Annotated in this window: 209 protein-coding genes, 2 tRNA genes and 1 riboswitch (2 of these 212 cut by a window edge); of the genes, 135 read left to right on the forward strand and 76 right to left on the reverse strand. The window is 71.2% G+C overall.

Annotated features, from left to right (window positions below):
- Positions 1-163, reverse strand: partial view of a pectate lyase family protein gene (locus BDK92_RS24585; protein ID WP_121158831.1) — the start only. Its footprint begins 902 nt before the window's first position; only the first 163 of its 1,065 coding nucleotides appear in the window; the start codon lies at positions 161-163; the stop codon falls past the left edge of the window.
- A gap of 144 nt (positions 164-307) precedes the next feature.
- Positions 308-952 (reverse strand): GAF and ANTAR domain-containing protein, encoded by a 645-nt coding sequence (locus tag BDK92_RS24590; RefSeq protein ID WP_121162541.1) that lies wholly within the window; start codon positions 950-952, stop codon positions 308-310.
- A gap of 650 nt (positions 953-1,602) precedes the next feature.
- On the opposite strand from BDK92_RS24590, the gene BDK92_RS24595 reads away from it, so the two are divergent.
- The 3 genes from BDK92_RS24595 (at position 1,603) to BDK92_RS24605 (ending at position 4,756) form a co-directional block, all read left to right on the forward strand.
- Positions 1,603-2,181 (forward strand): hypothetical protein, encoded by a 579-nt coding sequence (locus tag BDK92_RS24595; RefSeq protein ID WP_121158832.1) that lies wholly within the window; start codon positions 1,603-1,605, stop codon positions 2,179-2,181.
- Between the two features lie 225 nt (positions 2,182-2,406).
- Positions 2,407-3,585 (forward strand): Ig-like domain-containing protein, encoded by a 1,179-nt coding sequence (locus BDK92_RS24600; protein ID WP_147457108.1) that lies wholly within the window; start codon positions 2,407-2,409, stop codon positions 3,583-3,585.
- 73 nt (positions 3,586-3,658) lie between these two features.
- A complete protein-coding gene (locus BDK92_RS24605) occupies positions 3,659-4,756 on the forward strand; it encodes an Ig-like domain-containing protein (RefSeq protein WP_147457109.1) in 1,098 nt (365 codons plus the stop codon).
- A gap of 301 nt (positions 4,757-5,057) precedes the next feature.
- Here the strand turns inward: BDK92_RS24605 and BDK92_RS24610 are convergent, their stop codons facing one another.
- Positions 5,058-5,834, reverse strand: a complete 777-nt coding sequence (locus tag BDK92_RS24610; protein WP_121162542.1) for a phosphatase PAP2 family protein — start codon at positions 5,832-5,834, stop codon at positions 5,058-5,060.
- Positions 5,835-5,923: 89 nt separating this feature from the next.
- Positions 5,924-7,375: a glycoside hydrolase family 3 N-terminal domain-containing protein gene (locus BDK92_RS24615; protein ID WP_121158835.1), complete on the reverse strand. Its 1,452-nt coding sequence runs from the start codon at positions 7,373-7,375 to the stop codon at positions 5,924-5,926.
- Positions 7,376-7,550: 175 nt separating this feature from the next.
- Here BDK92_RS24615 and BDK92_RS24620 point away from each other — a divergent pair, with 175 nt between their 5' ends.
- Both BDK92_RS24620 and BDK92_RS24625 read left to right on the forward strand, forming a co-directional pair.
- Positions 7,551-8,726, forward strand: coding sequence for an ROK family transcriptional regulator (locus tag BDK92_RS24620; protein WP_121158836.1), 1,176 nt, complete (start codon positions 7,551-7,553; stop codon positions 8,724-8,726).
- 151 nt (positions 8,727-8,877) lie between these two features.
- The gene (locus BDK92_RS24625; protein ID WP_425462316.1) at positions 8,878-10,029 is read left to right on the forward strand and encodes an IS30 family transposase; all 1,152 of its coding nucleotides are present in this window, start codon (positions 8,878-8,880) and stop codon (positions 10,027-10,029) included.
- A gap of 75 nt (positions 10,030-10,104) precedes the next feature.
- Here BDK92_RS24625 and BDK92_RS24630 read toward each other — a convergent pair whose 3' ends face one another.
- Positions 10,105-11,100, reverse strand: coding sequence for an ABC transporter permease (locus BDK92_RS24630; RefSeq protein WP_121158838.1), 996 nt, complete (start codon positions 11,098-11,100; stop codon positions 10,105-10,107).
- The gene (locus BDK92_RS24635) at positions 11,097-12,197 is read right to left on the reverse strand and encodes an ATP-binding cassette domain-containing protein (RefSeq protein WP_121158839.1); all 1,101 of its coding nucleotides are present in this window, start codon (positions 12,195-12,197) and stop codon (positions 11,097-11,099) included. The genes BDK92_RS24630 and BDK92_RS24635 overlap by 4 nt, the downstream gene beginning before the upstream one ends.
- Before the next feature lie 54 nt (positions 12,198-12,251).
- On the opposite strand from BDK92_RS24635, the gene BDK92_RS24640 reads away from it, so the two are divergent.
- The 3 genes from BDK92_RS24640 (at position 12,252) to BDK92_RS24650 (ending at position 16,131) form a co-directional block, all read left to right on the forward strand.
- A complete protein-coding gene (locus tag BDK92_RS24640; protein ID WP_121158840.1) occupies positions 12,252-13,178 on the forward strand; it encodes an ABC transporter ATP-binding protein in 927 nt (308 codons plus the stop codon).
- A gap of 147 nt (positions 13,179-13,325) precedes the next feature.
- Positions 13,326-14,957, forward strand: a complete 1,632-nt coding sequence (locus BDK92_RS24645) for a cellulase family glycosylhydrolase (protein WP_121158841.1) — start codon at positions 13,326-13,328, stop codon at positions 14,955-14,957.
- A 448-nt stretch (positions 14,958-15,405) separates the two neighbouring features.
- Entirely contained in the window at positions 15,406-16,131 is a 726-nt protein-coding gene (locus BDK92_RS24650) for an SDR family NAD(P)-dependent oxidoreductase (protein WP_246017230.1), read from the forward strand.
- A 144-nt stretch (positions 16,132-16,275) separates the two neighbouring features.
- On the opposite strand, the gene BDK92_RS24655 is transcribed toward BDK92_RS24650, so the two are convergent.
- Complete coding sequence (locus BDK92_RS24655) at positions 16,276-17,256, reverse strand: LLM class flavin-dependent oxidoreductase (protein WP_121158843.1); 981 nt, start codon at positions 17,254-17,256, stop codon at positions 16,276-16,278.
- Between the two features lie 77 nt (positions 17,257-17,333).
- Here BDK92_RS24655 and BDK92_RS24660 point away from each other — a divergent pair, with 77 nt between their 5' ends.
- Together BDK92_RS24660 and BDK92_RS24665 are read left to right on the forward strand one after the other, a co-directional pair.
- Positions 17,334-18,245 carry a ribokinase gene (locus BDK92_RS24660; protein ID WP_121158844.1) on the forward strand — a complete coding sequence of 304 codons (912 nt, stop codon included), beginning with the start codon at positions 17,334-17,336 and terminating at the stop codon, positions 18,243-18,245.
- A 36-nt stretch (positions 18,246-18,281) separates the two neighbouring features.
- Positions 18,282-18,692: a YccF domain-containing protein gene (locus BDK92_RS24665; protein ID WP_121158845.1), complete on the forward strand. Its 411-nt coding sequence runs from the start codon at positions 18,282-18,284 to the stop codon at positions 18,690-18,692.
- Here the strand turns inward: BDK92_RS24665 and BDK92_RS24670 are convergent, their stop codons facing one another.
- Complete coding sequence (locus BDK92_RS24670; RefSeq protein WP_121158846.1) at positions 18,693-19,394, reverse strand: methyl-accepting chemotaxis protein; 702 nt, start codon at positions 19,392-19,394, stop codon at positions 18,693-18,695.
- A 229-nt stretch (positions 19,395-19,623) separates the two neighbouring features.
- Here BDK92_RS24670 and BDK92_RS24675 point away from each other — a divergent pair, with 229 nt between their 5' ends.
- Entirely contained in the window at positions 19,624-21,339 is a 1,716-nt protein-coding gene (locus BDK92_RS24675; protein WP_121158847.1) for an alpha-keto acid decarboxylase family protein, read from the forward strand.
- A 47-nt stretch (positions 21,340-21,386) separates the two neighbouring features.
- On the opposite strand, the gene BDK92_RS24680 is transcribed toward BDK92_RS24675, so the two are convergent.
- A complete protein-coding gene (locus tag BDK92_RS24680) occupies positions 21,387-21,875 on the reverse strand; it encodes a DUF6232 family protein (RefSeq protein ID WP_211349361.1) in 489 nt (162 codons plus the stop codon).
- A gap of 288 nt (positions 21,876-22,163) precedes the next feature.
- Here BDK92_RS24680 and BDK92_RS24685 point away from each other — a divergent pair, with 288 nt between their 5' ends.
- On the forward strand, positions 22,164-25,199 hold the full coding sequence (locus tag BDK92_RS24685) for a S8 family serine peptidase (RefSeq protein ID WP_246017231.1): 3,036 nt from the start codon (positions 22,164-22,166) through the stop codon (positions 25,197-25,199).
- Positions 25,200-25,289: 90 nt separating this feature from the next.
- Here the strand turns inward: BDK92_RS24685 and BDK92_RS24690 are convergent, their stop codons facing one another.
- A complete protein-coding gene (locus BDK92_RS24690; RefSeq protein WP_121158849.1) occupies positions 25,290-25,763 on the reverse strand; it encodes a DUF6232 family protein in 474 nt (157 codons plus the stop codon).
- A 91-nt stretch (positions 25,764-25,854) separates the two neighbouring features.
- Between BDK92_RS24690 and BDK92_RS24695 the strand changes: the two genes are divergently transcribed.
- On the forward strand, positions 25,855-26,628 hold the full coding sequence (locus tag BDK92_RS24695; RefSeq protein ID WP_121158850.1) for an enoyl-CoA hydratase/isomerase family protein: 774 nt from the start codon (positions 25,855-25,857) through the stop codon (positions 26,626-26,628).
- A 116-nt stretch (positions 26,629-26,744) separates the two neighbouring features.
- Entirely contained in the window at positions 26,745-28,391 is a 1,647-nt protein-coding gene (locus BDK92_RS24700; protein ID WP_121162544.1) for an acetolactate synthase, read from the forward strand.
- Here BDK92_RS24700 and BDK92_RS24705 read toward each other — a convergent pair.
- From BDK92_RS24705 to BDK92_RS24720, 4 genes are all read right to left on the reverse strand, one after another.
- Positions 28,374-29,960 (reverse strand): DUF6020 family protein, encoded by a 1,587-nt coding sequence (locus BDK92_RS24705; RefSeq protein ID WP_121158851.1) that lies wholly within the window; start codon positions 29,958-29,960, stop codon positions 28,374-28,376. The genes BDK92_RS24700 and BDK92_RS24705 overlap by 18 nt on opposite strands.
- Positions 29,961-30,093: 133 nt before the next feature.
- Positions 30,094-30,507 (reverse strand): PLD nuclease N-terminal domain-containing protein, encoded by a 414-nt coding sequence (locus BDK92_RS24710; protein WP_121158852.1) that lies wholly within the window; start codon positions 30,505-30,507, stop codon positions 30,094-30,096.
- Between the two features lie 27 nt (positions 30,508-30,534).
- Positions 30,535-30,861 (reverse strand): DUF202 domain-containing protein, encoded by a 327-nt coding sequence (locus BDK92_RS24715; RefSeq protein ID WP_121158853.1) that lies wholly within the window; start codon positions 30,859-30,861, stop codon positions 30,535-30,537.
- A complete protein-coding gene (locus BDK92_RS24720) occupies positions 30,858-31,250 on the reverse strand; it encodes a YidH family protein (RefSeq protein WP_121158854.1) in 393 nt (130 codons plus the stop codon). The genes BDK92_RS24715 and BDK92_RS24720 overlap by 4 nt, the downstream gene beginning before the upstream one ends.
- A gap of 41 nt (positions 31,251-31,291) precedes the next feature.
- Here BDK92_RS24720 and BDK92_RS24725 point away from each other — a divergent pair, with 41 nt between their 5' ends.
- The 14 genes from BDK92_RS24725 (at position 31,292) to gatB (ending at position 47,974) form a co-directional block, all read left to right on the forward strand.
- The gene (locus BDK92_RS24725; RefSeq protein WP_121158855.1) at positions 31,292-32,143 is read left to right on the forward strand and encodes a GNAT family N-acetyltransferase; all 852 of its coding nucleotides are present in this window, start codon (positions 31,292-31,294) and stop codon (positions 32,141-32,143) included.
- Between the two features lie 32 nt (positions 32,144-32,175).
- A complete protein-coding gene (locus tag BDK92_RS24730; protein WP_121158856.1) occupies positions 32,176-32,565 on the forward strand; it encodes a hypothetical protein in 390 nt (129 codons plus the stop codon).
- A gap of 208 nt (positions 32,566-32,773) precedes the next feature.
- A complete protein-coding gene (locus BDK92_RS24735; RefSeq protein ID WP_121158857.1) occupies positions 32,774-33,565 on the forward strand; it encodes an electron transfer flavoprotein subunit beta/FixA family protein in 792 nt (263 codons plus the stop codon).
- Positions 33,566-33,591: 26 nt separating this feature from the next.
- A complete protein-coding gene (locus BDK92_RS24740) occupies positions 33,592-34,551 on the forward strand; it encodes an electron transfer flavoprotein subunit alpha/FixB family protein (protein ID WP_121158858.1) in 960 nt (319 codons plus the stop codon).
- Between the two features lie 233 nt (positions 34,552-34,784).
- Positions 34,785-35,963 (forward strand): cysteine desulfurase family protein, encoded by a 1,179-nt coding sequence (locus BDK92_RS24745; RefSeq protein ID WP_121158859.1) that lies wholly within the window; start codon positions 34,785-34,787, stop codon positions 35,961-35,963.
- Positions 35,964-36,012: 49 nt separating this feature from the next.
- Positions 36,013-37,086, forward strand: coding sequence for a tRNA 2-thiouridine(34) synthase MnmA (gene mnmA / locus BDK92_RS24750; protein ID WP_121158860.1), 1,074 nt, complete (start codon positions 36,013-36,015; stop codon positions 37,084-37,086).
- A 73-nt stretch (positions 37,087-37,159) separates the two neighbouring features.
- Entirely contained in the window at positions 37,160-38,164 is a 1,005-nt protein-coding gene (locus BDK92_RS24755) for a methionine synthase (RefSeq protein ID WP_121158861.1), read from the forward strand.
- A 46-nt stretch (positions 38,165-38,210) separates the two neighbouring features.
- On the forward strand, positions 38,211-39,227 hold the full coding sequence (locus BDK92_RS24760; RefSeq protein ID WP_121158862.1) for an ADP-ribosylglycohydrolase family protein: 1,017 nt from the start codon (positions 38,211-38,213) through the stop codon (positions 39,225-39,227).
- Between the two features lie 91 nt (positions 39,228-39,318).
- Positions 39,319-39,804 (forward strand): hypothetical protein, encoded by a 486-nt coding sequence (locus BDK92_RS24765; RefSeq protein WP_121158863.1) that lies wholly within the window; start codon positions 39,319-39,321, stop codon positions 39,802-39,804.
- Positions 39,805-39,923: 119 nt separating this feature from the next.
- A complete protein-coding gene (gene ligA, locus BDK92_RS24770; RefSeq protein ID WP_121158864.1) occupies positions 39,924-42,065 on the forward strand; it encodes an NAD-dependent DNA ligase LigA in 2,142 nt (713 codons plus the stop codon).
- Between the two features lie 176 nt (positions 42,066-42,241).
- A complete protein-coding gene (locus BDK92_RS24775; protein WP_211349363.1) occupies positions 42,242-44,581 on the forward strand; it encodes a putative bifunctional diguanylate cyclase/phosphodiesterase in 2,340 nt (779 codons plus the stop codon).
- A gap of 68 nt (positions 44,582-44,649) precedes the next feature.
- Positions 44,650-44,949: an Asp-tRNA(Asn)/Glu-tRNA(Gln) amidotransferase subunit GatC gene (gene gatC, locus BDK92_RS24780; RefSeq protein WP_121158865.1), complete on the forward strand. Its 300-nt coding sequence runs from the start codon at positions 44,650-44,652 to the stop codon at positions 44,947-44,949.
- A gap of 5 nt (positions 44,950-44,954) precedes the next feature.
- Positions 44,955-46,430, forward strand: coding sequence for an Asp-tRNA(Asn)/Glu-tRNA(Gln) amidotransferase subunit GatA (gene gatA, locus BDK92_RS24785; protein ID WP_121158866.1), 1,476 nt, complete (start codon positions 44,955-44,957; stop codon positions 46,428-46,430).
- A gap of 50 nt (positions 46,431-46,480) precedes the next feature.
- Complete coding sequence (gene gatB, locus BDK92_RS24790; protein WP_121158867.1) at positions 46,481-47,974, forward strand: Asp-tRNA(Asn)/Glu-tRNA(Gln) amidotransferase subunit GatB; 1,494 nt, start codon at positions 46,481-46,483, stop codon at positions 47,972-47,974.
- A gap of 151 nt (positions 47,975-48,125) precedes the next feature.
- Here gatB and BDK92_RS24795 read toward each other — a convergent pair whose 3' ends face one another.
- Positions 48,126-49,847, reverse strand: a complete 1,722-nt coding sequence (locus tag BDK92_RS24795) for a metallophosphoesterase family protein (protein ID WP_121158868.1) — start codon at positions 49,845-49,847, stop codon at positions 48,126-48,128.
- Positions 49,848-49,951: 104 nt separating this feature from the next.
- A complete protein-coding gene (locus BDK92_RS24800; protein ID WP_121158869.1) occupies positions 49,952-51,139 on the reverse strand; it encodes a PQQ-dependent sugar dehydrogenase in 1,188 nt (395 codons plus the stop codon).
- A gap of 141 nt (positions 51,140-51,280) precedes the next feature.
- On the opposite strand from BDK92_RS24800, the gene BDK92_RS24805 reads away from it, so the two are divergent.
- Both BDK92_RS24805 and BDK92_RS24810 read left to right on the forward strand, forming a co-directional pair.
- On the forward strand, positions 51,281-52,894 hold the full coding sequence (locus BDK92_RS24805; protein WP_121158870.1) for a hypothetical protein: 1,614 nt from the start codon (positions 51,281-51,283) through the stop codon (positions 52,892-52,894).
- Positions 52,895-52,922: 28 nt separating this feature from the next.
- Positions 52,923-53,849 carry a 2-hydroxyacid dehydrogenase gene (locus tag BDK92_RS24810; RefSeq protein WP_121158871.1) on the forward strand — a complete coding sequence of 309 codons (927 nt, stop codon included), beginning with the start codon at positions 52,923-52,925 and terminating at the stop codon, positions 53,847-53,849.
- 41 nt (positions 53,850-53,890) lie between these two features.
- On the opposite strand, the gene BDK92_RS24815 is transcribed toward BDK92_RS24810, so the two are convergent.
- The gene (locus BDK92_RS24815; protein WP_121158872.1) at positions 53,891-54,283 is read right to left on the reverse strand and encodes a PH domain-containing protein; all 393 of its coding nucleotides are present in this window, start codon (positions 54,281-54,283) and stop codon (positions 53,891-53,893) included.
- Positions 54,284-54,541: 258 nt separating this feature from the next.
- Between BDK92_RS24815 and BDK92_RS24820 the strand changes: the two genes are divergently transcribed.
- Positions 54,542-57,214, forward strand: a complete 2,673-nt coding sequence (locus BDK92_RS24820; RefSeq protein ID WP_121158873.1) for a putative bifunctional diguanylate cyclase/phosphodiesterase — start codon at positions 54,542-54,544, stop codon at positions 57,212-57,214.
- 186 nt (positions 57,215-57,400) lie between these two features.
- Positions 57,401-58,570 carry an acyl-CoA dehydrogenase family protein gene (locus tag BDK92_RS24825; RefSeq protein WP_121158874.1) on the forward strand — a complete coding sequence of 390 codons (1,170 nt, stop codon included), beginning with the start codon at positions 57,401-57,403 and terminating at the stop codon, positions 58,568-58,570.
- A gap of 76 nt (positions 58,571-58,646) precedes the next feature.
- Here the strand turns inward: BDK92_RS24825 and BDK92_RS24830 are convergent, their stop codons facing one another.
- Positions 58,647-59,915 (reverse strand): serine hydroxymethyltransferase, encoded by a 1,269-nt coding sequence (locus tag BDK92_RS24830; protein ID WP_121158875.1) that lies wholly within the window; start codon positions 59,913-59,915, stop codon positions 58,647-58,649.
- A 108-nt stretch (positions 59,916-60,023) separates the two neighbouring features.
- Positions 60,024-60,108, reverse strand: a riboswitch (ZMP/ZTP riboswitch).
- A 105-nt stretch (positions 60,109-60,213) separates the two neighbouring features.
- Positions 60,214-61,257, reverse strand: coding sequence for a LacI family DNA-binding transcriptional regulator (locus BDK92_RS24835; RefSeq protein ID WP_121158876.1), 1,044 nt, complete (start codon positions 61,255-61,257; stop codon positions 60,214-60,216).
- 404 nt (positions 61,258-61,661) lie between these two features.
- Between BDK92_RS24835 and BDK92_RS24840 the strand changes: the two genes are divergently transcribed.
- The 4 genes from BDK92_RS24840 to BDK92_RS24855 all read left to right on the forward strand — a co-directional run bounded on the left by BDK92_RS24840 (position 61,662) and on the right by BDK92_RS24855 (position 67,494).
- The gene (locus BDK92_RS24840; protein ID WP_121162545.1) at positions 61,662-62,948 is read left to right on the forward strand and encodes an ABC transporter substrate-binding protein; all 1,287 of its coding nucleotides are present in this window, start codon (positions 61,662-61,664) and stop codon (positions 62,946-62,948) included.
- A 94-nt stretch (positions 62,949-63,042) separates the two neighbouring features.
- On the forward strand, positions 63,043-64,053 hold the full coding sequence (locus BDK92_RS24845) for a carbohydrate ABC transporter permease (RefSeq protein ID WP_121158877.1): 1,011 nt from the start codon (positions 63,043-63,045) through the stop codon (positions 64,051-64,053).
- The gene (locus BDK92_RS24850; protein WP_121158878.1) at positions 64,050-64,943 is read left to right on the forward strand and encodes a carbohydrate ABC transporter permease; all 894 of its coding nucleotides are present in this window, start codon (positions 64,050-64,052) and stop codon (positions 64,941-64,943) included. The genes BDK92_RS24845 and BDK92_RS24850 overlap by 4 nt, the downstream gene beginning before the upstream one ends.
- Positions 64,944-64,992: 49 nt before the next feature.
- A complete protein-coding gene (locus BDK92_RS24855) occupies positions 64,993-67,494 on the forward strand; it encodes a glycoside hydrolase family 2 protein (RefSeq protein WP_121158879.1) in 2,502 nt (833 codons plus the stop codon).
- Positions 67,495-67,853: 359 nt separating this feature from the next.
- Here BDK92_RS24855 and BDK92_RS24860 read toward each other — a convergent pair whose 3' ends face one another.
- Both BDK92_RS24860 and BDK92_RS24865 read right to left on the reverse strand, forming a co-directional pair.
- Complete coding sequence (locus BDK92_RS24860; RefSeq protein WP_121158880.1) at positions 67,854-68,045, reverse strand: DUF397 domain-containing protein; 192 nt, start codon at positions 68,043-68,045, stop codon at positions 67,854-67,856.
- Positions 68,033-68,788, reverse strand: coding sequence for a helix-turn-helix domain-containing protein (locus BDK92_RS24865; protein ID WP_121162546.1), 756 nt, complete (start codon positions 68,786-68,788; stop codon positions 68,033-68,035). Before BDK92_RS24865 ends, BDK92_RS24860 begins: the two co-directional genes overlap by 13 nt.
- A 318-nt stretch (positions 68,789-69,106) precedes the next feature.
- Here BDK92_RS24865 and BDK92_RS24870 point away from each other — a divergent pair, with 318 nt between their 5' ends.
- Complete coding sequence (locus tag BDK92_RS24870) at positions 69,107-69,466, forward strand: hypothetical protein (RefSeq protein WP_147457110.1); 360 nt, start codon at positions 69,107-69,109, stop codon at positions 69,464-69,466.
- A gap of 180 nt (positions 69,467-69,646) precedes the next feature.
- On the opposite strand, the gene ilvD is transcribed toward BDK92_RS24870, so the two are convergent.
- Positions 69,647-71,494 carry a dihydroxy-acid dehydratase gene (ilvD, locus tag BDK92_RS24875; protein ID WP_121158882.1) on the reverse strand — a complete coding sequence of 616 codons (1,848 nt, stop codon included), beginning with the start codon at positions 71,492-71,494 and terminating at the stop codon, positions 69,647-69,649.
- Between the two features lie 224 nt (positions 71,495-71,718).
- Here ilvD and BDK92_RS24880 point away from each other — a divergent pair, with 224 nt between their 5' ends.
- The 5 genes from BDK92_RS24880 to serA all read left to right on the forward strand — a co-directional run bounded on the left by BDK92_RS24880 (position 71,719) and on the right by serA (position 79,730).
- On the forward strand, positions 71,719-74,022 hold the full coding sequence (locus BDK92_RS24880; RefSeq protein ID WP_425462254.1) for a putative bifunctional diguanylate cyclase/phosphodiesterase: 2,304 nt from the start codon (positions 71,719-71,721) through the stop codon (positions 74,020-74,022).
- 277 nt (positions 74,023-74,299) lie between these two features.
- Complete coding sequence (locus BDK92_RS24885; RefSeq protein WP_121158883.1) at positions 74,300-76,297, forward strand: acetolactate synthase large subunit; 1,998 nt, start codon at positions 74,300-74,302, stop codon at positions 76,295-76,297.
- 28 nt (positions 76,298-76,325) lie between these two features.
- Positions 76,326-76,841 carry an acetolactate synthase small subunit gene (gene ilvN, locus BDK92_RS24890; protein ID WP_121162548.1) on the forward strand — a complete coding sequence of 172 codons (516 nt, stop codon included), beginning with the start codon at positions 76,326-76,328 and terminating at the stop codon, positions 76,839-76,841.
- Between the two features lie 42 nt (positions 76,842-76,883).
- Positions 76,884-77,897: a ketol-acid reductoisomerase gene (gene ilvC, locus BDK92_RS24895; protein ID WP_121158884.1), complete on the forward strand. Its 1,014-nt coding sequence runs from the start codon at positions 76,884-76,886 to the stop codon at positions 77,895-77,897.
- Positions 77,898-78,131: 234 nt separating this feature from the next.
- Positions 78,132-79,730, forward strand: coding sequence for a phosphoglycerate dehydrogenase (serA, locus tag BDK92_RS24900; protein ID WP_121158885.1), 1,599 nt, complete (start codon positions 78,132-78,134; stop codon positions 79,728-79,730).
- 61 nt (positions 79,731-79,791) lie between these two features.
- Here the strand turns inward: serA and BDK92_RS24905 are convergent, their stop codons facing one another.
- Positions 79,792-80,148 carry a hypothetical protein gene (locus BDK92_RS24905; protein WP_211349365.1) on the reverse strand — a complete coding sequence of 119 codons (357 nt, stop codon included), beginning with the start codon at positions 80,146-80,148 and terminating at the stop codon, positions 79,792-79,794.
- Between the two features lie 299 nt (positions 80,149-80,447).
- Entirely contained in the window at positions 80,448-81,383 is a 936-nt protein-coding gene (locus BDK92_RS24910) for an FAD:protein FMN transferase (protein ID WP_121158887.1), read from the reverse strand.
- 221 nt (positions 81,384-81,604) lie between these two features.
- On the opposite strand from BDK92_RS24910, the gene BDK92_RS24915 reads away from it, so the two are divergent.
- Both BDK92_RS24915 and BDK92_RS24920 read left to right on the forward strand, forming a co-directional pair.
- Positions 81,605-82,636, forward strand: a complete 1,032-nt coding sequence (locus BDK92_RS24915) for a 3-isopropylmalate dehydrogenase (protein ID WP_121162549.1) — start codon at positions 81,605-81,607, stop codon at positions 82,634-82,636.
- A 216-nt stretch (positions 82,637-82,852) separates the two neighbouring features.
- On the forward strand, positions 82,853-83,950 hold the full coding sequence (locus tag BDK92_RS24920; RefSeq protein ID WP_121162550.1) for a branched-chain amino acid aminotransferase: 1,098 nt from the start codon (positions 82,853-82,855) through the stop codon (positions 83,948-83,950).
- Positions 83,951-84,148: 198 nt separating this feature from the next.
- On the opposite strand, the gene BDK92_RS24925 is transcribed toward BDK92_RS24920, so the two are convergent.
- Positions 84,149-84,889, reverse strand: coding sequence for a tyrosine-protein phosphatase (locus tag BDK92_RS24925; protein ID WP_121158888.1), 741 nt, complete (start codon positions 84,887-84,889; stop codon positions 84,149-84,151).
- 128 nt (positions 84,890-85,017) lie between these two features.
- Positions 85,018-85,596 (reverse strand): PRC-barrel domain containing protein, encoded by a 579-nt coding sequence (locus BDK92_RS41240; RefSeq protein WP_425462255.1) that lies wholly within the window; start codon positions 85,594-85,596, stop codon positions 85,018-85,020.
- 351 nt (positions 85,597-85,947) lie between these two features.
- Here BDK92_RS41240 and cimA point away from each other — a divergent pair, with 351 nt between their 5' ends.
- Complete coding sequence (gene cimA, locus BDK92_RS24935; protein WP_121158889.1) at positions 85,948-87,540, forward strand: citramalate synthase; 1,593 nt, start codon at positions 85,948-85,950, stop codon at positions 87,538-87,540.
- A gap of 70 nt (positions 87,541-87,610) precedes the next feature.
- Here cimA and BDK92_RS24940 read toward each other — a convergent pair whose 3' ends face one another.
- Positions 87,611-88,702, reverse strand: coding sequence for an endonuclease/exonuclease/phosphatase family protein (locus BDK92_RS24940; protein WP_121158890.1), 1,092 nt, complete (start codon positions 88,700-88,702; stop codon positions 87,611-87,613).
- Positions 88,703-88,844: 142 nt separating this feature from the next.
- Between BDK92_RS24940 and BDK92_RS24945 the strand changes: the two genes are divergently transcribed.
- From BDK92_RS24945 to BDK92_RS24990, 10 genes are all read left to right on the forward strand, one after another.
- On the forward strand, positions 88,845-89,897 hold the full coding sequence (locus BDK92_RS24945) for an AAA family ATPase (protein ID WP_121158891.1): 1,053 nt from the start codon (positions 88,845-88,847) through the stop codon (positions 89,895-89,897).
- Positions 89,898-90,014: 117 nt separating this feature from the next.
- Positions 90,015-90,968 (forward strand): DUF58 domain-containing protein, encoded by a 954-nt coding sequence (locus BDK92_RS24950; RefSeq protein ID WP_246017574.1) that lies wholly within the window; start codon positions 90,015-90,017, stop codon positions 90,966-90,968.
- Positions 90,965-91,924, forward strand: a complete 960-nt coding sequence (locus BDK92_RS24955; protein WP_121158893.1) for a VWA domain-containing protein — start codon at positions 90,965-90,967, stop codon at positions 91,922-91,924. The genes BDK92_RS24950 and BDK92_RS24955 overlap by 4 nt, the downstream gene beginning before the upstream one ends.
- A gap of 181 nt (positions 91,925-92,105) precedes the next feature.
- Positions 92,106-93,023, forward strand: coding sequence for a S1C family serine protease (locus tag BDK92_RS24960; RefSeq protein ID WP_121158894.1), 918 nt, complete (start codon positions 92,106-92,108; stop codon positions 93,021-93,023).
- A gap of 86 nt (positions 93,024-93,109) precedes the next feature.
- Complete coding sequence (gene arfB / locus BDK92_RS24965) at positions 93,110-93,529, forward strand: alternative ribosome rescue aminoacyl-tRNA hydrolase ArfB (protein WP_121162552.1); 420 nt, start codon at positions 93,110-93,112, stop codon at positions 93,527-93,529.
- Between the two features lie 570 nt (positions 93,530-94,099).
- Entirely contained in the window at positions 94,100-95,377 is a 1,278-nt protein-coding gene (gene alr / locus BDK92_RS24970; RefSeq protein WP_121158895.1) for an alanine racemase, read from the forward strand.
- Between the two features lie 5 nt (positions 95,378-95,382).
- Positions 95,383-96,435, forward strand: a complete 1,053-nt coding sequence (locus BDK92_RS24975) for a D-alanine--D-alanine ligase family protein (RefSeq protein WP_121158896.1) — start codon at positions 95,383-95,385, stop codon at positions 96,433-96,435.
- A gap of 137 nt (positions 96,436-96,572) precedes the next feature.
- The gene (locus BDK92_RS24980; RefSeq protein ID WP_121158897.1) at positions 96,573-97,748 is read left to right on the forward strand and encodes a UDP-N-acetylglucosamine--N-acetylmuramyl-(pentapeptide) pyrophosphoryl-undecaprenol N-acetylglucosamine transferase; all 1,176 of its coding nucleotides are present in this window, start codon (positions 96,573-96,575) and stop codon (positions 97,746-97,748) included.
- A complete protein-coding gene (locus BDK92_RS24985; RefSeq protein WP_121162553.1) occupies positions 97,745-98,389 on the forward strand; it encodes a M15 family metallopeptidase in 645 nt (214 codons plus the stop codon). Before BDK92_RS24980 ends, BDK92_RS24985 begins: the two co-directional genes overlap by 4 nt.
- Positions 98,386-99,486: an acyltransferase family protein gene (locus tag BDK92_RS24990; protein ID WP_170208674.1), complete on the forward strand. Its 1,101-nt coding sequence runs from the start codon at positions 98,386-98,388 to the stop codon at positions 99,484-99,486. Before BDK92_RS24985 ends, BDK92_RS24990 begins: the two co-directional genes overlap by 4 nt.
- On the opposite strand, the gene BDK92_RS24995 is transcribed toward BDK92_RS24990, so the two are convergent.
- The 5 genes from BDK92_RS24995 to BDK92_RS25015 all read right to left on the reverse strand — a co-directional run bounded on the left by BDK92_RS24995 (position 99,476) and on the right by BDK92_RS25015 (position 101,009).
- Complete coding sequence (locus tag BDK92_RS24995; protein WP_211349661.1) at positions 99,476-99,838, reverse strand: VOC family protein; 363 nt, start codon at positions 99,836-99,838, stop codon at positions 99,476-99,478. The two genes, BDK92_RS24990 and BDK92_RS24995, sit on opposite strands and share 11 nt — an antisense overlap.
- 179 nt (positions 99,839-100,017) lie before the next feature.
- The gene (locus BDK92_RS25000; protein WP_121158899.1) at positions 100,018-100,284 is read right to left on the reverse strand and encodes a hypothetical protein; all 267 of its coding nucleotides are present in this window, start codon (positions 100,282-100,284) and stop codon (positions 100,018-100,020) included.
- 25 nt (positions 100,285-100,309) lie between these two features.
- Complete coding sequence (locus BDK92_RS25005; protein ID WP_147457111.1) at positions 100,310-100,495, reverse strand: hypothetical protein; 186 nt, start codon at positions 100,493-100,495, stop codon at positions 100,310-100,312.
- A 29-nt stretch (positions 100,496-100,524) separates the two neighbouring features.
- The gene (locus BDK92_RS25010) at positions 100,525-100,689 is read right to left on the reverse strand and encodes a hypothetical protein (RefSeq protein ID WP_246017232.1); all 165 of its coding nucleotides are present in this window, start codon (positions 100,687-100,689) and stop codon (positions 100,525-100,527) included.
- Between the two features lie 98 nt (positions 100,690-100,787).
- On the reverse strand, positions 100,788-101,009 hold the full coding sequence (locus BDK92_RS25015; protein WP_147457112.1) for a hypothetical protein: 222 nt from the start codon (positions 101,007-101,009) through the stop codon (positions 100,788-100,790).
- Positions 101,010-101,253: 244 nt separating this feature from the next.
- On the opposite strand from BDK92_RS25015, the gene BDK92_RS25020 reads away from it, so the two are divergent.
- Both BDK92_RS25020 and BDK92_RS25025 read left to right on the forward strand, forming a co-directional pair.
- Complete coding sequence (locus BDK92_RS25020) at positions 101,254-102,042, forward strand: helix-turn-helix domain-containing protein (protein WP_121158902.1); 789 nt, start codon at positions 101,254-101,256, stop codon at positions 102,040-102,042.
- Positions 102,033-102,227: a DUF397 domain-containing protein gene (locus tag BDK92_RS25025; RefSeq protein ID WP_121158903.1), complete on the forward strand. Its 195-nt coding sequence runs from the start codon at positions 102,033-102,035 to the stop codon at positions 102,225-102,227. The genes BDK92_RS25020 and BDK92_RS25025 overlap by 10 nt, the downstream gene beginning before the upstream one ends.
- 79 nt (positions 102,228-102,306) lie before the next feature.
- Here the strand turns inward: BDK92_RS25025 and BDK92_RS25030 are convergent, their stop codons facing one another.
- Positions 102,307-103,269 (reverse strand): SDR family NAD(P)-dependent oxidoreductase, encoded by a 963-nt coding sequence (locus BDK92_RS25030; RefSeq protein ID WP_121158904.1) that lies wholly within the window; start codon positions 103,267-103,269, stop codon positions 102,307-102,309.
- A gap of 85 nt (positions 103,270-103,354) precedes the next feature.
- Between BDK92_RS25030 and BDK92_RS25035 the strand changes: the two genes are divergently transcribed.
- Positions 103,355-104,266 carry an AraC family transcriptional regulator gene (locus BDK92_RS25035; protein WP_121162555.1) on the forward strand — a complete coding sequence of 304 codons (912 nt, stop codon included), beginning with the start codon at positions 103,355-103,357 and terminating at the stop codon, positions 104,264-104,266.
- Between the two features lie 51 nt (positions 104,267-104,317).
- Positions 104,318-105,388 (forward strand): hypothetical protein, encoded by a 1,071-nt coding sequence (locus BDK92_RS25040; protein ID WP_147457113.1) that lies wholly within the window; start codon positions 104,318-104,320, stop codon positions 105,386-105,388.
- Between the two features lie 72 nt (positions 105,389-105,460).
- Here BDK92_RS25040 and BDK92_RS25045 read toward each other — a convergent pair whose 3' ends face one another.
- The 6 genes from BDK92_RS25045 to BDK92_RS25070 all read right to left on the reverse strand — a co-directional run bounded on the left by BDK92_RS25045 (position 105,461) and on the right by BDK92_RS25070 (position 112,953).
- Positions 105,461-106,861 (reverse strand): outer membrane protein assembly factor BamB family protein, encoded by a 1,401-nt coding sequence (locus BDK92_RS25045; protein WP_170208675.1) that lies wholly within the window; start codon positions 106,859-106,861, stop codon positions 105,461-105,463.
- Between the two features lie 29 nt (positions 106,862-106,890).
- Complete coding sequence (locus BDK92_RS25050; RefSeq protein ID WP_121158907.1) at positions 106,891-108,330, reverse strand: outer membrane protein assembly factor BamB family protein; 1,440 nt, start codon at positions 108,328-108,330, stop codon at positions 106,891-106,893.
- Positions 108,331-108,349: 19 nt separating this feature from the next.
- Positions 108,350-109,843, reverse strand: a complete 1,494-nt coding sequence (locus BDK92_RS25055; protein ID WP_121158908.1) for an outer membrane protein assembly factor BamB family protein — start codon at positions 109,841-109,843, stop codon at positions 108,350-108,352.
- Between the two features lie 91 nt (positions 109,844-109,934).
- Positions 109,935-110,828, reverse strand: a complete 894-nt coding sequence (locus tag BDK92_RS25060) for a 3-methyladenine DNA glycosylase (RefSeq protein ID WP_121158909.1) — start codon at positions 110,826-110,828, stop codon at positions 109,935-109,937.
- A 9-nt stretch (positions 110,829-110,837) separates the two neighbouring features.
- Positions 110,838-111,272: a protein-tyrosine phosphatase family protein gene (locus BDK92_RS25065; RefSeq protein ID WP_121158910.1), complete on the reverse strand. Its 435-nt coding sequence runs from the start codon at positions 111,270-111,272 to the stop codon at positions 110,838-110,840.
- A gap of 37 nt (positions 111,273-111,309) precedes the next feature.
- Positions 111,310-112,953 carry a hypothetical protein gene (locus BDK92_RS25070; RefSeq protein ID WP_121158911.1) on the reverse strand — a complete coding sequence of 548 codons (1,644 nt, stop codon included), beginning with the start codon at positions 112,951-112,953 and terminating at the stop codon, positions 111,310-111,312.
- Between the two features lie 165 nt (positions 112,954-113,118).
- On the opposite strand from BDK92_RS25070, the gene BDK92_RS25075 reads away from it, so the two are divergent.
- The 3 genes from BDK92_RS25075 (at position 113,119) to BDK92_RS25085 (ending at position 114,291) form a co-directional block, all read left to right on the forward strand.
- On the forward strand, positions 113,119-113,922 hold the full coding sequence (locus tag BDK92_RS25075) for a fumarylacetoacetate hydrolase family protein (RefSeq protein WP_121158912.1): 804 nt from the start codon (positions 113,119-113,121) through the stop codon (positions 113,920-113,922).
- Between the two features lie 131 nt (positions 113,923-114,053).
- Positions 114,054-114,125, forward strand: a tRNA-Gln gene (locus BDK92_RS25080).
- Between the two features lie 93 nt (positions 114,126-114,218).
- Positions 114,219-114,291: transfer RNA gene (locus BDK92_RS25085), tRNA-Glu, on the forward strand.
- A gap of 212 nt (positions 114,292-114,503) precedes the next feature.
- Here the strand turns inward: BDK92_RS25085 and BDK92_RS25090 are convergent.
- A complete protein-coding gene (locus BDK92_RS25090; RefSeq protein ID WP_121158913.1) occupies positions 114,504-115,190 on the reverse strand; it encodes an IclR family transcriptional regulator in 687 nt (228 codons plus the stop codon).
- 49 nt (positions 115,191-115,239) lie between these two features.
- On the opposite strand from BDK92_RS25090, the gene leuC reads away from it, so the two are divergent.
- The 4 genes from leuC (at position 115,240) to BDK92_RS25110 (ending at position 120,352) form a co-directional block, all read left to right on the forward strand.
- On the forward strand, positions 115,240-116,694 hold the full coding sequence (leuC, locus tag BDK92_RS25095) for a 3-isopropylmalate dehydratase large subunit (protein WP_121158914.1): 1,455 nt from the start codon (positions 115,240-115,242) through the stop codon (positions 116,692-116,694).
- A gap of 15 nt (positions 116,695-116,709) precedes the next feature.
- Positions 116,710-117,297 carry a 3-isopropylmalate dehydratase small subunit gene (gene leuD, locus BDK92_RS25100; protein ID WP_121158915.1) on the forward strand — a complete coding sequence of 196 codons (588 nt, stop codon included), beginning with the start codon at positions 116,710-116,712 and terminating at the stop codon, positions 117,295-117,297.
- Positions 117,298-117,515: 218 nt separating this feature from the next.
- A complete protein-coding gene (locus BDK92_RS25105) occupies positions 117,516-118,142 on the forward strand; it encodes an HU family DNA-binding protein (protein ID WP_121158916.1) in 627 nt (208 codons plus the stop codon).
- Positions 118,143-118,363: 221 nt separating this feature from the next.
- Complete coding sequence (locus tag BDK92_RS25110) at positions 118,364-120,352, forward strand: endonuclease/exonuclease/phosphatase family protein (RefSeq protein WP_246017234.1); 1,989 nt, start codon at positions 118,364-118,366, stop codon at positions 120,350-120,352.
- A 47-nt stretch (positions 120,353-120,399) separates the two neighbouring features.
- On the opposite strand, the gene BDK92_RS25115 is transcribed toward BDK92_RS25110, so the two are convergent.
- From BDK92_RS25115 to cofC, 5 genes are all read right to left on the reverse strand, one after another.
- Positions 120,400-121,266 carry an NUDIX hydrolase gene (locus tag BDK92_RS25115; protein WP_121158918.1) on the reverse strand — a complete coding sequence of 289 codons (867 nt, stop codon included), beginning with the start codon at positions 121,264-121,266 and terminating at the stop codon, positions 120,400-120,402.
- Entirely contained in the window at positions 121,266-122,792 is a 1,527-nt protein-coding gene (locus tag BDK92_RS25120) for a CYTH and CHAD domain-containing protein (RefSeq protein ID WP_121158919.1), read from the reverse strand. The genes BDK92_RS25115 and BDK92_RS25120 overlap by 1 nt, the downstream gene beginning before the upstream one ends.
- A 34-nt stretch (positions 122,793-122,826) precedes the next feature.
- The gene (locus tag BDK92_RS25125; RefSeq protein ID WP_425462256.1) at positions 122,827-125,259 is read right to left on the reverse strand and encodes an RNA degradosome polyphosphate kinase; all 2,433 of its coding nucleotides are present in this window, start codon (positions 125,257-125,259) and stop codon (positions 122,827-122,829) included.
- A 114-nt stretch (positions 125,260-125,373) separates the two neighbouring features.
- A complete protein-coding gene (locus tag BDK92_RS25130) occupies positions 125,374-125,571 on the reverse strand; it encodes a cold-shock protein (RefSeq protein WP_121162556.1) in 198 nt (65 codons plus the stop codon).
- Positions 125,572-125,633: 62 nt separating this feature from the next.
- Entirely contained in the window at positions 125,634-126,293 is a 660-nt protein-coding gene (gene cofC / locus BDK92_RS25135; protein ID WP_246017235.1) for a 2-phospho-L-lactate guanylyltransferase, read from the reverse strand.
- Positions 126,294-126,435: 142 nt separating this feature from the next.
- On the opposite strand from cofC, the gene BDK92_RS25140 reads away from it, so the two are divergent.
- Genes BDK92_RS25140 through BDK92_RS25150 form a run of 3 tightly spaced genes read left to right on the forward strand, consistent with a single transcriptional unit; the run spans position 126,436 to position 129,403 of the window.
- Positions 126,436-127,206, forward strand: a complete 771-nt coding sequence (locus tag BDK92_RS25140) for a lysophospholipid acyltransferase family protein (RefSeq protein ID WP_121158922.1) — start codon at positions 126,436-126,438, stop codon at positions 127,204-127,206.
- Positions 127,203-128,201: an NAD(P)H-dependent glycerol-3-phosphate dehydrogenase gene (locus tag BDK92_RS25145; protein ID WP_121158923.1), complete on the forward strand. Its 999-nt coding sequence runs from the start codon at positions 127,203-127,205 to the stop codon at positions 128,199-128,201. Before BDK92_RS25140 ends, BDK92_RS25145 begins: the two co-directional genes overlap by 4 nt.
- Positions 128,198-129,403 carry a cystathionine gamma-lyase gene (locus BDK92_RS25150; RefSeq protein WP_246017236.1) on the forward strand — a complete coding sequence of 402 codons (1,206 nt, stop codon included), beginning with the start codon at positions 128,198-128,200 and terminating at the stop codon, positions 129,401-129,403. Before BDK92_RS25145 ends, BDK92_RS25150 begins: the two co-directional genes overlap by 4 nt.
- 194 nt (positions 129,404-129,597) lie before the next feature.
- On the opposite strand, the gene BDK92_RS25155 is transcribed toward BDK92_RS25150, so the two are convergent.
- Both BDK92_RS25155 and BDK92_RS25160 read right to left on the reverse strand, forming a co-directional pair.
- Entirely contained in the window at positions 129,598-129,819 is a 222-nt protein-coding gene (locus tag BDK92_RS25155; protein ID WP_246017237.1) for a DUF397 domain-containing protein, read from the reverse strand.
- A gap of 4 nt (positions 129,820-129,823) precedes the next feature.
- Positions 129,824-130,669, reverse strand: a complete 846-nt coding sequence (locus tag BDK92_RS25160) for a helix-turn-helix domain-containing protein (protein WP_121158924.1) — start codon at positions 130,667-130,669, stop codon at positions 129,824-129,826.
- Between the two features lie 282 nt (positions 130,670-130,951).
- Here BDK92_RS25160 and BDK92_RS40875 point away from each other — a divergent pair, with 282 nt between their 5' ends.
- The 3 genes from BDK92_RS40875 (at position 130,952) to BDK92_RS25175 (ending at position 132,676) form a co-directional block, all read left to right on the forward strand.
- On the forward strand, positions 130,952-131,074 hold the full coding sequence (locus tag BDK92_RS40875) for a hypothetical protein (RefSeq protein WP_281278644.1): 123 nt from the start codon (positions 130,952-130,954) through the stop codon (positions 131,072-131,074).
- Positions 131,075-131,149: 75 nt separating this feature from the next.
- On the forward strand, positions 131,150-131,371 hold the full coding sequence (locus BDK92_RS25170) for a hypothetical protein (RefSeq protein ID WP_121162559.1): 222 nt from the start codon (positions 131,150-131,152) through the stop codon (positions 131,369-131,371).
- Between the two features lie 204 nt (positions 131,372-131,575).
- Entirely contained in the window at positions 131,576-132,676 is a 1,101-nt protein-coding gene (locus BDK92_RS25175) for a D-alanine--D-alanine ligase family protein (RefSeq protein ID WP_121158926.1), read from the forward strand.
- A 39-nt stretch (positions 132,677-132,715) separates the two neighbouring features.
- On the opposite strand, the gene BDK92_RS25180 is transcribed toward BDK92_RS25175, so the two are convergent.
- Entirely contained in the window at positions 132,716-133,354 is a 639-nt protein-coding gene (locus BDK92_RS25180) for a DUF3515 family protein (RefSeq protein WP_121158927.1), read from the reverse strand.
- Positions 133,354-133,587: an Lrp/AsnC ligand binding domain-containing protein gene (locus BDK92_RS25185; protein WP_121162560.1), complete on the reverse strand. Its 234-nt coding sequence runs from the start codon at positions 133,585-133,587 to the stop codon at positions 133,354-133,356. Before BDK92_RS25185 ends, BDK92_RS25180 begins: the two co-directional genes overlap by 1 nt.
- 172 nt (positions 133,588-133,759) lie before the next feature.
- Here BDK92_RS25185 and BDK92_RS25190 point away from each other — a divergent pair, with 172 nt between their 5' ends.
- Both BDK92_RS25190 and BDK92_RS25195 read left to right on the forward strand, forming a co-directional pair.
- A complete protein-coding gene (locus BDK92_RS25190; RefSeq protein ID WP_121158928.1) occupies positions 133,760-134,698 on the forward strand; it encodes a thiamine-phosphate kinase in 939 nt (312 codons plus the stop codon).
- 62 nt (positions 134,699-134,760) lie between these two features.
- Positions 134,761-135,228 carry a GNAT family N-acetyltransferase gene (locus BDK92_RS25195; protein WP_121158929.1) on the forward strand — a complete coding sequence of 156 codons (468 nt, stop codon included), beginning with the start codon at positions 134,761-134,763 and terminating at the stop codon, positions 135,226-135,228.
- A gap of 118 nt (positions 135,229-135,346) precedes the next feature.
- On the opposite strand, the gene rpmB is transcribed toward BDK92_RS25195, so the two are convergent.
- A complete protein-coding gene (gene rpmB, locus BDK92_RS25200) occupies positions 135,347-135,538 on the reverse strand; it encodes a 50S ribosomal protein L28 (protein WP_121158930.1) in 192 nt (63 codons plus the stop codon).
- Positions 135,539-135,729: 191 nt separating this feature from the next.
- Here rpmB and BDK92_RS25205 point away from each other — a divergent pair, with 191 nt between their 5' ends.
- Positions 135,730-137,388: a DAK2 domain-containing protein gene (locus BDK92_RS25205; RefSeq protein ID WP_121158931.1), complete on the forward strand. Its 1,659-nt coding sequence runs from the start codon at positions 135,730-135,732 to the stop codon at positions 137,386-137,388.
- Positions 137,389-137,426: 38 nt separating this feature from the next.
- Positions 137,427-139,625: an ATP-dependent DNA helicase RecG gene (recG, locus tag BDK92_RS25210; protein ID WP_121162561.1), complete on the forward strand. Its 2,199-nt coding sequence runs from the start codon at positions 137,427-137,429 to the stop codon at positions 139,623-139,625.
- Between the two features lie 169 nt (positions 139,626-139,794).
- Here recG and BDK92_RS39150 read toward each other — a convergent pair whose 3' ends face one another.
- Together BDK92_RS39150 and BDK92_RS25230 are read right to left on the reverse strand one after the other, a co-directional pair.
- Complete coding sequence (locus BDK92_RS39150) at positions 139,795-141,006, reverse strand: cell wall anchor protein (protein WP_170208677.1); 1,212 nt, start codon at positions 141,004-141,006, stop codon at positions 139,795-139,797.
- Between the two features lie 442 nt (positions 141,007-141,448).
- Entirely contained in the window at positions 141,449-142,597 is a 1,149-nt protein-coding gene (locus BDK92_RS25230) for an LPXTG cell wall anchor domain-containing protein (RefSeq protein WP_121158935.1), read from the reverse strand.
- Between the two features lie 315 nt (positions 142,598-142,912).
- On the opposite strand from BDK92_RS25230, the gene rsmD reads away from it, so the two are divergent.
- The 8 genes from rsmD to mutM all read left to right on the forward strand — a co-directional run bounded on the left by rsmD (position 142,913) and on the right by mutM (position 148,533).
- Complete coding sequence (rsmD, locus tag BDK92_RS25235) at positions 142,913-143,476, forward strand: 16S rRNA (guanine(966)-N(2))-methyltransferase RsmD (protein WP_121158936.1); 564 nt, start codon at positions 142,913-142,915, stop codon at positions 143,474-143,476.
- Positions 143,473-143,961: a pantetheine-phosphate adenylyltransferase gene (gene coaD, locus BDK92_RS25240; RefSeq protein ID WP_121158937.1), complete on the forward strand. Its 489-nt coding sequence runs from the start codon at positions 143,473-143,475 to the stop codon at positions 143,959-143,961. The genes rsmD and coaD overlap by 4 nt, the downstream gene beginning before the upstream one ends.
- Positions 143,962-144,177: 216 nt before the next feature.
- Positions 144,178-144,675: a hypothetical protein gene (locus tag BDK92_RS25245; RefSeq protein WP_121158938.1), complete on the forward strand. Its 498-nt coding sequence runs from the start codon at positions 144,178-144,180 to the stop codon at positions 144,673-144,675.
- 145 nt (positions 144,676-144,820) lie between these two features.
- Positions 144,821-145,384: a YceD family protein gene (locus tag BDK92_RS25250; RefSeq protein WP_121158939.1), complete on the forward strand. Its 564-nt coding sequence runs from the start codon at positions 144,821-144,823 to the stop codon at positions 145,382-145,384.
- 5 nt (positions 145,385-145,389) lie between these two features.
- Positions 145,390-145,563 carry a 50S ribosomal protein L32 gene (rpmF, locus tag BDK92_RS25255; protein ID WP_030335284.1) on the forward strand — a complete coding sequence of 58 codons (174 nt, stop codon included), beginning with the start codon at positions 145,390-145,392 and terminating at the stop codon, positions 145,561-145,563.
- A 109-nt stretch (positions 145,564-145,672) separates the two neighbouring features.
- Complete coding sequence (locus BDK92_RS25260) at positions 145,673-146,704, forward strand: phosphate acyltransferase PlsX (protein ID WP_121162562.1); 1,032 nt, start codon at positions 145,673-145,675, stop codon at positions 146,702-146,704.
- Positions 146,705-146,723: 19 nt separating this feature from the next.
- A complete protein-coding gene (gene rnc / locus BDK92_RS25265) occupies positions 146,724-147,560 on the forward strand; it encodes a ribonuclease III (protein ID WP_121158940.1) in 837 nt (278 codons plus the stop codon).
- 115 nt (positions 147,561-147,675) lie between these two features.
- Positions 147,676-148,533, forward strand: a complete 858-nt coding sequence (mutM, locus tag BDK92_RS25270) for a bifunctional DNA-formamidopyrimidine glycosylase/DNA-(apurinic or apyrimidinic site) lyase (protein ID WP_121158941.1) — start codon at positions 147,676-147,678, stop codon at positions 148,531-148,533.
- A gap of 44 nt (positions 148,534-148,577) precedes the next feature.
- Here mutM and BDK92_RS25275 read toward each other — a convergent pair whose 3' ends face one another.
- The 4 genes from BDK92_RS25275 to BDK92_RS25290 form a co-directional block, all read right to left on the reverse strand.
- Complete coding sequence (locus BDK92_RS25275) at positions 148,578-149,426, reverse strand: hypothetical protein (RefSeq protein ID WP_170208678.1); 849 nt, start codon at positions 149,424-149,426, stop codon at positions 148,578-148,580.
- Between the two features lie 5 nt (positions 149,427-149,431).
- The gene (locus BDK92_RS25280) at positions 149,432-150,040 is read right to left on the reverse strand and encodes an RNA polymerase sigma factor (RefSeq protein ID WP_121158943.1); all 609 of its coding nucleotides are present in this window, start codon (positions 150,038-150,040) and stop codon (positions 149,432-149,434) included.
- Positions 150,041-150,288: 248 nt separating this feature from the next.
- Complete coding sequence (locus BDK92_RS25285) at positions 150,289-151,077, reverse strand: endo alpha-1,4 polygalactosaminidase (protein ID WP_170208679.1); 789 nt, start codon at positions 151,075-151,077, stop codon at positions 150,289-150,291.
- A gap of 273 nt (positions 151,078-151,350) precedes the next feature.
- Positions 151,351-152,118, reverse strand: a complete 768-nt coding sequence (locus BDK92_RS25290) for a CAP domain-containing protein (RefSeq protein ID WP_121158945.1) — start codon at positions 152,116-152,118, stop codon at positions 151,351-151,353.
- Positions 152,119-152,490: 372 nt separating this feature from the next.
- Here BDK92_RS25290 and BDK92_RS25295 point away from each other — a divergent pair, with 372 nt between their 5' ends.
- From BDK92_RS25295 to BDK92_RS25305, 3 genes are all read left to right on the forward strand, one after another.
- Entirely contained in the window at positions 152,491-152,685 is a 195-nt protein-coding gene (locus tag BDK92_RS25295; protein ID WP_121158946.1) for a hypothetical protein, read from the forward strand.
- Positions 152,686-153,089: 404 nt separating this feature from the next.
- A complete protein-coding gene (gene smc / locus BDK92_RS25300) occupies positions 153,090-156,668 on the forward strand; it encodes a chromosome segregation protein SMC (RefSeq protein WP_121158947.1) in 3,579 nt (1,192 codons plus the stop codon).
- Positions 156,668-157,288 (forward strand): HAD-IA family hydrolase, encoded by a 621-nt coding sequence (locus tag BDK92_RS25305; protein ID WP_121158948.1) that lies wholly within the window; start codon positions 156,668-156,670, stop codon positions 157,286-157,288. The genes smc and BDK92_RS25305 overlap by 1 nt, the downstream gene beginning before the upstream one ends.
- 24 nt (positions 157,289-157,312) lie before the next feature.
- On the opposite strand, the gene BDK92_RS25310 is transcribed toward BDK92_RS25305, so the two are convergent.
- The 3 genes from BDK92_RS25310 to BDK92_RS40450 form a co-directional block, all read right to left on the reverse strand.
- Complete coding sequence (locus tag BDK92_RS25310) at positions 157,313-157,840, reverse strand: universal stress protein (protein WP_121158949.1); 528 nt, start codon at positions 157,838-157,840, stop codon at positions 157,313-157,315.
- A complete protein-coding gene (locus tag BDK92_RS25315) occupies positions 157,837-159,456 on the reverse strand; it encodes an MDR family MFS transporter (RefSeq protein WP_121158950.1) in 1,620 nt (539 codons plus the stop codon). Before BDK92_RS25315 ends, BDK92_RS25310 begins: the two co-directional genes overlap by 4 nt.
- Before the next feature lie 166 nt (positions 159,457-159,622).
- Entirely contained in the window at positions 159,623-160,105 is a 483-nt protein-coding gene (locus BDK92_RS40450; protein WP_246017238.1) for a MarR family winged helix-turn-helix transcriptional regulator, read from the reverse strand.
- A gap of 286 nt (positions 160,106-160,391) precedes the next feature.
- Here BDK92_RS40450 and BDK92_RS25325 point away from each other — a divergent pair, with 286 nt between their 5' ends.
- Complete coding sequence (locus tag BDK92_RS25325; RefSeq protein ID WP_121158952.1) at positions 160,392-161,108, forward strand: hypothetical protein; 717 nt, start codon at positions 160,392-160,394, stop codon at positions 161,106-161,108.
- A gap of 21 nt (positions 161,109-161,129) precedes the next feature.
- Here BDK92_RS25325 and BDK92_RS25330 read toward each other — a convergent pair whose 3' ends face one another.
- Positions 161,130-162,959, reverse strand: a complete 1,830-nt coding sequence (locus BDK92_RS25330) for an alkaline phosphatase D family protein (RefSeq protein ID WP_121158953.1) — start codon at positions 162,957-162,959, stop codon at positions 161,130-161,132.
- A 152-nt stretch (positions 162,960-163,111) separates the two neighbouring features.
- Between BDK92_RS25330 and ftsY the strand changes: the two genes are divergently transcribed.
- The 23 genes from ftsY (at position 163,112) to BDK92_RS25445 (ending at position 188,677) form a co-directional block, all read left to right on the forward strand.
- Positions 163,112-164,329, forward strand: coding sequence for a signal recognition particle-docking protein FtsY (gene ftsY, locus BDK92_RS25335; RefSeq protein ID WP_121158954.1), 1,218 nt, complete (start codon positions 163,112-163,114; stop codon positions 164,327-164,329).
- 5 nt (positions 164,330-164,334) lie between these two features.
- Positions 164,335-165,165, forward strand: coding sequence for an aminoglycoside phosphotransferase family protein (locus tag BDK92_RS25340; RefSeq protein ID WP_211349366.1), 831 nt, complete (start codon positions 164,335-164,337; stop codon positions 165,163-165,165).
- 292 nt (positions 165,166-165,457) lie between these two features.
- The gene (locus BDK92_RS25345; RefSeq protein WP_121158955.1) at positions 165,458-166,852 is read left to right on the forward strand and encodes an ammonium transporter; all 1,395 of its coding nucleotides are present in this window, start codon (positions 165,458-165,460) and stop codon (positions 166,850-166,852) included.
- A 25-nt stretch (positions 166,853-166,877) separates the two neighbouring features.
- A complete protein-coding gene (locus BDK92_RS25350) occupies positions 166,878-167,216 on the forward strand; it encodes a P-II family nitrogen regulator (protein ID WP_170208878.1) in 339 nt (112 codons plus the stop codon).
- A gap of 10 nt (positions 167,217-167,226) precedes the next feature.
- Positions 167,227-169,515 (forward strand): [protein-PII] uridylyltransferase, encoded by a 2,289-nt coding sequence (locus tag BDK92_RS25355; RefSeq protein WP_121162564.1) that lies wholly within the window; start codon positions 167,227-167,229, stop codon positions 169,513-169,515.
- A gap of 213 nt (positions 169,516-169,728) precedes the next feature.
- Positions 169,729-171,273: a signal recognition particle protein gene (ffh, locus tag BDK92_RS25360; RefSeq protein ID WP_121158957.1), complete on the forward strand. Its 1,545-nt coding sequence runs from the start codon at positions 169,729-169,731 to the stop codon at positions 171,271-171,273.
- An 11-nt stretch (positions 171,274-171,284) separates the two neighbouring features.
- On the forward strand, positions 171,285-172,373 hold the full coding sequence (locus tag BDK92_RS25365; RefSeq protein WP_121162565.1) for an amidohydrolase family protein: 1,089 nt from the start codon (positions 171,285-171,287) through the stop codon (positions 172,371-172,373).
- A 130-nt stretch (positions 172,374-172,503) separates the two neighbouring features.
- Positions 172,504-173,910: a proline--tRNA ligase gene (gene proS, locus BDK92_RS25370; RefSeq protein WP_121158958.1), complete on the forward strand. Its 1,407-nt coding sequence runs from the start codon at positions 172,504-172,506 to the stop codon at positions 173,908-173,910.
- Positions 173,911-173,912: 2 nt separating this feature from the next.
- Positions 173,913-174,608, forward strand: a complete 696-nt coding sequence (locus BDK92_RS25375; RefSeq protein WP_281278646.1) for a ribonuclease FAU-1 family protein — start codon at positions 173,913-173,915, stop codon at positions 174,606-174,608.
- 89 nt (positions 174,609-174,697) lie between these two features.
- Positions 174,698-175,264, forward strand: coding sequence for a hypothetical protein (locus BDK92_RS25380; RefSeq protein ID WP_121158959.1), 567 nt, complete (start codon positions 174,698-174,700; stop codon positions 175,262-175,264).
- A gap of 15 nt (positions 175,265-175,279) precedes the next feature.
- Entirely contained in the window at positions 175,280-178,987 is a 3,708-nt protein-coding gene (locus tag BDK92_RS39155; RefSeq protein ID WP_170208680.1) for a PKD domain-containing protein, read from the forward strand.
- A 145-nt stretch (positions 178,988-179,132) separates the two neighbouring features.
- Positions 179,133-180,128 carry a polyprenyl synthetase family protein gene (locus BDK92_RS25390; RefSeq protein WP_121158960.1) on the forward strand — a complete coding sequence of 332 codons (996 nt, stop codon included), beginning with the start codon at positions 179,133-179,135 and terminating at the stop codon, positions 180,126-180,128.
- 1 nt (position 180,129) lies between these two features.
- On the forward strand, positions 180,130-182,403 hold the full coding sequence (locus BDK92_RS25395; protein ID WP_121158961.1) for a geranylgeranyl reductase family protein: 2,274 nt from the start codon (positions 180,130-180,132) through the stop codon (positions 182,401-182,403).
- Between the two features lie 229 nt (positions 182,404-182,632).
- Complete coding sequence (rpsP, locus tag BDK92_RS25400) at positions 182,633-183,100, forward strand: 30S ribosomal protein S16 (protein ID WP_121158962.1); 468 nt, start codon at positions 182,633-182,635, stop codon at positions 183,098-183,100.
- A complete protein-coding gene (locus BDK92_RS25405; RefSeq protein WP_246017239.1) occupies positions 183,075-183,335 on the forward strand; it encodes an RNA-binding protein in 261 nt (86 codons plus the stop codon). Before rpsP ends, BDK92_RS25405 begins: the two co-directional genes overlap by 26 nt.
- On the forward strand, positions 183,335-183,901 hold the full coding sequence (gene rimM / locus BDK92_RS25410) for a ribosome maturation factor RimM (protein WP_121158963.1): 567 nt from the start codon (positions 183,335-183,337) through the stop codon (positions 183,899-183,901). Before BDK92_RS25405 ends, rimM begins: the two co-directional genes overlap by 1 nt.
- A gap of 71 nt (positions 183,902-183,972) precedes the next feature.
- Positions 183,973-184,749, forward strand: coding sequence for a tRNA (guanosine(37)-N1)-methyltransferase TrmD (trmD, locus tag BDK92_RS25415; RefSeq protein ID WP_121158964.1), 777 nt, complete (start codon positions 183,973-183,975; stop codon positions 184,747-184,749).
- A gap of 151 nt (positions 184,750-184,900) precedes the next feature.
- Positions 184,901-185,257 carry a 50S ribosomal protein L19 gene (gene rplS / locus BDK92_RS25420; protein WP_121158965.1) on the forward strand — a complete coding sequence of 119 codons (357 nt, stop codon included), beginning with the start codon at positions 184,901-184,903 and terminating at the stop codon, positions 185,255-185,257.
- A gap of 192 nt (positions 185,258-185,449) precedes the next feature.
- The gene (gene lepB / locus BDK92_RS25425) at positions 185,450-186,334 is read left to right on the forward strand and encodes a signal peptidase I (protein ID WP_121158966.1); all 885 of its coding nucleotides are present in this window, start codon (positions 185,450-185,452) and stop codon (positions 186,332-186,334) included.
- Positions 186,331-186,987 carry a signal peptidase I gene (lepB, locus tag BDK92_RS25430; protein ID WP_121158967.1) on the forward strand — a complete coding sequence of 219 codons (657 nt, stop codon included), beginning with the start codon at positions 186,331-186,333 and terminating at the stop codon, positions 186,985-186,987. Before lepB (BDK92_RS25425) ends, lepB (BDK92_RS25430) begins: the two co-directional genes overlap by 4 nt.
- A gap of 84 nt (positions 186,988-187,071) precedes the next feature.
- Positions 187,072-187,545 (forward strand): NUDIX hydrolase, encoded by a 474-nt coding sequence (locus BDK92_RS25435; protein ID WP_121158968.1) that lies wholly within the window; start codon positions 187,072-187,074, stop codon positions 187,543-187,545.
- Complete coding sequence (locus tag BDK92_RS25440) at positions 187,545-188,357, forward strand: ribonuclease HII (protein ID WP_121158969.1); 813 nt, start codon at positions 187,545-187,547, stop codon at positions 188,355-188,357. The genes BDK92_RS25435 and BDK92_RS25440 overlap by 1 nt, the downstream gene beginning before the upstream one ends.
- Complete coding sequence (locus BDK92_RS25445) at positions 188,354-188,677, forward strand: DUF2469 domain-containing protein (RefSeq protein WP_121158970.1); 324 nt, start codon at positions 188,354-188,356, stop codon at positions 188,675-188,677. The genes BDK92_RS25440 and BDK92_RS25445 overlap by 4 nt, the downstream gene beginning before the upstream one ends.
- A 74-nt stretch (positions 188,678-188,751) precedes the next feature.
- On the opposite strand, the gene BDK92_RS25450 is transcribed toward BDK92_RS25445, so the two are convergent.
- A complete protein-coding gene (locus BDK92_RS25450; protein ID WP_121158971.1) occupies positions 188,752-189,885 on the reverse strand; it encodes a sulfite oxidase in 1,134 nt (377 codons plus the stop codon).
- 201 nt (positions 189,886-190,086) lie between these two features.
- On the opposite strand from BDK92_RS25450, the gene BDK92_RS25455 reads away from it, so the two are divergent.
- A complete protein-coding gene (locus BDK92_RS25455) occupies positions 190,087-190,839 on the forward strand; it encodes a murein hydrolase activator EnvC family protein (RefSeq protein ID WP_121158972.1) in 753 nt (250 codons plus the stop codon).
- Here the strand turns inward: BDK92_RS25455 and BDK92_RS25460 are convergent.
- From BDK92_RS25460 to BDK92_RS25470, 3 genes are read right to left on the reverse strand one after another with little or no spacing between them, the layout of a single operon-like run.
- Positions 190,730-191,914: an aminotransferase class V-fold PLP-dependent enzyme gene (locus BDK92_RS25460; RefSeq protein ID WP_211349367.1), complete on the reverse strand. Its 1,185-nt coding sequence runs from the start codon at positions 191,912-191,914 to the stop codon at positions 190,730-190,732. The two genes, BDK92_RS25455 and BDK92_RS25460, sit on opposite strands and share 110 nt — an antisense overlap.
- Positions 191,915-191,963: 49 nt before the next feature.
- Positions 191,964-192,905, reverse strand: a complete 942-nt coding sequence (locus tag BDK92_RS25465; protein ID WP_121158973.1) for a tyrosine recombinase XerC — start codon at positions 192,903-192,905, stop codon at positions 191,964-191,966.
- Positions 192,906-192,955: 50 nt separating this feature from the next.
- Positions 192,956-193,741, reverse strand: a complete 786-nt coding sequence (locus tag BDK92_RS25470; RefSeq protein WP_147457114.1) for a hypothetical protein — start codon at positions 193,739-193,741, stop codon at positions 192,956-192,958.
- Positions 193,742-194,119: 378 nt separating this feature from the next.
- On the opposite strand from BDK92_RS25470, the gene BDK92_RS25480 reads away from it, so the two are divergent.
- A complete protein-coding gene (locus BDK92_RS25480) occupies positions 194,120-194,953 on the forward strand; it encodes an endonuclease/exonuclease/phosphatase family protein (protein WP_170208682.1) in 834 nt (277 codons plus the stop codon).
- Positions 194,954-194,985: 32 nt separating this feature from the next.
- On the opposite strand, the gene dprA is transcribed toward BDK92_RS25480, so the two are convergent.
- Genes dprA through BDK92_RS39160 form a run of 3 tightly spaced genes read right to left on the reverse strand, consistent with a single transcriptional unit; the run spans position 194,986 to position 197,884 of the window.
- Positions 194,986-196,230: a DNA-processing protein DprA gene (gene dprA, locus BDK92_RS25485; protein ID WP_121158977.1), complete on the reverse strand. Its 1,245-nt coding sequence runs from the start codon at positions 196,228-196,230 to the stop codon at positions 194,986-194,988.
- The gene (locus BDK92_RS25490) at positions 196,227-197,747 is read right to left on the reverse strand and encodes a YifB family Mg chelatase-like AAA ATPase (protein WP_121158978.1); all 1,521 of its coding nucleotides are present in this window, start codon (positions 197,745-197,747) and stop codon (positions 196,227-196,229) included. The genes dprA and BDK92_RS25490 overlap by 4 nt, the downstream gene beginning before the upstream one ends.
- Positions 197,744-197,884: a hypothetical protein gene (locus BDK92_RS39160; protein ID WP_170208683.1), complete on the reverse strand. Its 141-nt coding sequence runs from the start codon at positions 197,882-197,884 to the stop codon at positions 197,744-197,746. Before BDK92_RS39160 ends, BDK92_RS25490 begins: the two co-directional genes overlap by 4 nt.
- 231 nt (positions 197,885-198,115) lie before the next feature.
- Between BDK92_RS39160 and BDK92_RS25495 the strand changes: the two genes are divergently transcribed.
- Together BDK92_RS25495 and BDK92_RS25500 are read left to right on the forward strand one after the other, a co-directional pair.
- Positions 198,116-198,634: an RNA polymerase sigma factor gene (locus BDK92_RS25495; RefSeq protein ID WP_121158979.1), complete on the forward strand. Its 519-nt coding sequence runs from the start codon at positions 198,116-198,118 to the stop codon at positions 198,632-198,634.
- On the forward strand, positions 198,631-199,095 hold the full coding sequence (locus BDK92_RS25500; RefSeq protein WP_121158980.1) for a hypothetical protein: 465 nt from the start codon (positions 198,631-198,633) through the stop codon (positions 199,093-199,095). Before BDK92_RS25495 ends, BDK92_RS25500 begins: the two co-directional genes overlap by 4 nt.
- A gap of 175 nt (positions 199,096-199,270) precedes the next feature.
- Here BDK92_RS25500 and BDK92_RS25505 read toward each other — a convergent pair whose 3' ends face one another.
- Positions 199,271-200,389 carry an NAD(P)/FAD-dependent oxidoreductase gene (locus tag BDK92_RS25505; protein ID WP_121158981.1) on the reverse strand — a complete coding sequence of 373 codons (1,119 nt, stop codon included), beginning with the start codon at positions 200,387-200,389 and terminating at the stop codon, positions 199,271-199,273.
- Positions 200,390-200,515: 126 nt separating this feature from the next.
- On the opposite strand from BDK92_RS25505, the gene BDK92_RS25510 reads away from it, so the two are divergent.
- The 3 genes from BDK92_RS25510 to BDK92_RS25520 all read left to right on the forward strand — a co-directional run bounded on the left by BDK92_RS25510 (position 200,516) and on the right by BDK92_RS25520 (position 202,389).
- The gene (locus tag BDK92_RS25510) at positions 200,516-200,866 is read left to right on the forward strand and encodes a winged helix-turn-helix transcriptional regulator (RefSeq protein WP_121158982.1); all 351 of its coding nucleotides are present in this window, start codon (positions 200,516-200,518) and stop codon (positions 200,864-200,866) included.
- 162 nt (positions 200,867-201,028) lie between these two features.
- Positions 201,029-202,000, forward strand: a complete 972-nt coding sequence (locus BDK92_RS25515) for a pirin family protein (protein ID WP_121158983.1) — start codon at positions 201,029-201,031, stop codon at positions 201,998-202,000.
- A gap of 41 nt (positions 202,001-202,041) precedes the next feature.
- Complete coding sequence (locus BDK92_RS25520; protein ID WP_121158984.1) at positions 202,042-202,389, forward strand: GNAT family N-acetyltransferase; 348 nt, start codon at positions 202,042-202,044, stop codon at positions 202,387-202,389.
- Between the two features lie 46 nt (positions 202,390-202,435).
- Here the strand turns inward: BDK92_RS25520 and BDK92_RS25525 are convergent, their stop codons facing one another.
- Positions 202,436-203,521 (reverse strand): threonine aldolase family protein, encoded by a 1,086-nt coding sequence (locus tag BDK92_RS25525; protein WP_121158985.1) that lies wholly within the window; start codon positions 203,519-203,521, stop codon positions 202,436-202,438.
- An 89-nt stretch (positions 203,522-203,610) separates the two neighbouring features.
- Between BDK92_RS25525 and BDK92_RS39750 the strand changes: the two genes are divergently transcribed.
- Positions 203,611-204,243 carry a GNAT family N-acetyltransferase gene (locus BDK92_RS39750; RefSeq protein ID WP_211349369.1) on the forward strand — a complete coding sequence of 211 codons (633 nt, stop codon included), beginning with the start codon at positions 203,611-203,613 and terminating at the stop codon, positions 204,241-204,243.
- 1 nt (position 204,244) lies between these two features.
- On the opposite strand, the gene BDK92_RS25535 is transcribed toward BDK92_RS39750, so the two are convergent.
- Entirely contained in the window at positions 204,245-205,429 is a 1,185-nt protein-coding gene (locus tag BDK92_RS25535) for an acyltransferase family protein (protein WP_121162569.1), read from the reverse strand.
- A gap of 173 nt (positions 205,430-205,602) precedes the next feature.
- Here BDK92_RS25535 and BDK92_RS25540 point away from each other — a divergent pair, with 173 nt between their 5' ends.
- A complete protein-coding gene (locus tag BDK92_RS25540) occupies positions 205,603-207,048 on the forward strand; it encodes a glycerophosphodiester phosphodiesterase (protein ID WP_121158986.1) in 1,446 nt (481 codons plus the stop codon).
- Between the two features lie 63 nt (positions 207,049-207,111).
- On the opposite strand, the gene BDK92_RS25545 is transcribed toward BDK92_RS25540, so the two are convergent.
- Positions 207,112-207,471: a YraN family protein gene (locus tag BDK92_RS25545; RefSeq protein ID WP_121158987.1), complete on the reverse strand. Its 360-nt coding sequence runs from the start codon at positions 207,469-207,471 to the stop codon at positions 207,112-207,114.
- A gap of 137 nt (positions 207,472-207,608) precedes the next feature.
- Positions 207,609-208,760, reverse strand: a complete 1,152-nt coding sequence (locus tag BDK92_RS25550) for a DUF2332 domain-containing protein (RefSeq protein ID WP_121158988.1) — start codon at positions 208,758-208,760, stop codon at positions 207,609-207,611.
- A gap of 206 nt (positions 208,761-208,966) precedes the next feature.
- On the opposite strand from BDK92_RS25550, the gene BDK92_RS25555 reads away from it, so the two are divergent.
- The 8 genes from BDK92_RS25555 to BDK92_RS25590 all read left to right on the forward strand — a co-directional run bounded on the left by BDK92_RS25555 (position 208,967) and on the right by BDK92_RS25590 (position 217,921).
- Positions 208,967-210,091: a hypothetical protein gene (locus BDK92_RS25555; RefSeq protein WP_121158989.1), complete on the forward strand. Its 1,125-nt coding sequence runs from the start codon at positions 208,967-208,969 to the stop codon at positions 210,089-210,091.
- A gap of 350 nt (positions 210,092-210,441) precedes the next feature.
- The gene (gene rpsB, locus BDK92_RS25560; RefSeq protein ID WP_121158990.1) at positions 210,442-211,284 is read left to right on the forward strand and encodes a 30S ribosomal protein S2; all 843 of its coding nucleotides are present in this window, start codon (positions 210,442-210,444) and stop codon (positions 211,282-211,284) included.
- 132 nt (positions 211,285-211,416) lie between these two features.
- Positions 211,417-212,244 (forward strand): translation elongation factor Ts, encoded by an 828-nt coding sequence (tsf, locus tag BDK92_RS25565; protein WP_121158991.1) that lies wholly within the window; start codon positions 211,417-211,419, stop codon positions 212,242-212,244.
- Positions 212,245-212,423: 179 nt separating this feature from the next.
- On the forward strand, positions 212,424-213,191 hold the full coding sequence (gene pyrH, locus BDK92_RS25570) for a UMP kinase (RefSeq protein WP_121158992.1): 768 nt from the start codon (positions 212,424-212,426) through the stop codon (positions 213,189-213,191).
- A 110-nt stretch (positions 213,192-213,301) separates the two neighbouring features.
- The gene (gene frr, locus BDK92_RS25575) at positions 213,302-213,859 is read left to right on the forward strand and encodes a ribosome recycling factor (RefSeq protein WP_121158993.1); all 558 of its coding nucleotides are present in this window, start codon (positions 213,302-213,304) and stop codon (positions 213,857-213,859) included.
- Positions 213,859-215,286, forward strand: a complete 1,428-nt coding sequence (locus tag BDK92_RS25580) for a phosphatidate cytidylyltransferase (RefSeq protein WP_121158994.1) — start codon at positions 213,859-213,861, stop codon at positions 215,284-215,286. The genes frr and BDK92_RS25580 overlap by 1 nt, the downstream gene beginning before the upstream one ends.
- Before the next feature lie 111 nt (positions 215,287-215,397).
- Positions 215,398-216,519 carry a dual-specificity RNA methyltransferase RlmN gene (rlmN, locus tag BDK92_RS25585; RefSeq protein WP_425462257.1) on the forward strand — a complete coding sequence of 374 codons (1,122 nt, stop codon included), beginning with the start codon at positions 215,398-215,400 and terminating at the stop codon, positions 216,517-216,519.
- Between the two features lie 67 nt (positions 216,520-216,586).
- Positions 216,587-217,921 (forward strand): DivIVA domain-containing protein, encoded by a 1,335-nt coding sequence (locus BDK92_RS25590; RefSeq protein WP_121158996.1) that lies wholly within the window; start codon positions 216,587-216,589, stop codon positions 217,919-217,921.
- A gap of 93 nt (positions 217,922-218,014) precedes the next feature.
- Here the strand turns inward: BDK92_RS25590 and BDK92_RS25595 are convergent, their stop codons facing one another.
- Positions 218,015-218,236: a DUF2631 domain-containing protein gene (locus BDK92_RS25595; protein WP_121158997.1), complete on the reverse strand. Its 222-nt coding sequence runs from the start codon at positions 218,234-218,236 to the stop codon at positions 218,015-218,017.
- Between the two features lie 201 nt (positions 218,237-218,437).
- On the opposite strand from BDK92_RS25595, the gene BDK92_RS25600 reads away from it, so the two are divergent.
- The gene (locus BDK92_RS25600; protein WP_121162570.1) at positions 218,438-220,003 is read left to right on the forward strand and encodes a Rieske 2Fe-2S domain-containing protein; all 1,566 of its coding nucleotides are present in this window, start codon (positions 218,438-218,440) and stop codon (positions 220,001-220,003) included.
- Positions 220,004-220,047: 44 nt separating this feature from the next.
- Here BDK92_RS25600 and BDK92_RS25605 read toward each other — a convergent pair whose 3' ends face one another.
- Positions 220,048-220,536 carry a hypothetical protein gene (locus tag BDK92_RS25605; protein ID WP_121158998.1) on the reverse strand — a complete coding sequence of 163 codons (489 nt, stop codon included), beginning with the start codon at positions 220,534-220,536 and terminating at the stop codon, positions 220,048-220,050.
- Between the two features lie 14 nt (positions 220,537-220,550).
- On the reverse strand, positions 220,551-222,149 hold the full coding sequence (locus BDK92_RS25610; protein WP_121158999.1) for a phytoene desaturase family protein: 1,599 nt from the start codon (positions 222,147-222,149) through the stop codon (positions 220,551-220,553).
- Between the two features lie 106 nt (positions 222,150-222,255).
- On the opposite strand from BDK92_RS25610, the gene BDK92_RS25615 reads away from it, so the two are divergent.
- The 4 genes from BDK92_RS25615 (at position 222,256) to ispG (ending at position 228,174) form a co-directional block, all read left to right on the forward strand.
- On the forward strand, positions 222,256-224,415 hold the full coding sequence (locus BDK92_RS25615; protein ID WP_121159000.1) for an MMPL family transporter: 2,160 nt from the start codon (positions 222,256-222,258) through the stop codon (positions 224,413-224,415).
- A gap of 117 nt (positions 224,416-224,532) precedes the next feature.
- The gene (gene dxr / locus BDK92_RS25620) at positions 224,533-225,744 is read left to right on the forward strand and encodes a 1-deoxy-D-xylulose-5-phosphate reductoisomerase (RefSeq protein ID WP_121159001.1); all 1,212 of its coding nucleotides are present in this window, start codon (positions 224,533-224,535) and stop codon (positions 225,742-225,744) included.
- Positions 225,744-226,994, forward strand: a complete 1,251-nt coding sequence (locus BDK92_RS25625; protein WP_121159002.1) for a M50 family metallopeptidase — start codon at positions 225,744-225,746, stop codon at positions 226,992-226,994. Before dxr ends, BDK92_RS25625 begins: the two co-directional genes overlap by 1 nt.
- Before the next feature lie 7 nt (positions 226,995-227,001).
- On the forward strand, positions 227,002-228,174 hold the full coding sequence (ispG, locus tag BDK92_RS25630; protein WP_121159003.1) for a flavodoxin-dependent (E)-4-hydroxy-3-methylbut-2-enyl-diphosphate synthase: 1,173 nt from the start codon (positions 227,002-227,004) through the stop codon (positions 228,172-228,174).
- A gap of 117 nt (positions 228,175-228,291) precedes the next feature.
- On the opposite strand, the gene BDK92_RS25635 is transcribed toward ispG, so the two are convergent.
- A complete protein-coding gene (locus BDK92_RS25635) occupies positions 228,292-228,867 on the reverse strand; it encodes a PadR family transcriptional regulator (RefSeq protein ID WP_121159004.1) in 576 nt (191 codons plus the stop codon).
- A gap of 150 nt (positions 228,868-229,017) precedes the next feature.
- Between BDK92_RS25635 and BDK92_RS25640 the strand changes: the two genes are divergently transcribed.
- Positions 229,018-230,274 carry an MFS transporter gene (locus BDK92_RS25640; RefSeq protein WP_121162571.1) on the forward strand — a complete coding sequence of 419 codons (1,257 nt, stop codon included), beginning with the start codon at positions 229,018-229,020 and terminating at the stop codon, positions 230,272-230,274.
- Positions 230,275-230,383: 109 nt separating this feature from the next.
- Positions 230,384-230,686, forward strand: partial view of a GNAT family N-acetyltransferase gene (locus tag BDK92_RS25645; RefSeq protein ID WP_121162572.1) — the 5' portion only. 537 nt of this gene lie beyond the right edge of the window; 303 of the gene's 840 nt are visible here — the first part of the coding sequence; it begins with the start codon at positions 230,384-230,386; the stop codon falls past the right edge of the window.

The following is a 230,686-nucleotide window of genomic DNA, read 5'->3' on the forward strand; positions in this document are numbered from 1 at the left end:
CTCCGGCGACGCGGTGCGAGGAGTCGTCGACGGTGGTGTGCGGGCGGGCCTGGGCCGGGCCGCCTGCGCTGATCAGCGTGCTGACCAGGACTGTGACGAGGCCGGCGACCAGGGTGAGCGGGCGGGGGCGGGAAGAGGAGCGGGTGGTGGTGGATGAGTTCATTCCAGCGCTTCTTTCTCGGTCCGGGGCTGCTGTCGGGCGACGGACCGGAGGCCGGGGCGGGTGTCACCCGGACCGGGACGGGTCCGGGCGGCGAAGGAAAGCGCTTTCCTTGCATCTCACCATACGGCGATAAAACGAGGCTCGTCAATGAAGCGGTGGTTGTCTGCCCGACCCGGTCCGCCGTGGCTGGTGAACACCATCGGTTCCCGTGCCGCCGTGACGGCTATCCCGGCGACGGTGAACGGTTGCCCGCGATGGTGACGCGCTCGCCGGAGTGCGCCCGCACCGTCGCGGGAAAACTGGCCCCCGGCAGTCGGGGATGCTGGCCAGGTCGGTGACGATGGTCCGGGAGACCTCGATCAGCCGCTGGTTGGTGGACCGGGCGTGGCGGCGGATGCGGGCGAACGCCTCGTCCACACTGACGCCGTCCCGCTGGGCGATGGCTCCCTTTGCCTGTTCGATGGTGACCCGGCTGTTCAGCGCGCTCTGAAGTTGTGCGCTGAGTTCCTCGCCCCGGGAGATGGCACGTTCGTGCAGGATGGCGATCGACGCCAGGTCGGCCAGTGCCTGCACGATGGGGATGTCGTCGCTTCCGAGTTGGTTCGTGCTCGTGCCGAAGACGTTGAGCGCGCCGATGACCTGTGAACGAAGACGGAGCGGAAAGGCGTGCACCGAGCGGAATCCCGCCGCCGTGGCCGGTGGCACGAAGTTGTCCGGCTCGGCGTCCGGCTCCGGTTGGTCGGCGATCGCCGCGAACGCCCGTACCCATCGGTCCGCCGGGCGATTCATGGCCACGCCTTGATCACATCGCAGCCTGGTTGCCGGGTCGGGCCGGAATGTGCCTGTGAGGACATCGACATGGGCGCACTTTCCGGTTGATCAGAGGCGCCGCCGGAGTGGTGAGCGACATCAGCAGAGCCAGGGGAACGATACATCTCGAGATCCGCGCGGCTGGTCGAATCGCCCGCGCCAACTTCAGCAGGACTTGTTGACCGCGCCCCTGAGCTGGGATAACGTGGTCATATCCATCATTGGATGTTGCCCCAGACCTCGGCAATGAAAAAGTTTCCGAAGGTGGGACCCTGTGACCTACCCGCGACTGGGGTAGGACTGGAACCCGGCGCGCGTCAAGCAGTCGGCGCCGTGTCTACTATTCATCAACGCTAAGCACCCTGTTGTCGTGCCGGGTCAGGTGGCGCCGGATTGCGTGTCCGCCTGTATCGACGAAGGTATTGGTATCGCCAGTATGCCGGCTTAGCGATGTCGCCGTGCCCCCATGATCGCGTTGCGACGACGGTCGACGACGACCGTCCATTTCTGGTTGCCCCGGGGTGTCCGGAAATCAGGCGCGCAACATCGACACTGTGACCAGTTCTGGTCCGATCCTCGTGCGAGTTCGTTCGGCCCTCCAGGGTGATGCCGGGCGGAAGGATGACACCATGGACGACAAGTCAATCTTCGAGAACCACATCAATGAAGGAACATTCACCGCCGACTGGTTGTCGAATCCCGGCAGCTCTTCATCGATGACCGCGGTGGCGGTCGCCGCGGCTGATTCCACGCCCCGCCCCGAGCACCAAAAACCAGTCGCCGCGACGATGAAGTCTGGTTGGCGTCGGTCCGGGACGGTCCTGCTGGCCGCCACGGTGGTGTGTGGAACGGCGATGCTCGTCATGTCGGTCGGCGCGCCGTCGACCATTGACGCCATGCCCGCGCTCATGCGGTCGATCTGGCACGTCGGCCTCGTGTTCATCGGCATCATCGGTCTGGTCGGCATCGTCTGGCGCGGTGACCTGGCGGTGGGTCTCGCGCTGCAGCTCGGCTCGCTGATCCTGCTGGCAACCGCCGCCAGCATGTACGCGGTCGCGCTGTTCGCCGCTCCCGGTACGGCCGCCACGCTCGCGGGGGTGTCCATCGCCGCCATTCCGGTCGTCTCCCTCTGGGGTGCCGGACAGATCGTGGGGAAGCTGGACGGGCTGCGGCAGGTCGACCGGCATGTTAGTTCAGATCGCGATTGACGACGGCTGGCGATAGCTGGCAAACCATTTCGGCCGGCGCCCGGTGAAGCTCGTTCATGTTGCGGTCGCGGCGTGGATCGGGGTAATTCCGTGCCCAATTTTGAGACCTGTGAAGTGCGTTTGTCAAAAAGCGGTCACCTGGTGGCGGATGCTCTTGACTCGGATTTAACGTACAGATATGAGTCAGCCGCCGTAATGGATGTGCGGAGGCGAAAGGAAAACATCATGTGGGGAAGACGTATTGCCATTGTGGCCGTGGCCGCCACCGTGACCGCGCTCTGTGGTGCGGCTCCCGCCCTGGCGGCCGGGGCGGGACAGACTTTGTACGGCGACCTGAACGGGGACCGGCGTACGGACCTTGCCCGGCTCACCTCGGCACCACCGGACAGGTGTGCGGTCCTGGTGCAACTGGGAAAGGCGGGTGGTGGTTACCAGAGCCCGAAGTTGTACGCCTATCCCAACCCCGCCGGAGCCGGGGCGGTCCTCCAGTGCCCGGACATCGGGACGCTGGTCGACCTCGGCCGGAATGGCTCCATGGAGATCGTCGTCGGATGGTTCGCCGGGCGCCCGATCGGGGTGGAACACGATCTGCTGATCCTGCGGGACTTCCGCCCCTCGGGCGGGATCGACGGGCTGTATCAGCCCAGTCACATCGACGTGGCCGACTTCAACGGGGACGGGCGCAAGGATGTGTACGAGTGGACCGACCAGGGTGAGGGGATCACCACCCTCCTGAACACCCCGGACGGGGGTCTGGCCCCGGGAGAACTGCGGTTCTGCGCCACCCCGGTCCAGGCGCCGTTACTGGCCGACTTCACCGGGGACCGGGCCACCGAGGTGGTGATGTCCTACTACGAGCGCTGCGGTGCCCCCCAGTCCGGCGTGGCCGTGCTCTTCCCCGACGGCGACGCGGACTACCTGGTGGAGGACCCGACCGGCGAGCTGGTCTGGAGCAGCGCAATCGTGGACGCCGACCTGGACGGCAGACCGGACGTCCGCACCGTGAACGAGGTGACCGGTGAGGTGTCGCACTATCTGGTCCGTCCGCCGGCCAGGTTCCTTGTGGCGCCCACCCCGGCACCGGATGTCGCCGTGGTCACCGCACCCGTACCGATGCCCATCCCGGTGCTGGCAAACGACGCGGTGACGGTCGCCGCGCGGGTGGAGATCGACACGCCGCCACGGTACGGCCGGGTCGAGATCACGCCCCAGAAGACCCTGGTCTACATCCCCCCGGCGACACCTCCGGCGACCCAGGACACCTTCAGCTACCGGGTGATCGACGACGGCAAGGTCGCCGTCGCCCCGGTTGTCGTCGAACTCCGGCTCACGCCCGCCCGGTCGACCGGCGCACCCGCGGTCGTACCCAACAGCACCGAAACCGCTCGATCGCCGGGCGTCTGACCACCGTCGCCCTGGGTGACGGCGGTATTCCGATCGCCGAGCAAGTTGACCAGAGATCTGGATTGGAGGAGCTATGTGGAGAAGACGTATCGCCCTGGTGGCCGCGGTGACGACGATGGCGGCGGTGGGTGGCGTTCCTGGTGTCGCTCGGGCCGCCGGACCGGGTGCCTACATCACCGGAGACCTGACCGGTGACGGTGTGGCCGACCGGGTCGCCCTGGTCGACGTCGGCCCGGACGAATGCGGCGTGGTGCTGGAGTCGGGCCGGTTGGGCGGCGGGTTCGACCCGCCGACCGCCTACTTCTACACCGACCCCCCGGGCGCGGGTACGCCCGACGACTGCCCCGATGTCGGCACCGTCCTCGATCTTGCCGGGGACGGCTCGGTCGACCTGCTGGTGGGGTGGTCCCGTGGCCGGCCCGCCGGAAGTGACGTCGATCTGCTGGTACTGGAGAACTTCAGTCCGGCGGACGGCTTTGTCGCCCTACCCCGGCCCGAGTACATAGGGTCGGCGAATTTTAACGGTGACCTGAACCGGGACATCTACGAGTGGTCCAACGCCGACCGGATGTTCGCCACCTACCTGAACGACCCGGTCGGACACCTCACCGCGGGCCCGATGCGGTTCTGCGGCAGCGGCCTGGCCGTCAAGCTGGCCGACGTCAACCGCAACGGCGCGTCGGACGCGGTGATCACCTATGAGCAGGGCTGCGACGACGCCTCGTCCGGCGTGGTGGTGCTGCTCAGTAGTGGCACGGTGGTGCACCTCGAACGCAGCGCCACCGGCACGACCCGGTGGACGGCCAGTGTGGGGGACGACAACGGGGACGGCTCTCCCGACGTGACCACCCGCAACATCGCGACCGGGGCGGTGGCGCACCACATCGGCGACGGTCGTGGTGCGTTCGGCAAGGCGCCGATCGCCAACGACGACACCGCCTCGACCACCGGCACCAAGAAGGTGGACATCCAAGTGCTCGCCAACGACATCGCGCCCAGCAGCGCGACGGTCACCATCGCGACTCCGCCGAGCCATGGCACGGTGCAGGTCACCAGCCGGCGCACGGTGGTCTACACACCGGACCCCGGGCACGGCTCGACCGACAAGTTCACCTACCGGTTGACCATCGACGGGCGCACCGACACCGCCGCCGTCTCCATCCGGTTCTGACCAGGGGCGGTCGCGTGACCACCCGTCCCACCTTTCGACCTCCACCGATCCGAACAGTTACGAGGGAAACGGGACGCAGGGCTGTTCGTGGCGCGGACCGTGGACCCGTCCGGGCCCACGGTCCGCATCCTCCCCAGGTCGAAGTTCCGGGAGTCGTGCGGGAGCGTGCGGTGTGGCGTTCGCTGGACGCTCTGACCAGTGGTAACGCTACGAATCCGGGCGGACGCTTTCAAGCCCGCGCGAGAGCCGTCCAAAATGTCCGTTCGGGGGACTTGACGAGCAAATGCGTACCTGGGGGCCATCAGGTTTCTGTCGGCGCCGGCGCGGGTGCCAGGCGTAGCGCGTACAGCAGTCGCGCGGTCGGGTGGAGCGCGACCGCCACCGTGGCCACGGCCAGCACTCCGCCGAGCGTCAGCCCGGCCAGCACATCATGTGGGTAGTGGACGCCGGCCACCACCCGCAGCAACGCCGTCGCCCCGGCCAGCGGCAGGGTGAACAGCGCCAGTCGAGGCACGACCACGGCCAACCCGACCGCGAGCGCCCCGGCGATGGTCGCGTGATTGCTGGGGAAGGACCAGTCCCCGACGTCGGGACAGCGGGTGATCGACTCCACCCCGGTCATCGCCCGGCAGGGCCGTTCCTGGTCCACCACCAGCTTCAGCCCTTCGCTCAGCGCGTACGCGCCGGCCGTGGCGACGAGGGTCAGCACCGCGCCGGCCAGCAGGCGGCGGTCGCGTACGTGCCCGATCCAGGCAAGTCCGACGAGCAGCCCGAGCAGGATCAGCAGGGCGGCGTCGGTGCTGACCTCGACCACCCGGTGCCACCAGCCGGGGGTGCCGGCCATCGCGTCGACCATGAATCGGTAGCCGGTCGCGGAGGTGCCCCTCGTGATCTCGATCGGCCCGGGGTGACCCAACCCGCCGGGCGAGAGCCAGCCGATCAGCCCGGCCCCCGCCACGGTCAGCGTCACCGCCACCGCGAGTCGGAGTGCACCGCTGCCGGCACGACGGGCGGGTGTGCCGCCCGCCGTGCCGTTCGAGTGCGCTGACCGTGCCGTCGACCGTGCCCGCTCCGTCATGGTGAACACTGTATGAACGGAGAGTGGCCAAAGTCTTCCGCTGATGGTCGGTGTCGCGATCTGACGAAGGTCAGTGGTGCCGGTACGCCTCAGCCGGCCAGGCCGAGAGTCTCGGCGGCGGCCCACCCGTTGGCGTGGCTGGCGCCGTACGTGGTGACGAAGGCGCGTACGCCCACCGGCCGCCAGGTCGACGGCCAGCCCATCTCGACCACGGTCACCGGGTGCCGGGCGGCGAGCGTCTCGACCAGTTCGGCCGCGCCGGCCAGCCGGTGCACGTGTCGACCGACCAGCACGATCGGCCGCCCACCGGCCAGTTCGACCAGAGCGGCAGGTTCGGTCTCGGCGGCCACCACCGGCAGGCTCTCGGTGCCGTCCAGGTGCGGCCCGAGCCCCCACGGCACACGCCCCTCGGCGATCGTGGAGGCGGAGACGAGTTGCAGCACGAGCGGACTCTCCAGACCGGAGAGGACGCCCTCGACCCGTACCGCGCGTTTCGCCGCGGCGTACCCCAGGTTGGACGCGGTGATCTCGGCGGTCGTGCCGGCCCGGGTCCAGGCGGCGAGCGCGTCGGCGCGTCCGGCCGCCTCCTCGACCCGTGCGACCGCGAGCCGGCCGTCGCCGATCGCGGCGACGATCGCCTCGGCCACCTCCTCGACCAGGGCGGCGTCCACGTCGGCGCCGATGCAGAGCAGGTCCGCCCCGGCGTCCAGGGCGCGGACGGCGGCCGGCCCGATCCCGCCGGCGGCCTGCGCGGCGCCCTTCATCTCCAGGGCGTCGGTGATGACCACGCCGGCGAAGCCGTACTCCCGGCGGAGCAGGTCGACCAGGACGGCCCGGCTGAACGTGGCCGGCCCCTCACCGGTCAACGCCGGCACCCGGATGTGCGCGGTCATGATCGCCTTGGCGTCGGCCGCGACCACCGCGGCGAACGGCGGCAGGTCGCGGACCCGGAGCAGGTCCAGGGGTACGTCGACGGTGGGCAGCCCGTAGTGCGAGTCGGAGATGGTGGCACCGTGGCCGGGGAAGTGCTTGGCGCAGGCGGCCACGCCGGCCGACTGGAGGCCGGCGACGGCAGCGGCGGAGTGCGCGGCGACCCGGACCGGGTCGGCGCCGAACGAGCGGGTGCCGATGATCGGGTTGTCGTCGGCGCTGTTCACGTCGACGGTGGGGGCCAGGTTGACGTTGATCCCGAGCGCGGCCAGTTCGGCGCCGATCGCCTGGTAGACCCGACGGGTCAGGCCGACGTCGTTGACCGCGCCGAGGGCGGCGTTGCCCGGGTACGGGCTGCCGGTGGCGTGGGCCAGGCGAGTGACGTCGCCGCCCTCCTCGTCGATCGCGATCAGGACGTCAGGGCGGATCGCTCGCAGCGCGGCGGTGCTCGCCGCGACCTGGGCGGGATCGGTCACGTTGCGCCCGAACAGGGTGTGACCGGCGAGCCCGTCGGCGATCAAGCGCAGTGCCCAGTCCGGTGGCGCGCTGCCCGGGAAGGCGGCGAGCAACGTACGCAGTGCCAACCGGCGGAGTCCAGGATCAGTCCCCACGTTGTCTCCTCTTCGCGGCCCCCCTGGTCCGAGTGTCGCACCAGACAGGGCCATCTCGTGACCAGGCGGTGCCCTGTCGGCTTACCGACGGGGTACCGACGGGCCGTTACGCTACGGCTACTCGGTAAAGGCTAGACCATCTAATAACAAACTTTACTAATAATTAGGGGACCTGATGGCCACCACCCGACTACCCGGTACGCCCCGGCTGCTGCGCGCGCTCAACGACCGCGCGGCGCTCGAACTGCTGCTCGCGCAGGGGCCGCTGACCCGGGCGCAGCTCGGGGAGTTGACCGGGCTCTCCAAGGTGACCGCCTCACAACTGGTGGAACGGCTGGAGGAACGCGGGCTGGTCGTCCGGGTCGGCGAGCAGGCCGGCGGTCGTGGACCGAACGCCCAGCTCTACGCGGTGGAACCGGGCAGCGCGCACGTGGTCGGAGTGGACGTGGGCCCGGACCGGGTGGTCGCCGCCTGCGCCGACATCACCGGCAAGGTCATCGGTCGGGTCGAACAGTCCACCCGGGACACCGACGACCCGGTCGGCCTCGTGCACAACGCGGTGGTCCGTACGGTCAGCAGCGCCGGAGCGTCGCTGGAGAGCGTACGACGGGTGGTGCTCGGCACCCCCGGTCTGGTCGACCCGGCCACCGGCGACATCACCTTCGCGTTCAACCTGCCGCGCTGGCACCGGGGACTACTCGCCGCCCTCCGGGAGGACCTGCACACCCCGGTCGTCTTCGAGAACGACGTCAACCTCGCCGCGCTCGCCGAGGCGCAGTCCGGTGCGGCCCGAGGTGTGGACGACTTCGTCCTGGTCTGGGTCGGCGTCGGCGTCGGCCTGGCGATCGTGCTGGGCGGCCGGCTGCACCACGGCAGCACCGGCGCGGCGGGCGAGATCGGCTACCTGCCGGTCCCCGGCGCGACCATCCCACGTGACGTCTCGCGCCGGGCCAAGCCCGCGTTCCAGCAGCTCGCCGCCGCCGACGCGGTCCGGGTGATCGCCCGCGAGCACGGCTTCCGGGCGCCGACAGCCGGCGACGCGGTACGGGCGGCGATCGCCGCCGGCACCGAGGGTGGACCGGTCCTGGACGAGCTGGCCCGCCGGCTGGCGCTCGGGGTGGCCAGCACCTGCGTCGTACTCGACCCGCCGTTGGTGGTGCTGGCCGGCGAGGTCGGTCAGGCCGGCGGGAGCGCGCTCGCCGAACGGGTCCAGCACGAGGTAGCCGCGATCACCCTGGTCACGCCCCGCGTGGTGGTGACCGAACTGACCGAGGAACCGGTGCTGCGCGGCGCACTGCGTACCGCCCTCGACGCGGTCCGGGACGAGGTGTTCGGCTCCACCGTCGGCTGACGGGTAAGGAAGGGCCCCTTGTTAACGCTATGCGCTCGGGTTCTGGGGATCGTTGCAACGCCTGAGTGTTTCAGGGGTTGCAGTGTTCGAGAGCCGTTCGGATCGTCGGTCGCAGGGTCGTAAGCAACTCCGTGCCGAACGTCAGGCATATTTGGATCTTGTGGCGCGGGGTGTGGGTACGAGTGAGGCGTGTCGCCTGGTGGGGATCAACCGGAGGACCGGTCACCGCTGGCGGTATGGCAGGGAAAGCCAGACGAAGGCCGGGTGGCAGGGCGATCGAGGCTCTGCCGTCCGGCCTTCGTCTGGGTCGGCCCGCTACTTGTCGCAGGACGAGAGGATCGTGATCGCGGACCGGCTTCGTGAGGGTGCGTCGCAGGCGGCGATCGCGGTGGAGTTGGGCCGTCCGGCGTGCACGATCAGCCGGGAGATACGCCGTAATCGTCATCCGGGTAGTGGTGTTTACCGGCCCTACGCCGCGCAGGAGCGTGCTGACAGTCGGCGTCCACGTCCGAAGCCCGGCAAGATCGCCGCCCACCCCGAGCTACGCGACCTGGTGCAGGGAATGCTGGATCTCAGACACAGTCCCGAGCAGATCAGCTGTCGGCTCCGCAGGGACTTCCCCGAGCGAAGCGAGTTGCACGTGTCTCACGAGACGATTTACCAGGCGCTCTACGTCCAGGGCCGTGGCGAGTTACGCCGTGAACTCACCGCGGCCCTGCGGACCGGACGCGCCGTGCGTCGACCCCGCCGGCAGCCAGGGCAACGTCAGACCCGTTTCGTCGCACCGATGCTCATGATCAGTGACCGGCCGGCCGAGGTCGAGGACCGGGCCGTGCCCGGACACTGGGAAGGCGACCTGATCATCGGCAAGGACAGTACCTCCGCGATCGGCACCCTCGTCGAACGCGCCACCCGCTACGTCCTGCTCGTGCACCTGGGCCACGACCGGACCGCCGACCACGTCCGCGACGGCCTACTCGCCACGATGAACACCCTGCCCACCCACCTGAAACGCTCCCTGACCTGGGACCAGGGCGGCGAGATGGCACTACACCACGAGTTCACCATGGCCACCGACATGCCGGTCTACTTCTGTGACCCGCACTCACCCTGGCAACGCGGCTCGAACGAGAACACCAACGGACTACTCCGCCAGTACTTCCCCAAAGGCACCGACCTGTCCACCCACAGCCCGGAACACCTCGCCGCCGTCGCCGCCGAACTCAACGGCCGACCACGCAAAACGCTCGGCTGGGACACCCCAGCCGAGCGTCTCGCTAAGCTCCTAGCCGTCACCGGCTAGCCATCGTGTTGCAACGACCCCTGGAATCCGCCGCGTTAACAAGGGGCCCTTCCTTACCCGCGTAGCGGCGGGTGGTCAGACGAGGTCGCGTTTGCGGAAGGAGGCGAACGAGCCGGCGACGAAGGCGGCCACGACGAGCGAGAGCACCAGCAGACCGATCGGCCAGTTGACCGCGTACAACACCGGTGGGCAGTACATCTCCTGGCAGTTCGCCGCGGTGGCGCTGAGCTGGACCTGGCCGAGCAGCCAGGCGCCGATGTAGGTGGAGAGCATCCACATGTCCGGGCGCGGCGCGTCGATGATCTCCATCACGATCCGCCCGCCGCCCTCCCAGAGCACCGCGTACGCGGCGAGCACGCCGAGCGCGGCGGCGGTGTGCCGACCCAGTACGGCGATCGTGAAGCCGATCGCGGTCACCATCAGGGTCAGCACCCAGCCCCGGATGAGGGTCGGCAGGAGGTAGCTCCAGAAGTCCACGTCCAACGTGCCGGTGATCCCGCGTACCTCGGCGACCAGCCAGAACGCGCTGACGAAGAGCAGTGACGCCACGACCGACACCCCGAATACGGCACCGAGCAGTGTGCCCAGTTTGGTGCCGAGCACGGTGAGCCGCTGGGGTCGCCAGAGCAGCAGGTTGGTCATGCCGCCGGAGGTCAGGTCGGCGCCGATGTAGGAGGCACCGACCAGGAAACCGAAGAGCGCCAGGAATGTGATCAGGAAGTAGACCAGTCCCCGGATCTGTCGCTCGAAGACGAAGACCCCGTTCAGGAAGTCCTCGATCTGGGGCCGGTCGAGCGGGATCGTGTCGCAGTCGCGCGGATACCTGGCCCGTTCGTCCTCGGACGCGCCCGGACGGTTGGCCAGCCGGCACGCCGCCAGCCGGCGTTCGTCCTCGTCAAGTTCACGCTGCACCTGGGTCTGCGCGTGGGAGAGTTCCGCCGCGTCGGGCTTGTGCGAGCCGGAGACGGTGGTGGCGACGGTCACCGTGAACGCGGCGATCAGCAGCGCCAGCATGAGTTGGACGAAGCGGCGCGACGCCAGTCGTTCCAGCTCGGCCTGGACCAGGTTCACGCCTTCGTCTCCTCATCGGTGGTGGCCGCCGGTCCGGTTCCGGCGAGGGCGGCCGCCCTCGCGTCGGCGGGTGCCGGGTGGACGGTCGCCAGGCCGAGTTCGATTTCCGCTTCCGGCCCGTCGTGGTCCAGGTCGGCCCGCCGGGGGCGTACGGAGTCGTCGAGCTGGTGTGGGATGCCGGGTCGTGGGACGGTGCCGGTCAGTTCGAGGAAGACGCTCTCCAGGTCCGGGGTGAGTGGGGTCAGCTCGCGTACCCAGAGGTCCTGTTCGCCGAGGGCCCGGGTGAGCGCGGCGGGATCGGTCACACCGCCGACCACCAGGTGTTCGGGGTGGATCACCAGGGGGTGGCCGGCCGCCTCGATCACCTCGGCGGCGCGGGCCTGGTCGTCGACCCGTACCCGGTATTCGCCCTGGTCGAAGCCGGCGAGCACTTCTGTCACCGGTCCGGCGGTGACCCGGCGTCCCCGGGAGATGATCGTGACGTGGTCGCAGATCAGTTCGATCTCGGCGAGGATGTGGCTGGAGAGGAGCACGGTGACCCCGGCCCGGGTGAGGTCACGCATCAGGTCGCGCATCTCGCGGATGCCGGCCGGGTCCAGGCCGTTTGCCGGCTCGTCGAGGATCAGCAGTTCGGGGTTCTTGAGCAGGGCCGACGCGACGGCGAGGCGCTGTTTCATGCCGAGCGAGTAGCCCCTGACCCGGTCGTTGCCCCGGTCCCGCAGACCGACCCGTTCCAGGACCTCGTCCACTCGGGTCGGTGGTACGTCGCCGGCGGTGGCGAGCAGGCGGAGGGTACGCCGGCCGGTGAAGTTGCCGAAGAACTGTGGGCTCTCGACGATCGCACCGAACCGGGGCGCCACCACGGGCAGCCGCTCGGGCGACGGTTCGCCGAACACCCTCATCTGCCCGGCGTCGGCGCGTACCAGGCCGAGGAGCGTACGCAGGGTGGTGGTCTTGCCGGACCCGTTCGACCCGAGGAAGCCGTGCACCTGACCGGTCTCGACCAGCATGTCGAAGCCGTCCAGCGCGACCCATGGCTGGTCGCGCCGGTGCCGGAAGGTCTTGCGTAATCCCTGAATCTCGATGACCGCGCTCACGCGCCCGCCTCGCCGCGTCGCTTCATGTGGGTCTCCGGGTCCTCAGCGTGATCAATGACACGGCGCCTCACCTTACGGGCAGGGAGGCGTCCGTGGGAGCCCGCCACACCTGCGTGGTTGGATGGTCGGGTGCCTACTGAGCTGGTCCACAACGTCGCCGGTGCGGCTGCCGCCGGTCCGTCCCAGAACCCGGCCGATGACGACCTGGTGATCGACCTCGCCGGGGTGAATGTGGTGCGTACCGGCACCCATCTGCTGCGCGACCTGAGCTGGCGGGTGGAGCTGGACGAGCGCTGGGTGGTGCTCGGCCCGAACGGCGCGGGCAAGACGACGCTGCTGAACCTGGCCGGTGGGCGGGCGCATCCGACCAGTGGGACGGTACGGGTGCTCGGTGAGCGGATCGGCCGGACCGACATGGCGGAGCTGCGGACCCGGATCGGCCTGACCACGGCCGGTCTCGCCGAGCGCATCCCTGCCGACGAACCGGTACGCGACGTGGTGCTGACTGCGGCCTGGTCGGTGGTGGGCCGGTGGCGGGAGAGCTACGACGCGATGGACGAGGTACGGGCGCGTGCCCTGCTGGAGCAGTTCGGGGTGGCGGGTCTGGCCGACCGGCGTTACGGCACCCTCTCCGAGGGGGAGCGTAAGCGGGTGCAGATCGCCCGTGCACTGATGACCGATCCGGAGTTGCTGCTGCTGGACGAGCCGGCGGCCGGTCTGGACCTGGGCGGGCGCGAGGACCTGGTGACCCGGCTGGCGAACTTGGCCCGTGACCCGGACGCACCGGCGCTGGTGCTGATCACCCATCACGTCGAGGAGATCCCGCCGGGCTTCACCCACGCGCTGTTGCTGCGTGAGGGTGGGGTCGTCGCGCAGGGCCTGCTCGGTGACACGATCACCGGCGAGAACCTGACCCGTACGTTCGGGGTGGCGCTCACCGTCGAGCGGGTTGGCGAACGGTTCGCCGCGCGCGCCGCCTGATCTCTCCTCTCGGCCCTCGACCGAGCCGGTCAGCAATCCAGTCAGCAATCCGGACAAGTGTCGATTTGTTGACTCAACTGTTAACTGAATTTACTGTTCCTTCATCGACGTGTGTCGTCATATCGACCGAACCGTCAGGGGAGCAGGATGAACAGACTTCGTCGGCTGGCGACGCTGGTGTCCGCCACCGCGCTGGCCGCAGCGTCCGCCGTGCTGGTGGCGCCGAGCGCGTACGCGGCGACCGCCAGCTTCGCCAAGACCCAGGACTGGGGCAGCGGGTACGAGGCCCTCTTCACCGTCCGCAACGACACGAGCAGCACGATCACCAGTTGGCGGGTCGAGTTCGATCTGCCCGGCGGCTCCACCATCGGCAGTTCCTGGGACGCGGTCCGGACCAGCTCCGGTAACCGCCACAGCTTCGCCAACCAGTCCTGGAACGGCACCCTCGGCGCGGGGGCGAGCACCACCTTCGGCTTCACCGTCTCCGGCACCGGCACCCCGACCAACTGCACCGTCAACGGCGGGTCCTGCACCGGCGGCGGGGGCGGCGGCGACACCCAGGCACCCACCACGCCGGGCAACCTGCGCAGTACCTCGGTCACCGCGAACAGCGTCTCGCTGGCCTGGAACGCGTCGACCGACAACGTCGGCGTCACCGGCTACAACATCTACCGGGGTGGGACGCTCGCGACCACGGTCACCGGCACCAGCGGCACCGTCGGCGGGTTGACCGCCGCCACCGCGTACACCTTCACGGTCCGGGCGCGGGACGCGGCCGGCAACCTTTCGGCGGTCAGCAACCAGGTCAGCGCGACCACCGCCCCCGGTGGTGGTGGCGGCAGCACCCCGGCGGCGATCAACGGCCAGCTCCGGGTCTGCGGCACCAAGCTCTGCAACCGGTACGACCAGCCGATCCAGTTGCGTGGCATGAGCACGCACGGCATCCAGTGGTACGCCCAGTGCGTCAACAACAACTCGCTCGACGCGCTCGCCACCGACTGGCGGGCCGACGTGCTGCGGATTTCGATGTACATCCAGGAGGGTGGGTACGAGACCGACCCGCGCGGCTTCACCGACCGGGTGCACGACTACATCGAGCGCGCCACCGCCCGGGGCATGTACGCCATCGTGGACTGGCACATGCTCACCCCCGGTGACCCGAACGACAACCTGAGCCGGGCCCGCACCTTCTTCACCGAGATCGCCAGCCGGCACAAGGACAAGACCAACATCCTGTACGAGGTGGCGAACGAGCCGAACGGCGTCGGCTGGTCCAGCATCAAGTCGTACGCGGAGCAGATCATCCCGGTGATCCGTGCACAGGACCCGGACGGTGTGGTGCTGGTCGGCACTCGCGCCTGGTCCTCGCTCGGCCTCTCCGACGGTGCCAGCGAGACCGAGGTGATCAATAACCCGGTCAACGCCACCAACATCATGTACACCTTCCACTTCTATGCCGCCTCGCACGGCTCGTCGTACCTGAACGCGTTGTCGCGGGCCGCCGACCGGATCCCGATGTTCGTCACCGAGTTCGGCACCCAGACCGCCTCCGGTGACGGGGCCAACAACTTCACCCAGGCGCAGGCGTACCTCGACCTGATGGCGACGAAGAAGATCAGTTGGGTGAACTGGAACTTCTCCGACGACTTCCGCTCCGGAGCCGTCTTCAACACCGGCACCTGCAACGGCACCTCGTACGCCGGCACCGGGGTCCTCAAGCCCGCCGGTGTCTGGGTACGCGACCGCATCCGTACCGCCGACGACTTCCCCACCGGCTGAGCGGCTGGTGACTCGCCTCCGCGCGATCCTGGTCGATCACGGGATCGCGCGGGGCGGGGCGGGTCGGAGGGCGGCGTACTGGGCCGGGTGGCTCCCTGCCGAGCAAATTATGGAGCGATCGTTGCAGAACGAGCCCCTGGCAACAAGGGGCTTTTGGGGCTACCTGAGAGGCTGTTCCCGATTCGTTCGAGGATTATTTGCCGTATCTGGGCGTTTTGTTGGCCGGCTCCTGACGCGCCCAGCTCAGCCGTGAGCCAGGTTACTTTGTCGATCGTTCCAGAACGGGTTAGTGTTTCGACCTGCGGAGCCCCTGCCGGGGCGCGTGAGGCGCGGGTCGCCAGCCATCTCCGGCATCTGCCTACGGGTCTCCGCTCGGCCGCACCGCGGCCGACCAGTCGAGTAGATGTGAGGCGAGATGTCTGGACGCTTGGATTCGAAGGTGCTGGTCGTGACCGGCGGCACGCAGGGCATGGGCCTGGCGTTCGCGCGGCGGGCGGCGGCGGAAGGCGCCCGTGTCGTCATCGGTGCCCGGGACAAGGACCGGGGCGAGCAGGTGGCGGGCGAGATCAGGAACGCGGGCGGCAACGCCCTGTTCGTGCCGACCGACGTGACCGTCGAGGAGGAGATGGCGCGGCTCGTCGACACCGCGGTGTCGGAGTTCGGCCGCCTGGACGGCGCGTTCAACAACGCCGGCGGCGGACCGATGGGCAGCGTCCGGGAGACCGGGAGCGACAACTGGCACCAGTCGCTCGCCCTCAACCTGACGAGCGTCTTCTACGGTCTCAAGTACGAGCTGCCGGCGATCATCGCCTCCGGCGGTGGTGGCGCGGTCGTCAACAACGCCTCCGTGTCCGGCGTCAAGGGCGACGCCACGCAGGCCGCCTACAACGCGGCGAAGCATGGCGTCATCGGCCTCACCCGCTCGGCGGCACTCGACGTGGCCGGCTCTGGCGTTCGGGTAAACGCCCTGGTCACCGGCCTGATCGACACCCCGCTCTGGCAGGGGGTGGTGAGCCGCGATCCGTCGGCCGCGCAGCGCTACCTGTCGGTTCAGCCGACCGGGCGGGCCGGCACCTCGGACGAGGTCGCCGCACTCACCACGTTCCTGCTCGGCGACGAGTCCGCCTTCATCACCGGTGCGGCCATCGCCATCGACGGCGCCCTCACCGCCTGACGTCGCCTCGCTCGAGCGTCCCGCCGGTCATCCCCAACCGGGTTGATCATGAAGTTGGCGCGGATTCCCGAGCAGGGAAAGCGTGCCAACTTCATGATCAAACGCGGGTGACGGGGCGCGGCGGGTGGGGATCGGGGCGGCGGCTCAGCGGAGCAGGGGGAGGAGCTCCTCGGCGGCGAGGGTGATCTGGGTGACGGCGAACTGTGGGTCGTCCGGGGGAACGAAGACGATCGAATCGGCACCCGCGTCGATCAGCCGCTTCGCCGACGCCGCGCTCTGCGTTGCCGTACCGGCGACAGTGAAGCGGTCGAGGTAGCTCGCGGGCAGCGCCCGGGCGAGGTCCTCCACTTTCGGGTGGGCGGCGACCAGGGCTGCGATCTCCTCGGCCAGGTCGTCGTCGCCGGGCGGGAGCTTCGGGCCGCCGATGATCCGCCCGGCGATCGCCTGACGGGCCCACTCGCGCTTCTCGTCGAAGTCGAGCCAGGCGTAGAGGGTCAGCCGGTGCGGGTCGGTACGCCCGGCGTCGGCCCGGCCCTCGTCGATCCGCTCCCGGGACCAACGTACGGATGGCGCGCTCGTGCACTCGGTCAGGATCGTGCCGTCGGCCACCTGCCCGGAGAGGCGCAGCGACTTCGGGCCGCGTACGCCGGTCGAGATCAGGGGCGCCTCGGCCGGCGGAAACGCCAGCTTCACCCCGTCCAGCCTCGCGTACCGGCCGTCGACGGTGACCGTCTCGCCGGCCAGCAGGGCGCGTACCGCGCTGACCGTCTCACCGAGCACCGCCAGCGGTGACGGATGATCGGCGCCGACCTGGCGGACCCAGTCGGGCATGCCGTGCCCGAAGCCCGGCAGGATCCGGCCGGGGAAGACCCGTTCCAGATTGGTCAGCTCCATCGCGGCCAGGGCCGGGTTCCGGAACGCGGCCGGCAGGATGCCGATGCCGATCTTCAACGTCTCGGTGACCGAGGCGGCGATCGCGGCGGCGGAGACCGCGCCGGTGAAGAAGCAGTCCTCGACCACCCAGAGTTCGTCGTAACCGAGCCGTTCCACCAGGCGGGCGTACGCCGGAAGCTGCTCCGGCGGGCTGTCGCAGCGGTACATGACCCCGATTGCCGTGTCTCCCATCCTCGGCAGCCTGCCAGAAAACCGCTCGGATCGCCGCCTCTAGAATCATGGCTCGGTCGAACCACCAGGAGGAGCCCATGAGCCGACCCCGGGTCGTTGTCGTGGGCAGCGCCAACATGGATCTGGTCGCCATGACGCCGGTGCTGCCGGCGGCCGGTCAGACCGTGCTCGGCACCGACTTTGTGATGGTCCCCGGAGGCAAGGGGGCCAACCAGGCCATCGCCGCCACCCGGGCCGGCGCCTCCGGCGTCTTCCTCGGCGCGATCGGCTCCGACTCGTTCGGCGTGACACTCAAGGCCCGGATCGCCGCCTCCGGCGTCGACACCAGTCAACTGCGCGTCGTGTACGGCGCCTCCGGTGTCGCCGTCGTCACGGTCGACGCGGTGGGGGAGAACACGGTCGTGGTCGCACCGGGCGCGAACGCCGCGTTCACCGTCCTGACCGAGGCGGAGCTTTCCGCCGTACGCCGGGCGGACGTGCTGGTCGCCCAGTTGGAGATTCCGCTCGACACGGTGCTCGAAGCCGCCCGCGCGGCACGGGCCGCCGGCACCCGGGTGGTGCTGAACGCCGCGCCGGCCCGGGAACTCCCGACCGAACTGCTCGACCTGGTCGACCTGCTCGTGGTCAACGAGGGGGAGGCGCGGGCGGTCAGCGGCACCGGTCGGGACGAACCGGAGGCGCTGCTGCGTGCCGTACCCCGGGCGGTTCTGACCCTCGGCGCCGACGGCGCCTGGTACGGCGACCGGGACGGCACCGCCGTGCACATCCCGGGCTTCCCGATCGAGGCGGTCGACTCGACCGGCGCCGGTGACGCCTTCACCGGCGCGCTCGCGGTCGCCTGGGGCGAGGGCCGGGAGCTGGTCGACGCGGTGCGCTGGGCCTGCGCCGCCGGTGCCGCCTGCGCCCGCCACGTCGGTGCCTCCGCCTCGCTGCCCCGCCGCGAGGAGATCGACGCCCTGTACGCCACCGCCAACGCCACGGGGAACTGACCTCACCGCTTGCCGGCGGTGGCCACGATAGGGGACATGGTGCGGTTCATTCTCAATCTGCTCTGGCTCATCTTCGGCAGCGGCATCGTGCTCGCGATCGGGTACGGCATCGCGGCGCTGATCTGTTTCGTCCTCGTCGTCACGATCCCGTTCGGGGTCGCGTCGCTGCGGTTGGCCTACTACTCGCTCTGGCCTTTCGGTCGCACGCTCACCCCGAAGCCGGGCGCCGGCATCGGATCGGGGCTCGCGAACGTGCTCTGGGTCGTACTCGCCGGCTGGTGGCTGGCGCTGATGCACGTGGTGGCCGGCGTCGCGCTCTGTGTGACGATCATCGGCATCCCGTTCGGGATCGCCAACTTCAAGCTGGTGCCGGCGGCGTTCTGGCCGCTCGGGCGCGAGGTGGTCGAGATCGACGACCTGCGTCGTCCGGTGCCCTCCGCCGGCTAGTCACTCCTCGACCACCCGACCCTCGCCCCGGCGGCGCAGCATCTGCAGGCCCGGGATGCCGGCGATGGCGAGCTTGAGGTCGCGGGTCACGTTGAGCAGGTCGTGGATGTCCGGTCCGACCCGGTCCAGGGTGGCCAGGATCGGCAGTACGTCCGAGGTCAGGTGTCCGGTCAACCGGGGCAGCTCGTCAACCAGCCGGATCGCCGCGTCGACCTCCTCCGGGGTGAGCTGTTCGACGAACCGGTTCGCCATCGGCGCACCCTTGCGCAGCGTTTCCGCGTACGCGGTGAGCAGCTCGTCCACTGTGGTCATGGTTCCCTCGGCGCGGGCCATGGTGGCGGCGGCTCGCTCCGCGACCCGTTTCGCGTCGGCGACCACCTGCCCGGCGGCCGAGGTGAGCCGGGTTGCCTCGTCGATCGGGGCGGTCACCCGGGCGGTGACGGACTGGACCTGTTCGATCGTCTTCTCGGCCGCGTCGACCATCTGCTCCGTACGGTCCAGTGTGGACTCCATGCGTTCGAGTGCGGTCTCCACCCGGTCCAGCACGGCGGTGATCCGGCGTACCAGGGTCTCGGTCGCGTCCAGCAGCTCGAAGGCGCGGGTCGGCAGGCCGGCCAGGCTGGCCGCGGTGCCGGCGGCCTGACCGACGGCGCTACGGGTGAGATCGAGCAGGGCCCAGGGGCGGGGGAGGGGGAGCGGCATGCCCGCAATTGTGCGTCGCGCGCGACGACGACGCCCGACCGGTGATCATCGACGCTGGCCCGTCCGGGTCGTTGTCGCTCCTTCCGGCCGGTCGAGGTTCGCCGATTTGCGGACCGGGCGTCGCCGGACACCGGAGAATGAGCTGACGGCTGCGGGCGGAATGTCGGTACTTCCCCCTGGCGGGACGGCCTGGTGACGGGAGCGGCACGATGAGCGGGACGAACCGACCATGACCACCGTGGGCGAGCTGCTGCTCAGCCGGCTCCACGACCTCGGCATACGGCACATCTTCGGTCTGCCCGGCGACTACAACATGGAGTTCCTCGACCAGATCGAGGCGTTTCCCGGCATCGAGTGGGTGGGTAGCTGTAACGAGCTGAACGCGTCGTACAGCGCCGACGGCTACGCCCGGCTGGTCGGCATCGCGGCGATCGTCACCACCTTCGGCCCCGGCGAACTCTCCGCCGTCAACGGCCTGGCCGGGGCGATGGCGGAGTCGGTGCCGATCGTGTCGATCGTCGGCGGGCCCACCGTCAAGGTCATGGAGCAGCACACGGCGATGCACCACTCGATCGGCGACGGTGATTTCGACAGGTGGATCCGGGTCGGTCGGGAGGTGACCGTGGCCCAGACCAGCCTCACCGCCGACAACGCCGGCACCGAGATCGACCGGGTGCTGCGCGAGGGTTGGCTCGCCCAGCGACCGGTCTACATACGTCTGCCCGGCGACGTCGCCCGACAGCAGGTGACACCCCCCAGCTCACCGCTGGTACGGCCCGAGCCGCTGGTCGACCAGACCCAGCTCGACGCGTTCATCGGCATCGCCCGACGGCTGCTCGCCAAGGCCACCCGCCCGGCGCTGCTGGTGGGCAACCTGGCGATCCGGTACGACCTGCACGACCTCGTGAACTCCCTGCTGGTCGACCGGAACTGGCCGGTGGCGACACAGAGCATGGGCCGAGGCTTCATGGACGAGTCGAGCCCGCATTTTGTCGGCATCTACAACGGCGGCGACAGTCTCGAACCGGCTCGTACGGCGATCGAAGGGGCGGACGCCCTGATCTGCGTCGGCACCAAGTTCTTCGACTGGGACGGCCTGTTCACTGCCGATCTGGACCTGTCCCTGATCATCGGGCTCAACAACACCTCCGCCACCGTCGGGGACACCGTGTTCCCGTCCGTACCCCCGGCGGCGGCACTGCGCGCGCTCTACGAGATCGCGCCGGTACGCGAGGCCCCCTGGGACGTCACCATCGTGCCGCCGCCCGCCCCGCTCGACCCGACCAGCACCGAACCGCTCCGGCAGGCGCGACTCTGGCCCGCGGTGGGAGCCATCCTGCGCCCGGGTGACGTACTCGTGCCGGAGACCGGTACGCCGTCGTTCGGCGTGACGAACTTCCATCTCCAGCCCGGCACGGACGTGCTGATCGCACCACTCTGGGGCTCGATCGGGTACGCCACACCGGCCGCGTTCGGCGCGGGCGTGGCGAACGCCGACCGCCGGGTCGTCCTCATCACCGGCGACGGATCACTCCAGCTCACCGCGCAGGAGATCAGCCGGATGCTCGCCACCGGCCAACGCCCGATCATCATGGTCCTCAACAACGGTGGCTACACGGTGGAACGGGCGGTCGACGGCCGGCACCAGCCGTACAACAACATCGACGACTGGCGGTACGCCGAACTGCCGGCGGTCTTCGCCCGCAAGGCGTCGATCGACTCGTACGTGGTCGCCACCGAAGGGGAACTGGCCCGGGTCTTCGAGGGGCTCTCGGGCAAACCGGAACGGTTGACGATCATCGAGGTGAAGCTCGGCATGGAGGACATGCCGATCGGCATGCCCGTCTGGGGCCGGGAGACAACCGCCCTCGACTACCAGAGCCAGGTCGCCTCGGAACCTCCCCGGCTGCCCTGGGGCGGACTGCCGCAGCAGACGTCGAGCTGATCCGGGCGGTGCCCGGCGACCGGACGGTCGTCCCGGGGCACCCCGGTTCAGCGCCCGTCGCCGCCGTGTTGCTCGACGGCGCGTTGCACCGCTCGGTAGATCTGGCCGAACCGCATGGCGTCGGCGATCTGGAGCAGCATCAGTTCCTGCCCCGCACGCTGCACCCACAGTTCGTACACGCCGGAGCCCCGGTCGTAGGAACGGTCGAGCCAGCTCAGCGGAAGCTCCAGGAACGGGATCAGGGCCAGCGCGCCGACGAGACAGACCCCGAGAATGGTCGCGGCGAGCCGCCAGTCCCCGCGATCCTGCGCCGCGTAGGCGAGGGAGAGCACGCAGACCACCGCGACCAGGGGCGGGATCGAGAGTAGGAAGATCAGCACCCCGCGTCCGACCAACCGGGAACGGGAACGCGCCGAACCACGCCCGCGCACGTGCCAGACGTACGTCAGCTCGGCGACCGGCACCCGCTGACCTCCCGCGTGCACGGAATCGGAGGTGACCCGTACCGTGTCGTCCTGGTAATAGACCGTCACCATTCCAGCAAAGCCTGCCTGTCAACAGAGCAGGCGCCCGCCGGGACAGCCGCGTCACTCGATCGAGCACGCGAACCGGGGTATCCGAGCGCCCCTGATCGCCGGGACCTGCGGTGATGACCAGAGACCAAGATCATTACCGTAACAAGGTGCACATGGCCGATTAACTGACCTGGGGTTAGATCTCACCGCCCGCCTTCCCGTACCTCCGGAAGGAGAGGGCTCGAGATGTCTGGGAGCGCTTCCGGTGGAAGCGTTGGAAGGAGCCTTGTGGCTACAAGCACAGCGAGAATGCGACGTCGAAGACTGGCCGTACCCCTGCTGGTCCTCGTCCTGGCGACCGGTGGAACAGTCGGATTCGCGGGTACGGCGTCGGCGGCGCCGCCAGACGGAGCCGTGACCAGCGGCAACGGCCTTGGGCTGAGCGGGAACGGCGATCGGCCGATCCTGACTGATGGCAATGCCCGGACAGCGGGCAGCAAGGAACGCGTGTCGGCCGCCAGTGGCCGGTACATCGTCGAGTTGGCCGAAGAGCCGGTGACGACCTACACAGGTGGGACGGCCGGACTCGCCCGGACCCGTCCCGAACAGGGACAGCGGCTGGCGCCGGTGTCGACGGCGGCGCAGGCGTACCGCAAGCACCTCGACGCGCAGCGTGGCGCGGTGACGGCTGCCGCCGGGGTGACGGCGGAGCAGACCTACACCACCGCGTTCAACGGGTTTTCGGCGAAGCTCACCCCGGCCCAGGTGAACACGCTGAAGCAGGACAAGCGGGTACGTGCGGTCACCGAGTCCAAGCTGATCCACACCGATCTGGGCGGCGCCACCGCGACGACCACTGCGGCCGCGGCGACACCCGCTGCGGCCCCGACCGGCCCGACGGCGACACCCGACGACGCTTCGAAGAGCGCGGGGACGCCGCAGGCGGGCACGCGCGAGGGCGCGTCCACCTCGGGCAGCGACGCCGGCGCCGGCATGGTGATCGGCGTGCTGGACACCGGAATCTGGCCGGAGAGCGCGTCGTTCGCACAGCAGATGGCGGTACCGGCCGGCTGGCACGGCACCTGCCAGACCGGTGTCGGGTGGGCATCCGAACACTGCAACGGCAAGATCGTTGGCGCCCGCTACTTCGCCGACGGCTACCTCGCCGCCACCGGCGGGCTTCCGCCGGGTGAGCTGCTTTCGCCCCGCGACATGGAGGGGCACGGTACGCACACCGCCTCGACCGCCGCCGGCCTGCCGGTGGACAACGTCAGCATTGACGGTCGAAACTTCGGTTCGGTCTCCGGGGTCGCACCGGACGCGCAGGTCGCCGTGTACAAGGTGCTCTGGGGCGGCTCCGGGGCGGACGCGGACATCATCGCGGGCATCGACGCGGCGGTAGCCGACGGCGTTCAGGTGCTCAACTACTCGATCGGCCCGGCGCAGGGGGACAGTGCGCCGAACACCGCGATCGCCGCGGCGTTCCTCAACGCCGTACTGGCCGGGATCTTCGTCTCGGCGTCGGCCGGCAACGACGGCTGGAGCGGGATGATCAGCAACGCGGCGCCGTGGGTGACCACGGTCGGCGCGGCGCTGACGAACGTCAACGAGGGCACGATCAAACTGGGCGACGGCACGAAACTGACCGGCGCCTCGATGGACGTGCTCCCCGGCGGCAAGCCCAAGTCGTTGGTCTTCGGCGACCAGGCCGGTCAGGGCGCGCAGTACTGCAGCCCGGACACGTTGGATCCGGCGAAGGTCAAGGACAAGGTCGTGGCCTGTGCGTTGGACAAGGCGTTCGATCAGGTGACGGAGGTGAAGGCGAAGGGCGGCGCAGGCGTGGTGCTCTTCGACCCGGCGGGCAACTTCCGGGTCAGCTCCATCTATGACTTCCCGGTGCTCTACCTGCCGACCGCGGAGCAGGCGGGCAAGCTGTTCAACTACCTGATGCGGCACCAGACCGACGGCTCCGCCGTGCTGACCTCCGGTGGCAACGGCTCCAGCGTCGTCGGTGTTCCCAGCGTCGCGGACTTCTCCTCCAAGGGGCCGGACCAGGTCCACCCAGGGCTGCTGAAGCCGGACCTGGTTGCCCCGGGCACCGACATCATCGCCGCGGTCTCCCCGGCCGGGAACCTCGGCCGAAACTACGACGCGTACTCGGGCACCTCGATGGCCGCCCCGTACGTGGCCGGCACCGCGGCGGTCCTGCGGGCGAAGCACCCCACCTGGTCACCCGGCGCGGTAGCGTCCGCGCTGCGTACCACCGCGACCGACACCCAGGGCACCACCAGCCCGATGGAGCAGGGCAGCGGCATCGTCGACGCCGCCAAGGCCGACGACCCCGGCCTGGTGATCGAGCCGGCCGCGGCTGACCTGGTCGCGTTCAGTGAGGCGACGGAGCCGGACGGCCGGGATCTCAACCTGCCGGCGGTCGCCGTCCGTGAGTACGACGGGCTCAAGCCGGTGACGGTGACCCGCAAGCTGACCAACGTCGGCGACAAGCGGGAGATCTACAAGGTCTCGGTGACCGGCCTGGAGGGCATGGAGGTCACCGTGACGCCGAAGACCGTGGCGGTGGAGCCGGGCGAGACCGTCACGGCGACCATCAAGCTGCGTCGCGGCACCGCGGCGTGGGACCGCTACGCGACCGGGGCGATCACCTGGCAGAGCAAGGCGCACAACGTACGGATCCCGGTCGCCGTCCGGCCGTGGGGCTTCACCCCACGCCCGTACGACGACGCGGGACTGGAGTTCGGCCGGCTGATCAACGGCAACGGCACCAACGTGGAGCCGGGCTTCACCGGGCCGATCACGGGCCGTTCGACCGGCTACACCCCGCTCCTGTGGGATTCGTACTCGATGCCGACCGGCGTCAACGGTGGGGTCTTCGACCCGCAGGCCGCCGGGGTGGGGGCACACACCTTCACCGTGCCGGCCAACACGGCCGGGCTGGTGGTGCAGCTGCACACCGAGGATCAGGACACCGACCTGGACCTCTGGCTCTACAAGGGCAAGCAGCTGGTCCGGAAGTCAACCCTCCTGTGGATCAGCGGCGAGCAGGCGGTCCTGTTCATGCCGGAGCCCGGCCAGTACACCGCGTACGTCTTCGCCCGCCAGTTCGGTGAGCAGACCCAGGTGATCGACTACCAGATCGGCCACGCCGTGATCGCCCGCAACGGCAAGTACGTCCCCGCGACGCTGGACCTGCCAGCCAAGGTGAAGCGGGGGGAGAACTCGATGTTCGCCCTCAAGCCGATCCTGCCGCTCAAGGGTGACAACTGGGCGTACACGGAGTACACGGTCGACGGACAGGTGGTCCCCGGGCACCTGGCCAGCGTCAGTTAGCTCTCGTCGCAGTTGTCGCACACCTAGTCGGTGTGGCGGGGCCGACCGGCCCCGCCACACCGACGACGCTTTCCGGAGCTGGCGGCGGGGTCAGCGGGGGCGGGGCATACCCTGGCGTTGTTCCACGGCCCGTTGCAACGCCCGGTAGATCTGTCCGAACCGGAGGGCGTCGGTGGTCTGGAGCAGCCGGACGGGCTCGCCGTGCCAACGGACCCAGATCTCCAGCCGGTGCGAGCCCCGGGTGTACGAGCGGTCCAGGAATTCGAGCAGCAGGTCGGCGACCGGGCCGACAGCGAAGCCGACCAGGCACGAGACGCCGATGATGGCGAGCGTCACGGTGATCGAGGAGTGGAAGCGGACGGCGAGGGCGATGCCGATCAGGGCGGCGACCACCGGTCCGATCAGTCCGATCCCGAGCGCGCCCCGGTTGGCCAGTACCCGCCAGGAGCGGGTGCCCCGCTGGTGCCAGATCTCGGCCAGTTCCATCAACGGGTAGGCGCGGTCGGCGACCCGGATCGCCTCGGAGGTGACCCGTACGGATCGGTCGTCGTAATAGGTGATCATTCTTCACGTCCTGGTCACGGTGGCACCAGCCAACATACCCAACGAGCAGCGCCGTAGGGTGGGTACGCGAACTTCGATGTGGAGGTGGAGTGTGGGCGACTTCGTCCGGCTGGAGATCAGCGACGGTATCGGCACCATCCGGCTGGAACGGCCGCCGATGAACGCGTTGAACACCCAGGTGCAGGAGGAGTTGCGGGCCGCGGCCACGGCCGCCACGACGGACTCCGACGTCCGTGCGGTCATAGTCTACGGCGGCGAGAAGGTCTTTGCCGCTGGCGCGGACATCAAAGAGATGGCCGACATGTCGTACGTCGACATGGCCGCGCGCGCGGTCGAACTCTCCGCCGCCCTCGGTGCCCTCGCCCGGATTCCCAAGCCGGTGGTCGCGGCGATCACCGGGTACGCCCTCGGCGGCGGTTGCGAACTGGCGCTCGCCTGTGACTGGCGGGTCGCCGCCGAGGACGCGAAGCTCGGTCAGCCGGAGATCAAGCTCGGCATCATCCCGGGGGCGGGTGGCACCCAGCGGCTGGCCCGGCTGGTCGGGCCGGCGCGGGCCAAGGATCTGATCATGTCTGGTCGGATGGTCGACGCGCAGGAGGCGCTGCGGATCGGGCTCGTCGACCGGGTGGTCCCGGCCGACCAGGTGTACGCCGAGGCGGTCGCCATGGTGCGGCCGTACCTCGCCGGTCCGGCGCAGGCGTTGCGGGCGGCGAAGCTGGCGGTCGACGGTGGACTGGAGATGGACCTGAATTCCGGCCTGGCCTGGGAGAGCCAGCTCTTCGCGGCGCTCTTCGCCACCGACGACCGGCGGGAGGGCATGGCCGCGTTCGTGGCGAAGCGTAAGCCGGAATTCACCGGGCGCTGACGCCTGCGACGGGTGGGACGGGCGGCTGGTACGCCTCCGGAAATAGGCGAGTCTCTTTCATCTTTTCCGGGTGGGCCGATAACCTGGGCACCCACCAGGAGGCAGAGGGAGTGGCGATGACGGAGCGGATCGAAGGTCACGGCGGCGACTTGGCGGTGGCGGCGCTGCGGGCGTACGGCATCACCGAGATGTTCACCCTCTCCGGTGGCCACGTCTTTCCGCTCTACGACGCCGCCCACCGCAGCGAGGTCGACTCCGCCGGTCGGCCACCGATGCGCATCGTCGACGTACGGCACGAACAGTCGGCGGTCTTCGCCGCCGAGGCGGTGGCGAAACTGCGGCGGCGCCCCGGGCTCGCCGTACTCACCGCCGGGCCGGGTGTCACCAACGGCATCTCCGGACTGACCAGCGCCCACTTCAACGGCTCCCCGGTGCTGGTGATCGGCGGCAGGGCACCCGCGTTCCGCTGGGGCTCGGGCAGCCTCCAGGAGATCGACCACCTGCCCCTGGTCGCCCCGGTGACCAAGTACGCCGCCACGGTGACCAGCACCGACGAGATCCCCTCGGCGATCGAGACCGCGCTGACCGCCGCGCTCAGCCCGCACCGCGGCCCGGCCTTCCTCGACCTGCCGTTGGAGGTGGTCTTCTCCTCCGGAGAGGCGACCGCACCGAGCGCGGCCCCGATCGCCCCGCTCGAACCCGACCCGGACGAGGTGACCCGGGCCGCGCGGTTGCTCGCCGGAGCCCAACGGCCGGTGATCATCGCCGGTTCCGACGTCTACGCCGGTGACGCCACCGCCGCGCTGCGCGAGGCCGCCGAGGCACTCCAGGTGCCGGTCTTCACCAACGGCATGGGGCGGGGTTCACTCCCGCCCGAGCACCCGCTCGCCTTCGCCAAGGCCCGGCGTACCGCGCTCAACAGCGCGGACGTGGTCGCGGTGGTCGGCACCCCGCTCGACTTCCGGCTGGGTTTCGGCGACTTCGGCGACGCCCAGGTGGTGCACATCGTGGACGCTCCCACCCAGCGGCCCACCCACGTCCAGCCGGCCGCCAACCCCGTCGGCGACCTGCGCCTGATCCTCTCCCAGCTCGCCGACCACCAGGGCGACCGGGAGGACCACGCCGGCTGGATCGCCGACCTGCGTTCGGTCGAGAGCGCCTCACGCAAGCGCGACGCGGACGAGATGGCGGCCGAGTCCGACCCGATCCGGCCAGCCAGGGTCTACGGCGAACTGCGCCGGGTGCTCGACCCGGACGCCGTCACCATCGGCGACGGCGGTGACTTCGTCTCGTACGCCGGCCGTTACCTGGAGCCGTCGATCCCCGGCACCTGGCTCGACCCCGGCCCGTACGGCTGCCTCGGCACCGGCATGGGTTACGCGATGGGGGCCAGGGTCACCTACCCGGACCGTCAGGTCTGCGTGCTGATGGGCGACGGGGCGGCCGGCTTCTCGCTGATGGACGTCGAGTCGCTCGCCCGGCAGAAGCTGCCGGTGGTGATCGTGGTCGGCAACAACGGCATCTGGGGCCTGGAGAAGCACCCGATGAACGCCATGTACGGCTACGACGTCGCCGCCGACCTCCAGCCCGAACTGCGCTACGACGACGTGGCGACCGCGCTCGGTGGTGCGGGCGAGACCGTGGCCAAGGCCGGCGACCTGCGTCCGGCGCTCAAGCGGGCCTTCGACTCCGGGGTGCCGTACCTGGTCAACGTGCTGACCGACCCGACGGACGCGTACCCGCGCTCATCCAACCTGGCCTGATCCCGTCGACGCCGGGCTGCCCGATCCGGTCGGGTGGTCCGGCGTCGTGCTCTCCACTGTGGTGTCACCGGCGTCGGCCGGAGCCGGGGTGGCCGGAGCCGGGGTGGCCGGACGGCGGGCGGTCAGCAGCAACGGCAGCAGGACGACCCCCAGGACGTACGGGACGAACATGTAGCGCGCCCCCTGCATGTTGTTGATCGCCAGCACCGAGAGCTGGTTGCCGGCGGTGAGCCCGGCCAGGGCGAGCACGGTCCGGTCCCGGCGACGCCAGGCCACCAGACCGACCACCAGGTACGCGAGGTACGCCCAGCTCGCCCCCCGCCACCAGAGCCACTCCGGGGTGACGGTACGGGCGTTGAGCTGGACCGCGAGGTCGCCGGCACGCTGACTCAGCGGCGCGGAGTACGCGGCGTGCCGGGCCGGGCTGGCCTGGAACAGGGGGTCGCGTTGGACGTAGGTGCGCACCGACCACGGGTTCGGGTTGCGGGCGACGTTTCCGGTCGACGCGGGCTGCCAGGCGATCGAGCTGCGGCAGAACCGGGCACCGAGCACCGTGCCGGGCGACCGCTGTACGAGCCGTACCCAGATCGACACCAGTTCCGACTTGTGTTCGGCGGCGATCGTGCGGTTGAAGTCGGGGTGCCAGACGGTCGGGTCGACCGAGTAGCAGTCGGCCGACGTCCGCCAGTGTGACAGCGGGGCGACCTGGGCCATCACCGCCGTGTCGGCGGCGGGGAAAGCGGCCGGGTCGTCGGCGTAGCCGACCGCGATGTCACCGAAGAGGGTCTCCAACGCGACCAGCGAGCCGGTGTTGCGTACGCCGAGCGCCGGCAGCAGCAGCCAGTTGGTCAGCAGCGCGACGGTGACGGCGGTGACCCCGGCGACGATCATCCGCAGGGCCATCCCCCGGAGCACCAGTACGCAGATCACGATCAGGACCGCGGTCACGATGAACCCGTTCTGCCGGAACAGGCAGAGCAGGGTCAGTTCCACCATCAGGGCGACGAACAGGCCCCGGGGCAGCGCCGGCCGATCCGGCCCGGCGGTCCGGCGTCGGAGCGCGACCAGGCGCGCGACCGTACCGAACAGGAAGACGTGACAGATGACGAACGGGACGTCCTTCCAGACGGCCAGCGTGAACGAGCCGACCGGCGGAAGGGCGACCAGGATGGCGGCGGCGGCCGTCCAGAGCCAGCCGGGGCCGCCGAGCCGGCGCAGTCCGGTCACCGCGTAGGCCAGACCGGCGGCGAGCGCCACCGTCTGGAGCAGGGTGAGCGCGCCGACCCCGTTGGTGAGCTGGAGCGACAACCACACCAGTGCGGTGTACGTCACCGGGTGGTGGGTGTTCCAGTTCCCGGTGGTCGACTGCCACATGTAGTTGAGCGAGTCGGGGCTGAACAGGCCCGGATAGAAGGCGACCCACCAGAAGAGCAGGACAAGCTGGGTGACCGCGTACGTGACCAGCGCCAGCACCGGGAGCCGGGTCGGGCGGGCCAGCCTCCGCCAGCCGGTGACGGACGGTTCGGCGGGGGAGCCGGGGCCGGTTTCGACCGGTGCGTCGTCGTCCATCTCCGCCGTCTCTCGAGGGTTCCGCGCGGGCATGCGAGCCCGGTCCGGCGGGTGCCGGGCGTGGGCCAGCCGCCATGGTACGGGCGGCGGCCCGCGCGCCGGAATCGGAGCGGTCGATCCGGAACCGTCGCGGTTACGCCTCGGGTCGCTTCTCTTCCACCGGCGGGTCGCCGGTCTCGCGGCCGCGAATCTCGCCCTCCCGGCGGCGCAGGTCCTCCTCCCAGCGTTCGAAGAGCTCCCGGTCCTTCTTCGCCTGCTCGGCGGCGAGCGAGTTGAGGAATTCGGGGTTGTCGTCCGGGGCGACCGGCCGGCGTCGGTCCGGTCCGCGTACCGGGCCCGCACCGGGTGCGCCGGTGGTGGCGGTGGCCGGGCGGCCGGCGAAGAACCAGGCGATCGAGCCGAGCAGCGGGAAGAAGAGGATGAGCAGCACCCAGGCGAACCGGGGAAGTGCGCGGATGTCGCTCGCGTCCGCGGAGAGGCAGCTGATCAATGCGCAAGCGGCGAGGATGATCTGCGCGATAAAGACGAACACCATCAGGCGGGCCATGTGGCAATGATGACCCACCGGGTCAGCTCAACCTAGCGCTCCGAGCACCAGCAGCACGCCGAGTCCGGCGTACCCGACGGCGACCAGTGCCAGCAGCGGCATGCTCCGTCCGCCGGTGACGTGGGCACCGGCCCGGGTCGCGCCCCGGATGACGGTGGCGCCGAGGGCCAGCAGCCCGAGCGCCACCGCGCCGCCGAGGAGCAGGGTGACCAGGGCGTCGTACGACAGCGCCAACCGGACGGTGAGGACGGCTACGGTCGCGATCGAGAGTCCGGTACGGCGTCGGGCCAGTCGGGTCCGTTCCGGTTGCAGGCCCGGGTCCGGGGCGGCGGTCCCGCCCGGGCCGTGGTTCACCTGTTCCCGCCGAGCCGGAGCAGTGTTGCCGCGATCAGCACCAGCGCGCCGACGGCGACCACCAGGGCGAGCAGGGCGGGGAAGCGGGACGGGGGCAGTTCGGTGCCGAGCCGGATGGCCCGCTCGGTGCGTACCCACCGGTCGACGGCGTGCAGCGCGACGGCGCCGCCGAGCAGGAGCAGGGTGACCGCGATCGCCTCACGCAGGTGGGCCAGGGGCAGCGGGGGCAGGAACTGGGCGATGGCCAGTCCGCCGGCGATCAGGGCCAGCCCGGTCCGGAGCCAGGCCAGGAAGGTGCGCTCGTTGGCGAGGGAGAACCGGTAGTCCGGGCGGGTGCCCACCTGCTGCAACCGACCCGGGTTCCACCATTGCCTGATTCTTTCGCGCACGAGCCGAATTATCCGGTCGACGTCGCCCGTAGCCTGGGTGGGTGACTGATCTGGATGTTTCGACACTGCGGACCGCGTACGACGTCCAGCTTCGGGGCCGTGCGCCGTCCCCGATGCCGGACGGGGTGACGGTGGAGCGGGACGGTCCGCTGATGCGGGTCACCGGTCTCGATCATGGCGGTTTCGTTGGTTACCGGAGCCTCGGCGGCCTGACCGGCGCGGCGTTGGACGAGCTGATCGCCCGTCAGCGGGACATCTTCGCCGCCCGGGGTGAGCAGGTGGAGTGGAAGCTGCACGGTCATGACGAGCCGGCCGACCTGCCGGACCGGTTGCGGGCGGCCGGGTTCGTCCCGGAGGACGAGGAGACCGTCCTGGTCGGGCCGGTCGCGGCGCTGGCGGCGACGCTGCCGGTGCCACCGCCGGGCGTACGGCTGCGTGAGGTCACCGCCCGGGCGGACCTGGACCGGATCGCGGAGCTGGAGTCGATCGTCTGGGACTCGCCCCGGGGCTGGCTGGCCGACGCGCTGGAGCGGGAGCTGGCGGTGGATCCGGCGGTGTCGCACGCCGGGGCCGGTGCGGGGGGCTCGGAGGTCTGGCCGCAGGCGCTGACCGTGCTGGTGGCCGAGGAGGTCGAGACCGGTCGGGTGGTGAGCTCCGGTTGGGTGCGGTACGTCGCCGGCACCGGCTTCGCCACCCTCTGGGGCGGCTCGACGCTGCCGCAGTGGCGGGGCCGGGGCATCTACCGTTCGCTGGTCACCCACCGGGCCCGGCTCGCCGACGCGCGGGGTTACACCCTGTTGCAGGTTGACGCCATGCCGGCGAGTCGGCCGATCCTGGAGCGACTCGGGTTTGTCGCGGTCACCACGACCACTCCGTACGTCTACACTCCTTAACCGTGTCTGAGCCGCTCACCGATGAGGAGAGGATGACCCTCAAGAGCGCGGCGTTCGGCGCGGTCTTCCTGGTCTCGAACGCCGAACCCGGGGTCCTCTCCATGGTCAAGGAGAGCTTCGCCGCCTCCAACGCGATCGCCGGTAGCACCGGCCTGGTGCGGGAGGTGCTGACCACCGGTGGCCTGCCCCGGTTGTCGGCCGGTTCGCCGGGCGAGTTGCAGCCGGCGGAGGTGGAGGCGGTGGCGTTGCCGGCGCTGCGGCGCGCGGTGCAGATCCTGTCGGTGAAGGCGCCGGGGGAGTTGGAGAACTACCGGCACACGGTGCTCCGCGCCGGCGACGAGGTGGCCCGCGCCTCGGACGGGGTGAGCGAGGCCGAGGCGGCGATGCTCGACAAGATCCGGGACGCGTTGAGCGCCTCCTGAGTTTGCCGGGGTTGATCCGCCCGACCCGCTCGGCTCGGTGAGCTGTGTCACTCTGAGTGCCCGGGAAAGCAAAGCTACTGATAGGTAACATAGCCGGGTGGGCAACTCCACAGCGTGCCACGGTTGACCGATCGTTAAGGGACGCGGGACGCTGCGCCACGGAACCGGGCGATGCCGGCAACACCAACAGGAGGGTCGTCGAAGCGCGATGAACATCGTCGTACTCGTCAAGCAGGTGCCCGACTCGGGCGCGGACCGTAACCTGCGCAGTGACGACAACACCACCGACCGGGGGTCGGCAAACAACGTCATCAACGAGATGGACGAGTACGCCATCGAAGAGGCGTTGCGGATCAAGGAAGCGCACGGCGGCGAGGTCACCGTGCTGACCATGGGCCCGGACCGGGCCACCGAGTCGATCCGCAAGGCGCTGTCGATGGGGCCGGACAAGGCCGTACACGTGCTCGACGACGCGCTGCACGGCTCCTGCGCCGTCACCACCTCCCGGGTCCTCGCGACCGCCCTCGGCACGCTCGACGCGGACCTGGTGATCTGCGGTGCCGAATCGACCGACGGCCGGGTCCAGGTGCTGCCGCACATGCTCGCCGAGCGGCTCGGCATCGCCGCGCTGACCGGCGCCCGCACGCTCACCGTCGAGCCCGGGGCCGACGGCACCGTGCTCACCGCCGAGCGACAGACCGAGGAGGGGTACGAGGTCGTCAGCGCCACCACCCCGGCGATCGTCTCGGTCTGGGACACCATCAACGAGCCCCGTTACCCCTCCTTCAAGGGGATCATGGCGGCCAAGAAGAAGCCGGTGCAGACCCTCTCGCTGGCCGACCTCGGGGTGCCCGCGGCCGAGGTGGGCAGCGCCGGTGCGACCAGCGTGGTGGTCGAGCACAGCAAGCGCCCGCCGCGCTCCGGTGGCGCGAAGGTCACCGACGAGGGCTCCGGCGGCGTCGCGCTGGTCGAGTACCTCGCCACCGAGAAGTTCGTCTGAGCAGGTTCGAGAGAGAAGAGACGGTCATGGCTGAAGTGCTTGTCGTGGTCGAGGCCACCCAGACGTTCGGTGTCAAGAAGGTCACCCTCGAACTGCTCACCCTCGCCCGGGAGCTGGGCACCCCCTCCGCCGTGGTGCTCGGTGGCCCCGGTGCCGCCGACGCCCTCACCGAGAAGCTCGGCGAGTACGGCGCGGCCAAGATCTACGCCGCCGAGAGCGAGGAGATCGACGGTCACCTGGTGGCGCCGAAGGCCACCGTCCTGGCCGAACTGGTCCGCCAGGTGCAGCCGGCCGCCGTCCTGCTCCCCTCCACCCAGGAGGGGAAGGAGATCGCCGGACGGCTGGCGGTCAAGCTGGACAACGGCATCCTCACCGACGTGGTCGAACTCGCCGCCGACGGCACCGCGACCCAGGTCGCCTTCGCCGGCTCCACCATCGTGAAGTCGAAGGTGACCCGCGGCCTGCCGCTGGTCACCCTGCGGCCCAACTCGGTCACCCCCAGCCCGGCCCCGGCCACCCCCGAGGTGGAGCGGGTCGAGGTCCAGCTCGGCGCGGCCGACAAGCTGACCAGGGTGGTGCGGCGGGTGGCCGAACAGAAGGGCTCCCGGCCGGAGCTGACCGAGGCGTCGGTGGTCGTCTCCGGTGGGCGCGGTGTCGGCAACGCGGACAACTTCAAGCTGGTCGAGGAGCTGGCCGACCTGCTCGGCGGCGCGGTCGGCGCGTCCCGCGCGGCGGTCGACTCGGGTTTCTACCCGCACCAGTTCCAGGTCGGACAGACCGGCAAGACGGTCTCGCCGCAGCTCTACGTGGCGCTCGGCATCTCCGGGGCGATCCAGCACCGGGCCGGCATGCAGACCTCCAAGACCATCGTCGCGGTGAACAAGGACGGCGAGGCGCCGATCTTCGAGCTGGCCGACTTCGGAGTGGTCGGGGACCTGTTCAAGGTGGTCCCGCAGGCCGCCGAGGAGATCCGCAAGCGCAAGTAGTCACGCCGTTCCACCGCTGGCGGTAAGGAGCGGTACGTGATACGCCAGGGTGGCCGTCCGGATGCGGGCGGCCACTTTTGGCGTACCGCCCAGGCGGTGAGAACGATGGGATATCCGACGCCCCATCCCAACTAGCCGCGAACCGGGCGAGCGGTGATTCCCTCCGAGCTGCGCCCGGCATTACCGGGCCGCCTGTCGCTGCACCCCTTACGACTGCGGATAGGCTTGTCGCGATGACTTACCTGGATCACGCTGCGACCACCCCGATGCTCGAGGCGGCACTGGAGGCGTACGTCACCACCGCCCGCGAGGTCGGCAACGCCTCGTCGCTGCACGCCGCCGGCCGGTCGGCCCGGCGCCACGTCGAGGAGGCCCGGGAACGGGTCGCCGGTGTGCTCGGTGCCCGCCCCTCCGAGGTGATCTTCACCGGCGGCGGTACGGAGAGCGACAACCTCGCGCTCAAGGGCATCTACTGGGCCCGTCGCGCCGCGGATCCGGCCCGCAACCGGGTGGTGGTCAGCGCGGTCGAGCACCACGCCGTACTCGACCCGGTGGAGTGGCTGGAGCAGCACGAGTCGGCCGTGGCAGGGCTGCTGCCGGTCGACGCCACCGGGCGGGTCGACCCGGGCACGCTCGCCGCCGAACTCGACGCCTACGGCGAGCAGACCGCCCTGGTCAGCGTGATGTGGGCGAACAACGAGGTCGGTACGGTGCAGCCGATAGCCGAACTGGCGAAGCTCGCCGCCGAACGGGGCGTCCCGCTGCACACCGACGCGGTCCAGGCGGTCGGCCAGGTGCCGGTCGACTTCGCCGCCAGCGGCGTCTCCGCGCTCACCCTCACCGGACACAAGCTCGGCGGCCCGGCCGGCGTCGGCGCCCTCCTGCTCGGCCGGGACGTGCCCTGCGCGCCGCTGCTGCACGGCGGCGGCCAGGAGCGGGACGTCCGCTCCGGCACCCTCGACGTGGCCGGCATCGTCGCCTTCGCGGTGGCGGTCGAGGTCGCCGTCGGTGGTCAGCGCGAGTACGCGGCCCGCGTCGCCACGCTCCGCGACGACCTGGCCAAGCGCCTGGTCGAGGTGGTGCCGGACGTGGTGTGCAACGGTGACCTGGTGGACCGGCTCCCCGGCAACGCCCACTTCTCCTTCCCCGGCTGCGAGGGCGACGCGCTGCTGATGCTGCTCGACGCCCAGGGCATCGCCTGCTCGACCGGCTCGGCCTGCTCCGCCGGGGTGGCGCAGCCCTCACACGTACTGCTCGCCATGGGGGCGGACCACGACCGGGCCCGTTCGTCGCTGCGCCTGTCGCTCGGGCACACCTCCACCGGGCGGGACGTCGACGCGCTGATCGAGGCGCTGCCCGCCGCGGTCGAGCGGGCCCGCCGGGCTGGCGCGACCAGGTCCGCCCGGCGCTGACCGTGCCGGCGGCAGAGCTACCCTCGACAGGGTTGAAGGGGGTTTCCCGGTGAGGGTACTGGCAGCAATGTCCGGCGGGGTCGACTCGGCGGTCGCCGCCGCGCGGGCGGTGGAAGCGGGACACGACGTGACCGGGGTGCACCTGGCGCTGTCGCGTAATCCGCAGACGTACCGGACCGGGGCGCGCGGCTGCTGCACGCTGGAGGACTCGCGGGACGCCCGGCGGGCCGCCGACGTGATCGGCATCCCGTTCTACGTCTGGGACATGGCCGACCGCTTCCACGAGGACGTGGTGGACGACTTCGTGGCCGAGTACGCCGCCGGTCGTACCCCGAATCCCTGCCTCCGCTGCAACGAGAAGATCAAGTTCGCCGCGGTGCTGGACCGGGCGATCGCCCTCGGCTTCGACGCCGTGGTCACCGGCCACCACGCCCGGCGCGGTGACGACGGCCTGCTGCGGCGCAGCGTCGACCTGGCCAAGGACCAGTCGTACGTGCTCGCCGTGCTGACCCGCGAGCAGCTCGACCGGTCCGTCTTCCCGCTCGGCGACTCGACCAAGGCCCAGGTCCGGGTCGAAGCGGCCGAACGCGGGCTCTCCGTCGCCGACAAGCCCGACTCGCACGACATCTGCTTCATCGCCGACGGCGACACCCGCAAGTTCCTCGCCGACCGGCTCGGCGAGGCCCCCGGTGACATCGTCGACTCCCGCACCGGCGAGGTGGTCGGCGCCCACGCCGGTGCGTACGCGTACACGGTCGGGCAGCGCAAGGGGCTCTCCCTGGGCGTGCCCGCGCCGGACGGCAAGCCCCGCTACGTGCTTTCCATCACCCCCACGACCAACACCGTGACGGTCGGACCGGTCGAGGCGCTGGAGGCCAGCACGGTCGCCGCCCGGCGTCCGGTGTGGACCGGTGGCGCCCTGCCGACCGACGCCACCGAGTGTCAGGTCCAGCTCCGCGCCCACGGCGAGGTGGTGCCCGCCACCATCCAGGTCAGCGGCGACACCCTGCACGCCGAACTGCACCGCCCGGTACGCGGCGTCGCCGCCGGCCAGGCCATCGTGGCCTACGCGCCCGACCCGGCCGGGGACATCGTGCTCGGCTCAGCCACCATCACCGGCTGACCGGCCCGGCGCTGCGCCAACCCGGCCCGGCGCGACGGCCCGGCGCCGCCACCGGTGCACTAGCCTTCGGCCTGTGAGCGATCAGACATGGCCCTGGCCCGCCGGCGCGGCCACCGGTATCGGTTCGTTGCCCGGCACGGACGTCGCGGAGGCGCAGCGGATCGTCCTCGGTGAGCTGCCCGCACTGCCGCACCTGCCGGAGCTGCCCGCCCGGGGACCCGGGGCCGACCTGATCGGCCGCACCGCCGGCTTCCTGGTCGACCTGCCCGTCGAGCTGTACACCGGTCGGTGGCGGGTGGCCGCCCGGCCCGGGAAGGACCTGCGTCGGGCGAACGACCTGATGGAACGCGACCTGGACCAGCTCACCGAACAGGCCGACGGGTTCACCGGACCGGTCAAGGTCCAGGCGGCCGGGCCGCTGACCATGGCGGCCGGGGTGGACAAGGCCATCGGCGGCCGGCTGCTCCGCGACCCCGGAGCGGTCCGCGACCTCACTGACTCGCTCGCCGAAGGGCTGCGCGGCCACGTCGCCGACGTACGTCGCCGGCTGCCCGGGGCGACCGTACTGCTGCAACTCGACGAGCCGTCGCTGCCGGCGGTGCTCGCCGGGCACATACCCACGGAGAGCGGCTTCGGCGCGTACCGGCCGGTCGAGACGGCCACCGCGCGGGACCTGCTCCGGGCCGTGGTGGACGCGGTCGGCGCACCGGTGCTGGTGCACTGCTGCGCGCCGGACGTACCGCTGGAGCTGTTCCGTACCGCCGGTGCGACCGGGGTCGCGTTCGACCTCGACCTGATCACGCAGCTCGACCCGCTCGGCGAGGCGATCGAGGCCGGTCTCGGCATGTTGGTCGGCGCGATTCCGGCCACGCCACCCGCGACCGGTCGTGGGCCCTCCGGGGAGACCGCCGCCGACCGGGTACGTCAGCTCTGGGACCGGCTCGGCTTTCCCCGCCCCCGGCTGGCCCAGCAGGTCGTGGTCACCCCCGCCTGTGGCCTGGCCGGTGCCACCCCGGAGTACGCCCGCGCCGCCCTCACCGCCGCCCGTGAGGCCGGCCAGCGCCTCTACGAGGTCTGACCCCGGCCCCGCGTTCCGGGTTGACCCCGCCCGGCATGATCATCGGATGGGTTCGACTGAGCCGGCTCGGCTGGCGTTGGGTGCGACGGGTTCGTTGTTCGGGCTGGCGTACGGCGACGCGCTCGGCAAACCGACCGAGTTCATGACCGTCGTGGAGATCGAGGCGCGCTACGGGCCCGGCGGCCCGCGTGAGCTGTCCGGCGACCCGGCACAGGTCACCGACGACACCCAGATGGCGCTCGCGGTCGGCTGGGCGTTGTACGACGCCACCGCCGCCACCCCGGAGATCCTGGAGCCGTTACTGCGGGACCGGTTCCTCGCCTGGGCCCGGAGCCCGGAGAACAACCGGGCCCCGGGCATGACCTGTCTGCGGGCCTGCGGGGAACTGGCCAGGGGCGGCCCGTGGCAGGCGGCGACCGTGGCCGGCTCGAAGGGCTGCGGTGCGAACATGCGGGTCACCCCGGTCGGACTGGTGCCCGGGTACGACCTGGACACGCTCGCCGGAGTCGCCCAGCTTCAGGCCGGGCTCACCCACGGCCACCCGACCGCGCTCGCGGCGAGCGAGCTGACCGCGTACGCGGTCCGGGTCCTGCGCGACGGCGCCGACCTGGCCGACCTGCCCGGGGTGCTCCGGCAGCGGGCCCTCGGTCAACGAACCGTCTACCGGGACGACTGGCTGGGTGCCCTGTGGCAGCGCCCGGGCGTCGGTGATCCGGAGAGTTTCATCGCCCGGGGCTGGGACGAGTGCCTGGTCGCGCTCGACCGGCTCGACGCCGCGTTGTCCGGACCGGACGATGGCGGCGACCCGTGTCGGGCCACCGGTGAGGGCTGGATCGCCGAGGAGGCACTCGCGACCGCGCTGCTCTGCGTGTTACGGCACCCGGACGACCCGGTGGCGGCCCTGGCCAGGGCCGCCACCACCGCCGGTGACTCGGACTCGATCGCCGCGCTGGCCGGTGCGTTCCTCGGTGCCGCCGGCGGACTTGGCATCTGGCCGGCGAGCTGGCTCGACCGGATCGAGTACGCCGACCAGCTCGCCGCACTCGGCGTCGCCTGGGACTGACCGGACCGCGAACACGGCCGGCTTCGCAGGACCCCGGATGGCATGACGGCGCGGATCGGAGCCGTGGCGACGACTGGCTATCGTCCGAGCGGTGGACGATAACGTGAGTCTCCGCCCGACGCCGGACACCGCGATGCTCGGCGGCTCGCTGATCGCACTGCTCGGCTACCTGGTGCCCTGGTTCAAGCAGAGCGGTTCCTATGACTGGTCATACTCCGGCTGGGGGTACGCCAGCCTCAGCAACGGCGGCGGCTGGACGCTGGTGACGTTCGCCTGGCTGCTGCTCGCGTTCGTCGCCAGCCTGTGGGCCGGGCGGAGCCTCGCCGCCGCCATGACCGGCGTCGTCGGCGCGGTCGGCGCGGCGTTCTTCGCCCTTGCCGTGGTGGCCGCGAGTTTCGCCTCGATACCCGAGCAGACGAACACCAACTACATCACCGAGTTTCCGGTGAACATCGGGTTGCCGCTGCTCGCCGGCGGTCTGGGCCTGCTGTTCGCCGGCGGGTGCCGGGCCGTGGCGGTCAGCGTCGTACGGGTCGGCCGGCAGTCCGCCCGCCCCCAGCCCGGTGACGCCGTGTGACGAAGCCCTGCCGTCATGACGTCCGGGCGACGCCGGACCGGTGGGTGCGGCGCCCCGACCCCGCGATGTCGGTCCGGCCCGATACGGTGCGGGGGTAACGCGAGCACGGAGGTCAACTGGTGTCAGAGGAAGCGATCCCGCAGCAGGTCAGCGCCGCTCAGGAGGCGGCGGCCGGCGCTGAGCCGAGCGCGGCCGAGCGGGAGCGGCATGCGGCGCTCAGCACCGAGATCGGTGAGCACCAGTACCGCTACTACGTGCTCGACACACCGAGCATCCCCGACGCCGACTTCGACCGGATGCTGCGTGAGCTGGAGGGGCTGGAGGAGCGGTTCCCGTCGCTGCGTACCCCCGAGTCGCCCACCCAGCGGGTCGGTGGCTCCTTCTCCACCCAGTTCACCCCGGTCACCCACGCCGAGCGGATGATGTCGCTCGACAACGCCTTCGACCCGGACGAGTTGGCCGCCTGGGCCGAGCGGGTCGAACGGGACGCCGGGGGCGCGGTCAGCTACCTCTGTGAGCTGAAGGTCGACGGTTTGGCGATCAACCTGACCTACGAGAACGGCCGGCTGGTCCGGGCCGCGACCCGGGGCGACGGCCGCACCGGCGAGGACGTCACCCCGAACGTACGGACCATCCGGGGGATCCCGGAGCGGCTGGCCGACGGGGCGGACGTCCCGGAGTTGCTGGAGGTCCGGGGCGAGATCTACTTCCCGGTCGCGGCCTTCGCCGACGTGAACGCGGCCCAGGTCGAGCAGGGCCGACCGCCCTTCGCCAACCCGCGCAACGCGGCCGCCGGCAGCCTGCGCCAGAAGGATCCGAAGATCACCGCCTCGCGACCGCTGCGGATGGTGGTGCACGGCATCGGCGCCCGGCGCGGGTTCGAACCGGTGGCCCAGTCGGAGTCGTACGCGGCGCTGCGCGCCTGGGGACTGCCGACCAGCGACCGGTGGCGGGTGGTGCCGGACCTGGCCGGGGTGCGCGGGTACATCGACTACTACAACGAGCACCGGCACGACGTCGAGCACGAGATCGACGGCGTGGTGGTGAAGGTCGACCCGGTCGCCATCCAGGGCCGGCTCGGCTCCACCAGCCGGGCGCCGCGCTGGGCGATCGCCTTCAAATACCCGCCCGAAGAGGTCACCACCAAGCTGCTCGACATCGAGGTCAACGTCGGGCGTACCGGTCGGGTGACCCCGTTCGCGGTGCTGGAGCCGGTGCGGGTGGCCGGTTCCACGGTCGCGCTCGCAACCCTGCACAACGCCCGTGAGGTGGCCCGCAAGGGGGTGCTGATCGGCGACACGGTGGTGGTGCGCAAGGCCGGTGACGTCATTCCCGAGGTGCTCGGCCCGGTGGTCGACCTGCGCCCGGCCGACGCCCGCCCGTTCGAGATGCCGACCCACTGCCCGGCCTGTGGCACCCCGTTGGCGCCGGCCAAGGAGGGCGACATCGACATCCGCTGTCCCAACGCCCGGTCCTGCCCGGCCCAGTTGCGGGAGCGGGTCTTCCACCTGGCCGGCCGGGGCGCGTTCGACATCGAGGTGCTGGGGGAGAAGGCCGCCGCCGCCCTGCTCGACGCGGGTGTGATCGTCGACGAGGGCGACCTCTTCGCGCTGGACGCGAAGCGGCTCGCCCAGGTGCCGCTCTTCGTGAACAAGGACGGCACGCTCGGCAGCAACGCGGTCAAGCTGCTGGACAACCTGACCGAGGCGCGGCAGCGCCCGCTCTGGCGGGTGCTGGTGGCGCTCTCGATCCGGCACGTCGGCCCGACCGCCGCGCAGGCGCTGGCCCGGCACTTCGGGTCGGTGCCCCGGATCGAGACGGCGACCGAGGAGGAACTCTCCTCGGTGGACGGCGTCGGCCCGACCATCGCCAGCAGCCTGCGCGAGTGGTTCACGGTGGACTGGCATCGGGAAGTTGTCCGTAAGTGGGCCGAGGCCGGCGTGCGGATGGCGGAGGAACAGGCCGAACAGGGCCCCCGGCCGCTGGAGGGGATCACGGTGGTGGTCACCGGCACGCTTCCCACCTATTCTCGGGACCGGGCCGCGGAGGCGGTGCAGTCACGCGGTGGCAAGGTCAGCGGGTCAGTCTCGAAGAAGACGCACTTCGTGGTGGTGGGCGACAACCCCGGCAGCAAGGCGGAGAAGGCGATATCGCTCAAGGTGCCGATCCTCGACGAGGCCGGGTTCGAGATACTGCTGGCGGAAGGGCCCGAGGCGGCGGCGGAAGCGGCAGCCCGTACGGCGGATAATGACGAAGAGTGAGCGACTGATTAGCTCTGAGTTATAGTCATCCCCTGGCGAGATGCCGCGTATTTCAAGTTAGTCACGACTACAACCGATTCGCGTCTGTCGCCCCCCACATCCGTGCACCGAGGGCGTTTGATGTGTGCACAGCGCGGCAGATGGTCGCGCCCCGGGACCACGGGTCGGGAGGTCGTATGGAGGCCGCAGCGTTGCGGAACTCCGTTCCTCCTGGACGGGCAACCGCGTTCTTCGGATTTGTCTGGGCGGTCGTCGCGTTGGCCGTCGGGCTCTCCGTCGTACCGCTGACCAGGTTGCCCGACCAGATTCCCCAATTGCCGCCGGCATTCTGGGTCATGGCCGCGCTCGCCGCCGTCAGCGACGCGCGCCCCTTCACGCCGCCCGGACGCCGGCAGAGCTCGGCGGTATTCCCCTCCATCTGCTTCACCTTCGCCATCATGCTCGGCTGGGGGCTCGCCCCGGCGATCGCCGTACAGGCGGTCGCGGTGCTGATCTCCGGCTTCCGGATGCGTCACGCCCTCTGGCGGACGATCTTCAACATCGCCCAGTACGCCTGCGCCCTGACCGCGGCCCACGCGGTCGCCCGGCTCGGCGCCGAAGCCGCCTTCGGCACCCGACCACATCCGAACTGGACGGACGTTGCCATCGTGGCCGGCGCGGCAACCGCCTGGTTCGCGGTCAAGTACGGCTCCGTCACCCTCGCCGTACGGTTGCGTTTCGCCAGCCCGTGGTGGCCGGCGTTCCAACACGGACTCGGCTTCGAACTTCTCTCCACCGGCTCGTTGCTGCTGCTCAGCCCAGTGGTCGCCGCCGCCGCCCGGGTCAGCCCGGCGCTGATCCCGCTGGTCCTGGTGCCCCTCTACGCGGTCTACCGGATGGCCCGGATCTCCACCGAACAGGAACAACTCGCCCGCCTCGACCCGCTCACCGGTCTGGCCAACCGCAAGGCCCTGCTCGCCGAGGTCGCCGACCAGATCGCCGTGCACGCCGAACTGGCGGCCAAGGGGGCGCACGGCCGGCACCTGGCCCTGCTCCTGCTCGACCTCGACCGGTTCAAGAACGTCAACGACGCCCTCGGCCACGCCATCGGAGACCGCCTGCTGGTCCGGGTCGGCGAGCGGCTCACCGCCACCGTCCGCCGCGAAGACCTGGTGGCCCGGCTCGGCGGCGACGAGTTCGCCGTCCTCGCGACCGGGGTGCGCGACGCCGCCGAAGCCCGCGCCCTGGCCGAACGGGTGGTCGAAGCGCTCGCCGAACCGGTCGCCCTGGACGGGCTGCCGCTCGACGTCAGCGGTTCCATCGGCATCGCGTTCCACCCCGACCACGGAGCGGACTTCGCCACCCTGATGCGCCACGCCGAGGTGGCGATGTACGACGCCAAGCACCGGGGGGACACGGTCGCCCTCTACGCGCCCGAGTCCGACCACAACTCGCCCGAACGGCTGAACCTCCTCGCCGACCTGCGCCGGGTTCTCGACCGGGGTGGTGCCGGCGGCGTCGACGTCGGCGAGATCACCATGTACTACCAACCCCAGATCGCGATCGCCACCGGCGAGGTGGTCGGGGTGGAGGCACTGCTGCGCTGGCGGCACCCGAAACGGGGAATGGTCGACCCGGAGGAGTTGATCCGGGTGGCCGAGCAGAGCGCGGTGATGCGCCTGCTCACCCGACGGGTGATCGACGATGTGGTCGAACAGCTCGCGAAGTGGTCCGCGGCCGGCATCGGACTCCGGGCCGCGGTCAACGTCAGCGTCCGTGACCTGCACACCGGCGAGATCGCCGACCAGCTCGCCGACCGCCTCACCCGGTACGGCGTACCACCGTCCTGGATCCAACTGGAGATCACCGAGGGTGCGCTGATGGCCGACCCGCACCGGGTGCTCGCCACCATCGCCCGGCTCGACAAGCTCGGCGTCGCGATCGCCCTGGACGACTTCGGCACCGGCTACTCCTCCATGCAACACCTGCGCCGGCTGCCGCTGGCCGAGGTGAAGGTCGACCGCTCCTTCGTACTCGGGATGGCGGTCGACGCCGACGACGCCGCCATCGTCCGGTCGGTGATCGAACTGGCCGGCGCGCTCGGCCTGCGGGTGGTCGCCGAGGGGGTCGAGGACGAGCGGACCTGGCGACTGCTGCACGCCGCCGGCTGCGACGTCGCCCAGGGCTGGTTCTACGCCCGGCCGATGCCGGCCGAGGAACTCTCCGCCTGGATGGCCCGCTACCGCCCGCTGGTCCCCGGCCCGGTGCAGGACACCACCGGCCGGCATCGCTCCCGGGTCCCGCTGGCGGTCGAGGGCGCGCAACCCCCGGCGCCGGTGACCGACGACGCCGGACCGACGGCACCGGACGGGCCGTACCAGGCCGAGCAGAACCGGCCGTACGTCGTCGAGCCGTTCGAGGACGACGGGTCGTTCCTACCGGAGCCGGACAGCGTCGAGCCCTCGGAGGCCGGTGCTCCGGTCGAACTCAGCGGAGCGGGGGGAGTCGGAGACGCCGCGTCTTCGGCTGACAAATAGACTCGCTCGGGTCACGGCGCGCGTGTCACGCTGCGCCGGTAACACGTCTAGGCACGAAGGGGGCACCGATGGCCGCCATCTCCCGCGAGGAGGTCGCGCACCTGGCGCGGCTGTCGCGGCTCGCCGTCACCGAGGAGGAGCTGGAGACCTTCGCCGGCCAGCTCGACGTGATCCTCCAGTCGGTGGCCCGGGTCGGTGAGGTGACCGCCGCCGACATCCCGCCCACCTCGCACTCCGTGCCGCTGACCAACGTGCTCCGCGAGGACGTCGTGGTGCCCTGCCTGACCCCGGCCGAGGCACTCTCCGGTGCACCGGACGTTGAGGAACAACGCTTCCGCGTACCGCGGATCCTGGACGAGGAGGCCTGACCGGCATGAGTGACGTGACCAGGATGACCGCGACGGAGGTCGCGGCCCTTGTCGCCGGTGGCCAGGCGTCCGCGGTCGAGGTGACCCAGGCCCACCTCGACCGGATCGCGGCGGTCGACGACCGGGTGCACGCGTTCCTGCACGTCGACACCGAGGGGGCGCTCGCCGCCGCCCGCGACGTCGACGCCCGCCGGGCCGCCGGTGAACCGCTCGGCCCGCTCGCCGGGGTCCCGGTCGCGGTCAAGGACGTGCTCACCACCAAGGGTGTGCCGACCACCGCCGGCTCGAAGATCCTCGAAAACTGGCGCCCGCCGTACGACTCGACCATCGTGTCGCGGCTGCGGGCCGCCGGCACGGTGCCGATCGGCAAGACCAACATGGACGAGTTCGCCATGGGCTCCTCCACCGAATACTCCGCGTACGGGCCGACCAACAACCCGTGGGACCTGACCCGGATCCCGGGCGGCTCCGGTGGTGGCAGTGCCGCCGCGCTCGCCGCGTACGAGGCACCGCTCGCCATCGGCTCGGACACCGGCGGCTCGATCCGCCAGCCCGGCGCGGTCACCGGCACCGTCGGGGCGAAGCCGACCTACGGCGGCACCTCCCGCTACGGGCTGATCGCCTTCTCCTCGTCGCTGGACACCCCCGGGCCCTGCGCCCGTACGGTCGAGGACGCGGCGCTGCTGCACGCGGTCATCGGCGGACACGACCCGCGCGACTCCACCTCCATCCCGCAGCCGGTGCCGGACGTCGTCGCCGCCGCCCGGCTCGGCGCCAACGGCGACCTGACCGGGGTACGGCTCGGCATCGTCACCGAGTTCTCCGGCGAGGGCGCCGAGCCCGGTGTGTTGGCCGCGTTCCGTGACTCGGTCGAGACCCTGACCAAGCTCGGTGCCGAGGTCGTCGAGGTCTCCTGCCCGAACTTCCAGTACGCGCTTCCGGCGTACTACCTGATCGCGCCGAGCGAGTGCTCCTCCAACCTGGCCCGCTTCGACGGGGTCCGGTTCGGGCTGCGGGTCGGCGACGACGGTGTGAAGTCGCTCGAAGAGGTCATGTCGCTCACCCGTGACCAGGGCTTCGGCCCCGAGGTGAAGCGCCGGATCATGCTCGGCACCTACGCCCTCTCGTCCGGCTACTACGACGCCTACTACGGGCAGGCGCAGAAGGTCCGGACCCTGATCACCCGCGACTTCACCGCCGCGTTCGAGCAGGTCGACGTGCTGATCTCGCCGACCACCCCGTTCGTGGCGTTCCCGTTCGGGTCGCGCACCGGGGACCCGTACCAGATGTACCTGGCCGACCTCTTCACGATCCCGACCAACCTCTACGGCGGGCCGGCGATCTCGGTGCCCTGCGGGCTCTCCGAAGGGCTGCCGGTGGGTCTGCAGATCATGGCGCCGACCATGGCCGACGACCGGATGTACCGGGTCGCCGCCGCGCTGGAGTCGGCGGTCGGCACCTTCACCCCGCCGGCACTCTGAGTACGCTTGACCATGCTTTGCCCGGATACCGCTCGAGAGCTGGAGTATTGATGAGCGCGATCGTCCTGCCGTCGTACGACGATGTTGTCGAGCGGTACGAGCCGGTGATCGGCCTGGAGACCCACGTCGAGCTGGGCACGAACACCAAGATGTTCTGCGGCTGCCCGACCGACTTCGGCGGCGAGCCGAACACCCGGACCTGCCCGGTCTGCCTCGGCCTGCCGGGGTCGCTCCCGGTCGCCAACAAGGCCGCGATCGAGGCGACCATCCGGATCGGCCTCGCACTCAACTGCACCATCGCCGACTGGTGCCGGTTCGCCCGGAAGAACTACTTCTACCCGGACATGCCGAAGAACTTCCAGATCAGCCAGTACGACGAGCCGCTCTGCGTCGACGGCTACCTCGACGTCGAGGTCCAGGGCAAGACGGTCCGGATCGGCATCGAGCGGGTGCACATGGAGGAGGACACCGGTAAGTCGCTGCACGTCGGTGGCGCCACCGGTCGTATCCACGGTGCCACCGAGTCGCTGGTCGACTACAACCGGGCCGGTATCCCGCTGGTCGAGATCGTGACCAAGCCCATCCCCGGGATCGGTGCGCTCGCCCCGGAAACCGCCCGCGCGTACGTCACCGAGCTGCGCGACGTACTCCGCTCCCTCGGCGTGTCGGACGTACGGATGGAGGAGGGGTCGCTGCGCTGCGACGTCAACACCTCGCTCAACCGTCCGGGCGATGAGTGGGGCACCCGTACCGAGACCAAGAACGTGAACTCGTTGCGTTCGGTCGAGCGGGCGGTCCGCTCCGAGATGCTGCGGCAGGCTGCCCTGCTCGACGCCGGCGTGAAGATCATCCAGGAGACCCGGCACTTCCAGGAGGACACCGGCGACACCCGGCCCGGCCGCTCCAAGGAAACCGCCACCGACTACCGCTACTTCCCCGAGCCGGACCTGGTGCCGATCGCACCGGACCCGGCCTGGGTCGCCGACCTGAAGGCCGCCCTGCCCGAGCTGCCCCGGGTCCACCGGCAGCGGCTCCAGGAACAGTGGGGCCTCTCCGACCTCGACATGCAGTCCGTACTCAACGCGGGTGCGGTCGAGCTGATCGAGCAGACGGTTGCCGCCGGCACCACCCCGGCCGGGGCCCGGAAGTGGTGGCTCGGCGAGCTCTCCCGCCGCGCCAACGAGTCCGGTGTCGAGCTGGCCGAGGTCGGGGCCACCCCCGCCCAGGTCGCCGAACTCCAGCGGCTCGTCGACGAGGGCAAGCTCAACGACAAGCTCGCCCGTACCGTGCTGGAAGGCGTGGTGGCCGGCGAAGGCGACCCGGCCGAGATCATGGCTGCCCGGGGGCTCGGTGTCGTCTCCGACACGGGTGCGCTGACCGTGGCCGTGGACGAGGCGATCGCCGCCAACCCCGACATCGCCGCCAAGGTCCGCGAGGGCAAGCTCGCCGCCGCCGGTGCCCTGGTCGGTGCCGTCATGAAGACCACCCGCGGCCAGGCCGACGCCAAGACCGTCCGCGACCTGATCCTGGAGCGACTGAGCTAGCTGGCTGGCCCCGGTTTCGCCTCGGCCACCCGCCGGCTGTCCCAGGCGGGGCCGAGGAGTTGTGCTTCACCCGAAGGGTGGTTGCCCCTACCAGGGCAGCCACCCTTCCCGCATCCACCCCCACCCACCCCCGCCGGGCGAGGGCGGGGGGTTAGCGGGTGGGGGTGGGTGGTGGGGGTGGGGTGGGGGGGATTACCGGGGGTGGGGTGCCGGGCAGGGATGGGCCCGGGATCGTGCTGCCCGGGGTCGGGGTGGCGCTGGTGGTGGGGGTCGGCTGCGGCGGCTGCACCAGGTGGCGTTCCAGACTGACCTGGGCCTGACCCGTACCGCCGACCTGGATGTCGTCGTACGCCTGGAGCATCCGCTGCTGGTCGAAGTAGAGCACCGAGAGGGCCAGGGGCAGCGGCTTCTCGCCCTCCAACCCGCGTAGCCCGGCACCACCGGTCGAGCCCTGCACCAGCATCAGGGTCGGGGGCTGTCCTGGCAGTGGGGAGAGCGGGTCGATCTCGCGGTGGTGCACGTGACCGGCGAGCACGAGCGGGCAGGTGCCGTTGAGTGCCTGCCCGGACGCGGGGTCGTGGACGAGCGCGATGTCGACCGGTGGCTTGGCCGCGCGTACGGTGCTGGCCAGTTTCTCGCCGGCGCCGGTGACCTGCTCGATCACCTGGGGGGTGGCCCCGGAACCGTTGGGTGAGGTCTCCTTGTCGGGGGTGAACCGGGGGTCGCCGATCCCGGCGATGGTCAGCCCGGCGACGGTTCTGACGGTGTTGTCCAGCACGATCGCGTTCGGTTGCCGGGCCACGGCCGCGGCGGTGGCGGCGGAGTCGTGGTTGCCACGGATGAAGACGTACGGCACCTTGAGCACGCCGATCGAGCCGAGGAAGGACGCCTCCGGCTCGCTGCCCCAGTCGGTGATGTCCCCGGTGTCGATCACGACGTCGATGTCGAACTGCTCGACCACGGTACGGATCACCTGCCACCCGGTCGGGTTCAGGTGGATGTCGGAGACGTGCAGTACCCGGGTGGTGCCCTGCGCGGGTTCGAAGACGGGCAGGGCGGAGACGGTGGTGTAGAGCTTGCTGACGTTGCCGACCAGCCGTTGCACCTGGTCGGCGTACTTGCCGTAGTCGGAGGCGATGCGTCGGGCGTCGCCGACCACCGCCGGGGCGTTGACCAGGAGCCCTTCGTAGCGGGGTTCCTCGACCGCTTCCGGTCGGAGGCTCAACGCGGCGATGCCGAGACTGCCCCCGGAGATCAGCAGCGCCAGCCCGCCGGCCCAGGCGACCCGCCGGGTGTTGCGGAACACCAGGATGGCGAGGATCAACGTGCCGAGTACGGCCACGGCGACCGTACGCAGCCCGACCCGGACCACACCGCTGGTCACGTCGGTGACGGCGGTCTGGCTGGCGCGGGCGATTCCGGCCGGGTCGTCGATGAGTTGTTCGGTCCGGCGCAGGTCCAGGGAGCCGAGTTGGATGGAGAGGTGGGCCGGTCCGGCGTGGCTGTCGATCTGCAACGAGCCCAGTGGCGGGATGTCGACGCTGGTGCCACCGCTGACCGTGGGGGTGATCGCCATCTCGGCGCGGAACGGCCCGATGTCGACGTGCATCCGGCCGGCGATCAGCACGCCGCCGACGACGCCCGCGAGGGCGACCAGGACGATGCTCAGGGCGAGCCCGGTGCGGCGGGCCGCGACGGAGGTCAGCGCGCGTCGGCAGCCGTGGAGCACCGGCCGTGGTGACCGGCCGATGAGCCGCAGCACCGACCCCGCCCCGGTGCGGGCGTTTCGCCACGCCGGTCCGGGTGCACGCCGGTCGGCCGGGACCTGTCCGGTCCCGGCTGCCTGCTCGTCGTCGTTTCCGTGCCTGTCCATGTGCAAATCATGACCTGCCCAGCAAGAGATCTTGGGAAACCTGGTGAGGCTGACCGGTTCGCACCTGCTGTGGTGGCGCTGATGCCGTCCGGGGCGTGGCGCGGTCAGCTCCGGCCGGCGCCGCCGCCGGAGAAGACCAGGCGGAGGAGGCGGTCGTCGTCCGCGGCGGGTTTGCCGCGCCCGTCGTGGTTGGAGGTGGAGATCCAGAGTGAGCCGTCGGGCGCGGTGACGGCGGTGCGGAGCCGGCCGTACTCGCCGTTGAGGATGGCCCGTGGTTGGCCGAGGACGCCACCGGCGGCGGTCAGTTCGAGCAGCCAGATCCGTTGACCGCGCAGGCAGGCCGCGGCGAGCAGGTTCTCCACCACGGCGATCCCGGAGCAGGAGGCGTCCGCGGTGCCCCAGACCGCCAGCGGTTTGCTGAACTTCGGGTCAGTCTCGGCGTCGCCCTGCCCCTCGACGACGGGCCAGCCGTAGTTCTTGCCGGGTTCGATGAGGTTGATCTCGTCCCAGGTGTTCTGGCCGAACTCGCTGGCGTAGAGCCGCTTGTTCGCGTCCCAGGCGATGCCCTGCACGTTGCGGTGTCCCAGCGACCAGACCAGGGAGTTGGGGAACGGGTTGCCGGCGGCGGGTTTGCCATCCGGTGTCATCCGGAGGATCTTGCCGCCGAGGCTCTTCGGGTCCTGGGAGAGGCCACGCTCGGATGCGTCGCCGGTGGTGGCGTAGAGGAAACCGTCCGGGCCGAAGGCGAGCCGGCCGCCGTTGTGGATGCCGGAGAGCGGGATGCCGGTCACGATCGGCGTGGGTTCGGTGCCGAGGACCAGTTTGGCGATCCGGTTGTCCTCTTCGGTGGAGTAGTAGACGAAGACGGTCTTGTCCTTGTCGTAACCGGGTGAGACGGCGATCCCGAGTAGGCCGCCCTCACCGGCCGCGTCCACCTCGTCGAGGGTCGCCGCGGTGGTGACCTTCAGCCCGTCCGGGCCGGACTCCGGTCCGACCTTGAGGATTTTCGCGGTGTCCCGTTCGGTCACCAGTGCGCCGCCGTCGGGCAGGAACGAGATTCCCCACGGCACCCGCAGGCCGGTGGCGAGCACGGTTGTCGCCACCTGCTGGTCGATGCCACCGGCCCGTGGGGTGGCGGTCACCGAGGGGGTGGGGAAGCGGGGTGGTTCGCCGGCCGGGTCCGGCTCCGGCTCGCCGAAGGCACATCCGCTGGTCGCGAGGATGGCCGCCGCACAGAGTGCGACCGCCGCGCGGGTCCGGGCGCGGCGCGGGTACGAGGGGCGAACGCTCACCCGGCCCAGCCTAGCCGGACCGCCGGCACAACCTTCGCCATGCTCGATCAACGGGGCACTCTCCTTCGGGGATCCGGCCGATTTACCCGGCGGGTGAGTCATACCGGGCAGTTGCCGACAGACCCATGCGAAACTGCCGCCATGGTGACCGGGACAGCGACGCGACCCGCCGGGCCGGTGGCAACCAGGGGCGGGCGTCTCGCGGTCCGGGTCGCGGTCGCGTTCGGCCTGCTCGGTCTGGTCTACCGGCTGGTGCTGCTGCTGGTCGAGGTGCCACCGACGAACAGCGACGAGGCGACGAGTGGCCTGGTGGCGATGCACCTGGCGCAGGGCCGCGAGTTCCCGCTCTTCTTCTACGGCCAGTACTACATGGGGGCCTTGGAGTCGTACCTGGCGACGCCGTTGTTCGTCCTCCTCGGCCCCTCCACGCTCGCCCTACGCCTGCCGAACCTGCTGCTCTACGCCGTGTTCCTGGCCCTGGTCTGGCAACTCGCCCGGCGGCTGTACAGCCCGTGGCTGGCCACCGCCACGGTGGGCCTGCTGGCGCTCGGCTCCGACCGGGTCCTGAAGAACCAGCTCATCGCCGCCGGGGGCTATCCGGAGATGAATCCGGCCGGGGCGCTGCTGGTGCTGCTCGCGGTGAACCTCGGCCTCGGGTTCTGGACGGGGTGGCGTCGGCTGGCCGCGTACGGCGTGTTCGGGCTGGTCGCCGGCCTGACCCTGTGGGACGACTGGTTGGTGCTGCCGTACGTCGGCGCGGCCGGCCTGCTGCTCCTGTTCAACTGGCGGGAGCTGCGTGGTCGGGCGGGACTGGCGCTCGGCGGCGGCCTGCTGGTGGGGCTGGTGCCGATCGTGGCGCACAACCTGACCGCCGCACCGGAGCATCGGTCGCTGGCCGTCTACGCCACCCTGGGCGGCGACGCTGTCGTCTCCTGGGCCGACCGGCTCCACGGCGGGGTCCTGTTCGGCCTGTCGATGGGGACCGGGTTCTGCGCGCCCGGTCGGTGCGCGTCGTGGCAGCTCTGGTGGGGCGTCGCCTATCCGGTGCTGCTGGTGGTCGCGGGGGTGCTCGCGGTGCGGGCGGTACGGGCCGCGACCGGCGCCGAGCGGGTACGCCAGGGTGGCAGGTTGGTGTTGCTGGCCGGTGCCGGACTGAGCGTGGCCGCGTACGCCGGCAGCAGCGCCGCCGGTACGACCCCGGTGGAGAGTTCCCGTTACCTCTCCTGCCTGTTGATCTCGACCCCGGCAGTGCTCTGGCCGCTCTGGGCGGCGGCGAGCACCGCGTCCCACCCCGGTACGCGATGGCACGCGCCGGTCCGCTGGGCGGCGTCGGGGCTGCTCGCCGCGATCGTGTCGACGATGGGACTGGCGAGCGTGGCACTGGTCGCCGCGGCGCCGGGACTGAGCCGGGAGGCGGACCGGCGACGGGAGCTGGTGGCGGCGCTGGACCGGCTCGGCGTCGACCGGTTCTACGGCGGGTACTGGACCTGCAACACCATCACCTTCGTGACGCGCGAGCGGCTGGTCTGCGCGGTGATCCGGGACGACCTGCGCGCCGGTTGGGACCGCTACGAGCCGTACCGGGAGCTGGTCGGGCAGGCCGGGAGCCCGGCGTACGTGTTGCCGGCCGGCTCGCCGTTGAGCGCCGCGGTCGCCGACCACCTGGCCGCCAACGGGGTCGCGGTCCGGACCACGAGCGTCGCCGGCCACGATGTCTACCAGCCGGCCGGCCCGGTCGACCTGCCGCTGCGCTGACGGCGCCCGCCGGCTAGGGTCGGCGCCTGTGAAGGCATGGATCCCGCACGAGCACGGCCGGTCGATGCTCGGCGACATTCCCGACGGGGTGACGGTGCAGTGCGCTCCCGCTCCGGACCAGTTGCCGTCGGATCCGTCCGGGGTGCGGTTCTGGGTGCCGCCGTTCCTCGCCCCGGCCGAGGTGGTGGGGCTCGCGGCGGAGCTGCCGGACCTGCGGGTGGTGCAGTTGCTCACCGCAGGGGCGGAGGTCTGGGCCGGTCGGCTGCCGGACGGGGTGCTGCTCTGCGACGCGCGGGGAGTGCACGACTCGCCGACGGCCGAGTGGGTCGTCGCGGCGATCCTCGCCCGGTTGCGGGCCTTCCCACTCTTCGCCCGCGCGCAGCCCCGCCACGAGTGGGCGTACGCGGAGGCGACGCCGACCGACGAACTCTTCGGCAAGCGGGTGCTGATCGTCGGTGCCGGGTCGGTCGGGGCGGCGCTGGTGGCCCGCCTGCTGCCGTTCGAGGTCGAGCTGACCCTGGTCGCCCGGACCGCACGGCCGGCCGAGGGGGTACACGGGGTGGCGGATCTGCCGGGCCTGCTCCCCGCGGCCGACATCGTCGTACTGCTGGTGCCGCTCACCGACCTGACCCGGGGGCTGGTCGACGCGCGTTTCCTGGCCGCCATGCGCGACGGAGCGCTGCTGGTCAACGCGGCCCGGGGCCCGGTCGCCGACACCGACGCGCTGGTGGCCGAGCTGACCACCGGCCGGTTGAGCGCGGCACTGGACGTGACCGATCCGGAGCCGCTGCCCGCCGGTCATCCGCTCTGGGACCTGCCGAACGTGCTGATCACCCCGCATGTGGGCGGTTCGGTACGGGGCCTGCTGCCGCGCGCCTACCGGCTCGCCGGTGAGCAGTTGCGCCGCCTCGTGGCGGGTGAGCCGTTGATCAACGAAGTGGTCGACGGCTACTGAGTCGACGGGGCCGACGGCTACTGAGCCGACGGGACCCCGCACTACGCGGAGGGGGGCTGGTCCTCCGTACCGAGGACGTGCTGACCGCTCGCCGCGACCAGCCGGGGCAGGCCGGCGGCGGGCACCGCGGGAAGCAGGACCATCCGGTCGTCGGTGAGCGAGGCGATCACCCGGCGACGGTCGTCGACGCCGAGTTCGACCACCTCGTGCCAGGGAATGAGGCGCTGCCCGAACAGCGCCCGGATCTTCACCCCGGCGCGGTCCGCGTCGGTCCCGGCCCGCCAGGCCCAGATCCCGATCAGCAGCGGGATGAGCAGTATGGGGGTGAAGTACCAGGCCGCGCTCGCCAGCGGCAGGGCGCCGATGAACGCGATCGCGGCGGCCACCCAGATCGCCTGGCTGTACCGAAAATGAACCGAGTCGGTGCTGCTCACCTCCCTAGTTTCGCACCCGACCCTGATCTCCGTACGGGTGGGCGGCGGGCAGGCCCGGCAACCGACGACGGAATGGGTAGTCGGAGCATTACAAAAAGTGAGTGGGGTTACGCGAATATCGCTACCGGGGCGTAACTCCGCCCCGGCTCGATCGTTGACGGTTGATAGGTGTGCCTCCACCGTCTGCCGGGCGCACCCGCGCTACCCGCCCCACCAGTGCCACCAGTGCCAGCCGTTCCGCCCGCACCAGTCCGTCCCATGCCCCCTGCAGAAGGCGACATCGCCGTGTCCGTGGCGCTCCCCCCGCGCGCCGGAAGTCACCGGCGCACCACACAGGTGCCGGAAATCGTCGCCGGTTCGGCGGCGGCGGTCATCCTGATTGCCGGCTCAACCGGTCTCCTTTCCACCTACCTCGCCCTGGCTGTCGCCGTGGGCGTGGTCTCCGCACTCGCCGCCACCCGACTGATCCGGCTGGCGCTCGTCATCCACGCCGCCCGGCGCAGCTTCGGCCCCTGCCGGGGCGTCGGCTTCCTCGGCGCCGGTGTGGTGGCGAGCGGGTCGACCGTGCTCGCCCTGGCACTGGTGTCGGCCACCGTCCGCCCGTTGCTGCTCCTCCTCGGGCTCCTCGTCGCCCTCCCGCTCTACCTGCTCGGTGTGCTGTTGCTGCCAGGGGCCGCGAGCACCGTGTCGATGCGGTTGAGGCGTGGTTTCGACGGGCTGAGCCTCGGCGTCAGCCTCGCGTTCGTCGGTTGGCTGATGCCGCCCGCGGGTGGCATGCCGCCGGTCGCCCTCGCGGTGGCCCTGCTCGCCGCCGGTGGTCTGTCGATCATCGCGGTCACCGCGTTGCGCTCCTTCGGCTACCGGCGCGCGGCCGGACTCTGCGGCGCCGGCGCCGGCGCCTCGGTGCTGGGGCTCGCCGTGCTCGGCGTCCTGCTCACCTACGACGTGCCCGGCTGGGCGCCACTGGGCGCGGCCGTCCCGCTGGTCGTCGGGCCGATCCTGGCCGCCGCCGGCACCCGGTACGCCAACCCGGGCGCTCAACCGCCGCCGCCCGGTGAACCCGAGACGCACCTCTCGGCGTATCCGTTGCTCACCGTGCCGGCCGTGGTCGCCACCCTGGCTGCCGTCTACCACCTGGTGGTGGTCGGCGAGTTCGACCACACCTCGATCGTGCTCGGGCTCGCGGTGATCCCGACGCTGGTGGTCCGCGAGGTCTTCGCGGTGCTCGACATCCGCTCGTACGCCCGACGGCTGGTCAGCCAGGAGGCGCATTTCCGTGCCCTGGTCACCGGCGCCAACGACCTCACCCTGGTGGTCGGCGCCGATCTGCTGGTCCGGTGGCAGTCGCCGGCCGCCGCGCGGCTCTTCGGCCTCGCCGACGCCGACGTGGTGGGGCGGGCGTTCGCCGACCTCATGCACCCGGACGACGCCGCCTCGGTGACCGAACTGCTCACCGGGGTGCTCACCGGACCGGCTTCGGCCACCGGAAGGTCGCCGCTGGTCACCGCGAGGCTGCGCGACGGGCACGGGATGTGGCGGGACACCGAGTCGACGGTGAGCGACCAGCGTGGTGTGCCGGAGGTGGACGCGCTGGTGGTGCACGTACGTGACGTGGGCGAACGCCGGAAGCTGGAGCACCAGGTGCACCAGCTCTCCTTCACCGACCAGCTCACCGGGCTGGCGAACCGGCGGGACCTGATGCGGGCGATCGTCACCCAACGTTCGTTGGCCGGGCACACCGGCTCGCTGCTCGTGGTCGACCTGCACGGCATGTCGGCGATCAACGAGAGCCGGGGGCGCGAGGTCGGCGACGCGGTGCTGGTCGAGGTCGGCCGGCGGCTGCGTACCGGCGCCGGCGGCGACGACGTGGTCGCGCGGCTGGGCGGTGACGAGTTCGCCGTGGTCACCGTCGACGGCCCGATGCTCGCGTACGCGCTCGGCATCCGGTTGATCGGCGCGCTGACCGAGCCGTACCAGTTGCCCGGTGCGATCGTGAGCCTCCAGGCCAGCATCGGTCTGGCCGAACTCTGCGGCGGCAGCGGCGTGGACGACGTGTTACGGCGCGCCGAGATGGCCCGGCGCCGGGCCCAGCAGCTCGGGCGCAACCGGATCGAGTGGTACGACAGCGACCTGGAAGAACAGCTCGTCCGCCGGATGGACCTGGAACGGGAACTTCCCGGTGCCGCCATGCGGGGCGAGTTCGACCTGGTCTACCAGCCCGTGCTGGGCCTGCACGACAAGCGTCCGGTCGGTACGGAGGCGCTGGTCCGCTGGCGCAGCCCGTCGCTCGGTACGGTGCTTCCGGCCGAGCTGGTGCCGGTCGCCGAGGACCTCGGGTTGATCGACGAGCTGGGCCAGTGGGTGCTGCACAAGGCGTGCCGGCAACTCGCCGAGTGGTCCCGGGGCGGCCGTCAGCTGTGGATGTCGGTCAACGTCTCGGTGACCGAGCTGACCGGCTCGGAGTTCGTCGGGCGGGTCGCCGCGGCGCTCACCATCCATCAGGTCGAGCCGGACCGGCTGCTGATCGAGATCGCCGAACCGAGCGGGGAGGTGGACATCATGGGGGTGGTCGGCCAGCTCGGCAGATTGCGGGCGCTCGGGGTGCGTACGGCGTTGGACGACTTCGGCCTGGGGCCGGCTTCCCTGGCCCACCTGCGGCGGATGCCGGTCGACATCCTCAAGATCAATCGTTCTCTGGTTTCCGACCCGAGCGGCTGGCAGGGCCAGGGCAAGCCGGTGATCGACGTGGTGGTGAGCCTGGGCCGGCGGCTCGGCATGGAGATCGTCGCCGAAGGGCTGGAGTCCGCCGACCAGGTGGAACAGGCCCGGCTGGCCGGCTGCCGGTTCGGTCAGGGCTTCGTGCTCGCCCGCCCGGCCACCGCGGAGCGGGTCGAGGCGTACCTGGAGGAGTTCCCCTCGCCGTCCAGGTGAGACGGAGCCGACGCTTCGGCACCGCCGTGAGGTTGTCGCGGCGGGGCGGAACGCGCCCGGCGGGCGAGTACGGATCGGTCGGCCGTGTGACGTCGGGTCCTCCGCCGTGCCGGTGCCCACACCCTCTGGTCCTCACTACCGTCGATGCCGGGGCTCCGCCCGGGCGGGCGGACGGGAGGGGCGAAGATGGACGAGGACGCTGGCCGGCGGGTGCTGACGGCGGTACGGGAGCTGGCACCGACGATCGGCGACTGGGCTGCCGAGATCGACCTGGCCCGGCGACTGCCACCGGACCTGCTGGCCGAACTGGTCGCCGCCGGTTGCTTCCGGATGTTCGTGCCGCGCAGCCACGGCGGGTACCAGGTCGACGCACTCACCGGCATGACGGTGCTCGAGGAACTGGCCCGCGCGGACCCGTCCACCGGGTGGACCGTGATGCTCGGCAGCGAGGCACCGTTCCTGCTGGCGCTGCTCGGCCAGGACCAGTTCGACAAGGTGTACGCCGACCGCCCCGACGTGATCGTCGCCGGCGGGTTCAATCCGCAGGGGCAGGCGCGGGCGGTCGACGGGGGCTACCAGGTGACCGGCCGGTGGGCCTTCGCCAGTGGCTGCGAACACGCCGACTGGATCTTCGGGAACTGTGTGGTGCTCGACGAGAACGGCGTACCTAGGCCGGGACCGGTCGAGGGGATGCCGCAGACCCGGGGCATGCTCTTTCCCGCCGCGGAGGTGGAGATCGTCGACACCTGGCGGGTGCTCGGACTGCGCGGCACCGGCAGCCACGACATCGTGCTCGCCTCGGCGTTCTGCCCGGACACGCGTACGTTCGACATCTTCGGCGGCCGGCCGAGCGTGCCCGCACCCCACCTGGTGGCACCGCTGGTCCAGTTCGTCCTGCACCTCGGCGCGGTGGCGGTCGGCATCGCACAGGGCGCGTTGGACGAGCTGACCCGGCTCGCGCTGGGCAAGCAGCGGCTCTACGCCAGCAGTTCGCTGGCCGACTCGCTGGTCTTCCAGCTGCACCTCGGTCGGGCCGAGACCTCCGTACGGGCGGCCCGGGCGTTGCTGCGGGACCTGGCGGCGGAGTTCACCGCGAGCGTGGCGACCGACCCGGCGGCGGTGCCGGGCTTCAACCCGGCCGCGGCGGGGGCGCTGGCCTGGGTGACTGAGGTGGCGGTGGCGGCGGTGGACACCTGTTACCGGGCCGGTGGCGGCGGGGTGGCCCGGGACTCCGCCCCGCTGCAACGCCGGTTCCGGGACATCCACACGTTCAGCCAGCACGCCGCAGCGGCCGAGGGCTTCCTCGGCACGTACGGCAGCGCCCTGCTCGGTCGTCCGGTCGCCATCGGCTACTGACGCCGCCGGGTGCATGTAAGGAAGGGCCCCTTGTTAACGCATAGCGTTAACAAGGGGCCCTTCCTTACATGCGGTATCAGGCGGAGGCGTAACCGGGCATGGGGTAGGTGGCGAGGAGGTCGGACACCTCACCCGCGATCCGGTCCAGGGTGGCCTCGTCGTCCTTGACCGCGGCGCTGACCGCCTCGTCCATCCAGGCCGCCACCTGCGGCATCTGCTGCTCGGTCAGGCCCCGGGTGGTGAGCGCCGCCGCGCCGAGCCGGATGCCGGACGGGTCGAACGGCTTGCGGGTGTCGTACGGCACGGTGTTGTAGTTCAGTTCGATTCCGGCCCGGTCCAGCGCCTGGGCGGCCGGCTTGCCGGCGATGCCCTTGCTGGTCAGGTCGGCCAGGATCAGGTGGTTGTCGGTGCCGCCGGAGCTGAGTTCGAAGCCCCGCTCGACCATCGCGGCGGCGAGCGCCTGGGCGTTCGCCACGACCTGGTGGGCGTACCGCCGGAAGTCCTCGGTCGACGCCTCCTTGAGGGCGACCGCGATACTCGCGGTGGTGTGGTTGTGCGGGCCACCCTGGAGGCCGGGGAAGACCGCCTTGTCGATCGCGCTCGCGTACTCGGCGGTCGTCATGATCATGGCGCCGCGCGGGCCACGCAGGGTCTTGTGGGTGGTGGTGGTGATGACGTCGGCGTAGCCCACCGGCGACGGGTGCGCACCACCGGCGACCAGTCCGGCGATGTGCGCGATGTCGGCGACCAGGATCGCGCCGACCTCCCGGGCGATCTCGGCGAAACCGGGGAAGTCGATGGTCCGGGGGACCGCCGTGCCACCGCAGAAGATCACCTTGGGGCGCTCGCGCAGCGCGAGGTCGCGTACCTCGTCGAGGTCGATCCGACCGGTCTCCCGGGAGACCTGGTAGCGCACGGGGGTGAACCACTTGCCGGTGGCCGAAACCGACCAGCCGTGGGTCAGGTGCCCGCCCATCGGCAGGGCCATCCCCATCACCTTGTCGCCCGGGGAGAGGAACGCCAGGTAGACCGCGAGGTTCGCGGGGGAGCCGGAGTACGGCTGGACGTTGGCGTGGTCGACCCCGAAGAGCGCGCGGGCCCGTTCGATGGCGAGGGTCTCGATCGGGTCGATGAACTGCTGACCCTCGTAGTAACGCTTGCCGGCGTAGCCCTCGGAGTACTTGTTGGTCAGCACGGTGCCGCTGGCCTCGAGTACGGCGGTGGAGACGTAGTTCTCCGAGGCGATCATGCGCAGCTTGTCGTGCTGGCGCTTGGCCTCGGACTCGATCAGGGCGGCCAACTGCGGGTCGGCGGCGGTCAGGGTGGGAATGGGCGGTACGTGCATGAGCGTCCTCCTGGCTGATCGGCGCTTGCCCTACTGCGGGGCGCGGAAGGGCAAGGCGTACACCGGGCCCCTCTGTCCGGCCCTTGGCCGATCCAGACAGTCCCGGCTGATGTGCACCCAGGCGCGCGGTGCACGATCTCGGTCGCTCCCCGGTGGTTTCTTCCACCTCGCCGCGCCAGTCGCCTTAACCGCCCCGATCGTAGCCGCCCCGCCCTTCACCGCGCCCCACGCCACCCCTCACGTCTCGTGGATCTAGGGCAGGTCCGCGTGGGTCGATCACCGATCGTGCGGATATGCCCTAGATCGCGGAGGGGGTGGGGGGTGGGGTGGGGCGGGGTGGGGCGGTGCTGCCGCGGGGGGTTAGGTGGGCGGTTTCGTCTTGGTAGGAGGTGATGGGGTCGCCGGCTATGGCGGCGAGGAGCCGGCGGGCGGCGTGGGCGCCGTACGCCGGAATGTCCCGGCTGAGCGCGGTGAGAGGCGGGTGCACCAGCTGGCAGAGCGGGGAGTCGTCCCAGGCCACGATGGAGAGATCGGCCGGGACCGAGAGCCCCATCTCCTGCGCCACCGCCAGCCCGGCGATCGCCATCACGTCGTTGTCGTAGATCAGCGCGGTGGGCCGTTCGGCGGAGCTGAGCAGTCGGCGGGTGACCCGGGCGCCCTCTTCGCCGGTGTAGTCCGAGGGCACCGTACGGGTCTGGTCCAGGCCGAGTCGTCGACAGACCTCGGTGAACGCCTCGGTGCGGATCTCGGTGTGCAGCAGCCCGGGCAGGCCACCGATCCGGGTGATCCGGCGGTGGCCGAGCGCGACCAGGTATTCCACCGTCTCCACCAGGGCCGCCTCCTCGTCGGCCCAGATGCTGGCCAGGCGGCCGGTGTGTCCGGGGCCGCCGATCACCACGGTGGGCAGGTTCAGCTCTTCGAGGGCGGGCACCCGTTCGTCGTCGACGCGCAGGTCGCAGAGGAAGACGCCGTCGATCCGGCGCTCGCCCCACCAGCGCCGGTAGACGGCGATCTCGGTCTGGGCGTCGGCGACGATCTGAAGGGTGAGGGCGTACGACCGGGCGGAGAGTTCGGCCTCGACGCCGCTGATCAGCTCCATGAAGAACGGTTCGACGCCGAGGGTGCGGGCCGGTCGGCGCAGGGCCAGCCCGACGGCGTTGGCCGTCGCGCCGCTCAGGGCGCGGGCGGCGCTGTTCGGGTTGAAGCCGATCTCGCGTGCGATGGCGAGGATGCGTTGCCGGGTGCTTTCCGAGACGCCGGGCTGGCCGTTGAGGGCGTAGGAGACGGCGCCCTTGGAGACCCCGGCCTGGCGGGCGATGTCCGCGATCGTGGGCCGTTTCACCGGCGCTCCTCACTGGTCGGCCGGAAACGTTCCGGGGCTGCGGTCGCCATGGTGCCGGATCGGGGGCGGTCCGGCGAGCCCCGGTACGCCGCGCCACCTGGTCCTGGTCCGAGGCGTACGGAGCTGTGGCGGCGATCAGCTTGCCCGGTTAAGCATAGCGGCCGGGGTGTTGTCGCCGGTGGCGTGGCAGCCTCGTCGTGGTGCGCGAATTGGTGCGGTTCAGGGCAGGCTGGAGCGCTTCCACGCATCTTCGAGCCCGTTCGGGTCGCCCGAAGATTTCCGTACGTGAACGCCGTTAACCCGCCATTGACATGACTATGGGCCGCCCGTACGGTGGCCTCACTTATCCGGTTCAGTCAACGTTCCTCGATGTCAGGGGACGTTCCCGTAGGTGGAGGATGAACATGGGAGGGTTCGGGGCCCGTTGGGTCCGGCTGGTCGCCGCGAGTGCGGCAGGTGTGCTCCTGGTCGCGGGTTGCAGTGGCAACCCCGGCGGCGATTCCGATTCCGGCGGCACCATCACCCTCAAGATCGGCATCTGGGGTGACTTCGGGATCAATGACCTGAAGGCCCGGTATGAGGCCGCGAACCCGAACATCAAGATCAGCGTGAACACCGGCGAGTACAACGCCCAGCACGAGGACCTGCAGAAGAAGCTGATCGCCGGCGACGGCGCCCCCGACATCGCCGCGATCGACGAGGGTTTTGTCATCCAGTTCCGTGGCCAGGCGGACAAGTTCGTCAACCTGCTCGACCGGGGCGCCGGCCAGTACGAGACCCGCTACCTGCCGTGGAAGTGGAAGCAGACCCTCTCCGCGGACAGCAGGACCCAGATCGGCCTCGGCACCGACGTCGGCGGCCTCGCCATGTGCTACCGCACCGACCTGTTCCAGGCCGCCGGCCTCCCCACCGGGCGGGACCAGGTCTCCGCGCTCTGGCCCACCTGGGACCAGTTCATCGCCACCGGGCAGACCTACACCAGCAAGACCGGCAAGAAGTTCATCGACGCCGGCACGAACATCTTCAACCCGGTCCTGGGTCAGCAACCGGTCGGCTTCTACGACCAGGGCGAGGCGCTGGTGATGGAGGGCGGCCCGAAGGTGGCCTTCGAGGTGGCCGCCAAGGCGATCGCCGCCGACATCTCCGCCAACCTGCCGGCCTTCCAGCCGGAGTGGAACGCCGGCTTCGCCCAGAACGCCTTCGCGGTGCTGGCCTGCCCCGCCTGGATGCAGGGCCACATCAAGAACACCGCGCCCGAAACCGCCGGCAAGTGGGACATCGCCGCGATCCCCGGTGGCGGCGGCAACTGGGGTGGTTCGTTCCTCACCGTGCCGAAGCAGGGCAAGCACGTGGACGAGGCGTACAAGCTGCTGGAGTGGCTGGTCCAGCCCGAGCAGCAGATCGAGATCTTCAAGAAGGTCGGCAACCTGCCCTCCCAGCCGGCGCTCTACCAGGACCCGGCGATCAAGGACTTCTCCAACCCGTTCTTCAACAACGCGCCCGTCGGTCAGATCTTCCCCAGGGCGGCGGAGGGCCTGACCCCGCAGTACCTGGGACGGAAGAACGGGCCCACCCGGGTCGCGGTGGAGAACGTACTCAACCGGATGCAGACCGCCGACCTGAAGGGCAAGCCGCTGAGTGAGGCGTGGGCCGAGGCGCTCAAGGAAGCCGAGAAGGCAGCCAAGTCCTAGCGCGTGGTGAGTGGTGGGTGGGCGGTTCCCGTACGCCGGGCTCTCCCCGCCCACCCCCGGCGTACGTCGACGTTCCCCGGCCCTGGAGGTCCCGATGTCCACTACCCGTGCCACCCCGGCGGCGGCCCCGCCCACCGGGTCGGGCGGGCGCTCCGCCGGCCCGGGCGACCCCGACCCGCACCGCTGGCGCAACCGGCTCTACCGATTCGACCTGCGCTACACCCCTTACCTGCTGGTCGCCCCATTCTTCCTGCTGTTCCTGGTCTTCGGCGTCTTCCCGATCATCTTCAACGGGGTGGTGGCGCTGCGTCACTGGCGTCTGGACGACGCCACCCTCACCGGTTGGGCCGGGCTGGCCAACTTCGAGAAACTGCTCACCGACGACGACTTCTGGAACGCGCTCTACAACACCTTCGGCATCTTCCTGCTCTCCACGGTGCCGCAGTTGACCCTGGCACTGGTGATAGCGTCGGTGCTCAACCGCCGGCTGCGCGCCCAGACCTGGTGGCGGGTCGGGGTGCTGCTGCCGTACGTCACCCCGATCACCGCCTCGACGCTGGTCTTCGCCGCCGTCTTCGCCCGGGACACCGGTGTCGCCAACTGGGTGCTCTCGGTGCTGCACATCGGCGGTGCCGAGCCGATCGACTGGCGCAGCGCCAAGTGGTCGTCATGGCTCGTCCTCGCCACGATGGTCAACTGGAAGTGGATCGGCTACAACGCGCTGCTCTACCTCGCCGCCATGCAGTCGATCCCGAAGGACATCTACGAGGCCGCCGCCGTCGACGGCGCCGGGGTGTGGCGCCAGTTGTGGCGGATCACCGTGCCGATGATCCGGCCCGTGGTGATCTTCACGGTGGTGCTCTCCACCATCGGCGGGTTGCAGCTCTTCACCGAGCCGATGCTGCTCGAACAGAACGCCCAGGCGGCCCGGGGCGGCGCCAACGGCGAGTGGCAGACGATCGCCCAGCTCATCTACAAGGTCGGCTGGAAGGACCTCAACCTCGGATACGCCGCCGCCATGTCCTGGGCACTCTTCCTGATCATCGTGGTGGTCGCCGCGGTGAACGCACTGATCACCAACCGGCTCGGCGGGGGGAAGCGATGAGCACGACCGTGGTGAAGCGGCGCGGCGGCCGGCGACGGGCCGCGTTGACCGGTCGGGCGCCAGCGGACACCCCGGCCAGCATCTGGAACTACCTGTTCCTCGCCCTGGTCTTCGTCTTCTCCGCCTTCCCGCTCTACTGGATGCTGGTCATCGCCACCAGCACCGACGCCGCGCTGGCCAAACTCCCACCCCAGGTGGTTCCCGGCGACCAGTTGCTGACCAACCTGCGCGAGGTCTTCTCACTCCAGGACGTCTACTTCATCCAGTCGCTGGCCAACAGCGCGATCGTCTCCTCGGTCGTCACCCTCTCCGTGCTCTTCTTCTGCTCACTCGCCGGGTTCGCCTTCGCCAAACTGCGGTTCCGGGGCCGGAACGTGCTGATGGTCATCGTGATCCTCACCCTGACCGTGCCGAACCAACTCGGCGTGGTCGCGCTCTACATCGTGATGGGCGAGATCGGCTGGAACGGCACCCTGCTCGCCGTCATCGTGCCCGGCCTGGTCAGCGCGTTCGGTGTCTTCTACATGCGGCAGTTCATCCTGGAGGCGGTGCCGGACGAGCTGGTCGAGGCGGCCCGGATCGACGGGGCCACGACCATGCGCATCTACGCCAGCGTGGTGCTGCCGGCGGTCCGGCCGGCGCTCGCCGTCCTTGGTCTGCTCACCTTCGTCGGCACCTGGAATGATTTCCAGTGGCCCTTGATCACTCTCAACGGGACGGACTACCCGACGTCGATGGTGGCCATCTCCGACCTCGCCAGCGGCAACTACGTGCTGTACCGCCGGGTCCTGGCGGGCGCGCTGGTGGCGACCATCCCGTTGCTCATCATGCTCTTCATCGGGGGCAGGCAGATTGTTCGAGGAATCATGGAAGGCGCGGTCAAGTCATGACGTTTCGCCACAACGGTCCGGGGAGCCACACCAGCCAGGGGGCACGGTCGTGACCGCCCGCCGGACCCTGCACCAGGGCTGGTCGCTGCGCGCGGTGCCCGGACCGCAGGTGCCCGGGGAACTGCCCGAGCGGGCGGTGCCGGCCACGGTGCCGGGCTGTGTGCACACCGACCTGCTCGACGTGGGGCTGATCCCCGACCCGTACCTCGACGCCAACGAACTGGCGCTGGCGTGGATCGGGCGTACCGACTGGGTCTACGAGACCACGTTCGACTGGGACGACGAGAAGGCTGACCGGGTCGACCTCGCCTGTGCCGGGCTCGACACCGTCGCGACCGTCACCCTCAACGGCTTCGAGGTCGGGCGCACCGCGAACATGCACCGCGGCTACCGGTTCGACGTACGGTCGGCGCTGGTCCCGGGCGAGAACACGCTGCGGGTCCGGTTCGACTCCCCGTACCGCTACGCGGAGGAGCAGCGCGAGCGGCTCGGGAACCGACCCAACGCGTACCCGGAGCCGTTTGCCTTCATTCGGAAGATGGCCTGCAACTTCGGCTGGGACTGGGGCCCGACACTGGTCACCGCCGGCATCTGGCAGCCGATCGAGTTGCAGACCTGGTCGGTCGCCCGGTTGGCCGAGGTCCGACCGCTGGTCACCGTCGACGACCGGACCGGCCAGGTCGAGGTACGCGTCGGGGTCGAGCGCGCCACCGACGCGCCGCTGACCGTCGTCGCCGCCGTCGCCGGGGTACGGGCCGAGGTGGTCATCCCCGCCGGGGAGACCGTCGCGGTGCTGCGGCTGACCGTGCCCGAGCCCGAACTCTGGTGGCCGCGCGGGTACGGCGAACAGCCCCGCTACCCGCTCGACGTGACCCTGCACGACGGCGACGGCACTGGCGACGGCGACGGCGACGGCGTCGGCACTGGCCGGGCCCTCGACACCTGGCAGCGTCGGATCGGGTTCCGCTCGCTCCAGCTCGACACCAGCTCCGACGAGCACGGCTCGGCCTTCACCATCGTGGTCAACGGGACGCCGATCGTGGTCCGGGGCGTGAACTGGATCCCGGACGACGTCTTTGTCACCCGGGTCACCCGCGACCGGCTCGCCACCCGGTTCACCCAGGCCGTCGAGGCGAACGTCAACCTGCTCCGGGTCTGGGGTGGCGGGCTGTACGAGACCGAGGACTTCTACGACCTCGCCGACGAACTGGGCCTCCTGGTCCAGCAGGACTTCCCGTTCGCCTGTGCGGCTTACCCGGAGGAGGAACCGTTCGCCACCGAGGTGGCCGCTGAGGCCCGGGAGCAGGTGGCCCGCCTCGCCAGTCACCCCAGCCTGGTGCTCTGGACCGGCAACAACGAGAACATCTGGGGCTGGCACGACTGGGGCTGGCAGGAGGAGCTGGGAGACCGCACCTGGGGCGCCGGCTACTACTTCGAGCTGCTGCCGGCGATCGTGGCCGAACTGGACCCGACCCGCCCGTACTGGCCGGGCAGCCCGTGGTCCGGGCGACCCGACATCCACCCCAACGACCCGGCGCACGGCAGCATGCACATCTGGGACGTGTGGAACCAGGTCGACTACACCCGTTACCGGGACTACCGGCCCCGGTTCGTGGCCGAGTTCGGCTACCAGGCGCCGCCCGCGTACGCGACGCTGCGCCGGGCACTGAGCGACGAACCACTGGCCCACGACTCGCCCGGCATGGCCCACCACCAGAAGGCCGGCGGCGGTGACGAGAAGCTCCAGCGGGGACTCGACGCCCACCTGCCGGCGCCGGTCGACTTCGACGACTGGCACTACCTGACCCAGGTCAACCAGGCGCGGGCGATCGCGCTCGGGGTGGAACACTTCCGCTCCCTGCGCCCGATCTGCATGGGCACCATCGTCTGGCAGCTCAACGACTGCTGGCCGGTCACCTCGTGGGCCGCGGTCGACGGCGACGGGCGGCGCAAACCCCTGTGGTACGCGCTGCGCCGGGCGTACGCCGACCGGCTGCTGACCGTACAGCCGGCCGACGCCGGGCTGAACGTGGTCGCGGTGAACGACGGGCCGGACGGGTGGCGTACCTCGGTCACCGTCACCCGGCTGACCCTGGGCGGCGAACCGATCGCGAAGACGACTGTCGAGGTGGACGTGGCGCCGCACTCGGCGGCGACCGTACCGCTCCCGGCCGACCTGGCTGCGGCGGATCGGCCCCGCCACGAGCTGCTGCTCGCCGAGGCGTCCGGTACGGGCGAGCGCGCGTTCTGGTTCTTCGCCGAGGACCGTGACATCCCGTACCCGACCGCCGGTTACGACACGGTGGTCGAGTCGGAGCCGAGCGCCTCGGGTTACGTGACCCGGGTACGGGTGACCGCCCGGACGATCCTGCGGGATCTGGTGCTCGCCGCCGACCGCCTCGACCCCACCGCCGAGGTGGACGAGGCCCTGGTCACTCTGCTGCCGGGGGAGTCGGTGACGTTCACCGTCACGTCGGCGGGCCCGCTCGACGCCGCCGCGCTCGGCGTGGGGCCTGTCCTCCGATGCGTCAACGACCGTCCCGACGCCTGAGGAAGAGCGAACATATCCGGGGTGTGGCGGATCGGATGATGCCCCGCTGGGGAAGCGATTCCCCAGCGGGCACCGACGCGGCTGGTGTGGTCGTCGTCGCTGTGCCCCAACAATCAACCGCCAGCGGTACGGCAGGCACCCAAGGAGTCAGCCTGCCGTCTGGCTGTAGATGTCGAACACGACCTGCGCGCAGACCAGGCGGCGATCACAGCCGGTAGCCGTACTTCCCAAGCCCAGAGTGCGATCTCGGCCATCCACGGCATTTCTGTGAATAGCGCGTGCGGTAGGGGCCGATGCTTTTCATGAGCTGATTACGGTCGGCAACGCCGATCTTCGCTGTTGTCCGCCGCTCGCCGAGTTCAGTCCGCGACCACCCCGGCGACAAACCTGCGCCACGCATCCGACTGGAACGCCAGGGTGCCGCCGTCACGGTCCTTGCTGTCGCGTACGGCGACGACGCCGGGCAGGTTGTCCGCTACCTCCACGCAGTTCCCACCGTTCGAGCCGCTGCGGGTGCTCTTGCGCCAGCGGGCGCCGGTCAGGTCAGCCATGGCCTTGCCTTCAGTAGTTGGATCGACAGGTCGCGGGGTAACGCGTATCCCCGCACAGCATCCCAGACCCGTGTCAGCGAGGCCACTTGTCCAGGGTCGCTCACCAGACGTCCGGATGCCTGGTCGTCCAGCCACGCCACGTCCGGTGAGTCGTGCATGGAAGCGAGCACGAAGCTGGCCTGCCCCGGGTGTAGTCCGGCTTCCAGGGGAATCACGTGCACGAACACGTTCGGGCGTTCGGCCATCGCGATGAGCTGGGCAAGCTGCGTGGCCATGAGGTCTGGTTGACCGCGCATGAGGACGGCCTGGTCGAGAACGAACACACACATCGGCGGTCGAGGTCGGTCGAAGACGGCCTTCTGTCGCTCTAGTCGTATCCTGACCAGCCGTTCTACCTCATCGAGGTGCAGCGGACTGGTCGACAGCACCGCGCGGGCGTAATCCTCGGTCTGGAGCAGCCCCGGCACCACGCCGATCTCGAAGCCTCGCAGTGACACAGACGCCGACTCTTGCTCGCGCCAAGGACGGAACCACGCCACGTCTCGCCGCCGGACCGACTCGGGCCACAGCTCTTCGACATCCTTGCCGAGGGCCTCCGCCGCTGCGGCACGGTGACGAGCCTGCGGAATCCGGCCTTCCGAGTCCCAGCGCCGGACCGTTTTGGCATCGATCCCGAGCCGCGCAGCGAGTGTCTCGGCAGTCAAGCCCTTGGCTGAGAGCGCGTTGCGCAATACCTCGTTCATGGCCCGGCCCTCCTGTAGGGACAATCCAAATGCCAAACGACCATAGTCGATTGACATATCTATGTCTGTACGCCGCGCTCACGCTGTTGACATGCGTTGCTGGGCGACCCGGCGGCCTAAGTTGGAGGAGATCGGTATGTCTCGGCTACGGAGATGGTGGCCTTCGGGCCGGTTCGGCAGGCGCGGTTCACCCACCCCGTCGCCACGGCCAGCCTCGCTCCCGGTGCGGCCCGCCTGGGCGGAACTTGCGACCACTCCATATCCGGCGATCGAGCCCCGCTGGACGTTCGGCCAGCGGTGCGGCTATCGGGTACCGCGATGAGCACCCGCCCCCGGCGGCCCGACCTTCCTGAGCCGTGGCCTACCGGCATCTCCGGCGGTGCGCTTCACGTCCCAGCCCGGCCGATGTGGCGGTGCAAGCGGTGCGGCGAGGAGTCGCCCTGCTCGACCCAGCGGCAGGAACTGCTGCTCGGGTACCAGGGCATGCGGGCTTCTCTCTCGATTCACCTCGGCATGATGTTCATCGACTGCATGGGAGACCTCTACACCTGCCTCCCCGCTGGCGGGGCGCCGACGCCGGGGGAGTTGTACGAGCGTTGGTTCGGGCTCCTTGCCGAGCTGAAGACCGACGGCCCGCCGCCGATGTGGAAGCCGCAGGCCGACCCCGACGAGTGGTGAACTCTCCGCTGGCCGGTGGGGGCAGCGGTCGGCGGAGTAAGGCAGAGGCAGGATCCCCACCTCTCGGGATCCTGCCTCTGACCTGTGCGAACTCAACCGCCCTGCTATCCGCTGAACCGCCCAGCAGGGGGTTAGGAAGGGGCCCTTCCTATACAAAATGCGATAACAAGGGGCCCATCCTTACTCGGGGACGCGGCGGTAGGCGCCGTCGCTGGCCGAGGTGGCCATCGAGGCGTACGCGCGTAGGGCGGCGGAGACGGGACGCTGCCGGTCGACCGGGGTGTACGGCTTGTCGCGCTTTTCCTGGGCGACCCGTCGGGCGTCGAGCACCTCGGCGGGCACGTTCAGTTCGATCGACCGGGTCGGGATGTCGATGACGATCTCGTCGCCCGGCTCGACCAGGGCGATCAGCCCACCGCCGGCGGCCTCGGGCGAGATGTGCCCGATGGAGAGGCCGGAGGTGCCGCCGGAGAAGCGGCCGTCGGTGATCAGTGCGCAGTCCCGGCCGAGGCCGCGTCCCTTGAGGAACGAGGTGGGGTAGAGCATCTCCTGCATGCCGGGGCCGCCCTTGGGGCCCTCGTAGCGGATCACCACCACGTCCCCGGCGACGATCTCCTTGGCGAGGATCGCGGTGACCGCGTCGTCCTGCGACTCGTAGACCTTCGCGGGTCCGCGGAAGGTGAGCCGGTCGGCCGGGACACCGGCGGTCTTCACCACGGCGCCTTCCGGGGCGAGGTTGCCGTGCAGGATGGCGAGCCCGCCGTCAACGGTGTACGCGTGCTCCCGGTCCCGGAGGCAGCCGTTGGCCGCGTCGGTGTCCAGGGTCGCCCAGCGGTTGGTGGTGGAGAACGCCTTGGTGGTGCGGACCCCGCCGGGGGCGGCGTGGAACAGCTCGACGGCCTCGGCGGTGGGGCTGCCGCCCCGGATGTCCCAGTCGGCGAGCCACTGGTCCAGGTTGGGGGAGTGCACCGAGTGCACGTCCCGGTTGAGCAGGCCGGCCCGGTCGAGCTCGCCCATGATGGCCGGGATGCCACCGGCCCGGTGCACGTCCTCCATGTGGTACTTCGGCGAGTTCGGGGCCACCTTCGCCAGGCAGGGCACCCGGCGGGAGATGGCGTCGATGTCGGCGACGCTGAAGTCGAGCTCCGCCTCCCGGGCGGCGGCGAGCAGGTGCAGCACGGTGTTGGTGGAGCCGCCCATCGCCACGTCCAGCGCGACCGCGTTGTCGAACGCGGCCCGGCTCGCGATCGAGCGGGGCAGGACGGAGTCGTCGTCGCCGTCGTACCACCGCTTGGAGATCTCCACGATGGTCCGGCCGGCCTCCTCGAACAGCGCCTTGCGTGCGGCGTGGGTGGCCAGGACCGAGCCGTTGCCCGGCAGGGCCAGCCCGATCGCCTCGGTGAGGCAGTTCATCGAGTTGGCGGTGAACATGCCGGAGCAGGAGCCGCAGGTGGGGCAGGCGGAGCGTTCGATCTCGCTGAGCTGGTCGTCGGTGACCGCGTCGTTGGAGGCGGCGATCATCGCGTCGATCAGGTCGATCTTGTCGTGCACGATGCCCTCGATGGCCACCGTCTTGCCGGCCTCCATCGGGCCGCCGGAGACGAAGACGGTGGGGATGTTGAGCCGGAGCGCGGCCAGCAGCATGCCGGGGGTGATCTTGTCGCAGTTGGAGATGCAGACCAGCGCGTCCGCGCAGTGCGCGTTGACCATGTACTCGACCGCGTCGGCGATCAACTCGCGACTGGGCAGCGAGTAGAGCATGCCGCCGTGGCCCATGGCGATGCCGTCGTCCACCGCGATCGTGTTGAACTCCCGGCCGACCCCGCCGGCCTCGGCCACCGCGTCGGCGACCAGGCCGCCGAGGTCCTTGAGGTGGACGTGCCCGGGTACGAACTGGGTGAAGCTGTTGGCGATGGCCACGATCGGCTTGCCGAAGTCGTCGTCGGTCATCCCGGTGGCCCGCCAGAGCGCACGCGCCCCGGCCATCGTCCGGCCGTGTGTGGAGGTCTTCGACCGCAGGTCAGGCATTGCACCAGTGTTACACCGTCGGCGCGGATCGGGCCGGGGCGCCGCGTCCCGCGTCCAGAACGCGGGAAAGGGCGGCGGTGGGCGCCCCTTACGTCCCGCCTGATCACTCCCGCCCGATTCGTCGACGCGGACGCGGGGCCGACACCCGCCCGACTTGTCTTTCCCGGTCAAACAAGGTGCCCCCGGTACCCCACGGGACGGCCGGTATCCGGCACAGTGGATGCGTGCAACTCCCCTCGGTCGCGACGGTCGTCGCGGTGCTGGGTGGGCTCGCGGCGGTGGCCGGTACGTCGGTGCTGATCTCCTCAGGGCTTCGACGCGCCGGTATCCGACGTCAGGCCCACCTGATCATCGCCGGCGGAGCCGGCCTGGCCACGGTCAGCGCGATCGCCGGCCTGGTCGGCATCCTCAGCATGGCCCCGCACTGGGCCCACCACCAGCCGCAGCGGATGACGCTCGCCACCGTGGTCGCGATCGGGATCGCGGTCAGCAGCCTGGTGCTCTGCGCGGGGGTGTTGCGGCTGCCCGGCGCCACCCAGAGCAGGTCGGCCACGCTGCGCCTGATCCTGGACGGGGTGGTGATCGGGGCGGCGCTCTGGTTCGTCGGCTGGGTGCTGCTGGCCGAGCCGACCCGGCTGCTCGGCGACGCGACCCCGAGGGGCTGTCCGGCGATCGTGCTCGCCACGGTGGCCGCCGCCGGGGCGGTCGGACTGGTCTTCGTGGTCGGCGTACGCGCCCCCTGGCCGCGCCGCGACCTGTTGCTGATCGCCGCCGGGGTGATCCTGGTCGCGGTGGCCGGCCTCGGTCTGGCAGCCGGCATCTGCCAGGCCGGCCCGGCGGTGGCGCTGACCGGCGCGGGGCTGCTCCCGGTCGGCTTCCTGCTGCTCTTCGCCGGCCTCCGCTCGCCCGACCCGGTCGGCGAGGTGGACGCCGACATCATTCGGCGGGGCAGCGGCTACGCGTTCCTGCCGATGCTCGCGATGGCCGTTTCCGCCGTCTATCACCTGCTCCGGATGGGCGACTTCACCATGCTCGGCATCGTCTGCGGCAGCGTGGAGGGGTTCGCGCTGGTCGCCCGGCAGTCCCTCGCCCTGCGGGACGTCCGGGCGTACGCGGGCCGGCTGGCCGAGCGCGAGGCGCACTTCCGGGAGCTGGCGCACACCGACCCGTTGACCGGGTTGGCGAACCGGCGGGGGCTGCTCCGCGCGTTGCAGCAGGAGTCCGGGTCGGCCGCTCCGTGCGTACTGCTCGGTCTTGATCTTGATGGTTTCAAGAACGTCAACGACCTGCACGGTCATGACGTCGGGGACGCGGTGCTGGCCGAGGTGGCGCAGCGGCTGCGGCTCAACCTGCGACCCGGGGACGTGGCCGCCCGGCTCGGCGGTGACGAGTTCGCGGTGCTGATGTGGGCCCGGCCGCCGGAGGCGCAGCGGGTGGCCGAGCGGCTGCTCGGCATCCTCGGCCGCCCCTACGACCACCCGGCCGGGCGGATCTTCCTCTCGGTGAGCATCGGGGTGGCCGGGCAGGCGAGCGCACCGGAGGTGGAGACGTTGCTGCGCAATGCCGACCTGGCGCTGCGCTACGCCAAGCAGCGTGGGAAGAACCGGGTCGAGCGCTACGACGTCGCCTACGACCACCTGCTGCGCCGCCGGACCACGTTGGAACACGAGATGCGCGGCGCGATCGAGCGCGACGAGCTGCACCTCGCCTTCCAGCCGGTGGTGGCGGTGCCGTCGGTACGTCCGGTGGGGGCCGAGGCGCTGCTCCGTTGGCACCACCCGAAGCTGGGCAGTGTCCGACCGGACGAGTTCATCCCGCTGGCCGAGGAGTGCGGCATGATCGCCCAGCTCGGCGCGTGGGTGCTGCACCAGGCGTGTCACCAGTTGTCGGTCTGGCTGGCGGACGGGCACGACGTCTGGGTCTCGGTGAACGTGTCGCCGAAGGAGTTGCACGCCCCGGAATATGTGGTGCAGGTGGCCGAGGCGCTGCGGGCGCACCGGGTGCCGCCGCAACGGCTGGTGCTGGAGGTGACCGAGCACGCGGTCGCGACCGATCTGGACGAGTTGATCCGGCGGCTGGCCGCGCTCCGGGCCACCGGCGTACGGATCGCCCTGGACGACTTCGGTGCGGGTTACTCCTCCCTCGGGCAGTTGCGGAAGCTACCGATCGACATTCTGAAGATCGACCACAGTCTGGTTGCCGAGCAGGAGCCGATCCGGGCCCGGGAGAGCGGTGAGCGCCGGGTCTTCGCGCCGATGGTCGACGTGGTGATGCGACTCGGTCACCAGCTCGGGCTGGAGGTGATCGCCGAGGGGGTGACGAACCCGTTGGAGCTGGCAGCGGTGGTCGAGGCCGGCTGCCGGTTCGGTCAGGGACAGCTTTTCGGCTGGGGGGTTCCGGCCGAGCATCTGGAGGCGATGCTCGATGCCGCGACCTCGCCCGGAGCGCGTGCGGTGCCCGCCCCACGAAATCGACCTGCCCAGAATCTGGGATCAGTTGACTCATCGCGTGAGATGCGTCAGGCTTAGCCCCATGTCGTCGACCAGGTCGTTTCGAGTACTTACCTGAGCGCACTCTCGAGTCAGAGAGTGCGCTGGCCCCGTGCATCTGCACGAGGGCCGTTTTTATTGGCCATCTCCCAGTCATCGAGGCGGGTCCTTCCACCTCGGCCCGGGTGCCAAGCCTCGCGTACGGGTGACCAGCCCGGCCGAGCGGACGTCGGGCGAGCGGATCCCCTCATCGGGCGGGCTTCCCCCGCAACGCACACGCAGACAACACCGATCTGAGTTAAAGGCCTGAATCGCTATGACGAGACCCACGCCAGAGACACTCGCCCACACCGCGCGTCGAAGTCGGCAGAGCGCCGAGGTGGTAACCGACCCCGCTGAGCAGCTCGCCCGCCGCGCCCGTACCGGGGGTATCGAGGGTGGCGCGGCCGACCAGGCGACCCGTCGGGCCCGTCCGGCCGACGAGCCCGCAGACGGCGTCGTCGCTCCACTGCCCGGCGGAGTGTCGGGTCCCGCGCGGGCCGTCAGCCCGACGCCGGTCAGCGGCGCGAAATCGTTGGTCAAGTCGCTGGAGGCGCTCGGCGTCGATGTCGCGTTCGGCATTCCCGGTGGCGCCATCCTGCCCGCGTACGACCCGCTCTACGATTCGTCCGTGCGGCACATCCTGGTCCGTCACGAGCAGGGCGCCGGCCACGCGGCGACCGGATACGCGCAGGCCACCGGCAAGGTCGGGGTCTGCATCGCCACCTCCGGCCCGGGGGCCACCAACCTGGTCACCCCGATCGCCGACGCCTACATGGACTCGGTGCCGATCGTCGCGATCACCGGCCAGGTGGCCCGGCCCTCGATCGGTACGGACGCGTTCCAGGAAGCCGACATCCAGGGCATCACGCTCCCGATCACCAAGCACAACTTCCTGGTCCAGACGGCGGAGGAGATCCCGCGGGTGCTGGCCGAGGCGTTCCACCTCGCGTCGACCGGCCGCCCCGGCCCGGTTCTGGTCGACATCCCCAAGGACGTGCTCCAGGCGCAGACCACCTTCTCCTGGCCGCCCACGCTCGACCTGCCCGGTTACCGCCCCACCCTGCACCCGCACGGCAAGCAGATCCGCGAGGCGGCCCGGCTGATCGCCGCCGCCCGTCGACCGGTCCTCTATGTCGGCGGCGGTGTGCTCAAGGCCGGTGCCACCGAGGGGCTGCTGCACCTGGCGGAGCTGACCGGCATCCCGGTGGTCACCACCCTGATGGCCCGGGGCGCCTTCCCCGACTCGCACCCGCAGCACCTCGGCATGCCCGGCATGCACGGCACCGTCGCCGCCGTGTACGGCCTGCAGAAGGCGGACCTGATCGTGGCGCTCGGGGCCAGGTTCGACGACCGGGTGACCGGCCAGTTGGACTCCTTCGCCCCCGGGGCGGCGATCGTGCACGCCGACATCGACCCGGCCGAGATCGGCAAGAACCGGGCCGCCGACGTGCCGATCGTCGGCGATGCGCGGCACGTGATCGACGAGCTGATCGACGCGGTGCGGGCCGGTGGTGAGCGTCTCGCCGGCACCGGTGGACGGTCGGCTCCCGGCGACCGTACCGAGTGGTGGGAGCAGCTCAACGACCTGCGCGAGCGCTACCCGCTCGGATACGACGAGCCGACCGACGGCACGCTCGCCCCGCAGTACGTGATCAAGCGGCTGGGTGAGCTGGCCGGTCCGGACGCGATCTACGTGGCCGGCGTCGGCCAGCACCAGATGTGGGCGTCGCAGTTCATCTCGTACGAGAAGCCGAACACCTGGCTCAACTCCGGCGGGCTGGGCACGATGGGCTACGCGGTGCCGGCGGCGATGGGTGCCAAGGTGGGTCGGCCGGAGACGATGGTCTGGGCGGTGGACGGTGACGGCTGCTTCCAGATGACCAACCAGGAGTTGGCCACCTGCGCGCTGGAGGGCATCCCGATCAAGGTCGCCGTGATCAACAACGGCAACCTGGGCATGGTCCGGCAGTGGCAGACGCTCTTCTACGGCGAGCGCTACTCCAACACCGATCTCGGCACCCACAAGCACCGGATCCCGGACTTCGTGAAGCTCGCCGAGGCACTCGGCTGTGTCGGCCTGCGCTGCGAGACCGCCGCCGACGTGGACAAGACCATCGAAGCGGCGATGGCGATCAACGATGCCCCCGTCGTCATCGACTTCGTGGTGGGCAAGGACGCCATGGTCTGGCCGATGGTCGCCGCCGGCACCAGCAACGACGAGATCATGTTCGCCCGGGGTGTCCGCCCCGCTTTCGACGACGACGACCTGTGACGCGACGACCTGTGAAGCGGAGTACGACATGACCATGCACACGCTCTCCGTGCTGGTGGAGAACAAGCCCGGTGTGCTCGCCCGGGTCGGTGGGCTCTTCTCCCGCCGTGGCTTCAACATCGATTCGCTCGCGGTCGGGGAGACCGAGAACCCGGACGTCTCCCGGATCACGATCGTGGTCAACGCCGACTCCTCACCCCTGGAGCAGGTCACCAAGCAGCTCAACAAGCTGGTCAACGTGCTGAAGATCGTCGAGCTGGACCCGTCCGTCTCGGTCGCCCGTGAACTGGTGCTGGTGAAGGTGCGGGCCGACCGGGCCGCCCGGGCCCAGGTGCTGGAGACGGTGAACCTGTTCCGGGCCCGGGTCGTCGATGTCGCGCCGGACACCCTCACCATCGAGGCGACCGGCACCCCGGACAAACTGGATGCGCTGCTGCGTGATCTGGAGCCGTTCGGAATCAAGGAAATGGTGCAGTCCGGGCTGGTGGCCATCGGGCGCGGCTCGCGTTCGATCACCACAGGCTCGGCGTTGCGTGCCGCTTAGGTCCGGTGGCCCGGCCGTCGGGCGCCGCATGAAAGGGAAGACATGAGCATCGAGATTTTCTACGACGACGACGCCGACCTGGGCCTGATCCAGGCCAAGAAGGTCGCGGTCCTGGGGTACGGCAGCCAGGGCCACGCGCACGCGCTGTCCCTGCGCGACTCGGGCGTCGACGTGGTGATCGGCCTGCCGGAGGGCTCCAAGAGCCGGGTCAAGGCCGAGGAGCAGGGCCTGCGGGTGCTGACCCCGGCCCAGGCGTCGGCCGAGGCTGACGTGATCATGGTGCTCGCGCCGGACACCGCGCAGCGCTCGCTCTACGCCGAGGCGATCGAGCCGAACCTCACCGCCGGCAAGGCCCTCTTCTTCGGTCACGGCCTGAACATCCGGTACGGCTTCATCACCCCGCCGCCGAACGTCGACGTGGCGATGGTCGCGCCGAAGGGCCCGGGTCACCTGGTCCGCCGCCAGTACGTCGACGGCAAGGGCGTGCCGGTGCTGGTCGCGGTCGAGCAGGACGCCAGCGGTACCGCCCTCGCGCTCGCCCTCGCGTACGCCAAGGGCATCGGTGGCACCCGCGCGGGCGCGATCCGGACCACCTTCAAGGAGGAGACCGAGACCGACCTCTTCGGCGAGCAGGCGGTCCTCTGCGGCGGCGCGTCGGCGCTGGTGCAGACCGGTTTCGAGGTGCTCACCGAGGCGGGTTACGCCCCGGAGATCGCCTACTTCGAGTGCCTGCACGAGCTGAAGCTGATCGTCGACCTCATGTACGAGGGCGGCATCGCCCGGATGCGCTACAGCGTCTCCGACACCGCCGAGTACGGCGACTACTCGCGCGGCCCGCGCGTCATCGACAGCCGGGTCAAGGACGAGATGCGCAAGATCCTGGCGGAGGTCCAGTCCGGCGAGTTCGCCCGCGAGTGGATCGCCGAGGACGACGCCGGTCGCCCCAACTTCAACAAGTGGCGGGCCGAGGGTGCGACGCACCCGATCGAGGAGACCGGCAAGAAGCTGCGCGGCATGATGAGCTGGGTCGACCGCCCGCTCACCGAGACGGCCTGACCTCTGGTCGGTCCGACCGGCTGACGTCCGTACGACGCGTTCACGGCGCCTCCGTCGTGGTGGGAATCCACCACCGGGGGCGCCGTGTCGTTTCCTGGTCCGCTGCCTGTGAGACGCCTACGATCGCGGTTAGTCGATGCATCCGCACCGTACGACCATCGATGGCGCGGCGCGGGGCGCAGAGCGGCGTCCTGCTCGCCACCGCCGTTGCACCGGACGATGTCAAGAGGACGCATGAAGCCTGTCGTACTGATCGCAGAGGAACTCGCCCCCGCCGCCGTCGACGTGCTCGCGCACGATTTCGACGTACGCCATGTCGACGGCACCGACCGTCCCGCCCTGCTCACCGCCCTCGCCGAGGCGAACGCGGTGATCGTGCGCAGCGCCACCCTGATCGACACCGAGGCGGTCGCCGCCGCGCCCCGGCTGCGGGTGGTCGCCCGCGCCGGCGTCGGACTGGACAACGTGGAGGTACCCGCCGCCACCGCCCGGGGCGTGATGGTGGTGAACGCGCCCACCTCGAACATCGTTTCCGCCGCCGAGCAGGCGATCGCGCTGCTGCTGGCGGTCGCCCGCAACACCGCCAGCGCGAGCACCGCGTTGAAGGCGGGGGAGTGGAAACGGTCCAAATACACCGGTGTGGAGATCCAGGGCAAGACCGTCGGGGTGGTCGGACTCGGTCGGATCGGGGTCCTGTTCGCCGCCCGGATGGCAGCCTTCGGCACCCGGCTGGTCGCGTACGACCCGTACATCCAACCGGCGCGGGCGGCCCAGCTCGGGGTTCGCCTGGTCGGGTTGGAGGAGTTGCTGCGGGAGAGCGACTTCATCTCCATCCATCTGCCGAAGACGCCGGAGACGGTGGGCCTGATCGGCGAGAAGGAGTTGGCGATGGTGAAGCCCGGTGTCCGGATCGTCAACGCCGCCCGGGGCGGGCTCGTCGACGAGCAGGCGTTGGCCGACGCGATCGCCGAGGGGCGGGTCGCCGGTGCCGGCATCGACGTCTACGGCAAGGAGCCGTGCACCGCCTCGCCGCTGTTCGCCTTTGACAACGTGGTGGCCACCCCGCATCTGGGCGCCTCGACGGTGGAGGCGCAGGACAAGGCGGGTCTCGCGGTGGCGCGCAGTGTCAAGCTGGCGTTGCAGGGCGAGTTCGTGCCGGACGCGGTGAACGTGCAGGCCGGCGGCGTGGTGGCGGAGGACGTACGGCCGTTGTTGCCGTTGGCCGAGAAGCTCGGCCGGGTCTTCACGGCGGTGGCGGGCGGGGTCGCCGCCAGTGTGACCGTCGAGGTACGGGGCGAGATCGTCGCCCATGAGGTGTCGGTGCTGAAGCTCGCCGCGACCAAGGGTCTGTTCGCCTCGGTGGTGGAGGAGCAGGTGACGTACGTCAACGCGCCGCATCTCGCCGCCGCGCGCGGGGTCGAGGTCGCCCTGACCACGCACACCGAGACGATCGACCACCCGAACCTGGTGACCCTGGCGGGGGCGCTGCCCGACGGTCGTTCGGTCAGTGTCTCGGGCACGGTGACGAGCACCGGCAGCCGGGACGTGTTCCGGCTCACCGAGGTCGACGGCTTCGACCTGGAGTTGGGCGCGGAGGGCATCCTGCTCTTCTTCCGGTACGCGGACCGGCCCGGTGTGGTCGGCCTGGTCGGTTCGATCCTCGGCGCGGCCGGGGTGAACATCGCCGCGATGCAGGTGGCGCGGCGGGAGGCCGGTGGGGAGGCGTTGATGACGTTGACCGTGGACTCGGCCCTCGACGCGGAGCTGCTCAGCTCGGCGGCCGACTCGATCGGCGCGGTCGCGGCCAGCGCCGCCGACCTGCGCGAGGAGTAGTAGCCGGGGCGGGGTCGCGATAAGCCCGCCGGGGCTCGGCCGGTAGCCGAGCCCCAGCGGGTCAGCGGACCACCGCTCTCGGCGGTGGGTAGACCGAGCCGTCCTGGGGGTCGAACAGCAGCAGGCCGTGCTCGCCGGCGAGCCGTTCGATCAGCAGCAGTACCTCGTCGTCGCAGCTGGGACTCAGTCTCATTTCGACATGGTCCGCCGCGATGTGCAGCGGAACCACCTCCCAGGGCGAGGCGGGTGCGGCGACCCCGTCGGGGTGGCGCGCGATCACCGCCCGGTAGAACGCCGCCACCCGTGGCTGTGGTGCACCCCGGGCATGCTGGCCCTGACGGCACCGCGCATGGGCCGCCCGCACCTCCGCTGACGAGGCCCCGTGCTCCAGGGCCCACACAACCAGATCGAAACTCACGGTGGTACAGGGTGCCATCCGACGTTCACCCATTCGTGCGTACCCCGCGCGACTCGCGGTGAATATCCTCGGACGACGCGTCGTGCACGTGGCCTTGCGGCGAGTTGCGTCGATTGGTTAGGTTCCATACTGGATACCCGGTGAGTTCCAGGCGTGGACTCGTCTTCGGGTGATGAGCGCGCGTCGACCAACCGGGTAACCGGCACACCCCGTGTACGCGAGCCACGCGTACTCGTCGCTGGCCGGCCCCCACGATCGTTGCCGAGACCGTGGGGGCCGTTCGCGCAGCGGTGGTGCGGTCAGACCGAGGCGCCGGCCGGACGGCGCAGTGCCATCAACGCGCGGTAGCCGTTCGACGTGGGGAACCAGTCCAGTCCGGCCGGGCCGGCGGCGTAGAGCGCGGTGGCGTACGCGTCGGCGACGGAGAGGTCGGGTCCGAGGACCGTGGTGGCGGCGAGCTGACGGGCCGGCTCCCCGGTGTGCGGGTCGACCACGTGGTCGACCCGGCCGGCCACGCCGGAGCTGCCGATCGCACCGCTGGTCAGCTCCAGGGTCAGCGGGGCCCGCTGGGCGTCGGCCGGGTGGCTCCGGTTGATCGGGTAACGCCCCTCGTTCGGGCGCGGTACGGCCGTCGGCTGGTGTACCGCGATCCGCCACGGCCCGCCGTGCGGGGCGCGCCCCTGCACCACCAGGTCACCGCCGCTGAGTACGGCGTAGTCGGCGCTGCCGGCGGCGCGCAGCCGGGCCGCGGCTCGTTCGACCGCCCAGCCCTTGAGCAGGCCGCCGGGGTCGAACCCGCCCGGTACGGCCCAGGCGTCGAACCAGCCGTCGGTGGCCGCCCGCATCGCCGCGCACCGTTGCACCAGGTCGGCCAGGGGTGGGTACGCGTCGGCCGCGATCTCGCCGCGGCGCAGCCGGGAGACGAGGCTCTCCGGTCGGGCCGGGCTGTAGGTGAGGTCGATCGCCCGTAGTTCCGCCACCGCGTCCCGGATCGCCTCGCCCAGGCCACGCCGGCCCCACTCGGCCGGTCCGTTCACGACCAGGGAGTATTCGGCGATGGAGGTGCGTACGGTGTGCCGGGCGACGACCCGGTCGGCGCGGGTGGTGGCCAGCCCGGGGCCGGGGCGGCCGGGAAGGCCGGGGCTCGGACCGCCGCCGAGCCGAAGGTCGGGTGGGGCGGTACGGTCCTGCGTCCACCGGTGACGATCGGTCCGGCTGCGCTCACTGATCGGCATCTTCCGCCCCCTCTGTGACGGTGTCGGTCGACCGGTCGAGGGCCGGCCGTTCGGGCCACCGGAAGCACAATAAGCAGCGAAGATGGCCGTGTCATGGGTATCGCCTGAGAGTGTCCTGAGCGTTCCCATTTCCCAAATCTTAGGACCGGCGTACCGTAAAACGAGACGGGGCCTTAACGTTTCCTAGAGACGACGTAGAGACAAAGGGGTTCAACGTGTCGGTGGCACGGATCGCGGTAGTGGCCGGTGACGGTATCGGGCCGGAGGTGGTGGCGCAGGCTCGAAAGGTCATCGACGCGGTGCTTCCCGGTGTCGAGGCCACCGAGTACGACCTTGGCGCCGCGCGCTACCACCGGACCGGCGAGGTGCTGCCGGAGTCCGTCCAGGCGGAGCTCGCCGGACACGACGCCATCCTGCTCGGTGCCGTCGGCGACCCCACCGTGCCGCCGGGCGTGCTCGAACGCGGCCTGCTGCTGCGCCTCCGTTTCGACTTCGACCAGTACGTCAACCTTCGCCCGTCCCGGCTCTGGCCGGGCACGACGAGCCCGCTCGCCACGGTCAAGCCGGGCGAGATCGACCTGGTGGTGGTCCGTGAGGGCACCGAGGGGCTCTACGCCGGTGCCGGTGGATCCCTGCACCGGGACACCCCCGCCGAGGTGGCGACCGAGGAGAGCCTGAACACCCGACACGGGGTGGAACGGGTGATCCGGGACGCGTTCGCCCGTGCCGAGCGGCGGGAGCGGCGCAAGGTCACCCTGGTGCACAAGACCAACGTGCTGACCCACGCCGGCTCGCTCTGGGCCCGTGCGTTCCAGGCGGTCGCCGCCGAACACCCCGACATCGAGACCGAGTACCAGCACGTGGACGCGGCGGCGATGTTCCTGGTCACCCAGCCGCAGCGGTACGACGTGGTGGTCACCGACAATCTCTTCGGCGACATCCTCACCGACATCGCGGCGGCGGTCAGCGGCGGCATCGGACTCGCCGCCAGCGGCAGCATCAACCCGGAGCGGGCCTACCCCTCCATGTTCGAACCGGTGCACGGCTCGGCGCCGGACATCGCCGGTCAGGGCGTGGCCGACCCGGCCGCCGCGGTGCTCTCCGCCGCCCTGCTCCTCGACCACCTCGGATACAGCGACGCGGCGACCCGAGTAACCGGGGCGGTCGCGGCCGAGCTTGCCGCCCGTACCCCGGGCGCGGCGCTGCGCACCGCCGAAGTTGGCGACCGGCTCGCCGCCCACGCGGCCGGCTGATCCACGGCCCGACCCTCGATCTGCTCTATCCTGGTCGGCGCCCACCCCACTCGGGGTGGGCGCTGGCGTTGCCGTACGTGATCGTCGCGGGTCCGTACCGGTCGACGAGCCGACCGGAGACTCCCGTTGAACGAACGTTCGGGGTAAGTTTTCTTCAACTCGTTTCCCCCTGGCGCGCCCCCTGTCCGCGTGCCGAACCCCATGGAGGTCAGCGCGATGAGCGGTGGTGACAAGCTCGATTTCGAGATCCGTCCGAATCCTCGCCCGGTATCCGCCGCCGAGCGGGCCGCGCTGATGGCAAATCCCGGATTCGGTCGGGTCTTCACCGACCACATGGTCACGATCCGCTACGCCGAGGGCAAGGGCTGGTACGACGCCCGGGTGGAGGCCCGGGGCCCGATCCCGATGGACCCGGCGACCGCGGCGCTGCACTACGCGCAGGAGATCTTCGAGGGGCTCAAGGCGTACCACGCGGCCGACGGAGGGGTGACCCTGTTCCGGCCCGAGGCCAACGCCGAGCGGTTTGTCGAATCGGCCCGCCGGATGGCGATGCCCGCGTTGCCGCCGCAGGTCTTCCTCGACGCGCTGCACCACCTGATCGAGGCGGACCGGGAGTGGATCCCGACCGCCGACGACGGCACGCTCTACCTGCGCCCGTTCATGTTCGCCAGCGAGGTCTTCCTCGGCGTGCGGCCGGCCAACGAGTACCTCTTCGTGGTGATCGCATCCCCGGTCGGGTCGTACTTCTCCGGCGGCGTCAAGCCGGTCAACGTCTGGGTCTCACCGAACTACACCCGGGCCGCTCCGGGCGGCACCGGCGCGGCCAAGTGTGGCGGCAACTATGCCTCCTCGCTGGTCGCCCAGGCCGAGGCGATCGAGCACGACTGCGACCAGGTCGTCTTCCTCGACGCTGTCGAGCGCAAGTACGTCGACGAACTCGGCGGGATGAACATCTTCTTCGTCTACGACGACGGCACCCTGGTGACGCCGCCGCTGACCGGCACCATCCTGCCCGGCATCACCCGGGACTCGGTGCTGACCCTGGCCCGCGAGGAAGGTCGGACCGTGGTCGAGCGGCCGGTCAGCTTCGCCGACTGGCAGGCCGACGCGGCCAGCGGCAAACTCCGTGAGGTCTTCGCCTGTGGCACCGCCGCGGTGATCACTCCGATCGGTGGGGTGCGCTTCCCGGACGGGGAGTTCACCATCGCCGACGGCAACCCCGGCGAGATCACCACCGGGCTGCGCCAGCGCCTGGTCGACCTCCAGCGGGGCCGGGCCGACGACACCCACAACTGGGTCCACCGGGTCAGCTGACCCCCGCTCGTCGCCCACCCGTTCGTCGCCCACCCGTTCGTCGCCCACCTGCGTCGTTGCCCACCTGCGTCGTTGCCCACCTGCGTCGTTGCCCACCTGCGTCGTTGCCCCACCTGCGTCGTTGATCATGAAGTTAGGGGCGGGGATTCGATCGAATCTCCGCTCCAACTTCATGATCAACAGGGCGTGGGTGGGGGGTTAGTCGAGCAGGTGGGCGCGGAGGGTGGCGATCTGGCCCCGGGTCAGGCCGGCTGACAGGAGGTACTCCTCGGTCGAGCCGTGCTGCTGGCGTAGCTCGGTCAGGAAGAGCATCATCGCCTCGGCCGGCGACGAGTAGAAGGGCCGGGGCAGCGGTGCCGCCGTCGGCAGGTGGGTGCTGATCCAGGCCCGGAACCGCTCGGACGCCTCGGTGCTCAACGCGTAGTCGGCGGCGATGTCGGCGTCACTCACCCCGAGCAGTGACAGGGTCAGTGCGCAGACCACTCCGGTCCGGTCCTTCCCGGCCACGCAGTGCACCACCACCGGTGCCGTGTCCTCGTCCGCGATCGTGCCGACGGCATGGGCGATGCCGGCGGCGCCGGTCTCGGCCAGATCCCGGTAGCGGTTCGCCAGGTACCGGGCGACCCCGAGATCCTCCTCGTACGGGACCTCGTCCCACTCCCGGTGCTCGGGATGGATGTGCAGGTAGGTCAGCCCGTCGTACGCCGGCACCCGGCCGTCCCGGGTCACCTCGTGCGGTCGGCGCAGGTCGATCACGGTCCGGATGCCCAGCTCGGCGAAGACCGACTGGTCGACCTCTTCGATCCGGTGCAGCGAGTCCGACCGGTAGAGCCGGCGCCAGCGCACCGTGCGCCCGTCGAGTCCGGTGTAGCCACCGACGTCGCGGAAGTTGAAGATGCTGGCGAAGGTGGTCACGCGGCTGATCGGGGATGCGTCCATGGCCTCACCATATCCGCCCGTACAGGCCACCCGCCGAGGCAAATGATCATCCACTCGCGACTCCCGCCTGCATGTAAGGAAGGGCCCCTTGTTAACGCTATGCGTTAACAAGGGGCCCTTCCTTACACCTAGAGCGGCCGGTGCGGGGGGAGCGGGGGCGTGCCGGGGAGCCCGTACATGCCGCCGTAGTAGCCACCGATCTTGTCCAGGTAGGTGGGATCGGTGTGGTCGCTCTCGGCGTACTCGGGCGCGGCCTTGATCTGGGCCTTGTCCCGGTCCACGTAGACCTTGCGGTCATCGTGGTCGACGTGATTGACCACGCCGGCCGGCAGCATGACCTTCCTACCGAAGATCCATGGGCCGGTGTCGACCACCAGGAAACTGGCGTCGACCTCGTAGCTCGCGCGGTCGATCTTGCCGATGCCGCCGTCGGTCGCCTCCACGTGGTAGCCGACCAGGTCGGCGCCGGTCACCCCGGCGTCGTCCCGGTAGCGCCACGGCTGGAACGAGTCGGTCGACTCGTACGCGCCCGGCGGGAGGGAGGTACCCGTCGAGCCGTACGTCTCCGCTGAGGCGGAGCCCGTCCACTCGTCGGGTCCGCGACGGCTGGTCGGGTCCAGCGCCTGGTCCGGGGTCGGCTCGGGCGTCCGGAACGGGATCGGTTCCGGGTTCTGGTCCGGGGTCGGCTGAGGATCAAGCCTGTTCATGGGCTGTCACTCCTCTTCTCGTCCTCGACTTCGCTGTCCCGGAACCTGCTACCCAGAGTCGCCGGAACGTACACCTTCCGCCCGTCCGGCCTCTTTGCGCCGTGCCATTCCGGCTGTCCGGTCAGCTCGTGCCGTGACCCCACCGTCCCGAGATATGGATTTTCCCTCCCGAAATCCGGTCGGGGGTGGCAGAGTACCGACCGTGACCCACCACGTACTCATTATTTGCGACTAGCGCGCCGGCAACCCCTCACGCCGAGCGCGCAGACCTCCCGCACCAGCGGGGGGTCATTTTGTTTGTCCGGCGGTGGGCCGAGGGCCGGGCGGACGTGCTGCTGCGAAAGGACTCAGATGGCTTTCCAGGTCTTCGACACGACGCTGCGCGACGGGGCACAGCGCGAGGGGATCAGCTACTCGGTGGTCGACAAGCTGGCCGTGGCCCGCCTGCTCGACGAGTTCGGCGTCGGCTTCATCGAGGGCGGCTGGCCGGGCGCGATGCCCAAGGACACCGAGTTCTTCCGCCGCGCCCGTACCGACCTCACGTTGCGTCACGCCATCCTGGTCGCGTTCGGCGCCACCAGGAAGGCCGGCCGGGCGGTCGCCGAGGATCCGCAGGTACGCGCCCTGCTCGACGCGGAGACGCCAGCGGTCTGCCTGGTCGCCAAGTCCGACCTCCGGCACGTCGAACGGGCCCTGCGCACCAGCGCCGCCGAGAACCTCGCCATGGTGCGGGACAGCGTCGCCCACTTCGTCGCCGAGGGGCGCCGCGTCTTCCTCGACTGCGAGCACTTCTTCGACGGCTTCCGCCACGACCCCGCGTACACCGCCTCGGTGGTCGAGACCGCGCTCGCCGCCGGCGCCGAACGGGTGGTCATGTGTGACACCAACGGCGGCATGCTCCCCTCCCAGATCACCGCCGCCATCGGTGCGCTCACCGACCGGCTCGGCATCAGCCCCGACCGGCTCGGCATCCACTGCCAGAACGACACCGGGTGCGCGGTCGCCAACACGGTCGCCGCGGTCGAGGCGGGCGTCGAGCACTTCCAGTGCACCGCGAACGGGTACGGCGAACGCCCCGGCAACGCGGACCTGTTCACCGTCGTCGGAAACCTTCAACTCAAGCTCGGGCTTCCCGTCCTACCGGACGGGTGCCTGGAACAGATGGTGCGCGTCTCGCACGCCATCACGGAGATCGCCAACATCGCCCCCGACACCCACCAGGCCTACGTCGGGGCCGCCGCCTTCGCTCACAAGGCGGGGCTGCACGCGAGTGCGATCAAGGTGGATCCGCTGCTCTACAACCACGTGGAACCGGCCCTGGTCGGCAACGGCATGCGGATCCTGGTAACCGAGATGGCCGGCCGGGCCAGCATCGAACTCAAGAGCCGTGAGCTCGGGCTTGATCTGGCCGGCCATCCGGAAGCCCTCTCCCGGGTCAGCAAGCGGGTCAAGGAACTGGAGGCCGGTGGCTGGTCCTTCGAGGCCGCCGATGCCTCGTTCGAGCTGCTGGTCCGCTCGGAACTGCCCGGCGAGGACGTGCCCCGGCCGTTCAGCCTGGAGTCGTACCGGGTGCTGGTCGAGCACCGCGAGGACGGCTCGGTGGTCTCCGAGGCGACCGTGAAGATCCGCGTACGGGGTGAGCGGGTGATCGCCACAGCCGAGGGGAACGGGCCGGTCAACGCCCTGGACGAGGCGCTGCGGGTGGGGCTGACGAAGCACTACCCGGAACTGCTGACGTTCGGGCTCGCCGACTACAAGGTGCGCATCCTGGAGGGGAGCCAGGGCACCGGGGCGGTTACCCGAGTGCTGGTCGAGACGGTCGGTGACCGGGGACGGGACTGGACCACGGTCGGCGTACACAACAACGTGGTCGAGGCGAGCTGGCATGCCCTGGTCGACGCGCTCACGTACGGCGTCTCCCGTACCGCCCCCGCCGAAGTGTAAGGAGTGAAAGGAAGGGCCCCTTGTTAACGCTATGCGTTAACAAGGGGCCCTTCCTTTCACTCCAGCCAGCTCAGGCGGCGGGGAGGGTGAGGTTGGCGAGGACCGGGCGGTGGTCGCTTCCGGGGAGCCGGGGTACGGAGCTGTGGTGTACCGCGATCCGGCGGTCCACCAGCACGTGGTCGAGGGTGACCGGCGGGATGAGGTCGCCGTCGTACGGGCCCCAGGTGCCGCTCAGCCCGTTGCCGGTCGCGTCGGCGGCGTCGGTGTAACCGGTGTCCAGCAGCCGGCGCAGCAGTACGTGGTCGAGGGTGGCGTTGAAGTCCCCGGCCAGTACGCGCACCGGGCCGTCCGGGCTGGCCGGCGGCTCGGCCTCCAGGTCGGCCCGCCAGAACGGCAGTACGTCCAGCGAGTGCGGTGCCATCGGGTGTACCGACTCGACCAGCAGTGGCGGCGCCCCCGGCACCAGCACGGTGGCGTACGCCTGGAGGAAGCTGCCGCCGTTGCGCCGTACGCCACCGTCGCGCAGCGGGAACCGGGCATAGAGGCCGGTTCCCCTCGCCCCGGTATCCGCCCCGAGTTGCTGGTGCGGCAGCAGGTCGGCCAGTCCGAGTTGGTCGAGTTTCACGGCGATCTCAGGGGTGAACTCCTGCACCGCGAGCACGTCCACCCGCTCGTCGCGTACCAGCGCGACCAGTGCGGCCGGGTCGGCGGTGCCGAAGAGCAGGTTGGCGGTGAGCACCCGGATCTCCGGTCCGCTGGCGTCCGGGCGCTCGTCGGCCAGGGCCCGGGGCGCGACCAGCGCGGCGAGGCTCAGCGTGACCAGGGCCGCGACCGCCGCGGCGGTGAAGCGCCGCAGGGCGAGCGCCAGTCCCAGCGGCACCAGCGTGCCGACCACGACGTACGGGGTGAAGGCCAGCAACTGCACCAGTGGGCCCTGTTCCAGTCCGCCGAAGCGGACCACCGCCCAGCCGAGACCGGGCAGGAGCGACAGCCAGCAGAGGACGTCCGGTAGCCGTCGGCGGGGGCGGGTGACCGCGTCCCCGACCCGTGCCCGCGCTCCGGTGCCGGTGCCGGTGCCGGTGGACTCTCGGGCGGTGCCGGTCGGCTTTCCGGTGGTGCCGGTCGGTTCTCCGCTGTCGGTGTGGGTGCTCGGGGCGGTCATCCGGGCAACGTAGCGGATCGTTGTGGTGGTCCTGTGTCTTTCCCGTGCGGACCCGTGCCGGACGGCCCACGTTCTTCCGGCACCACTCGGGTGAACCCGGTCCTTACATGTTTGCCGGTGTCCTGACGGGGAAGCTTGCACCGTGACGGACATGTCGGACACCTTGGCCAGTGGACCCAGGCCGGTCGAGACGACGTCGACCGGCCCCGAGCTTGAACAGACCCTGTTTGAGGTCAAACGGGTGATCGTCGGGCAGGACCGCCTGGTCGAGCGGCTGCTCACCGCGCTGCTCGCGGACGGGCACTGCCTGCTCGAAGGCGTACCCGGGGTGGCGAAGACGCTCGCCGCCCAGACCCTGGCGACGACTGTCGGCGGCACCTTCTCCCGCATCCAGTTCACCCCGGACCTGGTGCCCTCCGACATCGTCGGCACCCGGATCTACCGCGCGTCGAAGGAGACCTTCGACGTCGAACTGGGCCCGATCATGGCGAACCTGGTGCTCGCCGACGAGATCAACCGGGCACCGGCGAAGGTCCAGTCGGCGCTGCTGGAGGCGATGGCCGAACGTCAGGTCTCGATCGGCGGCAACAGCTACCGGGTGCCGGAACCCTTCCTGGTGCTGGCCACCCAGAACCCGATCGAGTCCGAGGGCGTCTACCAGCTCCCCGAGGCGCAGCGGGACCGGTTCCTGATGAAGGTGACCGTCGACTACCCGGGCGACGTCGACGAACTCGCCATCCTCTACCGGATGAGCAGCGACAAGCCCCGGGCCCGCCAGGTGCTGGACCCCACCCGACTGCGGGCGCTGCAACAGCGCGCCGCCCAGGTCTTCGTCCACCACGCGCTCGCCGAGTACGTGGTGCGGCTGATCCTGGCCACCCGCAACCCCGGCCGGTTCGGCCTTCAGGACGTGGCGCCGCTGCTCGCGTACGGGGCGAGCCCCCGCGCCACCCTCGGCCTGGTCGCCGCCGCGCGAGCCCAGGCGATGCTGCGTGGCCGCGACTACGTGCTGCCGGAGGACATCCGGGAACTGGCCGTGGACGTCATCTCGCACCGGCTGGTGCTCTCGTTCGACGCGGTCGCCGACGGGATACCGGCCGAGGCGGTGGTGCGCCGGCTGATCGAGGCGGTGCCACCGCCCCGGATCGCCCCGGCCCGCCGGGACGACCGCCCCGCCGGCCTGGCCGCGGCATGACCGCAGACGCGACGGCCGGGGCAGCGGCATGACCGGGGAGACGCGGTGACCAGGCGGGGACCGGCCGACGACTCGCTCGGGTACGCGACGCTCGGCGAACTCGTACCCGAGGCCCGGCTGCGCCGGCTGGAACTCGCCATCAACCGGCGGCTCGACGGGCTGCTGCACGGGCAGTACCTCGGGCTGCTGCCCGGACCCGGCTCCGAATGCGCCGGCAGCCGGGAGTACCGACCCGGGGAGGACGAGGTACGCCGGATGGACTGGGCCGTCACCGCCCGGACCACGCTGCCGCACGTACGCGAGGTCGACGCCGACCGGGAACTCACCACCTGGCTGCTGGTCGACTCCACCCCGAGCATGGACTTCGGCACCGCCGAGGTGGAGAAACGGGAACTCGCCGTCGCGGCGGCGGCCGCCGTCGGATTCCTCACCGCCGGGTCCGGCAACCGGCTCGGTGCGCACCTGCTCGGTCCGGAGGGAGTCCGCCGCTTTCCGGCCCGTACCGGTCGTACCCATCTGTTGAGCCTGTTGCGGACCATGCTGGCGGCGCCGCGCGGCGCCGACCAGGCACGGCCACCATCGCTGGCCGAGACGATCAGCGCGCTGAACTCGGCCACCCCGCGACGCGGACTGGCCGTGGTCGTCTCCGACCTGCTCGACGGCCTGCCGGACGCCGACACCGGCGAACCCACCTGGGAACGCCCGCTGCGCCGGCTCGCTGCCCGGCACCAGGTGCTCGTGATCGAGGTGACCGACCCGCGCGAACTCGAACTGCCGGACGTCGGGGTGATCACGTTCGTCGACCCCGAGGGCGGCCATCGCCGGGAGGTGTCGACCGGTGACCGCCGGGTACGCGAACGCTTCGCCGAGGCCGCCGCCGCCCAGCGGCAACTGGTCGCCGGTGCGGTACGCCGAACCGGCGCCGCGCACCTGGTGCTCCGTACCGACCGGGACTGGATCGCCGACATCGCCCGGCACGTCCAGTCCCGCCGACGGCTGGCCAGAGCCGGCGCACCGGCCCGGCAGCCGGCCGCGACGGCAACCCTGACGGGACCGGGAGGTGTGCGGTGACCTGGCAGTCCCCAGAACGGTTGTGGCTGCTCGCGGGCGTACTCGCGGTCGCCGTCGGTTATGTCCTGATGCAGCGGCGACGCAGCCAGTACGCGGTCCGCTTCAGCAACCTGCGGCTGCTCGACCGGGTCGCGCCGAAACGACCGGCCTGGCGCCGGCACGTACCGGCGAGCCTCTTCCTGGCCATGCTGGCGCTGCTGGTGGTCGGCTTCGCCCGCCCCTCGGCGGAGGTACGCGTGCCCCGGGAACGGGCCACCGTGATGGTCGCCGTCGACGTCTCGACCTCGATGCTCGCCACCGACGTCGAACCCGACCGGTTGGCGGCGGCGAAGGTGGCGGCGCACAAGTTCGCCGACGCGCTGCCCGACGAGTTCAACGTCGGGCTGGTCGCCTTCGCCGGCAGCGCCGCCGTACTGGTGCCACCCGGCACCGACCGGGACGCCCTGCACCTCGGCATCAAACGACTGGCCGAGGGAAGCACCGGCGTGCAGGGAACCGCGATCGGAGAGGCGATCAGCACCTCGCTGGAAGCGGTCCAGACACTCGACTCGCAGGCCGCGCAGGAGCCACCACCGGCCCGGATCGTGCTCCTCTCCGACGGTGCGAACACCTCCGGTCGGGATCCCATGACAGCCGCCGACGACGCGGTGAAACTCAAGGTGCCGGTGCACACCATCTCCTTCGGCACCGCCGCCGGGTACATCGACCGGGGCGGGCGCCCGATCCGGGTGCCGGTCGACGGTCAGACCCTGCGCACCGTGGCGGAGGAGACCGGTGGCGAGTTCCACGAAGCCGGCACCAGCGCCGAACTGCGGGCCGTCTACGAGGACATCGGCACGTCGGTCGGCTACCGGATGGAGCAGCAGGACGTATCGGCCCGCTTCATCGGTGTGGGCCTGCTGCTGGCCCTCGCCGCCGCCAGCGGCTCGATGCTCTGGTTCTCCCGCCTCCCGTAAGGAAGGGCCCCTTGTTATCGCTTTTTGTATAGGAAGGGCCCCTTCCTAACGCGGCCTCGGGATGGTGCGCGGAGTGCGGCGGGAGGGGTGGGTAGGGCAACGGGACAGGTAATGCGACGGGACAGGTAGGGCGACGGGGACAGGTAGGGCTGAGCGGGACCGACCAGACGAGGAGTGCGTCATGGCACAGCAGAGCGGGCTGGGCGAGCCGCGCGGCCCATGGTTCATCTCACCCGATCTTGACCCTGCGTACGGCGGGCCGGGTAACGGGTCCGGCGACGGGTCCCGTACCAGCCGACGCTGGCGACGGATCCTGTTGACCGGTCTCGCCGTGGTCGCACTCTCGATCGCCTCCGGTGGGCTCGCCGGTGGTTACGTCGCCGGTCAGGGCGAGGTGTCCCCGCAGGCGTCCGCTTCGCCGTCGGCGCTCCCGCCGGACATGGTGGGAGCGGCGGCGCAGGTCGTACCGGGGGTGGTCTCGGTGACCGTGGCCAGCGGCGGTGGGATGGCGACCGGGTCCGGGTTCGCCATCGACGACCAGCAGCATCTGATCACCAACGACCACATCGTGGCCCAGGCCAGTGCGGCGGCAGCGTCGGCGGCTCCCGGCAGCCCGGCCGGCACCGGCACCAGTTCCGGCGGTGAGCCGTCGGTGATGGTCGAGACCCCGGACGGGCGGCAGATGCCGGCCCGGGTGGTCGGGCGGGACTCGGGGAGCGACATAGCCGTACTCAAGGTTGAGCCGGCCGCCAGCCTGGCGCCGCTGGTGCTGGCGAAGCCGGGCGCGACCAAGGTGGGCGAGCCGGTGCTCGCGGTCGGTTCGCCGCTGGGTCTACACGGTACGGTGACCGCCGGCATCGTCAGCGCCCTGGACCGGCAGGTGAAGCTCGGCAACAACCGGCACCGCGCGGTCCAGACCGATGCGCCGATCAATCCGGGTAACTCGGGTGGACCACTGGTCAACGCGAGGGGTGAGGTGGTCGGGGTGAACACCGCGATCGCCACCATCGACGGCAAGGGTTCGATCGGCATCGGTTTCGCCATCCCGATCGAGCAGGTCCAGCAGGTGGCCGACACCATCATCGGCAAGGGCGGCTGAAATGCCGGCGAGGGTACGCGGCGAGGGGACTAACCTCTAGCCATGGCTGACGACGTGGTGTGCGTACGAGCCGGGTGGCCGACGTCATGACGTTGCCCATCCGGCCCGGGACGACGATTCCCGATGCGGAACTGAACTGGCGTTTCTCCCGGTCGAGCGGTCCGGGCGGCCAGGGTGTGAACACCACCGACTCGCGGGTGGAGTTGTCCTGGGACCTGGCCAACTCGACGGCGCTTCCCGAGCACCTGAAGGAACGCGCGTTGAACCGGCTCGGAAACCGGCTGGTCGACGGGGTGCTGACCATCACCGCCTCGGAGCACCGGTCGCAGTTGATGAACCGGGAGGCGGCCCGGGAACGGCTGGCCGCGTTGCTGGCCGAGGCGACCGCGCCGCCCGCGCCGCCGCGTCGCCCGACCCGGCCGTCCCGTGGCGCGAAGGAACGCCGGATCGCGGACAAGAAGCGACGCGGTCAGACCAAGCGGCTGCGCCGCTCGGACGAGGACTGACGAGAACGCTCGGACCAGGATTGACGAGAACGGCCTGGACGAGGCTGACCGGAACCACTGTCGAACGCACCGATCAACCGGTTGTCGCCCCGAGATGAGGCGATGACCGGTTCTTCATCAGATCCTCACGGCTGTTGGGCATGATGGGGCGGATGTCGTACCGGTCGGTCCGTTCCGTTGCATTTGTGCCGGCCGCGTTGTTGCCGGGGTATGGGTGACCGGTCGTGGTGGACCCCACAGCGGCCTCGTATCCGGACCCGCTATACATGCTGGGTATAGTTCGGCGATGGCGCCGGGCAGCGGCCGATCGGCGCCTCGGGTGGGACAGCGCTGACCAGCCCGAGCGGAGCGGCGTCAGGGCGCCGACACCGACCGTGATCCGTGCCCGAGCCCGGGGGGTCGGCTCGGCCAGCCCGCTCCAACGGTGTCGCTCCAGCGCCCGATGGATCACGAGGAAGGACCCGTACCGATGACCTCCCTCACGGGCTCCCCGTCACGCCCGCGACTGCCGCGAACCCACCTCGGCCGCCGACCAGCCAATGCGGCGCCGAGGCGCCCCGGACGGCCGGTGTGAGCGGAGAACTCGCCGAGGCCGTCATCGATCTCACGGCGATCGCCGACAATGTTCGTACCATCTCGGCGGTGGCCCGGACCGGTTTGATGGCGGTGGTCAAGGCCGACGGCTTCGGCCACGGTGCCGCGCCGGTGGCCAGGGCCGCGCTGGCCGCGGGCGTGAGCTGGCTGGGTGTGACGTCGACCACCGAGGCGCTGGTTCTGCGTACGGCCGGAATCCGCGCGCCGATGCTGAGCTGGCTGCACCGGCCGAACGAGGACTTCACCCGCCTGATCGGCGCGGATGTCGACATCGCCGTGTCGACCCTGGCCCACCTGCACACCGTCGCCGCCGCCGGGATGCGCCTCGGGGTGCCGGCGATGGTGCAGCTCAAGGCGGACGTCGGACTTTCCCGCAACGGTGCCGTCAGCAGCGACTGGCCGGAACTCGTGGCCTGGGCCCGGAAGTACGAGGTCGAGGGGGGCCTGCGGGTACGTGGCGTGTGGTCGCATTTGACCAACGCCGAGGCGGAGCTGACCAACGCCGAGGCGGAGCTGACCAACGCCGAGTCGGCGAGCGCGAGCACGAGCCCGATCACGAGCACCGCGCGCCAGACGGCGACGTTCCTTGAGGCGTTGCAGGTGGCCCGGGGCGCCGGACTCGCTCCGGAACTGGTGCACCTGGCCAATTCGGCGGCGGCGTTGGCCGCCCCGGCGGCCCGGTTCGACCTCTGTCGGATCGGGGTGGCCCTGTACGGCGTCGACCCGTTCGGCGCGACCGGGCCGGGTCGGTTCGGTCTGCGGCCGGCGATGACGCTGCGTACGAGTGTGATCAACGTGAAGCGGGTGCCCGCCGGAAGTGGCGTCTCGTACGGGCCGGAACATGTGACCGGCCGTCCGACCACGCTCGCCCTGATTCCGCTCGGTTACGCCGACGGGTTGTCGCGTACGACCGAGGGGCGGGCCTCGGTCTGGCTGGGTGGTCGGCGGTGTCGGATCGTCGGCCGGATCGCCATGGACCAGTGTGTCGTTGACGCCGGTGACCTACCGGTGGCGCTCGGTGACCCGGTGGTCGTCTTCGGCCCCGATTCCGGCGTGTCGAATCGAGCTGCTTCTTCCGCTCCCGATGTCCCGTTTGACCGGGCCGATTCGTTCGACCAGGCTGACCCCGGGTCGTCCGATTTGACCGTACCCACCGTCGCGGAATGGGCACGGTGGGCGGGAACCAATCCGCACGAGGTCCTGACCGGCGTTGGATCCCGGGTGGCGCGTGCATACATTGACGGGGAGCGATGAGCGCAATGAGTATTCGGCTGGCCGTGCTGTTCGGCGGGCGAAGCGGTGAGCATGACGTCTCCCGCCGCTCGGCGGCGAGCATCCTGGCGCACCTGGACCGCGACGTGTACGACGTGACCGAGGTGCTGATCGAGCGCGACGGCGGGTGGCAGGTCGACGGCACGCCGGTCAGCTTCAGCGGGGCGCTGGACGTACTCGGCCGGCAGGACGTGGTCTTCCCGGCGCTGCACGGCCCGTTCGGCGAGGACGGCACCGTCCAGTCCATGTTGGAGTGGCTCGATGTCGCGTACGTGGGCAATGGTGTCTTCGCCAGCGCCGCCGGCATGGACAAGGCGATCACGAAGCGTCTGCTGACAGCCGAGGGCCTGCGGGTGGCCGACGGGGTGTCGCTCGGCCCGGACGACGAGCTGTCCGAGGCGGACCGGGAGCGGTTCGGTCTGCCCGTGTTCGTGAAGCCCGCACGGGCCGGTTCCAGCCTCGGTGTCTCGAAGGTCGACCACTGGTCGGAGCTGCCGGCGGCGATCGCGTTGGCGCGGGAGAGTGACAGCCGGATCCTGGTCGAGCGGGCGATCCGCGGTCGCGAGATCGACGTCGCGGTGTTGCAGTACCCCGACGGGCGGATCGAGGCCGGCCCGCCGCTGGAGATCAAGGTGTCGAGCGCGGCCTTCTTCGACTACGACGCCAAGTACGAGGGCGGCGCGGTCTTCGACATTCCGGCGCGGCTCGACCCCGAGACCACCCAGCGGTTGCAGGACCGGGCGGTGCAGGCGTTCCGCGCGCTCGACTGCCGTGGCCTGCTCCGCGTCGACTTCTTCCTCCCCGAGGTCGGGACCGGGGCGGAATCCGGGGCCGCCGGGGTGGCGGTCCGGGGCAGCACGGCGTGGACCGGGGACCCGAGCGAGCCGGTACTCAACGAGGTGAACACCTTCCCCGGCTTCACCGCAGCGTCGCAGTACCCGCAGATCTGGGCGCGGGCCGGTGTCGAGTTCTCCGCCCTGCTCGACATTCTCATCTCCGGCGCCCGCAAGGAGACCCCGCTGCGCGCGGCCGTAGCGTGACCGGCAGAGTCATCGCCGTGAATGACGGGGTCCCGCGTTGAACGGCGAGGACTTGCCGTGATTCGACGGTGTCGCGCCCAGCGGCGCGGCACCGTCCACACCCGACGGTCGATCGAGATGGGCAGACGGTAAAGGCAATGGTCATCTACACCGCGGAGCGTCTCCGCAAGATCCGAGTGGTGGTCACCGGTGGGGGTACGGGCGGGCACACCTACCCGGCGCTGACCACCATCCGTACGCTGCGTTCCCGGCTCGCCGTGGCCGGCACCGAGCCGGAACTGCTCTGGGTCGGTGTCTCGCACGGGCTCGAAGCGAAGATCGCCCGCCAGGAGGGCATCCCGTTCAAGGCGATCACCACCGGGAAGCTGCGCCGCTCACCGAACCTGAACGAGCTGTGGCGCAACATCACCGACGCGTTCCGCATCCCGTTCGGTGTGCTCCAGGCGATCATGATTGTGGCCCGTACCCGGCCGGCGGTGGTCCTCTCCACCGGTGGTTACGTCTGCGTACCGATCGGCATCGCGGCCTGGCTGACCCGCCGCCCGCTGGTCATGCACGAGCAGATCCTGACGCTGGGGCTGGCGAACCGGATCCTGGCCCAGATCGCCACCACGGTCCTGCTCAGCCACGAATCCTCGGTCGACCACCTGCCGAAGCGGGCGCAGTCACGCGCGGTGGTGACCGGTAACCCGATCCGGCCCGAGATCCTGGCCGGGGACCGGAACCGGGCGCTGGCCGCGTTCGGCCTCGACCCGAACCTGCCGTTGCTCTACGTCACCGGCGGCGCGCAGGGTGCCGTACAGGTGAACAACCTGGTCGCCGAGATCCTGCCGGACCTGCTGTCGAAGTGCCAGGTGCTGCACCAGTGCGGCGAGTACTCCTTCGACCGGATGCGGCAGGTGGCCGACGGGCTGCCCGAGCATCTGCGCGCCCGGTACCGGGTGGTGGACTACGTCCACGACGAGATGCCGGACGTGCTCGCCGCCGCCGACATCGTCGTCGCCCGCAGTGGCGCCGGTACGGTCGCCGAACTCACCGCCCTGGGCAAGGCGTGCGTCTTCATTCCGCTCATCCCGACCGGCGGCGACGAGCAGCGGCGTACCGCCCGGCATCTCGCCGAGTCGGGTGCGGCCCGGATGCTCGCCGGCCCCGATGCCACCCCCGACCGCCTGCGTGAGGAGATCATGATGCTGCTCGACCACCCCGACTACCGTCGGCAGATGGCCGACACCGCCCGGCAACATGGCCGTCCGGACGCCGCCGCTGCGGTCGCGACGGCGCTGATCGACGCCGCCGGGCGGTACGGGGCATGATCCTTCTCTCCGATCCCCGCATCTCGGCCATTCCGCTCGGTGACAATGGTGAGCAACTGATCGACCTCCGTCAGGTCGACGAGCTGCTGGTGGACGACCGCCTGGCCGACCCGGCCGGGGCGTACGCGCACCTTAGGGAGGAGACCCTGGCGCGGCTGCTGACCGCCCAGCGGAGCCTCCCCGGTGGGCTGCGGCTGCTGATCGTCGAGGGTTACCGGCCGTTGGACCTCCAGACGACCTACTTCGAGGATTACAAGGACGAGCTGCGGATGAAGTACCCCGACTGGGAGCCGGCCCGGGTGCACGTGGAGGCGAGCAAGTACGTCTCCCCGCCCGACGTCGCCCCGCACAGCACCGGCGGCACCGTCGACCTGACCCTCTGCACCGTCGACGGGGTCGAGCTGGACATGGGTACGGCCGTCAACGACAGTCCGGTGGCCAGCGCCAACGCCTGCTTCACCGGCTCGCCGGACATCTCCGCGCAGGCCCGGGTCAACCGTGACATCCTCTCCGCCGCGCTCTCCGCCGCTGGCATGGTCAACTACCCGACGGAGTGGTGGCACTGGTCGTTCGGCGACCGCTACTGGGCGTTGAGCACCGGCGCGAACAGCACCCGGTACGGCCCTGTGGCCCTGTCGTGAGGCAGCGGCTCTACGAGGTCGACCTGCTGCGGATCATCGCCGCCGTCGCCGTTGTCGTCTTCCACTACACGTTCTCGGCCTGGATGCAGGGCCTGACCCCGGTGAAGTTCCCGCTGGCCGGGGAGTTCAGCCGGTACGGCTACCTCGGTGTCGACCTCTTCTTCGTGATCAGCGGTTTTGTCGTGCTGCTGAGCGCCTGGGGGCGTACGCCGCAGCAGTTCGTCGTCTCCCGGATCGTCCGCCTCTATCCGGCGTTCTGGGTCGCGGTCACGCTCACCGCCGTGGTCAGCGTCGTCTCCGGCAAGTTCGCCGTCAGCCTCTTCCAGTACCTGGCGAACCTGACCATGTTCAACGCGGCGGCGAACGTCGAGAACATCGACGTCGTCTACTGGACGCTCTGGGCCGAGCTCCGGTTCTACCTGGTGGTGTTCGTCATGGCCCTGATCGGGCTGACCCAGCGCCGGGTGTTGCTGGTGCTCTGGGGCTGGTTGGCGCTGACCGGGTTGATGGAACTCGGGGTGCTGCCGGGTGCGGCGGACCTGCTGCTCCAGACCACGTTCTCGCACTACTTCATCGCCGGGATGGCGTTGGGCCTGATCTACCGGTTCGGCATGAGCTGGGAGCTGGCCGCGATCCTGATCCTGTCGTACGCGAACGCGGTCTACCGGGGGATCGGCTTCGCCGCCGACGTCGCCGAGCGGTACAAGACCGACTTCCACCAGTGGGTGATCGTCGGCGTGATCTGGGCCATCTTCATGATCATGCTGCTGGTCGCGTTGAAGGCGACCTCCACGCTGGGGCGGCCGTGGTTCTCGGTCGCCGGGTCGCTGACGTACCCGCTGTATCTCGTGCACGCGCACATCGGGTTCGTGGTGCTCGCCTGGCTCGGCCCGAAGGTGGCGCCGTACGCGGGGATGAAGTGGGTGCTGGTCGTGGGGCTGATCGCGGTCATGGGTGTGCTCGCGTACGCGATTCACGCCCTGGTCGAGCGACCGGTGGCACCTCCACTCAAGCGGGTGCTGAACCGGATCGCCCGGATTCCGGAGCGGCCGGCGGGTCAACAGCCGGCGCAGGGCGGGGCCCCGGTCAGTCGTTGACGAAGAGGCAGAACGGGTGGCCGGCCGGGTCGAGGTAGACCCGTACGTCCTCCTGGGGTTGGAAGTCCGCGAGGGTCGCCCCGGCGGCCACCGCGTGCGCCCCCGCGCTCTCCAGGTCGTCCACCTCGATGTCGAGGTGCAGCATCATCTGCTGGTCGCCCGGGCCGGCGGGCCAGGTCGGTCGCACGTACGCCGACTCGGTCTGGAACGACAGCCCGGCACCGCCGCTCGGTGCGGCCAGCTTCACCCAGTCCGGCTCGTCCTGCTCCATGCGCCAGCCCAGTAGCCGCTGGTAGAACGCGGCCAGCTCGCGCGCGTCGGGTGAGTCGAGCACGATCCCGGAGACGAACATCGGTGGACGGGTGGTCACGTTTCCTCCCAGGCTGTCGGTGTTCTCCCGGGCATTGTTGCCCACCCACACCGCGTCGCAAGCCCCCAGCAAACACCAGGCTGTGGTCGTCCACTGCCCCTCCAGGGGTAACAGACGACCACAGCCCGACACGATCGCCCTCGGTTCGGCCGAAGTGGCACTCAGATCGAGCGGAGGCGGCGGCGCGGCGGCGGGTCGGAAATCCAACCGAGGAACCGGGCCTCGATCTCGGCCGGGCTGAGATCGGTCAGCTCCTCGGCCGCCCGTTCCCGGAAGTGCTCCATGAAGGTCACGAGTTTGTCCGACTCACGGTGATAGAGAATGCGCAGTCGACCCCGGAAGATCGGGCACGGCCACGGTCGGGCGCAATCAGCGCACAACCATCCGGTGTCGGGGCGGTGCGGAACGCTGAGATCGTCCTCGTCCACCGTCGCATCCCTCCCCGGTGATTTCTCATAACAGATAGATTTCACGCCGCAGGCCATCGGCCTCGGTGATGGTGAAACGGTCCGCCGGTGCGATTTCCCGGAGCAGTGCGGCGACCCTGACCGCACGATTGAGCGCGTCGGTGCGATTGCCGTCGACCATGGCGAGTTTCGTCAACGCCGTGTCCGCCACGGCGGTGAGGTTGAAGGTCACCTTCACCAGTCGTGGCCGTTCCAACCCGTTCACAGCCGGGGGACCGGCGGCCAGCCGACGAAACGTTCGTACAGCCCCTTGGTGGAGGTGTTCGGCGCGTACTCGGCGAGGTCCTTGAGAGCGCAGACGTACTGCCCGGAGAGGTAGAGGCAGAGCGCGACCCGTTTGCCCCGGAACTCGTTGAGCAGGGCCAACCGGGCCGGGCCGCACGGCCATTCGGCCGCGCAGACCCGGCACCGTCAGGTCGGCCGCATCGGCAGGTGCGCTCTCATCCGGGTACGCCGATCAGCCGTCACGCCGGCCGGTTCGGGTTTCGGCGGCGCCGTCCGGAGACACCGACCGCGAAGAGTTCCAGCGGGGCGATCGACGGGGTGCCGTACCCCCGTCCCCGATTGGTCGAGCGCTTTCGCGGCAGGGGCATCGGCGGCAGTTCGGTGGTCATCTCGCGCGGCGCGTTTCCCGACGTGGATTCGTCGGAAGATTCGGCGTGGTCGGGGTCCTCGACATGCATCACGCATTCTCCGTTCTCTCGATTGTGGAAGGGGCCGCCCCGGGGAAGTCGGGTGGGGAGCCCGGGGGCGGCCCCGCAGTCCCGCCCGTCCTTTCCATTTGCCGATGGATTCGAGCGGTTCCACTAGTGACATCTTGGTGCCGCACTCACTACCGTCGGAGGCGCAACACATCGACCCCAATCGCGTAGCGGGGTGTGATCCACACGTCGGCTACTTGTCTGGAGGATGTCCGTGCAAAGATCACCAATGCTCGAGCACTTTGGCGAAGAGTTGCGCATGGCCCGTGCCGCTGCCGAAATGTCGCAACAGGATCTCGCCGAGTCGATCAACTATTCGACCGCACTCGTCGGCAAGATCGAGAATGGCGACCGCCGTCCGAGCGGCGACTTCGCCCGCCGCTGCGACAACGTCTTCGGCACGGGCGGCCTCTTCGAACGCATCCAGCGCCTGATCAGCCGGGACACGATGGTCGCCTGGTTCCGCGAGTTCGCTGCTATCGAAGCGGAGGCCGCCGCCCTGCGCTGGTTCGAGCCGCTCTACGTGCCCGGCCTGCTCCAGACCGAGGCGTACATGCGTGCCGTGCTCGCCTCCTCGGGCCTGATCCCAGAGGAGGAGATCGCGCAGCAGGTCTTTGCACGCCTGGAGCGGCAGGAGATCCTGACCCGGGAGAAGCCACCCGTGCTCACCGTCGTCATCGACGAGTTCGTGTTGCGCCGGATGGTCGGCGGACCCACCGTGATGCGCGAGCAACTGCAACACCTGGCGAAGATCGGGGCGTCCCTTCCCCGGGTCCGAATCCATGTCGTCCCGACGTCCGTCGGTGCGTACGCTGGCCTGGATGGCCCCTTCGTGATTGTCACCCCGCCGGTCGGAGAGGATGTCGTCTATGCGGAGTGCCAACTTCCTGGACAGACCTCCGACCGCGCCGAGGATGTGAAGCACGCTGTGCAGGTGTGGGAGTCCATCCGGGGCGAGGCCCTGCCCCATCAGCAGTCCGTTGAGTTGATATCGGAAGTGGCGGAGACATGGACCTGACCGGCGCCGAGTGGCGGAAGAGCAGCCGTAGCAACAGCCAGGGTGGAGCGTGCGTCGAGGTGGCGGGCAACCTGCCGGGGCGGGTGTTCGTGCGGGACACGAAGGATCGTGACGGTGGCACCCTGGCCTTCGGCCCGGACGCCTGGCAGGCGTTCGTGACCGACGTGGCCGCCCGCCGCCCCTAGCTCTCGTAAGGAAGGGCCCCTTGTTATCGCATTCGGTAGAGGAAGGGGCCCTTCCTAACCTGGGTCGGGCGGGGACGGGTCAGCGGGACGCCAGCGCCTGCTCGGCGTACGTCCAGAGCCGGTCGGCGGTGGCCGGGTCCAGGGCGTGCGCGGCCACCCCACCGGGGGCCTCCTTGTCGGTGACCACCTCCGCCTCCTGGTTGTCGTCGAAGTAGCGGCCGGTGACGGTCTCCACCAGCGGCGACGCGGCCAGCAGGACCGTGGTCGCCGCACCCTGGGCGGGCGTCTTGTAGTACGGCAGGTCGATCCGTTTCCCCGCCTCGTCCAACACCCCGAACCCGCGCAGCGCCTCGTCGTCCATGTGACGTTGCAGCTCGGTGTTGATGTACCCGGGGTTGAGCGCGTTGGCGGTGACCCCGTCCGCCGCCCAACGCTGGGCGATGCCGACCGCGAGCAGGACCTCGGCGGTCTTCGACTGGCCGTACGCGACCCAGCGGTCGTACGGCCGCCGTTCGAACTGCGGGTCGTCGAAGTCGACCTCCTCGCGCAGGTGCGCTCCGGAGCTGACCAGCACCACCCGGGACGATCCGGCGGCGCGGAGGTTGTCGTGCAGGCCACGGGCGAGCGCGAAGTGGCCGAGGTAGTTGGTGGCGAGTTGTAGTTCCCAACCCACCGAGGTGAGCTGCCGGGTGGGGATCGCCATGATCCCGGCGTTGCCGACGAGCGCGTGCAGCGGACCGTCCCAGGTCGCGACGAAGGAGTCGACCGATGCCAGGTCGGCCAGGTCGAGCGCTGCCGCGCGTACGCTGCCCGGACCGGGACCGGCGAACTCCTCGACCAGGGCGGCGGCCCGGCCCGGGGCGCGGGTGGCGACGGTGACCTCCGCGCCGGCACCGGCCAGGGCCCGGGTGGTTTCGGTGCCGATGCCGGAGGCGCCCCCGGTGACGATCATGCGACGCCCGACGAGGTCGACGCCGTCGAGGATCTCGGTGGCGGTGGTGCGGGCGGTGAACGGGGTCGTCAAACGCGAGGTGGTTGCCATGACCTCGACGGTATGAGCGCAAACCTCGGACTGCCTATAGTCTAGGGTCCGTCACTCTTTAGTGAACGTCCAGATCGAGGTGCTCGTGGATCCGTTGGAGGATGTGCTGGCGCTGCTCGGCGCCACCAGCCAGATCTCCGCCTCCATGACCGCCGGTGGGCGCTGGGCGGTCCGGTTCGATCCGCCGACCGGCGTCAAGTTCAACGCCGTACGGCGTGGTCGCTGCCTGCTCTGGGTCGACGGCGTGGCCGACCCGATCAGCCTGGAGCAGGGAGACTGCTTCCTGCTCACCCTTCCGCGCGCGTTCACCCTGGCCAGTGACCCCGAGACCCGGCCGGAGCCGGCGCCGCCGCTCTTTGTCGCAGCAGTCGACGGCGTGGCCCGGGTCGGCGACGGCGACGACGTGTTCCTCATCGGCGGCGCGTTCACCTTCGGCGATCGGGCCAGCACCCTGCTGCTGGCCAGCCTGCCGCCGGTCATCCACGTCCCCGCCGCGTCGCCCGAGGCCGCGACCGTGCACTGGGCCGTCGGCGAGATCGACGCCGAACTGCGGCAGGCGCCCATGGGCGGCACCTTGGCCGCGGAGCACCTTGCCCTCGTCATGCTGATCCGGGTCCTGCGCCTGCACCTCGCCCGGGGTGCCACCTCGGGCTGGCTGGCCGGCCTGGCGGACCCGGTCGTCGCCCCGGCGCTGCGGGCGATGCACGACCGCCCGGCCCACCCGTGGACCGTGGCGGAACTGGCCCGGGTCGCCACGGTCTCCCGGTCCACCCTCGCGGCGCGCTTCAAGGGGATCGTCGGCCAAGGCCCGCTGGAATATCTCACCGCATGGCGGATCGAACTCGCCGCCGAAGGCATCCGGCGGGGCGGGGAGACCGTGGCGGTGATCGCCCGCAGCGTGGGATACGGGTCGGAGAGCGCCTTCAGCGTGGCGTTCAAGCGCACCACCGGCCTCTCGCCACGGGCCTACCGCAGGCAGACAGCCGGGGTCGGCTGAGCCGACGGAGCGGGCACGCACACACCCGTGGTGGGCACTAGGCTCGCCGGGATGTTTGGTAGAGATCTTGGCGACCATGTCGATGCCCTCGTCGCTGCCGTGGAAACCCGCGACGACCAGCGGTTCTTCGAGGCGCTGCAAGGAATCACCCGCACCACACCCCAGACCCGCCCCGACAAGGTGCAGGCGGCTCTGGGCAAGCTGGTGCCGGTCCTCGCGCAGATTCCGTACGGAATGGGCGCCGACCTCGCCCAGGTCGCCGGCAGCATGGCGGAGTACGGCACCGACCCGACGATCGTGCTGCCCACCCTCGTCAACCGGGCGGCCGAGGCGATGGAGCAGGCGGAGCGCTTCGAAGAGCTGTACCGGACGGCGTTCGGAGACGTGCCGGATGCCGAGGACGCGGAGCAGATCCAACCGACGCTCGAACGGTTCGTCGGCGGTGCCGCCGACCTCGGCCTGACCGAGTGGGACGCTTCGATGCTGGCGCAGGCGTGGTTCTGCGGCGGTCAGTGGGTGCAGCCCGTGCTGTACCTGTCGCAGCGCAAGGACGTACGCGCCATCCTGCCCGAGCGGGCCCGGCTCACCGCCGCCATCGACACGATGCGCGAGAGCATCGGTACGGCGCACTGGCTGCACGGATTGCTGCTGGTCCTGGACGACGAACCGCTGATCGTGCTGGACCGGGCGACCGGGCGTGGCTTCCGGGTGGAGATCAGCGGCATCGGTGACAACTTCCAACTCCACACCCTGCTCGCCGCCGCGCTGATCGGCGACGAGTCACAGGGCATGCTGCCGGGGCGGCGACCGAGCGCCGAGGAGATCGCCGCCGCCTCGGACGGCGAGGAACTGGCCCCCTCGGGCGGCATCCGGGGCAACTTCAACCTCGTCAGCGCCGGTGGCGAGTGGATCTGGAACGAGGGCAGGCCCGCCGACATCCCGAAGCTGGACGGGGTACGGGTGGTCGTCCTCGACCCGTCGCCCTACGAACGGACCTGGAACGCCGGTCGGGCGTACCCGCTGATGCGCCCGACCCTGACCGTGCAGGGCCCGCTCCCGGCCGACCAGGCCGCGCACTGGCTCGCCCTGGTCAAACCCGCCGCCACCACCCACCACCCCTAGCCCTCCTGAGCTGTCGAAGGCGTACGGCGTCTGACCACTCCGGGCAGGCGCCGTACGCCCCGAACGACCCGATCAGGGCTGGTAGCGCCAGAGGCGGACGATGCTGGGGCTGACGTGGCAGGCGATGACGTTCCCCGCGAGCTGGCATTCGCGGGCCTGGGCCGGCACCCGGCCGAGCAGTCGCACCTCGGTCGCGCCCGGTTCGATCAGCCCGAACCAGGTCGGCCCCTTCGCGTCGGTCCAGCGCATCAGCAGCACCGGCCCGGTCGACGCCGCGTACGTCAGCGACTCCCAGCCCGAAAGGTCGGCCAACGTCCGACCGGTCGCCGGATCGACGGTACGAAGCAGCTTCGCGCGTAACATGTCCATCTCGAACCACTGGCCACCGCTGCGCAGAGTGGTCGTCATGGAGGTGGGCCATGGACCGGTCTCCGTGGAGGTCTCCGCGCCGGTGGCCGGATCCAGTTGCCACGAACCGGAATCGTTGCCCACACAGGGACGCTCACCACAGACGTCGATCACCACATTTTGACGGTCGAGCTTCCGGGCCCACCGTTGCCTGAGGGTGTCGAGGGCGTACCCGGTCACGTCGGTCGCACCCCGCTGCACCAACAGCAGATCTCCGACAACCCGGACCGTCGGCAACCACGGCCCGGCCGCCGGCAGGCTCCGCCGGACCACGCCGGTCCTGGCCTCCCGCAGTTCGATCCGACCCTCGGGTGTCGTGACCAGCAGCATCGACTCGGCGTCCGGTCCGGCGCCGGACGGCAGCGGGGTCGAGACGACCGTGCCCAGTGGCGCCGAACTCCACAGCGGCGCCCCGGACCCCAGATCGACCAGCCGGATCACCTGCCCCACCGGCGGATCAACGTAGGTCCTTCCGCTGGCGGCGTGGTAGTAGACGTTCGATGCCGGGCGGGACGGGTCCACCAGCCGGGCGTCGGGGGCGAAGACATCCTCCGCCGTCATGCCCGTTCGGCCGTCGGACAGCACCTCCACCTGACCCGGGAGCGTCCAGCGGATCGCGCCGGTGGCGGCGTCGATCGCGGTCGTGTTCGGCACGTTGTCCCGGAAGACCCGGATCAGCAGCAGGTCGCCGACCCGTTCGAGCAGCCCACCGGCGTTGGCGCCCTGGTCGTACGGAACCGTCCAGAGCAACCGCCCCCGGCCCGGCTCGTACGCGGAGACGTACTGTCCGATCCCGTGCGCGCCGGTGAGTCCGACGAACAACCGCTCCGGGGTGAGGACAAAACTGCGGTCGGGCGCCACGGTCAGGGTGGCGACCTCGACCAGCGGCGGCGGTACGGGTGCCGCCGAACCACCCGCTACGAGCAGCAGCGCCACCCCGGCCGCCAGCGCGGCCCCACGCAGGCGCCGTCGCGACCACGACCAGCCGGTGCCGGCATCGTCATCGGTGATCGACTCGCCCCGGTCCGACCCGAGGTCGATCAGCACCGCGTTTTCGGTTTCCATCCGCACTCCGCTGGCTCCGGGCATACGTCCTACCGCCGCAGCCCCGCGCGGTAACGCCAAACGTGCAGGCCGTCGCTGTAGGTGTTGCAGGCGATTACGGTTGTGGACAGTTCGCAGTCGGTGACGCCGACCGGAACCTGCCCAAGGGGGACCGGGGCCGCCGCGTCCGGGCCGAGCAGACCGAACCAGGTCGGCCCGGAAGAGACCTTCCCGGTGCTGAGCAGGAAAGCTCCGTTTCGACCCGACGAGACGGTCCGCCAGTCCGCCAGGTCGATCCGGGACTCGCCGGTGAGCGGGTCCACCGTCCGCAGCGGGCGCCCATTGCCCCAGTCGTTCGGGACGGTCTCCAGTAGCTGCCCGGGAGCAGCGACGAGTCGATGCTGCCTGAGGATCTGCCACGTACGTGCACCGGTAGCCGGGTCGACGACCCACTGCTCGGTCGGGGGCGTGTCGCAGATCAGCCCGGTGGTGGTGCAGAACCCGAAGGAGCCGTTCTGCGACACTGGCGCCGCCCACAGCCGTCGATAGTCGACCGTGGAGTAGGCCGTCACCTCGTCCTCCGTGTGCTGGACCAGCAGCAGGTCCCGGTCCAGTTGGAGCCAGGTCTCGGGATGGGCGGCCGGAAAACGGTGCCGTACCGCACCCGTACGCGGGTCCCACAGTTCCACCGCGCCGGTGGTCACCACGGCCAACAGGTCCGCCCCCTGGTCGGCGCCGCCCGGCCCCCGGTCGCCGAAACGGCTACCGGCGTCGGTCTGGACGTTCGCGACCAGACCCGACCGCCAGCGGACCATGCCGCTGCTCAGCGTGATGCTGGCAACGAGCATTCCCGACGGTGGCTGGCTGAACCGCTGCCCCCACGGCGCTACGTAGATGTATTCCCCCTCGGGCACCGAGTCCTCGGTCATGGCGGCGTCGGCGGGATAGACCTCGTCGACGGCGAGCACGGTGTCGTCGTCGGTGACGGTGTAAACCTGGTGTGGCAGGGACCAGCGTTCCGCGCCGGTGAGCGCGTCGATCGCGACCGTACGCATGCCGGCCGTCCCGTCGGGCCGGGGCCCGGTGAGCAGCACCAGTCCGGCCTGGTGTCGCATCGACGGGATGTTTTCGAGGCCTCCCGGGATGCCGTACGTCCACACCGACCGTCCCCGCTCCAACTCGTATGCCTCGATCCGCCAGCTCGCGCTGGTCGAGTCGTAGGTGGCGGTGAGGAGCCGGTCTTCGGTGAGGAGCAGGCCCTGGTGGTTGAAGAGGGGGAACGGGCTGCTCGGCCGGTAGGGCAGGGCGGCGACCATCACCAGTGCCGGTGCGGGCGGCAGTCCGGAACCCCCGGTGCTGAGCAGAAGCACCGCCGCCAGCGCGAGCGCCACCGGGCGGAGTCGACGCCACGTCAACGTCGGGCGGGGTTCGACCTCGGGGACGTCTCGGGCCACCCCGAGATCGATCATCACTGGGCTGTCGGTCGTCATCGCTGGTCCACCGGCCCGATCATCTGTCGTCCGCAGGTGTGCCGCCACGGTAGCGCCAGATTCTTACCTCGTTGGGGGCGGTGACGCAGGCGATGACGGCGGCGTTCAGTTGGCAGTCGTCGATGCCGACCGGCACCAGTCCGAGCCGGACCGGGGCTGCCGCGCCGGGGCTGAGCAGGCCGAGCCAGGTCGGCCCGACAAAGAGGTCCGAGGTGGCGAGCAGCAGCGACGGGGCACCCCAGGTGGGCGAGACGGCGCGCCAGCGCAGGAGCGGGATCAGGGGCTCCCCGGTGCGCCGGTCGATCGTCCGCAGCGGTCGGTAGGAGGCGCCGGCGCCCGGGGCGAGTTCGATCAGGTGCCCGCCGACCGCCGCCAGCCCGTGTCCCGACATGACCCGCCAGGTACGTGAGCCGGTCGCCGCGTCGACGATCGCGGTACCGGTCGGGGCATCCGCGCAGATCAGTTCGGAGGGGCCGCAGAACCAGGGAAACCCCTGCTGTTCGTCCGTCGGGATGGTCCACCGGGGCTGGTAGTCCTCGGTGGAGTACGCGGTCATCTCCGCCACCTTGTGTTGGACCAGCAGCAGGCGACCGCCCAGTTGCACGCCATAGTCGGAAGGAAAGGAAACAGCGGGGAAACGGTGCCGGACGGCCCCCGTCGTCTGGTCCCACAGCTCCACAGCGCCGTCGCCGGTCACCACGGCCAGGACGGGCTCCCGGGCGGCGCCCGGCGCCGAAGGTCCGCCGGGGAGGCTGTTCAGGTCGGGTCGGACGGCCCTGAGCAGTTCCGAGCGCCAGAGCACCTTCCCGGTGTCGAGCTCGACGCCGGTGGCCAGCTCGCCCAACGGTGGGCGGCTGAAGTTCTGCCCCCACGACGAGGTGTAGACCGACTCCGGGTTCTGTGGTTGCGCACTGAGCGCGGCGTCGGCGGGGAAGACCTCGTCGACGCCGAGCCCGTACCTGTCGCCGTGGAGCGCCAGCACCCGGTGCGGCAGCGACCAGCGTTCCCGTCCGGTGGTCGCGTCCAGCGCGACGGTACGCATTCCCGGCGTGCCGTCGGTCCGTGCCCCGGTGAGCAGGAGCAGACCGGCCCGATACTGCACGTCGGGCTGGGTTTCGCGGGTTATCGGGAACCGGTACGTCCAGTCCGGCCGCCCACCCTCCCATTCGTACGCGGAGAGCAGCCAGGTGGCGCCGTCAGCTTCGAGGGTGCTGGTGACCAGCCGATCGTCGGTGAGCTGGATCCGCTGGAACAGGTTGTAGCTCGTCGCGACGGTGACGGTTCGCTGCACGACCGCGATCTGCACCAGGTCGGGGGCGGGCGGTGGACCGGATCCGCCGGCGGTGAGCAGCAGCGCCACCGCCAGCGTGAGCGCCACCGGGCGGAGCCGGCGCCAGGTCAACGGTTGGCTCGGCTCGTCATCGGGGGTGTCCCGGGCCACCCCGAGTTCGATCACCGTTCCAGCGCTGCCGCTGAATGCGGGCACGCCATCGGTCTGTCCAGTGCCGACCATCGCCCGTCCCCGTCCGTCGCAGTCACCGAATGGTAGATGCGCAGACCGGTCCGGCGGGTTCCCTGACCCGCGCGCGGATCGGATCAGGGAATCAGGTGTCGGGGCCGCCGAGGGCGCGCTCGATCGAGGCGAGCAGCCGGTCGCGCAGTGGCGCCGCCTGCTCCGCGAAGCCGCGTTGGGCGGCGGCGTACTCGGCCCGTCCGGCGGGGGTCTCCACCGCCACCGGGGGGTAACCGAGGTCGGCGAGGTCGTACGGGCTGGCCCGCATGTCGAGCGTACGGATCTCCCGGGCCAGGGCGAAGGCGTCGGCGACCAGCTCGCTCGGCACCAGTGGGGAGAGCTTGTAGGACCACTTGTAGAGATCCATGTTGCCGTGCAGACAGCCGGGCTGTTCGAGGTCGTGCTGGCTCTCCCGGGTCGGCTGGAGCAGGTTGAGCGGCCGGGCCGGGGCGGTGAAGAACCGGTACGCGTCGAAGTGGCTGCACCGTACCCCGTTGCGTTCCACCGTCTGCGCGGTCTGTTCCGGGCTCAGCCGCAACGGCCAGGCGTTGTGCCGTACCTCCTGCTGGGTCTGGCGGTAGACCATCGCCCACTCGTGCATTCCGAAGCAGCCGAACTGCGCCGGCCGCCCCGCCGTGCGGCGCAGCAACGTACGGATCCAGTCGATCGAGTCGCCCCGGCGGGCGCGTACGGCCTCGGTGTCGAGGGTGACCCCGGCGGACGTGGCGAGGTAGTCCCGCCCGAACTCCTCCGGGTCCGCGTCGGCCAGCACCACCCCCGCGCCCGGGTGCCAGCGGCGTAGCTGGGCCGGACGGTGCGAGTAGTAGGTGAAGAGGAAGTCCTCGACCGGGTGCCGGACGCCGTCGCGGCGCCGCCGCAGGTGCGGCGCCAGCCAGGCGTCCGCCCGGCGTTCGTGGGCCGCGCGCCGGGCCTGCCACGTCGTCGCGTCGAGCACGACGGTACGGGCGTCGGTGCTGGCGGTCATCAGCCCAGCCTACGCAGCGGCGAAATCCCGCACGTAACGCCGCTGCCAGGGCGTCTCGACGGCGTGCCGGTCGTAGTGCCGCCGGACGAACTCCACCGCCGTGCCGGCCGGAACCCCGTCGATCACGGCGAGGCAGGCGAGCGCGGTGCCGGTCCGGCCCCGGCCACCGCCGCAGGCGACCTCGACCCGTGCGGTGGCGGCCCGCTCCCAGATCTCGGTGAACACCCGTTGCGCCTCCGTCCGGTCACTCGGCAGCCGGAAGTCGGGCCAGCGCAGCCAGCGGCTCTCCCACGGCGTCGGCGGCGGCGGCTTGCCGAGCAGATAGAGCCCGTACGCCGGCTCCGGTCCGGGTGGTAGCGGCCGGCGCAGGCCCCGCCCCCGGACCAGACGACCGGAGGGCAGCCGCAGCACACCGGCCTCGGTCGGTTCCCACAACTCGGTCACCCGGTCAGCGTAGGCAGCGGGGCGGCCCGGGTGTGGGTCAGGTCACCGGGATGCTGACCCCGGCGGAGAAGACCGAGCCGCGTAACTCGACCCGGGTCGGCGCCTCCGGCCCGTTCATGGTGAAGACGATCGGAACGAGCATCCGTTCGCTCGGTGGCACCGGCTCGGCGAAGATGTCCCGCCCACCGTTGAGTGCCCGGGTGGCGGGCTCGTCGGTGGTGACCCAGTTGCCGGTCGGCCCGTACGCCCGCTGTGAGGCGCCGTACCAGCGTTGGGGTTGCTTGCTGACGTTGCGGGCGGCAAGGGTGGCCAGGCAGCGTTGCCCGGCCGGGCGGGGACCGGCGGGTTGCTGCACCGCGGCTCCGCAGTTCACCCGGTAGAGGGTGAACTCGAAGGTGGCGTCCCGCATCGTGGCCCCGATCGCTCCGCTGCTGGTTCGGCCGACCCAGGCGCCGCTGGTCGGCTGCTTGCCGGTGTCGATCGCGCTGACCCGGGCCGTGGCGGTCAGTGCCGCCGCCGCGGCGACCAGTGCGACGACCACCGTGGCGAGCCCCACCACCACCCAGACCGGCGGTCCGCTGCGCCGCTTGACCCGGCCCGGCACGGCTGCCCGGGGCGGTGCGGTCGGTGTCCCGGTGGCGAGGTACGTGTTCGGCACCCCGTCCGGCAAACCGGGGACGGTCGCGGAGAGCACCCGTTCCCGGTCACCTCCGGGCGGAGCGGGCGCCCAGACCGAGGACGGGTCCTGCGGTGCGGGCGGGGTCGAGCCCGGTGGGGGTGCGGCCGGGGTGCCCACGCCGGCCCGGGTCTGGTCGACCGGGGCCCGGCCGGTCGCTGGTCGGGCCGCGGGCGGCATCGCCCCGCTCGGCGTACGTCTCGGGGACGGCCACGCCTCGGCGCCGTCACCGCCGGGTCGGATCCGGGCCACACCCCGGGCCAGTCCCCGGGCGAGTGCCGGCGGCGGGAGGTCCAGCACCGGTGGCCGGTCGAGGAAGGGCGGCCCGCCGACGCTGGTCGCGGCATCCGGTGTGCGGCTACCGGGTCGGCTGGCAACGGGCCCGCCGTCGGGCGCCGGCCCGCCTCCCGGCCCGCCCTCCCGGTCGACCCGCTTGCGGACCCGGCGACGCCACCACCAGAGTCCGGCCACCAGGAGCAGCACCAGCACCGCCAGGGCGCCGAAGAGGTACGCCGGTCGCTGCCAGATCGCCGGGTCCGCCTCCTCGATCTTCGCCCCGGCGGCCTGCCAGGTCGCGCTCGCGCAGTCGAACGGGATGTCACCGGTGCCGGCGAAGGCGCAGGCCGGGGCGCTGACCGGGACACCGCTCGCGGTCGCGGGGAGGGCGGTGTTGAGCGTCATCATGCCGCCCGGCGGGAGCTGGAGCCGCCAGGAGATCTCGGTGCCGCCGGTCTGCCCGGTGGGTTGGCTGGTCTGGCCGCCGTCGCTGACCGAGGTCGGTGACATGCCCCGGGGCAGCTCCTGGCGGACCGTGGTGTCGATGGTGCTGGTGGTGCCGTTGTGCACCAGGATCTGGTAGATCGGTGCGCTGCTCCCGCCGCTCGCCATCACCACCGTCACCGCGGACGGTGCGGCTCGTGCGCTCCCGCCGGGCAGGGCGGTGGAGAGCAGACAGCCGGCGATGACCGTGCCTGCCAGGCGTTGTCGGGTCGATGCAGAAATCACAACGAGACCTCCCTTTTCTGAAGCTAAGCCGCCTGTCGGTCAATCGTGTTGGAAGGTGCAAACCGCATCCGACTCCGCAAAGGCTGGAGTATCGTGCCGGCGTTCTTCTGGTTACCGTCGGTGGCCGTACGGCTGGATCAGCGCAGGTACGGCTAGATTGGCCAGGTGCGTATCGTTCGTTTTGCTCATGCCAAGGGAATGTCGTTCGGCGTCGTGGAGGGTGAGCCGCACGCCGGCCCGGAGGCCCTCACGGTGGCCGAGATCGAGGGGCACCCGTTCGGCGAGATCCGGTTCACCAACGCCCGCTGGGCCTTGGCCGACGTACGGCTCGTCTCGCCGATCCTGCCCAGCAAGGTGGTCGCCGTCGGGCGTAACTACGTCGACCACGCGGCCGAGCTCGGCAACGAGGTACCGGCCGAGCCGCTGCTCTTCCTCAAACCGTCCACCTCGGTGATCGGGCCGCGTGACGCGATCCGGTTGCCGACCCAGTCCAAGCAGGTGGAGCACGAGGCCGAACTGGCGGTGGTGATCGGGGTGACCGGTGCCCGCCGGCTCGACCGGGCCGCCGCCGCGAAGGCGATTTTCGGCTACACCTGCGCGAACGACATCACCGCGCGGGACCTGCAGCGCTCGGACGGCCAGTGGACCCGGGCGAAGGGCTTCGACTCGTTCTGCCCGATCGGCCCGTGGATCGTCACCGGCCTCGACGTGAGCGACGTGGAGGTCCGGTGCGAGGTGGGTCGCAATCCGGCCCAGATGGAGGTACGGCAGCTCGGGCGTACGAAGGACATGGTCTTCGACGTACCGACCCTGGTGTCCTACATCTCACATGTGATGACCCTGCTCCCCGGTGACGTGATCCTGACCGGCACGCCGGCCGGGGTTAGCGAGCTCACCGACGGGGATACCGTCACTGTGCGGATCGACGGGATCGGCGAGCTGTCGAACCCGGTGGTGGCTCTGGACTAGCCGCCCACGCGGCACGTCGGGCGACCCGCCAAGGTTGCTCATCCGCTGGTGGGGGCCGGATCGCATAACCCGATTTGGCCTCTCCCAGCCGGTCCGGTAAAGTCTTTTCACGGCGCGGCAATCAGCGCCGATGGGGTATGGGGTAATTGGCAGCCCAACTGATTCTGGTTCAGTTAGTCTAGGTTCGAGTCCTGGTACCCCAGCTACCGACACCAGATGGTGCCGGTAGCTGGACTCTGATAGAGTTCAGCGGTCCTCCTCGGAGGACAAAGTAAGACAGGTAAGACAAAGGTTCTGGCCCCGTCGTCTAGCGGCCTAGGACGCCGCCCTCTCAAGGCGGTAGCGCGGGTTCGAATCCCGTCGGGGCTACACAGTTCGGAGCCCGTGTCACGCAAGTGGCGCGGGCTATTTTTATTATGCGATGCGGGTCGCCGAGCCGGCGCCACTTTGCTCGGATTTCCCCCACCCTGATCTCGCTGATCGGGCGGCACCCCTGCCTGAAACGTAGGAAGGAGTGGCTGTCCCGGCCGGGACAGCCACTCCTTCGTCTGGACGGTGGCGGGGTGCGCCGCGTGACGGGGTCAGAGGCCGCTGAGGCGTTGGCCGGCGCGGACCACGGCCATCGCGTGCCGGTCACCGGGGCGGCGACCGAGGCGCTCGATCGGGCCGGAGATGCTGACCGAGGCGATTACCCGCCCGGTCCGGTCCCGGATCGGCGCGGAGACGCTCGCCACGCCGGCCTCACGCTCCGCGACGCTCTGCGCCCAGCCCCGGCGGCGTACCTCGGCGAGGGTGCGGCCGGTGAACTTGCACCGGGGGAGCAACGGCATGACCGCCTCCGGGGGCTCCCAGGCGAGCAGAACCTGGGCGGCCGAACCGGCGGTCATCGGCAGCACCGCACCGATCGGTACGGTGTCGCGCAGTCCGCTCGCACGTTCGGCCGCGGCCACGCAGATCCGCTCGTCGGCGCGGCGCAGGTAGAGCTGGGCGCTCTCCCCGGTGGCGTCGCGCAGCGCGGCGAGCAGTGGCTCGGCGGCGGTCAGCAGGACGTCCGGTGCGGCGTTGGCCAGTTCACCCAGGCGCGGACCGGGACGCCAGCGCCCCTGGGTGTCCCGTACCAGCATGCGATGGATCTCCAGGGCCTGTGCCAGCCGATGCGCGGTGGCTCTAGGCAGCTTGGTGCGATCGACGAGTTCGGCCAGGCTGGCGCCGTCCACGCAGGCGGCCAGGATGACCACCGCCTTGTCGAGAACGCCGACACCGCTCATACTGTGTCCCACAAGCCGAAACATACCTCCCAGAATTTAGGATGTCCAGATGGTGGGAGTCACGCCAACACCGTCCTCGCCCAGGACCCTGGCCGAGAAGGTCTGGGACGCTCACGTGGTGCGATCCGCCGAAGGCGAACCTGATCTGCTCTTCATCGACCTGCACCTGCTGCACGAGGTGACGAGCCCTCAGGCCTTCGACGGGCTGCGGATGGCCGGACGCCGGGTCCGGCGTACCGACCTCACGCTCGCGACCGAAGACCACAACACCCCGACCGGGTACGCCGATCCGGAGTTCCGGTCCCGTCGAGGTGACCTGCTCACCATCGACGACCCGACGTCACGTACGCAGATCGAGACCCTGCGCCGCAACTGTGCCGAGTTCGGCGTCAAGCTGCACCCGCTCGGTGACGAGAACCAGGGCATCGTGCACGTGATCGGGCCGCAGCTCGGCCTCACCCAGCCCGGTCTGACCATCGTCTGCGGCGACTCGCACACCGCCACCCACGGCGCGTTCGGCGCGCTCGCCTTCGGCATCGGCACCAGTGAGGTCGAACACGTACTGGCGACCCAGACGCTGCCGCAGTCGCGGCCGAAGACGATGGCGGTCACCGTGACCGGCCAACTCGGCCCCGGCGTCACCGCCAAGGACCTGGTGCTGGCCCTGATCACCCAGGTCGGCACCGGCGGCGGGCGCGGGCACATCGTCGAGTACCGGGGCGAGGCGATCCGGGCGCTCTCCATGGAGGGCCGGATGACCATCGCCAACATGTCGATCGAGTGGGGCGCCAAGGCCGGCATGATCGCGCCGGACGAGACGACCTTCGCCTACCTCAAGGGGCGGCCCAACGCGCCGCAGGGAGCCGACTGGGACGCCGCGGAGGCGTACTGGCGCACGCTCCCCACCGACGAGGGCGCCACCTTCGACACCGAGGTCATCCTCGACGCGAGCCAGATCACCCCGTTCGTCACCTGGGGGACCAACCCGGGACAGGGAGCGGGGCTGGGCGCGACCGTGCCGGACCCGGAGGACTTCGTCACCGAGGCCGAGCAGAGCGCCGCCCGGCGCGCGCTGGAGTACATGGACCTGCGCCCCGGTACGCCGCTGCGTGACGTCCCGGTCGACGTGGTCTTCGTCGGCTCCTGTACCAACGGCCGGCTGGAGGACCTGCGGGCCGCCGCCGACGTGCTGCGCGGGCACACCGTCGCCGACGGCGTACGGATGCTCGTCGTGCCCGGTTCGGCCGCCGTACGCGAGGCCGCCGAGCAGGAGGGCCTGGACAAGGTCTTCATCGACGCGGGGGCCGAGTGGCGCTTCGCCGGCTGCTCCATGTGCCTGGGGATGAACCCCGACACGCTCAAGCCGGGGCAGCGTTCCGCCTCCACCTCCAACCGCAACTTCGAGGGCCGGCAGGGCCGTGGCGGGCGTACCCATCTGGTCTCGCCGCCGGTCGCCGCCGCCACCGCCGTGGTGGGTCGGCTGGCCGCCCCGGCCGATCTGTAGAAGGGCCTGACAGACATGGACAAGTTCACCCTGCACAGCGGTACCGCGGTCCCGTTGCGTCGCTCCAATGTGGATACCGATCAGATCATTCCGGCCGTGTATCTCAAGCGGGTAACCAGATCCGGCTTCGAGGACGGACTCTTCAGTGCCTGGCGTGAAGATCCATCATTCGTACTGAACGATTCCAGTTATTCGGGAGCGTCGATACTATTGGCCGGCCCGGAGTTCGGCACCGGGTCATCGCGCGAGCACGCCGTGTGGGCACTGCGCGACTGGGGATTCCGGGTGGTGATCGCTCCCCGCTTCGGCGACATCTTCCGTGGCAACTCGCTCAAGGAAGGGCTTCTGCCGGTCGAGCTCGAATTGAAGGCCGTCGAAGAATTGTGGGAGCGGGTCGAGGCCGACCCGACCACCCGCATCGACGTCGACCTCACCGCCCGGGAGGTCCGGGCAGGGGAGTCCACCTGGTCGTTCCCGCTCGACGACTTCAGCCGCTGGCGGCTCATGGAGGGCTTGGACGACATAGGACTGACCCTCCGCCACGAGACCAACATCACCGAGTACGAGCAGAACCGGCTTCCCTTCCTGCCGGTGGTGGCATAGCCCACACAGCCCTCCCGAGGCGCCTTTTCGCCCCCACCGGAGTTACGGATTCCTTGCTGTTCTACGCCTTCCGGGCAGCACGGAGCCGCCGGTGGGGGCGAATCCGTTGCGACACAATGGCTTTTTTCCCGCAGATGTTTGTGTCCCGGTGGCACAGGGCATACCGTGCGCGCAGAATGGCTCGCGTTGAGTCCAGTTGCACATACGGGAGGGAAGTCGTGAACAAGGCCGAGCTCATCGAGGCGCTCGCCGCTCGCCTGGGGGACCGGAAGACGGCGACGGCGGCGCTCGACGCGGTCCTCGCCGAGGTTCAGGGGGCGGTCGCCAAGGGGGAAAAGGTGGCGATCACCGGTTTCGGAGTGTTCGAAAAGCGTGTCCGGGGGGCGCGAACAGCGCGGAACCCTCGAACAGGCGAGTCGGTGAAGGTGAAGAAGACATCCGTTCCGGCCTTCCGGCCGGGCGCTGGCTTCAAGGACATGGTGTCGAGCGGCCGGGTGCCGAAGACCACCGCCGCCGCGGCGAAGAAGACCACGGCGGCGGCGACCAAGTCCACCGCCACGGCCACGAAGGCAGCCGCGACGAAGGCAGCCGCCACCAAGACGGCCGCCACGAAGACGGCCGCTACCAAGAAGGCGACGGCCACCAAGAAGGCCGCCCCCGCCAAGACCACCGCCACCAAGGCGGCGGCGAAGAAGACCGCACCGGCGAAGAAGACCGCCGGGGCCAAGAAGACCGCCGCGGCCAAGAAGACCACGGCGGCGAAGAGCACTTCCACCCGCGCCACAGCGGCGAAGAAGGCTCCGGCGAAGAAAGCTCCGGCCAAGAAGGCCGCCGCCCGACGCTGAGCAGAACGCGGTTGCGAGACGCCCACCGGTGTGACCGGTGGGCGTCTTCGTGTCCGGCAGACGTACACGGCAGCGGCGGCAGACGTACGGCGGCAACGGGTGCCGTACCGCGTGTCGTGGCAAGCCACGCCGGCAGACCGTGACCCGCGAAGCGTTGACCGGCCAGCGGAACCGACCGGACAATGGCCCGACCCGTCCGTCCCGCCCCCACGGGAGTACCGGTGCGTCGTTCGGCTTCCCCGTACCTCGCCGCAGCCCTCGGCGTGCTCCTGTTCGTCGACGTACTGCGGGTCTGCCTTCCCTCGATCATCACCACCTTCGGGCAGGCGGCGGCCACCCCGGCCGAACTGATGGGCGCCTTCGCCCTGCTCTGGTTCGTACTCGCGCTCGCGGCGCCGGCACTGTTCCGGACCGTCGGCGCCGACCGGATCGCCCTCGTCGCGGCGCTCACCCTGGTCGGCAGCCGCGCCCTGCTTCCCGCCACCGGCGGCGGACCGGCCCAGCTCTACCTGGCCAGCGTCGGACTGCTCGCCGGACTGGTCTGGCTCGCCGGCCTCGCGGCCAACGCCCCGACCGCCGTACCGGGGCTGGTCGTGGGGCTCGCGGCCGGAACCGTCCTGCACACCGCCCTCGGCACGTACGACCTGGTCTGGCGCGGGCCGGAACAGTACCTGCTGCTCGTACCGGTCGCGGTCGGCTTCGTCGCCGCGCAGCGTACGGTCGGCGGACCCGACCCGGACGGCCCGGCGCGGCCCTGGTTCCTCGTCGGCCCCGCCCTGCTGCTCTGGGGAATGCTCGCCGGCTCACCGGCGCTCGCCGCCACCGGGGCGTCCTACCTGGCCGGTGCGCTCGCCGGCACCGACCGGGTGGCCGTCGTGCCACCGGGTGGGGCGCTGCCGCTCACCGTCCTGGTCGCCGCCGCCGTCGGGCTCTTCCTCGTCACCGGACTCGCCGCGGAACGCCACCGCCCGCCGCGATGGCTCTATCCGGCCGCCCTGGTGCTCGGCACCGCACTGTTCGCCGCCGGCTGGCCACTGGCGCTGCCCGTGGCGATCCCACTCGCCGCCGCCGGACTCGGTGGCTGCCTCGCCCTCGCCAGCACACCGACCGCACCCGCCCCGGCCGGGACAGGTGGTGCTGGGGGGTCCGCTGCGACCACTGGGCCGAACAGCACCAACACGCGGCGGGCGTACGCCACCCTCGCCGGCACCCTGGTCTTCGTGGTCGCCGCGATCGGCTACTACGCCGCCTACGACCTCGGATACCCCAACGGCTGGTTGCCGCTGCTGGTGGCCGTCGTCGTGGCGACGCTGGCGATCCGGGCCCCCGCGCCGGCCGTACCGGTCGAGGGTGTGCCGGTCGGGCCCGTACCCGGGATCGCCGCCGGCCCGACGCGGACGCCGCGTCGACCCTGGTCCCGTTCGGTGGTGGTGGCCGGCACCTCGCTCGCCGTGGTGGCCGGCCTGCTGACCGCGTCGGGCGCCGGCGCCGCCGACCCGTTCGACGGCAACCGGGTACGCCTGGTCGCCTACAACATCCGCATGGGCTTCGGTCTCGACGGCCGGTTCGACCTGCCCGACCTCACCCGGACCATCGCCGGGCAGCGCCCCGACGTGGTGGTGCTGAGCGAGGTCGACCGGGCCTGGCTGCTCAACGGTGGGCACGACACCCTCGCCCTGCTCGCCGCGCGACTCGACATGGGTTACCACTTCGCCCCGGCGGCCGACCCGGTCTGGGGCGACGCCGTGCTGACCCGGCTGCCGGTCGACTCCGCCGGTACGGTCGCCCTGCCCGCCGTGGGTGCGCCGACCGGGGCGCAGGCGCTCGGTGTGGTGCTCCGGGTCGGCGACCGTGAACTGGTGGTCGTCTCCACCCACCTACAGCCGCCACCCGACGGCGGCCCGGTCGAGCAGGCCCGTACGGTAGCCCGCTACGCCGCTGAGCTGGCCGCTGGCAGGCCATTGGTGCTGGCCGGGGACCTGAACACCCAGCCGGGGGAGCCGGCGTTCCAGGCCCTGCTGGAGCGGGGACTGACCGACGCGCTCGCCGCCGACCGGCCACTGCCGACGAGTCCCGCCGACCGCCCGGTGGAGCAGATCGACCACGTACTCGTCTCGGACGGGCTGGCCCCGAGCGACATCACCGCCGTACCCGGCACCGCCTCCGACCACCTCGCCGTCGCTCTCACCCTGACCCTCCCCCTTGGGTGAAGGAAGGGCCCCTTATTAACGCTATAGCGTTAATAAGGGGCCCTTCCTTACAGGCGGGTGGCGCTGGTGAGGTGGTCGGTGGTGAAGGCGAGCAGCCAGCCCTCGCCCTTGGGGGTGCGGTAGTCGTCGGAGGCGCCGGTCAGGTGCTCCAGCGCGCCCGGAATCACCTTGCCCTGGCCGGAGATCACGACCGTACGGCCGGTCGCGGCCAACTCGGCCATCCGGGCCGCGCCGGCCAGTGCGCACTCGGACACGTCCTGCCCCGGTTTCGGTTCGTCGAAGTGGGAGTCGACCTCGATCGGCAGGTCGAGGAGGGCGGCCAGCGGTTCCAGCGTCTGCACGCAGCGCCGCGCCGACGCCGACCAGAGCCCCTCCGGGCGTAGCAGGGCGGCCAGCGTCGCCACCTGCCCCGCCTGGACCAGCCCCGCCGGGTCCAGCGGCCGGGCGGTGTCCGGTCCGGACCAGGTGGCCCGGTTGCCGGCCCGCGCGTGCCGGAACACGGCCAGTACCGCGGTCACCGGTGGCAGGTCGGCGAACTCGCGCAGCACCCACACGTCGTGCGGGTACGTCACCAGCCCGATCGCCTCCTCCACCGGCAACCAGCGGATGTCGTCCACCTCGGTCTCCGGCTCGAACCCGCCCGCGCCGACCGCCCGCATCGCCCAGTAGTCGACCACCTTCGGCCGGCCGTCGCTGAAGTAGCGCACGCTGCGCAGCCGGGCCTGCGGCACCGCCCGTACGTCGGCCTCCTCGGCGATCTCACGTACGGCGGCGGCCAGCGGATGCTCGTGCGGCTCCAACTTGCCCTTCGGCAACGACCAGTCGTTGTAGCGGGGCCGGTGCACCAGACAGACCTCGACGCCCCGGTCGGACGGGCGCCAGACGACGCCGCCCGCCGCCCGGATCTCGCTCATCACAGCCAACTCGTCCGGCTTCCCTTGGTGGTGTCGCGCCAGGCGGCGGGGAAGGCCGCCCGGACCGCGCGGATGCTGGCCCGTTCCCGTTCGGCCAACCGTCCGGCGGTCACCGCGAGCGCGTGGTCGGTCGGGTCGGCCGCCGCCACCTCGAGCCAGGTCTCGGCGGCCACCGCGGCGTCCTGGTGCTCGCCGAGCAGTTCCTGCACCCGGGAGAGGGACTTGGCGAGCTTTCGGGCGTCGCCACCGAGCACCGGGGCGACGGCGTCGACCGCGTACCGGGCCTTCTTGCCGTTGATCCGTACCGCGTGCCAGCGCGGGTCCGGGGCGAGCGGGTCGAGGTCGGCGGCGGCGTCGGCACCCTTGCCGCCCCGGGCCAGCCGGCGCCACGGTTTCGCGACCAGCGGGGGGAGCACCTTCGTCGCCGGCCCCTCGGCCGCGTCGGTGAGCCGTGGTGCACGTGCCGCTTCGACCAGCGCCTCGACCAGAGCGGTGTACCGCTCCGAGGTGAGCGCCTCGTCGACCGAGGCCAGGGCCTGGTCGTGCCGTCGGACGAGCACCGCGTCGATCCGCTCCACCGCGTCGGAGTCGAGCGGGCTGAGCGGGTCGGCGGCGGCCGTCACGTGCAGCCGCTCCCGCAGCACCTCCGCGTCCCGGGCGGCGCCGAGCACGTCGGCGAGCCACTTCAGCTCGTCGCGCAGCGGGCCGACCCAGTCCCGTCGCAGCAGCGACCGGAAGGTCCGCAGGTCGCTGCGGAGCCGCCGGCAGCCGACCCGCATCTGGTGTACGGCGGTGTCGTCGTCACCGACCGGTGCGCGTAACCGGACCAGCGGGTCATGCGCCAGCACCCGGCCGACGCCACGGCGGATCGCGTTTGTCACCACGTCGGCGGCGCTCGGCTTGCCGGGCAGTTCGGTCGGGGCGACCAGATCCGGTGCACCCGCCGCCGCCTTGCCCAGGGCGCGTACGTGCTTCGGGGTGAAATCACCCGCGACCGCGCCCGCGTCGCGCAGCACCGACTCCACCCGGTCGAGCAGTTCCCGGTCACCGCCCTTGCGTTCGACCTCGACCTCGCGGAACCGGGACCGTACCCGCTCCCCGTCCAGCACCGAGACGGCGTCGTCGGCGATCTCGGCGAGCACGTGGTCCGAACCGTCGCGCAGCTCGTACGCGTGCCGCACGGTCCGGACCACGGCGGCCGGCGCCAGTGGCGCGGACCGGGAGTAGGCCGTGACGAGCCTGATCAGCTCCGTCGGGGTCTCCCGGCGTTTGCCCACCCGGGAGATCTCGTGCCGGGTGCCCGGCACGTCGGCCGGGAGCTTGACCGTCCACGGCAGCGGATCACCCTTGCGGTGCCGCAGCGAGACACCGGCGCGGGCCAGCCGCAGGTCGGCGGTGTCGAGGTAGGTGGCGGTGAGGGTGACCGGGGGTAGTCGCACCACCCGGCCACCGGGCGGCACGCTGCTGGTCAGGTCCGGCAGCGTGAAATCCTTGTCGACCTCGTACTTGCGCTCCTCCTCCAGCATCCGGCAAGCCTATCCACGCCGGTCGCCGCCGCGCCTATTTCGCGGTTCGCGCCACCCGCCGCAGCATCGCGTCCTGGAAGTCGACCAGGGGCCGGTCCGCCGTTCCGGCCCGCCGGCTCCAGGTGCCGTCCGGGTGCAGTTCGAACGAGGCGACCTCGTCGCTCATCGCGGTGCTCAGCACCTGGTCCAGTTCGGCCCGCGCGACCGGGTCGGTGACCTGCACCAGCGCCTCCACCCGGCGGTCGAGGTTGCGGTGCATCAGGTCGGCCGAGCCGATCCAGAACTCGGCCGAGCCGGCCCCGTTCGCGATCGGCCGCCCACCGGCCGCCGCCCCGGCGGCGAGCTGGCCGCCGCCGTTGCCGAACCGGAAGACCCGGGAATGTTCGAGGAACCGGCCGAGGATCGAGCGGACCCGGATGTTGTCCGAGAGACCGGGTACGCCGGGCCGCAGCGTGCACATGCCGCGGATCATCAGGTCGACGTGGACCCCGGCCCGGGAGGCGCGGTACAGCGCGTCCACGATCTCCTCGTCGACCAACGAGTTGACCTTGATCTGGACCAGGCTCGGTACGCCGAGCGCGGCGTGCGCGATCTCCCGGTCGATCCGCTCGATGATGCCGCTGCGTACGCCCTCCGGGGCGACCAGCAGTCGCCGGAACCGGGTCTGCCGGCTGTAGCCGGTCAGCACGTTGAACAGGTCGGTCAGGTCCGCACCGACCTCGGGGTCGGCGGTGAGCATGCCGAAGTCCTCGTAGAGCCGGGCCGTCTTCGGGTGGTAGTTGCCGGTGCCGATGTGGCAGTAGCGGCGGATCTGGTTCCCCTCCTGCCGTACCACCAGCGCGGTCTTGCAGTGTGTCTTCAGCCCGACCAGGCCGTACACCACGTGGCAGCCGGCCCGCTCCAGCACCCGGGCCCAGCCGATGTTCGCCACCTCGTCGAACCGGGCCTTCACCTCGACCAGCACCACCACCTGCTTGCCGGCGGCGGCGGCCTCGATCAGCGCGTCCACGATCGGGGAGTCGCCGCTGGTCCGGTAGAGGGTCTGCTTGATGGCGAGGACGTTCGGGTCGGCCGCGGCCTGCTCGATGAAGCGCTGCACGCTGGTCGCGAACGAGTGGTACGGGTGGTGCACCAGGATGTCGCCGTCGCGCAGGGTGGAGAAGACACTGCGCGGCACCTCGCCCTCGACCAGCCGGGGGTGGGTGGCCGGCACGAACGGGCGTTCCTTGAGCTCGGGCCGGTCGCACTCGTTGTAGATCTGCCAGAGCGAGGAGAGATCCAGCAGCCCCGGCACCCGCAACACGTCCTGGTCGTCCATGTCGAGTTCCCGGACCAGCAGGTCGAGTACGTGGTCGGAGATGGACGAGGCGACCTCCAGGCGTACCGGGGGGCCGAAGCGGCGCCGGGCGAGTTCGCGTTCCAGCGCCTGCAACAGGTCCTCGTCGCGGTCCTCGTCGACCTCGACCTCGGCGTTGCGGGTGATCCGGAACAGGTGGCACTCGGCCACGGTCATACCCGGGAAGAGCTGGTTCAGGTGGGCCGCGATCAGGTCTTCCAGCGGCAGGAAGCGCATCCCCGGGCCGCCCCGTTCGACCCGTACGAACCGGGGCACGTTGTTCGGCACCTTCACCCGGGCGAAGAGTTCCGGTCCGCCGTCGGGGTCGCGTACCGCCACGGCCAGGTTCAGCGACCGGCTGGAGATGTACGGGAACGGGTGGGCCGGGTCGACCGCGAGCGGGGTGAGGACCGGGAAGATGTGCTCCCGGAAGTAGGTGCGCAGCCGTTCCCGCTCCGGGGTGGGCAGTTCGGCCCAGCGGATCAGGTGGATGTCGGCGGCGGCCAGCCGGGGCACCACGTCGTCGACGAAGCAGCCAGCGTGCCGGGCGACCAGGTCGGCGGTCTTCTCCGAGATCAGGTCCAACTGGGTACGCAGCGGCAGCCGGTCCCCGCCGCGCAGCGGTAGCCCGGCCTGTAGCCGGCGCTTCAGGCCGGCGATCCGCACCATGTAGAACTCGTCCAGGTTGCTGGCGAAGATGGCCAGGAACTTGGCGCGTTCGAGCAGTGGGGTGGACTGGTCCTCGGCGAGGGCGAGGACCCGGGCGTTGAAGTCCAGCCAGGAGAGTTCCCGGTTGAGGAAGCGGTCCTCGGGCAGGGGCTCGGCCGTCGGCGGCGGGCCGTCGACCGGTGGTGGTGGCTCCCCGTTGCCGGTGCCGTCGTCAGGGCCGGTGCCGGTAGCGGAACCGGTGTCGCCGCCGGTCTCGGCGCCGTGGCCGTTGCCGTTGTCGTGCACGGTGTCGTCGGGGGCGGTGACACCGTCGCCGGGCAGCCGGACGAACCGCCCGTTCGACCCACGTTGGGGCGAACCGGGTGGAGTGGCCTGTTCGGCGTCCGGCACCGTCGTACGGGGAGGGCTGCTCTTCGCGCGGCGGGTCGACTGGGGGCGGGGGTGGGCGGGCGGGGTGCTCACGGCTTCATCATTGCCCGAACCGGGTGAACGCAAAATGAACTTGGCGTCTTCTGATCACGAGAAGTCGGACAATGCGCGCGGTGGACCGGCGATCCGACCGGATCATGGGATTGGTCACACCAGGCCGGGCAGGGTGATCCGGACTACCTCACCAGACTCGCCGTGATCGATGCGCACCCGCTGGCCGAGCCGGAGCAGGCGCAGCCCCGACGCGTCGAACGCCACCGCCGGAAAGGCGAGTTCGGTGCCGTCGTCGAGGAGGAGAGTGCCGGACCGCGTCTGTGGGTCGTACGTCGCCACCGTGCCCTGCATGCCCAGCACCGTACACCGGGGTCGGCCCGCGCGAACCCGCAACTGCGCGTACGCCGCGACGCTCAGGCGGTGTCCGGGTCGGCGGCGACCAGCGCGGCGGCGGCCGGGGCGAAGAGTTCGGCGGTGTACCGGCCGAGGCCGAGCGCGGCGGCGGCGAGCAGGTCGGCCCGGGTGTCCACGTCCCGGCGCACCGTCGGACCGACGTCGGCCAGGGCGAGCGCCCCGGACGCGGCGTGGGCCGCCGCCGACGGGCCGCCGAAGCGCGGATCCAGCGGCACCCCGGCCGGGGCGAGCAGCAGCACGGTGCCGGTGCCGGGGGCGTCGGCGGCGAAGCGGCGCACCCGGGGCGGGCCGGCCGCCGCCGCCCGCAGCGCGGCGGTGAGTTCCGCCGGGCGCAGTGCCGGCAGATCGGCGGTGAGTGCCACCACGCCGCCGTCGACCAGCGACGCACCACGGGAAAAGGCCGGGTTCAGGCCGCCGGCCGGTGGGTCCGGCGTGACCCGGGCACCGAGCGCGCGCAGCGCCCGACCGGCGACTATGTCGTCGGTCACGACCAGCACCTCGCGCACCGGTGGGCTGGCGAGCGCGGCGCTCACCGTGTCGAGCGCCAACGCCAGCGCCAGCGGCTCGTGCGGCACCCCGGGAAGGGCGCCACGCAGGCGACTCTTGGCCGCGCTCAGCCGCTTCAGTGGCACCACCACGGTCCACGTCGGTTCGGTCACCGGATAATCCTGCCAGCCGGCAGACGTCGGCCCCTCGCTGGCCGTACCCGGGGCGAGCAGGCATGATTTCGCTGCGGGCCGGGGTGGTGGCGGCAACGGGGCGGCTGGTGCCCGAGGGCCCGGGTACAACGAGGAGGGCATAGTGGCACGGCGGAGGCTGGGGTTCTGGCGGCGGTTCGCCATCGCGTTGGTGAAGCCCGCGATGCGGGTCTGGACCCGGCGGACCTGGACCGGCATGGAGCACGTGCCGACCTCCGGCGGGGTCATCATCGTGCCGAACCACATCTCGCACGCCGACCCGTTGGTGGTCGCGCACTACATCAACGACACCGGACGGTGGCCGCAGTTCCTCGGCAAGGCCAGCATCTTCCGCGTACCGGTGGTCGGTTACATCCTGCTCCGGTGCCGGCAGATCCCGGTGGAGCGCGGCAGCATCGACGCCGCCCGGTCGCTGGAAACCCTGGTCGCGGCGGTCAAGGACGGCGGCGCAGTGGTGATCTACCCGGAGGGCACCACCACCCGGGAACCCGAACTGTGGCCGATGCGCGGCAAGACCGGCGCGGCCCGGCTCGCCCTCACCACCGGTGCCCCGGTCGTGCCGATCGCCATCTGGGGCGCACAGCGGTTGTTCGACCCGCGCAGCGGCAAGCTCAGCCTGCGCCCCCGGATCCCGGTCTCGGTCCACGCCGGTCCGCCGGTCGACCTGAGCCGCTGGGCGGGTGCGGCGCCGACCAGAACGGTGCTGGACGAGATGACCAACGAGATCATGCTGCGCCTGCGTGACCAGCTGGCCGAGATCCGTGGCGGCACGCCGCCGCCGATCTACTCGCCCAACGGCCACCGCCCGGGCGACGCCGTCGCCGCGGAACCGGCCGTCGGCGAGACCGACGACCGCCGTGGGGACACCGCGTGAGCGGCCACGCCGTTGTCCTCGGCGCCGGCTCCTGGGGTACGGCCTTCGCCAAGGTGCTCGCCGACGCCGGCCGGGACGTGACCATCTGGGCCCGCCGTGAGTCCGTGGTCAACACCATCCGGGAAACCGGTCGCAACTCCGAGTACCTGCCCGAGCTGCGGTTGCCGCACCGGGTCACCGCCACCGGCGACGCCTCGGCCGCGATCGCCGGCGCGGACCTGGTGGTGCTCGCCGTACCGTCGCAGACGCTGCGCGGCAACCTGGCCGACTGGGCCGCCTTCATCGACCGTGACGCCACCCTGGTCTCGTTGATGAAGGGGATCGAGCTGGGCACCACCAAGCGGATGAGCCAGGTGATCGTGGAGACGGCCGGGGTGGCCGAGGACCGGGTGGCGGTCGTCTCCGGCCCCAACCTGGCCGCCGAGATCGCCGCCGAGCAACCGGCCGCGACCGTGGTGGCCTGCACCGACATGGACCGGGCGACGTTGGTCCAGGCATCGGTGTCCACCCCCTACTTCCGGCCCTACACCAACGACGACGTGATCGGGTGTGAACTCGGCGGCGCGGTGAAGAACGTGATCGCGCTCGCGTACGGCATGGCGACCGCGATGGGACTCGGTGACAACACCAAGGCCACGCTGATCACCCGGGGGCTGGCCGAGACCGCCCGGCTCGGGGTGGCGCTCGGTGCCGACCCGCTCACCTTCGCCGGCCTCGCCGGCATGGGCGACCTGGTCGCCACCTGCTCGTCGCCGCTGTCGCGCAACCGGACCTTCGGCGAGCACCTGGGGCGTGGGGAGACGCTCGAACAGGCGCAGACGGCGACCAGGCAGACCGCCGAGGGGGTCAAGAGCTGCCTGGCGATCCGGGACCTGTCCCGGATGCACGGGGTCGAGATGCCGATCACCGAGCAGGTCGAGCTGGTCTGCCACGAGGGCGCCAACCCGCGACTGGCGATGGCCGCGCTGATGAGCCGCAAACCGAGGCCCGAATGAGCACCGAACCCCCGACCCCGGCTGGAGTGGCGATGAACGACGAGCACGATCCCCGGCCCGGCGACAGCTCCGGGGCCGAAGCCGGCTCCTGGCACGGCTACGGCGACGGCACCAGGAGCGTGCACGCCGGGCTGCCGGCGCCCGAGCCGGGCCAGCCGTTCCTGCCCGGCCCGGTCTTCGCCGCGCCGTACCACCTCGACCCGGCGGCCGGTCAGGGGACGAACCCGAACGGGTACGGCCGACCGGACAACCCCACCCGGCGGGCCCTGGAGGCGGCGATCGGTGAGCTGGAGGGGGGCGACTGCCTCGCCTTCTCCAGCGGACAGGCGGCGATCAGCGCGCTGCTGCTCGCGGTGCTGCGTCCGGGCGACGGCGTGGTGCTTCCCACCGACGGCTACTTCCCGGTCCGGTCCTTCGCCACCGAGACCCTCGCCCCGATGGGGGTACGGGTCCAGTTCGCGCCGACGGCCGGACCGTACCCGTCGTTCGAGGGGGTACGGCTGCTGCTGCTGGAGACGCCGGCCAATCCCGGACTCGACGTCTGCGACGTGGCCGAACTGGCCGAGCGGGCGCACGCCGCGGGGGCTCTCGTCGCGGTCGACAACACCACCGCCACCCCGCTCGGTCAGCGTCCGCTCGATCTTGGCGCGGACCTGGTCGTGGCCTCCGGCACCAAGGCGCTGACCGGCCACTCCGACCTGCTCCTCGGTTACCTGGCGACCCGCTCCGCCGAACTGCTCGGCACGCTGCGGTCCTGGCGGGCCACCACCGGTTCGGTGCCGGGTGCGTTCGACGCGTGGCTGGCCCACCGGTCGCTGGCCACACTCGACCTGCGGCTGGCCCGGCAGAGCGCCAACGCGGCGGCGGTGGCGGCGGCGTTGAGCCAGCGGGCCGACGTCACCGGCCTGCGGTGGCCGGGGCTGGTGGACGACCCGGCGTACCCGGTGGCGAGCCGGCAGATGCACCGGGTGCCCGGTGTGCTCTCGTTCGACCTGGGCGACGCCGACCGGGTGGCCCGGTTCCTGCGCGCCTCCCGGCTGGTCTTCGCCGCGACGTCCTTCGGTGGCCTGCACACCAGCGCGGATCGGCGGGCCCAGTGGGGTGACGACACCCCGGACGGTTTTGTCCGGCTCTCCTGCGGTGTGGAGGACGGCGCCGACCTGGTCGCGGACATCACGGCGGCGCTCGACGCGTCCGCCTGAGCGGCCCGGCGTACGGGTCCGGACCGGACGCACGTCTGACCCCGGGGGACGCGGATGCGGCATGGCGGAAGCCCCGATCGAAGGTGATCGGGGCTTCCGGGTGACAGACCGCTCGCTCGGTCGGGGCGCCGAAGTCCCTACCGGACCGTGCGGGCGCCGGTGTCGCCGATCCGGCGACCCGGGCGGGCGAGGAGCTAGTCGATCACCGGGGCGGTCGGCACGGCGCTGGCGAACGCCGACCAGGCGGTCGCGGGGAAGAGCAGCACCGGGCCGGCCTGGTCCTTCGAGTCACGGACCCCGATCGCGTCGGCGGTGACGGCGAACTCCACGCAGGCGCCCTGGTCGCCACTGCGGCTGCTCTTGCGCCAGGTGGCGGTCGCGAAGGCGGCCATCGTGGTGGTGGTTGGAGCGGACATGTGTCTACCGTCCCTTCAGGATGTTGGAGATCAGCTCGCCGCTCGCCTCCGGGCCCAGGGCCACGGTTCGCAAGTGCTGCATGATCTTCATACAGGTGTCGAGCTCGGGCGCGCTGTCGAAGGAGAGCTGACCGGCGACAGTCTCGACCGAGGCCAGGGGTTGATCGTCCAGGCCGAATTCAAGGATGTGCAGTGATCCCCTGGTGCCCCGGTGGTAGCCGGTGTCCAGCGGGATCACCTGGATGGTCATGTGTGGCAGCTCGGCGATTTTGATCAGGTGTTCCAGTTGTTCACGCCAGGCCGCCTCGCCGCCGACCTTGCGCATCAGGGCCACCTCGTCGATCACCGAGACGACGACCAACGGATCGGGTGCGGCGGTGAGGCGTTTCTGTCGGTCGAGCCGGAGCTGCACCCGCTTTTCGATCTCGTCGTCGGTGAGGGTGTGCGGCCCGCCCCGCATGATCGCCCGGATGTAGTCCGGGGTCTGCAACAGGCCCGGCACCAGGGACGGTTCGAACGACTGGATGCCGCTCGCCTCGGACTCCAGCGCGATGAAGTCCATCGTCTTCCGGTCCAACATGTACGAATACGACACCCACCAGCCGGGCTTCTTGGCCTCCTTGGCCAGCTCGATCGTGCCCTTGAGCTCGTCTGTGTCCACGTTGTAGTGCGTGAGCAGGGCGCGGACGGTCGCCGGGCTGGGCAGACTCAGCGCGTTCTCGTAACGCGACAGTGTGCTGCGAGTGCTGTTGATCTCCTCGGCCGCCTTTTCGAGGGTCAGTTCGGCCTTCTCCCGGTAGGTCCGGAGGGCGATGCCGAGTCGGCGGGCGCGAGCGGTCTTCGGTGCCATGGACCGAGTTTGACATACGTCGGCGAGAAAGTGTGCATGAGAGATCTCCCGTGAGAGTTGCATTCACGCTTTCACGGATGGCAACCTGTCATGGCGTCCTCGCTGCCGGTGGTCGTGTCGACGGTGGCGGTGAGTGACGGATTGGGGAATGAGGCGCACGGTGGTCGGGGACTCCCCCGTACCCGACCGCCGTGTGCCCCACCGCCGCGGACCCGGAGGTGTCGGATGACAGCGACCCCCTGTTGGCCTCGTGTTTCACGCTGCCGATGGTGTACGCGGCCGGTGCTGCGCGACAACGACGGCGCGTGGATCCACGCCGACCTGGCGTACGTCTGCCGTGACCGTTCGGGCGGCCTGGCCGGCACCACGGCGGAACCCGAGGCGGTGGCCCGCCATGCCGGCTGACCACCGTCGCCCGCCCGCGCGACCGGCACCGGCAGGTCGCCGGCCCGCGTCACAGGCACCGGCAGGCCGCTGGTGGTGACCCGCTACCTGGTGGTGCTCACCGACGTGCGTCCACTCACCAACGAGGGACGCAACGAACGGGTCGAGCCGGAGCGGCGTCGGCAGGTGGTCGGTGCCACCAGCCGTGACGCCGCCGACCGGATTGCCGGCGCGTTCGCCGCGCTCGGCATGGTCCGGGCCGGTCGGCAACGCGTCAAAGTCATCGCCGTTGGCCGGCGATGTCCTGAACCACACTGAATGCCGGAGTCCCGGTGGTCGAGGTCCCCGACCACCGTGGCCCGGCCCGCGCCGCCCCGGGGCACCAGCTGGTGCCCGCCCGGCTGAGAGCCCCGGGGCGGGTCCGCGGGACCATCGTGACCCGTGTGTCGGGTCGTTCCTGACATTGATCGAATCCTCGGCCTATCGGCCCGCGCGGCGGCCACGCAGAGTAGGGTCACCGGCGTGACGAGCCCACGGAAGACCCGCGTAGCAGTCGTCTTCGGCGGTCGTAGCACGGAGCATGCGATCTCCTGCGTGAGCGCTGGAAGCATCATCAACGCCCTGGATCCGGACGAATACCAGGTGGTCCCGATGGGTATCACCAAAGCCGGCCAGTGGGTGCTGACAACTGGTGACCCAGAGCGACTGGCTATCACGGAAAGTATTCTTCCGGCGATCACCTCGGGCGCCGAGGCGACCGTCGTCCCGCCCTCCGACCCGACCGCCAACGGTCTGATGGTGCTCGAACCAGCCGAAGGCCCGACCGCACTCTCCGATGTCGACGTGGTCTTCCCCGCCCTGCACGGTGCGTACGGCGAGGACGGCACGATCCAGGGGTTGCTGGAGATGGCCGGCATCCCGTACGTCGGCTCGGGTGTCTTCGCCTCCGCCGCCGCGATGGACAAGGAGTTCACCAAGAAGCTCACCATCGCCGAGGGCATCCCGAACGGCCCGTACGCGGTGCTGCGCAGCGGCATGAACCTCTCCGAGGCGGAGAAGGAACGGCTCGGCCTGCCGGTCTTCGTCAAACCGGCCCGCGCCGGATCGTCGTTCGGCGTCACCAAGGTCTCCGACTGGGCCGACCTGGAGGCGGCGATCGTCACCGCCCGACAGATCGACCCGAAGGTGCTGGTCGAGGCCGCGATCGTCGGTCGGGAGGTCGAGTGCGGGGTGCTCGAGGGCGAGACCGGCGGCGCCCCGGAAGCCTCCGTGGTCGCCGAGGTACGGGTGGTGGCCGACCACGACTTCTACGACTTCGAGGCGAAGTACGTCGGCGACGCCTGCGAGTACGACATCCCGGCCGCCCTGCCCGAGCGGGTCACCCGGGAGATCCAGGAATACTCCTGCCGTACCTTCACCGCGCTCGACTGCTCCGGGCTGGCCCGGGTCGACTTCTTCGTCACGCCCGACCTGGAGGTCTACCTCAACGAGATCAACACGATGCCGGGATTCACCCCGACCTCGATGTTCCCGCAGATGTGGGCCGCCGCCGGGTTGGAGTACCCCAAGGTGGTCGACCGCCTGATCCGTACCGCGCTGCACCGGGGCACCGGCCTGCGCTAGCCGGCGCCGGGCGGAGGCCCGAGCCGGGGGCCGGTCGTCTCAGGCGGTGCAGCCGTAGGGCTTGGTCGCCGAGGAGGGAACGGCGGCGACCACCGACTCGGCGAGCGGGGCGATCCACTGCAACGGCGGGTCGTAACCACGCGGCACGGCGACCCGGACCGGCACCTCACGGTCCACGGTGACGAAGACCGTCTGGTCCGACTCCTCCTGGGCGTGCCAGCAGACCGCGTTCACCACCCAGACCTGGTCGGTCGGCGGGAACGAGGGGAGCGGGCTGCCGCAACTGACCGCGACCGCCGGATCGCCGTACGCGGCGTTCTGCTCCGGGCCGGCGCTGACCGGCCGTTGGGCCAGTTCGCCGAGGGTCGCCGGCAGGCGGGAGAGGAGCGCCCGGCAGACCGTGGCCGGCCGCTCGGCGAGCGGTACGGCGGACATCGTCACCGGGGCGGTGGACTGGACCCGGGGCGTGGTCGCCGACGGCGTCGGGTTCGCGGAGGCCGCGTCGGGCGTGGGGGCGAGCTTGCCGAACGCGAAGATCGCGACGAGTACGGTCAGCGGCAACGCGACCACGGTGGCCCAGATCGCCGCCTGACGGGTCGACCGGTCCGAGGCGGGCGGGACCGTCCGCTCAGCGTCGGAACCGTCCTGCTCGACCGGGGTGGAAGTGCCCTCCGCCATCAGAGGCGCACCACCGAACAGGTGAGGGTACGGGTGATCCCCGGCACCAACTGCACCTTGCTGACGATCATCTTGCCCAGTTCGTCGACCGTGTGCGCCTCGGTGAGGACGAGCACGTCGTACGGCCCGGTCACGGCATCGACCCGGACCACACCGGAGATATCCGTGATCTGCGCGGCCACGTCACGCGCCCTTCCGACCTCGGTCTGGATGAGGATGTACGCCTGGACCACGACCTGACCTCCGTCCGCCGCCGAGCGGCTTCGACCGTGAAAATACCGTACGGAGTGGGTCGGTTCCCCACCGGTGGTCAAGGGAGGCGCAAGTGAGCGTGCGGAGCAAGCGGATCGGGTGGTGTGCGGTGGCGGTGTACGGGTCCGGAGAGCGGCGTACCGGGGGCGGCGCGTGAGCGTGGCCAGCGCCGGAGAGTTCGGTCTGATCGCCCGGGTGACCGCGCGGCTGGGCAGCGGGGCGACGGTGCTCCTGGGACCCGGTGACGACGCCGCCGTGGTGAGCGCCCCGGACGCGCGGGTGGCCGCCTCGACGGACGTACTGGTCGAGGGGCGACACTTCCGCCGCGACTGGTCCTCGGCGACCGATGTCGGACACCGGGCGGCGGCCGCCAACCTCGCCGACATCGCCGCGATGGGTGCGGTGCCGACAGCCCTGCTGGTCGCCCTCTGCATCCCGACGGACCTGGAGGTGCGCTGGGCCGAGGAACTCGCCGACGGTCTCGGTGCGGAAGCCGCCCTGGTCGGGGCGAGTGTGGTCGGCGGCGACATGTCGTCGAGTCCCACCCTGACGATCGCGGTCACCGCCCTCGGTGACCTGGGCGGCCGGGCGCCCGTCGTACGCAGTGGCGCGCGGCCGGGCGACGTGGTCGCCCTCGCCGGTCGGATCGGGTACGCCGCCGCCGGCTACACGGTGCTCTCCCGTGGCTTCCGTACGCCGAAGCTGCTGGTGGAGGCGTACCGGCGACCGGAGGTGCCGTACCGGGCGGGGCCGCAGGCGGCGCGGCTCGGCGCCACCTCGATGATCGACGTGTCGGACGGGCTCCTCGCCGACCTCGGCCACGTCGCCTCGGCCAGCGAGGTCGGCATCGACCTGCGCAGCGGCGCCTTCGAGATTCCGGCGCAGATGCGGGACGCGGCGCACGCGCTCGGCATCGACCCGTACGCCTGGGTGCTCGGTGGTGGGGACGATCATGCCCTGGCCGCCACGTTCCCGGCCCAGGTGGCGTTACCGGACGACTGGCGCGTGATCGGGCGCGTGGTCGACGGCACCGGGTTGACCGTGGACGGCAAGCCGTACAAGGGAAGTGCCGGCTGGGACCACTTCAGGTAGGGACGCCGTTGTGACCGGTCGGCCGGATCGGTAAGGGACTGCTGGCGCCGTACCCTTTACGGGTGAGTGAGATCGAGATTCGCGTGGTGCGTTACGACTCCCTGGTGGCGCAGCAACTCGTCGCCGACGCCCTGGCCGACCTGGGGCGTCGGTACGGCGGCAGCGGCGACGAGACCCCGGTCGACGTACGCGACTTCGAGTCGCCCTCGGGCGCCTTCCTGGTGGCGTACCTGGGTGGGGAGCCGGTCGGCTGCGGTGCCTGGCGCAGCCACGGCGACGACGGGGAGACAGCCGAGCTGAAGCGGATGTACACCGCGCCGGCGGCCCGGGGGCGTGGGGTGGCCCGCGCGGTGCTCGGTGCGGTGGAGCGGTCGGCCCGTGAACACGGGCGCAAGCGGCTCATCCTCGAGTGCGGGGACAAGCAACCCGAGGCGATCGCGATGTACGAGTCATGCGGTTACGTGCGGATCGAGAACTTCGGCTACTACCGCGACTCCCCGGACTGCCTCTCCTACGGCCGGCCGCTCTGACAGCCCACTCGGGGGACACGAGGACACGCAAGTAGCCGTCGGGTCCTGAGGACCCGACGGCTGATGCGAGCTGGACCGGCGTGCCTGGGCCGCCGGATCGCGGGACGCGACGAACGCGTCAGGCGCGGGCGACCTTACCGGCCTTGATGCAGGAGGTGCAGACCTGCATCTTGCGGGTGTTGCCGCCACCAGCCGGGGTGCGCACAGTCTGGATGTTCGGGTTCCAGCGGCGGTTGGTCCGCCGGTGCGAGTGGGAAACGTTGTGGCCGAAGCCCGGTCCCTTGCCACAAACGTCGCACACGCTAGCCACGGGATACTCCTGGGATTGATCGTTCATGAAGTCGCCGGCAGGGTGCTGTCCGGGCAACCTGGCCAGGCTACCCGATGCCTCCGCCGTCGGGCGAATCGGCTCCACCCCACCCACCGGCTCCGGCCTGCGCCGAGGCGGCAACGGGCCGCGGCGTACGGCAGGCGTCGGTGGTCTTCAGTAGGCTTCACGCCGTGCTGCAGACCCTCGACGCCGCCGCCATCCGGCGGTGGTGCGCGGGTGGGCTGGCGGCACTCGTACGACACCAGGTCGAGATCGACGAGCTGAACGTCTACCCGGTGCCCGACGGCGACACCGGCACCAACCTGGTGCTCACCCTGACCTCGGCACAGCAGGCGCTCGCCCTCGACCCCGACGGTACGCCGGAACCGAACCCGACCGGGCCGGCCCCGCACGGGCGGGTGCTGCGCCTGATCGCCCGGGGGGCGCTGCTCGGCGCCCGGGGCAACTCTGGCGTGATCGTCTCCCAGATCCTGCGCGGCCTGGCCGACGTGCTCGCCGACGAGCCCGTGGTGGGCGGTCGGGAACTGACACGGGCGCTGCGGGCGGCCAGCACCGCGGCGTACGCGGCGGTGGCGGAACCGGTCGAGGGCACCGTACTCACCGTTGTCGCGGCGGCGGCGGGTGCGGCCGAACGGGCCGACACCGACGACCTGGCCGTGGTCGCGACCGCCGCCGCCAGCGGTGCCGCGCACGCCCTCGCGTGCACCCCCGAACTGCTGCCGGTGCTCGCCCGCGCCGGGGTGGTCGACGCCGGCGGCCGGGGCCTCTGCGTGCTGCTCGACGCACTGGTCGAGGTGATCACCGGCGCAGCGCCGAACCGGCCGGGGACGGCGTCACCCGGGCCCCGCCCGCCGCGCGCCGTCGCCCGCGAGACCGGCGCCGAGACGTACGCCTACGAGGTGCAGTTCCTGCTCGACGCCGTACCCGAGGCGGTGACCCGGATGCGGGCGGTGCTCGCCGGGCTCGGTGACTCACTGGTGGTGGTCGGCGACGGGGCCACGGCCGGCCAGGTCGGCACCTGGAACGTGCACATTCACGTCAACGACGTCGGGGCGGCGGTGGAGGCCGGGGTGGTGGCCGGCCGGCCGTACCACATCTCGGTCGTTCGCTTCGCCGACCAGGAGCCCGGTGCCGGGCCGGTCGGAGGCACCGCCGCCCTGCCGGAGCCGGTCGAACCGCCGAGCCGGGCGGCGGTGGTGGTCGCACACGGTGCCGGGCTGGCCGAACTCCTCGTCGGCGAGGGCGCCACCGTGGTCCGGGGCAACCCGTCCACCGGCGAACTGCTCGCCGCCGTCCGGTCGACCGGCGCGACCCGGGTGGTGGTCCTCCCCAACGACCCCAACACCCAGGCGGTGGCGAACGCCGCCGCCAAGGAGGCACACGAACTCGGCGTCAAGGTCAGCGTGGTGCCGACCCGCTCGCCGGTGCAGGCGCTCGCCGCGCTCGCCGTACGCGACCCGGCCCGCCGCTTCGAGGACGACGTGATCGCGATGGCCGAGGCGGCCGGGGCGTGCCGGTACGGCGAGGTCTGCTACGCCAGCCGGGAGGCGCTGACGGTGGCCGGGCGATGCCAGCCCGGAGACGTACTGGCGCTGGTCGAGGGGGAGGTGCACCTGATCGGCAACGACCTCGTGTCGACCTGCACAGCGTTGCTCGACCGGATGCTGGGCGGCGGCGGTGAACTGGTCACGTTGCTGGTCGGAGCCGACGCGCCGGCGGGACTCGCGGCGGCCGTACGGGAGCACGTCGGCAGTCGTTGGCCGTTCGTGGAGGTGCACGACTATCCCGGCGGGCAGCCGTTGTATCCGCTGCTGGTGGGGATCGAATGACCGAGCGGAGAGATGGCATGACCGAGCCGAGAGATGGCATGACCGAGCCGTTGACGGCCGAGACGCCGCTGCGCACCCCACTGGGCGAGAAGACGGCCAAGGCCCTCGCCAGCCACCTCGACCTGCACACCGTCGGCGACCTGCTCTACCACTTCCCACGCCGGTACGACGAGCGCGGCGAACACACCGACATCCGGTCGCTGGAGATCGGTGAACAGGTCACCGTCCTCGGTCAGGTGCAACGCACGACCGTACGGCCGATGCGCCAACGGCGCGGCAACCTGCTGGAGGTGGCCGTCGGGGACTCCTCCGGCGGGGTGCTGACGATCACCTTCTTCGGCAACCAGGCATGGCGTGAGCGGGAGCTGCGTCCGGGCCGGTGGGGGCTGTTCGCCGGCAAGGTCACCGAGTTCCGGGGCAAGCGGCAACTCAACGGCCCGGAGTACGTGCTGCTCGGTGAGGGGGCCGCCGACGGTGAGGTGGCGGCGGGGGAGGAGATCGAGGAGTTCGCCGGGGCGCTGATCCCGGTCTACCCGGCCGCGGCGGCGATGCCGACCTGGGTGATCGCCCGCTGCGTACGGGTCGTGCTGGACACCGTGACCATGCCGGAGGATCCGTTGCCGGCGACCATGCGGGCCAGCCGGAACCTGATCGGACTCGGCACCGCCCTGCGGGAGATCCATCGGCCGGGCACCAAGGAGGACCTCTACCGGGCCCGGCACCGGCTGAAGTGGGACGAGGCGTTCGCCGTACAGCTGACGTTGGTGCAGCGCAAGCACCGCGCGGCGGCGTGGCCAGCGCGACCCCGACCACCGCGTGACGCGGGCCTGCTCGCCGCCTTCGACGCGCGCCTTCCGTACGAGTTGACCGAGGGGCAGCGGTCGGTCGGCGAGGAGATCGCGGCGGACCTGGCCACCGCCCACCCGATGCACCGGCTGTTGCAGGGCGAGGTCGGCTCCGGCAAAACGGTCTGCGCGTTACGGGCCATGCTCCAGGTGGTCGACGACGGCGGACAGGCGGCGCTGCTGGCACCGACCGAGGTGCTCGCCGCCCAGCACTACCGGGGCATGCTCGACCTGCTCGGGCCGCTCGGGCGCGCCGGTGAGCTGGACGGCGACCCGGACGGCACCCGGGTCGCGCTGGTCACCGGCTCACTCGGCGCGGCGGCCCGGCGTAGCGCGTTGGAAGAGGTGGCCGCCGGCCGCGCCGGCATCGTGCTCGGCACGCACGCCCTGCTCTACGAGGGGGTCGACTTCGCCGACCTCGGCCTGGTGGTGGTCGACGAGCAGCACCGGTTCGGGGTGGAGCAGCGGGACGCGTTGCGGGCCAAGGCCGAGCAGCCGCCGCACGTGCTGGTGATGACCGCGACCCCGATCCCGCGCACGGTGGCGATGACCGTCTACGGCGATCTGGAGATCTCGACCCTGGCCCAGTTGCCGCGCGGCCGGTCGCCGATCGCGTCGCACGTCGTTCCGGCGTCGGAGAAGCCGGCGTTCCTGGACCGGGCCTGGCGCCGGCTGCGCGAGGAGGTGAACGCCGGACACCAGGCGTACGTGGTCTGCCCCCGGATCGGCGACGGGCCGGCGTCGGACGAGGAGCCGCCGACGGACGAGTCCGCCAAGCGCCCCCCGCTGGCGGTGACCGAGGTGGCCCCGCTGTTGGCCGAGGGGCCGCTGCACGGGCTGCGGATCGGGGTGCTGCACGGGCGGCTGCCGGCGGACGAGAAGGACGCGGTGATGCGTTCCTTCGCCGCGGGTGAACTGGACGTACTGGTGGCGACCACGGTGGTCGAGGTCGGAGTCGACGTACCGAACGCCACCGTGATGATCGTGCTGGACGCGGACCGGTTCGGCGTCTCCCAACTGCACCAGCTGCGCGGCCGGGTGGGTCGGGGTTCGGCCGCCGGCCTCTGCCTGCTGGTCTCCGAGGCGATGGAGGGTACGCCGGCCCGTGAGCGGCTGGACGCGGTCGCCTCCACTTCGGACGGTTTCCGCCTCGCCGAACTGGACCTGGAGCAGCGCCGCGAGGGGGACGTGCTCGGCGCCACCCAGTCCGGCCGCCGCTCGCACCTGCGGCTGCTCTCGTTGCTGCGGGACACCGACCTCATCCGGGACGCGCGGGCCGAGGCGATCGCGCTGGTGGAGGGGGATCCGGAGCTGACCGGGCATCCGGCGCTGGCCGCCTCGGTGGCCGCGCTGGTCGACGAGGAGCGGGCGGAGTACCTGGAGAAGGGCTGACGGCAGTCGCGACGCGTGGGGCGCGGTCGCAGCGCCCCGGACGGGTTGTGTCACCGCGTCTGTAGGTGTGTCGCCAGTTTTTGGGTGTGGCAAAGCGTCGAGGGCGGGCCGACCGGTTGGTCGGCCCGCCCTCTGGCGGATCAGTTGTTACTGGCGGAGCGGTTCAGGCTCAGGCGGTGAAGGTCAGCCGGCGACGGCGGGCCACCACGAAGAGCGCCACACCGATGCCGAGCAGGACCAGGGCACCGGCCGCGATGCCACCGGCGGCGGCACCGGTCACCGGCAGGCCACCCCCGCCGCCACCGCAGTTCTCCGGCTTCTCGTCGTTCCAGGCGATCGGCTCGCCGGCCTCGTAGCCCTCGATGTCACCGGTCACGACCAGGCCCTCGCTGCCCGCGAAGGTGACGGTTCCGCTCTTGCCCGGCTCGACGGTCAGCGTCTTCTTGTCACCGCTGTTGGGGGTGAAGATCGCGTTGACCGTCTCACCCTCGGCCGGGTTGTTGATGGTGAAGGTGAGGTCCTCGCAGGTCGCCTCGTAGGTCGCCTCGATGCAGCTCGCGTCTGCCGTCAATTCCTCGTCGAAGAGCGGCTCGGTCTGGCCCTCGACGGTCACCTTGACCCTGGTGGCCTTCTCGGCCGGGATCTCGACGACCTTGTCCTTGCCGGGCTCGAGCGTGATCGGCTCGCCGGCGGTTCCGGCGCCGTCGGTGACGACGAAGACCGCAGCAGCGGTGGCGTCGTCGCCGTTCGCCAGGGTCACGATCGCCGCGCCGTCACAGTCGGTCTCGACGTCCGCCGTCGGCTTGGGTGCCTTCGGCTGGGTCGGCGGCGTCACCGGGGGAGTCACCGGCGGGGTGGCCGGCGGAGTGGTCGGCGGAGTGGAGGGTTCCGGCGTGACCGGGGGCGTGGCCGGCGGGGTCGTCGGCGGCGTGGTGATCACGCAGAGGCCGGAGAGCGGTACGTCGTCCCGCTTCCACTGGACGTCGTGCTCGCCGTTTTCCCACTCGGCCTTGACCTGGAGCGACGCCTTGGTGCTGTCACCCGGGACACGGTGCGTCCCGGAGATCGACCCCTGGGCGTCGTACTTGTAGTCGTCGGTCACCTCGATGCCCGGAACCTGGACCCGGGTCTGCTGGGTGCCGACCCACTTCTTGGCGATCACGTCGGTGAGCCTGAACTGCTTCACGTTCGCCGGGGCGATGCTCTTGACGGTCCACTCGACGACGAACTCGCCGGTGGTGGTGTCGCACTCAGCCTTGCCGACGACCTCACTGTGGTGGGCACTCGCCGGGGCGGCCACGGCCAGCGCCGCGGCAAGGCCGACAACGCCGGCTCCCAGCACGGCGAGCGGTCGCCGGAGCGACAGCTTGGGACGGATCACGGGTACTCCTGAGGGGTGAAAGCTTCAGGGCACGGCGTTGGGGTGACGTGAACGGCCGCTGTCCACATAGGCGCGACCCACGTTGACGCCTCCCCGCCGTCGTACGCCGGCGACAACGCACCGGCACAGCGCCCGACCTTAGCGATATCAGCCGACGAGGAACAGCCTTGAGCGGGAGTTAAGGATTCCGTTATACATTCGAGATAACTGATATGCCTCGGGTTCCATGGAAGTTCTTGCCGGGCAACATTCGGTTGCTCGCCGTACTCCGAGGAATTGCGGCAAGTAGTCGTGACGTATGTCCAAAGTGTGTGCGGATGCATGTGCGGATGAAAACGCTGAGGGCGCGTCGACCGGTTGGTCGACGCGCCCTCAGACTCTTGGCGCAGGCCCGGATCCGTTAGCTATCCGGGTTTGTTTCCCGACTGGCCGTGGATTCGACTCAGGCGGTGAAGCGCATCTTGCGGCGGCGGGCCACCACGAAGAGCGCGATGCCGATGCCCAGCAGCGCGACGGCCGTGGCCGCGATGCCACCGGCGGCGGCACCGGTGAGCGGCAACTCGTCGCCCGAGCCACCCGCCTCACCCTTGGTGCAGTCGGCGGGCTTCTCCCAGGCGATCGGCTTGGTGTCGTCCAGGCCCTTGCCGCTCGGGGTGACCGTGAGGCCCTCCGAGGCGGGGAACTTGACGGTGCCGGTCTTGCCCGGCTCCACGACGAGCTGCTGCGGCTCACCCTTGCTCGGGGTCAGCGTCAGCTCGACCTTCTCGCCGTCGGCCGGGTTGACGATCTCGAAGACCAGGTCGTCACAGGTCGACTGGTAGCTGCCCGTCGGCTCGCCCGGCGCGACACAGTCGGCCGGCTCGGCCGGCTTGCCGTCGAAGAGCGGCTTCTCGACGCCCTCGGCCGTCACCTTGAGGTCGCCGGCGTTCTCGGCCGGGACCTTCACGGTTTCGGACTTGCCCGCCGCCACGGTGACGGTCTTCTTGTAGTCGCCAGCGGCGACGATGGTGAACTTCGCCGGAGCGGTCGCGTCCTTGCCGTTGCTGACGACCACCTCGACGATCCCGTCACATTCCTGGTTGACGGTCGCGTCCGGCTTCGGGGTCGTCGGCTCCGGCTCGGGCTCCGGCGCCTTGCAGTTGCCAGCCAGGTCGACGACGTCGCCCTTCGGCTCCTTCTCCGTGTACGTGTTTTTCCACTCCGCCTGCACCGTCAGCGACAGCTGGGTGGTGTCGCCCGGGTAGCGGAGTTCTTCGGTGTCGAACTTCCCGACGGTGCGCGGGTACTGCGGGTCTTGACCCTTTTCGGTCACCGACACGCCAGGGATGGTCACGTTCGACGTGATGTCCCCGACCGACTTTTTGGCGTCGACAAGGATGAACCTGTACTTGTCGACCCCCTCGGTGCCAACGTTGTCGATGGTCCAGTGGCCGACGTACTCACCGGTCTTGACGTCGCAGGCGAACTGGCCTTTGACCTCAGAGTGGTGAGCGCTGGCCGGACCCGCGACGGCCAGCGTCGCGGCGAGACCGATGAAGCCGGCCCCGAGGATGGCGAGCGGTCGCCGGAGCGACAGCTTGGGAAGGGACACGCGTACTCCTGAGGGGGTTAAAACGTTTTCGCGCGGGAGACGTGGTGCCCGGGGCGATCGCCGCGAGTGCGGCGCGACCGGCGGGGGCACCACCCCGCACCGTGTGCCGGCAGGGCAGAGCCGGCACAGCGCCTGACACTACTGATTCCGGGAGTATTGAGACAGTCTTGAGATCATTCGGCCCTCGCTGTTACTGACTTGAGATATTTGATCCACAAGTCGTATCCGGAAGATCTCTCTCGGTCGACGGGTGGTGTCGCGGAGCCCCCGCTGACCATCGGCGTACCGTCTTGGCGTGGAGAGCGGGAGGTCGTCGTGACCCGGATCGTCGCCGGCACCCTCGGCGGACGGCGCATCGTCGCCCCGTCGGGCGCGTCCACCCGGCCAACCTCGGACCGGGTACGTGAGGCACTGTTCAGTGCGCTGGACAGCCAACTGGACCTGGACGGCGCCCGTTTCGCCGACCTCTACGCCGGCTCCGGCGCGGTCGGCCTGGAGGCACTCTCCCGGGGCGCGGCACACGTACTGCTGGTCGAGGGGGACCCGAAGGCGGCCCGGATCGCCCGGGACAACCTCGCCACCCTGCGGGCCACCCCGGCCGCCCGACTGGTCACCGGAAAGGTCGCCCAGGTGCTCGCGGCGGGCCCGGACGGCGGCCCGTACGACATCGTCTTCGCCGACCCGCCGTACGCCGTGCCGGACGAGGAGATCACCGCCATGCTGGCCGCCCTGGTCGACCGGGACTGGCTGGCTCCGGACGCGGTGGTGGTGGTGGAACGGTCCACCCGTACCGGCCCGGTCGAGTGGGTGCAGGGGATCACTGCCGAGCGCGGCAGGCGTTACGGCGAGACCACTCTTTGGTACGGTCGTCGATCATGAGACGTGCGGTCTGTCCCGGCTCGTTCGATCCGGTCACCAACGGCCATCTCGACATCATCGGACGGGCCAGCCGGCTCTTCGACGAGGTGATCGTCGGCGTCCTGATCAACCAGTCCAAGAGCGGGCTCTTCACGGTCGACGAGCGGATCGCGATGCTGCGCGAGGTGACCTCGGACTACGACAACGTCCGGGTCGAGTCGTTCCGCGGACTGCTGGTGGACTTCTGTCGGGCCCAGCACGCATCGGTCCTGGTCAAGGGGATCCGGGCGGTGAGTGACTTTGATTACGAGCTGCAGATGGCGCAGATGAACATCGGGCTGGCCGGGGTCGAGACCCTCTTCATGCCGACGAACCCGACCTACTCCTTCCTCTCGTCGAGTCTGGTCAAGGACGTCGCCAAGTGGGGTGGTGACGTCTCCCCGCACGTACCCGACCTGGTCCGCCGGGCGCTGCGGGAGCGGCTGAACTCCACCGCGCCGGCCTGACCGCCGCCTGGCCAGTGGGGGTACTCCCCGGCAGGCAACGGATCGCGGCGTGCGCTTTACTGAGCGTGCCTACCGCACCGGCTCCGGTTGTCTGACGCGCCGCGCCGGGCAGTTTGGTCCCCTTGTCCTCCGGGCACCGCATCATTGGTTGAGCAGCGACCCGGTGGTACGCCGCATCATGTAGGTCGGCAGACGAACGACAGGAGTGAGGTACCGGTGGACCCGCTCGACCGCATCGACGATCTCATCAACATCGTGGAGACGGCACGCTCCGTCCCGATGTCGCGCACGAACTGCATGGTCGACCGGGCGGAGTTCATCGCCGCGCTGGACGAGCTCCGCGCCGAGCTGCCGATCGACCTGCGCCGGGCGGCCGCGCTGCTCGAGGAGCGGGATAACATCATGGATGCCGGCAAGCGTGAGGCGGACCGGATCATCAGCGAGGGCGAGGCGGAGCACGCCCGGCTGGTGTCGGTGAACGAGATCACCGTTTCGGCCGAGCACGAGGGTGCCCGGATCATCGCCGAGGCGCGGGCCGAGTCGCAGCGGCTCCGCGCGGAGGTCGACGACTACGTCGACACGGCGCTGGCCAACTTCGAGCAGTTCCTCACACGGGCGCTCGCCTCGATCGAACGGGGTCGGGACAAGATGCACGCGTTGCGTGAGATCGGCACTTTCGCCGGCGAAGAGAGCGAACGCCCGTTGCCGTTCTGATCGTGACCATTCTGACCCGACGTACGGACCCGGACGGGCACCGCCGGCCAGGGCTGGAGCGCGCCCGAGGGGTGCCCCGGTTCGACGGCCGAGCCCCTGTCCAGGTAACCTGTTTCGTCGGCCTCCAACAGGCCGGAGTCTGATTATGCCCAAACACTTGCCAAGCCAACTCGATCCCAGGTCGCCGCTGGTCCTCGACACGAGGGAACTGCCGCGTCGGCCTGGTGCGTTGCGTACGGTCACGCGGGTGGTACCGGCGCCAGCGGACCTCGGCCTGGAGATGATCGGCGTGCCGGAGGGCACGGACCTGAGCCTCGATCTGAGTCTCCAGTCGGTGTCCGAGGGCGTATACGTCTCCGGGACCGTCTCCGGGGCCGTGCAGGGCGAGTGTGGTCGCTGCCTGCGCCAGATCGACGACTCGTTGGTCGTCCAGATCCAGGAGCTGTACGCGTACGCGGACAGCACCACGGACGAGACGACCGAGGAGGACGAGGTGGGCCGCATGCAGGGCGACCTGATCGACCTGGAGCCGACGTTGCGGGACGCGGTGGTGCTCGCACTGCCGACGAACCCGCTGTGCCGGGAGGACTGCCCAGGACTGTGCATCGAGTGTGGGGTGCACTGGGACGAACTGCCGGCTGACCACAGTCACGAGCAGGTCGACCCGCGCTGGGCGGGCCTGTCGCAACTGACCCGTAAAGAGGAGTAGGAACCGTGGCCGTCCCGAAGCGCAAGATGTCGCGCAGCAACACCCGGTCCCGCCGGGCGAACTGGAAGGCTACGGTGGTCGCGACCGTGGCGTGCCCGCAGTGCAAGTCGCCGAAGCTGCCGCACGCGGCGTGCAGCGTCTGCGGCACCTACAACGGCCGCCAGGTCCTCGAGGTCTGACACCGGAGTGACGCTCCCGACCCCGGGTCGGGTCGCGCCCACGCCTTGGCGATCGCCCGGTGCACCGGCTCCCGCCGGCACCAGCCGCAACATGACGGCCGGTGTTCCCGTGGAGCCGGGCACCGTGCGGATCGCCGTCGACCTCCTCGGCGGGGACGGTGCTCCCGCCGTCGTGGTTGACGGCGCTCTGCGGGCGTTCGGCGCCGATCCTGATCTGCACCTGCTGCTCGTCGGCCCCCCTGAGGCGGCCGACGAGCTGCTGGGCGTCGTACACCCGGCAGATCGGGAGCGGATCTCCGTCCGTCCGGTCCAACGGGGCGTCGCGATGACCGACGACCCTCGGCGGCTCAGCCGGGCCGACACCACCGTCCGCGCGGCGGTGGCCGCGGTCGTCGACCGGACCGCCGACGCGGTCGTCTCCGCCGGTGCCACCGGTGCCACCGTGACCGCCGCCGTACTCGGCTTCGGACGCTGGCCGGATGTCCGCCGGCCGGCCCTGATCGCCACCATGCCCGCGCTCGCCGGGCCGGTGGTGCTGCTCGACGTCGGCGGTTCGTTCGAGGCCCGACCGGGCACCCTGGCCCGGCACGCGGTGCTCGGCGCCGCCTACGCCACCGTCGTGCACGGGGTGGCACACCCCCGGGTCGGGCTGCTCTCGGTCGGAACCGAGGCGGGCAAGGGCGACCGGGCCCGCCGGGCAGCCGACCCCGTACTCACGCTCGCACCATTGCCGCCGGGCGCGCACTACGTCGGTTTGGTCGAGGGGTACGACATCACCTCCGGCGACCGCGCCGACGTGATCGTCACCGATGGTTTCACCGGCAACATCCTGCTCAAGGGGATCGAGGGCGCGTACGCCATGGCCGGCGGCCCGCCGGCCAGCGGAGGGGCGCCCCGGGCCGCCGCCCTGCTCGGCGTGGCCGGTACGGTCGTCGTCTGCCATGGCGCGGCCCGCGACGACGACCTCGCCTCGGGAATCGCACTCGCCGCCCATCTGTACCGGCGCGGGGCGACCGCGGCGATTTCGGGGCTGCTCGCCGACCACGCCCGGGACGGTCACCTGACCGGCCCGGGTACGGCCGCTGACGGACCCGGTCGTACGGATCATGGCGCCGACGAGCGGACCGAGGAGACTCCATGACCGATACCGAGGTAGCCGCATGAGCAACGACAAGCGCCGACGCGCCCCGATCGGGTACCTGGAGGCGGCCTTCGGCGTCAGCCTCGACCCGGAGCTGCTGGAGCGGGCGCTGACCCACCGCTCGTTCGCGTACGAGAACGGTGGCCTGCCGACCAACGAGCGGCTGGAGTTCCTGGGCGACTCGGTGCTCGGCGTGGTGATCACGGCCGCGCTCTTCCACAACCACCCGGACCTGCCCGAGGGGCAACTGGCGAAACTGCGCGCGAGCGTGGTGAACATGCGCGCGCTCGCGGACGTCGCCCGTGGCCTGGGGCCGGAAGGGCTCGGCCCCTACCTCCTGCTCGGCAAGGGGGAGGAGACCACCGGCGGTCGGGACAAGGCGAGCATTCTGGCCGACACGCTGGAGGCCCTGCTCGGCGCGATCTACCTGCAGTACGGGCTGGACACCGCCGGGATCGTGATCCACCGGCTCTTCGACCCGCTGATGGCGGAGTCGGCCGGACGTGGGGCGGCCCTGGACTGGAAGACCAGCCTGCAGGAGCTGACCGCAGCGCTCGGGCTCGGGGTGCCGGAGTACCGGATCGACGACACCGGTCCGGACCATGCCAAGACGTTCACCGCCTGGGTGGTGGTCGCCGGTCGCAGGTACGGCGGCGCCGACGGGCGGAGCAAGAAGGAAGCCGAGCAGCGGGCCGCGGAGACCGCCTGGCGGGTCCTCTCCGAAACGACCGAAACCGGACCGAGCGGAACCGAGGCGGCGGTGACCGAAACCGCGGAACCGGGCGGACCGGCGGCGACCAGCGGGTCGACAGCCGCGATCTCGGGCGACGAGGACAGCGGCCGCGACGTCTCCTGAGTACGCTCGACGTTCGCGTGCCGTAGCCGCCCGCTGCCGCCGCGAGGAAGCCGACGGCCAGTCAGGTTGCCTCGGACGTCATCCTGATCGCGCCGTACGAGGTGAGGTTTGCGAAATGCCTGAGCTGCCCGAGGTGGAGACGGTCCGGCAGGGCCTGGCCAAGTGGGTGACCGGGCGGCGGATCGCCACGGTCGAGGTGCGCCACCCGCGTGCCGTACGCCGGCACCTCGCCGGTGACGCGCACTTCGCGGCCGTACTCGCGGGTCGGACGGTGCTCGACGCGCACCGCCGGGGCAAGTACCTCTGGCTGCCGCTGGACAGCGGCGACGCGGTGATCGGACATCTGGGCATGTCGGGGCAGTTGCTGGTGCAACCGGCGACGGCCCCGGACGAGACGCACCTGCGGATCCGGTTCGGGTTCGACGACGACGGCCCCGAGTTGCGCTTCATCGACCAGCGCACCTTCGGTGGCCTCTCGGTCTCCGAGGGCGGCGCCGAACTGCCGGCGGAGATAGCCCACATCGCCCGGGACCCGATCGACCCGGCCTTCTCCGACGACGACTTCGTGGCCGCGCTGCGGCGAAAGCGTACGGAGATCAAGCGGGCGCTGCTCGACCAGACGTTGATCTCCGGGGTGGGGAACATCTACGCCGACGAGGCGCTCTGGCGGGCGAAGCTGCACGGCGCCCGGCCGGCGGACGCGCTGACCGGGCCGGCCGCCCGACGGCTGCTCGGTCATGTCCGGGACGTCCTCGGTGAGGCCCTGGTCCAGGGCGGCACCAGCTTCGACGCGCTGTACGTCAACGTCAACGGCGAGAGCGGCTACTTCGACCGGTCGCTCAACGCGTACGGCCGGGAGGGGCTGCCGTGTAACCGGTGCGGCAGCCCGATCCGGCGGGAGTCGTTCATGAACCGCTCGTCGTACAGCTGCCCCCGCTGTCAGCCCCGGCCCCGGGGAACCGCCGTCGGTTGACGGGGCAGCCGGGGCCGGGACCTGCGCCCGGGACGCGTTCGCACCTAGCGTGGTGGGAAGGCGGTGGGCCCGCTGACCTGGACAAACCGGGTGCCGTTCCACCGGTAGCCGCGCTCCTGTGACACCGGCTGCTCGCTGTAGCGCTGCATGACGGTGGCGACGAGGATGCCGTCGCGTACCCGTACCGTGCCGTAGTTCTCACCGACCGGGCCGGCGTAGCCGAGGCCCACGAGTTCGCCGCCCCGTTCGGTGACCACCAGGAGCTGACCCGAGCCGTCGCCGCTGTCGCCCTCGGTGTGTTCGCAGTGGAAGTGGATGACGGCCTCCACCCGCCCGTCGCGGTCGAGGTCGCCGTGGGCGAGCGCGGTGTCATCGACCTTGATGGTGCGGGCGCCGACGACGGTGACCTCGCCCCGGCTGGTGAACCGGCCGGTCGGGCAGGTGGAACCGGCCCGGTCGGTGGGGAGGCGGATGGTGGCCCGCTGCCAGTTGACCTCGCGGATGTCCAGGGCGGGGCGCTCGCTCGTCCGTGCCGGACTGCTCGGCGCGCTGGGGGTCGGTGGGGTGACGCTCGGCGTGGTGGGCACCGGGGCGCCGGTCGGGCTCGGAATGCCGGTGGTGGCCGGCGCCGAGGGCGGTGGAGGCACCGGCGCGGGCTGCGGACCGAGAGTGCCGAGCTGCCCGGCGAGCAGGGTGCCGCCGGCCGCCGCGAGGGCGACGGCGAAGGCCGCCGCGACGCCCGTACGGCGTCGGGTCCGATGCCGGGCCGCCGTCGCGATCCAGCCCACCGAAGGCGCGCTGACGGCCTCGTGAGCGGTGTCCCGGTAGGACATCAGCAGGGCGTGCGAAGCGGGATCGGGATCAGGGCCGGTTTCCAGGGAAATGTTGGGCATGACGGTCACCGCCTCGGTAGGTCGTCGTGGGAGTTCTGCCCCCGGGTGGTGCCGGGGCCCGACTCGGCGAGGTGGACCGCGAGCTGGGCGCGACCTCGGTGCAACCAGGACATCACGGTGCCTTTCGGTACGCCGAGTTCCGTGGCCACGGTCAGCACCGGCAGATCCGCGAGGTAGTGCAGCACCACCGCCCGGCGCTGTCGGTCGGGCAGCTTGCGCAGGGCCGCCACCAGGGCGACATGATCCGGGTTCGGCGCCGGGCTGGTGGCCGGTGGCTGCTGGCGACGCATGATCCGGGCGGCGGTGGCCACCCGACGCAGCCGGCTGGTCGCCAGGTTCCAGGCCACCCGGCGTACCCAGCTGGTCGGCTCGTCGTACCGGCAGACCGCCGGCCATCGCTGCCAGGCCCGGATGAACGCCTCCTGGACCACGTCCTCGGCTTCGGCCTGGTCGCCCAGATAGGCGTGGATCTGAGCCACCAGCCGGCGGTACGACCCTTCGAAGAAGCTGTCGAATCCGGCACGTCCGGCGATGTCGACCACCGGCGGGCCGGACCGGACCCCGATCGTGGTGGTGGGATCGGTCGCACCGGCTCGCACCGGTCTCTCCCCCATGCTCGTCTCCCCCCGCTTCGGCCCCGGCTGCCGGGGCTCGTACTGGTCACGCCCGCCGGGGTCGGGTGATTGCGCCCCCGGACCCCGGGTGTCGCCAGCACGACAGCGGGCGGGCGCGTCAGCGGGCGGGCACGACAGCGGGCGGCCACGTCGGACGACGACACCGCCGGACCGAACGACAGAAGGGCCGGGGAGCGGATCCGGCCCGGTCGCCGCGCTCAGGGTAGGCAGCCGACCCAAAGGGTGGGTCAGCGTGCCGGCGGGGCGGTCAGGCAGAGGTCACGCCAGGGGCCGAGATCGGGTTCCTTGCGGATGGTGGCGAAGCCGTAGCCCTGGGCCGCCACGCAGGTCTCGTCGGCGAGTTCGTCGTATTCGACCTGGAAGACCGGTTTCCGCGCCTCGACGAAGGGCAGCAACTGATCACATTCGGCCCGCTGGAAGCACTGCTCGTTGACCGCGAAGTCGAAGGACGGCTCCAGGGCGACCACCTGTTCGAGGTCGTTCGTCAGGCCGGGGGAGAGTTTCGCCGAGCGGGCCAGGGCGGCGAGCCGGCGGTTGAAGACGAGCTGGTCGTCGAAGGTGAGCGGGAAACCGGACTCACGGGCGTATCCGTCCATGTTCGCCGGCATGACGGCGGTGAAGCCCTTTCCGTAGCAGAGCCGGAACCGGTCGGCGAGCACCGGTTCGAGTACCGACCACTGCCGGATGTCCAGCCAGCGGTCGCCCTCGGTGTACGCGGCGGCGCCGAGCACGGTCTCCGGGAAGCGCTCGGCGTCGGGGCGGTCGGGTTCGTACGTGCCGACGTTGACGTAGCAGACCGCCCGCCGGTCGCGTTCGCGTAGCCGGCGGATGTCCTCGACCGGGGTACGGAAGGCGTCGAGTACGAACACCTCGGCGTCGACGTTCGGGTCGAACTCGCCGCGTAGCTGCCACTGCCAGGTGGGGGTGGGTCCGGCGGGCCAGGGCGGAATCGCCACCGGTCGGGCCCACTGCGGTACGCATCCGGACACCGCCGGTACGAGCAGCACGAGCAGCACGAGCAGCAGGAGTGCCGGAGGGGCTGGTGGGCGCGGGCCGAGTGCGCGGGATGGGTCGTGCCGGGCCGCGCAGCGTCCGGTTCCGGCCGATCGAAGCGGTCGGAACCGGTGTCCGGGTGCCCGCCCGGGCATGGATCAGTGGGCCGCGGTTGTCAAGAGCAGCACACCCCCTCGTGGGGGCTCAACGATCCAGCCGCCGGTACGGCACGGCTCCCGGCCCGACCCACTCCCGGGCGCGCAGAGCACTGGGGCGCTCAGAGAGCACTGGGGCGCTCAGACCACGGCGCCGAAGACCTGGGTCCAGTAGAGGCGGCCGGCCGAGTTGGCCGCGATCCCGACGCCGATCGCCTTCGCGTCGCAGTTGAGGATGTTCGTCCGGTGGCCCTGGCTGTTCATCCAGCCGTCCATCACCGCGCCCGGGGTGGCGTACCCCATGGCGACGTTCTCGCTCATCGGGTTGGCGTAGCCGGCCTCCCGAGCCCGGTCGACGAACGAGCTGCCGTCGCTGCCGTCGTGCGACATCTTGTCGTGTACGGCCTGGTCCTCGCTGTGCAGCCGGGCGGCCTCGGCCAGTTTCGTGTTGATCGAGACGGTGCCGCAGCCGTTGGCGACCCGTTCCTGGTTGACGATCTCCACGACCTGTTCCTCGCGGCTGTCGGCCTTGCTGACCTCCTTCGGCGCCTTGCTCGGGGTACGCGACGGCGTGGGACGGGACGAAGGCGTCGCCCTGCCGCTCGGCGTCGGTCGGAGGCTGGGCGTCGCGCTCGGGGTGGGGGCGTTGCCGAGGATCCCGATGCCCTCGGGCTCGGCCGGGGCGGTGGTTGGGTCGGCGGGGGCCGCCTCCGGTGAGCTGGCCAGGCCGATCGGCATGACCGCGGCGCCGACCCCGAGCATCACCAGGAGCAGGGTGACCGCGGTGGCGAGGCCGACCGGCCCCGGCAGCAGGCGGCCGGGGCCGCGGTGCCGACCGGTGAAGCGTTCCGGGGCGGAGTGCCGCTGCGCCCTGCCGCCGCTCGCCCTCCGCTCGGTTCGCCCGTGCACGCGTACGCCTCCGGCTGGTTTTCGGGGAGTGCTGGCCGGTGCGGACGCTACGCGTGGGCAGGTTGGGCGGGCAACGTGGCTAAGGAAGATCTAAGACAGCGGCTGGTATCCGGATGACCAGCCAGAGTTAAACTTTGAGTGTCCGAACAGCGATCTTGTTCGTGCCTTGTGGCGGCCTTCGGTAAGCAAACCGGTTGACATGAGAGTGATCTGCGCCCGGTCCAACTTGACGAAGCGGGGACATCGGCACACTATAGAGGTGTCGCCAGTCGCGCCCGATCATGCCCGCGTGTTCCTGCGGGTAGGTAGTCGCGAACGAGTTGGGCGCGCGTTGGCCGGCCTTTCCGGCAGCGCATTACAAGGAGACGCAATATGGCGAAGGCCCTCTACGGCCACGTTGGTGCGGCGCCCGACCGGCGCCTGCTCGACGAGGTCACCCGACTGCGTTCCAGGGTTCAGGCACTCGAGTTCGAGATCACCCGGTTGCGTGCCGACAACGATCGGCTCGAAGCGGCGGTGGCCGAGGCAGACGACCTGCTGCGGCTCGCCGAACCGGCACTGACCTGATCGAGGGGGCGCCGGGGACCGGCGCCCACCGCCTGTACCACTGAACCGCACCAGCACCGATCGCGCGCCGACACATTTGTGGCGGCGCGCAGCTTTTTGTCCGAACCTGGGTAGTCGGTTCGGGCGTTCGGCACCGTTCGTACCGGCCCTGAGGTCACCCACGGTAGTGATCTTGGTGGGGTGTGATCGGGGCCGCAGGGTCACGGCCAGGTAGCGGACCGGCCCAGGGGTGCGTGCCGCGTCGGTCGGGAGACCGGTTCGGGTTACGCTGCGGGTTGACCAGGTCCCCGCGGCCGGGAGTGGCCGGCCGGCCCAGACGACCAAGGTGGCGACGAGTCCCGGCGGCCGGATCGCGTCACGGCCGCCCGACAGACCGGCGCTCGCGCCGGGCGAGGATCGGCAACGTGTATCTGAAGAGCCTGACGGTGAAGGGGTTCAAGTCCTTCGCCTCCACGACGACGCTCCGCCTGGAACCGGGCATCACCTGTGTGGTGGGGCCGAACGGCTCCGGCAAGTCGAACGTCGTCGACGCCATCGCCTGGGTGCTCGGCGAGCACAGTGCCAAGGCACTGCGCGGCGGCAAGATGGAGGACGTCATCTTCGCCGGCACCGCCGGTCGGGCGCCGCTCGGTCGTGCCGAGGTGACACTGACGATCGACAATACCGACGGCGCCCTGCCGATCGACTACACCGAGGTCTCGATCACCCGCCGGATGTTCCGTTCCGGCGAAAGCGAGTACGAGATCAACGGGAACTCCTGCCGCCTCCTCGACATCCAGGAACTTCTCTCCGACTCGGGCATCGGCCGAGAGATGCACGTCATCGTCGGGCAGGGCCAGCTGGACGCCGTACTGCACGCCAAGCCGGAGGACCGGCGGGCGTTCATCGAGGAGGCGGCCGGCGTACTCAAGCATCGCAAGCGCAAGGAGAAGGCGCTGCGCAAGCTGGACGCGATGCAGACCAACCTCAACCGGCTCACCGACCTCACCGCCGAACTGCGGCGACAGCTCAAACCGCTGGGCCGGCAGGCCGAGGTGGCCCGCCGGGCCGCCGCGATCCAGGCCAACCTGCGGGACGCCCGGCTCCGCCTGCTCGCCGACGACCTCGCCACCCTGCGCACCACCCTGGACAAGGAAATCGCCGACGAGGCCGCCCTGCGGGACCGGCGGGAGCAGGTCGAGGCGGAGCACACCGAGGTCCAGCACCGGTTGGCCGAGCTGGAGGAGGCGCTCGCCGAGGACGCGCCACTGCTCACCCGGGCCCAGGAGACCTGGTACAAGCTCTCCGCGTTGCAGGAGCGGTTCCGCTCCACCGAACAACTCGCCCGGGAGCGGCTGCGGCACCTGAGCGGCACCCCGGACGACGAGCGGCCCGGCCGCGACCCCGAACAGCTCGCCGCCGAGGCGGAGTCGGTCCGGGCGCACGAGGAGGAACTGCGGGCCGCCCTCACCGACGACCAGGTCCGGTTGGCCGAGGCGGTGGAGAACCGCCAGCAACTCGAACGCCAGCTCGCCGAGGCGGAGCGGGCGCTGGTCACCGCCGCGAAGGCGATCGCCGACCGGCGGGAGGGGCTGGCCCGGCTCACCGGGCAGGTCAACTCGGCGCGGGCCCGTACCGGCACCGCGGCCGAGGAGATCGCCCGGCTCGCCGCCGCGCACAACGACGCCCAGGGGCGGGCCGAACGGGCCCAGGCCGAGGTGGACGCGGTGGCGGCACAGTCGACCGAGGCCGAACGCGACAACGCCGACCTGGACACCCGGCACGCCGAGGCGCAGGCCGCGCACGAGGCCGCCAACGCCGCCGTACGGGCGCTCTCCGACGCGGAACGGCGGGCGGAGAAGGACGCGGCGACCTGGAAGGCCCGCGAGGAGGCGCTCGCCATGGGGCTGCGCCGCAAGGACGGCGCCGGAGCCCTGCTCGCCCGCGCCGACCAGGTCCCGGGACTGCTCGGCGGGCTCGCCGGCATGTTGACCGTGGCGCCCGGCAACGAGGCGGCGCTCGCCGCCGCGCTCGGCGGGCTCGCCGACGCGGTCGCGGTCAGCGGCGTGGACGAGGCCGCCGAGGCGATGCGGCTACTCAAGATCCAGGACGCCGGACGGGCCAGCCTGCTGGTCGGCGGTGCCGCCGGTCCCGGCATGATCGGCTCGTTGGACGCGCTCCGACCCGCGCTGCCCGAGGGGGCGCGCTGGGCGCCGGACCTGGTCGGCTGCCCCGACGAGATCCGCCCGGCGGTGCACCGGGCGCTGCGTGACGTCGTACTCGTGGACGACCTGGAGGCGGCGACCCGGCTGGTCGGCGCGAACCCCGAGCTGCGCGCGGTCACCCCGGACGGGGACGTGGTCGGCGCCTACGCCGCAGCCGGCGGGTCAGCCAAGGCGCCGAGCTTCATCGAGGTGCAGGCCGCTGTCGAGGAGGCCCGCACCAACCGGCTCACGGCCGAGGCGACCATCGCCGAGCTCGCCGGACAGCTCGTCGACGCCCGCGCCGAGGTGGCCGAACGGAAGGAGGCGGTGACCGCCGCCGCCGCGATCAAGCGGGAGGCCGAGGGGCAGCGCAACGCCGCCGCCCGCCGGCTCGCCGAGCTCGGCGCCGCAGCCCGCTCCGCCAAGGCGGAGACCGACCGGCTGGCCGAGTCCCGGGCCCGCGCCGAGCAGGCCCGCGACGCCGACCTGGCCGGTCTGGCCGAACTGGAGGAGCGGCTGCGGCTGGCCGAGGCGACCCCGATCGACGCCGAACCCTCCACCGAGGAACGCGACGAACTCGCCAGCTACCTGCCGCCGGCCCGGCAGAACGAGATGGAGGTACGGCTCGCCGTCCGTACCGCCGAGGAACGGGTCGCCGCGATCGCCGGCCGGGCCGACTCGCTGACCCGCCAGGCGAACGCCGAGCGGGCCGCCCGCGAGCGCGCCGCCGCCCGCCGGGCCGCCCGCGCCCGGGGTGCCGCCATCGCCCGCGCCGTCGAGTACGGCGCCCGTGAGGCGCTGACCAGAGTGGTGGTCTCCCTCGGCGCCGCCGAACGGACCCGGGACGAGATCGCCCGCGCCCGCGCCGGCCGGGAGGCCGAACTCCAGGAGGTACGCGGCGCGGCGAAGCGGCTCGGCGCCGACCTGGAGCGGCTGACCAGCGCGGTGCACCGGGACGAGGTGGCCCGCGCCGAACAGCGGATGCGGATCGAACAGTTGGAGATCAAGGCCGCCGAGGACTTCGCCCTCGACGTGGAGACGCTGATCAGCGAGTACGGGCCGCAGCAGCTCGTACCGCCGACCCAGGCGGACGTGGCGGCGGCCGAGCGGGACGGCACCCCGTTGCCCGAGCCGGTGCCGTTCGAGCGCCCGGTGCAGGAGAAGCGGGCCGCCAAGGCCGAACGGGAGCTGGGCCTGCTGGGCAAGGTGAACCCGCTCGCGCTGGAGGAGTTCGCCGCCCTGGAGGAACGCTTCAAGTTCCTCTCCGAGCAGCTCGAGGACCTCAAGGCCACCCGGCGTGACCTGCTCACCGTGGTCAAGGACGTGGACGAGCGGATCCTGGAGGTCTTCGCCAGCGCCTTCGCCGACACCGCCCGCGAGTTCGAGCAGGTCTTCACCGTGCTCTTCCCCGGCGGCGAGGGTCGGTTGATCCTCACCGACCCGGACGACCTGCTCACCACCGGTGTCGAGGTCGAGGCCCGTCCGCCGGGCAAGAAGATCAAGCGGCTGTCGCTGCTCTCCGGTGGCGAGCGGTCGCTGACCGCGGTCGCGATGCTGGTCGCGATCTTCCGCGCCCGGCCCAGCCCGTTCTACATCATGGACGAGGTGGAGGCGGCCCTCGACGACGTCAACCTCGGCCGCCTGATCACCCTGATGGCCCAGCTCAGGGAGAAGAGCCAGCTCATTATCATCACCCACCAGAAGCGCACCATGGAAGTGGCGGACGCGCTCTACGGCGTCACCATGCGCAACGGGGTCACCGAGGTGATCAGCCAGCGGCTCAGCAGGGAAGAGGATTGATGGCTCGGGAGCGGGCGACGGCGCTGCTCGTCGACTTGGACGGCGTACTGCGACAGTGGGATCCGGCGGTCACCGAGGCGGTGGAGCGGGAGTTCGGCCTGCCGGCCGGCGCGTTGCTGGAGACCGCGATGCGATGGTCGCTGCTCCAGCCGGCGGTCACCGGCCAGATCAGCCACCTGGACTGGATGGCCGGGGTGGCGGAGGCGCTGGCGGAGCCGGCCGGCGGCCGGGAACGCGCGGTGGCCGCGGTGGACCAGTGGCAGGCGTACCGGGGCGTGGTCGACCCGGACGTACTCGCCTTCGTCCGGGAGGTGCGCGCCTCGGGTCACCGGGTCGGGCTGGCCACCAACGCCACCGACCGGCTCGACACCGACCTGGCCACGTTGGAGCTGGTCGACGAGGTCGACCTGGTGCTCAACTCCTCCGCGCTCGGAGTGCACAAGCCGGCGAAGGAGTTCTTCCAGTTGGCGTGCCAGGCGCTCGGCAGCCCGCCGGGACGGGTGCTCTTCGTCGACGACGACGACCGTTCGGTACGCGGTGCCCGCGCGGCCGGGCTGTCGGCGTACCGCTGGAGCGGGCCAGCCGACCTGCCGTACCTGCGGGCCGCGCTCGCCGACTGAACCCGGCCGGGCGGGCGGGGTGGCCTACGGGACGACGACGACCGGCCAGTGACCGGACTTCACCAGCCGGGCGGCGATCGAGCCGACCAGCCGGTGCCCGGCCTGGGTGGAGGCGCCCACCACCACCATGTCCGCCCGCAGTTCGTCGGCGACGGTGCGCAGTTCGGCGTACGGGTCGCCGCGACGGCCGAGGAAGGTCAGCGGTACGCCCAGCTCCTCGACGACGCTGCCGATCTCCGTACGCAGTTCCGCGCCGAGTTCTTCGAGCGCGTCCTGCACCTGCCCACCGACGCCCGGGGTCAGCGAGGCGAGTACGGGCGGCGCCGCCACGAAGACGACCACCAGTCGGCTGCCCTGCCGGCGGGCCAGGCCGGCGGCGTACGCGACCGCCCGCATCGAGGTGACGGTGCCGTCGACTCCGGCGAGTACGACCTTCGGCCCGTCGGTGCCGCGTTCGAACGGGCCCGGGGCGGTGGCCGGGTCGTACCGCTGGGGTTCCGGGTCGGTGCGGCTCGGGTCGTACGCCGGTGGGTCGGTTGGTTCGACGGTCATCGGATCGCTCCTTCTGCACCGGTAGCGGGGATGGCCGGGGCGTCCTGGGGGCGCCCGGAGCCGGATGCCGAGAGCTGGCTGCCGCTCTGTTGCCGCAACGGGACCTCCTTGATGAAGACGACCGCGATCAGGGTGATCAGGGCGAAAGGGGCCGCGGTGAGGAAGATGTCCCCTGCTCCGTGACCGTACGCGATCTGGACGACCGCCCGGATCGGGGCCGGCAGGGTGGCGAGTTCGGGGATGGCTCCGTCACCGGCCGGGGCGGTCACCCCGAGTTGGCCGAGCCCGTCGGCGAGGTACGTGGTGACCCGGTGGCCGAGCAGCGCGCCGAGTGCGGAGACCCCGACCGCGCCGCCGAGACTGCGGCAGAAGGCCACCAGTGAGCTGGCCGCGCCGAGTTCCCGTGGCGCCACCGAGTTCTGCACCGCGAGCACCAGGTTCTGCATGGTCATGCCGACTCCGATACCCAGCAGCGCCATGTAAACGCCCAGCAGCGGGAAGCTGGTGTCGGAGCGGAGCGTGCCCATGAGTGCGAAACCTGCGGTGAGCAGGACCGATCCGGTCACCAGGTAGCGCTTCCAGTGGCCGGTGCGGGTGATCAGGCGGCCGGTGACGGTCGACGCGACAAGCAGGCCGAGGATCATCGGGAGGGTCATCAGACCGGCGCGGGTGGGGCTTTCGCCCCGGCTGATCTGGAAGTACTGGCCGAGGAAGACGGAGGCGCCGTACATGGCGACGCCGACCGCGACGCTGGCGGCGGTGGCGAGCGCGATGGTTCGTGAGCGGAACAGGTGCAGCGGGATGATCGGTTCGGTGGCCCGGGACTCGACCCGGAGGGCGAGCCCGGCCAGCGCGACCGCGCCGACCACCATCACCAGGGTCTGCCAGGAGGCCCACCCGAAGCTGTTGCCGGCGAGCGAGACCCAGATCAGCAGCAGCGAGACGGCGGCGGTGACCAGGGTCGCGCCGAGGTAGTCGATGGTGGTCTTCCGGGTGACCGTGGGCAGGTTCAGGGTCCGTTGCAGCACCACGATCGCGGCCAGGGCGAACGGCACCCCGACGTAGAAGCACCAGCGCCAACCGAGCCACGAGGTGTCGACGATGACGCCGCCGATGAGCGGGCCGCCGATGGTGCCGACCGCGAAGACGGCGCCGAGGTAGCCGCTGTACCGGCCGCGTTCCCGGGGCGAGATCATCGCCGCCATGATCACCTGCGCGAGGGCGGTGAGGCCGCCCGCGCCGATGCCCTGGATCGCCCGGCAGGCGATCAGCTCCCCGGTGTTCTGCGCCAGGCCGGCGAGCACGGAGCCGAGGACGTAGATCGCCAGGGCGAGTTGGACGAGGAGTTTCTTGCTGGTCAGGTCGGCGAGTTTGCCCCAGATCGGCGTGGTCGCGGTGAGTGCCAGCAGCGTCGCGGTGACCACCCAGGTGTACGACGACTCGCTGCCGTGCAGTTCGGAGATGATCCGGGGGAGGGCGTTGGAGACCACGGTCGACGACAGGATCGCCACGAACATGCCGAGCAGCAGCCCGGAGAGGGCTTCGAGGATCTGTCGGTGGGTCATCGCGGTTCCGGAGCCGGCGTCACCCGCTGGCGCCACGGTTGCCTGGGTCATGGTTTTTCCCTTGGCGGATAGCTGTCTCCGGCGGGTTCCGCCGCTGCCCACCGGCTCGTTGCCGACACCCAAGCTAGCCAGACTGGTTGCCTGGGGCAACTAAATTTGGCCGGATGTGACCGGTCAGTCGTGCCACCGGTGCGGCTGGCCCGACGTGGGAGGGTGCTCAGCGGGACTCGGCGTTGTACCGGGAGAGCAGGCGGGCGAACTCCCGCTGGTCGGCGGTGGGCCAGCCGGCCAGGGTGCGGTGCAGTTGGCGCTGCCGGGCGCCGCGTGCCTCACCGAACCGGCGCTGCCCCTCCTCGGTGAGGTCCAGCAGGGCGGCCCGCCCGTCGACCGGATCGGGCTGCCGACGGACCAGCCCCAACCCCTCCAGGCCGGTGATCTGGCGGCTCAGCGTTCCCTTGCCGATGCCGAGTTCGGTGGCGAGGTCGGTCAGCCGGGTCGGCCCGGCCCGGAACAGCAGGAGCAGCAGGCCGTACGCGTTCGGTTCCAGGTGTGGGTGCACCTCGCGGGCCACCTCCCAGGAGACCGCCCGGGCCCGGCGCAGCAGCACGGTCAGCTCGTGCTCGACCGCCCGCAGCGCGTCCGGCCCGACCGGGTCCCGATCCGCGCCCCCACCGTCGTGGTCGTCCCGCTCGCCCGTCACCTGTCTCCCTCGACTCGTCCCGCCCAGGTGGAGAACCGGCTCGCTCGACCCGGCTCCGGTCCACCCGGCAAAAAGCCTACGGCCCGGGTGGGCACCACCTGCTCGACGCCGATCAGTCGGCCCGACCCCGGTCCGCCCGTGCCCGGCCTTCAACCAACCCTCAGCGATCTTCCCGGAGCCTCCCAGCCGCACCGCGCATCGTTGGACGAGCCGCGCACCGTTCCTGACGTGCGGCGGGACACCGCCCGGTGTCGTCTCGCAGACCTGTACGGAGGGAACCGCCACCATGCCGAGTGAGAGCCGCAAAGCACGCGCCGCCGCCGCCCGGAAGGCGATGGAACGCGCGCGGCAGCAGGAGCGTCGGCAACGCCGGCTGATCTTCGGCGCCGCCATCGGCCTGGCCGTGGCGGTCATCGTCGCGGTCAGCCTGGTGGTCTCGTTCGACCACCCGGGCAGCCCGGCGTCGGCCCGGTCGGCGGCCCGGTCGATTCCGGCCACACCGCTCACGACCGCGCAGGGGCGTACGGAACAGCCGCCCTGGTCGGCACCGGCGGAAACGACCACCCAGGTACGCGCCGCCGGACTGCCCATGCTCGACGCGGAGGGCACCGTGGAGCACATCCACGCCCACCTCGACGTCATCGTCGACGGCAAGCCGGTCGTGGTGCCGGCGCAACTCGGCATCGACCAGGCCACCGGCGAGATCAGCCCGTTGCACACCCACGACACCACCGGCGTGCTGCACATCGAGTCGCCGGTGCAGGCGGACTTCAGCCTGGGGCAGCTCTTCACCGAGTGGCAGGTGGCGCTCTCGGACAACCAGATCGGTGGGCTCCACGCCGGCGACGGCAAGGTGCTCCAGGCGTACGTCAACGGCAAGGCGGTCACGGGCAACCCGGCGGGCATCATCATGCACGCCCACGACGAGATCGCGATCGTCTACGGCACCGCCGCCCAGCAGGCCAACCCGCCGTCGAGCTACGCCTTCCCGGCAGGGGATTAGGCCGGGCCGCCCGTCGCCCGGCTAACGCGACGCGCTGAGTCGTTTCCGCCCGACCGTCACCAGGGTCCCGTCCTTGCGGGTTCCCTCGATCAGTACGTCGGCGACCCGGCCGGTGTGCGCCAGGGTGCTGATGGCGTTGCCGAAGTACGGCCCGGTCAGCCTCCGCCACCGTACGCTCGGCCGGCGCACCCCGGCGGTACGCGCCAGTGCCCGCGCCGCCCCGATCGGTCCGGCCCACCAGCCGAGCTTCAGCAGCGGGCGCATGAAGGCGGGCACCTGGTTGTGGATCGGTGAACAGGTGAGCTGGTGCACCGGGGTCTGCACCTCGTCGGCGAACCGGGCCCGGGCCACGTAGGAGTGGTGCACGTCGCCGGAGAGGACGCTGATCGACGCCGGTGCCGGGTACGCCGGACCGGCCCCGACCGGCACCGCCCCGCCGTCGCCGGTCCGGTTTCCGCCCGTGCCGTCGTCGCCCGTACGGTTTCCACCGGTGTCGGCCCCGTCGCTGATCACACCGCTGGTCTGGGCGGTGCCGAGGCGGGCGAAGAGGGCGGCGAGCGCCTCGAACGAGCGGTCGAAGGCCGCCCAGTGCTCCAGGTCGAAGGCGCGACGGAGTCGTTCGGCGAGCCCGGCGACCCGGGGCCGGCGCGAGTCGGCCAGCCGCTCGTTCCACGACTCGACGTGGTGCACCGCGGGCGGCAGCAGCCAGGGCAGGGACGAGCCGACCACCAGGTGGTCGTACCGGCCGTGGGCCCGGTCGACGAACCAGGCCCACTCCTCGGGCGAGAGCATCGAACGGCGGGCCCGGTCGAGCACCCGACCGCACCGGTTGTCCAGCATCACCAGCCGGGTCCGGCCGATGTCGAGCCCGTAGCTCCACTGGTAGCGCCCGACCTGGACCGGCCCGCCGAGCGGGTCGGCACCGGGACCGGTGGTGGCGCTGGTGTCCTCGGCGGCCTCCGAGACGTGCGCGTCGACCTGCGCGCCGAACTCCCGCAGCAACGAGGTCGCGTCCTCGGCGGCGACCACCTTGGCGTAGACCGGGTCGGCCGCCACCTCGTCCGGGTCGAGATTGCCCAGGTGCTGGTACACCCAGTAGGAGGCGATCCCGCTTGCGATCCGCTCGTTCCACCAGGGCTGCTGGGCGACCTCGGCCCGCCAGCGGGCGGAGGTGTTCCAGTCGTCGATGATCTCGTGGTCGTCGAACATCATCACGCTCGGCACGGTCGCCAGCAGCCAGCGGATCTCCGGGTCGCGCCACGACTCCAGGTAGAGCTTGGTGTACTCGTCGAAGCTGACCACCTGGTCGGCCGGCGCATTCCTGGGCCGGTTCCGACGCCGACTGAGCAGCTTGCGGACCGTCGGTGAGGTGACGTCGGCGTAGACCTGGTCGCCGAGCAGCACCATCAGGTCGGGCAGTTCGGCGGCGGCGTCCGGGCTGGCCATCAACCGCCGGGCGTACGCGTCGAGGGCGTCCGGCGGCAGCCGCCGCGCGGTGGAGTGCTGGGTGGTCTCCCGGCACGAGCCGAAGATCAGGCGGACGGGTTGCGCCGCGTCGTCGGCGGCGCGGGTACGGATCAGGCTCGGTGGGTACGTCGACTCGGGCAGCGGCCAGGCCAGCTCCTCGTCGAGCCACACCTCGTACGGGGTCGCGGCCCCCGGGGGCAGTCCGTCGACGACGACCAGGGCGTAGTGGTGATCGAAGGCGCTGAACGTGGGTGCCGTACCGCTGGCCCCGTCCGAGGTCTCGACCCGGACCACGGTCGGCGCGCTCGTCTCCACCCAGACGGTGGCCCGCGTGCCGACCACTCGGCGCAGCAGCGGGCCGATCAGCAACCGGGATTCGGGCATGGCTGGACCTCCGAGGGGTGGGTGGATCCATCCTTCCTACCCGGCGGCCCGGGCCGCCACCCGGGTTTCGGCGGAGCGTACCGGTGATCTCCGTCGCGCCTGTCGGGAGCGGCGGCTGGGCCGGCCGAGACGGCATCTGTCAGGATTCCCGCATGGAGTACCTCGTTCTCGCGCTGATCCTGCTAGGTGTGCTGCTGCTCGGCACGGTCGGCCTGGTCGTGCCACGGCTGCGCCGGCGGCCCGAGCCGCCGTTGCCGGAGACGAGCGTGCGGACCCGCCCGACCGGGGAGGTGCCCGGACCGACGGTCGAGGCCCCGGAGACGGACCGGGCCGGCACCGGCACCGTGACCGCGCCGCCGCCCACCGAGCCGGTGGCGCCCCCGGTCGCGCCCCCGGTCGAGCCGGCACCGACGCTGGAGCGGCCCGAGCCGACCGCCGGGCGGCTGGTCCGGCTCCGGGCCCGGCTCTCCCGGTCGCAGAACGTGTTCGGCAAGGGACTGCTCACCCTGCTCTCCCGGGACCACCTCGACGAGGAGGTCTGGGAGGAGATCGAGGACGCCCTGATCGGGGCCGACGTCGGGGTCGACGCCACCCGCGAGATCGTCGACCGGCTGCGTGAGCGGACGGCCGTGCTCGGCACCCGTACCGCCGTCGAGCTGCGTACGTTGCTCGCGGTCGAACTGGTCAACGCGCTCGATCCGGGGATGGACCGGTCGTTGCGGGCGACCCCGCACGACGGCACGCCCGGGGTGGTGCTGGTCGTCGGGGTGAACGGCGCCGGCAAGACCACCACCTGCGGCAAGATCGCCCGGGTGCTGGTCGCGGACGGGCGTACGGTCCTGCTCGGTGCCGCCGACACGTTCCGGGCCGCCGCCGCCGAACAGCTCACCACCTGGGGTTCCCGGGTGGGCGCCGAGGTGGTTCGGGGGCCGGAGGGTGCCGACCCGGCGAGTGTGGCGTTCGACGCCGTCCGTCGGGGGATCGAGCTCGGTGTGGACACGGTGCTGATCGACACCGCCGGCCGGTTGCAGAACAAGGTCGGTCTGATGGACGAGTTGGGCAAGGTCAAGCGGGTGGTGGAGAAGCACGGCCCGGTGGACGAGACGCTGCTGGTCCTGGACGCCACCACCGGGCAGAACGGCCTGGAGCAGGCCCGGGTGTTCATGGAGGCGGTCGACGTGACCGGGGTGGTGCTGACGAAGCTCGACGGCACCGCCAAGGGCGGCATCGTGATCGCGGTGCAGCGCAAGCTCGGCCTGCCGGTGAAGCTGGTCGGCCTCGGCGAGGGTCCGGACGATCTGGCCCCGTTCGAGCCGGCCCAGTTCGTCGACGCGCTCATCGGTGTCGATCCACTGGGAGCCGGGGCGTAACCTCGGTGACCTACCGTGAACCGCCGCCGCGCATCGGGAGACCGTACGTGACTTCGCAGGAGATCCCACTGCACGGCGGCAACGTGAGCACCGTGGTGCGCGTCGGCGACACCGTACGGCGCAACGCCGGTCCGTGGACCCCGTCGGTGCACGCCCTGCTGCGGCACCTGGAGTACGTCGGGTTCACCGGCTCTCCCCGGGCGCTGGGCATGGACGAGCGCAACCGGGAGGTGTTGTCGTACCTGGAGGGGGAGTGCGGCGAGTATCCGCTCGCCCCGCACTGGGTCACCGACGAGGCGCTGGTCACGGTCGCCACCATGCTGCGGATGTTCCATGACGCCCAGTACGGCTTCGCCCCGGTGACCGGGGCGGTCTGGCGGTCGTTCGGGCCGCCGCCGCCGGACACCGAGGTGATCTGCCACCACGACGCCGCCCCGCACAACGTGATCTGGCGGCCGGACGGCACCCTGGCGCTGATCGATTTCGACCTCGCCTCGCCGGGGGCCCGGATCTACGACGTGGCGTACGCGGCCTGGACCTGGGTGCCGCTCTTCTCCGACCGGGACTCGTACACGCTGGGCTGGAAGCGGCCGAACCGGCCGCGCCGGTTGCGGCTCTTCGCGGACGCGTACGGGCTGATCCCGCGCGACCGGCACCGGCTGGTCCGGACCATCCGGAAACGAATTGTCGATCATGTCGAGGGAATTCGTCGGATGGCCGCCGCGGGCGAGCCGGCTTTCGTGCGCATCGTGCACAAGGGACACCTACGCCGGCCAATGCGTGATCTTCGACTGCTCGATTACGAGCGGCACACGCTGGAGTACGCGCTCCGCTGATCCGCGTCGCTTTCCGTATAGCTCGGACGGCCCTTTCGGCTGATATGCCCCCACCCGTTCTATCGACTGTGAGGAATTCGTCACACGTCCGAAACAACTGGTCACGCCCTGGAAACCTGACGGAGACCCTGGGTGAAACAGCCAGCCGGGAAGCTTCCGCCCAACCGGCGCGGCGGGCAGCGCTGCCTCCGAGTCGGTGGAAGTTTCGACTCGGGCCGCGTGGTAGCGGGGACAGTACCGGGCCACGAATCGGAGCTTTCGAGGGGAGGAAACTCAATTTTAGGAGGCCAGCGTGCCTGAAGCACCGACGATCGACGGCGCCAACACTACGTGGCTGCTGGTTTCGACGGCGCTCGTTTTGCTCATGACCCCCGGTCTGGCGCTGTTCTACGGCGGACTGAACCGGTCCAAGGGCGTACTGAACATGATGATGATGAGCTTCTCGGCCATCGGGCTCATCTCGATCCTGTGGTGGTTCTACGGTTTCAGCGTCGCCTTCGGCGCGGACGTGAACGGTTTCTGGGGTGACCCGGCCGCGTACCTCGGCACCAAGACCTTCCTCGCGGAGACCGACCTCTGGGGCGCGACCGCGGAGAACCCCAGCGGCATCGGCGTCCCGCTCTACGTCTTCATGGCCTTCCAGATGGTCTTCGCGGTGATCACCGTCGCGCTGATCAGCGGTGCCATCTCCGACCGGGCCAAGTTCGGCGGCTGGCTGCTCTTCGCCTTCGGCTGGGCCACCCTGGTCTACTTCCCGGTCGCCCACTGGGTATGGGGCGGCGGCATCATCGGCGCCGACATCCACGCGCTCGACTTCGCCGGCGGTACGGCGGTCCACATCAACGCCGGTGCGGCGGCGCTCGCCGTGGCGCTGGTGCTCGGCAAGCGGCTCGGCTGGCCCAAGGAGGGCATGAAGCCGCACAACATCCCGCTGGTGGCGCTCGGTGCCGGCCTGCTCTGGTTCGGCTGGTTCGGCTTCAACGCCGGCTCGGAGCTGACCGTCGACTCGGTCGCCGGCCTGGCCTTCATCAACACCCAGCTCGCCACCGCCGCGGCCGTGCTCGGCTGGATCGTGGTCGAGTGGATCAAGGGTGGCAAGCCGACCATGGTCGGTGCCTCCTCCGGCGCCATCGCCGGTCTGGTCGCGATCACCCCCGCCTGCGGGTTCATCGCGCCCTGGGCCTCGGTGCTGCTCGGCATCGTCGCGGGTGTGGTCTGCGCCCTCGCGGTCAGCCTGAAGTACAAGCTCGGCTTCGACGACTCGCTCGACGTGGTCGGTGTGCACTTCGTCGGCGGCTGGATCGGGTCGCTCTGGCTCGGCCTGTTCGCCACCAACTCGGTCAACGCCGCGATCGGCGACGTGGTCGGTGCCTCGGACGGTCTCTTCTACGGCGGCGGCGCGACCCAGCTCGGCCGGCAGGCCCTCGCCGGCCTGATCGTCACCGTATGGTCGTTCGGTGTCGCCTGGGTGCTGGCCTTCGTGATCGAGAAGACCATCGGCTTCCGGGTCAAGACCGAGGCCGAGGTCGACGGGATCGACATCGCGGAGCACGCCGAGAGCGGTTACGACCTCTCCACCGGTGGCGGCAGCGGCGGTGGCGGCGCGTTCGCCATGGCCGGTATCGGCACCCCGAGCAACACCGCGGCCGAGCCGGCCGCCCCGGTCAGCGAAAAGGTCGCCGGTTAACGTCTCTGCGATGGAGGGTTTGGACATGAAGCTGGTGACCGCGGTCATCAAGCCGTACCAGCTGGACGCGGTGAAGGAGGCCCTGCACGCCCTCGGCGTCGCCGGCCTGACCGTCAGCGAGGTCCAGGGGTACGGACGGCAGAAGGGCCACACCGAGGTGTACCGGGGTGCCGAGTACACCGTGGAGTTCCTGCCGAAGATCCGGGTCGAGGTGCTGACCGACGAGATCGACGTCGAGAAGGTCGTCGACGCGATCGTCACGGCGGCCCGTACGGGCAAGATCGGTGACGGCAAGGTCTGGGTCACGGCCGTGGAGGATGTCGTCCGCGTCCGGACCGGTGAGCGCGGCCTCGACGCGCTCTGAGCAGATGGCGATGACCAGGGGAACCGGGCCGGCAGCAGAACTCACCGACACCGGAGCACCACTGCTCACCGCCGGGATCGGCGCCGCCGCACGGGAACACCGTGCGGCGGCGCTCGACGCCTGGCTGCGTACCCTCATGCCGTCCGGACCGGACGGCACCGCACTGACCGGGGTCGCCCTGGTCGCCGTCGGCGGCCTCGGCCGCCGGCAGTGCTCCCCCTACAGCGACCTCGACCTGGTGCTGGTGCACGACGGCGTGCCCGGGATGGACGAACTCGCCGCCGCCGTCTGGTACCCGGTCTGGGACGCCCGGCTCGGCCTCGACCACTCGGTCCGCACCATCGCCGAGGCGCTCTCGGTCGCCCACGACGACGTCAAGGTCGCCCTCGGCCTGCTCGACGCCCGGCACATCGCCGGGGACGAGTCACTCACCACCCGGCTCAGCGTCGCCGCCGGCGACCAGTGGCGGCGTACCGCCGTGCGGCAGCTACCGGTGCTGCGCGAGGTGACCGCCGCCCGCTGGAAGGCACACGGGGAACTCGCCTTCCTGCTCGAAGGCGACCTCAAGGAGGCCGCCGGCGGGTTGCGCGACGTCGGGCTGCTGCGCGCCATCGCGTACGCCGGCATCAGCGACGCCCTGCGCCCCGCCGTACGCGCCGCGCACCTGCGACTGCTCGACACCCGCGACGCGCTGCACGTCTCCCGGGGCCGGCGGGTCGACCGCCTGGTCGCCCAGGAGCGCGAAGCCGTCGCCACCCTGCTCGGGCTCGACGACGGCGACGCGGTGCTGCGCCGGGTCGCCGGTGACGCCCGTACCGTCAGCCACGCCCTCGCGGACGCGTTCCGGGCCGCTGACCGGCTCCGCTCCGGTCGAGTGCGCGGCGCCGACGGCCGTGGCGCGGACGGCCGGCTGCTGCGCCGCCCGGTCGCCCGGGACGTGGTCGAACACGACGGCGAGCTGGTCCTGGCCCGGACCGCGATCGGCGCCCGACCCGACGCCAGCCTGTCGCTGCGGGTCGCCGCCGCGGCGGCCAGCACCGGACTGCCGATCGCGCGGGCCACCTGCGAATGGCTCGCCGCCTACTGCCCGCCGCTGCCGACCCCGTGGCCGGCGCCGGCCCGCGCCGCGCTGATCACCCTGCTCGGCGCCGGCCCCGGCCTGGTGCCGACCTGGGAGACCTGCGACCGGTACGGCCTCATCGACGGCTGGCTGCCGGAGTGGCCCCGGCTGCGCAGCCTGCCGCAGCACAACCCGGTGCACCGGTACACCCTCGACCGGCACCTGGTGCAGGCCGCCGCCGAGGCGACCGCGTACGCCCGCGAGGTCGACCGGCCCGACCTGCTGCTGCTCGCCGCGTTCCTGCACGACGTGGGGAAGGGGCTGCCCGGGGACCACAGCACCGTCGGCGCCCCGATCGCGGCTGGCGTCGCCGCCCGGATCGGCCTGCCGCCGGCCGAGGTGGACCTGATCGAGAAGCTGGTCCGGCTGCACCTGCTGTTGCCGGACGTGGCGACCCGCCGCGACCTGCGCGACCCGGTCACCATCTCGCACGTCGCCGACGCGGTCGGCGACAGCACCACCCTCAGCCTGCTGCACGGGCTGGCCCGCGCCGACGCCCAGGCCACCGGGCCGGCCGCCTGGTCGGACTGGAAGTCCCGGCTGATCGCCGAACTCGTCGGTCGGGTGCACACCGCGCTGGACACCGGGGAGCTGCCCGACCCACCGGCTCCCGACCCGGCCCTGCTCGACGGGCCGCTGCCGGCCGTACACCTGGACGGCTCACGGGTCGCGGTGGCCGCCGCCGACCGACGCGGCCTGCTCGCCGCGGTCGCCGGTTGCCTGGCCCTGCACCGGCTGGAGGTGCTCTCCGCCGACGCCACCACGGTGGCCGACCGGGGACTGGTCGAGTTCCAGGTCCAGCCCCGGTACGGCACCCCACCGGACCCGATCGCGCTCACCGCCGACCTGCGCCGCGCCGTCACCGGCGACGTCTCGGTGACCCAGCGGCTGCGCGGTCGGGCGCTGGCGAACCGGGGGGCCGGGGCGGCGCCGAAGGTGGTCTGGCACCGGGCGGTCGCCACCGACGCGGTGGTCCTGGAGCTGCGTGCGGCCGACTCCGGTGGCCTGCTCTACCGGGTGGCGAGCGCGTTGGACGAGGCGGGCGCGCTGGTCCGGGCGGCCCGGATCTCGACCCTCGGCGGTGACGTCGTAGACGCGTTCTACCTGGTGGGGGACTGGTCCGAGCCGGCTGAACGGGACCGGGTCGAAGCCGCCGTACTCGCCGCCGTCTCCCCCTGAACCGGGTCGCCGTACGTCGACGGGCGTACGGCGGGTGTCGCTTCGGCGGCGATGGCGTGACCGCCGGGGTGTTGTCGCCGGTGCTGGGTACGGTCGGCGGGGCCGGCAGCGACGCGGCGGTCGGGGTGGTGGGCGGCTACCCTAACGGTGGCCGGGTGTCTCATGCCGGCCCGAGTCCTGCCCGCGGAAACTAGACAAACGGGATGTTGCGCCGTGTTTGACACCTTGAGCGATCGCCTCTCCGGGATCTTCACCAAGCTCCGCGGGAAAGGCCGCCTCACCGACGCCGACATCGACGCCACCGCCCGGGAGATCCGGCTGGCGTTGCTGGAGGCCGACGTCGCGCTGCCCGTCGTCAAGAGCTTCATCGCGAGCCTCAAGGAGCGGGCCCGGGGCGCCGAGGTGTCGCAGGCGCTCAACCCGGCCCAGCAGGTCATCAAGATCGTGCACGAGGAGCTGGTCGCGGTCCTCGGCGGCGAGGGGCGGCGGCTCCAGTTCGCCAAGCAACCGCCGACCGTGATCATGCTGGCCGGCCTCCAGGGTTCCGGTAAGACCACCCTCGCCGGCAAGCTCGCCCGCTGGCTCAAGGCGCAGGGGCACCAGCCGATGCTGGTCGCCGCCGACCTTCAGCGGCCGAACGCGGTCGGCCAGCTCCAGGTGCTCGGTGGTCGGGCCGGCGTCGAGGTCTACGCCCCGGAACCGGGCAACGGCGTCGGCGATCCGGTACAGGTGGCGCGGGCGTCGATCGAGCACGCCAAGCGGGCCGCCCGGGACATCGTCATCGTCGACACCGCCGGCCGGCTCGGTATCGACGCCGAGATGATGGCCCAGGCCGCCTCGATCCGGGACGCGGTCGACCCGGACGAGGTCATCTTCGTGATCGACGCGATGGTGGGTCAGGACGCGGTACGGACCGCCGAGGCGTTCCGTGACGGCGTCGGCATCACCGGCGTGGTCCTCTCCAAGCTCGACGGTGACGCCCGCGGTGGTGCGGCGCTCTCCGTACGCGAGGTCACCGGACAGCCGATCCTCTTCGCCTCCACCGGCGAGAAGCTGGAGGACTTCGACGTCTTCCACCCGGACCGGATGGCGAGCCGGATCCTCGGCATGGGCGACGTCCTCACTCTGATCGAGCAGGCCGAGCAGGCCTTCGACTCCGATCAGAAGGAGAAGATGACCGCCAAGCTGATGGGCGGCGAGCAGTTCACCCTGGAGGACTTCCTCGACCAGCTCATCGCCGTACGCCGGATGGGTCCGATCGCGAACGTGCTGGCCATGATGCCCGGCATGGGGCAGATGAAGGACCAGCTGGCGGACCTGGACGACAGCCACTTCGACCGGGTCACCGCGATCATCCGCTCGATGACGCCGGGCGAGCGCACCAACCCGAAGATCATCAACGGTTCCCGCCGGCTCCGGATCGCCAACGGCTCCGGGGTCACCGTGATGGACGTCAACCAACTGCTCAACCGCTTCACCGAAGCGCAGAAGATGATGAAGCAGATGGGCGGCATGATGGGGCTGCCCGGTGGCCGGCGCAAGGCGACCAAGTCGCCGAAGAACAAGCGCAAGGGCACCAAGGGCGGCGGCCGGCCCCGGGTCGGCGGTCCCGCCGGTGGCTTCCCCGGTGGCGGCTTCCCCGGCATGCCGCAGCTCCCGCCGGGGCTGGACCCGGGCGCCCAGCAGGGTCTGCCGCCCGGCTTCAAGTTGCCGAACATCGACTTCAACAAGTTCACCAAGCGCCCCGACGACAAGTGACCCCGGCCGGCGTGCCGGATCGGGCACTGCACGTACGCGGGGTGGTGCTCCCCGACGACGAGGTCCGTGACCTCTGGCTCGACGGCGACCGGGTGACGTACGAGCCGGTGGCCGGGGCGGTGACCGTGGCCGAGGGCGGGTTCGTGCTCCCCGGTCTGGTCGACGCGCACTGCCACATCGGCATCGCACCGAGCGGGCGCCCGATCACCGGACTGGACGAGGCCCGGGCGCTCGCCGTACCGGACCGGGAGGCGGGGGTGCTGGCGATCCGCGACGCCGGTTCGCCGTACCCCTATCCGGAGCTGGACGACGAGCCGGGACTGCCCCGGTTGGCCCGCGCGGGCAGGCACCTCGCGCCGCCGAGGCGTTACCTGCGGGACATCGCGGTCGAGGTGGGCGGGGACGAGTTGCGGGCGGCGGTGGCCGAGCAGGCCCGCGCCGGCAACGGCTGGGTCAAGCTGGTCGGTGACTGGATCGACCGGGACGCCGGGGACCTGGCGCCGACCTGGGACTCCGCCGACCTGGTCGGCGCGGTCGAGGCCGCGCACGCCGCCGGGGTACGCGCGGCGGTGCACACCTTCTCCGAGTCGGCCGTGGAGATCATGGTCCGGGCGGGGGTGGACTCGGTCGAGCACGGCACCGGCCTGAGTGTGGATCTGGTCGACGAGATGGCCCGGCGGGGGACCGCCCTGGTCCCCACGATGATCAACATCGACACCTTCGGTGGCATCGCCGAGCGGGCCGCCGAACGTTTCCCCGGGTACGCGAAACACATGCTCGCCCTCCGCGACGGTTTTCCCGAGGTGGTCCGCGCGGCGTACCAGGCCGGGGTGCCGATCTACGTCGGTACGGACGCCGGTGGCGGGATCGACCACGGGCTCGCCGCGCAGGAGATGCTGCTGCTGCACGAGCGGGCCGGCATGTCCACCCTGGACGTTCTCGCCGCCGGTTCCTGGGGGGCCAGGGCCTGGCTCGGCTTCCCCGGCCTGGTCGAGGGGGGCCTCGCCGACCTGGTGGTGTACGACACCGACCCCCGCGTCGATCTGCGGGTGCTGCGCACTCCGAGACGGATCGTGCTGCGCGGCCGGGTGGTCCGCTGACCCCGACGTGTTGATCATGAAGTTGGCGCGGGCAGAGAAGATCGAACCTGCGCCAACTTCATGATCAACGGGCGTGGGTGGGGGTGGGCGAGCGATGGGGGGCGGTGGGGGGCGCATAGGATATGCGGTCATGGCACGCGTGCTCACTCCCCGTGCGGAGGACTTTCCCCGCTGGTACCAGGACCTGATCGCCAAAGCGCAACTCGCCGACAACGGCCCGGTGCGTGGCACGATGGTCATCCGACCAGCGGGCTACGCCATCTGGGAGCGGATGCAGGCCGAGATGGACAACCGGATCAAGGCGGCCGGGGCGGAGAACGCCTACTTCCCGCTCTTCATCCCGGAGAACTACCTCAAGCGCGAGGCCGAGCACGTCGAGGGTTTCTCCCCGGAACTGGCCGTGGTGACCCACGGTGGCGGCAAGCCCCTCGCCGAGCCGATAGTGGTCCGCCCCACCAGCGAGACCGTGATCGGCGAGTTCATGGCCAAGTGGGTCGACTCGTACCGGGACCTGCCGCTGCTGCTCAACCAGTGGGCGAACGTGGTCCGCTGGGAGCTGCGCCCCCGGATCTTCCTGCGTACCAGCGAGTTCCTCTGGCAGGAGGGGCACACCGCGCACGCCGACGAGGCGGACGCCCGGGCCTACGCCCGCCGCATCCTGCACGAGGTGTACGAGGACATGATGGTCAACGTACTGGGCATCCCGGTGGTCGTCGGGCGCAAGACCGCCCGGGAACGGTTCGCCGGCGCCACCAGCACGTACACCCTCGAAGGCATGATGGGCGACGGCAAGGCGCTCCAGCTCGGCACCAGCCACGAGCTGGGACAGAACTTCGCCAAGGCGTTCGACATCACCTACTCCGCCGCCACCGGCGGGATGGAACACGCGTGGACCACCTCCTGGGGCACCTCGACCCGGATGCTCGGTGGCCTGATCATGACCCACGGTGACGACAACGGGCTGCGCGTGCCGCCCCGGCTCGCCCCGATCCAGGCGTACGTGATGGTGGTCAAGGCCGGCGACGGGGTGGCCGAGGCGGCGGCGAAGCTGCGTGACGCGCTCCGTGACGCGGGTGTCCGGGTCGCGCTCGACGAGCGGGTCGACACCCCGTTCGGCCGCCGGGCCGTCGACGCCGAACTCAAGGGCTACCCGGTACGGGTCGAGGTCGGCCCGCGTGACCTGGCCGCCGGCAACGCGGTGGTGGTCCGGCGTACCGACGGGTCGAAGACCCCGGTGCCGGTGGCCGACACGGTCGGCGCGGTGCTCGCCGCGCTCGACGCCGACCAGCAGGCGCTGCACGACGAGGCGCTCGCGCTGCGCCAGTCCCGCACCGTCGAGGTCGCCACGCTCGCCGAGGCGCTCGAGGCGGCGGCGACCGGCTGGGCCCGGGTGCCCTGGTCGGCCGTGGGTGTCGAGGGCGAGGCTGAGGCGAACGGGCAGGGCGTCACCGTACGTTGCCTGGTCCGCGCCGACGGCTCGGTGCCGGACTCCGAGGACGAGCCCGACCTGATCGCCATCCTGGCCCGCTCCTACTGACGGTGCGCAACGGCGCGCGCCATCTTCGGGGAACCGGGGCGATCGAGCCCCGGTTCGCCCCGGGACGCCTGATCGTGCACCGCAACGTACGGCGGGGCCGGATCGGCTGGGTCCGGCCGGCAACCGTGGTCAGCGACGACGAGCGGGGCCTGCTGCTCTGGATCGGGCGCGGCACAGCGGTGGCGAACGAGGTGGCCGACGACGGCCGGGGCATGCGGTCGATGCCGTTCGCCGAGTGGCTGGCCCGGTCATACCGGTTGGTCACCGGCGTCTGGGCGGGACCGCCGCTGCTCATGTTCCTGCCCGCCGGTGCCGACCACTCGGTCTGGTGGTTCCGCGACGGCGTCACCGACCGGTTCACCCACTGGTACGTCAACCTCGAAGAGCACGCTCTGCGCTGGGACGACGGTGCGTTGGCCGGGGTCGACATGGTCGACCAGGACCTCGACATCCTGGTTCAGCCCGACCTGGGCTGGTGCTGGAAGGACGAGGAGGAGTTCGTCGAGCGCCTCGCCTACCCGGAGGGCTACTGGGTGCCGGACGAGGCGGCGGTTCGCGCCGAGGGGCTGCGGGTGGTGGCGACGATCGAGTCGGGCGGGTTCCCGTTCGACGGGACCTGGTGCGACTTCGTACCGGATCCGGCGTGGACCATTCCGGCGACGCTGCCGCCCGGCTGGGACCGACCACCGGTGCGCTGATCCCGGTGTCGTGCTCCTGACAGAAGCCGTAAAACCCCAGGTCAGGGACCTAGGCTCCGGGCAAGTCGTTCCCCTGGTGGGAGGTCCCCGTGGCCGACCAGATCACCTCCTGGGCAGACCTGCAGGCACGCGCAGCCGAGATCCTCGCCCGGGTCAACGCCAATCCCCGGCTGGGCCGCGCCGCCGCGGCCAACCCGATGCTCACGCTGGGGCGGCTCGACTACACCCTCGACCCCGAGGCGCGGGTCGCCATCGCCGACCGGCTCCGACTGGGTCCCGCCGCCGCCGAGCGCCTCGCCGACCTTCGTCGCGAGGTCGCCGGCCTGGCCGGCCGGGCCGTCGACCCGGACGACGCCGAGGACGTACGGCACCTCCTGGTCGAACTCGGCATCGTCCCCGTGGCACCCGGGCCGGTGCTCGACACCAACCCGCCACCGTGGCGACCCGGAGGGACCGGCCCCGACCCGCTGCGCCGCCTGCGCGACCAGCACCCGGTGCTGGCGCCGCTGCTGGACTACCGCCGGATCTCCGCCTCCCGACCCCGGTTCGCACCCGAGCCGGTCTTCACCGCCCTGCTCGACGGGGAGGGGCGGGCACCGGTGACCGAGGTGGTCGGTCGCCTCCAGCGGGGCGCGCCGCCGAGCGTCGACCGGTAGCGCGGGAGGAGCGGGATGATCGACACACACGGCTTCGACGTGGTGATCCAGGCGACGCCGGCGGTGCTGCGCAAGGCGCTGCGCGCCGCCTGGAAGTCCGGCAGCGTCCCGCAGTACCTCGCCATCGGGGCCGGGCTCGACCTCGGCGGTCACACCACCTCCGGTGGCCAGCTGGAGATCCCGGCGCACCAGCTCGACGCCGAACTGGTGCCCACGATCGACGGTTGCCGGCTCTCCTTCGGCCTGGTCGTCCAGGTGACCCTCGCCGACCCGCCGGTTCCCTCCGCCCAACTGCTCGACCTCACCGCCACCGTACGGGCACAGGCGCCGATCGGGCCGCTGCCGGACTCCCGCGACGTCGGCGTCCGCTTCGACGGACTGCCCCGGGGCGCCGTCGGTGTCACCGTCACCGGCGACCCGACCATCGGCAAACTCGACCAGATCCTGGCCGAGTATGTCCACCTCGCCTACCGCAACGGCGGTCCCGGCGGGCCGCCGCACCCCGGCGTACCCGCCTTGCCACACGAACGCGACGACACCGGGCAACGGTTCTCCTTCGGCGCCGGCAGCTACACCCTCGACACCCACCTGGAGATCTACGACGACCAGAGCCAGCCCGCGTACCGGATCGAGGTGACCCGGCCCGACTCCGGGACCGCACTGATCAGCGTGCCGTGCTACCTGCGGATCTGTCACGTCGACGGGATCGGTCCGGCGCCCGTGCTCGCCGACCCGATGGCGGTCGAGGCCCGGTTGGAGATCCTGGTCCGGTTGGAGACATCACCGGGGGCGTACACGCTGCGGTTCGACACCGCGGAGGTGACAGTTGCCCGCCTCACCGCCGCCACCGGGCTGGAGGGCACCCACTACACGCTCAACAACAGCGGCCTCTTCGGACTGCTGGAGGGCGGGCTGCGTACCTGGCTGGCGGAACAGGGGACGGCGCTGGTCCAGGGCTTCGGCCCGTGCGGCGTACCGGTGCCGACCGCCGGCCAGATCGAGTCGATGATCGGTGACCTGTTCCACGCCGACCTGGCCGGCCGAGGTTTCCTGGCGCTCTGGACCCCGGAGGCCGGCGGCGAACTCTTCGCGGCACGCGACGTGGCGACCCGGGTCGGCGCCCAGTCACTGACCATCGCCGTCAACGCCGGCCCCGACGCGGACATCGCCGCGATCGCGCACCTGGTGCCGTACGGGCGGGAGTTCGCCCTCGCGGTGCCCGGACCGGTGCTGCGCGCCGGTATCGACGCCGCCCGGAGCCACCACGGGTGGGCCGACAGCGACCTGCCCCGCCGGGTCGAACAGGACGACACCCGGGCTGACGTACGCGAACTCGACCTCATCCTGACCGACGGGGCGATCCGGATGACCGGCACGCTGACCGTGGTCGACGCGATCCTCGGCTGTGTCGACGTCGACGCCGGCTTCCGGTCCGAGGTCGGACTGCGCTGGCACCCCGACGGCGGGGCCGACGACGACGGTGTCCAGACGCTGGAGTGCCAGGTGATCGGCGAACCGGAACTGGACCCGGAGCGCTCAGCCGCGTTCTGGCTCATCGCGACCATCCTCGCCGTGGTCAGCTGGGGTGCGGGCAGCATCCTGATCGGAATCCTCGTGGTGGTGGTCGCCGCCCTGGTCGCCGGCATCGCCGCCAACACCGGCGCCGCGAAACTGGTCGACCCGACGAGCGGCACCATCCGGGGCATCGCCGGTTGGCCCGCCGAACTCGCCCGGATCGGCCGGGTCCGCGCGGTCTTCCACAACCCGGTCACCATCCAACCGGACGGCCTCGTCGTCGCCGGCGACTTCGAGGTGGAGAGCTCCTACGCCGAGACGCCGGTCCGGGCCGCCCGCGGCGGTGGCTCGTACACCGGCACCACCGGGTCGCCGCTCACCCTGACCGCCGGGCAGACCGACCCGGTCGCGCGCTACCGCTGGTGGCCCGGGGACGGCAGCCCGGCGGTGAACGCCCGGGACCTGTCCCACACCTACGCCGCCAGCGGCGTCTACCTCGCCGAGCACTGCCTCACCGTCCCCGGCCCCGGCGGCGCCACCAGCCACAACTACGCCCTGGTGTATGTGGCCAACGTCCCGCCGACCGTGGACGCCGGCCCGGACCTGGTGGTCGACCAGGGCGAACTGGTGACCCTGGTCGGCCGCTTCAGCGACCTGGAATGGACCGGCTCACACGTCACCAGCTGGAACTTCGGCGACGCGTCGTCGATCGAGCCCGGCGCCGTGGCGGAGACGCACACCCCACCCCGGGCCGAGGGCACCAGCACCGCCCGGCATGCCTGGTGCGACGACGGGGTGTACGAGGTGACGCTGCGGGTCCGGGACCACAACGGCGGTATGGCCAGCGACACCCGGCTGGTGACCGTCCGGAACGTCTCGCCGACCGTCGATGCCGGCCCGGACCTCTTCACCTATCCGGGTACGGTGCTCACCCTCACCGCCACCTTCAGTGACCCGGGCTGGTGTGACACCCATACCGCCACCTGGTCGTTCGGGGACCGCACCGGGGCCATCCCGGCGGTGGTGACCGAAACCCACCAGGCACCGGCGAGCCGGGGTACGGCGGTGGCGGCGCACCGCTACCCGGACGGTGGCACCTTCCTGGCCCGCTGCACCGTGGTCGACGACAACGGCGGTACGGGCAGCGCCGAGGTGGTGATCCGGGCCATCGACGTGGTGAACCGGCACTTCGAGGACGGTTTCGCCCAGCGCGGCACCGGCGCGGTGGCGCTCGGCTGGGAGCCGTACCCCCGCTCGTCCCCACCGGGGACGAACGCCGCCCCCCGGCACACGGCCAGCACCTTCGTCGTGCACGGTGGACGGAGGGCGCAGGGGCTCCAAGTCGGTGCCCGTGAACGGGTCGGGGTGTACCAGCGGATCGGCGCCAACCCGGACTGGTCCTACCAGGTCACCGCCTGGTACGACCTGGATCAGGCCCGCCCCGGCACCGCCCGGCTCGGCGTCGACCCGGCCGGCGGGGACGACCCGGGTGCCGCCACCATCGTCTGGAGCGACGGTACGGCGAGCGAGCGGTGGAGCCCGCTGACCGTACGGGTCGTCGCCCGCGCCGCCGCGATCACGGTCTTCCTGGAGGCGTACCGGCCCGAGGGGCGGGACCCGGCGGCGGGCGCCGAGCGGGTCTGGTTCGACGACGTGGAGCTGCTCGCCGCCCAGCCGTACTGCCCGCCGGCACCGCCACCGCCCACCGAGGTCGAACTCGACTTCGGCGCCCGGGGCCGCGGCACCCAGTTCCCGCCTGAGTGGTCCGACCAGGGTTTCTTCCTCCGTACGCCGGACGGCGCCGGCCGGGCGGTGGTGGCGCTGGAACCACCGGCCAGCGGCACCGCGCTCCGGCTCGGCCTCGGCCTGGTGCTCCGACCGCCGCGCCCCGCCGAGCGGATCGTCGTCACCCTGCTCCACACGGGTGGCCGGCCGCTGTCGCTGAGCGCCGTCGACGCCGCCGGCAACATCCGGGACCGGGCCCAGCTACCACCGGCCAGCCCGGCGCTGCCGGCCGGTGCCGTGTTGACCGGACCCGGCATCGTCGCGGTCAGGATCGACGGCCGGGGTGCGGAGGCGTTCCTGATCCGCTGTCGTGCCGTGCTGGACACCCCTGTCCTGCCCGGCCCACGGGAACCGATTCACCCGGTGGCGGCACCGCCGTCGCCGGACACCCCGGGCGGGTACGGACGGGGCTGGCGTGGCTGACCGTGCCGGCCGCCCCGCCCCGCCCCCGCCCCTGGCCGCCGGTCGCCACCCGGCCACTCGGGACGAGTAGGAGGTCCACCATGACAAATCTGCGTCGGCACCCGTACGCGGCCGGGCCGCCGCCGGCCGGGACGGAGCGGCTCCGATGACCGTGGCCGGGGCGGCGACGGTGGACGACCGCTGGTTGACCAGTGCGCGCACCCGGACCGCCCTCGCCGACCTCGACCAGCGGATGAAGGACGCGGTGGCGTCGCGCGACCCGGGCCTCTGGACCATGGCGACCGCGCTGCTGGAACGGGGCGGGAAACGGATCCGGCCGGCGCTGCTCCTGGTGGCCGGCGAGTTCGGCACCTTCCGGCCCGATCGGCTGCTGGATGCGGCGGCCGCCCTCGAACTGCTCCACCTGGCCACGCTGTACCACGACGACGTGCTGGACCGGGCGGTCTCCCGCCGGCACGGGCCGACCGCCAACGCCGAGTGGGGCGAGCCGGCGGCCCTGGTCACCGGCACCTTCCTGGTGGCCCGGGCGAGCGCGTTGATCGCGACCTTCGACGACAGCTACGGCCGGGAGGTGGCCCGCGCCCTGGTCGCGCTCTGCACCGGGCAGTTACGGGAGACGGAGAACGCGTTCCACACCGGGCTGACCGAGGAGGAGTACATGAGGATCATCGCGGGCAAGACCGCGACCCTGTTCGAACTGCCCTGCCGGCTCGGTGCCCGGCTGGCCGGGGCGCCGGACCGGTTCGTGACGGCGCTCTCCCGCTACGGCCACGACCTCGGTGTCGCGTTCCAGTTGGCGGACGACGCGCTGGACGTGTGGGGCAGTGCGGAACGGCTGGGCAAGTACCCGCTCGGCGACGTCCGGGAGGGCGTCTACACGCTCTCCGTACTGCGGCTGCTGGCCCGGGGGACACCGGCCGCGCAGCGGGTACGCGAACTGCTCGGCGTGCTCGACCCCGGGGCCGCCCAACTGGCCGAGGTACGCAACCTGGTGCTCCGCTCGGGTGTCGTGGACCAGGTCCTCGGCGAGGCCCGCGAACTCGCCGCCCGCGCCCGGGGCCACCTGAGCGTGCTTCCCGCCGGACCGGCCCGGGAGTCGCTGTGGCGGCTCGCCGACCACGCCATCGCCCGGGCCGGTTGAGATGGCCAGGGCGGCCGGTCCGGACCGGCTCGACGCGGTGGTGGTCGGTGCCGGCCCGGCCGGCTCCGCGACCGCGTACCACCTGGCCCGACGGGGACGGCGGGTGCTGCTGGTGGACCGCCGGGACTTTCCCCGGGACAAGAGCTGCGGCGACGGGCTGACCCGCCGGGCGGTCCGGCTGCTCGGCGAGATGGGGGTGCTCGAGGAGCTGACCGGGGCGGCCCGGGTAGGTGGGGTCCGGATCAGGATGCGGGGCCGGGGGAGCCGGGACTTCTGGTACGACGGGGACGGTCCGCTGGCGTACGGGATGGTGGTGCCCCGGCTGGAACTCGACGCGAAGCTCTGCCACCGGGCGGTCCGGGCCGGCGCCACGCTCTGGTCCGACGCCCGCGCCACCTACCTGCTCGGCGAGCCCGGCGCGGTACGCGGGGTGGAGATCGAGCGGGAGGGACGGCGGATGGCGGTCCGGGCCCCGGTGGTGGTCGCCGCCGACGGCGCGGCCTCGGGACTGGGCCGGCAGGCCGGGCTCCGCTCGGGCGAGCGGGACCGGACCGGGTTCGCCGCGCGCGGCTACTTCGCCGACGTGACCGGCGTCGACCCGTTGCTGGAGATCCACCTGCCGCTCTTCGACGTCACCGAGCGGCACCTGCTTCCGTCGTACGGCTGGGTCTTCCCGGTCGGCGGCGGGGTGGTGAACGTCGGCGTCGGCCTTTTCGACCCGGCCCACCGGGACAGCGTCCGTGGTCTCTACGAGCGGTTCCTGAGCGAGCTGACCCGCGACGATCCCCGGTTCCACCGGGCCCGGCCGGTCGGACGGATGAGCGGGGCGCCGCTGCGGCTCGACTTCGACCCGGAGCGCTGCGGGGTGCCGGGGCTGCTGCTGGTCGGCGACGCCGCCGGGCTGGCCAGTCCGTTCACCGGCGAGGGGATCAGTCTCGCGCTGGAGTCCGGGGTGCTGGCCGCGGCCCGGATCGACGAGGCGCTGCACGAGTCCGCCGACGGGCCGATCGACCCGGCGCCGTACGCCCGGGCGCTTGCCGACCGCCACGCCGGCCACTTCGAGGCGGGCCGTGAAACGGCGCGACGCTACCTGCTCGCCTGGCGGGTGCTGGAGTCGACCTTCGATGACGACCGGCCGATCTTCGACCTCTGTCGCCGGCTTGTTCTCTTCCCCGACGGCGCCCGCGCGCAGCGGTTGCTGGGTCCGTTGCCGGCGCTGGACCCGGCGCTGGGCCGCGTGCTGCGGCGGGACCTGAACGCCGTCGCCGACCTGCTCACCGGCTGCGTACGCGACGACTGGCCGATGTTCGTCGGCCTGGCCGCGCCGGACGAGGAGCTGGCCGCGGTCGCGCTGCGCCCGTCGGTGCTGCTGCTCCTCGCCGGGTACGTCGGCCGGCGTCGCCATCCACTCAGCCACGCGCTGGCCGCGGCGGTGGATCTCGGGATGTTCGCCGGGCTGGCGATGGACGGGGCCGGATCGGCCGGCGCGCCGCCCGGGGCCGGAAGGGCCGGCGTACGGTCCGGGGTCGGAGCCGCCGGGTTGCCCGGGGCGAGGGTGCCGGTGCCCCGGTCCGGGCCGATCTCCGCGGTCGGGGCGGGCGGTTGGTCGCCGAACCCCCGCCCGGTGCCCTGGGGGAGCCGGTTCGCCATCCTCGCCGCCGACTATCTGCTGGCGCGGGCGTACGAGCTGGCCGCGCAGGGCGGGGCGGCGATGGTGGCGGAGTTCGCCGAGGCGTTGACCGCGAGCTGTGAGGCACGGGCGGGGCAGTGGCGGCAGGACCGGCAGGGAGGGCTGGTGGTCGACCACGCGGTGTCCGGGTGGGGCGACCCGGCGGGGCGGACCGACTGGTCGGCGCGGGGCGAGGCACTGGCCGGCCGGATGGCGATCTCCTTCGAGCTGCCGTGCCGGCTCGGCGCCCGGCTGGGGGGCGCGAGCGGGTCGGTGGTGAACGCGTTGGCCAGCTACGGCCGGAACCTCGGAGTGAGCCGGGCCCTGGCCGGGGAACTGGGGTCCGCGATCGGTGACGGCGACGCGGGGCGGTCGACGGAGATCACCCGGGTCCGCGACGAGTACGCGCGCCGGGCGCGTGAGGCGCTTGCCCGGGTTCCGGATGGGCCCGCCCGCGACCTGCTGCACCGGCTGGCCGAACCTCCGGTCACCGGTGCCGCCCCCGCCCGCCCTGGGCCGCCTTCCGAGTCGTCATCCGGGTCGCCTTCCGGGCTGTCGGGGCCGAGCGGCGTGGGGCATCATGGGCAGCGCCCGGAGGAGCGTTGAATAGGACAATCAGGGCGGATAGGTGAGTTGGTCGGGTCCGAGGTGAGATCTCCGTACTGGATCTGGCACAATGGGTCGCTGGTATCCGGCACGCGTCCGGCGCCCTCTAACCCGGGCGTGTCGCCAGTCCACCGAGTTGTCTCCGGCCCAAACCCCACTGTGCCGGTCGGCGCTCACCCGCCCACCGCCCTCCCGGGCTGGTGAGAATCGCAACAGGAGCGAACACACTGTGGCCGTAAAGATCCGGCTCCTGCGGATGGGTAAGATCCGCAACCCGCAATACCGCATCGTCGTCGCCGACTCGCGCACCAAGCGTGACGGTCGCGCGATCGAGTTCGTCGGGATCTACCAGCCGAAGGAGCACCCTTCGGTGATCCAGGTCAAGTCGGACCGGGTCCAGTACTGGCTGTCCGTCGGCGCGCAGCCGAGCGAGGCGGTCCAGCGTCTGCTGGAGAAGACCGGCGACTGGCAGCAGTTCAAGGGCCTGCCGGCCCCGCCGCCGCTGCTGGTGAAGGACGCGCCGGCCGACCGCCTGGCGGTCTACGAGGCTGAGGCCAAGGCAGCGGCCGGCCTCGCCGAGGCGCCGGCCAAGCCGGCCAAGAAGGCGGCCAAGGCTGCGCCGACCGAGGCCGCTCCGGCCGAGGAGCCGGCGAAGACCGAGGAGCAAGCTGGTGCCGCCTCCGGCGAGCAGGCCTGACATGGCTATCCGGCCGGCACTGGAGCACCTGGTCAAGGGCATCGTCGACCACCCGGATGACGTTCGGGTCCGGCTGGTCGACTCCCGTCGGGGCAAGCGACTCGAGGTGCGGGTGCACCCCGAGGACCTCGGCACGGTGATCGGCCGGTCCGGGCGTACCGCCAAGGCGCTGCGCCAGGTGATCGGATCGATCGGTGGTCGCGGGGTCCGGGTCGACATCGTCGACTCGTACTGATGCTCCTGATCGTCGGCCGGATCGGTCGGCCGCACGGGGTCCACGGTGAGGTGACCGTGGAGGTGCGGACCGACGAGCCTGAGGCACGGTTCGTCGCCGGGTCGGTGCTGCGCACCGACCCGGCGACGGCCTCCTCCGCCTCCAACCCGGCCCCGGTGGCCCGTCCCGGCGAGCCGGTACGGGTGCCGGAGGAGCTGACCATCGAAACCGTCCGCTGGCACCAGGGGCACCCGCTGGTGCTCTTCGAGGGCTTCTACGACCGGGATCTCGCCGAGGTGCTGCGCGGCACCCTGCTCTGGGTGGACAGCGCGCAGATGGCGCCGCCGAGCGACCCGGACGAGTTCAACGACCACCAGTTGGTCGGGCTGACCGTGGTCAGCCCGAGCGGTGAGACGCTCGGCGAGGTGACCCGGATCGACCACGCACCCGCCTCCGACCTGCTGGTGCTGCGCCGCCCGGAGGGCGGGACCGCGCTGGTCCCGTTCGTCAAGGCGATCGTGCCCGAGGTGGACCTGGCCGCCGGCCGGGTCGTGGTCGACGCTCCCGCCGGTCTCTTCGACCTCTGACCGGCTCTCCAACCTCCGACCAGCCGGTCCTCGGACGGACCGGCTGGTCTTCGAGCTGAGCGGTGACTGGCATGCGCGTTGACGTGATCTCCATCTTCCCGGACTACTTCGCCCCACTCGATCTCTCCCTGATCGGCAAGGCGCGCGCCTCCGGCGTGCTCGACCTGGGCGTACACGACCTGCGGACGTGGACCCACGACGTGCACCGGACCGTCGACGACACGCCGTACGGCGGCGGGCCGGGCATGGTGATGCGACCCGAGCCGTGGGGCGAGGCGCTGGACGCCCTGGTTCCGCCCGGCGCGACGCCGCCGCCACGGCTGCTCGTGCCGAGCCCGGTCGGGGTGCCCTTCACCCAGGCGCTCGCGTACGAGTTCGCCGCCGAGCCGCACCTCATCTTCGCCTGCGGCCGGTACGAGGGCATCGACCAGCGGGTGCTGGCGCACGCCGAGACCCGGATGCCGGTGACCGAGGTCTCCCTCGGCGACTATGTGCTCTTCGGCGGCGAGGTCGCGGTGATCGTGATGCTGGAGGCGATCACCCGGCTGCTGCCCGGGGTGCTCGGCAACGCCGACTCGCTCGACGAGGAGTCGCACGCGCACGGTTTGCTCGAGGCGCCGGTGTACACCAAGCCCCCGACCTGGCGGGAGCAGGACGTACCGGAGATCCTCCGCTCCGGTGACCACGGCCGGATCGCCCGTTGGCGGCGGGACGAGGCGTTGCGGCGTACCGCCGCCCGCCGGCCCGACATGCTCGCCCGGTTGTCGACCGAGCAGCTGGACAAACGGGACGTGGCGACCCTGCGCGAGGCCGGATTTCAGGTGCCGCCCGCCGATATGGCAAAGTAGGGAGGTTGCCGTGCTCGTCCGCGCCGCGGACGGGTACGAGGATCCCCGGTTTCCGTGCCCGGCCACCCGGCCGGTATCGGCGGGCCGAGGATCAGAATCACCAATGTGCGCGCCGACGCCCGGTGCGCCGTGACCTTACGAGGATGCAGCGATGAACACCCTGGACGTTCTCGACGCCCAGTCGCAGCGGACCGACATCCCCGCGTTCCGCGCCGGTGACACCGTCAAGGTGCACGCCCGAGTCATCGAGGGTAACCGTTCCCGGGTCCAGATCTTCCAGGGCGTGGTCATCCGTCGCCAGGGTGGGGGCCTGCAGGAGACCTTCTCCGTCCGCAAGGTGAGCTTCGGCGTCGGTGTCGAGCGGACCTACCCGCTCAACAGCCCGGCGATCGACCGCATCGAGGTCGTCACCCGTGGTGACGTCCGGCGGGCCAAGCTCTACTACCTGCGTGAGCTGCGTGGCAAGAAGGCGAAGATCAAGGAAAAGCGCGAAAAGGCGACCAGCTGACCGTCTGCGGCGACGCCTCCTGTCGTGGGGTGCCGTCCGGGTCAGCGGGTACTACGCTGGCCGCACGGGCAGAAGCGGAACGCATCCCCGCGGCTACGGCCGCGGGGGCGTGACGCGTCCGCGCTACCGCCCGAGGCCGACATCGTTGGCCTGACCGGGCGGTAGCGCCGTATCTCGGGACCGGGGAGCCGCGTGGTACGCAGGGTGGAGGAAGAGGACGACGTCGAGCCTTGGCGTCGACGTGTCCGCCGTGTCCGCAGACAGATGCCGCTCTGGCAGGAACTTCCACTGCTCCTCGTGGTCGCGTTCTGTCTCGCGGTGCTGATCCGCAGCTTCCTGCTGCAGGCGTTCTTCATCCCCTCCGGCTCCATGGAGGACACCCTGCTGATCGGCGACCGGGTGCTGGTCAACAAGGTCGTCTACGACATGCGCGACCCGATCCGGGGCGAGGTCGTGGTGTTCCGGGGCACCGACCGCTGGGCGCCACAGCAGAGCGACGAGCCCGAGCCGGGTTTCGTCGGCAAGCTGGGCCGGACCGTCGGCGACCTGGTCGGGGTCAGCCGCCCCGGTGAGAAGGACTTCATCAAGCGGGTCATCGGAGTCCCCGGCGACCGGGTCAAGTGCTGTGACGAGCAGGGTCGGGTCACGGTCAACGACGTTCCCCTGGACGAGACGTACGTGCTCGAGGACTCCCCCCTGGACATCCCGCCGGACCCACGGGAATGCCGCTCCCGCCGCTTCGACGAGGTGGTGGTCCCGGCCGGTCAGCTCTTCGTGATGGGGGACCACCGGCTGGTCTCGCAGGACGCCCGGTGTCAGGGGCCGGTGCCGATCGACAACGTGGTCGGCCGGGCCTTCGTGGTCGTCTGGCCGTACAGCCGCTGGAACGACCTCTCGGTGCCGGAGACCTTCGAGAAACTACCGGAGACGGTCGCGGCACCAGCCGGAGCGCACCCGCCGGTCACATCGGACGGCGGGGCCGGACTCGCGCTCGTACTCCCGATTCTGGGGCCGTTGTTCATTTCCGCGCGTTCCCGGCGATGGCTCCCAGTTCCGCGTCGTAGGCTCCACCCGTGATTGACGAGCAGACCGACAAGCCGAAGCCACGTAACTCCTTCTGGCGGGAACTTCCCATCCTGCTCGGCGTGGCCGTGCTGGTCGCGGTCCTGGTCCGGGCCTTCGTGCTGCAGACCTTCTACATCCCCTCGCCGTCGATGCAGCACACCCTGGATATCAACGACCGGGTGCTCGTCAACAAGCTGGTCTACGACTTCCGTGACCCACACCGGGGCGAGGTGCTGGTCTTCCGGGCGCCGTTCGAGTGGAGCAACAACCCCGACGGCGAGGACTTCATCAAGCGGGTGATCGGGGTCGGCGGCGACCACGTGGTCTGCTGCGACCCGCAGGACCGGCTGATGGTCAACGGGCACCCGCTGGACGAGCCGTACATCTTCTCCGAGAACGGGATACGGGACCGCGCCGCCGACGAGGAGTTCGACATCACCGTGCCGAAGGGACGGCTCTGGGTGATGGGCGACCACCGCTCGGCCTCCGGTGACTCGTTGGAGCACTGGGAGCAGTCCAAGGCGACCAACCCCGACGGGGACATCAACCTGGCGACCATCCCGGTGGACTCCGCGGTGGGCCGGGCCTTCACCGTTTTCTGGCCGCTCGACCGGGCGAAGTGGCTCTCGGTGCCGGACACGTACGACGGGGTTCCCAATTCGTAACGACCGACCGTACGGTCACCGCTGCGCCGGATCCCGGGGCGGCCGGTCGTACCCGGTCCCACCGGGCGCGTCTAGGCTGATCCGGTGACTGTCTTCACCCCTCGGCAGGCCGCCCGGGTGCTGTTGCTCGACGCCGAAGACCGGGTGCTGCTGTTCCACGGCTGGGACCCGGCCCGTCCGGGACACCGCTACTGGTTCAGCCCCGGTGGCGGGCTCGATCCGGGTGAGTCGTCGGTCGTCGGGGCCGTCCGGGAACTGGCCGAGGAGACCGGCCTGCGGCTGGCCCCGGAGCAGCTCGGCGCCCCGGTCTGGGAGGAGACCACCGAGTTCTCGTTCGGTGGCCGGTGGTACCGCCAGCAGCAGGAGTTCTTCCTGTTCCGGCTGCCGGCCGGGCCGTCCGCCTTCGAGGTGGACACCACCGGGTTCGACCAGATCGAGCGGGACTCCATCGACGAACACCGGTGGTGGTCGGTGGCCGAGCTGGAGGTCACCCCGGAGCGGTTCTACCCGGCGGAGCTTCCCGTGCTGTTGCGCGGGCTGCTGGGCGGTGAGCGCTGATGCTGACCCCGCCACGGACCGTGGTCCGCCGTGAGGGCGGCCTGTACGCGTTGGAGCGGGCGCTGCAACGGCGTGGCTTCCGGTACGTCGCCGGGGCGGACGAGGCCGGTCGGGGCGCCTGCGCGGGCCCCCTGGTGGCCGCGGCGGCGGTGCTGCCCGAGGGGCGGCGCGGCGAGATCGACGAGCTGGCCGACTCGAAGCTGCTCACCCCGGCCGCGCGCGAGCGGGTCTACCGGGCGGTGGTCGAGCAGGCGCTGGCGTACGCGGTGGTGGTCATCCCGGCCGACGAGGTGGATGCCCGTGGGCTGCACGTGTGCAACCTGGCGGCGATGCGCCGCGCCCTGGCGTCCCTGTCCACCCGGCCGGAGTACGTCCTCACCGACGGGTTCGGGGTGGACGGCCTCGGGGTGCCGGGGCTGGCGGTGTGGAAGGGTGACCAGGTTGCGGCCTGTGTCGCGGCGGCGAGCGTGTTGGCGAAGGTCACCCGGGACCGGATCATGGTGGAGCTGGACGGCCGGTACCCCGGCTACGGCTTCGCCGAGCACAAGGGTTACATCACGGCGGAGCACACCGCCGCGTTGGAACGGCACGGACCGTGCGAGGAGCACCGCTTCTCGTACGTGAACGTGGCGTCGATCTCCGGTCGTGCGGGGAGCCCGCCACGGGCCCGGCGCCCGATCGGGGTCGGCCGGGTCGAGTCAAGGAAGCGGACGACCCCGCTAGGGAGTACCGTCGGCGTGGCGTTGGGGGAGCAGCCTCGGCCGCCAGCGTCGGTGGGGGAAGATGTGGCCATGGAAGGCGGAGTGCGATGAGCGCGGAAGATCTCGAGAAGTACGAGACCGAGATGGAGCTGCAGCTCTACCGGGAGTACCGCGATATCGTCCGCCAGTTTTCCTACGTGGTCGAGACCGAACGCCGGTTCTATCTCGCCAACCAGGTTGACCTGCACGTACGGAACTCGGACGGCGAGGTCTACTTCGAGGTGGAGATGCACGACGCCTGGGTCTGGGACATGTACCGACCCGCGCGATTCGTGAAGAATGTCCGGGTCATGACGTTCAAGGACGTCAACGTAGAAGAGCTGGAAAAGCCGGAGATCTCCCTTCCAGCGGATTCCGGCTTCGGTAACTGAGCCTTCGCGGCACGGACGCGTACTGAGCTACGAACGGCGGCGCCGGTAACCCTGTTACCGGCGCCGTGATTCGTCTACCGGTCGGCGAGCACCAGGACCTCGACCCGCTGCACCAGGTTGTTCGCGAACCCGCCCCGGTTCCAGGGCTGCTCCACCGGCTGCGTACGCCCCGACGCGTCGGTCGCCCGCGCGCTCAGCGTGTACCGCCCCGGGGTCGCCGCCCAGTCGTACCGCCAACGGCGCCAGGCCCACTCCGCGCCGGTCAGACCGGTATCCGTGGCCTCGACCGCCGGGTCGAGCGTGGCCGGCTCCCAGGTCACGCCGCCGTCGACGGTCACCTCGACCCCGGTCAGCGGGGCGTGACCGGACCAGGCCCGCCCGGTCACCGGAACCGTGCCGGGGCGCACCGCCCGCGTCCGGGACATGAAGTCGGGGAAACCCGGAGGCTGGACCAGCGCCCTCGGCTCGATCCGGGTCACCGGAACCCCGGGGTCGTCCGCGTGCTGACGGACCCGGTATGCGACCGCGTTCTGGTAGCCGTCGAACTCCCGGTCGAGCAGCTCGATCCGGTGCAGCCACTTCACGTGCGTCATGCCGTACCAGCCCGGCACGACCAGCCGCAGCGGGGCGCCGTGCTGCGGCAGCAGCGGGGCACCGTTCATCTCGTACGCCAGGAGCACGTCCTCGCGTAGCGCCTCCGGCACCGGCAGGGAGCGCTGGTAGTCCTGTTCCACCCCGCGTTCGACCCCGTGGTCGGCGCCGGTGAAGAGGACCTCGATCGCGTCCGCCGACAGGCCGGCCTCGCGCAGCAGCGGTGCCAGCGGGGTGCCGGTCCAGTCGGCGGTGCCGACCGCCTCGACCAGCCAGGGCTGGCTCACCGGGCGTGGCTCCAGCAGGGCCCGCCCGTTGCCGGCGCACTCCATGGTCACCCGGTGGGTGACCCGGGGACGCCGCCGCAGCTCCGCCAGGTCGAGTACGAGCGGGTGGTCCACCCGGCCCTCGATGGTGAGCGTGTGGCGCGCCGCGTCGGTCTCCGGGATGTCGTAATGGGTGAGCAGGTAGTGCAGCCCGACCGGGGTGACGTCGTAGCGCAGCGCCTCCAACGGCAACCCGTGGTTGCGGGCCGCGAGCTGCAACTCCTCCGCGGTGATGCCTTCGCCCGGCTCCGCCAGCCGCGAGGGGCGACTCACCTCGTCCACGGTGCTCATCAGTTTGGCCTCTCCCTGCTCGGGCCGCGCGTCGTCGTCGGCGGGCGTACCCGGGGCAAGCCTAGGCGAGCTGCCCCGGCGGGCTGGCGCCCATAGCAGATCAAGTGGCTCAGCGGACGTTTTCCACAGCGGTCCCGCCCGTCCACAACCCGGGACCGGACCGGTTGCGCAGGCACCCGGCCGCCGGCCAGGCTCCCCGCCATGAGGACCTACCTGCATCCGCTGCGCGGGGTCGCCCTCGCCGTGCTGATCACGGTGGCCGCGCCGCCACCACCGGCCCGCCCGGCGGCCGGGACGCCGACCGTGCGGCGGGTCGGCTTCGGGGCGCCGGCACCCCGGTCGGTGGGCGCCGAGGCGGTGGTCCTGTGGCCGCTGGCCGGGGCGCCGGTCCGGCCGACCTTCCGCTGGCCACTGGCGGGCGTACCCCGGGTGACGCGCCGATTCGACCCGCCGCCGCTGCCGTGGCAACCCGGCCACCGGGGGGTGGATCTCGCGGCGGCGCCGGGTGCGGTGGTCCACACGGCCGGAGCCGGGGTGGTGCTCTTCGCCGGTGACGTGGCCGGCACGCCGACGGTGAGCGTCAGCCATCCGGTCGGGCTGCGTACCACCTACCAACCGGTCCGCCCGACCGTGCGGGTCGGTGACCGGCTCGCCGCCGGTGACCCGCTCGCTGTGCTCGTCCCCGGCCACCCGGGCTGCCCCGAGCCGGCGTGCCTGCACTGGGGCCTGCGCCGGGACGAACGCTACCTCGACCCTCTCGCGCTGCTCGGGCTCGGTCGGGTCCGGCTGCTGCCGGCGCTCACCCGGGGCCTACTCGGCTCACCCCGGCGACCGGCCGGGGTGGTCAGGCGGCGAGCAGGCCCGGGAGGCTCTCGGCGAGCCGGTCGTACTCCTCGGCCCGGTTGTAGACCTGGGCGCTCAGTCGCAGCCAACCCCGGTCGTTCCAGGGGGTGACGAAGATGTCGGCGTTGAGCGTCTCGGCGACCCGCTGCCGCAGCGCGAGCGCGTCCGGGAAGGTGGCGGCGACGCCGTCCGGGAGCGGCAGGAGCCGCATGGAGACCGTCGGTCCGCCGGGGTCGAGCAGGTCGGCCGGCCCGAGGCCGAGCGCCGCACCGACAACCCGCTGCCCGTACGCGGCGAGCGCGGCGTTGTGCGCCCGGACCCGGTCGACGCCGAGGTTGCGCAGGGTGAAGATGCCGACCGGGGCGGCCAGCCAGCCGGAGTAGTCAAGCGTCGCCTGGTACTCGACGTTGAGCGGGAAACCGGTCGGCTGCTCCCAGGAGACCACCAGCGGCTCGATCCGCGCCCGCCACCGTGGCGCCACCACGAGCACCGCCGTCCCCCTGGGTGCGTACGCCCACTTGTGCAGGTTGCCGACCCAGAAGTCGGCGCCGATCCGGTCCACCTCCACCGGCAGCATGCCCGGGGCGTGCGCCGCGTCGACGAACACCGGTACGCCGAACTCGCGGGCGACGGCGACGATCGCCTCGACCGGGAAGAGGCGGGCCGTCGGCGAGGTGATCTGGTCCACGATCAGCAGCTTCGTACGGCCGGGGCGCAGACCGGTGCGGATGATCTCGACGATCTCCTCGTCGGAGGAGGCGAGCGGCACCGGCACCGTCCGCGGCACCGCGCCCGTACGCCGGCACTCCCGCTCGACCGCGAAGGCGACCGCGCCGTACCCGTGATCGGTGCTGAGCACCTCGTCGCCCGACTCCAACCCCAACGACTGCAACACCACCGCCGCCCCGGCAGTGGCGTTGCCGACCAGCGCGGTGCCCTCCGGGTCGGCACCGAGGAAGGTGGCCAGGTAGCGGCGGGCGTGCGCGATCCGATCGGTCAGCCCGACGGTGTAGAACCGCTGCGGGTTGGTCTCGGTCTCGTCCCGTAGCCGCTGCTGGGCGCGCTGCACGGTGACCGGGACGGTGCCGAACGAGCCGTGGTTGAGGTGGGTGACCGCCGGGTCGAGCGAGAAGAAGAGTCGGGCCCCGGGGATCGGTTCGGGCGGCAGTGACGCTGCGTCGCTCACGTGATCATCCTATCCTTGCCGCTCTCCGGACGGACGGGGGAAGCCGGGGTCAGGCACGGGGGTGCGCCTGGCGGTACGCGGCGCGCAGACGCTCGGCGGAGACGTGGGTGTAGATCTGGGTGCTGGACAGCGAGGCGTGGCCCAGCATCTCCTGCACCGAGCGCAGGTCGGCGCCCCCCTCCAGCAGGTGCGTGGCGGCGGAGTGGCGCAGCCCGTGCGGGGTGGTCCGGGGAAGGTTCGCGGCACGGGCGTAACCGCCGACCACCCGGCGGGCGATGGTCGGCTGCAACCGGCCGCCCCGCAGCCCGAGCAGCAGCGCGTCGGCGCTCCCCGGCCCGGCCAGCGCCGGCCGGCCCAGCCGCAGCCAGTTGTCGAGCGCCTGCTGGGCCGGCAGGCCGTACGGGACCGACCGTTCCTTGTCGCCCTTGCCGAGCACCCGGATAACCCGCCGGCCGTGGTCGACGTCGCCGGTGTCCAACCCGCAGAGTTCGCTGACCCGCACCCCGGTGCCGTAGAGAAGTTCGAGCAGGACGCGGTCGCGCAGCAGCTCCGGCGACGCCTCGTCACCCGGGGCCAGCACCAGGGCGGTCGCCTGGTCGGCCCGGAGCACGGTGGGTAGTTCCCGGTGCGCCTTCGGACTGGCGAGCGGGGCGCCGACATCGCCGGCGATCCGGCCGGCGCGAAACGCCCAGGCGCTGAACGTACGCGCCGACGCCGCCCGCCGGGCCAACGTCGTACGGGCGGCGCCGAGCGTACGTTGCTTCGCCAGCCAACTCCGCAGTACGGCGAGGTCCAGCTCACCTGGCGTGCCACAGCCCATCCGGACGGCGTGGTCGAGCAGCGAGACCAGGTCGGCCACGTACGCCCGGACGGTGTGGGTGGAGCGGTTGTCGACCCGGGAGAGGTGCCGGGCGAAGTCGTCCACCACGTCACGCATCGGCTCCGGCAGGCGCTCGTGCACCGCCCGGGTACTACTGGTCTCGCGGCTCATCGACTCCGACCGTGGGCCGGATCCCGGTCGCAGTCAAGCCGGCGCGCCGGTCAGGCGGTCGGGTTCTGTGCCTGTTCCTTGGCGTTCTGGACCCGGCTGATGATGTCGTGCACCGGCTTGGTGCCGCTGCCGACCATGATCCCGGTGATGATCGCGTCGACCCAGACCGGGAGACCCTTCCACTCCGGGCCGGCGACCGCGTGCAGGACGTAGAAGCCGCCGGCGCTGGAGGCGACCGTGGCCAGCGCGGTCGCGATGCCCCAGGAGACCACCGTACGGTTGCTCCGGGCCCGTTCGACCTTCGCCTTCGCCTGCGCCACCGCGACCAGGTCGTCGTGCGTCGGGTTGGTCCGGTTCGCCAGTGCCACGATCGACTGTTCGAGGATGGCCTCGGTGCGCCGACCCGGGAACCACCGGGAGAAGGGCTCCAGGACCCGTTCGACCGCTGCGGCGAAGACGAGCAACGTACCGAAGACGGCGGTGGTGTCCGCCGGTTGGATGATGGTTGCCGCGTTGCCGCTGGACCAGACCGCCCAGGCGCCGTAACCGCCGACGCCGATGGTCGCGAACGCCGCGAGTACGGCACCGAATCCGGCCTGCTGCGAGGTGGCCGAGGCGGCCTCGGAAGAGGTCCCGTTCGCGTCACCGCCGCCGGCCGGCTGACCGGGGTCCGTGGTCATCGCGGCGTCGCCACCGGCCGAAGTGGACTCGGCGGCGGACACCTGGGCGGTGCCGACCTGCGCGGAGTCGGCCCGGGCGGCGGCGACCCGGCCGACTGCGGTCACCACAAGCTGTCCGGCGTTCTCCAGAACGGAAGCGCGTCGTACCAGAGCCATTGGCGGATCCTCCGTTTGAGCATGTTTGCGGTAAACCGTGCGGAAGGCTACGCGCTTGAGATGACGTCGCTCACGTGGGGCGCGGTGATCCCAAGGGCCGTGACGTTTCCGGTGGTGGGAGGCTCGGAGTTCCGGCGGACGCGGCAGCATGGCCGAATGACCGCCGATCCCGATGTGCGGTCCATCGTGGACGCGACTTGATGGTCGCCGACCGGGCTGCTGGGCTGCCCGCGCGTAGGGCGCGGGAGGGTGCGCAGGCGGTCGCGGAGTGCGGGCGGGTCGAGCACGGTGGAGTCGAGACGTTTGGGCGCTCGGCCTTTCAGGTATCTGAACCCTGTGGCCGAGTCGGAAGCCGGCGTCCCGACAGGTGTGGAGCCGGTGCACCTGAGGGTCGTGACGCTCAACCTGCTCTCGCCGGACCACGGCGACTGGGGGCGTCGCCGCCCGGTGTTGCAGGCCGGGCTGGCGAGGCTGCGACCTGATCTGGTCGCGTTGCAGGAGACGGTCTGGGGCAATGGTTACGACCAGGCGCTGGATCTGCTCGGCCCGGACTATCACGTCGTTCGCCACTCCGGGCGCTCCCGCGACGGCGTCGGTGCCGCACTCGCGAGCCGGTGGCCTGTCGGTACGGTTCGTGAGGTCGATCTGCACGTGACCGATCGGGTGGACCTGCCGTGGTGCGCGGCAGTGGTGTGTGAGGTCGAGGCGCCACCGCCGATCGGGCCGCTGTTGTTCGTCCACCACAAACCGACGTACCAGGTGGGCTACGCCCTTGAACGCGAACTGCAGGCCGTCGCCTGCGCTGAGTTCGTCGAGGAGCAGCTCGCCGGGCGGAACCTGCACGTGGTGCTGGCCGGGGACTTCGACGACACTCCCGACTCCGCCAGCGTGCGGTTCTGGACGGGCAGGCAGTCGCTGCACCGGAGCAGCGTCGCGTACCGCGACGCGTGGGCGGCGATACACCCGGACGACCCGGGGCACACCTTCACGCCACTGAACCCGCTGGAGCGGGCCGGCGAGATGTCACTGGAGCTGGGACGCCGCATCGACTACGTTCTGGTTCGCTGTGGCGTCCACGGCCCCACGCTCGACATCGTCGACTGCCGGCTGGCCTTCGACGAACCCGTTGACGGGGTGTGGGCCAGCGACCATTTCGGGGTGGTTGCCGATCTGGCGGTACCCGAGCACCCGCCTGGTGCGTGGCTTGCGTGACGAACCAGGAAGCCCGGCGGGCGGCCGCCTCCCTAGAGAAGCGTCGGGTCCGCCGTCGTCGGGCGAGCTGACGGTACGGAGATCGCGTACCCGTCGTCGCGGCGGACGATCAGGTCGAGGTCTTCGAGCAGGGCGAGTTTGCGCAGCGTGGTGCGTACGTCCAGACCGGCTCGGGCGGCGAGCGCGTCCGGGTCGAGGGTGCCCCGGCGGGGGAGCGCCTCCAGGAGCAGCGCGGACTCGTCGTCGAGCAGGTCACGGGGTTGCCGGGGTGCGCGGGCCGGCGGTGCCAGGTCGGCGCCGATCCGGCCGACCTCCTCGAGTACGTGTGGCAGGCCGGTGACGAGCCGGGTGCGCGGATGTTCGCGGAGCAGTTCGTGGGCGCCGACCGACATCGCGGAGGTGACCGGACCGGGGACGACCATCGCCGGGCGGTTGATGGCCAGCGCGCGCCGCAGGGTCTGGGTGGCGCCGCTGCGGGCGGCCGCCTCGACCAGCACCGTGCCGGCGGTGGCCGCCGCGATCAGCCGGTTGCGGATCAGGAACCGGTGCCGCAGCGGCTCGGCCCCGGGCATCCACTCACTGACCAGCAGGCCGGTCTCGACGATCCGGTCGAAGAGCGAGCTGTTGCCGGCCGGGTAGGGGCGGTCGACGCCGCAGGCGAGTACGGCGACGGTCAGCCCGCCCGCGTTGAGCGCGCCCCGGTGGGCGGCGGCGTCGATCCCGTGCGCACCGCCGGAGACCACCGTCCAGTCCCGCTCGGCCAGTCCGTAACCGAGTTCGGTGGCGACGTGTGCGCCGTACGGGCTCGCCGCCCGCGCACCCACCACGGCGACCGCCCGCGACAGTGCCTCGGCGAGCAGGTGCTGTCCGCGTACCCAGATGGCGAGCGGTGGGGCGGTCTCCTGGTCGATCGTCCGTTCCGCACCGGGCAGCGACAGCAGTTCCAGGTCACGTACCTGCTGCGGCCATTCGTCGTCCTCCGGGACCACGATCCGGGCGCCGAGCCGCTCGGTGTGGGCGAGCGCCGCCGCCGCGACGTCACGCGGGTCGCCCGCCGCCCGCCGGGCCGCCACCGCCGTGCGCAACCGCCGGTCCGGTACGTCGCCAGCGAGCAGCCGGTCGAGTGCGCCGACCGGCCCGTACGCGCCCACCAGCCGGTGCACCGACCGGGTGCCCGGTTCGGTGAGCCAGGTCAACGCGATCCGGGCGAGCCGTACCTCGGTCAGGTGATCCGTGGAGGTGGACTCGCCGACGGCGGGCTGGAGCGGTGTGCTCATGACGTCTCCCTGGTGCGTAGCTGGATCGCCTCGGCGACGTCGTCGGCACCGGGCCGCTCCCGCCCGTCGAGGTCGGAGATGGTCCAGGCCATCCGGATGACCCGATCGAATCCACGGGCGGAGAGCGAGCCGCTGTCCAGCCGCCGCCGCAGTTGCACGGTGCTCGCCGCCGGCAGTCGCCACCTGGCCTGCCGCAGATACGGGCCGGGTACGTCGGCGTTGACCTTCCAGCCCAGCTTCGCCCAGCGAGCGGTGGCGGCCGCCCTGGCCGTGGCGACCCGCGCCCCGACCACGGCCGACGACTCGTTCGCCTCCGCGCTGGCCATGAGTTCGGCGGCGCGCAGCGGGGTGAGCGTCACCTGCACGTCGATCCGGTCCAGCAGCGGGCCGGAGATCCGGGACAGGTACCGCCGCCGGGCCAGCGGGGTGCACTCGCAGTGTGTGTCCCCGGCGGGTTTCGCGCAGGGGCACGGGTTGGACGCGAGCACCAACTGCACCCTGGCCGGATATTCGGTGCCGCCCCGGGCCCGGTTCAGCACCACCCGGCCGTGTTCGAGCGGCTGCCGCAGCGCGTCCAGCGCGCCGGAGGCGAACTCGGCGGCCTCGTCGAGAAAGAGGATCCCCCGATGGGCCAGCGAGACGGCGCCCGGTCGGGCCAGTCCGGTGCCGCCGCCGACCAGCGACGGCACCGTCGCGGTGTGGTGCGGGGCCTGGAACGGTGGGCGGCGTACCAGCTCTCCGCCGGGTGGCAGGAGGCCGGCGATGGAGTGCAGCGCGGTCACCTCCAGGGCGGTCTCGTCGTCCAGTTCGGGCAGGATCGACGGGAGTCGTTCGGCGAGCATCGTCTTGCCGGCGCCGGGCGGGCCGAGCAGCGCGAGGTGGTGACCGCCGGCGGCGGCGACCTCCACGGCGCGCCGGCCGAGGCCCTGACCGGCAACCTCGGCGAGGTCCGGTCCCCGCGGCGGTGGGGCGCCGTGGCGTGGCGGTGGGTCGAGCAGCGCGGCCCCGTCCCGGATGTACGCGACCAGCCGGTGCAGGCTCTCCACCGCCCTGACCCGTACCCCGGGTACGACCGCCGCCTCGGCGGCGTTGTCGATCGGTACGACGACCCGGGTGATACCGGCCCGGGCCGCCGCCACGACCATCGGCAGCACGCCCCGGATCGGCCGAACCGTACCGTCGAGTCCCAGTTCGCCGAGGACCACGACGCCGTCCAGCGGTGCGAGTGGCAGGTCGCCGGTGCCGCCGAGCAGCGCTGCCGCGATGGCGAGATCGAATCCCGAGCCGTGCTTGGGCAGTGTGGCGGGGAGCAGGTTGACGGTGATCCGGCGGTTGGGCCAGCGCTGGCCGGTGTTGACCACGGCGGCGCGTACGCGATCGCGGGCTTCGTTGAGCGCGGTGTCCGGCAGACCGGAGAGGACGACGGCGGGCAGGCCCGGGGCGAGGTCGGCCTCGACCTCGACCAGGTGTCCGGTCACCCCGACCAGCCCGACGCAGAGCACCTTGGCGTAGCTCACGACGCGCCGCTCGGGTCGGCGCCGTCCCGTCGGTGGTCCGTGGGCCGGTTCGAGGGTCGGATCGTGGGCAGCTCGGGGAGGCGGCGGTCCGGGTACGGGCCGGGGAGCCGCCGGTCGGGTCTGGGGCTGGTGGTCATGGGTCAGACCCTGGCCGAACCCCCACCTCGCCGGCAGCCCGCCGGACGTTGGCTGTGGACAACCTGGGTCGCTGTGGACAGCCGGACGATCATGCCCTCGTTGTGCTAGGCCCCGCCGGCCCCGCGTCACTGGTGCCCGGCCCCGCTCCACGGTCATCGTTTCGAGAAGACGCCGGGGCCGGGATGAACCTCCGTGGCGCGCGTACCGACTGAAGAGGCGAAGGAGGGCAGATGAGCGATGAGTTGCTGGTGGTCCGCTGTCAGCTCGGCGAGCGCGACGCGTTCGCCGAGCTGGTCCGGACCTGGCACGCAGCGGTCGAGCGGTACGTCGGGCGGATGCTCGCCGGCCCCGACGACGACGTGGTGCAGGAGGTGTGGCTGGCGGTCTTCAAGGGGCTGCCCAGACTCCGTCAACCGGACCGGTTCGCGCCGTGGCTGTTCACCATTGCCCGCCGGGCCGTGATGAACCGGCTACGGGACGTGTACGCACATCCTGAACCGGAGCTGGTCGAAGACGTAGCCGGCGGGGACGAGGCGGAGGGTGTCGTCGACCGGGAGACGCTCGGGGGTGCGTTGGCGGCGCTGCCGGCACGGGAGCGGGAGGTGCTCCTGCTGTTCTACGTCGAGGATCTGCCGCTGGACGCGTGCGCACAGATCTGTGCGGTCCCGGTCGGCACCGTCAAGTCACGCCTCAACCGGGCACGGAAGTTGTTGCGAGACGAACTGTCGAGGAAGGGATACGAGGCATGACGCCGGAAGATCTCCTCAAGCGGCTGGACGCGCCGTTGTCGCTGCGGCGGCGGGTCGGCTACGTGACGCTGGCCCTCGCCGGGCTCGCCGGCAGTGGTCTGGTCGGGTTGCTGTGGGCGACCGAGCCGGGGCTGCCGCCGCGTACGGAGGTGGCGTTCGCGGTGCTGGTGGCGATCGGGCTGTGCTGGGCGGCGTTCGGTGGCTGGGCGGTGACCCGCCGTACGCCGCTGTTCGCCCGGGACCGCGTCGTCGCCGGTTGGCTCGGGCTCGGCGCCTGGCTGCTGTTCACCGTCGGCGCGCTGGTCATCACCACCGCGCGGCACCAGCTCGAGCCGTCGCTGCTCGTCGTCGTGCTGGCGCTGGGCGTGCTGGCGCTGGGCGTACTGGCGGTGGTCAACCTGCGCACCGCCCGCCGGGCGAGGTCGGCCCTCCTGGCCCGCAAGGAGCGGTTGGGCCGCTGATCCCCGCCGCCCACCGACGCGCCGCGCCCGTGGGCGACCGGCACTGAAAAGTGGCCCGGAGCGGGAGCCCGTCGGGAGCCCGTCGGGAGCCCGTCGGGGGCGGGCGGGCAGGCCCGGCGACACGTGGTCGTGTCGCCGGGCCGTCGGGGGCGGCATCCGGAACCGACCGTGCCGGTCAGGACTGGTCGCCCCCGACCGGTGCGTCGAACAGGACGGAGTTCATCTCGACCAGCATGGAACGGCCCTTGATCTCGGAGACGGCTTCGGGCCCGGCGATCCCCTCGATCCACGGGAGCTGCCCGGCCCCACCGTCGGGGCCGAGCGGGATGACGGCGACCGTCGGCCCTCGCCGGTACGACGTGATCTCGCCCTCGCCGGTGATCTCGGCGCGAAGGTTGGCGGCGAGCAGGTCCGCCTGTTGCATGGCCCGTCCGGCCAGGTTCGTGTCGGCGTCGGCGATGTCGCCGAGAGCGAAGATCCGTTCCTGACCGACCACCCGCAACTGGTCGTCGACCCGGAGGTAGCCCTGCTCGTCGCGGGTGTCGGCGAGCGTGCCCCGGAGGTAGTCGGTCTGGAGTCCGGTGCCGAAGCAGCGGTACCAGATGTCGGCGTCCAGCTCCTCACCGCCGATGGTGGTGACCGACACCGGGGCGGTGGTGGCCGGGGTGACGCTGGGCAGATCACGTAGTGGACTGCCCAGCCTCAGCTCGACGCCGAGCTTGTCGAGCTGTCCGCGCAGTTCGTCGCGGAGCGCCTGCTCGTACGGTCCGGGCAGGATGTCGGGTCCGGCGTCGACGACTGTGACCTGCTTCTCCGGGAAGAACGACTTGATCTCACCGGCGAGTTCCAGGCCGGATGGCCCCGCGCCGACGACAAGCACCCGCCGCGCGTCCCGCAGTTCCTGGTGCGCGGCGCGGAACCTGGCCCGGGCGGTGGCGCCGCGCGCCTCGTCGCTCTTGGCGGGGAACGGGTAGGACGAGCCGGTGGCGAGGACCAGGTAGTCCGGCTCCAGGCGCTCGCCTCCGGCGAGCGTGACCTGCCGGCCGTCGACCGCCACGGCGCGGTCGTGCACGAACCGGCCGTGGCGCAGGAGCCGGTCGTACGGGAGGAAGATCCGGTCCACCCATTCGGGCTCGACCAGTGCCCGCCATGACGCCACGTTGTGCAGGAAGGCGTCGGAGGGATCGACGAGGGTCACGTCGGCGATGTCGTCGAGCCCCTTGGCGACCCTGACGCCACCGAATCCGCCACCAATTACCGCCACCTTCGGACGTGGCCGGGTTATCTCCGTCATACTTCGCTCTCACTTCTGTTCTCGATGTCGCATCTGCTCTCGTGGTTACACCTGATTTAGATGCAACGGTCGCAACACTAGCAACTTCGAAAAGACGAGCGCCAACGGATCTGCTAGCTTGGGGATATGACCCGACCCGTCCGCAAGGCAACCGAGGAGTGCGCACGCGCGGACGCCTCGCTGTCGCGGGCCTTCGGTGTGCTCGGCAAGCGGTGGAGCGGTGTGGTCGTCGGCGTCCTGGGGACCGGGCCAGCCGGCTTCCGGGAACTCGCCCGGGCGGTGGAGGGTGTCAGCGACTCGGTGCTTTCCGACCGGTTGTCCGAGCTGACCGAGGTGGGGGTCATCACCCGCACGGTCGACCCCGGCCCGCCGGTCTCGGTCTCCTACGAACTCACCGCCGCCGGACAGGCACTGATTCCGGCCCTGCGGCAGATCGCCCGCTGGGCCGAGGAGCACCTGCCCGCCGGGTCGAACTGACCCCCTGTGCTCCGCTGCCGGCCAAGGCCGTCGACCCCGATCACGTGACCGATCGCGCCAGCTCCGCGCGAGCTAGGCTCGCTGCGTCCAAGGCGTTAGGAAGGGCCCCTTCCTCTACCAGATGAGTTAACAAGGGGCCCCTCCTTACCAGCGGGAGGGCTTGTGAGTACGACCGAGGCGGAGCCCGACTTCACCACCTGCGAGTCCGGCCCGGAGGGGCTGCAGATCCTGGAGCCACGCGAGGTTCCGCTCGGCGGGTTGCGGGCCCTGAACGTACGGCGGACCCTGCCGCAGCGCGCCAGGTCGCTCATCGGCGCCTGGTGCTTCGTCGACCACTACGGCCCGGACCAGGTGGAGAGCACCGGCGGCATGGTGGTCAACGGTCACCCGCACACCGGTCTACAGACCGTGAGCTGGCTCTTCGACGGAGAGATCGAGCACCGGGACACGGTCGGCTCGGTCCGGACCGTCCGCCCCGGCGAGGTGAACCTGATGACCGCCGGTCGCGGCATCGCCCACTCGGAGATCTCGACCCCTGACACCACGGTCCTACGGGGTGCGCAGCTCTGGATCGCGCTGCCGGACGGCGAGCGCCACACCGCGCCCCGCTTCGAGCACTACGCCCCGGAACCGTTCCGGATCGAAGGGGCCCGGGTGAGCGTCTTCATCGGCACCCTGATGGGCGCGACCTCGCCGGTGCGTACGGCAACCCGACTGGTCGGAGCGGAGGTGCGGCTGGAACCGGCGGCCACCGTGACGATCGAGGTGGACCCCACGTTCGAGCACGGCATCCTGGTCGACGACGGCCGGATCACCGTCGCCGGTGCCGGCGTCGGCCAGTCGGAACTGCTCTTCGTCCCGCTCGGGCCGCGTACGCTGACCATCACCGCAGGGCAGGGACCGGCCCGCATCCTGCTGCTCGGCGGAGAACCGCTGGGCGAGCGGATCATCATGTGGTGGAACTTCATCGGGCGTACGCACGAGGAGATCGTCGAGTACCGGGATCGGTGGCAGGCGCAGGCATTCGGTGGCGGTGACGGCGGTGGCTCGCCGTACGGCACACTGCCCGAGGACTGGCAGCACCTCATTCCCGCCCCGCCGCTGCCGAACGGCCGACTGAAACTGCGCTCCTGAACCGGTTGGCCCCGTACCTCACAGTTGGAGACGAGACTGTCATGACGAACCCTTCCGCGACGGACTCGTCCGCCGACCCGATCGTCGAGCTGGACGCGCGGCGCCACCGGTACACCATCACGGTCGCGAGTCAGGTCGCCGGATTCACCCAGTTCTTCGACCACGACCGGCAGCGTGTCTTCTTCCACACGGAGATCGGCAAGGAGTACGGCGGCCACGGGCTCGGCACCCGGCTCGTCGCCGAAGCGCTCGACGACGTACGGGCGGCCGGTCTGCGGGTCGTCCCGATCTGCCCGTTCGTGAAGTCGTACCTGGACCGCCACCCCGAGTACGGCGACCTGGTCGACCCGGTCACCCCCGACCTGCTCGCCCGCGTGAGCGGCGCGTAGCCAGGTAGGCGACAGCCGTTCGCGGCCCCGCCGCGCGGGTCGGTGGTCAGCCCCGTGCCGCCCGCTGGAGCAGTTCCCGGAGCAGGTCGACGACCTCGTCCGGGGTGAACTCCATCGCGTTCTCGGCCACGCTGATCTCGAAGCTGCACCGGGTCGGGTCCGGGGCCGAGCGGATCCGGGCGAAGAGCTGGGTTCCGGTCTCGGCCAGCAGCGCGGCGCCGGCCCGCTCGACCGCCGCCGGGCCGGCCGGCAGGTGCACGTGGAAGAGCGGGGTCTGCGGCGGGTTCGGCCAGGCCAGCGCCGTCCCGTCGGCGTTGATCGCGGTCGCGAGCGCGATCGCGTGGTCGCGGTAGGCCGGCATTCGGGGCAGTAGTTCGTCAAGTCCGGCGAGCGCCGCCAGGGCGAGTGGCCACGCGTCGTGGATCGCGCCGCCGAGGCGGCTCCGCCACACCCGGGCCGTGTCGATGGTCGCGGTGTCGGCGGCGAGGACAGCCCCGCGTACGCCATGAAGCGCCTTGTAGAGCGAGACGTAGACCGTGTCGAAGAGGCCGGCGATCTCGTCGAACGGGCGGCGGTAGTACGTCTGCGCCTCCCAGATCCGGGCGCCGTCCAGGTGTGCCGCCGCCCCGTTCGCGCGTACGGCGGCGACCTGCTCGCGCAGATCGTCCCACTCGGGCAACTGGCCGCCGATGTCGCGCTGCGGCAGTTCCCACACCACGGCGGCGAGCGGCTCGCCGACCTCGGCGAGATCCGCACCGGTCATCAGCCGGTGGCGGTCGCCGGCCGGGTGGAACCGCAGCCCGTGCACCACCTGGTAGCCCCGGGCCTCCCAGACGTCCAGGTGGGTCTGCGGGTGCGCGGCGAAAGCGAGCCGGTTGCGCCGTTCCGCGTGGATCCGGAGCGCCACCTGCTGCGCCATCGTCCCGGTCGGGAAGAAGAGCGCCGATTCCGTGCCCAACAGGGTGGCGAGGCGCCGTTCGAGTTGCGCCACCGGACCGTCCGGGCCGCCCGGGGGAGTGTCGGAGTCGACCCGGTCGAGCAGCGCCCGCAGCACCGCCTGGGGCGTCCGCCGGACCGGCGCGTGTGCGAACAGGGAGCGTCGGATCGGGGGCGGTGCGGCGGACGCGGTCATGAGTCGAAGCATGCTCGGGGTGCCAACGTCTGGCAACGTCCACTATGGCTATCGACCTGGGGTCCGGTGCCCGACCGAGGAGGAGATCGATGTCCGACAGCCTGATCGTACGACCGGCCGGCGTGGACGACGCGGCCGTGATCGCGGCGGCGCTGGCTCAGGCCAGCCTGGACGAGGCGGTGGTCAGTTGGGTGGTGCCGGACGAGCGGGCTCGTCGGGACCGGCTCAGCTCCGACGACGGGACCACGATCGAGTGGATCAGGGGCGCCATCTCCGGCAGCACGGTCCTGGTCGCCGGCACCGAGGAGACGAGCGTCGCCGGGCTGTCGGTATGGGAGTTCGACGACGGCAGCAGTGTTCCGCCGGAGGTCGGCTCGGCGGAGCTGACCGCCTTCTTCACCCAGGCGTACGGCGAGTACGCGCCGCGTATGGCGCTCGTGCACGAGTTGACCCAGCGGCGCCACCCACGCGGGGAGCCGCACTGGTACCTGCAACAGATGGTGGTCGTACCGGAGTGCCGTGGCCGGGGGCTCGGTGGGGCGATGCTCGGTTACCAGTTGGCCCGAGCCGACGCCGACCGGGTCGCGGCCTACCTGGAGGCCAGTTCGCCACGGAACCGGGCACTCTACGAACGGTACGGGTTCCGTCCCCTCGGCGACCCGATCGACCTGCCCGACGACGGGCCGGGCGTCCAGCCGATGTGGCGCCCGGTCACCGGCTGACCTACGTGACCCGCTCCGGATCCCGGGCGGCGTCGGCCTCCCGGGCGGTACGGTCACCGGCGCTGGTCTGACGCGGTATCCGCACTGCTGCCATGCTGTGCGGGCGGCGGCGCCGGGGCGAGAGCAGTCGCATCATCGGTGTCTCGACGAAGTGGAACAGCAGTCCGGCCAGGAGGAGGTTGAGCAGCAGGAACCCGACGGCGGCGGCCGGGCCCTGCCAGCCCGGGAAACCGTTCAGATGGTTCGTGGCCCGCAGCACGCTGGTCACCACGAACACGTGCACCAGGTAGTAGGCGAACGAGACCTCGCCGAGCCAGCGCATCGGCCGGGAGCGCCACGGCGACCAGGTCCCCCGGACGTCCGCGTCCGCCGCCGCCGCGATCACCAGTACGTAGACGGCGGCGAGCAGCGTCGTCCAGAGTTCCGCGCGGATCCACTGGCTGGCCGCCACCCACGTCACCACGAAGATCACACTGGCGATCTTCAGGTTGGGGCCGCGCCACCGGCCGCGCACCATCAGTTCGGCCGCAGCCACGCCCATCCAGAACTCCAGCGAGCGCACCAGCGGGAACACCTGGGTGAACCACCAGCGGTCCGGCTCCGGCACCAGCAGCTGCCCCGGCCACATGGCGAGGATCAGCAGCGGCATCGCGACCACGATCGCGACCAGGGCCCACGGGCGTAGCCGGCGGATGAGCGGCAGCACCAGGGGCAGGCAGAGGTAGAAGAAGAGCTCGCAGGAGAGCGACCAGCTGACCGTGTTGACGCTGTAGAACCATCCCGGTGTCGGGTTCCACGCCTGCACCAGGAAGAGGTTGGTCAGCGCCACCTTGAGGTTGAACGGGTCCGCGAAGTAGATCCCGAGCAGGAGCACCGCCGCCCACAGCACCACGTGGTTGGGGAAGATCTTCGCGATCCGGCGCCGCCAGAACGCCAGCGGTGTGTCGCCCGGACGGGCCGACCAGACCAGCACGAAGCCGCTGAGGATGAAGAAGAACTGCACCCCGGAGAGGCCGAGGGTGAACAGCTTGCCGACCACCGCCTGGTAGTCGGGCTCGGCGATGATCCGCATGGTGCCGACGTGGAAACCGAAAACCAGCATCGCGGCGACCCAGCGCAGGCCGGTCAACGACGGCAGCTTGCTGCGGGACTGGCCAGCGGTGGTGGGCGTGAGGGTGGTCGTCATGACCTCCGGCACTCTAGTCGGTGGTCCGGGGAGCACCACCGCTGCCGTTGGCATTCGGGAATGATCCGCCCGCTTCGGCTGGTCCGGGCGGGATGAGCCGTACATCCCTGATTTCCGTACCGGTAACTGGTTTCCGCCCGGCTGTTCCCCGCTCGGACCTAACGTCCCCAATCATGGTCTTCACTCGATTCGGCGCCGGACGCGCCCGTGCCACCACCCCGGGCCGGGCCGTCGTCGGACTGCTGGCCCTGACCGCGACGGTCGGCACCCTCACCGCCGTCGATGCCACCACACCCGCCGCCGCGGCACCGGGCAGCGTGATCGTCTCGGCGAACTTCGACACCGGCGGCCTGCCCGCCGGCTGGCGGGCCGTCGACGGCAGCTGGACGGTCAAGAACGGCCGGCTGTACGGGGCCGCCGCCAGCGGCTCCAACAAGATCACCTTCGGTCGGCACCTGAACGACTTCCGGTTCGAGGCGACCGTCCGGTTCGAGTCCGTCACCGAGGCGACCCGCTGGACCGCGCTCGGGCTCGACGTACCCGCCGCCGGCACCCCGCCCTGGTGGATCGCCACCCTGCGCAGCGGCAGCACCGCTTCGAACGGGATCGAGTTCGCCCAGCTCACCACCGCCAACAGCTGGAACGTGACGAACACCGCCGCGGCCCCGTCGGCCGCCGGCACCGGTCGCGACGTCAGCATCGCCGCCGAGGTGCACGGCATCAACGCGCGGTGGTTCTTCGCGGGCCGGGAGGTGCTGCGTACCAGCAGCCTGCAGCGTTCGACCGGTGGGACGCAGGCCCTGATCGTCAACGGGGCCACGGTCTCGTTCGACAACGTCAAGGTCACCGAGCTGGCGCCGAGCCCGTACATCCGGCCGGTCGGCGCACCGCTCACCGTCATCGCCCACCGGGGCGCCTCCGCCGTCGCGCCGGAGAACACCCTCGTCGCGCAGGACATCGCGCGGAGCAACGGCGCCGACTGGATCGAGAACGACGTTCAGCCGAGCAAGGACGGCGTGCCGTTCGTGCTGCACGACAGCACGGTCGACCGGACCACCAACGGCACCGGTGCGATCCGTAACCTCACCTCGACCCAGCTCAAGCAGCTCGACGCGGGTTCGTGGTTCGGCCCCGCGTTCGTCGGCGTACGCATCCCGACGCTCGCCGAGCAACTGGCCGACCTGCGTACCCGGGGCGGCAGGCTGCTCCTGGAGATCAAGGGCGCGCACACCAAGGCCGAGGTTGGCAGGATCATCGACATCGTCCGGGCGGAGCAGATGACCGGCCGGGTCTTCATCCAGAGCTTCGAGACGAACGCGCTCAAGTACAGCTACGAACTGGCTCCGGAGATCCCGCTCGGTCTGCTGCGCAGCACCCTCGACGCCGACCCGGTCGCGGTCGCCCGGCAGTACCACCTGACCGCGTACAACCCGGCGGTGGCCGCGCTGACCGCCCGACCGGCGGTCATCGCCAGCCTGCACACCGCCGGGGTGGCGCTGATGGTCTGGACGGTCGACTCCGCGAGCCAGTGGCAGCAGCTCAAGACGCTCGGGGTTGACGGCGTCATCACCAACCGCTCCCCGGAACTCGTCGACTGGAACGCCGCGAACCTCGGCTGACCGACGGAAAGGGACCGGGCCGGCCGGTGCGGGAACCCGGCCGGCCCGCGCGGCAGCGGCGGCCTAGAACGCGGCCCTGAGGTGCTCGACCCGGGCGGCGCCGCGCGCTGGCGCGAACACCGAGACCACGTCGAAGCGCACCTCGTCCGGGTGGGCAGGGTGCTGGTCCAGCCACTGCGCCGCCAGCCGCCGCAACCGGCGCGCCTTGGCCGGCACCACCGCCTCGGCCGGTGGACCGAAGGCGACGCCGCGTCTGGTCTTCACCTCGCAGAAGACGAGCACCGCCCCGTCCCAGGCGACGATGTCGATCTCCCCCGAGGGGCCGCGCCAGTTCCGGTCCACCACCCGCAGCCCGGCCGCCAGCAGGTGCCGTACGGCACACCGCTCGCCGTACGCGCCGACCGCCTTCCGTTCTCTCGTCATGCGATCGAGGGTGGCCGGACGGGTGCGCGGGGGCCGCCCGTGACGGCGGGGGTGTGGACGACGGGGCCGCCTGTGGACAGTCGGACGATCAAGCCGGGGTCGTGTTATGGCGAGCCGGACCGCTCCGAGTGTCGCCGTTACGCCGGGGGAGGCGCGTAGGCGTACCGGGCGGGGTTCCATTCCAGCCAGCTGCCGTGCCCGTCGGTGCGGCCCAGCACCTCGACGTCGGCCCGACCACCGCGCCACGAGACGACGGTGAGCAGCGCGGCGCCGATCACGCCCGGCGGCGCGGCAGCGGTCGGCCGGCCGTCCAGGAAGAGTTCGGCGCCGGCCGCCGACGCCTCGCTGAGCACCACGGTCAGGTCGCGCGTGGCGCCGACCTCGGCGAGCACCGCGGTCAGCCGGCGACGGTCGGCCCGGTCGAGGTACGTCAGCGCCATCGAGGCGAAGACCACCGGCACCGCCCCCGGGTCGACCTCGGCGAGCAGCGCCGGCAACGTACGCACCATGTCACCGGCGACCAGGCGGGGCCGGACCCGGGCCACCTCGGCGAGCGCCGCCTCCAACCGGGTCAACCGCTCGGTCTGCTCCGGCCAGATGCAGGCCCGCAACCAGTCGGTCGCGGCCGGGTCGGCGGCGTCGATCGGGGAGAGGTCGATGCCGACCCGGTCGGCCACGGTCAGCTCGGCGGCGGCCGGCGCGGGCCAGCCCGGACCCCGCAACCGCACCGTCATGGTCAGCTCCTCCGCCGCCCCGGCCGGTCCGTACGTCTCGGTCCGGCCGTCCGGCCCGACGTACCGGCAGGCGTACCGGTCGGCGATCAGCAGCAGCCCGGCGCTGGTGCCGAGTTCGACCAGGTGCAGCGGGCGCCCCTGCGCGTACCCGGCGGCCCGGCCGAAACCGGTCCGGAGTCCGGCGGCCCGCCGGGCCTCGTTGGTCTGGGTGGTACGGGTCGCGCAGAGTTCGGTCAGTTCGGCGCGGTAGCCGGTGGCCAGGTCGGTCAGCGCGGTGCCCAGACCGTCGTCCAGATCGCGGCTGCCGCCGAGCGTCGGCAGGTACGCGCCGAGCGGGTGCCCGGCGGCGGTGGTGCGGAGCAGGTACTGCACGGCGGCGAAGTAGAGGATCGCGCGGCGCTGGCCGGGTGCGGCGGCGAGCAGCGGCCCGGAGAGGTCCGGTCGTTCGGCGAGAAGCTCGGAGAGGTACTCGTACCGGGGTGAGACGCCACGGAACTCCTGCCGTGCGAACTGGCGGAACATCTCCGCGAGCGCGTACCTCTCGGTGACCGTCATATCGGAGATGGTCCGCCGACCGTTGGCGCGGCGCAGCGACCTCCGTCACGCACCTCTGTCCGCATCCGCTCGGAACGGTCGAATCGGATCTTCGCCAGACGGGTGAAATGCGGCTTCGCGGGCGCGAACGCGGAAGCCAGCGACAAGCCGGGCATCAAGGTCAACTGATTGGCGCTGCCCGGGCGGGTCGCATACGGTGCCCGTTCGTGGACGGACAACGCAACTTCCCCGAGGACCAGGAGCAGCCACGCTGGTACGCCGGCGAGCGCGGATATCCCGAGCCGGACTGGCGGGCGACGGACCGGCCCCACCAGCCGGACGGCTACCCCGACGCCGGGTCGCGGGCCGAGCCGCCCGGGGGAACCAGGCATGCCGCCACCGCCGATCCGACCACCGACCGGTATGCGGTCGAGCCGGACCGCTTCCCCACCGACGCGGACCGCTTCGCGGCCGGGTCCGGTCGCTTCACCGGCGAGCAGGACCGGTTCCGCGGCGAGTCAGACCGTTTCCGTACGGAACCCGACCGGTTCCGCAACGAGCCGGACCGGTACGCCGGCACCGAGCGCTACACCGAGCCGTTGGACCTGCGCCGCGACCCGCTCGACGCGATCCGGGTCCGGCCGGGCGGCGGCCGTGATCCGGAGGACCGGGGCGGCGATCCGGGCGACGGCGGCCGGTCCGGATCAGACGGCGTACGGACCGACGCCACCGGGCGGTTGGCGCAGGCCCCGGACGAAGGCGAGCGGAGCGCCGACGCGGCCCGGACGATGGCCGGCGGTGAGCGTTCGCCGCTGGGCGGCTACCCGATCGTGGGCGCGGGCCGCACCGGCGAGGAGGAGGCGGCTCCGGTCGAGGTGGTGGCCGGGCCGCTGCAGATGCCGACCGGTCCGATCACCATGCTCGGCGCTCCGGCCGGACGTCCCGCACCCGCCGCCGAGCTGCCCTTCGGTGCGGAACCACCCGGCGGCGGCCTGTACGGCGAGCCGGCCGAGGGCCCGCGTCGCGGCGGCACCGGTCCGGCCGGTGACGGGGTGTACCGGACCCGTCGGCCGGCGGTCGCCCTGCTCTTCGCCGTGCTGGTGGTGGTCCTGGAGGTCCCGGCACTCCGGATGCTGCTGGACGGCGCGATCGGCGGGCCGGTCTCGCCCAACGGGGTGGTCTCCGGGACATTCCTCGCGTTCGGGCTGCCGACCTTCGCGGCCGGGCTCTACGCGCTGCTCACCGGGGGAGCGGCCATCGGCGACCCGGGCCGGGTCTGGCTCCGCCCGCCCACCGCGTACCTCACCATCGGGCTGGTGCTCTTCGTCGCGGCGGCGCTCGGCGCCGGCTGAGCGGCGACTGGCGCAGCGGCGTCGGCGCGGATCACCGGGGCGGGGGCGTCGGGTGATCGGCGCCGTGCCGTCCGGTGACGTACCGATCGTCCCGTACGTGAACCCTCGTCCCCGCTGGCGAGCCGGCCGGCTGCCGGGGTTGTGCGGGGGCGGGGGGCGCGGGGCGTACACTTGGCAACTGGCGACCGCCCGTGCGGTCGACCTCGCGCGCCCTTTCCACGGTTGCCCGTGGAACGGCGGCCCCCTGGTCCCGATCTTGATTGGGCCCACCATGGCCGGCGATCAGGCGCCAGGACGCCAGGCCGCCAGGCCCGGCGGAACAACCAGGGATATCGAAGGAGCACCCCACCATGGCCGTAGTGACCATGCGCCAGCTGCTGGAGAGCGGTGTCCACTTCGGGCACCAGACCCGCCGCTGGAACCCGAAGATGAAGCGCTTCATTTTCACCGAGCGCAACGGCATCTACATCATCGACCTGCGTCAGACGCTCGAGTACATCGAGACGGCTTACGAGTTCGTCCGCCGTACCGTCGCCGAGGGCGGCAGCATCCTCTTCGTCGGCACCAAGAAGCAGGCCCAGGAGGCCATCGCCGAGCAGGCGACCCGGGTCGGCCAGCCGTACGTCAACCACCGCTGGCTCGGTGGCATGCTGACCAACTTCCAGACGGTCTACAAGCGGCTGCAGCGGATGAAGGAGCTGGAGGCGCTCGGCGACCTCTCCGGCACCGCGGCGGGCTACACCAAGAAGGAGACCCTGCAGCTCTCCCGCGAGAAGATCAAGCTCACCCGCACGCTGGGTGGTCTGCGGGACATGCAGAAGGTGCCGGCGGCGATCTGGGTCGTCGACACCAAGAAGGAGCACATCGCCGTCGACGAGGCCCGCAAGCTGGGCATCCCGGTGATCGCCGTGCTCGACACCAACTGCGACCCGGACGAGGTCGACTTCCCGATCCCGGGTAACGACGACGCGATCCGTTCCGCCGAGCTGCTGACCAGGGTCATCGCGGCCGCGGTCGGCGACGGCCTGATCGCCCGCTCGGGCAAGTCGCGCGGCACCGACGAGAAGCCGGAGCCGGGTGTGGTGGCCGCTGACGAGCCGCTCGCCGAGTGGGAGCGCGAGCTGATCGAGGACACCGAGAAGAAGGCTGACTCGGAGAAGGCCGCGGAGCCCGCGGCTGCTGCCGCGGAGTGATCCAGTCGCCGGGTCGGCCGGCCGCGCAGCGCGGCCGGCGGACCCGAGCGCAAACGGGGACTCCACGTGCCCGGATCCGGGTAACCCCGTAGCAGACCATCCATCGAAGTCCCAATCATCGAAGAGAGAGTCATGTCAGAATTCACCGCTGCGGATGTCAAGCGGCTCCGCGACCTCACCGGCGCCGGCATGATGGACTCCAAGAAGGCGCTCACCGAGGCTGAGGGCGACTTCGACAAGGCCATCGAGCTGCTGCGTATCAAGGGCGCCAAGGACGTCGGCAAGCGGGCCGGCCGTACCGCCGCGAACGGCCTGGTCGCGCACCACGGCAACGCGCTGCTCGAGCTCAACTGCGAGACCGACTTCGTCGCCAAGACCGAGGACTTCATCGCCCTGGCCCAGCAGCTCGTCGAGCACGGCGCGAAGTCCGGCGTGACCGACGCCGAGGCGCTGCTCGCCTCGACGCTCGACGGCCGTACCGTTGCCGACCTGATCCAGGAGCAGTCGGCGAAGATCGGCGAGAAGCTGGTGCTCAACCGCTTCACCGTGCTCGAGGGCACCATCGCCGTCTACATGCACCGCAAGGCGCAGGACCTGCCGCCGGCCGTGGGCGTGATGGTGGAGTACACCGGCAAGTCGGACGAGGCGGCCGACGCGGACGCGCGTGCCGCGGCGATGCAGATCGCCGCGATGCGGCCGAAGTTCGTCACCCGCGACGAGGTGCCGGCCGAGCAGGTCGAGTCCGAGCGGCGTATCGCCGAGCAGACCGCCCGCGAGGAAGGCAAGCCGGAGGCGGCCCTGCCGAAGATCATCGAGGGTCGGGTGAACGGCTTCTTCAAGGACTACGTCCTGCTGGAGCAGTCCTCGGTGACGGACAACAAGAAGACGGTCAAGCAGGTGCTCGCCGAGGCGGGCATCACCGTGACCCGCTTCGTCCGCTTCGAGGTCGGCCAGGCCTGAGCGGATCCCCGTACCCGGTCCGGCACTGTCCGGGCCGGGTGGTGCGGGGACTGAAGGACAACCACGAGGAGGCCGCCGGTGTACATGAAGGGCACCGCGGCCTCCTCGTCACATAGGGTCGGCAGCGGCAGGTGCGGCGGGGCAGCGGGCGGGATGTCCGCGGAAGAGAGGCGGGTCGGATGACGCAGGTGGTTGGTGAGCGGAGCCTCGCGGAAGATGATCCGACGGCGCCGCCGCCCGGCCGGTCCCGGCGGGTGGTGCTCAAACTCTCCGGTGAGGTCTTCGGTGGCGGGGCGATCGGGGTCGACCCCGACGTGGTCCAGGCCATCGCCCGGCAGATCGCGACCGTCGTACGCCGTGGCGTGCAGGTATCGGTGGTGGTCGGCGGCGGTAACTTCTTCCGTGGCGCGGAGTTGCAGAAGCGGGGCATGGACCGGGCCCGGGCCGACTACATGGGCATGCTCGGCACCGTGATGAACTGCCTCGCGTTGCAGGACTTCCTGGAGAAGGAGGGCATCGAGACGCGGGTGCAGAGCGCGATCACGATGGCCCAGGTGGCTGAGCCGTACATTCCGTTGCGGGCCATCCGGCACCTGGAGAAGGGCCGTGTGGTGATCTTCGGCGCGGGCGCCGGGATGCCGTACTTCTCCACCGACACCGTCGCCGCCCAGCGGGCGCTGGAGATTCGTGCCGACGTGGTGTTGATGAGCAAGAACGGCGTGGACGGGGTCTACACCGCGGATCCGCGTACCGACCCGACCGCGAGCAAGCTTGACAAGATCACCTTCTCGGAGGTGCTGCGGCGCGGGCTGCGGGTCGCCGACGCCGCCGCGTTCAGCCTCTGCGAGGAGAACGGCCTGCCGATGCTGGTCTTCGGGGCCGAGGGCGACGACACCATCATCCGCGCCGTTGGCGGCGACCGGATCGGGACCTTGATCACGGCGTAGCCGTGACGGACCGGCGGGGCACGGCGTAGCCGTGACGGACCGGCGGGGCACGGCGTGAGCCGGGCATGAACAGACGACCTACGACTGAGTAGAGGGAGGCGAGGGAGCAGGTGATCGACGACACTCTCCTCGAGGCCGAGGAAAAAATGGAACGTGCTGTCGAGCACGCCAAGGAGGAGTTCGGTGCGATCCGCACCGGGCGAGCCACCCCGGCCATGTTCTCCAAGATCATCATCGACTACTACGGCTCGCCCACGCCGCTGACCCAGATGGCCTCGGTCGGCGTACCGGAGCCCCGGATGGCGATCATCAAGCCGTACGACGCTTCGCAGCTCCAGGCGATGGAGAAGGCGATCCGGGACTCGGACCTCGGTGTCAACCCGAACAACGAGGGCAACCAGCTCCGCATCCTGCTGCCGCAGATGACCGAGGAACGGCGGCGGGAAATGATCAAGGTCGCTCGTGGCAAGGGCGAGGAAGCCAAGGTGGCGATCCGCAACATCCGCCGCCGGGGCAAGGAAGAGCTCGACCGGATCGTCAAGGACGGCGAGGCGGGCGAGGACGAGGGACGTCGCGCCGAGAAGGAGCTGGACGACCTCACCCACAAGTACTCCACGCACGTCGACGAACTGGTCAAACACAAGGAAGCCGAGCTGCTCGAGGTCTGATGTCCTACCTCGACCCCAACGGCGGCGAGTCCCAGGGCTGGCAGCGTCAGGACGGACCAGCGGGTCCGTACTGGCCGGATGCTCACGAGGAGCCTCGACCCCGGGCGCGGCACACCGGTGCCGCGCCCGAGGCCTTTGCCGATACGCCGGGTTATGCACCCGTGTCCGGATACCGGCACGGTGACGGGGCGGCCCGTCGGGACGGCTACCCGGGCGGACCCGCCCCGTACGCCGGACCGGAGAGCTCCGACGCCCACCCGTACCGGCCCGACGCCCACCCGTACCAGCCGGACGAGCGGGAGTTCGGCTATCCCGGCGGTGACCGCCCGGACGGCACGCCCGACGGGCTGACCGACCCGGTGGGCTGGGCCCCGATCCGGGGCATGGACCAGCCGGACCTGATGGTCGCCGACACCGCGAACCAGTGGCGCCCCGGTCCGGCCGACTCCGCCCGCACCCGGCCCGACCACGTCGAGGTCGGTCATTCGGGCTCGGGCGGGGTATCCGAAGGCATGGACGTACCGGACCCGGAGGAGGTCGAGCCGGACGGGCCTCGTCCCCGGACCGGACGACGTCGCGCCGGCCGTGGCCGCCCCGCCACCCTGCCGGCGACCAGCCGGGCCGGGCGCAACCTGCCGGCCGCGATCGGGGTCGGGCTCGCACTCGGCGCCGCGGTCGTGGTTCCGCTCTTCCTGTACCCGCCGGTCTTCATGCTGGTGGTGGCGGCCGCGGTGGGGGTCGGCATCTGGGAGATGACCCAGGCGGTACGCCGCAGCGGCGCCCGGCCGCCGTTGGTGCCGCTGGTGTTCGGCGGGGTGCTGATGGTCGGGCTGGCCGGCTGGGCCGGGCTGGACGCGCTGAGCCTCGGACTGCTGGTCACGGTGCTGGCGACCATGGTCTGGCGGCTCGGGGACGGGCCGGCGGGCTACCAGCGGGACATGACCGCGGCCACCCTGATCGCGGTGTACGTTCCGTTCCTCGGCGGCTTTGCCGCACTGCTCGCCGCCGAGCCCTCGGACGGGCATCTCCGGGTGGTGGTGACGATCGTCGCGGTGGTGCTCTCCGACACCGGTGGGTACGCCGCCGGTGTCCTCTTCGGCAAGCATCCGATGGCCCCCTCGGTGAGCCCGAAGAAGTCCTGGGAGGGCTTTGCCGGCTCGGTGCTGGCGGCAGCCGGTGGCAGTGCGCTGCTGCTCGCGCTCCTGCTCGACGTGGACCCGCTCTGGGGGGCGCTGTTCGGGGTGGCGGTCTCCGGCGCCTCGGTCCTCGGGGACCTCGGGGAATCGATGATCAAACGCGACCTGGGTGTGAAGGACATGAGCAATCTGCTGCCGGGACATGGCGGCCTGATGGACCGGTTGGATTCGGTGTTGTTCGCCGTACCGGTCGCTTATCTCCTGCTGACGATCCTGGTGCCGGTCGGCTGAGATGTCCCGACGTCGTCAAGCTCACCGGGATCACCCCCGGGTTCGGACCCCTCGGCCAGGTGCGTCCTTTCGTCGGCGTGGGAGACTGGACAGGCCATGACGAGCCTGCCCATGATCCAAATCAGTCCGGACGCGTCGAGCGCGGCCGGGAAGCCCGCGCGTGCGTCGATGCCGCCGCGCCACCTCGCCGATCTCGCCCTGCCTGACCGGCAGGCCTTGGTCGCGGAGCTGGGCGAGCCCGCCTTCCGTGCCCGGCAGGTCTCCACCCACTACTTCGGTCGGCTGGTACGCGACCCGGCGCAGATGACCGATCTGCCGGCCGCGACGCGTGATCGGATCACCGACGCGCTCCTGCCGACCCTGCTGACCCCGGTCCGTGAGTTGGCCTGCGACGACGGTGCCACCCGAAAGGCGCTGTGGCGGCTGCACGACGGCTCGATGGTCGAGAGCGTGCTGATGGGCTATCCCGACCGGGTCACCGTCTGCATCTCCAGTCAGGCCGGCTGCGGAATGGCCTGCCCCTTCTGCGCCACGGGTCAGGCGGGTCTGACCCGTAACCTCTCCACCGCCGAGATCGTCGACCAGGCGGTGTACCTCGCCGGGGTGGCCGCGTCCGGAGCGGTCGCGGGTTCACCGCCCCGGCTGTCGCACGTGGTCTTCATGGGCATGGGCGAACCGCTGGCGAACTACTCGCGGGTGATCGCGGCGATCCGTCGGCTCTGCGCACCCGCACCGGAGGGGCTCGGCCTCTCACAGCGACACATCACCGTCTCCACGGTCGGTCTGGTGCCGGCGATCCGCCGGCTCACCGGGGAGGACCTTTCGGTGACTCTTGCGTTGTCGTTGCACGCGCCCGATGATGATCTGCGCGATGAACTCGTTCCGGTCAACCAGCGGTGGAAGGTCGCCGAGGTTCTGGACGCGGCATGGGAGTACGCCGATCGCACGGGACGTCGCGTTTCCATCGAATACGCAATGATCAAAGATGTGAACGACCAGCCGTGGCGAGCCGACCTGCTGGGCCGGCTCCTGGCCGGACGGCTGACACATGTCAATCTCATTCCGCTCAACCCGACGCCGGGCAGCCGCTGGGATGCCAGCCCGAAGCCGGTAGAGCGGGAGTTCGTCCGACGGCTGCGGGAGGCTGGGGTGTCGACTACGGTCCGGGACACCCGCGGACGGGAGATCGACGGGGCATGTGGGCAGCTGGCCGCCGCCGAGGTGGCCACATGAGTGGACATAGCGGATGGGCCGGCTGCCGCACCGGGCTGCGTGATGAGCGATCGAAGCAGGAGACATAGTGGCGAGTCAGGGTCAGCGCTTCCGGCGTAAGGCGCTCAGGCGGGGCTACAAGGTCGACGAGGTGGACACCTTCCTGGATCGGGTCGAGTCCACGCTCGCCGGTTCCCCGGTTGGCGCGCCCGTCGCCTCGCAGGAAGTCCATGATGTCGTCTTCCGTGTTCGTTTCGGTGGGTACGACGAGTGGCAGGTTGACCTGCATCTCGACCGGGTAGAGCGACAGCTCGCCGAGCTGGAGGAGCGCGGCGGCGGCAGCCGGGGAGCGGACTCCCGTCTCCCCGCCCGGGCAGGTGCCCCGGACCGTATGGGTCCGCCGGATCACATGGGCCCCCCGGACCGTATGGGCCCCCCGGACCGTATGGGCCCCCCGGACCGTATGGGTCCGCCGGATCGCATGGGTCCGCCGGACCGTATGGGCCCTCCGGACCGTATGGGTCCGCCGGATCGCATGGGCCCTCCCGATCGGATGGGCCCCCCGGACCGTATGGGTCCGCCGGATCGGATGGGCCCCCCCGACCGGATGGGTCCGCCGATGCGCGATGACCGGGCGCTGCCGCCGGGTGCGCCGGCACTGCCGCAGCGGCCAATGCCCGCACAGGCAGGTCCACCGGACCCGTACGGCCGGTATGACGAGCCCACCGGCGTGTTCGGTGGCGGCGCCGGCGGCGGGTACGACGGACCCGGGCGCGGTGGTTACGACACTCCGCGTGGACCGGGCGGTCCGGGTGGACCCGGAGGCCCGGGCGGCCCCGGAGCGCCTGGCGCACCGGGAGGCCCCGGAGGACCTGGTGGCGTCCGTGGTCCCGCTGGTCCGGGTGGCGGATTCGGCCCCTCGCCCGAGGATCGCTTCGACGGTTTCGAGTCCGGCCGGCACGGCAAAATGGACATGACGGCAGAAATCCGGATGCCCGATCGCGACCTGCGTGGTCGTGGGCCGGGCCCGGGCCTCGGTGGCCCCCCGGCGGGTGGCCCTCCGGTCGCCGGCCCGCCGATGGGTGGCCCGCCGATGGGTGGCCCTCCGGTCGCCGGCCCGCCGATGGGTGGCCCGCCGGTCGGTGGTCCGCCGCCGATGCCGGGCGGCCCCGGGGGCGAGATCGCCCGCATCGACCACATGCGTCGGACGTTCCAGGTGCGTCGCTTCGGCAGCGGCTACGACCCCGACCAGGTCGACCGGTTGTTCGACGGCATCCTGGCGAGCATGTCCGGGCGCGGCCCGATGCCGGTCAACCCGGCCGAACTCGATCTGATGAAGTTCGGGCTGGTACCCGGCGGTTACTTCGAGGCAGAGGTCGAAGCCGCGCTCAAGGAAGTCCAGGACATCCTGCGCCGCCGCTGACCAGGACACGGATCAGGCCCGTCCCCGGCTGGGGGCGGGCCTGATCTTCGTTTGGGCGGTGCTTCGCCGCCGAGGTTTCCCGGTCGGCGACGATCAGGAGCGCAGGCCGTTGCGGCGCAGCACGGCGTCGCCGATGACGATCACCAGCAGTCCCACCGCGATGCCGATCAGCCAGATGTCCTCGGTGGCACCCTCGTGGTTGCCGATCAACATCAAGAGCAGCGCCACCGCGGAGATGATCGCGCCAATCCGGCCCGCCTTGCGGTGGCCCGGCTTGTGCTGATCGGGCGACGTTACCGGCTCGCTTCCTGCCACGTTCGGTCCTTCCCCTCACGTTCGGATCTCTGCTTCAGTCTGGCACGCCGGTCGGCGGCCCCGCCGCAGGGTCTCCAGCCTGGTCGCGACGACCGTACCGGGGGCCGCCGATGGGCAACCTGGCGTCGCGGGTCGGCCCCGGCGCACACTCCGGTAGCGTTTGGGCGTACGCCATGGTTTTCATGCTTGGAGGAGTGCACGGTGCGAGTGACCGGTACGGGACACGCCAGTATGCGGATCGACACGGCCGCAGGCAGCATCCTGTGCGATCCATGGGTGAATCCGGCCTACTTCGCTTCGTGGTTCCCTTTCCCGGACAATTCACAGCTCGACTGGGAGAACCTCGGCCAGGTCGACTACCTCTATGTCTCCCACCTGCACCGGGACCACTTCGACGCGGCGCACCTGAAGCGGTTCATCTCCAAGAAGGCGACCGTCCTGCTGCCCGAGTATCCGACCTCCGAGCTGGAAGACGAGCTGCGCGAGCTGGGCTTCACCAGCTTCCTGCGTACCACCAGCAACGAGGTGGTCGAGCTCGACGGCGGGCTCAAGGTGATGATCCAGGCGCTCACCAGCCCGACCGACGGGCCGATCGGTGACTCCTCCCTCTGGGTCGAGTACGACGGGGTGCGGCTGCTGAACCAGAACGACGCCCGCCCGACCGATCTCAGCGTCTTCGCCGAGCTCGGTCACGTACACGCGCACATGCTCCAGTTCTCCGGCGCCATCTGGTACCCGATGGTCTACGAGCTGCCCAACGCGGCCAAGACGGCGTTCGGCAAGCAGAAGCGCGACCGGCAGATGGACCGTACGGTCCGCTACATCGACGACCTGAAGGCGTCGTGGGTCTTCCCGATCGCCGGCCCGCCGTGCTTCCTCGACGACGACCTGTGGCAGTTCAACGACATCCACGGCGACGAGGGCAACATCTTCCCCGACCAGCAGGTCTTCATCGACCACTACGCCGGGCTCGGTTACGACAACGGGGTGATCCTGCTGCCCGGCAGTGTCTCCGAGGTCACCGCGGAGACCGTCGAGACCAGCCACCCGGTCCCGGACGTACGGGAGTTCTTCGCCCGCAAGGAAGAGCACCTGCGCGAGTACCAGGCCCGGCAGCGGCCGGTGATCGAGGCGGCCAAGGCGAGCTGGCGGCACCCCGAGGTGGACGTGCTCGCGGGCATGAAGCGCCGGATCGAGCCGCTGCTGGAGGAGTCGGTCTACCTGGCCAAGGGGGTCGGCGGCCCGGTCCGGTTCGACCTGGTCGGCTACGACGGCGAGTCGGTCGAGTCGATCGTGGTGGACTTCCCCGGCAAGGAGGTCCGGCCGTACGCCGACGAGAAGGTCCGCTACCGGTTCCGTACCGAGCGGGCGCTGATCGAGCAGTTGCTGCACAGCGAAGAGGTCGACTGGGTCAACTCCCTCTTCCTCTCCTGCCGCTTCTCGGCCGCCCGGATCGGCCAGTACAACGAGTTCGTCTACGCCTTCTTCAAGTGCCTCTCCGAGGAGCGCCTCCAGTACGCCGAGGGCTGGTACGCCGAGCAGCGTCCGGACGCCGAGGACGTCAAGCTCGGTGACTGGATCGTGCAGCGGCGGTGCCCGCACCTGAAGGCCGACCTGACCCGGTTCGGCATCATCGACGGCGACCAGCTCACCTGCCAGCTGCACGGCTGGCGCTTCGACCTGCCCAGCGGCCGCTGTCTGACCAGCGTCGGGCACGAGATCCGGGCCCACAAGGCCGGCGCCGACGCTCCGGTCGCCGCCGAATAGTCCCGCGCGTGCCCCGGCCGGGGTGCCCGCATCCCGGCCGGAGCTCAGCGCACGTTCCAGAGGCTTCCGTCGACCGGCACCCCGGGCAGTCCCGGGACCGGCGCGGTGGCGGAGGTGAGCAGCCGGATCTCCTCGTCCTCCTCGTCCAGCACCGCCCACTGGAGGCTGCCGTCGGGCAGGACCAGGCTGAAGACCGGCATGGGCTCGTCGTCGCCGTAGAGCACGTAGGTGTCGAACCGGGTGGCGAAGCGCCGGCAGAACTCGCGCCGGCCGACCCGGGCGACCAGCCACCCCGCGATGCCGAGGCTGAACCTCATCGCGAAGTGCCCCGGTACCTCGGCGTAGACGCAGAACGCCGGGAACAGCCGGTCCGCCGGGACGTTCCGCAGGTCGTCGACCAACCGGTCCTCGCGTCCCAGGTACAGCTCCCGTTCGTCGATCCCGAGGCAGTCCAGCAGGAACGCCCGGAACTCGGCCTCGGGGACGAACCGACCGGACAGCCCGTCGTACCCGTCGGCCCGGGGCTCCGTCACCGGCTCGCCCGCCGTCAGCGGCCGAGGTCGGCCAGGATGCGGCGGGCCGCGTTGTGCCCGGCCGCGCCGATCACACTGCCGGCCGGGTGGGTGCCGGCGCTGCCCGCGTACACGCCGTCGATGCCGGTGGCGTACGGCATCCGGTCGGTGAACGAGACCGTGTTGTCGACGTGGTGGATGTGTCCGCCGGTGATGCCGAAGTGCGCCTCGATGCCGGGCGGTGCCAGCGGTACGGCGTCGGCGACCAGGTCGGCGCAGCCGGGGGCGTACCGCTCGCAGATCGCCAGCAGCCGGTCGACGTAGGACGGCATCGCCTCGGCCCAGCTGGTGCCGGTCAGCTCGTACGGCACGGACTGCACGAAGAGCGCCGACGAGTGGTGCCCTTCCCGGTCGCGCAGGGACGGGTCGACGGTGGTGTGCAGGTACCACTCGATGGTCGGCTCCGCCGGCAGCCGGCCGGCCTGGACGTCGGCCCACATCGCCCGCAGCGCGGCCATCGGTGACTCGCCGGCCTCGCCGTCGATCAGGGACGCCGAGCCGGGCAGCAGATGGATGGTCGAGCCGAACGGGCTCGGTGCGTCCGCCGGCAGGCAGGAGAAGCGGGGCAGCCCGGTCAGCGCCAGGTTGAGCTTGAGCGTGGTGCCGGTACGGCGCGCCGCCGCCATCCGGGCGCCGAGCTCCGCCGGCAGCGCGCCCTCGGGGAGCAGATCGATCAGACGGTACGGGTCACAGGCGCCGAGTACGACCTCGGCGGCGATCTCCCGCCCGTCGGCCAGCGCCACCCCGCTGGCCGTACCACCGGCCAGGGTGACCGTGCTGACCGGCGTACCGGTGAAGATCCTGGCCCCGGCGGCGCGGGCGGCGTCGGCGAACGTCCGGGAGACGGTCCCCATGCCCCCCTCGGTGATCATCCAGGTGCCGTCCGCCCCGGGCAGCCGGCACATGTTGTGCACCAGGAAGTTGTGGCCGGTGCCCGGGTCGTCCGGGCCGGCGTTCAGGCCGGAGAGGCCGTCGGTGACGGCGTACATGGAGACCAGCAGTTCCGACCGGAACTCGAACCGGGCCAGGTAGTCGGCGACCGAGCCGGTGACCAGGTCGACGAAGGCGTCGCGCAGCGCCGGTCGGACGTACCGTTGCGCGGTCTGTTCGACCGGTAGCGGTTCGGCCAGCCAGGCCGGTGCCAGGTCGTCGCGGAGCGCGGCGAGTTCGGCCTGCATGGCGTCGTCGGCGGCCACGTCGGCGGCGGAGAAGACCGACGCCATCTGGGCCCGGGTCGCCTCCCGGTCGCTGCCGAAGAGGAGGTACGGCGAGCCGAGGCCGCCCGGGGTCGGCAGGAAGTAGTGCGGGTCGCGGCGCAGCACCGGGATCTTGACGTCCAGCAGGGCGATCAACTCCGGTGGCATCAGCCCCAGGAGGTACGACCCGGTCGAGTGGCGCAGTCCCGGTACCTTCGCGAACGGCTGTTCGGTGCGGGTCGCTCCACCGAGCGTCGCGGCGGCCTCCAGCACCACCACGTCGAGACCGGCACGAGCCAGCAACACGGCGGACACCAGGCCGTTGTGACCGGAGCCGATGATCACTACGTCCGCGCGCGTGGGCAACTCTGCACTCATGCCAGGGGAGCCTAGTGCGGTTCGGGCCCGTCGGGGAGGGTCCTAGGCTGAGGCCCGATCTTGATGCGGCAGGTCGCGCGGCACAACGAGGACGCGGAGGACGGCGATGTTCGGCTGGTGGGGCTCGGCGGTCGTACGGTTCCGCTGGGCGGTGCTCGGCGCCGGTCTGGCCCTGGTCGTCGTCGGGGCGACCTGGGGGACCGGTCTGCTCGGCTCGCTGACCGGCGGCGGCTTCGACGACCCGGCGAGCGAGTCCAGCCGGGCCCAGCAGCGGATCGTCGCCGAACTGGGGGAGCAGGGCGCAGACGTACTGGTGCTCTACTCCAGCGAGTCGACCACCGTGGACCAGCCGGCGGTGCGTGGCCCGGTCACCGCCACCCTGGAGCGGCTCCGGCAACGGCCCGAGGTGGCCGGCGTCGTCGACTGGTACCAGTCCGGGTCGCCGGCGCTGCTCTCCACCGACCGGCACGCCACCTACGCGCTGGTGCGGTTGCGGGCCGACGGCGACGACGGCAGGACGGCCGCGTACGAGCGGCTGCGGCCGGCACTGGAAGCCCCCGGGGTACGGACCCAGATCGGCGGCAACGTGCCGTTCCTGGTGACGGCGAACCAGCAGACCACCGAGGACATCACCCGGGCGGAGACGCTCTCCCTGCCGGTCCTGCTGGTGCTGCTGATCCTGATCTTCGGTGGGTTGGTCGCCGCCGCGACCCCGTTGCTGATCGGCGGGCTGGCGATCCTCGGAGCCTTTGTCGCCGTACGTCTGCTGCACCTGGTGACCGACGTGTCGGTCTTCGCGGTCAACATCATCACGCTGATCGGGCTCGGCATGGCGATCGACTACGCGCTCTTCGTGGTCAGCCGGTTCCGGGAGGAGCTGGCCGCCGGGCACGACCCGCACGACGCCATTCCCCGGGTGATGGCGACCGCTGGCCGTACCGTGCTGATCTCCGGGTTGACCATCGCGCTGGCGCTGGCCAGCCTGCTGATCTTCCCGCAGGTGTTCCTCCGCTCGATGGGGCTCGGCGGGGTGGCGGCGGTGCTGGTCGCCATGCTCGCCGCGCTGACCGTGCTGCCGGCACTGCTCGCCGTACTCGGACGCCGGATCAACGCGCTGCGGGTCCCGTTGCCCGGCGCGCGCCGACGGGCTGCCGCCCGGGCGGCAGCCACCACGAGCGGGGCCAGCGTGGCCGGTGGCGGGTGGGCGAGGCTCGCCCGGAGCGTGATGCGGCGACCGCTGCCCTACCTGGTCGGCGTGCTCGTGGTTCTGGCGGTGCTCGCCGCGCCGTTCCTCGGGATCAGGTTCGGCGGGTTCGACGAGCGGGTGTTGCCGGCCGACGCGCAGCCCCGGGTGGTGACGGAGAGGATCGGCGCGGAGTTCCCCGGCGGCAACGCCAACCCGATCTACGTCCTGGTTTCGGGGGCGCCGATCGCTTCGGCCCGGACCTTCGCCGACAGGGTCGGCCGGGTCGCCGGGGTGACCGGCGTCACGGTCGCCGGCAACCGGGGCGAGCACACCCTGCTCTCGGTCACGTACCAGGGGGAGCCGAACGACGAGACCGCGCAGCGGGCGGTCCGTGAACTGCGCGGGCTGCCCGGTCCGGCCGGTGCCGAGGTGCTGGTCGGTGGGCGGCCGGCGGTCGACGCCGACCTGCTGCACAGCCTGGGTACGCGGCTGCCCTGGATGGCGGCGATCATGGCGGCGGCCACGCTGGTACTGCTCTTCCTGGCCTTCGGGTCGGTGGTGCTGCCGATCAAGGCGGTGGTGATGAACCTGGTCTCGATCGGCGCCTCGTTCGGCGTGGTCGTCTGGATCTTCCAGGACGGGCACCTCGCCGACTGGCTGCATTTCACCCCGACCGGGTTCATCGAGCCGAGCAACCCGATCCTGATGCTGGCCGTACTCTTCGGGCTCGCCACCGACTACGAGGTCTTCCTGCTCTCCCGGGTACGGGAGGAGTGGGACCGGACCGGCGACAACACCGCCGCGGTCGCCACCGGGTTGCAGCACACCGGGCGGATCATCACGGCGGCGGCGTTGCTGCTGGTCGTGGTGGTGGCCGGCTTCGCCACCGGTGGCACGACCTTCATCAAGTTGATCGGCGTCGGCATGATCGTGGCGATCGTGGTGGACGCGACCCTGGTCCGGGCGCTGCTCGTACCGGCGACGATGCGCCTGCTCGGCCGCTGGAACTGGTGGGCACCGGCCCCGCTCGCCCGGCTCCACCGACGGTTCGGCCTGCGGGAGTCCGCCGAACAGGCGTGATCGTGGCTGGGTCGCACGGCGCCCGTGACCGGCTCGACGGGGACCTGATCGGCAGGTCACCGGCGGGGGGTGAGGCTCGGTGTCCGGTAGTCGGCATGGTTGCGGGAGAATGTCCGGGTGAGTGTTCCCCGTGACATCGTCCTGCTCGGCTCGACCGGGTCGATCGGCACCCAGGCGATCGACATCGCCCGGCGTAACCCGGACCGTTTCCGGGTGGTCGCCCTCGGCGCCGGCGGCGGCAACGTGGCGGAACTCGCCGCGCAGGCCCTGGAGTTCGGGGTCGAGGCGGTCGGGGTGGCCAAGGCGTCGGCCGCCCAGGACCTGCAACTCGCCTTCTACGCCGAGGCGGCCAAGCGGGGTTACCCGAGTGGCGGCTTCCGCATCCCCAAGATCCTCGCTGGCCCGTCGGCCATGGCCGAACTGGCCGAGTGGCCGGCCGAGGTGGTGCTCAACGGGGTGGTCGGCTCGCTCGGGCTGGCGCCCACCCTGGCGGCGCTGCGCGCGGGTCGTACGCTCGCCCTGGCGAACAAGGAGTCGCTGGTTGCCGGCGGCTCGATCGTGCGAGCCGCAATGCGACGGCCGGGGCAGATCGTGCCGGTGGACTCCGAGCACTCGGCGCTGGCCCAGTGCCTGCGCGCCGGGAGCCGGTCCGAGGTACGCCGGCTGGTGCTCACTGCCAGCGGTGGGCCGTTCCGGGGGCGGCGCCGCGACGAGCTGACCGAGGTCACACCGGAACAGGCACTGGCGCACCCGACCTGGAACATGGGGCCGGTGGTCACGATCAACAGCGCCACGCTGGTGAACAAGGCGCTGGAGGTGATCGAGGCGCACGAACTGTTCGACGTGCCGTACGCCGACATCGAGGTGATGGTGCACCCACAGTCGGTGATCCACTCGATGGTCGAGTTCGTCGACGGCTCCACCATCGCCCAGGCCAGCCCGCCGGACATGCGGCTGCCGATCGCGCTCGCCCTCGGCTGGCCGGACCGGGTGCCGGGAGCCGCCGCCGGGGTCGACTGGAGCGCGGCGCACCGCTGGGAGTTCGCGCCGCTGGATGACGGGGCCTTTCCCGCGGTCCAGCTCGCGAAGCAGGCCGGGTTGACCGGCCGGGGTCGGCCGGCAATCTACAACGCGGCCAACGAGGAGTGCGTGGCCGCGTTTGTGGCGGGTCGGCTACCGTTCCTCGGCATCGTCGACACGTTGGAGCGGGTCCTGGAGGCGGCTCCGGACCTGACCGAACCGGGTACCGTCGAGGAGGTGCTCGCGGCGGAGTCGTGGGCACGGGAACACGCTCGGAAGATCATCGAGATGTCGGTGAAGGGAGCTTGATGCTGTACCTGCTCGGGGTCGTGATCATTGCCCTGGGGATTCTCATCTCGGTGAGCCTGCACGAGGCCGGACACATGGTGACGGCCAAGCTCTTCGGTATGAAGGTCACCCGCTACTTCGTCGGCTTCGGTCCGACTGTCTGGTCCTTTCAGCGGGGTGAGACCGAGTACGGCCTCAAGGCGATCCCGCTCGGCGGTTTCTGCAAGATCGTCGGGATGACGCCACAGGACGACGACGTCGATCCGGCCGACGAGCCCCGGGCCATGTGGCGGTTCGCGGTCTGGAAGCGCACCATCGTGATGGCCTCCGGATCGATCACCCACTTCATGCTCGCGATCGTCGCCCTCTGGTTCGCGGCGATCTTCATGGGACTGCCCAACCCCAACTTCCCGCAGACCGAGGCGCAGGTCCGGCAGGAGCCCTCGGTGATCGCGCTGGCCGACTGTGTCGTGGTCGAGAACGTCCAGCGCGCGTGCACCCCGAACGATCCGCCGAGCCCGGCCGCGCAGGCGCAGCTCCGTACCGGTGACCGGATCACGGCAGTGAACGGCGCCCCGGTCTCCACCTGGGGCCAGGTGCTCGACGTCATCCGGCGTGCGCCGACCAACACCCCGGCGAGGATCGACTTCGTCCGCGACGGCAACCCGCAGCAGGTGCAGGTCCCGCTCGCCTCGGTGCAGCGCCCACCGCTCGGCGACCCGTCCGGCCCGGTCTCCCCGGTCGCCGCGCTCGGCGTCGGCGTCAGCATCCAGACCCCGGGCATGGTCAAGTACAGCGCGATCGGCGCGTTCGGCGCGACCGCCGACTACACCGGCGAGATGGCGGTCGGCACCGTGCAGGCACTCCAGCGGATCCCGGAGAAGATCCCCGCCCTCTGGACCGCGATCACCGGCGGTGAGCGGGACGCGGACACCCCGATCAGCGTGGTCGGCGCCAGCCGGCTCGGCGGCGAGGCGGTCGCCAACGACGCCTGGGAGATCCTGGTCCTGCTCTTCATCTCGCTGAACTTCTTCGTCGGCATCTTCAACCTGCTACCGCTGCTGCCGCTGGACGGCGGGCACATCGCGATCGCCTGGTTCGAGCGGGTCCGGACCTGGACTTTCTCGCGACTCGGGCGACCCGACCCGGGTCGCGTCGACTATCTCAAGCTGATGCCCGTAACGTATGTGGTGATCCTGATCGGTGGGGCGTTCACGCTGCTCACCGTCACCGCGGACGTGGTAAATCCGATCACGCTCTTCTCAAGGTGAGTGTCCTGTGACCGCTGTCAGTCTCGGTATGCCGGCCGTACCTCCGCCACCACTCGCACCCCGGCGCAACAGCCGGCAGATCATGGTCGGATCGGTGCCGGTCGGCGGTGGAGCGCCGGTCTCGGTGCAGTCGATGACCACCACCCTGACCGCCGACGTGAACGCGACCCTTCAGCAGATCGCCGAGCTGACCGCCTCCGGTTGCCAGATCGTCCGGGTCGCCGTGCCGTCCCAGGACGATGTGGAGGCGCTACCGGCGATCGCGAAGAAGTCCCAGATCCCGGTGATCGCCGACATCCACTTCCAGCCGAAGTACGTCTTCGCCGCGATCGACGCCGGCTGCGCGGCGGTCCGGGTGAACCCGGGCAACATCCGCCAGTTCGACGACAAGGTGGCCGAGATCGCCCGCGCCGCCGAGGCGGCCCGGGTGCCGATCCGGATCGGCGTCAACGCCGGTTCGTTGGACAAGCGACTGCTCAGCAAGTACGGCAAGGCCACCGCTGAGGCGCTGGTCGAGTCGGCGCTCTGGGAGTGCTCGCTCTTCGAGGAGCACGGCTTCCGGGACATCAAGATCTCGGTCAAGCACAACGACCCGGTGGTGATGATCCGCGCGTACCGGCAGCTCGCCGAGCAGTGCGACTATCCGCTGCACCTCGGCGTGACCGAGGCGGGTCCGGCGTTCCAGGGCACGATCAAGTCAGCCGTCGCGTTCGGTGCGCTGCTGGCCGAGGGGATCGGCGACACCATCCGGGTCTCGCTCTCCGCGCCGCCGGTCGAGGAAATCAAGGTCGGCAACCAGATCCTGGAGTCGCTGGGTCTTCGTGAGCGCGGCCTGGAGATCGTCTCCTGCCCGTCCTGCGGTCGGGCCCAGGTCGACGTCTACAAACTCGCCGAGGAGGTCACCGCCGGTCTGGAAGGGCTGCCGGTGCCGCTGCGGGTGGCCGTGATGGGCTGCGTCGTGAACGGACCGGGCGAGGCCCGGGAGGCGGACCTCGGCGTCGCGTCGGGCAACGGCAAGGGCCAGATCTTCGTACGCGGCCAGGTGGTCAAGACCGTGCCCGAGGCGCAGATCGTCGAAACCCTGATCGAAGAGGCGCTGCGGTTGGCCGACGAGATGGGAGCCGAGCTCCCTGAGGAGCTGCGGGACATGATCGTCGGTCCCACCGTCACCGTGCACTAGCTTTGCTCGGTTTGTCGGGCGGCGTCCCCGCTCTGGGCGGGCAGGCTTGATCCCGCCGAGGGCACGCCGCCCGACAAACTTCTGTGGCTGTCGGTTGTCCTGCCGACATCTGCCGTGTTACTCCGTCTCGGCGAGGATCGCGTAGAGCTTGCGCCGGGTCTCCTCGAGCACCTGGGCGGCGCGCTCGCGCTGCTCGTCGGTGCCGTTGACCATCACCTGCCGCAGCGCGTTCATCGCCTGGAAGCCGGCGTCGCGGATCTCCTGCCAACTGTTGATCGTGTCCTGGGCGAATTCCTCCCAGGGCGGTGTCTGTGCCGCCTCGGTCGCCTCCGCCTGGCCCGCCTCGGTGAGGCTGAACCGCTTGCGCCCGCCGCCGGTTTCGGCCGGGGTGGCGACGATCAGGCCCTCGTCCTCGAGTAGTTGCAGGGTCGGGTAGATCGACCCGGGGCTCGGGCGCCAGGCGCCGCCGGTGCGGGAATCGAGCTCCTGGATCATCTCGTAGCCGTGCATCGGCCGCTCGGTGAGCAGGGCCAGTACGGCGCCGCGTACGTTCGGCCGGCGTCCCCGTCCCCGGCCGCGTCCCCGGCCGTGACCGTGGGGTCCGTGGCCGCCGGGCGGCCCGAACGGCGGGAAGCCGAAGCCGCGCATCCGGGACTCTTCGTGCATCGCGTGCATCCTTCGGTGGAAGCTCATGTAACTCCTCCAGTGACTATCGCTGATGGCTTAACGATATATCGGCAATGCATCGCCGACAAGTCTCGGAAGCTTTGGGCTTCTCCACCTGACGTGACCCTGGCAATATCCGGGCGACAAACCGTACGCTCGTACGGTTAGGTGAAGGTCATGCCACTTCTGCCAGAACCCGGACCGGCCCGGATCCTCGCCATCTCCACCCTGGTGCAGACCGTCGGACGGGGCATCTGGTTGACCGCGAGCGCGCTCTTCCTCACCCGGTCGGTGGGGCTCAGCGTGACCCAGGTCGGTCTCGGCCTCACTGTGACCGCGCTGGTCAGCCTGATCGCCAGCGCGCCCATGGGCTACCTGGCCGACCGGTACGGCCCGCGCGGTGTCCAGCTGCTCGGCCTGCTCGCATCGGCCGGGTTCACCGGGGCGCTGATCGCGGTCCACTCGTTCCCGCAGTTCCTCGCGGTCGGTATCGCCACCGCACTGAGCGACGCCGCGTTCCGTGGCGCACGCGGCGCCATGATCGCCGGGGCGGTGCCGCCGGACCAGCGGGTGCGTACCCGGGCGTACCTGCGGGCCACCACCAACGTCGGCATCTCGATCGGCACGGTGCTGGGCGGTGTCGGTCTCGCCGCCGACACCCGGGCCGCGTACGTGACCCTGATCTGCGTCAACGCGGGCAGCCTGGCCGTCGCCGCCCTGGTCCTGATCCCGCTGGCGCCGATCCCGGTCGTGGCCGGACCCGGACACGGGCCACGCCTGATCGCGCTGCGCGACCGGCCGTTCCTCGCCTTCACCGTGCTGGATGGGCTGATGTCCATGCACTTCGGCCTGCTCAACATCGCGCTGCCGCTCTGGATCGCCCAACACACCGACGCACCACGCTGGCTCATCTCGGTGCTGCTGCTGGTGAACACCACGGTCATCGTGCTGTTCCAGGTACGCGCCTCACGCGGCACCGAACAGCTCACCGGAGCCGCCCGGGCCGCCCGTCGGGCCGGACTCGCCATCGGTGGCGCCTGCCTGCTCTACGCGGCCAGCGGCGGCGTACCGACCCCGGTGGCGGTCGGGTTGCTGGTGGCCGGCGCGCTGGTCCACGTGGTCGGCGAACTCTGGCACTCCGCCGCCGGCTGGGGCATCTCCTTCGGGCTGGCGCCGGCGCACGCCCAGGGGCAGTACCAGGGCGCCTACGGGATGGGTATGCAACTCGGCAGCATGCTGGCGCCGGTGCTGGTGACCAGCCTCGCGGTGGGCTGGGGCGCCCCGGGCTGGTTGGTGCTCGCCGTACTCTTCGCGCTGCTCGGCGCGGCGCAGCCACCGGTGGTCCGCTGGGCCGCCCGAACCCGCCCACTCACCCCCACCCCGCCCACTCCCGCCACCGCCTCGCGCTCCACCGCCACCCCGTCCGCCGGTTAGGAAGGGCCCCTTCCTCTACCAAATGCGATAACAGGGGGCCCTTCCTTCTCCCGGGGCGGGGGTGGACGTCGCCCGGCGCTGTTGGTCGCTCGTCTGGCACGCTGGTGGTGTGCTGATGGTTCCGGTGCGGCAACTCGGCGAAGCAGAGCGGGGCGAGGTCGAACGATTGCTCGACCTCGAGCCGTACGCGGCCGCCCAGGTGGCCGAGCGGATCGCTGCCCATGGTCTCTCCTGGTGGCGGGCGGACGGGCGGGTCTACGGCTACGGGGCCGAGCGCGACATCGAGTCGCTCTGCTGGGTCGGCGGCCAGCTCACTCCCGTACGCGCCACCGCATCGGCGATCACGGCCTTCGCTGAGCTGCTCGCCGCCGAGGACCGGTTCTGCTCCTCTATCGTCGGGCGGGCCGACGAG

The sequence above is a fragment of the Micromonospora pisi genome (genome assembly GCF_003633685.1).
In the GTDB taxonomy this organism is placed as follows: Bacteria; Actinomycetota; Actinomycetes; order Mycobacteriales; family Micromonosporaceae; genus Micromonospora_G; species Micromonospora_G pisi.

Bases quoted from the DNA above. Each gene is read 5' to 3' on its own strand.
- BDK92_RS24590 (WP_121162541.1), bottom strand. From the start codon at position 952: ATGAATCGCCCGGCGGACCGATGGGTACGGGCGTTCGCGGCGATCGCC.
- BDK92_RS24595 (WP_121158832.1), top strand. From the start codon at position 1,603: ATGGACGACAAGTCAATCTTCGAGAACCACATCAATGAAGGAACATTC.
- BDK92_RS24600 (WP_147457108.1), top strand. From the start codon at position 2,407: ATGTGGGGAAGACGTATTGCCATTGTGGCCGTGGCCGCCACCGTGACC.
- BDK92_RS24605 (WP_147457109.1), top strand. From the start codon at position 3,659: ATGTGGAGAAGACGTATCGCCCTGGTGGCCGCGGTGACGACGATGGCG.
- BDK92_RS24610 (WP_121162542.1), bottom strand. From the start codon at position 5,834: ATGACGGAGCGGGCACGGTCGACGGCACGGTCAGCGCACTCGAACGGC.
- BDK92_RS24620 (WP_121158836.1), top strand. From the start codon at position 7,551: ATGGCCACCACCCGACTACCCGGTACGCCCCGGCTGCTGCGCGCGCTC.
- BDK92_RS24640 (WP_121158840.1), top strand. From the start codon at position 12,252: ATGACACGGCGCCTCACCTTACGGGCAGGGAGGCGTCCGTGGGAGCCC.
- BDK92_RS24645 (WP_121158841.1), top strand. From the start codon at position 13,326: ATGAACAGACTTCGTCGGCTGGCGACGCTGGTGTCCGCCACCGCGCTG.
- BDK92_RS24655 (WP_121158843.1), bottom strand. From the start codon at position 17,256: ATGGGAGACACGGCAATCGGGGTCATGTACCGCTGCGACAGCCCGCCG.
- BDK92_RS24660 (WP_121158844.1), top strand. From the start codon at position 17,334: ATGAGCCGACCCCGGGTCGTTGTCGTGGGCAGCGCCAACATGGATCTG.
- BDK92_RS24665 (WP_121158845.1), top strand. From the start codon at position 18,282: ATGGTGCGGTTCATTCTCAATCTGCTCTGGCTCATCTTCGGCAGCGGC.
- BDK92_RS24670 (WP_121158846.1), bottom strand. From the start codon at position 19,394: ATGCCGCTCCCCCTCCCCCGCCCCTGGGCCCTGCTCGATCTCACCCGT.
- BDK92_RS24675 (WP_121158847.1), top strand. From the start codon at position 19,624: ATGACCACCGTGGGCGAGCTGCTGCTCAGCCGGCTCCACGACCTCGGC.
- BDK92_RS24680 (WP_211349361.1), bottom strand. From the start codon at position 21,875: ATGGTGACGGTCTATTACCAGGACGACACGGTACGGGTCACCTCCGAT.
- BDK92_RS24685 (WP_246017231.1), top strand. From the start codon at position 22,164: ATGCGACGTCGAAGACTGGCCGTACCCCTGCTGGTCCTCGTCCTGGCG.
- BDK92_RS24690 (WP_121158849.1), bottom strand. From the start codon at position 25,763: ATGATCACCTATTACGACGACCGATCCGTACGGGTCACCTCCGAGGCG.
- BDK92_RS24700 (WP_121162544.1), top strand. From the start codon at position 26,745: ATGACGGAGCGGATCGAAGGTCACGGCGGCGACTTGGCGGTGGCGGCG.
- BDK92_RS24705 (WP_121158851.1), bottom strand. From the start codon at position 29,960: ATGGACGACGACGCACCGGTCGAAACCGGCCCCGGCTCCCCCGCCGAA.
- BDK92_RS24710 (WP_121158852.1), bottom strand. From the start codon at position 30,507: ATGGCCCGCCTGATGGTGTTCGTCTTTATCGCGCAGATCATCCTCGCC.
- BDK92_RS24730 (WP_121158856.1), top strand. From the start codon at position 32,176: ATGACCCTCAAGAGCGCGGCGTTCGGCGCGGTCTTCCTGGTCTCGAAC.
- BDK92_RS24735 (WP_121158857.1), top strand. From the start codon at position 32,774: ATGAACATCGTCGTACTCGTCAAGCAGGTGCCCGACTCGGGCGCGGAC.
- BDK92_RS24740 (WP_121158858.1), top strand. From the start codon at position 33,592: ATGGCTGAAGTGCTTGTCGTGGTCGAGGCCACCCAGACGTTCGGTGTC.
- BDK92_RS24745 (WP_121158859.1), top strand. From the start codon at position 34,785: ATGACTTACCTGGATCACGCTGCGACCACCCCGATGCTCGAGGCGGCA.
- BDK92_RS24760 (WP_121158862.1), top strand. From the start codon at position 38,211: ATGGGTTCGACTGAGCCGGCTCGGCTGGCGTTGGGTGCGACGGGTTCG.
- BDK92_RS24775 (WP_211349363.1), top strand. From the start codon at position 42,242: ATGGAGGCCGCAGCGTTGCGGAACTCCGTTCCTCCTGGACGGGCAACC.
- gatC (WP_121158865.1), top strand. From the start codon at position 44,650: ATGGCCGCCATCTCCCGCGAGGAGGTCGCGCACCTGGCGCGGCTGTCG.
- gatA (WP_121158866.1), top strand. From the start codon at position 44,955: ATGAGTGACGTGACCAGGATGACCGCGACGGAGGTCGCGGCCCTTGTC.
- gatB (WP_121158867.1), top strand. From the start codon at position 46,481: ATGAGCGCGATCGTCCTGCCGTCGTACGACGATGTTGTCGAGCGGTAC.
- BDK92_RS24795 (WP_121158868.1), bottom strand. From the start codon at position 49,847: ATGGACAGGCACGGAAACGACGACGAGCAGGCAGCCGGGACCGGACAG.
- BDK92_RS24805 (WP_121158870.1), top strand. From the start codon at position 51,281: ATGGTGACCGGGACAGCGACGCGACCCGCCGGGCCGGTGGCAACCAGG.
- BDK92_RS24820 (WP_121158873.1), top strand. From the start codon at position 54,542: ATGCCCCCTGCAGAAGGCGACATCGCCGTGTCCGTGGCGCTCCCCCCG.
- BDK92_RS24825 (WP_121158874.1), top strand. From the start codon at position 57,401: ATGGACGAGGACGCTGGCCGGCGGGTGCTGACGGCGGTACGGGAGCTG.
- BDK92_RS24830 (WP_121158875.1), bottom strand. From the start codon at position 59,915: ATGCACGTACCGCCCATTCCCACCCTGACCGCCGCCGACCCGCAGTTG.
- BDK92_RS24840 (WP_121162545.1), top strand. From the start codon at position 61,662: ATGGGAGGGTTCGGGGCCCGTTGGGTCCGGCTGGTCGCCGCGAGTGCG.
- BDK92_RS24845 (WP_121158877.1), top strand. From the start codon at position 63,043: ATGTCCACTACCCGTGCCACCCCGGCGGCGGCCCCGCCCACCGGGTCG.
- BDK92_RS24850 (WP_121158878.1), top strand. From the start codon at position 64,050: ATGAGCACGACCGTGGTGAAGCGGCGCGGCGGCCGGCGACGGGCCGCG.
- BDK92_RS24860 (WP_121158880.1), bottom strand. From the start codon at position 68,045: ATGGCTGACCTGACCGGCGCCCGCTGGCGCAAGAGCACCCGCAGCGGC.
- BDK92_RS24865 (WP_121162546.1), bottom strand. From the start codon at position 68,788: ATGAACGAGGTATTGCGCAACGCGCTCTCAGCCAAGGGCTTGACTGCC.
- BDK92_RS24870 (WP_147457110.1), top strand. From the start codon at position 69,107: ATGAGCACCCGCCCCCGGCGGCCCGACCTTCCTGAGCCGTGGCCTACC.
- ilvD (WP_121158882.1), bottom strand. From the start codon at position 71,494: ATGCCTGACCTGCGGTCGAAGACCTCCACACACGGCCGGACGATGGCC.
- BDK92_RS24885 (WP_121158883.1), top strand. From the start codon at position 74,300: ATGACGAGACCCACGCCAGAGACACTCGCCCACACCGCGCGTCGAAGT.
- ilvN (WP_121162548.1), top strand. From the start codon at position 76,326: ATGACCATGCACACGCTCTCCGTGCTGGTGGAGAACAAGCCCGGTGTG.
- ilvC (WP_121158884.1), top strand. From the start codon at position 76,884: ATGAGCATCGAGATTTTCTACGACGACGACGCCGACCTGGGCCTGATC.
- serA (WP_121158885.1), top strand. From the start codon at position 78,132: ATGAAGCCTGTCGTACTGATCGCAGAGGAACTCGCCCCCGCCGCCGTC.
- BDK92_RS24910 (WP_121158887.1), bottom strand. From the start codon at position 81,383: ATGCCGATCAGTGAGCGCAGCCGGACCGATCGTCACCGGTGGACGCAG.
- BDK92_RS24920 (WP_121162550.1), top strand. From the start codon at position 82,853: ATGAGCGGTGGTGACAAGCTCGATTTCGAGATCCGTCCGAATCCTCGC.
- BDK92_RS24925 (WP_121158888.1), bottom strand. From the start codon at position 84,889: ATGGACGCATCCCCGATCAGCCGCGTGACCACCTTCGCCAGCATCTTC.
- BDK92_RS41240 (WP_425462255.1), bottom strand. From the start codon at position 85,596: ATGAACAGGCTTGATCCTCAGCCGACCCCGGACCAGAACCCGGAACCG.
- cimA (WP_121158889.1), top strand. From the start codon at position 85,948: ATGGCTTTCCAGGTCTTCGACACGACGCTGCGCGACGGGGCACAGCGC.
- BDK92_RS24940 (WP_121158890.1), bottom strand. From the start codon at position 88,702: ATGACCGCCCCGAGCACCCACACCGACAGCGGAGAACCGACCGGCACC.
- BDK92_RS24960 (WP_121158894.1), top strand. From the start codon at position 92,106: ATGGCACAGCAGAGCGGGCTGGGCGAGCCGCGCGGCCCATGGTTCATC.
- arfB (WP_121162552.1), top strand. From the start codon at position 93,110: ATGACGTTGCCCATCCGGCCCGGGACGACGATTCCCGATGCGGAACTG.
- BDK92_RS24975 (WP_121158896.1), top strand. From the start codon at position 95,383: ATGAGTATTCGGCTGGCCGTGCTGTTCGGCGGGCGAAGCGGTGAGCAT.
- BDK92_RS24980 (WP_121158897.1), top strand. From the start codon at position 96,573: ATGGTCATCTACACCGCGGAGCGTCTCCGCAAGATCCGAGTGGTGGTC.
- BDK92_RS24985 (WP_121162553.1), top strand. From the start codon at position 97,745: ATGATCCTTCTCTCCGATCCCCGCATCTCGGCCATTCCGCTCGGTGAC.
- BDK92_RS24995 (WP_211349661.1), bottom strand. From the start codon at position 99,838: ATGTTCGTCTCCGGGATCGTGCTCGACTCACCCGACGCGCGCGAGCTG.
- BDK92_RS25020 (WP_121158902.1), top strand. From the start codon at position 101,254: ATGCTCGAGCACTTTGGCGAAGAGTTGCGCATGGCCCGTGCCGCTGCC.
- BDK92_RS25025 (WP_121158903.1), top strand. From the start codon at position 102,033: ATGGACCTGACCGGCGCCGAGTGGCGGAAGAGCAGCCGTAGCAACAGC.
- BDK92_RS25030 (WP_121158904.1), bottom strand. From the start codon at position 103,269: ATGGCAACCACCTCGCGTTTGACGACCCCGTTCACCGCCCGCACCACC.
- BDK92_RS25040 (WP_147457113.1), top strand. From the start codon at position 104,318: ATGTTTGGTAGAGATCTTGGCGACCATGTCGATGCCCTCGTCGCTGCC.
- BDK92_RS25045 (WP_170208675.1), bottom strand. From the start codon at position 106,861: ATGGAAACCGAAAACGCGGTGCTGATCGACCTCGGGTCGGACCGGGGC.
- BDK92_RS25050 (WP_121158907.1), bottom strand. From the start codon at position 108,330: ATGACGACCGACAGCCCAGTGATGATCGATCTCGGGGTGGCCCGAGAC.
- BDK92_RS25055 (WP_121158908.1), bottom strand. From the start codon at position 109,843: ATGGTCGGCACTGGACAGACCGATGGCGTGCCCGCATTCAGCGGCAGC.
- BDK92_RS25060 (WP_121158909.1), bottom strand. From the start codon at position 110,828: ATGACCGCCAGCACCGACGCCCGTACCGTCGTGCTCGACGCGACGACG.
- BDK92_RS25090 (WP_121158913.1), bottom strand. From the start codon at position 115,190: ATGAGCGGTGTCGGCGTTCTCGACAAGGCGGTGGTCATCCTGGCCGCC.
- leuC (WP_121158914.1), top strand. From the start codon at position 115,240: ATGGTGGGAGTCACGCCAACACCGTCCTCGCCCAGGACCCTGGCCGAG.
- leuD (WP_121158915.1), top strand. From the start codon at position 116,710: ATGGACAAGTTCACCCTGCACAGCGGTACCGCGGTCCCGTTGCGTCGC.
- BDK92_RS25115 (WP_121158918.1), bottom strand. From the start codon at position 121,266: ATGAGCGAGATCCGGGCGGCGGGCGGCGTCGTCTGGCGCCCGTCCGAC.
- BDK92_RS25120 (WP_121158919.1), bottom strand. From the start codon at position 122,792: ATGCTGGAGGAGGAGCGCAAGTACGAGGTCGACAAGGATTTCACGCTG.
- BDK92_RS25130 (WP_121162556.1), bottom strand. From the start codon at position 125,571: ATGCAGGGCACGGTGGCGACGTACGACCCACAGACGCGGTCCGGCACT.
- BDK92_RS25150 (WP_246017236.1), top strand. From the start codon at position 128,198: ATGAGCACCGAACCCCCGACCCCGGCTGGAGTGGCGATGAACGACGAG.
- BDK92_RS25155 (WP_246017237.1), bottom strand. From the start codon at position 129,819: ATGTCCGCTCCAACCACCACCACGATGGCCGCCTTCGCGACCGCCACC.
- BDK92_RS25160 (WP_121158924.1), bottom strand. From the start codon at position 130,669: ATGGCACCGAAGACCGCTCGCGCCCGCCGACTCGGCATCGCCCTCCGG.
- BDK92_RS25180 (WP_121158927.1), bottom strand. From the start codon at position 133,354: ATGGCGGAGGGCACTTCCACCCCGGTCGAGCAGGACGGTTCCGACGCT.
- recG (WP_121162561.1), top strand. From the start codon at position 137,427: ATGACCGAGCCGTTGACGGCCGAGACGCCGCTGCGCACCCCACTGGGC.
- coaD (WP_121158937.1), top strand. From the start codon at position 143,473: ATGAGACGTGCGGTCTGTCCCGGCTCGTTCGATCCGGTCACCAACGGC.
- BDK92_RS25250 (WP_121158939.1), top strand. From the start codon at position 144,821: ATGCCCAAACACTTGCCAAGCCAACTCGATCCCAGGTCGCCGCTGGTC.
- rnc (WP_121158940.1), top strand. From the start codon at position 146,724: ATGAGCAACGACAAGCGCCGACGCGCCCCGATCGGGTACCTGGAGGCG.
- mutM (WP_121158941.1), top strand. From the start codon at position 147,676: ATGCCTGAGCTGCCCGAGGTGGAGACGGTCCGGCAGGGCCTGGCCAAG.
- BDK92_RS25275 (WP_170208678.1), bottom strand. From the start codon at position 149,426: ATGCCCAACATTTCCCTGGAAACCGGCCCTGATCCCGATCCCGCTTCG.
- BDK92_RS25280 (WP_121158943.1), bottom strand. From the start codon at position 150,040: ATGGGGGAGAGACCGGTGCGAGCCGGTGCGACCGATCCCACCACCACG.
- BDK92_RS25295 (WP_121158946.1), top strand. From the start codon at position 152,491: ATGGCGAAGGCCCTCTACGGCCACGTTGGTGCGGCGCCCGACCGGCGC.
- BDK92_RS25305 (WP_121158948.1), top strand. From the start codon at position 156,668: ATGGCTCGGGAGCGGGCGACGGCGCTGCTCGTCGACTTGGACGGCGTA.
- BDK92_RS25310 (WP_121158949.1), bottom strand. From the start codon at position 157,840: ATGACCGTCGAACCAACCGACCCACCGGCGTACGACCCGAGCCGCACC.
- BDK92_RS25315 (WP_121158950.1), bottom strand. From the start codon at position 159,456: ATGACCCAGGCAACCGTGGCGCCAGCGGGTGACGCCGGCTCCGGAACC.
- BDK92_RS25325 (WP_121158952.1), top strand. From the start codon at position 160,392: ATGCCGAGTGAGAGCCGCAAAGCACGCGCCGCCGCCGCCCGGAAGGCG.
- BDK92_RS25330 (WP_121158953.1), bottom strand. From the start codon at position 162,959: ATGCCCGAATCCCGGTTGCTGATCGGCCCGCTGCTGCGCCGAGTGGTC.
- ftsY (WP_121158954.1), top strand. From the start codon at position 163,112: ATGGAGTACCTCGTTCTCGCGCTGATCCTGCTAGGTGTGCTGCTGCTC.
- BDK92_RS25350 (WP_170208878.1), top strand. From the start codon at position 166,878: ATGAAGCTGGTGACCGCGGTCATCAAGCCGTACCAGCTGGACGCGGTG.
- BDK92_RS25355 (WP_121162564.1), top strand. From the start codon at position 167,227: ATGACCAGGGGAACCGGGCCGGCAGCAGAACTCACCGACACCGGAGCA.
- proS (WP_121158958.1), top strand. From the start codon at position 172,504: ATGGCACGCGTGCTCACTCCCCGTGCGGAGGACTTTCCCCGCTGGTAC.
- BDK92_RS39155 (WP_170208680.1), top strand. From the start codon at position 175,280: ATGATCGACACACACGGCTTCGACGTGGTGATCCAGGCGACGCCGGCG.
- BDK92_RS25390 (WP_121158960.1), top strand. From the start codon at position 179,133: ATGACCGTGGCCGGGGCGGCGACGGTGGACGACCGCTGGTTGACCAGT.
- BDK92_RS25395 (WP_121158961.1), top strand. From the start codon at position 180,130: ATGGCCAGGGCGGCCGGTCCGGACCGGCTCGACGCGGTGGTGGTCGGT.
- rimM (WP_121158963.1), top strand. From the start codon at position 183,335: ATGCTCCTGATCGTCGGCCGGATCGGTCGGCCGCACGGGGTCCACGGT.
- trmD (WP_121158964.1), top strand. From the start codon at position 183,973: ATGCGCGTTGACGTGATCTCCATCTTCCCGGACTACTTCGCCCCACTC.
- rplS (WP_121158965.1), top strand. From the start codon at position 184,901: ATGAACACCCTGGACGTTCTCGACGCCCAGTCGCAGCGGACCGACATC.
- BDK92_RS25440 (WP_121158969.1), top strand. From the start codon at position 187,545: ATGCTGACCCCGCCACGGACCGTGGTCCGCCGTGAGGGCGGCCTGTAC.
- BDK92_RS25445 (WP_121158970.1), top strand. From the start codon at position 188,354: ATGAGCGCGGAAGATCTCGAGAAGTACGAGACCGAGATGGAGCTGCAG.
- BDK92_RS25450 (WP_121158971.1), bottom strand. From the start codon at position 189,885: ATGAGCACCGTGGACGAGGTGAGTCGCCCCTCGCGGCTGGCGGAGCCG.
- BDK92_RS25455 (WP_121158972.1), top strand. From the start codon at position 190,087: ATGAGGACCTACCTGCATCCGCTGCGCGGGGTCGCCCTCGCCGTGCTG.
- BDK92_RS25465 (WP_121158973.1), bottom strand. From the start codon at position 192,905: ATGAGCCGCGAGACCAGTAGTACCCGGGCGGTGCACGAGCGCCTGCCG.
- BDK92_RS25470 (WP_147457114.1), bottom strand. From the start codon at position 193,741: ATGGCTCTGGTACGACGCGCTTCCGTTCTGGAGAACGCCGGACAGCTT.
- dprA (WP_121158977.1), bottom strand. From the start codon at position 196,230: ATGAGCACACCGCTCCAGCCCGCCGTCGGCGAGTCCACCTCCACGGAT.
- BDK92_RS39160 (WP_170208683.1), bottom strand. From the start codon at position 197,884: ATGACCACCAGCCCCAGACCCGACCGGCGGCTCCCCGGCCCGTACCCG.
- BDK92_RS25495 (WP_121158979.1), top strand. From the start codon at position 198,116: ATGAGCGATGAGTTGCTGGTGGTCCGCTGTCAGCTCGGCGAGCGCGAC.
- BDK92_RS25500 (WP_121158980.1), top strand. From the start codon at position 198,631: ATGACGCCGGAAGATCTCCTCAAGCGGCTGGACGCGCCGTTGTCGCTG.
- BDK92_RS25505 (WP_121158981.1), bottom strand. From the start codon at position 200,389: ATGACGGAGATAACCCGGCCACGTCCGAAGGTGGCGGTAATTGGTGGC.
- BDK92_RS25510 (WP_121158982.1), top strand. From the start codon at position 200,516: ATGACCCGACCCGTCCGCAAGGCAACCGAGGAGTGCGCACGCGCGGAC.
- BDK92_RS25520 (WP_121158984.1), top strand. From the start codon at position 202,042: ATGACGAACCCTTCCGCGACGGACTCGTCCGCCGACCCGATCGTCGAG.
- BDK92_RS25525 (WP_121158985.1), bottom strand. From the start codon at position 203,521: ATGACCGCGTCCGCCGCACCGCCCCCGATCCGACGCTCCCTGTTCGCA.
- BDK92_RS39750 (WP_211349369.1), top strand. From the start codon at position 203,611: ATGTCCGACAGCCTGATCGTACGACCGGCCGGCGTGGACGACGCGGCC.
- BDK92_RS25535 (WP_121162569.1), bottom strand. From the start codon at position 205,429: ATGACGACCACCCTCACGCCCACCACCGCTGGCCAGTCCCGCAGCAAG.
- BDK92_RS25540 (WP_121158986.1), top strand. From the start codon at position 205,603: ATGGTCTTCACTCGATTCGGCGCCGGACGCGCCCGTGCCACCACCCCG.
- BDK92_RS25545 (WP_121158987.1), bottom strand. From the start codon at position 207,471: ATGACGAGAGAACGGAAGGCGGTCGGCGCGTACGGCGAGCGGTGTGCC.
- BDK92_RS25550 (WP_121158988.1), bottom strand. From the start codon at position 208,760: ATGACGGTCACCGAGAGGTACGCGCTCGCGGAGATGTTCCGCCAGTTC.
- rpsB (WP_121158990.1), top strand. From the start codon at position 210,442: ATGGCCGTAGTGACCATGCGCCAGCTGCTGGAGAGCGGTGTCCACTTC.
- tsf (WP_121158991.1), top strand. From the start codon at position 211,417: ATGTCAGAATTCACCGCTGCGGATGTCAAGCGGCTCCGCGACCTCACC.
- pyrH (WP_121158992.1), top strand. From the start codon at position 212,424: ATGACGCAGGTGGTTGGTGAGCGGAGCCTCGCGGAAGATGATCCGACG.
- BDK92_RS25580 (WP_121158994.1), top strand. From the start codon at position 213,859: ATGTCCTACCTCGACCCCAACGGCGGCGAGTCCCAGGGCTGGCAGCGT.
- rlmN (WP_425462257.1), top strand. From the start codon at position 215,398: ATGATCCAAATCAGTCCGGACGCGTCGAGCGCGGCCGGGAAGCCCGCG.
- BDK92_RS25610 (WP_121158999.1), bottom strand. From the start codon at position 222,149: ATGAGTGCAGAGTTGCCCACGCGCGCGGACGTAGTGATCATCGGCTCC.
- BDK92_RS25615 (WP_121159000.1), top strand. From the start codon at position 222,256: ATGTTCGGCTGGTGGGGCTCGGCGGTCGTACGGTTCCGCTGGGCGGTG.
- BDK92_RS25625 (WP_121159002.1), top strand. From the start codon at position 225,744: ATGCTGTACCTGCTCGGGGTCGTGATCATTGCCCTGGGGATTCTCATC.
- BDK92_RS25635 (WP_121159004.1), bottom strand. From the start codon at position 228,867: ATGAGCTTCCACCGAAGGATGCACGCGATGCACGAAGAGTCCCGGATG.
- BDK92_RS25640 (WP_121162571.1), top strand. From the start codon at position 229,018: ATGCCACTTCTGCCAGAACCCGGACCGGCCCGGATCCTCGCCATCTCC.